Below are 223742 nucleotides of genomic sequence, written 5' to 3'. Positions count from 1 at the left end.
CGATTTCGCGCACCAGGGCGGCGGTGTCCTGCAAATGCGGCTCACCGCCGGCGCCGCCGGAGGTGCCGATGATGCAGGGGATCTTTGCCGCCATGGCGGCCAGCAGCATCAGCTTCAGGTCGCGCTTGACCGAAAGCCGCGAACAGAAGGACGTCCCGGCGCCCAGGTAATGCGGTCCCGGATCGGTGCTGCCACCATCCGCGCCGATGGCATGGGGCTTGCGCTCCATGCCGATGCGCAGCGATTCCTCGGCATAGCCGTAGCCGAGGATCCCGCTGGTCGAGAGCATGCGGATTTCGGTCATGGCTGGCGCTCGATCAGACCTTCGGCCTGCGCCCTGGCCCAGCGTTCGTCGTCGGCCCGCATCAGGGCCATGAGTTGGTCGAGATCCATTGGCGAAAACTCATTGGCAAGGGTTGCGTAGCGGGCCTGCATCGCAGGGGTGACGATGTATTCGTTGATCGCCGTGTTCAGCGCGACGGCGATCGGGCGCGGCAGCCTGGCCGGCCCGAACAACCCGAACCAGCCGATGAAATCGGCGCCCGTGACACCGGATTCGGTGATGGTCGGCACATTCGGCAGGAAGGGCGAACGCTCCGGCGAGGAGACGCCGATCAGCTTGACCTGGCCCGACGCCGCCATGGGGGCAGCCGTCGCCGGGCTGCCCCAAGCGACCGGCAGATGCCCCGCCGACAGATCGGCCAGGTAGGCGCCGCTGCCGCGATAGGGGACTTCGTTGATCTCGATCCCCGCGGCCCGTGCGAATTGCCTGGCGGCGAAGGAGGATTGCGCGTCCGACGTGCCCTGGGCCATGCCGCCCGGCTGCTTCTTCGCCTCCGCGATCAGCCCCGCGATATCGGTGAAGGGCGCGCGGGCGCTGGCCATCATCACCAGCGGGTAGCGTGCCATCAGCGAGATCGGGGTGAAATCGGTCACGGGATCATAGGGCAAGGGCCCGAGGCGCCGTGCCATGATATGCGTGCTGGTCTGCGCGCCGAAGGTGTAGCCATCGGGCTCTGCCCGCGACACGACCTGGGTGCCGACGATGCCATTGGCGCCGGCGCGGTTTTCGACCACGAATTGCTTGCCGAACTTGTTGGTCATCCCCTCGGCGATCAGCCGCGTGGTCACGTCGGTGCCGCCGCCCGGGGCATAAGGCACGATGAAGCGCACGGGGCGGGAGGGCCAGACATCACCCTGGGCCCGCGCGACGGCCGGCATGGCCAGGGCCGCGACCAGCGTGGCACGGCGTGATATGGCGCGCATTGGCGTCCTGTCGGTCATTTTTCTTATTTCTCCCTTGGTCTTCAACGGTGCCAGTCACGCGCGCCCGGCCGCGGCAGGCCGAGGTTTTCGCGCAAAGTCGTGCCGGCGTAATCCTTGTGATACAGGCCGCGGCGCTGCAGTTCGGGCACCACGAAACGGGTGAAATCCTCGAACGCGCCGGGGGTATGGGTCGCGGCCAGCACGAAGCCGTCGCAGGCGCGGGCGGTGAACCATTCTTCCATCTGGTCCGCGACATCGGTCGGCGTGCCGCAGAAGATCGGGAACTCCTTGATCGTGCCGCGGCCGGAGAAATGCACGAAATCGCGCACCGTCGGGTTCGGCTTGCCGCTGAGCATCACCACCCTTTCGCGGAAACCGGTCCAGGAAATGCGGGCCAGTTCCTCGTCGGTGAATTCGCTGTCCAGGTCCTTGGCCGCGAAGTCGAAGTTCAGGGCTTCGGACAGCAGCACCAGCGCATCGATCGGCTTGGACAGTTCCAGCAGTGCGTCGCGCTTGCCCTCCGCGATGGCGCGGGTTTCGCCGACGCAGACGTAGCAGGCCGGGGCGACGGCGACCTGGTCCGGGTCGCGCCCCGATTCCGCCACCGCGGCCTTCAGGTCGGCATACTGCTTCTGGCCGGCGGCGATGTTCGGATAGACGACGAAGATCAATTCGCCCCAGCGGCCCGCGAAACGCCGCCCACGGCCGCTCTGCCCGGCCTGGATCAGCACGGGATGCCCCTGGGAGGAACGCGGCACCGACAGCGGCCCGCGGGATTTGAAGTATTTGCCCTCGTGCTTCAGCGCATGGACCTTGGCGCCATCGGCGAAGCGGCCGCTGGCCTTGTCGGCGATCAGGGCGCCGTCTTCCCAGGAATCCCAGTGGCCCATGACCACTTCCACGAATTCATCGGCGCGGTCGTAGCGCACGTCATGCGGCAGGTGCCCGTCGCGGCCGAAGTTCGCCGCTTCTGAATCATTCAGCGAGGTGACGATGTTCCAGGCGGCCCGGCCATTGGTCATCAGGTCGAGCGTCGCGAACAACCGCGCGACGTGGAAGGGCTCGTAGTAGGTCGTCGAATAGGTTGCCCCGAGACCAATACGGCTGGTCGCGCAACCAATGGCAGTCAAAATGGAAATGGGGTCCATTTTGACAACACGAATACCGTTCTCCACCGCTTCACGATGGTCATTGCCGAAAATATCCGGCATGGCCAGCCGGTCATCGAAGAAAGCAAGATGAAATTTGCCCTCTTCAAGGACGCGGCCGATCCGCTGAAAATAGGCGGGGGTGAGAAAATCAAGTGCATTGGCTGGATGGCGCCAGGAACTTGGGGAAATCGAGCAGTTCTGCGCCTGCATGAACCCAACCATGGTCATCTGGCGGGTGCGAGGTTCACTCATTCGCTTACGTTTCCTTGGACTATCCCTCGCCAGGAAACTATTGGCTTGTCGCGCCCAGGTCCAGAGGAATTGCGCAAGCGTTGGCATAAATTTTTTGACCAATGAAACCGCATGCTTTGTGCGCCGCAGCATTTGCGCGACAGCAGGCTTTGCACCGCCACACGGCGCCATGATAGGCAGGCGCCATGGATCTCCCGCCCGGCCGGTCACGATCGACGATCATCACCCTGTCGCGGCAGGCTGGCGTGTCGGCCTCCACCGTCGCCCGCGCGTTGAAAGGCGATCCGCGCATCTCCATCGCGACGCGCGCGCGCATCACCGCCCTGGCCAAGGATGCTGGCTACACGCCGAACGCCCTGGCGCGCACCCTCGCCTCAGGCCGCAGCGGCCTGCTGGGCCTGGTGCTGGGATCGCGGAGCAACCCGATCTACGCGGTGCTGCTGGAGGAAATCGTGACCCAGGCCGAGGCCCGTGGCCTGCGCGCCCTGATCCTGCACGCCGGCACCGGCCCGATCGAGGACCGCACGGCCGAGGCCCTGCTGCATTACCAGGTCGATGGCTGCCTGGTCACCTCGGCCGACATGTCATCGCGCGCCGCGGCGATCTGCGCCGCCAACGGTGTGCCGGTGGTGATGATCAACCGCGTGCCGCGCCTGCACGCCAGCACCGTGTCCTGCGACAATACCGAGGGCGGGCGCCAGATCGCCGCACATTTGCTGGCCGGCGGCCATCGCCGCGCCGCCATCATCCATACCGGCGGCGCCAGTTCGAACGGCATCGACCGCGACCGCGGATTTTCCGAAGTCTTCACCGCCGCCGGCGGCGAGATCGTGATGCGCTTCGACGGACGCTCGATCTACGAAGGCGGGTATGAGGCCGGATTGCAGATCGCCGCCATGCCCGCCGATACCCGCCCCGACTGCGTCTTCGCCGTCAGCGACATCATCGCCATGGGCGTGATGGATGCCGTGCGGCAGCAAGGACTGCGCGTGCCACTGGATATCTCGGTCGCCGGCTTCGACTGCATCCCCGATGCAGCGCGCCCGGTCTATGACATCACAAGTTTCGACCAGCGCATCGTCGCCATGGTCACGCGCGGACTGGACCTGCTGGTGCAACGCATCGCCGATCCGGGCGGCGAGGATGAAGCGGTGCTGCTGCACGGCACACTGGTGCCGCGCAGTTCGACACGGGCGGTGGTGTAGCAGGTCGGAGAGGTTGCGCTTTGAAAGGGGCTTCGCCCCTCTCAAGCTCTCCCCAGCAAGGCGCCGTGGCCCCTGGTTGGGGGAGGCGTGGAGGGGGCGAACAGCCCCTTCCACGGCGCAACCTCACCTATCGCCGCGCCACCACCGCGACCGGCCCGCCGCCATCCGGTCCCTGGTGCTCCGCGCCGCCCGACACGAATGCATCCGTCCGCCCCGTCGCCGCGCCGATGACGCCGCCGACCAGAGCGCGCGCGTGGCGGGTCGCGTTGATGTCGCTGTCGTCGTTCATGATGTGGCGCAGCCCGCGGATGCGACCCGATGCGGATGGTTCGGCCTTGGCCAGCACCGCGACCAGGCGTGACGCATCGGCCAACTGCCCGGCACCGGGTGCCAGCCCCGCGCCGGCCAGGGCGCGGCGCACGGCGTCCAGGTCGATGCCATCGGCCATCACGTCATGCGCGATCACCAGGTCGCCGGCCCAGTCGGGCGACATGCCCAATACCACGACCTCATTGCGGGTCAGTTCCACCCCGGCGGAACAGGCGGCGCGGCGGCTGAATTTTGTGGCGTCGCGCAGCACCATGTCGTCGGTGACGCGGTCGATCTCACCCAAGGCCAACGCCACGCCCAGCGCCGAGGCACCGCGCGAAAACCCCATGCTGGCATAGGTATCATGGGTCACCACGGGCGCGCGGGCGCCGGCGATGCGTTCGCTGGTCAGCAGCGGTGTCTTGACCTGGACGTAGTGCACATCGGTGATGCCGCCCTGGACCATCGCCGCCTTGACCGCGACGGCGGTCGCTTCGGCCTGCGCCGCGCGGCCGAGGGATTCGGGGGGAAGGTCCGGGGTGAAGGCGGTGCCGATGGCCAGTGCGCCGGCCGGGTTCGGCGCACCGCCCTCGACGATGGAAAACACCAGCCAATGCGGCGACAGCCCGCCCTCGGTGCCGCCGCTCATCACCATCGCGACGCGTTCTAGCACGGCCTCGGGCGTGGTGCCCAGGCGTTGGGCCAGCATCGCCGCCAGCGCCTGCACGGCAAAGGCGCGGGTGAAATCATTGACGCAGCCGTTGCCCTCGGTCTTGCCCAGGATCGCGACGATGCGGGCGGGGTCCAGTGTGCCGCTGTCGATCAGCGCGGCGATGGGGGATGCATCGCCCGGATGCGCGGCGGGCAGACGGTGCAGCAGCGCCTGGCGTGCCATCAGCCTTCGCCTTGCGCCTTGGTGAAGCCGTCGATGCCGCCAAAGGTCTGCAACTTTTCCAGATGCATCCAGCGATGTTGGCGGGAAATGCGTTGCAACAGGTCGGCGATTTCCGCCACCCCCTCACCCACCAGCGGCTTGCGCAGCAGGAAGCGGGCGCAGAAATGATCCACGACGAAGGTATTGCCGCCCATCGGCGGCCAGACCTGCACGCCGCGATTGGTCAGGCCGTTGAGGCGAAAGGCCGAGCCCTCCGTCGCCATCACCAGGCTGGCGCCGAGGTTGGTCGGCTCCCGCTCGCTTTCGATGAAGACATCCAGCCCCACCATCTCCCGCGACGCGGCGGCGATCGCGTAGGTCCCCGGCGGCCAATGCGGCATTTCCAGGGGCGCGTAGTCGCGCGCCGCGGCGACGGTGGTGGGCTTGCGGCCCAGGTTGGCGATCAGCCGCGCGACATAGGCATCGGTGCCGCCGCCGGTGCCGCGGGGGGCGATGTCACCGGTCAGGTCCCGGCCTTCCTCAAGCGTCACATAGAGCGCGTTCTCGACCGATGCGGCGGCTTCGAAATCGCCGATGTGGCGCAGCATCATCACTGCCGACAGCAGCAGCGCCGTCGGGTTCGCCAGCCCCTTGCCGGCGATCTGCGGGGCCGATCCATGCACCGCCTCGAACATCGCCGCCTTGTCGCCGATGTTCGACGAAGGTGCGACGCCCAACCCACCGACCAGCCCGGCCGCGAGGTCGCTGATCACGTCGCCGTTCATGTTCGTCGTCACGATCACGTCGAACTGTTCGGGGTTGATGACCAGTTGATGCGCGCAATTGTCGATGATGACGTGGGACGGCGCGATGCCGGGGTATTCCGGGCTGATGCGCTCAAAGACCTTCTTCATCATGCCTTCGGTCAGCTTCATGATGTTCGCCTTGGTCGAACAGGCGATCTTTGTCCGTTTTTCCGCACGGGCCAGGGCAAAGGCGAGGCGCAGGATGCGTTCGCTGCCGACCTCGGTGATCAGCTTCAGGCATTGCGCGACGCCTGGTGTCTGCATGTGCTCGATGCCGGCGTAGAGGTCTTCCACATTCTCCCGCACCACCACCAGGTCGATGTTGCGGCCCGAAAAGGGCGTGATGACGCCGGGCAGTTCCTTGACCGGGCGAATATTCGCGTAGAGTTCAAAATACTTCCGCAGCGTGACGTTGGCGGATTTTTCGCCGTAGCCGACAGGGGTTTCCAGCGGCCCCTTCAGCGCGACACCATTGCGCGCGATGGAATCCAGCGTGTCCTGCGGGCAGCCGGTGGCGATGCCGGCGCGGAACACCTCGGCCCCCGCCACCGCGTCGTCCCAGGCGATGTTGGCGCCGGCGGCGGCGAGCACCGCCTTGGTCGCGTTCATCACCTCGGGGCCAATGCCGTCGCCGGCGATGGCGGTCACGGTGGTCTGGGGCTTGGTCATGCGGCGGTGTCTTTCGAAAGCGGCGGCTGCGTTTACGCCATGGATGGTTACAGGGCGATGTCGGGGGACCCGAAAGCGGCCTCGATGGTCGCGGCGGCGTCCAGCAGCACGTCTTCCCGCAGCCGCGCGCCGACCAGTTGCACGCCCATCGGCGCGGCGCCCCAGGCGGTGGCGACCGTCAGCCCCGGCAGGCCCATCAGCGGCAGGCCGACCTGGGTCAACTGCGCCTCCATCACCCGGTCGAAGTCTTCGGGCGACTGCACATCCAATTGGTCAGCAAAAGGTGGCTCGGCGCTGACCGGCATGATCGCGACGGGGTAGCGCGCCAGGAACACCGACCATTCCCGGCAAAAGCGGATCCGTGCCTGCAAGGCATCTTGGAAACCGCCAAAATCCGGCGCGGGGCACAGGCGTTCCATCTGGGCATAGACGAAGGACGCATCGGGATCGGCCTCCTTCACGATCGCCGCGTTCTGACCGCGCCTGGTTTCCGCCAGCCAGAGCAGGGCTTGCAGGCGGGCCGGTTCGCGCAAGGGCGGGATCGCGGTCTCCACGATCGTCCAGCCGGCGTCCTGCAGGGCGACGGCGGTGGCGCGCAGCGCGGCCTCGACCTCGGGCGCGGTCGCCAGTCCCTCCGGCCGCACGCACAGCGCGGCGCGTTTCGGCTGGCCGCCCAAAACCCCCGGCGACCACCAGGGGTCGCGCGCGTCATGCTGCGCCATGGCGGCAAACCCCAGGCGCAGGTCGGCGATGCTGCGCGCCAGCGGGCCCGACACGGCCATCAACTGGGCGCCGATCAGCCGGTCGGGGCCGGACAGGTTCACCGCCGGCACGCGCCCCAGGCTCGGCCGCAGGCCATGCAGCCCGCAGGCGTAGGCCGGGTAGCGCACCGACCCACCGATATCCGTGCCATGCGCCAGCGCCCCGATCCCGGCCGCCAGCGCGGCCGCCGCCCCGCCGGACGAGCCCCCCGGCGTCAGCGCCGCGTTGCGCGGGTTCTTCGTGGCGCCATGCAGGCTGTTGCGGGTGAACCAGCGCAGCGAAAAGGCCGGCGTATTGGTCCGCCCGATGACCACCGCCCCGGCGCGCTTCAGATTGGCCACCACCGGGCTGTCGTGCTGCGCGACCAGGTCCTTTTGCAGCCGCAGCCCGTTGCTGGTGGCGAAGCCCGCCTGGTCCACATTGGTCTTGATCGTCACCGGCACGCCGGCCAGCGGCCCCGGGTCCTCGCCGCGGGCCAGGGCCTTGTCGACCGCCGCGGCGGCGGCCAGCGCCTGGTCCGGCATGAATTGCACCACGGCATTGATCGCGGGGTTCACCGCATCCAGCCGCGCCAGGGCACTTCTGGTCACCTCCACGGCGCTGGCGCCGCGGGCGCGGATCAGGGCTGCGGTCTCGGCGGCGCCCAGGCGCCAAAGGTCGGTTGTCATGTCGGACAGGCTTGTGCGCCGCCCGAAGCGCGTCAATCCGCGGCGGGGGACTTGCAAGCCCCGCCCAGCCCCCTTATCACGCGCCTTCCGTGCAAACGGCGGGCGCGTAGCTCAGCGGTAGAGCATTCGCTTCACACGCGAAGGGTCACAGGTTCAATCCCTGTCGCGCCCACCACCCCCCCCTCCCGACACCCACCCTGGCATCCCGGGCCGGTTCATGCTCCGATCCCCCGTCCAGAAATCACGGGAGCCAGCATCATGGCCAGCGCCACCCAGAATATCGAAACCTTCGCCGCCGCCTGCCGCGCGGCCCTGACCGAACACCCCGGCACCGAAGGCCGCGCGGCGGTCAATGCCCTGGTCAAGCAGGCCCTGGCCGACCCGGCCTTCGTCGCCGCCATTATCCCCGAAGGCACGCCGGAGCGGAAAGTCCTGTTCGAGGACCCCGACCTCGGCTTCACCATCCTCGCCCACGCCTATACCGGCCCCAAGACCAGCGGCCCGCACGACCACGGCCCGACCTGGGCGATCTACGGCCAGGCGGCTGGCGAGACGATCATGACCGACTGGGACTGCCTGGCCCGCCCGGCGGATGGCAAGCCCGGCCGCGCCGCGCCCATCCGCTCCTACGCGCTGCAACCCGGCGATGCGCATCTGTATGAACCGGGCGTGCTGCATTCGCCGCGCCGCGATGGCCCGACCCGGCTGCTGCGGATCGAGGGCATGAACATGGACCGGGTGAAGCGCTATCCCTATGACGCGGTCGAAGCCGCCCGCGCCTGAGACCTACCCGTCGGAGCGCGGCACCCAGGGGATCTGGCCGATCTCGATCCCCTCGTCCCGCAGCGCCTCGGCCTCATCCTCGGTCGCTTCGCCGTAGATGGCGCGGCGGTCACTTTCGCCGCGTTCCATGCGACGGGCCTCGTCGGCGAATTGGTTGCCGACGTAGTCGCAGTTGCTTTCGACCTCCGCCCGCATGCGCTGCAACAGCGCCATGACGCGGGCGGGCATCGGCCCGGCGGCCGCGACGGCGGTGGGGGCCGGGGCCTCGGTCGGCGGCGGGGGGGCGGCGACCACGGGTGCCGCCACCGGCTTCACCCGGCCCTTCTTCGGGATCGCCGGCGCCATCAGCGCGCGGGCGACCTTGGTGCCACCGCATTCCGGGCAATCGACCAGCCCGGCCGCGGCCTGGCGGTCGAAGGACGCGCTGTCGCGGAACCAGCCGTCGAAGGCATGGCCGGCATCGCAGCGCAATTGGTAGTGGATCATGCGGCCTGGTCCCGTCGACCCGTCATCGGGTCGCCACACCATGTAGGCACAAGATCAGCCAATGTGCAGGGTCTCACCCCGCCAGCATCGCATCCAGTCGCCCGGCACGCTCCAGCGCGGCCAGATCGTCCGACCCGCCGATCGCGGTCCCGTCGATGAAGACCTGCGGCACGGTGGTCTTGCCGCCGGAGCGTTCGATGGCGTCGCGGCGGTTCTGCGACCCGTGCGGCGAGTCCTTTTCCGCGAAGGGCACGCCCTTCTTGGTCAAGAGCGCGCGCGCGCGATCGCAGTAGGGGCACCATTGGGTGGTGTAGAGTTCGATGTCAGGCATCTGCGATAAATTGCGATACGCGCGCCAATGGTCAAGCGTTGCCGTCGTCCCGCAGCACCCGCGCGGCGGCCAGGCCCGTGACCCGCAGCGCCCCCGCGTCGAGCAAGGTGCGCGCGCAAGCCGCCAGCGTGGCGCCGGACGTCAGCACATCATCCACCACCACGATCCGCAGCCCCGCGATGCGCGACTGGCTGCCGCGCGCGATGCCAATGGCGTCTTCCAGCAATTCCGCCCGCGCGGCGGCGCCGCGATCGCCCAGCGCCGGCGTGCGCCGCACCCGGCGCAACAACCCCGGCGCCATCGGCACCCCGGCGCCGCGGGCGATCCGCGCGGCCAGTAGGGCGGCCTGGTTGTAGCGCCTGGCCCGCAGCCGGCTGGCATGCAGCGGCACCGGCACCACCAGATCGGCGTCGGCAAGCAGATCGCGCCCGGCGATGGCCATGCGCGCCGCCAGCACCTGCGATAATTCCGGCCGGTCGGCGTGCTTGAACGGCAGGATCAGCCGCCTGGCGCCCTCGTCATAGCGAAAACCCGCACGGGCGGCGGCAAAGGGCGGCGGGCGGGCGACGCAGGCCGCGCACAAGGCGCCGCCGGCGGCGTCCGTCCCCCCGGCCTCGCCCAGGTGGCGGAAGGGAATGCCACAGCGTTCGCAGAGCGGCGCGCCGATCGGGGTCAGGTCGCGCACGCAATCGGCGCAGAGCAGCCCCTGGGTCGCGACCGGCGCCTCGCAACCCGCGCAATGCGGCGGCAGCAGGCTGTCCAACACCGCGAGGCCGAAGCCGCGCAGCCCCGAAACCAGTCGCCTCACCAGGCGCCGAAGGGCGCGTCGCCGTCTCGGGCGACCTGGGCGGGCAGGTCGACCTCCCAGCCCAGATAGGCGCGCATCGCATCTTCCTGACCAGCATTGCGGTCGTAGGGCCGCAGGTAGGCATCGGCGCAATCGGCATCGGCGGGATTCTGCCGATCCGCGACCAGCGGCAGGCCGGCGGCGGCGGGGCCGCCCGGCAGGACGCGCACGCGCATGCCGGGGAACAGCGCCGCCAGTTCCGGCACCGCCAGATGGGCGGTGGCATCCGGGTCGCCGACCACGACCAGCTCCGGCAGCAGCGATGCGGCATGCTTCGCCCTGATCCGGTCCAGCCGCCCGCGCAGCCCCCAGACGGCGCCGGGGATGGCGCCGGCGCGAAACGCCAGGCTGCGGGTCAGTTGCACGGTCAGCACCGCACCCGCGGCATGCAGCGCGCGGAAGTCTTCCGGCGAAATGGTCGGCTGCAACGGTGCCCCGATCGGCTCGGCCCCCGTCACCAGCGGCGCGGAGGCCAAGGCGCCGTCCAGCACCCAGACCTCCCAACCACCCAGGCGGCGCAGCCAGGCGGCGGTCATCCGCGCCCGCACGCCGTCGTCATCGACCAGCAGGATGCGGGCATGGCGCACCGCGACCCAGCGGTCGGTCGCCTGCACCAACTGCCCGCCGGGCGCCGAGCGGCTGCCGGGCAGATGCCCCGCCGCGAATTCCGCCGGTTCGCGGACGTCGAGCAGATAGGTGCTGCCGGTATGCAGCCGCGCCAGGTCGGCCGCCCCGCCGATCCGCACTCCCTCCCGCGCGGCAAAGGCCGAGGCCGCGGCCAGGGTTTCGGCCACCTGCGGCGGCTTGCCCGGAGGAAAGCGTTCGGTGCGGCCGTGGTCGGAAAAATACCCGGCCAATTCCCAGCCCATGGTGCCGTCGCGCAGCGCCACCACCGGGTTCGGCACCCCCGCCTGGCGCAGGCTTTCCGCCCCCAGGATCGACCGTGTGCGCCCGGCGCAATTCACCACGATGGTCGCCCCGGGCGGGATGTTCAGGGCAGGCAGGCGATAGACCAATTCGCCGCCCGGCACGTTGATGCCCCCCGGGATCGACATCGCAAAAAATTCGTCAAAGGGCCGGCTGTCCAGGATCACCAGCGGCGCGCCATCGGCCTTCATCTCGGCCAGGGTTTCCGGCGCGACATGGGGGGTGCCGTCGTGGTGCTCGACCCATTCGCCAAAGGCCTTGGAGGGCACGTTGACGCCGGAAAACACTTCATAGCCCGCCGCGGCCCAGGCGGGGGTGCCGCCGGCCAGCAGCGCGATATTGGTGGCGCCCATGGCCTCCAGCAGGGCGACCAGGCGCTCCGCCTCCCCCTCCCCGCCGTCGCAGACGACGATGCGGGTGGACAGGTCCGGCAGCAGCGCCGGCGCCCGCCATTCGGCCTGGGAGAGCGGGCAAGGCACCGCCCAGAACAGGTGGGAAGCGCCAAAAATGCCCTCCTCGCGCGCATCCAGGATGGCGAGTTCGCCGCCATCCGCGATCCAGCCCTTCAGGGCCGCGGGGCCGATCCGGGTCGTCATCTAGCGGCCCGCGGCCGGGTTCTTGGCCTGGGGGGATTTGGCCAGCGGCGGCATATAGGCGGCGTTGTAGGGTGTCACCGTCTCGGCCTGCGTGTCGTAGCCCAGGCGCTTGTCCAGCTTTTCCAGCGCCAGCCCATACATGTGCAGGTGTCGCGTCGGGCGGTCGCCGGTGGTGTGGATGCTGTGGATGTCGTCGGGCATCAGCGCGATGCCGCGGCCGGGTTCGACCATGATCTCCTCGCGCTGGCGCAGGATCGCGCGGCCGGGAATCGCGCCATCATCCGTGCGGGAAAAAACGCGGTTCAACTCCTGCCCATCGACCGCGACGACCACGGCCCAGGTGGTGTGGTCATGCGGCTTGGTCTCGTTGCCGGGGTTCAGCGCGTTCAGGTACATCGCGAAACGCCCGTCCGGGTCCTCGCTGAGCAAATAGCGCCGGGCGCCCTTTTCGCCCGGCGGCGGGGGCGGGAATTCGGCGCTGGGGAACAGGTTTTCGCGCGCGGCCAGGGCCAGCATCTCGGTGCGGATGGCGGCAAGGGACGGGCGGGTGACGCCCTGCGCGGCCTCGATCGCGCGGATGCGGGCGATGGTATCGGCGACGGCGATGGCGCGGTCGGCGAGAATGTCGGTGGTGGACATGGCGAGGTCTCCTCGAGACGTTGCCGATACCTTAGGCGCGGTTTGGCCATCACGGGAACGCCGGCACGGGATGGCAGCGCCGCGCCGGCGTGCCACATGTGCCGGTGATGACCCCACCGCCTGGCCCCTTCGACCGGAATTTGCTCGCCCGCCGCCGGGCGCGGGCGGCCGCGACCGTGCATCGCGTGGCCCCCCTGCTCGACGCCGCGGCGCATCTGCTGCTGGACCGGCTGGACGATACCACGCGCCAGTTCGACACGGCGCTGGAAGTCGGCGGCCGGGGCGCGGTGGCCCCGCTGCTGGCGGCGCGGGGGATCGGCTTCGTCGTGTCCTCCGACCTGGCGCCCGCCATGGCCGCGCGCGCGGGCGGGGTGGCGGTCGCGGCGGATGAGGAATGGCTGCCCTTCGCCGCCGCGTCCTTCGACCTCGTGGTCGCCAGCCTGTCGCTGCACATGGTCAACGACCTGCCGGGCGCCTTGCTGCAGATCCGCCGGGTGCTGCGCCCGGACGGGCTGTTCCTGGCCACGATGCCCGGCTTCGGCACCCTGCAGCCGCTGCGCGAGGCACTGACCGCCGTGGAATCCGACCTGCGCGGCGGCGCCGCCCCGCGGGTCGCCCCCTTCGCCACCTTGCAGGATGCGGCGGGGCTGTTGCAGCGCGCCGGCTTTGCCTTGCCGGTCGCCGACCTGGACCGGCTGGACATCGCCTGGCGCACCCCCCTGGGCTTGCTCGATGACCTGCGCGCAGCCGGGGAACAGGCGGCCCTGGTCGCGCGCGACCGCCGCACCCCGCCGCGCGCGCTGTTCGGCGCGGCTTTGGCCCGGTTGGCCGGGGCTGGCGGCCCGATCGCCGCCCCCCTGCCGCTGCTGGTGCTGACCGGCTGGGCCCCGGCGCCGGACCAGCCGAAACCCGCAAGGCCCGGCAGCGCGACGATCCGCCTGGCCGATGCGCTGGGGGTCGAGGAACAGAGCGGCGGCGAAACAGCCGATCCGCGCCGCACGCGCCCCTGATCCGCCCCCGCCGCAAGGACGCTTGCCCTCCGCCCGCCAAGGTCGCATCTAAGGCGCTGCAAGGAGCACCCATGGACCAGGCCGGGCCGGAAAGCCGTCGTATCATCCAGCACCCATCGGAGGATTTCGTTGGCATGCGCGCCGCCGGCCGCCTGGCCGCGGAATGCCTGGACATGATCACCCCCCATGTCGTGCCTGGCGTCAGCACCGACCGGATCGACCAATTGTGCCACCAGTTCGCGCTGGACCATGGCGCGGTCCCGGCGACCCTGGGCTACCGCGGCTATACCAAATCAAGCTGCACCAGCATCAACCACGTGGTCTGCCACGGCATCCCGGGCGACCGGCTGCTGCTGGATGGGGACATCGTGAACATCGACGTGACCGTGATCCTGGACGGCTGGCACGGCGATTCGTCGCGCATGTATGCCGCCGGCACCCCCAGCACCAAGGCGCGGCTGCTGATGGATGTCACCTACGATGCCATGATGAAGGGCATCGCCGCGATCCGCCCCGGCGGCTACCTGGGCGACATCGGCTTCGCCATCCAGGCGCATGTCGAACGCAACCGCTTTTCGGTGGTCCGCGATTTCTGCGGCCATGGCATCGGGCGGTCGTTCCACGCGCCGCCGAACGTGCTGCACTTCGGCAAGAAGGGCGACGGGCCGCAGTTGAAGCCGGGCATGTTCTTCACCGTCGAACCGATGGTGAATGCCGGCCGGCCGGAGGTGAAGATCCTGGACGATGGCTGGACCGCCGTGACCCGCGACCGAAGCCTGTCGGCGCAATACGAACACATGGTCGGCGTGACCGAGACGGGGGTGGAAATCTTCACCCTCTCCCCCGCCGGGATGCACAAGTACCCCTACGCGGGCTGATCCAGCCTACCAGGTCATGCGGCTAGCCGCCGCTACCAGGTCATCCCGGCGCGGAACATCGCGCGCCGGGCGATCGCCAGCGCCGGGTCGTCGGTGGCAAAGGCATCCAGCCCCAGCGCCAGCGCCCGGTCGATCGTGGCGGCGTGGTTCGCCCCCCAGGCGCCGCAGCCCAGCCCCGCCGCCCGCATCGCCGCGACATAGGCCTCATCCGCCCCATCGATCCGGGTTTCCGCCGCGGGCAGCCCATGTGCGACCGCCACCGCCGCGGCGCCGGCCGGCCCCAGGTCGCGCAGGGTGCCGGGTTCCAGCAGCCAGGCCGCCCCCGCCAGCCCGCCCGCCGCCCAGGCCGCCGCCACGGTCGGCGCGTGGAAGGCGATGATGATGCTGCGGTCGCGCGCCCCCGCCCCGTCCAGCACCGCCAGCACCCGGGCCACCACGTCCGGATAGGGCGTGCCGGCGGCATCGGCCTTGATCTCGACGCGAAAAAACATCCGCCGGCCGGCGAAATGGGCGGCGACCTCGGCCAGGGTGGGCACGCCGACCTCGGCCGCGCCGCGGATTCGCAAGCGGGCGACCTCGGCCGCCGTCATCGCCGCGATCGGGCCGCGGCCGTCGGTGGTGCGTTCGGCCAGGGCGTCGTGGATCACCACGGGCACGCCGTCGGCGGTCAGGTGGATGTCGCATTCGGCCTGCTCGACCGGCAGGGCCAAGCTATTGCGGAAGGCCACCAGCGTGTTTTCCGGCCACAGGAAGGACCCGCCGCGATGGCTGATGATGGCGCCGGTGGCGCGGGTGATGGCGCCGGTGGCGCGGGATAACGTCATGCGGATAATCCTATCATCATCGCGGCCGGCCAGACAGATTGCCCAAACCTGACCGGGGGTGAAAGCTGCGTTCATTTCCCGCCAAGGTTGCATTCGGAGGCACAAACATTGTTTATGGGTTTGCTGCAGAGCGGCACGGGCAAGGGCCCCGTATCGACACGCTGTCCGGGGGTGGCATGGACCTGACGCTTCGCCGGACCGCGCCCCCCCAACAAACGCGCGGCAAGCCATGGCTTGGCCTGGCCCCTGTGTTCCTGCTGCCTCTCCTGATGGCCTTGGGCGGGATGGCCGCGCCGGCCGGCGCGCAAAGCGAGATGGGGATCCAGATGGCGCAGGCCGCCGCCCCCTCGAACACCAACCCGACCCGCCTGCGGGTGCTCGGGGGGCTGGCCGATGTCGGGCAATATACCCGATTCGAGGAACCCTTCTGGCGCCGCCGCGTCGCGGAACTGACCGGCGGGCGGGTGGAGGCGGAAATCCTGCCCTTCGACCGCGCCGGCTTCCGCGGCCCGGAAATGCTGCAATTGATGCGGCTAGGCGTCGTGCCCTTCGGCACCGCCCTGCTCAGCATCGTCGCGACCGACGAGCCGGAGTTCAACGCCGCCGACCTGCCGGCGATGAATCCCGACATCGCGACCATGCGCCAGACCCTGCAACTGTTCCGCCCAAGGCTGGCTGAGCTGCTGCGCGAGAACTACAATGTCGAATTGCTGTCGGTTTACACCTACCCGGCGCAGGTCGTCTGGTGCGACCGCGCCTTTGGCGACCTGGCGGACCTGGCGGGGCGCCGCATCCGCGCCTCCTCGGTCGGCATGGCGGAGGTGCTGACCGCGCTCGGCGCCGTGCCCGTCGTCACGCCTTTTTCCGAAATCGTCTCGGCGATGCGCACCGGCGTCGTCGAATGCGCCGTGACCGGCACCCTGTCGGGCATGTCGATCGGGTTGCATGAGGTGACGACCCATGTCTCGCAGATCGCGCTGTCCTGGGGCGTGTCGGTCTTCGGCGCGAATATCGACGCCTGGGAGGCGTTGCCGGAACAGGACCGGGGCGTGATCCGCGCCGGCCTGGCCGACCTGGAATCCGCGATCTGGGACGCCGCCGGGCGCGACACGATCGAGGGCCTGGCCTGCGCCGCCGGCCAGGCGGGGTGCCAGGGCACGCAGCGCGGCCGGCTGACCTTGGTCCCGGCGACGGCCCGCGACGAGGTGCGGCGCCGCACGCTGCTGACCGATACGGTGCTGCCAGCCTGGGTCAGCCGCTGCGGCCGGGACTGCGTCGAGGCCTGGAACCGCTACATGGCCCCGACCCTTGGCCTGACGGCGCGCGAATAGGCCGATGGTCACCGCATCCCGTCGCATCCAACTGATGGTCGTGGCCGCGGCGGTGCTGCTGTTGCTGGCCCAGGGCATCGGCACCGTGCTGCTGATGGCCCAGGCGCGGGACGCCACGATCGCCGCCGCCAATGACTCGGTGCTGCGGGTCGCCCGCGCGGTTGAGGCATCGGTCAACCGCAACTTCGTCCAGGTCGATGCGATGCTGGCCGGGCTGCCGGCGGTGTTGAGCCAACTCGCCCGCGACACCAGCCGCGACCGCGCGCGCGAAGCCCCCCCCGATGGCGCGGCGTTGTCGCGGGTGCTGCGCGACCTGAACAACCAGAACTTCGCCTGGCGCGACGTCATCCTGGTGGGCGAAAACGGTATGCCGGTGGCCAGCGCGCTGCCGGTGTCGCGCCGCCGGGCGCTGCCGCTGTCGATCGACACCGCCTTTTTCGAAAGCGGCCAGCGCACCGGCGCGATGCTGATCGGCGGGCCGGTGCGCAACCCCGCGACCGGGGAATGGGCGCTATTCCTGGCCCGGCGCATCACCCTGCCGGGGTTCGGCCCGCTGCTGGCGGTGGCCGAGGTGCCGGTGCCGGGGCTGCAGACGCTGCTTGCCTCGGCCGGCGGCGAGGCCCCGGGCTTCCGCGTGACCCTGGAGCGGGACGACGGCACCTTGCTGGTCTCGCTGCCGCACGATGAAACCCGGATCGCGCGCCGGCTGGTGCCCGCCGCCCCCGACCTGCTGCGCCGCCAGGATGCCGCCGGCCAGGCCCGGCCGGACGGCGCCCCTGCCACGGTGGCGCCGGGCGCCAACTCCCAACGGACCGAGGCCCCGCGCCCCGAAGCCGGGCTGGTCCGCATTCCCGGCCGCTTCGATGCGGCGAATGTGATCCTGGCCCTGCGCCCGACGCTTTACCCCGCCGTGCTGGTCGGTGCCTCGGTGCGCGAAGACCGCGTGCTGATCGACTGGCAGGCCGATGTGCGGCGCGCCGTGGCCGTATCGGGCTGCTTCGCGCTGCTGGTGATCGCGCTGGCCGCGGCGGTGCTGATCGGGCTGCGCCAGCGCGACCGGGCGGATGCCGAACGCATCCGTTGGCGGAGGATGCTGGAGAACGCGCTGGAAAGCATGGAGGGCGGCTTCGTCATCTGGGACGCCCGCGACCGCCTGGTCGCCTGCAACAGCGCCTACCGCGCCTTCTACGCATTGTCGGCAGAGTACATCGTGCCGGGCGCCTTGTTCGAGGATGTGATGCGCGGCGGCGCCAAGGCCGGCCAATACCCCCAGTCCGGCGAGGATATCGAGGCCTTTGTCGCCGACATGCTGGCCTGGCATCGCGGCAACCACCCGCAGATGGAGCGCCTGCTGCCGGATGGCCGCTGGGTGCTGATCACCGAACGCCTGACCCCCGATGGCGGCGTGGTCGGGGTGCGGACGGATATCACCGCCCTCAAATCCGCGATGGCGGAGGTCGCGGAGGCCGCCGAGGCCAAGGGCCGCTTCCTGTCGCGCATGTCGCATGAACTGCGCACGCCGCTGAACGGCATCCTGGGCTTTTCGCAGATCCTGCTGGCCGACCCGACCCTGACGCCGGACCAGCGGCGCCAGGTCGATACCGTGCAGACCGCCGGCCGCCACCTGCTGGAACTGGTCAACGGGCTGCTGGACCTGTCGAAGATGGATGCCGGCAAGCTGCAACTCGCGGCGCAGCCGACCCGGCTGCGCCCGCTGCTGGAAGGCTGCGCCGCCCTGCTGTCGCCGGAACTGGACCGCAAGGGCCAGGCCTTCCGGCTGGACATCGGCACCGCCCTGCCCAAGGCGGTGCTGACCGATCCGACGCGGCTGCGGCAATTGCTGCTGAACCTGCTGTCCAACGCGGTGAAGTTCACCCCCGAAGGCGGGCGGATCACCCTGCGCGCCCTGCCCCGTTCCGGCGTCGTGCGGTTCGAGGTGCAGGACGACGGCCCCGGCGTGCCGGCCGACAAGCGCCACCTGCTGTTCAGCGATTTCGTGCAACTGGCCGACCGGTCGTCGGAAGCCGCGGGCACCGGGCTTGGCCTGTCGATCTCGGCCCGCCTGGCGGCGCTCATGGGCGGGCGGATCGGCTGCGCCGAGGCCCCGGATGGCGGTGCGCTGTTCTGGGTGGAACTGCCCATGACCGCGGCGACGCTGCCCGAGCCCAAGCCGGACGCCCTGCCAATACCCTCGGCGGGCGCCATGACCGGGCATCGCGCCCGCATTCTGGTGGTGGACGACCTTTCGGCCAATCGCCTCGTCGCCCAATCGATGCTGCAGGCGGCCGGCCATCGCGTGACCTGCGCGACCGATGGCGCCGAAGCCCTGGCACTGGTCGAGGCCGAGAATTTCGACCTGGTGCTGATGGACCTGCAGATGCCGGTGATGGACGGGCTGGAGGCCACCCGCCGCATCCGCGCGCTGCCGAGCCCGCGCAACGCGATCCCGGTGCTGGCGGTGACCGCATCGGCCCTGCCCGAACAGGTCGCGTCCTGCCGTGAGGCGGGGATGGACGGGCACCTGTCCAAGCCCGTGGACCGCGACGGGCTGCTGGCCGAGGTCGCGCGGCTGCTGGAGCAACAGGCCAGCCATTCGTTGCCGACCAACGAACCGATGCTGATGGACGAGACGGTGCTGATCGTCCTGGCCGCCGACCTGGGTGCGGCGGGCACCAGCATCATCGCCGAATTCGTGGCCGAGTTGCGCGAGGTCACCGCCCTGCTGCGCGCCGGCCCCGACCCCGAGGCGCTGCGCGGCCTGGCACATCGCATGGTCGGCGCCGCCCGCACGCTGGGGGCCCGGCGCCTGGCCCTGGCGGGCGAACGACTGCAGGGGGCGGAGCGCAACGGCGGCGATACCTCGCCCCTCGTCGCGCGGGTGATCGAGGCCGCCTCGGCCAGCCTGCCGGTGCTGGATGCCTGGGTGCAGGCGCGGGCCGGTGGCGAACGCCGCCCGCCCCCGGTGCAATGGGTCGCCGCATCCGACTAGACCGCGATGCGTTCGCATTCGCTCACGCATCACGCTCTAGCTTGTTGTTTTGTCGCGTGATTCAGCCCTTCGGCGCATTCGCGCCTACGGCCATCACGCTCTAAGGTCTGTGGGGATTTAGGATTCCCTTGCGGCGTCGGATGTGATTCACGCTGTGGATGGACCGCTATGTGCTGACGGACGCCCAATGGGCGAAGATGGAACCGCATTGTCTTGGGAAGCCGACCGATCCGGGACGGAGCGGGAGCGACAATCGGCTTTTCGTGGAGGCGGTGCTGTGGATCGCGCGGACGGGCAGCCCGTGGCGTGATCTGCCGGCGATGTTCGGCAATTGGAGCACGGCGTTCCGGCGCTACAGCGACTGGCGCAAGGCGGACGTGTTCGTGAGACTTTTCGAAGCCTGTTCGGATGAGCCGGATATGGAATACGCGATGATCGATGCCACGATCGTCAAGGTCCACCGCCACGGGCAGGGCGCAAAAGGGGGACTCAAAGCCAGGCCATAGGCCGCTCCAAGGGCGGTATGACGACCAAAATTCTCGCGCTGACCGATGCGCTCGGCAATCTGGTGCGCTTTGAACTGCTGCCAGGGCATCGGTTCGATACTGCCGGCGTTGAGCCGCTGCTCGATGGCGTCGATTTCGGCGGTCTCATCGCCGACAAGGCCTTCGACAGCAACACCATCATCGCCGACCTCAACGCCCGCGGCGCCAGCATCGTCATCTCGCAGCATTCCCGACGCACCAAACCGCTGCCGCTTGATCGCGCTCTCTACAAATGGCGGCACCTCATCGAGAACTTCTTCTGCAAGCTCAAGGAGTTCAAACGCATCGCCATGCGCGCCGACAAAACAGACCATAGCTTCTCAGCCATGATCTATCTCGCCGCAGCCGTCATCAACTCCAGATGAATCCCCACAGACCTTAGAGCGGGATGCGGTCGCTCACGACTCACGGTCTAGTTCGTTGTTTTATCGTGTGTTTCAGACCTTCGGTGCATGCGCACCTTTGGTCATCGCGCTATAGCCCCGGCCGGGCCATGGACAGCCCAGCGACCCGCAAGCACCATGGCCGTATCGAAAAATGCCAGGGAGTAGGCGTGCATGAACGGATTGATCGTGGGCCATGCGGTGGTGACCGGGGCCGGAACGGGGATTGGCCGCGCCGCGGCGCTGGCGCTGGTCGCGGCCGGCTGGACCGTCGCCGTGGTCGGGCGGCGTGCGGAACCGCTGGCTGAAACCGTGGCACTCGCCGGCGCCAACAGCGCCCGCGCCATCCCCTTCAGCGCCGATATCGGCGACCCCGCCAGCGTGAAGGCGCTCTTCGCCGACATCGAGGCGAAGTTCGGCCGACTGGACATGCTGTTCAACAACGCCGGCCGCGGCGCGCCCCCGGTCGAATTCGACGAGATCACCGACGAGGACTGGTTCGGCACCGTCGCCGCCAATTTGAACGGCGCTTTCCTCTGCGCCCGCGCCGCCTTCGGCATCATGAAGCGCCAGTCGCCGCAGGGTGGGCGGATCATCAACAACGGATCGATCAGCGCGCATGTGCCGCGCCCGCGCAGCGCGCCCTATACCGCGACCAAGCACGCGATCACCGGGCTGACGAAGTCGATCTTCCTCGACGGCCGGCCCTACGACATCGTCGCGGGCCAGATCGACATCGGCAACGCCGCGACGCCGATGACCGAACGCATGACCAAGGGCGTGCCACAGCCGCAGGGCGGCGCGATGGTCGAACCGCGCATGGACGTGGCCCATGTCGGCCAGGCGGTGCTGCAAATGGCGTCGCTGCCGCTGGACTCGAACATCTTCACCATGACGATCATGGCGTCGAAGATGCCGTTCGTCGGGCGGGGGTGATAGGCTGGGGAGGTTGCGCCGTGGAAGGGGCTGTTCGCCCCCTCCACCCCTCCCCCAACCAGGGGCCGCCGCCCCTGGACCGGCGCGATGTATTGGCAAAATAAAGGGCGGGGCATCAAGGTCACGCCATTGATCCAGCGTGCTCCATGCCCCTCCCTTTATTTTGCCAAACCCCGTGGGTTCCAAGGGGCCACGGCCCCTTGGTGGGGAGAGATTGAGAGGGGCAAAGCCCCTTTCAAAGCGCTACCTCCCCAAGCTCAGTCGATCCTCGCCCCCGACACGCGCACGACGTCGCCCCAGCGGGTGACTTCCGATGCGACGAAGGCCTGGAAATCCGCTCGCGACAATTGGCGTGGGGTGGAGCCGGTTTCGATCAGCCTCGGCACCACGTCGGGGTGGTTCAGTGCCAGGATGATGTCGGCGTGCAGCCGGTCGGCGATCGGCGCCGGCAGCCCGGCCGGCCCCGAGATAGCGAACCAGGTGGAGGCGACCAGCGCGGGAAACCCGCTTTCGGCGAAGGTCGGCAGGTCGGGCCAACCCGGCACCCGCTCGGCGGAGGTCACTGCCAGCAGGCGCAGGCGGTCGTTGCGGCCGGCTTCGACCAGGGTGGTGATGATGCCCTCGATCTGCCCGGCGACCGCGTCGTTCAGGGCGGGGCCGGAGCCGCGATAGGGCACGTGGGTCATCTCGATCCCGGCCAGGCGCTTGAACAATTCCTGCTTCACATGGCTGGACGAGCCATTGCCTGGGGAGGCGATGCGCCAGGCATTGGGATCGCGTCGCGCGGTCGCGATGAAATCGGCCAGGGTCTGTTCCGGCCGCTGCGCGTTGATGGCCAGCACCGAGGGGATTTCGGCGATCAGCGCGATATGGGTGAAATCCCGCACGCTGTCGTAGGGCAGGCTGCGATAGACGGATGGCGCGACGCCTTGGCTGGCGATGTTCGACACCAGCAGGGTCGTGCCATCGGGCGGCGATTTCGCGACCAGGTCGCTGCCGGTCGTGCCACCCGCGCCGGCGCGGTTTTCGACGACGGTGCTCACGCCCAGGGTCGCGGACAGCCGGACCGCGATCAGCCGGGCGATGAAATCGGTGGTCCCGCCGGGCGGGAAGGGCACCACGATGCGAATGGTGCGCGATGGCCAACTCTGGGCCAGCGCCGGTGTGGCGAGGAGGCTGGCGGCAAGCAGGGTGCGGCGATGCATCGCAACGAAACTCCTATGGAACCAGGGCCGCGGCGCGCAGCCCGGCGATCATCGACGAACGCAGCAGGTGTTCCCGCGCCCTGACCGGGTCGGTCGCGATGGCCTGCATCTCGGCCAGCATCTCGGCCCGGCGGGCGGGGTCGGTTTCGCGCATGCGGGCGCGGTTGCGATCGGCCTGGGCGATGATCTCGCGTTCGGCGATCGGGCGGCGGCGGCGGGTGTAGCGGTCGAGCATGGCGTCATCCGCCCCTTGCAAGACCTGCACCAGATGGGCCGCCAGTTCGAAGGCATCATGGATGCCGCCGTTCATGCCCATGCCGCCGGCGGGCGAATTCAGATGCGCCGCGTCGCCGGCCAGCAGCAGCCGCCCGGCGCGGTAGTTTTCGACGATGCGCTGATGCACGCGATAGGGCCGCAGGTCGGGCACGTCATAGGCGCCGTGCTTCGGGTGGATCGCCTGCAGCTTGCGCTGGATCGCCTCCGGCCGCAGCGCGTCCTCGACGCTTTCGCCTGGCGCCGGATAGAGCGACGCGCGCCATTTGCCCGGCACCCGCAGCAGCGAGAAGGTGCCGGAAAATGCCGGATGTTGCGTCCAGATGTAGTTCACGTTGGACAGGCCGGGCATCACCTCGTGGAACGGAAAGGCGGTGGTCGCCAGGATCACCGTCTCCGGATAGGTCTCGCCGCCAAAGCCCAGCCCCGCGGTCTTGCGCACCACGCTGCGCGCGCCGTCGCAGCCGATGACCCAGTCGGCGCGGAATGGTTCCATGGCGGGGCCGGCCAGGGTGGCGCCATCGGCATCCGGCGTGACGGTTTCGACCGGGCAGGAAAACCGCACCATGCCAGCGGGCAGCAAGGCCAGGATCAGCCGCGACAGCTTGTGCTGCTCGGCCTGCAAGCGGAATGGATGGGCCGTGTCGGGCGCGATCACCGACAGGTCGAAGACGGCGCGTTCGCCATCCTCATGCCGGCGGATCTGCCAGGTCGGCGTGACCAACCCCTGCGCGATCAGCGGTTGCGCGAGGCCGAGGCCATCCAGCATGTCGAGCGTCGGCGGATGGATCGTGCTGGCGCGCAATTCCTCGGCGATGTCGTCGGCGGCTTCGAAGACCTGGGCGTCGTGCCCGGCGCGATGCAGCAGCAGCGCCAGGGTCAGCCCGACGGGGCCGGCGCCGATGATGGCGATGGTCATGCGATCACCCAGCGCGGCGGCGCGGGTGCGCCTTCCGTGGTCAGCGGCACGCTATAGGCGAAGCGGTCGGGGCGGTAGCAACTGCGGCTGACCTCGATCACCCGGCCATCGGCATCGCGCGCCACGCGGTCCAGCGCGGTCAGCGCGGTGCCGGTCGGCAGGTCGAGCGGCCCCGCGACCTCGGGCGGGGCCGCGATGGCGATGACGGTCTGTTCGGCGTGGGTCATGGCCGCACCTCTTTCACGCAGGATGTTCAGCACCGTCTCACCCGCCGTCAGGCGGCGGCGCGGCAGGTTGCGGCCAAGCCCGGCGGGAAGCCAGGTCAGCGTATGGGAAAAGGCGCCGCGCGCATCGCCGCGCACCCGTTCCAGCCGGATGGCCCGCGCCGCCAGCAGCGCCATGACGGCGGGCGGCGGCACGGCCAGACCCAGCCCCAGGATTTTGACGCGCGAGGATAGGGCGAAATCGCGCATATCGGCGGCCCAGCCGGCGGCATTGCCCGATCCGGTGGGATAGGTGCCGCGCCCGGCTTCCCGCCGCAGCAGCCCCTCCGCCTCCAGTTCCGACAGGGCGCGGCGCAGGGTCATGCGCGCGGCGCCGAAGCGCGCGGCCAGATCATGTTCGCCCGGCAGCGCATGCCGCGCGGGAAAGGCGCCGGCGGCAAGATCGGCGCGCAGCACGGCGGCGATGCGTTGCCAGAACGGCGCGGGACGGGTGGCGAGCGGCTGCACATGGCGTGGTTACGGCCAGCCCCGCTTGCGCGCAACGGGGAAACCTCCGCAAATGTCTAACCTGTCCATGTTTGGAAGAAGCCCCATGCACGTCCCGGTCCTGATCGTGGGTGGCGGGCCGGTCGGGCTGACGCTCGGCATCGACCTCGCCTGGCGCGGCATCCGCTGCCTGCTGCTGGAAGAACGCGCCGGCTCCCTGCCGCATCCCAAGGCGACCTTGCTGGGCGCCAGGTCGATGGAGTTGTTCCGCCGCTGGGGGCTGGATGATGCGATCTACGACGCCGGCATCCGCCAGAATGATGGCTACCACATCATCTTCGCCGACCGGATGGCAGGGCACCTGCTGCATCGTTTCTCCAGCCCGGGCAGCGAGGCGATCCGCGCCCGCGATCCCGCCACCATCGCCCGCTTCCGCGAATTGGGCTGGAGCCCCTACGGAAAAACCCAGATCGGCCAGCAGGCGCTGGAACCCGTGCTGCTGCGCCACGCCCGCACGCTGCCGGACCTGGACCTGCGCCACGGCACGCGGCTGGTCAGCTTCACGCAGACCGCCGAGCGGGTGGAAGCCGTGGTCGAAGATGTCGCCACCGGGCAGGCGCAGACCATCACCGCCGATCACATGGTCGCCTGCGACGGCGGCGGCAGCGGCATACGCAAGGCGCTGGGCATCGGCTTTTCCGGCCGCGGGCGGCTGCGGTCCAACGTGTCCTTCTTCTTCCGCGCGGAAAACTTCCTGGCCGAGCATGGCAAGGGGCTGGCCAATCTCGCCTTCACCTTCACCCCCGATGCCTTTGGTGTCTTCACCGCCATCGACGGAAAAACCCTGTGGAACTACCAGCACTACTGGGCCGACCCGACGCGCGACGATGCGGCCGTGGATGCGACGGCCATCCTGCATCGCGCGATGGGCAAGCCCTTCGCGTTTGAACTGCTGCGCACCACCCATTGGCACCACCACCAATCCGTCGCGCAGCATTGGCGCAGCGGGCGCGTGTTCCTGGCGGGGGATGCGGCCCATCTGTTCGTGCCCACGGGCGGGGTCGGCATGAACACCGGCATCGGCGATGCGGCGGACCTGGCCTGGAAACTTGCCGCCGTGCACCAGGGCTGGGGCGGGCCGCGCCTGCTGGATGCCTATGAGTCCGAGCGCAAGCCCATCGCCTGGCGCAACAGCGTCGCCTCGGCCAACAACAGCGACCGGATCGATGCGGTGATGGCGGAAACCCCCGCCAGCATCGCCGATGATACCGAGGACGGCGCGGCCGCCCGCGCGGCGCTGAAGCCGCGGCTGACCTGGATGGCGCGGCAGTTCAACTCGGCCGGGCTGCACCTGGGGTATCGCTATGCCGATAGCCCGATCATCGTCGCCGATGGCACGCCCGAACCGCCCGATGACGTGAACCAGGTCGTGCCCAGCACCTGGCCCGGCAGCCGCGCGCCGCACCTGTGGCTGCATCGCGGCACCAGCACGCTGGATCTGTTCGGCCAGGGTTTCACCCTGCTGCGCTGCGGGCCATCCGCCCCGCTGGCGCCCCGGCTGCTGGCGGCGCTGCGCGCCCGGGGCATGCCGGTGGAAACCGTCCGCCTGGACGATCCGGCCGCCGTGGCGACCTATGCCACCCCCCTGGTGCTGGTGCGCCCCGACGGGCATGTGGGCTGGCGCGGCGCCTTCGACCCCGATTGCGCCGACACCATCGCCGACCATCTGCGCGGAGCCTGAAGCCGATGTCCCTCGAATACGCACCGCGCGGCCTGTTGGGCGTGCTGACCCCGCAGGCGAACACCACGGTCGAACCGGAAATGGCGCTGCTGCTGCCGCCCGGCATGGCCATGCTGAACGCCCGCATGTGCAGCGACAAGGACAGCATGATCGCCCGCCTGCTGGACTACATGGACGGGCTGGAGGCCAGCGTCGCACAATTCGCCAACGCCCCCGTCGGCGCCTTTGCCTTTGCCTGCACCGGCGCGTCCTACTTCGCCGGGCCGGCCAATGAAGATGCGAAGGTCGCGGCGATCGAGGCCGCGCGCCAAAAACCCTTCATCACCGCCGGCCGCGCCGTCTGCGATGCCTTCCGCGTGCTGGGGGCGCAGCGCATCGGCCTGGTCTCCCCCTACCCGCCCGACCTGACCGAAGCCGCCGTCGGCTATTTTTCCGCCCGCGGCCTGACCATCGAACGCGTCGCGGGGGCCGCTTTGCAGACCGCGGCCTTCCACCCGATCTACGCCATGGCGGCCGATACCGCCGAGGCCGCGCTGCACGGCATCGACACGACAGGCCTCGATGCGATCGTGATGCTGGGCACCGGCATGCCCACGCTGCGCCCCATCCTGGGCTGGAAAGGCGGCACGCCCGTGGTGTCCTGCATGCTGTCGCTGGCCTGGCGCAGCGTCTGCGCCATCGAAGGCCGCGCCCCGGACCGCACCAGCCTGGAAGCGTATATGCGCGGCGACGGCTGGGGCGCGCGGCTGGGCTGACGGGGCGAATTGCCGCAAGCTCCTGGCAGGCTGATGGCCGTCGGCGCGAATGCGCCGCGGGGCTGAATCACGCGACAAAACAACAAGCCAGACCGCGATGCGTGTTAGACCCTCGGCCAGCAGCGTCGGTGAATGCACGCCATCCAGAAGCCGGCGGCGGCCTGCTCAGCGCCCGACGAACACCGCTTCGCGCTTCTCCCGCTTCGCGTCGCGGCCTTCGGCGTAATCCGCACTGGCGTAGCAGGCATCCTCGGCCACCTTCACCCTTGCCAGGTCCGGAACCCCCTCCCGGCGCGTCAGCTCCTGGAAGGCGATCTTGGCGGCCTTCAGGCTGAGCGGGGCATTGGCCGCCAGATCCCGCGCCAAACCCGCCACGGCCATCCCGAGCGCGGGCATGTCCGGCAACAGCCGTCCGGCGATGCCGAGGCTGATCAGTTCCTCACCGGCATATTGCCGGCCCAGCAGCACCATCTCCCGCGCGCGGGCCAGGCCCACGACATCCACGACCTTCACGATATCCTCAAGCCGGTAGGGCAGGCCGAGGCGCACGGCCGGAATGCCGATGCGCGTATCCGCCGCGCAAAGCCGGACATCCGCCATCAGCGCGAATTCGAAGCCGGCGCCGAGGCAATAGCCGTGGATCGCGGCGATCACCGGCTTTTCCAGCGTCTGCAACGCCGTCGCCACCGCCCGCTGCCAGGCATTGTAGCGCGCGGCCGCCTGCGGATCGGCGCGGATGGTATCGAATTCGGAGATGTCATTGCCCGTGCAGAAGGCACGCTCACCGGCGCCAGCCAGGACAAGGACTCGGATCGCCGGATCCTCCGCCACGCGCGCCAGCAGCGCCGGCAGCGCCTGCCACATCTCGGCATTCACCGCATTCAGCCGCCGCGGATTGTCGAGCGTGAGCGTCGCCACGCCATCGGCGACCTCGAACCGGATCAGGCTGGTCACAGCGCGTTCTCCTGGCGCAGCGCCGCGATCTCATCCGGCGTGAAGCCGAATTGCCCGAGCACGATGTCGGTATGCTCGCCGCGATCGGGGGTCGGGTTGCGGGGGTTGGTCGTGCCCGGCATCTGGATCGGCGTGCGCACCAGGTTGATCTCGCCCAGGCGCGGATGCCGCACCGGGACGGCGAGGCCGAGGTGCCGCACCTGCGGATCGGCAAAGACCTGGTCCATGCGGTTCACCGGGCCTGTCGGCACGCCCGCGCGGTTCAGCCGCTCGATCCAGTTCGCCGCCGTATCGCCCAGCAGCCTGGCTTGCAGCACGGCGTTGACCCGCGCCCGGTTGGCGGCGCGCGCCTGCTCCGTCGCCAGTTCGGGTGTTTTGGCTTCCTCGGCGATATCCAGCGTCTCGACGATGCGCCGCCACATCTCGTCGCCGCCGGCCGCGATATTGATGACGCCGTCGGCGGTGTGGAACAGGCCCGTGGGCACCGTGGTCGGGTGGTCATTGCCGGTCTGTTCCGGCATCTGGCCGGACATGGTCCAGCGCGTCGCCTGGAAATCCATCATCGCCACCATGGCTTCCAGCAGCGAGGTATGGACCCAGCGGCCGCGCCCGGTGCGATCCCGCTCCAGCAGCGCGGTCAGGATGCCGATGGCGCAGTAGAGGCCGGCGGTGAGGTCCGCGACCGGAATGCCGGCGCGCACAGGCCCCTGGCCGGGCAGGCCCGTCACGCTCATCAGCCCGCCCATCCCCTGGGCGATCTGGTCGAAGCCGGCGCGGCGCGCATAGGGGCCGTCCTGCCCAAAACCGGAAATCGAGCCGAGCACGATGCGCGGGTTGATCGCGGCCAGCGCGTCATAGCCGATGCCCAGCCGGTCCTTCACGTCGGGGCGGTAATTCTCCACCACCACATCGGCCTGCGCCACCATGCGCCGGAATGCCGCCAGGCCCTGGGCATGCTTCAGGTTCAGCGTGATGCTGCGCTTGTTGCGATGGACATGCTGGAAGTCCGGCCCGTTGCGCGCGCCACCCATGCCCTTGCCGGTGTCGATCTCCTCCGGCGCCTCGATCTTGATGCAGTCGGCACCCCAATCGGCCAGTTGCCGCACGCAGGTCGGGCCGGAGCGCACACGCGTCAGGTCGAGCACGCGAATGTGGGAGAGAGGAAGGGTCACTGCACGGCCTCCTTCTGGCGGGCGGCTGGCAGGGCGGACCGGGCAAGGCGGATGACGATATTGCCGCTCGCTTCCACCGCCGCGCGGGCGCCAGGCGGGATCAGCAGGGTGGACATGGCTTCCTCGATGATGGCCGGGCCGGCAATCTCCGACCCCGCGGCCAGGCGCCTGCGATCCAGCACCGGGGCGTCCACCACCGTATCGCCGAACCGGGCGCGCCGCGTGCCGGTGCGGGGGTCGCCCGCCGCCATGACGGGAACGGCGGGGTCCAGCGTGCCCATGCCGGTGCTGCCGGTGACCGAGACCCGGATGTTGATCAATTCGATCGCGGCGACAGCGGGGCGGCGGGAGAAGACGCGCTCATAGGCCGTCTCGAAGGCGGCGCGGATGGCGGCCTCGGTGTCGGGGCCGTAGGGACCGGGCGGGATCTCCGTCATCACCTCATAGCCCTGGCCCAGGAAGCGCAGGTCGGCGGCGCGGCGCCGGGTCAGCACGGCGCCGGCGCCGAGGGTCGCGGCGATGACCTCCCGCGCCTCGTTCTCCATCGCGGCGAAACGTGCCTCCAGCGCGGCCCAGTCCATGCCGTCCAGCCGGCGCGTGACGGTGGCGACCCGGTCCACCCGGGCCGGTGCCAGCAGCAGGCCGAGGGCCGAGGCGACGCCGGCGCCGGGCGGGCAGATCACCTCGGCGATCCCCAGCCGGCGGGCCAATTCGGCGCCGTGCAACGGGCCGCCGCCGCCGGTGACCAACAGGGAGAAGTTGCGCGGGTCGTGCCCCTGCTCCGCCACATGCACGCGCGCGGCGGCGGCCATGGTCTCGTTCACCACGGCGTGGATGCCGGCCGCGGCATCCGGCGTATCCAGCCCGGCCTGGTCGGCCAGGTTCGCGACCGCAGTCACCGCCGCCTGCGTATCCAGCCGCATGGTGCCGCCCGCGAAGGTGTCGGCATCCAGGTAGCCGAGCAGCAGGTTGCCGTCGGTGACGGTCGGCTCGACCCCGCCGCGCCCGTAGCAGGCCGGGCCAGGGGTCGATCCGGCGCTGCGCGGCCCGACCTTGAGCAGCCCCAGCGCATCATGCGCCGCGATGGAGCCACCGCCCGCGCCGATCTCGATCAACTCGATGGTCGAGATGTTCAGCGGCAGGCCGCTGCCCGAGGTGAAGCGCCGCTCGCGCCCGGCCTCGAAGCGATGCACCACCAGCGGCTCGCCGCCCGTCACCAGGGCCAGCTTGGCCGTGGTGCCGCCCAGGTCGAAGGCCAGCAATTCCCCCCGCCCCGAACGCTGCCCGAAGAAGGCGGCCGACAGCGCGCCGGCCGCAGGCCCGCTTTCCAGCAATTGCACCGGCACGCGCTTGGCTTCGTCCACATGGGTCAGCCCGCCATTGGACAGCATCATGAACAGCGGCGCCGTGATCCCAAGCGCCGCGAGGTCGCTGGAAAGCCGGTTCAGGTAGCGTTCCGCCAGCGGCTTCACATAGGCATTCGCGACGGTGGTGGAGCTGCGCTCGAACTCACGGATCTGCGGCGAGACGTCGCTGGACAGCGACAGGATCAGCCCGGGATGCGCCGCCGCGATCAGCCGCGCCGCCTCCCGCTCATGCGCCGGATTGGCATAGGCATGCAGGAAGCAGATGGCGACGGATTCCACGCCCTGCGCCACCAGTGCCGCCGCCGCCGCCAGCACGCTGGCGGGGTCGAGCGGGATTTCCACCGTGCCATCCGGCGCCAGGCGCTCCATCGCCTCCTGCCGCAGCGCGCGGCGGACAAGCGGGCGCGGCAAGGGCAGGTGCAGGTCGTAGAGCTCGTATTTGCGCTCATGCCCGATTTCCAGGGTGTCGCGGAAGCCGGCGGTGGCGATCAGCCCGGTGCTGGCGCCGCGCCGTTCGATCAGCGCGTTGGTGAACAGCGTGGTGGCATGCACCACGCGGCCCACGGTGGCGGGGTCCACCGCCTCGGCGGCGAACAGGTGCCGGATGCCGGTCACCACCCCCAGCGCCGGATGGTCGGGCGTGGTCAGTTCCTTGTGCGCGGCGAAGCGGCCGGTGCTGCCGTCATAGAGCACCAGGTCGGTGAAGGTGCCGCCGATGTCGATGGCCAGGGCGTGGCGGTGCGCGGTCATGCCGATGCCTCCGGAACCAGCCCGTCCAGGCGGTCCTGCTCAATCAGATCAGAAGACCGGCTGGCCGGGTCGCCAAAACCACCGCCGCCGGGGGTGCGCAGCTCCACCGTGCTGCCGGGCTGCAGGATGTGCTGCCGCTTGGGGTCCACCAGCACGCCGTCGATCAGCACGCCGCCGGGCGTGCCGGCGCCGCCACCGTCCAGGCCCCGGGCCGCTGCTTCCTCACGCGTGCGCTCGGCCATGAAGGTGATGGCGACGGGGGTCTCGGACCGGCTCTCGAAGGCCCATTCCTGGCCAGTGCCGCCGCGATGGCGCCCGACCCCGCCGGTGCCCTCGCGCAGGCGGCGGTGGCGGATGCGGAAGGGCGCACCCTGTTCGATCATCTCGACCGGGGCGGCGGAGACGTTGGAGGGCCAGCTCAGCACATTCGCGCCATCGCGTTCCGCGCCGGCGCCATAGCCGCCGTTCATGAAGAACTGGTTGGCGATCGGCGTGCCATCCGGCCGCACGCCGGCGAAGTTCAGGCTCCACAGCGGCGACCCCACCCCGGCGATCACCCGTTCCGGCATCGCCTCGGCAAGGGCCTCCAGGATCATCGGCGGGATGAAATGCCCGGTCAGCGCGCGGTTGGCACCGGCGGCGGGCGGCGTGGAGTTGAGGATGCAGCCAAGCGGCGCCGACACGGTGATCGGGCGGAAGGCGCCCTCGTTGTTCGGCACCTCCGGACACAGCGCCGCCTTCACCGCGAAGGCGGTGTAGGCGAGCGTATAGGCCAGGCACACATTGATGCCGCGTGGCACCTGCGGGTCGGTGCCGGCGTAATCCGCGTGGATCGAATCACCTTCCTTGCGCAGCGCCAGCCGCAGGCGGATCGGTTCGTCCAAGCCATCCGTCAGCACCTCCGCATGGTAGATGCCGTCCGGCACGGCGCGGATCGCCTCGCGGGTGGCACGCTCCGACCGGCCATGGATTTCGTCGGCCAGCGCTTCAAGATTGTCCAGCCCGTGCTCGGCCAACAGGGTGCGCAGCCGGCGCTCCATCAGGTCCAGCGCGGTGAACTGGGCGTAGAGGTCGCCCATCACCTGGTCCGGCACGCGGGTATTCTTGCGCAGGAAGCGCACGAAGGTGTCGTCGATCGTGCCCGCGCGCACCACCTTCATGATCGGGATCTGCAGGCCTTCCTCATAGACCTCGCGCGATTCCGCGGTGCGGATGCGGCCGCCGATATCCGGCGCATGCGCGACGGAGCCGGCGAAGCCGAGCAGCCTGCCATCCTGCATGATCGGCTTGGCCACGGTGATATCCGGCAGGTGGCCGGTGCCCAGCCAGATGTCGTTGGTGATGAGGATGTCGCCCTCCTCCAGCGTCTCCGGCGGATATTCCGCCAGGAAGTGGCCGATGGTGCGCGGCACGGTGCAGAGGAAGGACGGCACGCCATCCGTCGCCTGCACCAGCGAATGGCCGCGCGCATCGGTCAGCACGCAGGCGAAGTCATGCGATTCCCGCACGATGGTGGAAAACGACGTGCGCAGCAGCGCCGCCCCCGCCTCGTCCACGATGGAGACGAGGCGGGTCCAGAGCAGTTCGAGCGTGACCGGGTTGAAGCCTGTCATGGGACCCTCAGTTGAGTACGATGCCGGCGGCCTGGATCACGCGGTTCCACTTGATCGTCTCGCTGGCGAAGAAGGCGCGGGATTCGGCGACGGTGCCCGCCACCGGGGTGATGCCGAGCGCCGCCAGCCTGTCGCGCACGGTGGCCGTGGCAAGGATTGTGCGGGCATCAGCGTTCAGACGTTCCAGCAGCGGCTCCGGCACGCTGGCCGGGGCGGACAGGGCGAGCCAAGCCGTGGCGACGTAGCCAGCGACCCCGGCCTCCTGCGCCGTGGGCACGTCCGGCAGGGCCGGTGCGCGCGCCTCGGAGGTGACGGCCAGGGCGCGCACCGCATTGCCCCGCACCAGGGGCGGGATGGTCGGCAGGTTTTCGAACATCACCTGGATGTTGCCGGCGACCAGGTCGGTCAGCGCCGGGGCACTGCCGCGATAGGGCACATGCGTCATCTGGATGCCGGCGGTGAGCATGAAGAGTTCGCCGGCCAGATGCGTGGAGCTGCCGTTGCCGGCGGAGCCGAAGCTGAGCTGCCCGGGCCGGCTGCGCGCCAGGGCGACCAGCTCCATCAGGGTCTGCGCCGGGAGGCCAGGGTTCACGACGATGACGTTCGGCAGGTCGCCCAGCACGGTGACGGGCGACAGCTCCCGCGCCGGATCATAGCCCAGCCGCGGATAGATCGCGCTGGCGCCATGGATGCCAAGCGTGCCGAGCAGCAAGGTGTAGCCATCGCCCGGCGAGCGCGCGACGAGTTCCGCACCGATGTTGCCGCCGGCGCCGGGGCGGTTCTCCACCACGACGGGCTGGGACCAGAGCGCGCCCAGATGCTCCGCCATGATGCGGGCAAGCACATCCCCCGCGCCGCCTGGCGCGAGCGGCACGATGATGCGGACCGGCTTCACCGGGAAGGCCGGCGACGCGGTCGAAACCTGGGCCATGGCCGGCATCGCGGAGACTGCGATGGCCAGCGTGGCCGCGAACAAATGGCGCAACATGATTTTTCCTCTTCGGGTTCAGTTGCGTGACGAGGCGGTGTTGTCCCGGGTGTTTTATTTGTTGAGTGTCGCCGTCAGCACGCTGACGTAGACGGCACGGCCCGCGGCGATGTGGCGCCGCATGGCGGTCTCGGCCGCTGTGCCGTTCCCGGCCTCGATGGTGGCCAGGATTTCGGTGTGTTCCTCGGCGATCCGGCCATGGCGTTCCGGCACGCCGCGCGCGAGATGGCGGTAGCGCTCGAAGCCGAGCAGGACCTGTTCGTGGCAGGCGATGGCGGAGACATTGCCGCTCAGCCGGCGCAATTCCTCATGGAAGTCGAAGCCGACGGCGAGCATCAGCTCGGCGTCGCCGATGGCCAGCACGCGCATGTGCCGCGCGTGAATGGCGCGCAGCCGGGCGGTATCAGCCGCGCCGCGCGCGACACGGCCGGCAGCCGAACTGGCCAGCAGGCCCTCCAGCACCTCACGCGTCGCCGACAGGTCGTGCATCTCCTCCATCGACAGGGGCGGCACGCGCAACCCGCGCGCCGGCTCGCGCACCAGCAGCCGCAACTGCTCCAGGCGCCGCACTGCGTCGCGCAGCGGCGTGCGGCTGACGTTGTAGCGGGCGGCGAGGCGTTCCTCGGTCTCCACCACATCGGCCGCGAGGTCGCCGCTGGTGATCGCGCCCAGCAATTGCCGGAACACCATTTCGGTGGCGGTCATGCCGGAGGGGGCGCGGTCGTGGTCGGTGGTCCATCGCATGCGTCCATGAATGCATGTATACATGGATACGGCAAGAGGCCCCATGGCTCAGCCGCCCGCCTGGCGCAGAATCCAGTCCCGGAAGGCCCGCAGGGCTGGCACCTCCTCCGCCGCGTCGGGATAGACAAAGCGATAGGCGGCGTCGTCTTCCAGCACCTGCGCGAAGGGCGTCGCCACACGGCCGGCGGCGATATCGGCCTCCACCAGGAAGCGCGGCAGCAAGGCGACGCCAAGCCCGGCCGCCACCGCTTCGATCACCATCGCCATGTTCTGGAACTGCGGCCCACGCAGCGCCATCCTGGCATTGCCGGACGGCACCTATCGCAGCGAATTGCAGACCGACGGGCTGTTGGACAAGCCGGTCACGCTGAAGATGGCGCTGACCATCGCGGGCGATTCCATCTCGGTCGACTACAGCGGCACGGATGCGCAGGTCGATCGCGCGATCAACTGCGCGCTTTGCTACACAGACGCGATGACGATGTACGGCATCAAAGTCTGCACCAGCGCCACCCTGCCGAACAATGAGGGCGCCTGGCGCCCCATCAGCGTCTCGGCGCCGGCGGGCTGCATCGTCAATCCGGTCTTCCCGGCCTCCGGCGGGTCCCGCATGCTGATCGGCCATTACCTGCCGATGCTGGTCTTCGGTTGCCTCGGCCAGATCGTGCCGGAGCGGGTGATGGCGGCCTGCGGGTCGCCGATGTGGGGCATGAACCAATCCGGCGTGAACGCGGCGGGCAAGCCTTACGCCAACATGTTCTTCTTCAATGGCGGCATGGGCGCGAACATGCAGGGCGACGGGATTTCCTGCCTCTCCTGGCCCTCCAACGTGTCGTCCACGCCGGTCGAGATCACCGAGCACATCGCGCCGCTGCGCGTGCATCACAAGCGGCTGCGCCCCGGCAGTGGCGGCCCCGGGCGCCACCGGGGCGGGCTGGGGCAGGAGGTGCTGCTCGAAAGCCGATCCGAAAGCCCGATCGCCGTCTCCTTCCTCGCGGAACGGACCATCTTCCCGGCCTTCGGGATCGAGGGTGGTGAGCCCGGCGCATGCGGCATGCTGCGGATCAATGGCGAGGCGGTGGACCCGAAGCGCCAATATGTCCTGGCGAAGGGCGACACGGTCCTGCTGGGGACGCCGGGCGGCGGCCGCCATGGCAGCGTGGCGATACGATCCGACAGGGCGCGTGAGGCGGATCGAGCCTCCGGCTACCTCGCCTGACGGACCGGTCCTTGCGTTGACGGCCGCGTCCCATGCCGCCGGTCGTCGGGCCAGGGATTGGCTGGAACCAGGCCGGCCGGAGATCGGGCGGGGATCCCAGCCCTCCGACTCCCGGTTTTCCAAGGCAAGGACGGCTGGAATGTTCGGGGGGAAGCGGTAGGGCTCATGGGCGGTATAGGGAGGATCACCCCCCTTCACGCCTCCCCGTCAAAACGGCATCGCATTCGCCTTCAGGATCGCGCGCGTCGTCGTCGCCTCGTTGCGCGGTGCCGGGGTTGGCATGGCGGGTTTTTCCATGCGGCCCCAGCCCGCGGCCTCGGCGACCACGCCGTCTTCCATCACCACGCGCCCGCGCACGATGGTCACGACCGGCAGGCCGGTGGTTTCCATCCCCTCATAGGGCGTGAAGCGGCTGCGTTCGCTGTGCAGGTTTTCCGCGCGGATGGTGGATTTGGCGGCCAGGTCGATGATGGCGATATCGGCATCCGCCCCTGGCTGGATCACGCCCTTGCGCGGATACAGGCCAAAGGCGCGCGCCGGCGCGGCCCCGGCGGCGCGGACGTAGTCCTCCAGGGTGAAACGTCCCTGGTTCACCAAGGTCAGCATCAGCCGCATCGAGGTTTCGACACCGGGGAAGCCGCAGGCATTGTCCCAGTTGGACGGGTTCTGCACCTCGGCCAGCGCGTGCGGTGCGTGATCGGTCGCGATGATGTCGATGATGCCATCGCGCAACGCGGCCAGCAGCGGTTCGCGCTGCGCGCCCTCACGGATCGGCGGGTTCAGCCGGCCAATCCCCGCCTGCGCCCCGGTCAGGTCCTCGGCGGCGATCAGCAGGTATTGCGGGCAGGTTTCCACCGTGATCGGCACGCCGCGCGCCTTGGCGTCGCGGATATAGGGGATCGAGCGGGCGCAGGATTCATGCACGATATGGATGCGCGCCCCGGTCCATTCCGACAGCACGATGCAGCGGTTCAGGCTTTCCAACGCCACGATGTCCGCACGCGCGCACCAATGCGCGTAGTCATCGTCGCGCCCCACCGCCTGCATGCGCTTTTCGCGCCAGAACAGCATCGGCGAATTCTCGGCATGGATCGAACAGCGTAGGCCCAGGCGCGCGAGTTCCTCAAACCCCTCCAGCACCGCGCCGTCATTCGGCGCGGGCAGGTTGCCGGTGGTATTGCCGTAGAACAGCTTGAACCCGATGACGCCCGCGGCGGCCAGGTCCGGGATCGCATCCAGCGTGCGTTCGTCCAGCAACCCATAGAGCCCGTAGTTCACCACCGCATCGCGTTCGGCGGCGGCGCGCTTCAGCGCCAGCGCATCGAGCGACCAGGTCGGCGGGTCGGTGTTCGGCATGTCGAAGACGGTGGTGACGCCACCGGCCGCGGCGGCGCGGGTGCCGGTGCGCCAGTCTTCCTTATGCGTCATGCCCGGTTCGCGGATATGGACATGGGTGTCGATCGCACCCGGGATGACGAAGCGTCCCGTCGCATCGATCACCCGCGCGGCGGGCAGGGGCCCGCCGACATGGGCGATCTTGCCGTCCTTGATCCCGACATCGGCAACAAAGCGCCCCGTCTCGTTCACCACGGTGCCGCCGGATATCAGAAGGTCCACGTTCGTTTCCTCAAGGCAGGCGTTGCAGGGCATCGGCCAGCATGGCGAAGAATCGCGGGGCGTCCAGAGTCTCGGCCATGCGGATTTTCGCCGCATGGGCGGTGCGGCCCCAGCGGTCGATATGGGTGCGGCCGCGCGCGGCCCCGTCGCCGGTATCGACGCGCACCGCGGCCTGGCGAAAGCCGAACATCGCGGGCGCGATGACCGCCGCCACGGCGCAGGGATCGTGCAGCGCGAAGCCGGCATGGTCGAACCGCCGCGATGGCGGCACCGCCCCCAGGATGGCGCGGGCGGCACGGGCACAGGCGCCATCGCGCGGCAGGGCGGCCAGCACGGCGGGCGTGATCAGCGCCTGCGCCGTCAGGTCCAGGGTGACCAGGGTGATGGGGACATCCGCCTCCAGCAGCATCGCCAGTGCCTCGGGGTCCATCGCGGCATTGTATTCGGCGGAGGGCGTCCAATTCCCCTCCCCCCAGGCGCCAGCCATGATGCTGATGCCCGACAGGCGCCCGGCCAGCGCGGGTTCCGTCGCCAGCGCCAGGGCCAGGTTGGTCGGTGGTGCGAGGGCGATGGCGGCGACGGAGCGCGGGGCCGCGTCGCGCAGCAGCGCCCGGATGGCATCGGCCGCGACCCCCGGCGTCACCGGCGGGCCATCGGGCAGCACGACCCCGCCCAGCCCATCGGCGCCATGCACCGCCGTTTCGGCCCGATGGTGGCCCAGCAGCGGCCGGTCCGCCCCGGCCACGACGGGCACCGGCTTGCCGGCCAGCCCCACCACCGCCCGCGCATTCGCCAGCGTCCGGTCCAGCGGCACATTGCCGCCAGAGACCGTCACCAGCCGCACATCCATGCTGGCCAGCGCCAGGAACAGCGCGATCGCGTCATCCGTCCCCGGATCGCAATCGACGATGGCGGGGATCAGGCCAGTTTCCACGACACCAATCCCGCGATCACGGCCGGCACGGCAAAGATGCCAAGGAAGATCGGCAATTCCTGCGCCACCGTGTAGCCATGGGTGGTGCCGACCCAGAGGTTCACCCCCGCCAGAACCAGCCACAGCGGGATGAAGACCCTGCCGCCCATGACCGCCCCGGGCATCCCGCCCCAGGCATGGCCCAGCAGCAGGCAGGCCAGCAGCAAGGCGAAACCGCCACCCAGCACGATCACCGTATGCATCAGACTGCCTCCTGCCCCAGTTCCGCCTCGACCACCGAACACCACCAGGCCGCGCCATGCGCCAGCGCCGCATCGACGAAATCGAAGTGCGGGTTGTGGTGCTGGCCATCCGGATGCGGGGGATCGCCGGTGCCGAGCCAGGCATAGACGCCGGGGCGGGCCAGCAGCATTTCGGCGAAATCCTCGCCGGCCGTGATCGGCGGGTGGTCGTCGCGGGCATTCTCGGCCCCCAGCCCCAGGACCGCCGCGCGATGCGCGATGGCGGCCTGGGCCGCGTGGTTCACCGTGGGCGGCAGGCGGCGGATGTAGCGATAGGCGCAGGCGACGTTCAGCATCGCGGCGCAGCCTTGCGCGATCTCCCCGATGCGGCGTTCCAACAGGTCGCGTTCGGGGGCGGCGAGCGCCCGGGCGGTGCCGGCCAAATGCACCTCGGACGGGATCACATTCGGCGCCCGCGCCGACCCGGCCGCCATATGCCCGACCGAGGCGACCGCGGTCCGCAGCGGGTCCAGGTCGCGCGAAACGATGGTGTGCAGGGCGGTGATGAACTGCGCCGCCGCCAGGGTCGCGTCGGTGCCCTGGTGCGGCTTGGCGCCGTGGCTGCCGCGGCCGGTAAAAACCACCTCCCAGGTATCGCTGCTGGCCAGCACCGGCCCCTTGGGCACGGCGATGGTGCCGAGCGGCAGGCCCGGCAAATTGTGCAACCCATAGACGGCATCGACGGGGAAGCGGTCGAACAGCCCCTCCTCGATCATGCGCATCGCGCCGCCCAGGCTTTCCTCGGCCGGCTGGAAGATCAGGTGGACGGTGCCGGAAAACCCGTCGCGATTGGCGGCCAGATGCTTCGCCGCGCCCAACAGCATGGCGGTATGCCCATCATGCCCGCAGGCGTGCATTTTGCCCGGGACGGTGCTGGCGTAATCCGCCCCCGTGACCTCCTGCATCGCCAGCGCATCCATGTCGGCGCGCAGCCCGATGGAGCGGTTGCCGGGGCGGCCGGTGATGGTGCCGACCACGCCGGTGCCGGCGATGCCTTCTGTCACCGCGATCCCGGCGGCGCGCAATTCGGCGGCGACCAGGGCGGCGGTGCGCGTTTCCTCGAAACCCAGTTCGGGATGGGCGTGGATGTCGCGCCGCCAGGCGGTCATGGCGGGGACCAGCGGGGCCAGGGCATCGGGGGTGTTGCGTTGCGACATGGGGCCAATGGTGGCAGTTTCGCGGCACTTCCGCGAGGGTCCCCCATGCGCCGCTTCCTGCTCGCCGCCACGATTTTCGCAAGCCCCGCCCTGGCCCAGAATCAGGCGGCTCCGCCCGCCGAAACCCTGCGCATCGGCATCGAGGCGACGACCACCAGCCTGGACCCGCATTTCGCCAGCATCATCACCAACTTCGCCTTTGCCCGGCACTGGTTCCAGCCGCTGGTGGAACAGGACGCACGCCAGGTGCTGCGGCCGTCGCTGGCATCGTCCTGGCGGATCGTCGATCCGCTGACCTGGGAATTCACCCTGGACGACCGGGCGCGCTTCCATGATGGCGCGCCCGTGACAGTCGATGATGTCGCCTTCAGCATCCAGCGGGCCGGCGATGTCCCCAATTCGCCCTCCTCCCTGCGCGCCTATACCCGCCCCGTGGCGGGGGTCGAGGCGGTGGACGCCCGCACCCTGCGCATCCGCACCCATGCGCCGACGCCGCTGCTGGCCAATTACCTGTCGCTGGTCATGATCGTCAGCAAGCGCCATGGCGAGGGCGCGACCACCGCCGACTACAATGCCGGCCGGGCGATGATCGGCACCGGCCCCTACCGCCACGTCTCCTGGCAGCCGGGCGGCATCGCCGTCATGGCCCGCAACGACGGCTTTGCCGGAACCGCGCCCGCCTTTGCTCGCGCCGAATTCCGACCTATCGCCAATGCGGGCGCCCGCGTCGCGGCCCTCCAGGCCGGCGATGTGGATCTGATCGAGATCGTGCCGCCCGACCAATTCGCCCGGTTTCGCGGCGATGCGCGGTTTGCCGTCGCGGAAAGCCCGTCCAACCGGCTGATCTTCCTGACCCTGGACAGCGACCGCGAGACCACGCCGCATATCCGTGCGCGGGATGGCTCGGCGCTGGCGAACCCGCTGCGCGACCGGCGCGTGCGGCGGGCCTTGTCCCTGGCGATCAACCGCGATGCCATCGTCTCCCGCACCTTGCAGGGCCAGGCGCTGGCGGCGGGCGACCTTGGCCCGCCCGGGTATTTCGGCACCTCGCCCGATTTGCGCCCGGACCCCTTCGACCTGGACCAGGCGCGGCGCCTGCTGGCCGAGGCGGGTTTTCCGCAGGGCTTTGCCGTCCAGATCAACGGGCCGAACGACCGCTACATGAACGACGAACAGGTGGTGCAGGCCCTGGCGCAGATGTGGACGCGGGCGGGGCTGCTGGCCTCGGTCGAAACCAAGCCGCGCGGCCCCTGGCTGACCGAGGCGGCGCAACTGCGCTATTCCGTGAACCTGGCGGGCTTCTCGCCCAACCCCGAGGTGCTGGGGATGCTGGAAACCCAGATCCACACCTGGGACACGGCCCTCGGCCTCGGCACCGCCAATCGCGGGCGCTTCAGCAACCCGGCCATCGACGCGATCATCCAGCAGGCACGCACCACGATGGATGATGCCGAACGGTCGCGCCTGACCCAACAGGCGACCCGCATGGCCCTGGCCGACGAGACGGCGCTGATCCCGCTGTATTTCCAGGTGAACACCTGGGCCATGAAGCGCGGCATCGGCTACGAGGCGCGGACCGACGAGATGACCTTGGCGACCAGCGCCACCCGCGCGCCGTGACCCGCGCGCGCGCCATCGCCGCGGCGCGGGGCCTGGCCCCCTTCGACCGGCTGCTGGCCGGCGGCACCCTGGCCGATGTCGCGACCGGCGAATTGCGCGCGGCCGATATCGGCATCGTCGGCGGGCTGATCGCCAGCGTGCATCCGCCGGGCGCGCGAAAAGATGCCGCGATCATCGACGATGTCGCGGGCATGGTGCTGGCGCCGGGGTTCATCGACAGCCACCTGCATTACGAATCCTCGCTGATGACACCAGCGGATTATGCCTCGGTCGTGGTGCCCGCCGGCACGACGACCTGCGTCTGGGACCCGCATGAACTGGCCAATGTCGCGGGGCTGGACGGCGTGCGCTGGGCGCGCGACGCGGCGCGCGGCTTGAGCCTGCGCACGATCATCGCCGCCCCCTCCTGCGTGCCATCCGCCCCGGGGCTGGAGGTCGCGGGCGCCGAGATCGGCCCGGCCGAGATGGCCGAGATGCTGCGCTGGGACGGCGTCTTCGGCGTGGCCGAGGTCATGGACATGGCGGGCGTCCTGGATGCCGCGCCCCGCATGGCGGGCATCGTCGCCGCCGGCATGGCGGCGGGCCAGAACGTGCAGGGCCATGCGCGCGGCCTGGCGGGCGCCGACCTGCAAGCCTATGCGGCATCGGGCGTGACCTCGGACCACGAGATCACCTCCGCCGCCGATATCGTGGAAAAACTCCGTGCCGGGCTGACGGTCGAATTGCGCGGCAGCCACGATTACCTGCTGCCCGAGGCCGTGGCGGCGGTGATGGCGCTGCCGGTGTTTCCGGCGACCCTGGTGCTCTGCACCGATGATGTCTTTCCCGATGAACTCGTCGCCAAGGGCGGCTTGCGCGACACCATCGCCCGGGTGATCGCGCGCGGCATGCCGCCGATGCTGGCGCTGCGTTGCGCGACCCTGCACGCGGCCTTGCGCCTGAAGCGCGACGACATCGGCCTGCTGTCCGCCGGACGCGCGGCCGATATCGTGGTCCTGTCCGACCTGCACAACGTCACCGTCGCGCGCTGCTACGCCGCGGGCCTGCCCGCCACGGCCGAGGCGCCACGCCCACCCGCCGGCTTGCGCGACACGATGCGCCTGGCGCCGCTGACCCCCGAAGCCCTGTCGCTGCGCCCCAAGGGCGCAGGCGCCCTGCCAGTCGTCGGCGGCACGCGCTTCACCACCTGGGATAGCATCGACGTCGCAACGCAGGACGGCATCGCCATGGTGCCGCCCGGCCATTCCCTGCTGGCCGCGATCCATCGCCACGGCCGCGCCGATCCAACGCCACAGGTGGCGCTGGCCTCCGGCTGGGGCGAAATCCATGGCGCGGTGGCGACCACCATCTCCCATGACAGCCACAACCTGATGGTGTTTGGGCGCGACCCGGCCCTGATGGCGATCGCCGCCAATGCGCTGATCGCGGCCGGCGGCGGCATGGCGGTGATGGAGCCTGATGGCCGCCTGACCGTGCTGCCCCTGCCCATCGCCGGGCTGCTGGCCGAAACCCCCGCGCCCGAAACCGCCCGCGCCTTCGCCGCCCTGCGCGATGCCGCCGACCGGACGGTGGACTGGGCGCCGCCCTTCAGGATCTTCCGCGGGCTGACCGCCGTGTCGCTCGCCTGCAACCCCGGCCCGCATCTGACCGACCTTGGCATCGCCGATGTGGCGACGGGGCGGGTGATCGACCCCGCGCTGCCGCTATGACGACAGCACGCGGGCCAGGAAGACGCGGCTGCGGTCTTCCTGGGGGTTGTCGAAAAAGGCACCGGGCGCACCCGCTTCGATAACGCGCCCTTCGGCCATCAGCACCACGCGGCGGGCGATGTGCCTGGCAAAACCCATCTCATGCGTGACCACCAGCATGGTCATGCCATCGCGGGCCAGGGCTTCCATCACCGCCAGGACTTCGCCCACCAGTTCGGGGTCCAGCGCGCTGGTCGCCTCGTCGAACAGCATCACCCGTGGGGACATCGCCAGTGCGCGCGCGATGGCGACGCGTTGCTGCTGCCCACCCGACAATTGCGCCGGATATTTTTGCGCGTGGTCGGCCAGCCCCACCCGTTCCAGCAGGGCGGCGGCGCGGTCGCGCGCCTCGGCTTTCGGCAGGCCCAGCACCGTCACCGGGCCTTCCATCACATTGCCCAGCGCGGAAAAATGCGGCCACAGGTTGAAGGACTGGAACACCATCCCGACCCGCGCCCGCAGCCTGGCCAATGCGCGTTTGCGCAAACCCGGCCCGATCGGGGCGCCATCGATCAGGATGGTCCCGGAATCATGCCGTTCCAACTGGTTCACGCAGCGCAACAGCGTCGATTTGCCCGCACCCGATGGGCCGATAACGGCGACGACCTCCCCCTCCGCCACGTCCAGGGTCACGTCGCGCAGGACCTGATGCGCGCCGAAGGACTTGCTCACGCCCTGGATGGAAACGACCGGTGCGTTCATTTGACGCTGTAATACGACAGGCGCTTTTCCAGCATGGTCTGCGCCACCTGCAACACCGTGGTCATCAGCAGATAGAGGATGCCGGTCATCACCAGCACCTCCACCACCTTGTAGGTGGATGAATAGATGCTCTGCGCCGTCAGCATCAGATCGGGCACCGAGATCACCGACACCAGCGACGAATTCTTCACCAGGGTCGTGGACTGCCCGACATAGGGCGGCAGCGCCGGGCGAAACGCCAGCGGCAGCACGATCCGCCGCATCGCCTGGGCGGGCACCATGCCGACCGCATAGGCGGCCTCCGCCTGGCCCAGCGGCACCGACTTGATCGCGCCGCGAAAGATCTCGGCGAAATAGGCGGCGGAGTTCAGCGACAGCGCCAGGATCCCGCTCTCCCACGGCCCCAGCCGCAGCCCCGTCGCCGGCAGCGCGTAATAGACGGCAAACAATTGCAGCAGCAGTGGCGTGCCCCGCACCAGCCAGATGAACGTCCAGCCCGCCCCCGCCAGCGCCGGGTTGCGCGACATGCGCAGCAGCGCCACGCCCAATCCCATCGCCGTCGCCAGCACCAGCGACGCGGCACTGATGGTGATGGTGATCCAGCAGGCCCGGACCAGATGCGGCCCATAGGTCCCGACAAAATCCCAATCTATCAAGCGGCGAACCACTGCGCGAACAGCCGGGCCTGCGTGCCATCGGCGATTCTCGCCGCGATCACGGCGTTCACCGCCGCCACCAGGTCGGTGCTGCCAGGCGGCAGCACCATGCCCAGGGGGCCGGGGCGCAGCGCGCGGCCGACGATCGTCAAGGGCGCCTGCGTCGTGCGGATCGCATGCGCCGCCCCGCCGCGCCCGACCACCGCCGCATCGACCCGGCCCGTCCGCATCTCCAGCATGATATCCGGCAGGCCGGGGTAGGCGCGCAGCGTGCCGGCATTCGCCAACTCCCGCGCCACCTGTTCCTGCACGCTGCCGGCCGCGGCGGCGACGGTCAGCCCGCGCAGATCCTCGATCTCCCGCACACTGGTGTTGCGGGTCGGCACGATCACCACGACGTCATCCGAACCATAGGGTGCGGACAGGGTGAAGGCGGCCTCGCGTTCCGGGGTGATGCGCACGGCGCTCATCACCGCGTCGAACTGCCCGGCCAGCAGCCCCGGCAGAATGCCGCGCCATTCCAGGCGGGAAAACCGGGCCTCCACCCCCAAGCCGGCGCAGATCGCGCGCGACCAGTCGATGTCGAAGCCGGTCAGGACATTGTCCGGCCCGACGAAGGTATAGGGCGCATTCGCCCCGGTGGTGGCGATCCGCAAATATCCCTGTTGCCGGATCTGCGCCGCGGTTGGCGGACCGGCCTGGGCATGGACCGCGAAAGGCAGCAGGGCGGCGGCGGTCAGCAGGCGACGGCGGTCAAGCGGCATGACGGGGTTCCTTGGCCAGGCGCGGCCATGCATGGCGGTGGAAAGCGTCGGTCACATCCAGATGCGTCAGCATCCTGGTGTGCCGATCGTGACAGGACGGGCGCAATGCGCCGATGTTTTCCCCCGCATGGCATCCGGCGCGGCGGATCCATCCACGCAGACGATCCCGCGCGGTCATCCGGGTCAAGTCACCTCCATGGCATGCCTGCCTGCGCAGGGCCGCGGCCGGTGGCCCGCTTTTCTGGCCCCCCCGGTTTTCTGGCCCTGCCGGGGTGACGTCCGCCTCGCAGCCGGTAGAACCATGGCCATGCCACAGGGATGCCAAAAGTGACCGAGACCCAAACCCCCCGCGGCGTGCTGATCTGCCCGATGCCGGCCGACAAGGACGCGATGCACGCCGCCTTCCTCGCCCAATCCGGCGACCGCCGCGTGTACCTGTATCCCGAACTCGCCGCCCCCGACGCGCCCATGGCCGAACAGATCGGCTGCATCGTGGCCTTCCGCCCGCCCAGGGACATCTTCGCCAGCCTGCCGCATCTGCGCCTGCTGCACGGCACCGGGGCCGGGGTGAACCACATGCTGGCGGTGCCCGACCTGCCACGGCATTTGCCCATGGCGCGGGTCGTGGCCGATGAGGTGACGCAGGGCATGGCACAGCATTGCCTGCATGCGCTACTGCGCGAATTGCGCGACCACCGGACCTACGACCGCCTCCAGCGGGAGAAGGTCTGGAAGCGCCTGCCGCAGCGCGACGCCGGCACCTGGCCGGTCGGGATCATGGGGCTGGGCGCGCTGGGGATGGGCCTGGCCGATGTGGCGCTGCGGCTGGGGTTCGCCGTGCGTGGCTGGTCGCGCGGGGAAAAATCGGTGCCCGGTGTCGCAACCTTCGCGGGGCGGGACAGCCTGCCGGACTTCCTCGCCGGGCTGTCCGCCCTGGTCGTGCTGCTGCCGCTGACGCCGGAAACCACCGGCATCGTCGGCGCCGCCGAACTCGCGGCCATGGCCCCGGGGGCGGTGGTCGTCTCCGCCGCGCGCGGCGGCCAGGTGATCGAGGCCGATCTGATCGCGGCCCTCGACTCCGGACATCTCTCCCACGCGCATCTGGATGTGATGGCGACCGAACCGCTGCCGCCGGAAAGCCCGCTCTGGACGCATCCGGCCATCACCGTGACCCCGCACATCGCCGCCGCCCCGAACGGCCCGGCCCTGGCGCGGCTGGTGCTGGAGAATTTTGCCCGGCTGGAAGCGGGCGCGCCGCTGCTATTCCCGGTGGATCTCACGCTCGGGTATTGAGCCTGTGCATCCTTTCAGCGGTTCGGCCCCTTCGCTGCGGTGAACGCGGTCACATCGCGCCGCGGCGGGGCCAAACCCCGGCCGCGGCGCACGATCAGGGCTTAGATTCGCCATCGACCCCGGCTAAACACGTTGGCACAACGACCGTCGCGGAACCCCGATGCCCCTTCACGTCGCGCTGACGCACAAGACCTCCTACCGCTACGACCGCGCGATCTCGCTCGGGCCGCAGACGATCCGGCTGCGCCCCGCGCCGCATGCCCGCACGCCGATCATGGCCTATAGCCTGACGATCGAGCCGCAGCCGCACTTCCTGAACTGGCAGCAGGATCCGCAGGGCAACTTTTTGGCCCGCGTTGTTTTTCCAGAGAGAGTCACGCATTTCGACGTGACGGTGGACCTGGTCGCCGACATGGCGACCATCAACCCCTTCGACTTCTTCCTGGAGCCTGAGGCCGAAACCTTCCCCTTCACCTACGACCCGGTGCTGGAGGAAGAACTGGCCCCCTTCCGCCGCCTCTCGCCCCCCGGCCCCTTCCTCAAGGCCATCATCGACGCGGTCCCGCGCGAAAAGATCCGCACCATCGACATGCTGGTCGCGCTGAACCAGATGGTGATGGAGCGCGTCGCCTATATCGTCCGCCTGGAACCCGGCGTCTGGGATCCGGAGGAGACCCTGGGCAATGCCAAGGGCTCCTGCCGCGACAGCGCCTGGGTGCTGGTGCAGTTGCTGCGGCACCTCGGCTACGCCGCGCGCTTCTGCTCGGGCTACCTGATCCAACTGGTCGCCGACGAGGTACCGCTGGACGGCCCCGCCGGCCCCACCGCCGATTTCACCGACCTGCACGCCTGGGCCGAGGTCTACCTGCCCGGCGCCGGCTGGATCGGGCTGGACGCCACCTCCGGCCTGATGACCGGCGAGGGGCATATCCCCCTCGCCTCCACCCCCGAACCGCAATCCGCCGCGCCGATCAGCGGCTTGTCCGACAAGGCCGAGGTCGAATTCGGCTTCGAGATGCGCGTCACCCGCATCCGCGAAACCCCGCGCACGACAAAACCCTATACCGACCGCACCTGGAGCCGGATCAAGGAGGCGGGCGCCAGTGTCGATGCCGCGCTGAACCGCCTGGGCGTGCGGATGACGATGGGCGGCGAGCCGACCTTCGTCTCGGCCACCGACATGGAGGCGCCGGAGTGGAACACCGACGCCATGGGCCCGACCAAGCGCACCATGGCCGGCCGCCTGATGCGCCGCCTGGCCCCGCTCTGGGCACCGGGCGCGGCGTTGCATCACGGCATGGGCAAGCTCTACCCCGGCGAACAACTGCCGCGCTGGACCCTGTCGGCGCATTGGCGCCTGGATGGGGAGCCGGTCTGGACCGACCCCGCCCTGCTCGCCTCCGACGACGACACCGGCACCGCGACGCCCGACGATGCCGCCGCCTTCGCCGCCATCCTGGCCGAACGGCTGCAGGTCGATCCCACGCTGGTCATCCCGGCGCATGAGGACATCCACTACTACCTGTGGCGCGAAAAGCGCCTGCCGGCGAATGTGGTGGTCGAGGATGCCAAGCTCCGCGACCCGCTGGAACGCGCCCGGCTGGCCAAGGTCTTCGAACAAGGGCTCGCTTCCCCGGTCGGTTCGGTGCTGCCGCTGCGCCGCGTGCTGGATGCAGGGCAGCGCCGCTGGCAATCCGGCGCCTGGTTCTTCCGCGATGCCGAGGACAATGCCTCGCCCATGTTCCTCGTGCCCGGCGACAGTCCGATCGGCTTGCGCCTGCCGCTCGACAGCCTGGCCTGGGCCCGCGATGCCTCGATCGCCGCGGTCACCGAATCCGAACGCGACCCCTTCGCCCCGGTCGAGCCGCTGTCCAGCCGGCAGATGATCCGCGACCGCGTCGGCACCCGCGGCCTGTCCCCGGCCTTCCGCCCCAGCGCCCAGGCCCTGCCGGAAGTCGGCAAGGAGGAGCCCGAACTGGTCCGCACGGCGCTCGCCGTCGAATCCCGCGGCGGGCTGATCCACGTCTTCTGCCCGCCGCTGACCGACCCCGAGGACTGGCTGGAACTGGTCGCGGCCATCGAGGCCACCGCCGCCGAAACCGGCCAAAAGATATTCCTAGAGGGCTACCTGCCCCCCAATGACGACCGCATGCAGGATTTCTCGATCACCCCGGACCCCGGCGTGATCGAGGTCAACATCCACCCGATGACCAGTTTTGCCGAACAGGTGGAACGCACCGAACAGCTCTACGAGGAATCCCGGCAGGTCGGCCTGGCGACCCAGAAGTTCATGATGGACGGGCGCCACGTCGGCACCGGCGGCGGCAACCATGTCGTCATGGGCGGCGCCACGGTCGAGGAAAGCCCCTTCCTGCGGCGGCCGGATCTGCTGAAGTCGCTGGTCGGTTTCTGGCAGAACCACCCGTCCCTCTCCTTCCTCTTCTCCGGCCTGTTCATCGGCCCGACCAGCCAGCATCCGCGCGTCGACGAAGCCCGCATGGATGTGCTGAACGAGTTGGAGATCGCCTTCTCCCGCATCAAACCCGACCAGGACGCACCGCCCTGGATGGTCGACCGGCTGTTCCGCCACCTGCTGGCCGACATGACGGGCAATACCCACCGCACCGAATTCTGCATCGACAAGATGTACAGCCCGGACGGCCCCGGCGGCCGGCGCGGGCTGGTGGAATTCCGCGCCTTCGAGATGCCGCCGCATGCGGAAATGTCGGCCGCGCAGATGCTGCTGATGCGCGCCTCGGTCGCGGCCTTCTGGCAAAAGCCCTGGGACCGGCGCCTGGTCCGCTGGGGCACCCGGCTGCATGACGAGTTTCTGCTGCCGCACTACTGCATGGCCGATTTCAACGATGCGGTCGCCGAACTCAACAGCATCGGCGCGCCGATCGACCCGGCCTGGTTCACGCCCCATGCCGAATTCCGTTTCCCGCTGGTCGGGGAAACAACGGTGCGCGACGTCAAGATGGAACTGCGCACCGCGCTGGAACCCTGGCACGTGCTGCCGGAGGAAAACACCGCCCAAGGCACCGTCCGCTACGTCGACAGCAGCGCCGAGCGCTTGCAGGTCAAGGTCGATGGCTTCGTCCCCGAACGCCACGTCCTGGCGGTGAACGGCCGCGCCGTGCCGCTGTCGGCGACCGAGACCGCCGGGCAATTCGTCGCCGGCGTGCGCTTTAAGGCCTGGTCGCCGCCCTCGTCGCTGCACCCGACCATCGCGGCGCAGACGCCGCTGGTCTTCGACCTGTTCGACCGCTGGACCGGTCGCTCGCTGGGCGGGATGTCGCATCACGTCGTCCACCCGGGCGGGCGCTCCTACGAAGACTTCCCGGTCAATGCCAATTCGGCCGAGGCGCGGCGGCGGTCGCGCTTCTTCGCCTTCGGCCATACCCCGGGGCCGATGCCCGAACCGCGCGTGGTGGCCGGGGCCGATCACCCCCGCACCCTCGACCTGCGGCGCGGCGCGTGACAGTTTGGGGCGGTGACACAAGCGTGCGAACAATGCCTGCGCGGCGGGCCTGACGCCCGCGCAATCCCCCCTGCGATAGTGGTCGCCGGATAATGTCGGCCAGCGACGAGATGGTGGACGGCCGTGGCCGCATCCGCCCCCATTGGCAGGGGCTGATCGGTGCATTGGCCGATCTGTCCGGCGTGGGGCTGCCGGGCGATGGCCTGGCCGAACGCGCCCGCCGCCTGGATGCCGGCTTCGCCGCCGATGGCGTCGGCAGCCTGCTGCCGGGGGCCGAGGCCGCCTGGCGCTGCGACCCCGTGCCGCTGCCGATCTCGGGCGCCGAATTCGCCACGCTGGCGACCGGCCTCGCCCAGCGCGCCACGCTGATCGAAGCGGTGCTGAAGGATATCTACGGCCCGCAGGCGCTGGTCGCGGAGGGGCTGATCCCCCCGGCGCTGGTCTATGCCAACCCCGGCTTCCTGCGCCCCTGCCGGGCCACCGTGCCCGGGGAAGCCGACCTGCCGCGCAATGTGCTGATGGGTTGCTACGCGGCCGATCTGCTGCGCGGCGCGGATGGCGGGTGGCAGGTCGTCTCCGACCGCACCAGCCGGGCCGCGGGCTTTGGCCTGGTGCTGGAAAACCGCCGCCAGATCGCGCGCGCGATGCCCGAATCGCTGCGCGCGGCGCCGCCGCGGCCGCTGCGCCCCTTCTATGACGTCTGGCAGGACAGCCTGACCCATAATGCGCCGAACGGGCGCGACCACCCGGCCGTGGCCATCCTGACCCCCGGCACCCGGCATCCCTTCTGGTTCGAACACCTGCTGCTGGCCCGCGAACTCGGCTGCGCCTTGGTCGAGGGCGGCGACCTGACCGTCCGCCACGGCCTGCTCTACCTGAAAACCCTGGCGGGATTGCAGCCGGTCGATGTGCTGATGCGCCGGATGGACGGGCGGCGGATGGACCCGGTGGAATTCGGCCAGGCCGGCCAACGCGGCGTGCCCGGGATGATGGATGCCGCGCGCCACGGGCGCCTGCGCATCGTCAACGACCCCGGCACCGGCGCGCTGGAAGCCCCGGGCTGGGCCACGGTGCTGCCGGACCTGGCACCCCGCCTGCTGGGCGCGCCGCTGCTGCTGCCGCAGGCGCTGACCGTGGCGCTGTCCGACCCGGCCCAGGCGCGGCGCGTGCTGGCCGATATCACCCAGGCGCCGGCACGCTGGCTGCTGCGCCCGGCGCTGGACAGCAACGTGACGGCGACCGATCCCGCGACACTCGACCTCGCCGCCCGCGCCGATTTCGCCGCCAAAGTGGAAGCCAACCCGGGCGCCTGGGTCGCGACGATGACGCCCGAAGGCTCGGTCGCGCCGACCGTCGTCGGTGGCAGGTTGCAGCCCCGCACCATCCAGTTGCGGCTGTTCCTGGTGCATGACGGCATTGGCTGGCGTTGCCTGCCAGGGGGCCTCGCCCGCGTGCTGGGCGAAGGGGAAATGATCGGTGGCCGCCTGCCGCGCGCCGGATTGGCCAAGGATGTCTGGGTGTTGACCGAAGACCGCACCGACATCCGGGGGCCCAGCGCCCAATCCGGGCCGGCCGTCGCCATCCGCCGCACTGCCGGCGAACTGCCGTCGCGCACCGCCGACAACCTGTTCTGGCTCGGCCGCTACGTCGAACGGCTGGAGGGTTCGGCCCGCCTGCTGAAGCTGGCCGTCGCCCGCGTCGCGCGCGGCGCGCCCAGCCCGCGCGAGATGGCCGACCTGTCGGCGCTGACCCGCTGCCTGGTCGCGGCCCGGCTGGTCGCGGCCGAGGACGCGCCCTCCGGCGCCGGCCCCGGCGCGCTGATCGCCTCGATGAGCAAGGCCGGGCGGGAGGGCGGGCCACTGGCCAGCCGCGCCGCCGAGGTCATCCGCCTGACCGAAGCCGCCCGCGACCGCCTGACCGGTGAGATGTACGCGACCTTCAGCCAGCCGCTGCGCGCCGCCATGGCCAAGCTGCACAGCGCCCGCGGGCTGGATGCGCTGGAGGAAGCCCTGGGCGAGCTGCTGCGCTACAGCGCCGCCGTCGCCGGCACCGCCGCCGAGAACATGGTGCGCGGCGGTGGCTACCTGTTCCTGGACCTGGGGCGGCGGATGGAGCGCGCCTCGGCCACCTGCCTCGGGCTGGCCGAGGCGCTGAAGGAACCGCCGCCTCGCCAGGAAACCGCGCTGCGCCTGGCGCTGGACCTGTGCGACAGCGTCATCACCTATCGCAGCCGCTACCTGACCACCCTGCAGCCCGCCCCGGTGCTGGACCTGGTGCTGGCGGACCCCGGCAATCCGCGCGGCGTCGCCTTCCAGTGCAATGAGATCCGCGCCCGCCTGGCCGCGATCAGCAATGGCACCGAGGCCGAACTGGTCCGCGCCGCCGGCGCCCTGCAGGCCGAGGCCGAGGCGATCGCGGCCGGGCTGGTCGAAGTGCCCGACCAGGCCACCGCCGCATCGCTGCTGCCGGACCGGCTGGAGGCGCTGCGGGAAGCCATCGGCGCCCTGTCCGATCGCGTGACCCGGCGGTATTTCGCGCTGCTGCCGGCGGTGCAGACCATCGGCTCGCCGTTGGACCCCGAGGATGACGACAGGCCGCTGGAGGGCGCGGCGTGAGCGAAATTTTGGCTCCCGCGCGGTGGAAACTGCGGCACGAGACGACCTACCGCTACGCGCGCCCGGTCGATATGGCGACGCATATGCTGCACCTGACCCCGCGGGATTTCCCCGGGCAGCGGGTGATCAGCCACAGCCTGACCTCGACCCCCGAACCGGCCCGCACCACCCATGGCACCGATGATTTCGGCAATGCGGTGACCTGGCTGTTCCTGGACAGCCCGCACGACCGCTTCGTCGTGGTCAGCGAGGCGGAGGTCGAGGTCGCCTTCCCGCCCCCGCCCCCCCCCGCCGATACCCTGCCGTGGGAGGAGGTCGCCGCCCTGGCCGGCGGCACCGTCGCGCAATTCCTGTTCGACAGCCCGCTGATCCCGGCAAGCCCCGCCGCCCGCGCCTATGCCGGCGCATCCTTTCCGCGCGGGCGCCCGGTGCTGGAGGGCTTGCTGCACCTGATGCACCGCATCCGCCGCGAATTCGCCTACAAGCCCGGGGTGACGGGGATTTCGACATCGGTCGAAACGATCATGTCGACGCGCGCCGGGGTCTGCCAGGATTTCTCCCACGCGATGATCGCGGGGTTGCGGGGGCTGGGCCTGCCGGCGCGCTATGTGTCCGGCTACATCCGCACCCATACCCCGCCGGGCGGCGTGCGGATGCGCGGGGCGGACCAGTCGCACGCCTGGGTCGGCGCCTGGATGGGGCCGGACTTTGGCTGGGTGGATTTGGACCCGACGAATGACTGCGTGACCGGCACCGAACATGTGGTGCTGGGCTGGGGGCGGGATTTTTCGGATGTCTCGCCGCTGCGCGGGGTGATTCTGGGCGGCGGGCGGCACACGCTGCATGTGGGGGTGGACCTGGAGCCGGCATAACGCCCCCGACTCCCACATCCCCCAAGAACGATCCGTCAGGACACGCCCATGCCCCCCCCCGCACCGCTGGCCTTCCGGCTGGCCGCCATCCTCGGCGCCGCCGCGCTCCTGCTTTGGCCGGCGGTGCTGAACGGCTACCCGATCCTGTTCATCGATGCCTCCTCCTACCTGATGCACACCATCACCGGTGAGGCGCCGTGGGACAAAACCGCGGCCTACGGCCCCTTCCTGGCACTGTTCCACCAGGGGGTGACGTTGTGGTTCTCGGTCATCGGCCAGGCGCTGATCCTGTCGATCATGCTGTGGCTGGTGCAACGGGTGGCGCTGGGCCAGGCCTCGCCCCGGGGGCATCTGGCGCTGGCGGCGGGGTTGGCGGCGTTGACCTCGGCGCCCTGGTTCGTCGCGACCATCATGCCGGATTACTTCACGCCGCTGGTGGTGCTGAGCCTCTTCCTCCTCGGCTTCGGCGACGACCGGCTGACCCGCGCCGAGATGTGTTTCGCCGGTGCCATCGGCGCCTTGGGCATCGCGGTGCATCTGTCGCATCTGCCGACCGCCTGCGCGCTGGTGGTGCTGGTGCTGCTGCTGCGCCGACGGCTCTGGCCGGCGCTGCGCGCGGCGCTGCCGATCGCCGCCGCGATCCTGTTCTTGCTGGGCGCCAACTGGCACGCCTTTGGCCGCGCGACCCTGTCGGCGCATGGCTCGGTCTTCCTGCTGGCGCGGTTGCAGGCCGATGGGCCGGCCGTCTGGACGATCCGCGACCGCTGCCCCGAATCCGGCTGGCACCTGTGCGGCTTCATCGACCGCATGCCGATGGACAGCGACCTCTTCCTCTGGAACCCCGAAAGCCCGCCCAACCGCGACGCCGCCGGCAACCACCGCCTGACCGGCAGCGAATTGCTGGCGCCCGAAGCGCGGGAGATCGTCGCCGCCACCCTGCGCGCCTATCCGTTGCAGGTGCTGTGGATCTCGATCGGCAACTGGTGGGAACAGCAGTTCAAGATCCGCATCGGCGACACCTTCGACAACATCGACCTGGTCGATTTCGCCGACCGCTTTCTGTCGCGCGGCTTCCCGCCCCGCGAATCAGCCGCCTTCGCCGCCGGGGCGCAGATGCGGGGCGAATTGCCGCGTCTGGCGGCGCCCTTCATCGTGATCCACGATATCGTGCTGGTGCTGGCGGTGCCGCTGGCCTTGTTCGGCTGGTGGCGGCTGGCGCGGCGGGGCGATCATCCAAGGCTCGGCCTATTGCTCTGCGTGCTGGTCGGGCTGACCGCCAATGCCTTCGTCGCCGGCGCACTGTCCAAGCCGCACCACCGGTATGAGGCACGGATCATCTGGCTGCTGCCGATGGGTGCCGCGCTCGCCTTCTGGCCGCGCCGCCCCGTCACAGCACCGGGCTGAACACCGCCGCCGCATTGTGCCAAAGCCGCCGCGGCCAGGGCCAGGCGGCGACTTCTTCCGCCAGCACCTCCCGGCTATGCGCGATGTAGCCATCCTGCCGCGCCCGCATCGCCGTGGTCAGCGTCGCGTCATGCAGCAGGATGTTGTTCTCGTAGTTCAGGTCGAAGCTGCGCCGGTCCATGTTGGCCGAACCGATCAGGGTGATCTCGCCATCCAGGGTCAGCGATTTCGTGTGCAGCAGCCCGCCCTGGTATTCGAAGATCCGCACCCCGGCCGCCAGCAACTCGGCGTAGTAGGAACGGCTGGTGGCGGCGATGGCGAAATTGTCGTTGCGCGCGGGGAAGATGATCGTCGTCGCGACGCCCCGGTTGCCGGCGGCGCAAAGCGCGCCCTGCATCGGATCGTCGGGCACGTAATAGGGCGTGGTGATCACCAACTCCCGCCGTGCGGCGAAAATCAGGGTCTGGAACATCTCCGGCATCGCCGAATGCCGCACGGTCGGCCCGCTGGCGACGACCTGCGCCGCGAAACCCGGGGCGACGTCGGTGATCGGACGACGCAGCAATGCGGTGATGTCCTCACCTGCCCAGCACATCCAGTCGCCAGCAAAAAGATGCTGGTTCTGTCGGGCGATGGGGCCTTCGAAGCGCATCACCGCATCGACCCAGGGGGCGTATTTCGCCTTCACCAGGAACGCCGGGTCGGCGCAGTTCTGGCTGCCGCAATAGGTGATTCGATTGTCGATCACGACGATCTTGCGATGGTCGCGCAGGTCGATCCGCCCATGCAGCGGCCGCACCAGCACGAAGCCCACCGGCAGCGCGCGGGCCAGGCGCACCCCGCAGTCTTCCATCCTGCGCCACAGCGCGTGGCGGGTCAGCGCCCGGCTGCCCAGATCATCGACCAGCGCGCGGCAGGCGACACCACGGGCGGCGGCGCGGCACAGCGCCTCGGCGACACGCGTGCCGTTGTTGTCGGGCAGCCAGATGTAGAACAGCACATGCACATGATCGGTCGCGGCATCGATGTCGGCCACCAGATCGGCGATCATCGCATCGGAATCCGCGGTCAGCCGCGCCTGGTTGCCGCCGACCGGCGCATGGCCGCTGATCGACTGGCCGACGCGGAACAGCGGGCGGTATTGCTCCGGCACATCGGCGCGCAGCGGGGCCGCGTCATGGCCGGGGGCGGCCGCCGGGTCCGGCAGGGCCGCCAGCGCCGCCTGCATCCGCGCGATGCGGCCGCGCCCGATGCTGGTTTCCCCCAGCAGCAGATACCCCAGCATCCCGGCCACCGGCAGCACCAGGATCACCACGATCCAGGCGATGCGCGACGCGGGGTCGCGATGCGGCCGCAGCAGCACCCGGCCCATGACCAGGATCTGCGCCAGGATATGCAGGGCGATCAGCACGCCAGGTTGTCGATCAACCGCACCCCGCCAAGCCGCGCCGCCCCCAGCACCACGCCATCGCGCACCGCCACGTAGTCCACGCTGTCGAAGCCGGCGGCCAGCAGCATCGCCGGGGCCTCCGCCGCCGGCGTGCCATCGGCGACGGCGCGCAGCACCTGGAACAGCGCCGGGGCCAGCGCCCGTTGCGCCGGTGAGAGGTATCGGTTGCGGGACGACATCGCCAACCCATCCGCCTCCCGCACCGTCGGCACCGTGTCGATCCTCAGCGGCAGGTCCAGGTCCGCGACCACCTGGCGCACCACCTGCACCTGTTGGAAATCCTTTTCGCCAAACACCGCGACATCGGGGCCGCATTGGGTGAACAGCTTGGTGCAGACCAGTGCCACGCCGCCGAACATGGTCGGGCGGAAATCCGCCTCCAGCCCCAGCGCCGGGCCGGCGGGGGTGATCGCGGTGCAGAAGCCGGGCGGATACATCTCGGCGACCGTCGGCGCGTAGAGCACGTCGCAACCGGCGGCATCCAGCAGCGCCGCGTCCCCCGCCTCGTCACGCGGATAGCGGGCCAAATCCTCGGTCGGTGCGAATTGCGTCGGGTTGACGAAGATGCTGGTCACCACCCGATCGGCCAGCACCAGCGCGCGCGCCACCAGCGCCAGATGCCCCGCGTGCAGCGCGCCCATCGTCGGCACCAGCGCGACCGATTCCCCGGCTGCGCGCCAGCCCGCGACGGCGTCGCGCAGCGATGCCACGTCGCGCAGTGTCTGCAGCGTCATCTTGTTGCTTCCCCCCAACCAACTACGGCGGCGTATCCGCCCGCCGTACCCCGGCCCAATGCCAGCCGCGTGCGGGTTTGCCACGCCGCGCGGCTTCAAGCACTGCCCAGACCGCGCGCGACAGCCGCCCTCGCAACGCGGGCACGTCCGGCAAAACCGACCCCACGAAGGGCAGGAAGGGGTTGCTGCGGCTATAGGCCCAGATGGAAATCCGGCAGGCCTGGCTCTGGCTGATGCCGCGGCGGTGGAAGCCGCTGGTGTCGGCTATCACCAACGTATTCGGTGCCACCGCCAGTTTGCGCGGCGCGGGATAGCCCAGGCGGTGCAACTCGGCCTCTGAAATCCGCATCGAGCCTTCGGCGGTCAGCCGGTCGGATCCCTCTCGCGCGGTCAGCGAAACGCGCCGTTCCCAGGCCATGCGCCGCCGGTTCGCCACATGCGACCCCGGGACGTAGGTGAAGGCGGCGGCGGCGGCATCGACCTCGGTCAGGTAGAGCCAGGATTTGACGGTCGGGTGGAAGGTGTCGGAGTGGTAGTGGCTCTGCACATCCGGCACATCCTCGCGGAAGCGGCTGAAGATGGTCTGGATCGACAGACGCGGGAAACGCCGGAACGATCCGACATACGCATGAAGATTCTGATAAGCGGCCGATGCCACCACCGCGCGCGTCGCCTGCATCGCCGGCAGGCTGACGGAATCCAACGGGATCAGCCGGGTGAAGGTATAGCCATCGACAAATTCGCGCGCGGGCACTTCCAGCGCCGACACCTCCGCCTGCAGGGCCGCGAAAACCTCGGGCGCCAGGAAATCGGGCTTGATGAGGTAGCCATCGCGGGCGAAAGCGGCCGCATCCTCGGCCGACACCAGGCCCGCCAGGGCCGCCCGCCGCCGCTGCCCCATCCGCGCCGCCGCACGCCGCCGCCACACATGCAGCCCGTGCCGATTCAGCCAGGGGCTGCCGATGACCACATTGTCGCGGAAGGATTTAGCCTGGGTCGCCACGCCGAACGCGTGCAGCGGCGCCCAAAGCCATTTCGTCCAACTCGTCATCTGCGCGTTTCAGTCATGGTAAGACTGAGGTGGCGGGCGGCAGCGTCGCGGTCAACCAGGGGGGTGTTCAACTCTCCGCAGGCCCACACCCCCTGGCGGCGCGCCGCTTGCTGAGCAATCCTCACCCCAACCTGACGGAGACGCCCGCCATGACCACGAACCGCCGTACCTTGCTGACCGCCGCCGCCCTGTCGCCGGTCCTGGCCACCCCTGCCCTGCACAACGCCTATGCCCAGGCGCAGGTCCGCTTCGCGCTGGATTGGGCCTTGCAGGGCAACCACGGCATGTGGGCCCTGGCCGAGGATCGCGGCATCTACCGTGAGAACGGGCTGTCGGTGCGGATGGATCGCGGCTTCGGTTCGGGCGATACTTTGGTCAAGGTCGCCTCCGGTGCCTACGACATCGGCTTTTCCGACATCAGCGGCGCCGTGAAGTTTAACGCCGAAAACCCCGACAAACGCCTGGTCAGCATCTACCAGGTGTTCGATCGCACGGCTGCGGCTGTTGTCACCACGAAGCGTTCCGGCATCACCACGCCGCAGGGCGTCGCCGGCAAGCGGCTCGGCGCGCCGGAGGGCGAAGGCTCCCGCCTGCTCTTCCCCGCCTTCGCCCGCGCCGCGCGCATCGACACCAGCGGCATCCGCTGGACCAGCATGGCCGCCAATCTGCGCGACACCATGCTGATGCAGAACCAGGTCGATGCGGTGACCGGCTTCCTCTTCACCGTCTACTTCAACCTGGTCGGCATCGGCCTGCCGGAAAGCGACATCCTGGCCTGGCCCTATGCCGAGAACGGGCTGGACCTCTACGGCAGCGCCATCGTCGTGCGCGCCGACTGGCTGGAGCGGAACCAGGACACGGCGAAAAAATTCGTGCGCTCCTCGATCCTCGGCCTGCGCGCGCTGATCGCCGATCCCGCCGCGGGCATGGCCGCGCTGAAGCGCCGCGAGCCCTTGTTTGACGAGGCGCTGGAAGCCCGCCGCTGGGCCATGACCCGCGACCGTTCGATCCTGACCCCGAACGTTCGTGCCGGCGGCTTTGGCGTGCTGAACATGGACCGCGCGCAGCAGCTCGTGACGGTGAATGCCGAGGCCTACGGCATCGCCACCCCGCCGACCGCCGCCAGCATGTTCAGCGCCGACTACCTGCCGCCGGCCGCGGAACGGGCCGTCTGATGCGGCGCGTCCTGCGCGGCGGGCGTGTGCTCGCCGCCGATGCGCTGTCGGCGCCGCGCGCCGATGTGGTGATCGAGAACACCCGCATCGCCGCGATCCTGCCGGCCGGCACCCCGGTCGCCGATGCGGAGGTCTTCGACGCCAGCGCACGGCTGGTCATCCCGGGCCTGGTGAATACCCATACCCATGGCCACGGCGGCCTGGCCAAGGGGGCGGGCGACAAGTGGGACCTGGCCCTGCTGCTGGCCCAGGCGCCCTGGACCAATGCCGGGCGCAATCTGGACGACAAGCGCCTCTCCACCACGCTGACCGCGGTCGAGATGCTGAAGAAGGGCTGCACCGCGGCCTATGACCTGCCGGCCGAATTCCCCGGCCCGACGCAGGAAGGCCTGGATGCGATGGCCGAGGCCTATATCGCCGTGGGCTTGCGCGCGATCCTGGCGCCGATGGTCGCCGACCTGACCTTCTTCCAGGCCACCCCCGGCCTGGTGGAAGCGCTGCCGGAACCCCTGCGCGAACGCGCCGAGGCGATGCGCGCCAACCCCGGCGAGGCGACGCTCGCAACCATCGGCGCCGTCGCGCAGACCTGGTCGCACGACCACGCCAATATTCGGCTGGGCATCGCGCCGACCATTCCGCTGTTCGGCACCGACGCCTTCCTGAAGGGCTGCCGGGCGCTGGCGCGCGACCATGGCCTGCCGATGCAGACCCATGTCGCCGAGGCCCGCTTCCAGGCCGGCGGCGCGGTCGAGCGCTACGGCAAGACCTTGCTCGCCCATATGGACGACATGGGCTGCGTCGGGCCGTGGTTCAGCGTGGCGCATGGCGTCTGGCTGACCGATGCCGACCTGGCGCTGCTGGCCGAACGAGGGGGGAGCCTCGCGCACAACCCGGGGTCGAACATGCGCCTCGCCTCGGGCATCGCGCCGATCCGTCGCGCGTTGCGGGCCGGAGTGACCGTGGGGCTGGGCACTGATGGCAGCGGGTCCAGCGACAACCAGAACATGTTCGAATCCATGCGGCTGGCGGCCTTCGCCTCCCGCATCATCGAGAGCGAGAGCGAGGACGACTGGCTCGGCACCGCCGAGACGGTCTTGCTGGCCACCGCCGGTTCGTCGCGGCTGATGGGGCTCGGCGGGTCGGGCAAGATCGAGGTCGGCGCCTCGGCCGACATCGTCTTGCTGGACCTGAACCACATCAACTGGATGCCCTTCAACGACGCCGCCAACCAGATCGTCTGGACCGAGGACGGCGCCGCGGTGCGGGACGTGATGATCGGCGGCGACTGGAAGCTGCGCGGCGGCAAGGTGCTGGGCGTGGACGAGGTCAAGCTGGCCAGCGACGCCCAGGCGGCGGTGGACCGGCTGTGGTCCGCCAATGCCGCGACCCGCGCCTTCTGCGAGGCGGTGTCGCCGCATGTCGCCTGCCATTGCCGAGGGCTTGCGAAGAAGTTCACCGGCGCCACCCGCTTGTTGCCGGTGCATTGATGAACGGCTTGCTCAAGGACAAGGTCGTCGTCGTCACCGGCCCGGCCAAGGGCATGGGGGCTGCCTGCACCCTGCTGCTGGCCGACCAGGGCGCTGACCTGGCGTTGGTCGGCCGCGACACCGCGGCGATCGAACCGGTCGCGGCGGAAGCGCGGGCCAGGGGGCGGCGGGCGGAGATCTTCCCGGTCGACCTGCTCGATGCGCCGTCGGTCGATGCGATGGCGGCGGCGGTGCTGGCCGCCTTCGGCCGCTGCGACGTGCTGGTGAATATCGCCGGCGGGCGCGGGCCGCTCGGCAAGTCGTTCTGGGAGACGACGCCGGCGGAGTTCGACGAAATCCTGCGCCTGAACGTGACGGGGTGCTTCCTGACGATGCGGGCCTTTGCCCCCGGGATGATCGCCCAGGGGTCGGGCAAGATCGTCAATGTCGGCGGCACGTTCGGCTTGCGCGGGCGCGCGGGGCGGGCAGCCTATTCCGCCAGCAAGTGGGGGCTGCGCGGCATCACCAAGTCGGCGGCGCTGGAACTGGGGCCGCACGACATCAACGTGAACTGCGTCTGCCCGGGCATGGTCGAGGGCGAGCGCTTCGAGAAAGTCCGCGCCACCATGGCGGCCAAGGACGGCATCAGCGCCGAGGCCGCGCGCCAAAAACACGCGGCGGAATACGCCCTGAAGCGGATCAGCACCGACCAGGACGTGGCCAACGCGGTGCTGTTCCTGTCGACCGACCTGTCGCGCCAGACCACGGGCCAGGACCTGGCCGTGGACGGCGGCTGGGTGATCTGAGGCGGTTACTCGACCGTGTGGGGCACGCCCTTCTCGGCGAGGAGGGCGGAGAGTTCGCCGGCCTGGAACATCTCGCTCACGATGTCGCAGCCGCCGACGAACTCGCCCTTCACATAGAGCTGGGGGATCGTCGGCCAGTTGCTGAAGGTCTTGATGCCGTCACGGATCTCGGGATCCTCCAGCACGTTCACGCCCTTGAAGGGCACGCCCATGTGGGAAAGGATCTGCGTCACGCGGGCGGAAAAGCCGCATTGCGGGAAGACCGGCGTGCCCTTCATGAAGAGCACCACGGGGTTCTGGTCGATCTCGTTCTGAATGGCGGCGTGGACGGCGTCGGACATGATGGTTCCTTTCACGGAGCAGCGGTGGTGAGCGCGAGGGCATGCAACTCGCCGCCCATCCGCCCCTGCAATGCGGCATAGACGATCTGATGTTGGCGGACGCGGGGGATGCCGCGAAAGGCTTCCGACACGACGGTGGCGGCGTAGTGGTCGCCGTCGCCGGCCAGGTCGGTGATCGTGACCATGGCGTCGGGCAAGGCTGCCCGGATCAGGGCCTCGATCGCATCAGCCTGCATCGCCATCAGCCGAACCCCTTCATCAGCGCGGGCAAGGTCGCTTCATTCGCCGCGGTCAGTGTGGCCACCGATATGGACGCGCCATCGGCCAGAACCAAGTCCCCGACGGCGGAGGCCGTGCCGATCAGTTGCGCCGGGATGCCGGCGGCGCGGGCCGCGGCCAGGACCGGGGCGGCGTCGGTGACGGCCAGGATGTAGCGGGCCTGGTCCTCGCCGAACCAGAAGCCGTGGTCGCCGGTGGCGGTCAGGGTCGCGCCGGTGCCGCCGGCCATCGCCATCTCGGCCAGGGCGACCAGCAGCCCCCCATCGGCCAGGTCGTGGCAAGCCAGGACGGCGCCGGCCATGATGTTGTTCCGCACGAAATCGCCATTGGCGCGTTCGGCAACCAAGTCCACCGGGGGTGGCGGGCCGGCCTCCTGCCCCGCGATCTCTCGCAGCCAGAGGCTTTGGCCGAGCCAGCCGGCGGTCGCGCCGATCAGGATCAGGTCGGCTGCGGGCGGCAAGGCTAGCCCGACCGCGAGCCGCGCGTCGCTGATCACCCCGACGCCGCCGATGGCGGGGGTCGGCAGGATCGCGGTGCCATTGGTCTCATTATACAGGCTGACGTTGCCGCTCACGACCGGGAAGTCCAGCGCGATGCAGGCGGCGCCCATGCCGCGCACGGCGGCGGCGAACTGGCCCATGATCTCCGGCTTCTCGGGGTTGCCGAAATTCATGTTGTCGGTGATGGCCAGCGGAGTCGCGCCGGTCGCGGTGATGTTGCGCCAGGCTTCGGCGACGGCCTGGGCGCCACCGGCCTCCGGGTCCGCCAGGCAGTAGCGCGGGGTGCAGTCGGTGGTCAGGGCCAGGGCGCGCGGCGTGCCGTCGATGCCGACGATGGCGGCATCGGCCTGGCCGGGGCGCTTGCTGGTCAGCCCGCCGACGGTGCTGTCGTATTGGTCCCAGATCCAGCGGCGGGAGCAGAGGTCGGGGCAGGCGATCAGTTGCAGCAGGGCGGGGATGACGCCCACCGGATCGGCGACGGGGCCAAGTGCCGGCTGCTTCGGGGTCTCCGCCGTGGGGCGGCGATAGAGCGGGGCTTCGCTTTCCAGCGGCGCCAGGGGGATGTCGGCTTCGAGTGCGCCGTTGTGAAAGATCTCGATGCGCCCCGTGTCGGTCAGCACGCCGATCACGGCGAAGTCCAAATCCCACTTGTGGAAAATCGCCTCGGCGACGTGTTCCTGGCCGGGCTGGAGGATCATGAGCATGCGCTCCTGACTCTCCGACAGCATCATCTCGTAGGCGGTCATCCCCGCCTCTCGCTGCGGCACGGCGTTGAGGTCGAGGCGGATGCCCACGCCCCCCTTCCCCGCCATTTCGACCGCGCTGGAGGTGAGGCCGGCGGCGCCCATGTCCTGGATGGCGACGATGGCTTCGGTCGCCATCAATTCCATGCAGGCCTCGATCAGCAGCTTTTCCGCGTAGGGGTCGCCGATCTGGACCGTCGGGCGCTTATCCTCGGTATCCGCCGAAAATTCGGTCGAGGCCATGGTGGCGCCATGGATGCCGTCGCGGCCGGTCTTGCTGCCGACATAGACCACGGAATTCCCGATGCCGGCGGCGGCGGCGTAGAAGATGCGGTCGGCGGGGGCGATGCCCACCGTCATCGCATTGACCAGCGGATTGCCGTTGTAGGCGGGGTGGAAATTCACCTCACCCCCCACGGTCGGAACGCCGACGCAATTGCCATAGCCGCCGATGCCGCGGACCACGCCATCGACGATGCGCTTGGTGCCGGGATGGTCGGCGGCGCCGAAGCGCAGGGCGTTGAGGTTCGCGATCGGGCGCGCGCCCATGGTGAAGACGTCGCGCAGGATGCCGCCGACGCCGGTGGCGGCGCCCTGGTAGGGCTCGATGAAGGACGGGTGGTTGTGCGATTCCATCTTGAAAACGGCGGCCAGCCCGTCGCCGATGTCGATAACGCCGGCGTTCTCGCCAGGACCGCAGATGACCCAAGGGGCCTTGGTCGGCAGGGTTTTCAGCCAGACGCGGGAGGATTTGTAGGAGCAATGCTCCGACCACATCACCGAGAAGATGCCGAGTTCCGCGAGCGACGGCGTGCGCCCGAGAATCCCGAGCACGCGGGCGTATTCATCGGCTTTGAGACCGAATTCGGCGCTCATTTGCTGGGCGCGGTCGGGGGGCAGCAGAACGGGTATGGCCATGGCTGCCTTGTCGGCAGGGATTGGGCTGTTGTCCAGGGGTGTCACGGCCAGGCCAGGCGTACGCTGCGCGGGATGCTGCGGCGGCCCGCGAGGGTGCGGAGCACGCGCCGGAGGAGCCGGATGACGGTGATGTCGCGGCGCTCAATCGCAGGCCAGCAGTGGCGAATCACCCTTTCGGACAAATCGGGGTCGGGCAGCAGCCAGGGCGGGCCGTTGAGGGCCGAGCGCAGGCCGAGGCGGCGGATCAGGACGAGGAATTGCAGGCCGAGGATGCGATGGGCGCGGCGGCAGGCGCGGAAGATGAAAGATTCGATCGCCCGCAGGGGGTGGCCTGGTTCCAGCACGGCCAGATGTTCCAGCAGCGCCTGCCACAGCCCGCCATGGGTCAGGCGGCGGAAATAGCGGGCGATGGTGTCGGGCTTGCCGTATTTTTCGGGAACGTCGCGCCAGGGCGATGCGGTGCAGGCGACGTGGAAGATGGCGTCGATGCGGCTTCGGAGGTCGCCGACCTGGCGGCCTGCCGGGGAGCGGGTGTGGAGGAAGGGGTAGAGGGCGTGCCACTCCAGGTCGGAGAGGGGGGCCCAGGGGCGGGTTTTGGGGGTGTGGGGGAAGGGCACAGGACAGCGTGTAGCGCAACATCGCCGAAATAGGTATTTTTTCTTTTCCCCAAGCCCCAACCCGGCCGCGACTTGACGCCCTGGTGACGCAGGCACAAAAGCAGAACACGGATCGTATTGTGAAGGACATCGTATGCAGCGACGGGGCGCCCGTCTCACGCTTCTGCTGCCGATCCTGCTCGCGGCCGGCTATCTTGCCATGGAATATTGGGCGCCCGCGCAGCCGTCACGGGGCGCGAGGCCATCCTCGGTGATCGCCGGCGCCGCCCGGGTCATCGATGGCGACACGATTGAAATCGACCGGCAGCGCTTTCGCCTGCATGGCATCGACGCGCCGGAAATGTCGCAGACCTGCCAGCGAAGCGGCGCCGCCTATCGTTGCGGGGAAGACGCGGCGACGCAGTTGCGCAGCCTGCTCGGCAGCCGGATCACCCAGTGCACGACGCATGCGCGCGATGCCTATGGCCGGCATTTGGCGGTTTGCCGCAGCGCCGGACAGGACGTCGGCGAAATGATGGTCCGGAACGGATGGGCCATCGCCTTCCGGAGATACTCGTCCGACTACGTCTCCGCCGAGAATGATGCGAGATCGCGTCGCGCCGGCTTGTGGGCCGGCGCTTTCGACCCCCCTTCGGATTGGCGGCGGCAGCGCCCATGAGGCGGCGTTGAACGGACCCACGCCGCCCCACCACCCGTGCCGGCGCCCGGCACCATGCCCACCCAAGAATCGGAAACCACCATGCACCGCTGCACCTGGGCCGACTCCGACCCGCTGATGAGCGCCTACCACGACGCCGAATGGGGTGTTCCCGAACGCGACAGCCGGGCGCTTTGGGAAAAACTGATGCTGGACGGGTTCCAGGCCGGGCTCGCCTGGATCACCGTCTTGCGCAAGCGCGACGCCTTCCGCGAGGCCTTTGCCGGTTTCGACCCCGAAGCCGTGGCGAAATTCGGCGATGCGGATGTGGAGCGGCTGATGCTGAACCCCGGCATCATCCGGTCCCGCGCCAAAATCGTCGCGACCATCGGCAATGCCCGCGCCTACCTGGCGATGCAGGCGGCGGGCGAGGATTTTTCGGGCTTTGTCTGGGGCATGGCGGGTGGTGCGCCGATCGTGAGCAAGGGCAGCGCCCGGCCGACCAAGACGGCTCTGTCGGAGGAGATGTCCAAGGCGCTGAAGGCGCGGGGGTTCAAGTTCGTCGGACCGGTGATCGTCTACGCCTGGCTGCAGGCGGTGGGCGTGGTCGATGACCATGATGCGGCGTGTTTTCGTAGGCACAGGTAGGCCCCGGCGGGTTGCCCGAATCGGTCACGCGCCGCCATGGTCCGCCGTATCACCGGAGACCACCCCCCACATGACCATCCGTTCGGCCCCGCAGGGCAGGCGCGCGTCCCTTCTTGCCCTGTCCACCTTCGCCCTGGCCGGCTGCGCCGTCGTTGAAAAGCCGGGGCCTGGCAGCATCGCGGGCATGTCGCCCGTGGGCACCATCCAACTCGACGAAACCGTCGCCGTCGGTGCCACCGAAGGCGCCGGCACCCTGAATTTCCAGGGCCGCGCACATCGGTTCAAGCTGGTCGGCGGCGTGACCGGCGGCGGTGGCGCCTCCAGCACCAACGACAGCGGGTCGGTCTATAATTTGCGGACCCTGGCCGATTTCGCCGGGCTCTACACGCAAAGCAGCGGCCGGCCGGGACTGGCGGAATCGGGGGCCAGCGACCTATGGCTGCGCAATACCTCCGGCGTGGTGCTGCACCTGACCGGCACGCAGAGCGGCACGCTGCTCAGCCTCGGCCGGCAGGAAATCCTGATCGAGATGCTCTGACCGCGTCAGGCCGGGTCCAGCCCCGCCGCCCGCAGGCGGTCCGGGGTCAGCGCCCCGGCCAGCCAGTCGTGGAAGGGGGCGGCCCCCTCCCCCGCGCCTTCGAACAGCGCGGATGTGAAGACGGCACAGGTATTGGCCTCCGCCGGCAGTTTGCCGACGATATCGACGCCCTCGATCGCCATCAGTTCGCTGACCTGCTGGATCGCCAGCACGGCCTCCCCCCGCGCCACCCGTTCCGCCGTGAAACCCTGGGGGATCACGGTCGCCTTGGCGTTGATCGCCTCGGCAATGCCCAGGCGTTCGATCAGCCCGGCGAAGAAGATGCCGCTGGCCCCGGCGGCGGAATAGACGATGGAGGGGGCGGCCAGCAGCGTGGCGCGCAATTCGGCGACCGTGCCGATGGCGGGCTTGGGCGCCCCGGCCCGCACGGCCATGCCGACATAGGATCGCGCCAGGTCCCGCCGCGTGCCGGCGGCCAGGATGCCGCGCTGGGCGAGATCCGCGATCCCGGCATCGGTCAGGATGGCGACGTCGCCCCGCGCGCCGGCGTCGATCGCCGCCAGCAGCCTGGCGGTGGGGTCGAAGCGGACCTCGGCCTTCAGCCCGGCCGCTTCGGCCAGCGGCAGAAGGTCGCGCAGCACGCCAAGAACGCCAAGCGTGGACAGGACATGGATGGTCATGGAACGGCGGCTCTCCCTTGCTGGACCGCGATGCGTTCGCATTCGCTCACGCATCACGGTCTAGCTTGTTGTTTTGTCGCGTGATTCAGCCCTGCGGCGCATTCGCGCCTACGGCCATCACGCTCTTGGGCACAGCCTGGCACAGGTCTGGATCGCGGTCCCCTGGCTGGGCACGCCGATCGGGGTGGGATCGGAATTCAATCAAGGCGAAAATCCGACGCAACCCGCCCAATGATCGCCGCGTTGGGGGTGCATCACTGGCGTCCGGCCAGAAGGAGGCCCGATCCGATGCGTATCATGCCCACCCTGATGATTGCCGCCGCCCTGTTCGGGGCTGCTGCCGCCGCCGCCCCGGAGGCATTGGCCGACAACGACCGCAACCGCGGCCGCCATGGCTACAACGACCGCGGCTATCGCGGGCCGCCGCCCGGCTGGCGCCATCGTGGCCCGCCGCCGCGGGCCTATTACCCGGCCCCACGCTACTACGCGCCGCCGCCGGTGTATTACGCGCCGCAGCCCTATTACCGGCCGCCGCCGCCGCCGGGCATCTACTTCCAGTTCTGATGAATGGGGGGTGGGGGCTATGGCCCCCATCGCCTCAATCGCGCCCGACGGTGCATTCGATCTGGCCATGCGGTTCGTCCGTCGGCAGCAAGACCATGTTGTCGTAATCCATGCCGAAGGGCTTGAGGTTGATCGGCACGTAGTGCTTGTTCGGTGCCGCCATGTGGATGTCGATCAATTCCGGCACCGCCGCCAGCGCCGCCATGCCCATGCGGTACAGGCTGTCCTGCACGCTTTCGCTGTAGGTGGTCACGAACACCTTCAGCATGGTCGCCATGATCAGCGCATTCGCCGCCACATGGTCGGCCGGGTCACGCGACCAGCGCCACCGGGCCGCCAGCGCCGTCGCCGCCACCCGGTCGCGGGTTTCGGCCAGGGTCGTGAAGCCGTCCTTGAAGAAATTGTCCCAGCCCGATTCGGTGGACTTCATGAAGGTGAAGCCATCGACGCCGGAGGTGACCGCCATGCCCGCGCGATCCGCCACAACCTCCACCACCGGCTTGCCATTGGCGTCGAGCAGGAAGCCGTGGTCATGCGGCTGGCCATCGACCAGCATGCGCGTCCATTTCGTCTCCTCGGCCGTCACGGTCACGGTTTTGACCTGCGGGTAGTGGTCGAGGAATTTTTGGGCCAGCGCCTTGCAGAAAGGCTCGGTGTCGAGGCCCACATGCTCCCGCGCCACGATGTTGGTCACGTTCTTCACGGTGTCGGTGCAGAGGGCGGCTGAATTGTCCTTGTCGGTCCAGACGCGGCTGAAATCACCGGTGAGCAGCGTCATGACGCTGAGCTCGCGCACCTCATGCCGCGCGGTGTCGCGCTTGATGCGCAGTATTCGTACCCGGCCCTTGCCGTAAGTGCAGTGCAACAGTGCCATGGCGTCGGTCCCCTTTAGCAGGCTGCGGAAAAATGGGGAGGTTGCGCTTTGAAAGGGGCTTCGCCCCTCTCAAACTCTCCCCACCAAGGGGCCGTGGCCCCTTGGAACCCACGATGTTTGGTAAAATGAAGAGAGGGGCATGGTTCGCCCTGGATCAATGGCGCACCCTTGATGCCCCTCTCTTCATTTTACCAATTCCGCCGGTCCAGGGGCGGCGGCCCCTGGTGGGGGTGGTGTGGAAGGGGCGAAGCCCTCTCCACGGCGCCGTCCCCCGCGTTTTTCACCAACCTGTCAGGCGTGTTCGGCCGTAGCAGCGGCTGCCGCCGCCTTGGTCGCGGCCTCATCCGCGCTTTCCAGTCCGTTGAAGAAGGCGTTCAGCAAGACCGCCACGATGGCGCACAGCAGGATGCCCGATTCCATCAGCGGATGCAGGTCGTGCGGCAGATTCTTGAAGAAGGTCGGTGAGACCAGCGGGATCATCCCGAAGCCGACCGAGACCGCGACGACGAACAGATTACCCGAATTGGTCTTGAAATCGACCGAGGTCAGGATGCGCGCCCCGGTCGCCGCCACCATGCCGAACATCACGAGGCCGGCACCGCCGAGCACCACCTGGGGCACGGCCTCGACCAGCGCCGCCATTTTGGGCAGCAGGCCGAGGACCAGCATGATGACGCCGCCCGCGACCGTGACCCAGCGCGACCGCACCCCCGTCACGCCCACCAGCCCGACGTTCTGGGAGAAGGAGGTATAGGGGAATGTGTTGAAGATGCCGCCCAGCAAGGTGCCGACGCCATCCGCCCGCAGGCCGCGCGTCAGGTCGTCCTGGCTGATGCGCCGCCCGGTCATCTCGCCGAGCGCCAGGAACATGCCGAGGGATTCGATCATCACCACGACCATCACGATGCACATCGTCACGATGGGAATGAGGTGGAAGGTCGGCATGCCGAAGTGGAAGGGCAGCACCAGGTCGAACCAGCCGGCCTGGCCGACCTTGTCGAAATGCATCAGCCCGAGCGATGCCGCCAGGATCGAGCCCGCGACGATGCCCAGCAGCACGGCGACGTTGCGGACAAACCCCTGGCCCCATTTCAGCAGGCACAGGATCACCACCAGGACAAAGAGCGCGATGCCCAGCCCCTGCAACTGGCCATAGTTGGGGTTGGCGAAGGCGCCCGGCACGCCATCCACCATCCGCGTCACCGTGGGCTGGCCGCCGCCCGCCCAGTTGATGCCGACCCGCATCAGCGAAATGCCGATCACCAGGATGATCGTGCCCGTCACCACCGGGGGAAACAGCGGCAGCAGCCGGCTGACGAAGGGGGCCACGATGATGCCGAAGATGCCGGCGGCGATGACCGAGCCGAAGATGCCCAAAAGCCCGACCTCCGGCGCCGCCGCCATCGACAGGATCGGCCCGAGCGATGCGAAGGTCACCCCCATCATCACCGGCAGGCGGATGCCCGACCAGGCGATTCCGTAGCTTTGCACCAGGGTCGCCAGGCCGCAGGCGAAAAGGTCGGCGCTGATGAGGAAGGCCACTTCCTCCGGCGACAGGCGCAGGGCGCGGCCGACGATCAGCGGCACCGCGACGGCGCCGGCATACATGACCAGCACGTGTTGCAGGGCCAGCGGCAGCAGCCGTGGCAGCGGCAGTTTCTCATCGACAGGGTGGACGGGGGTGGCCATGCGCATGCTCTCCTCGTGCAAACAGACACGAGCGGCTGCGGGCGAAGGGGCGCGATCGGTGGCGCGATGCCTCCGCCGATGCCGCCGCTCCAATCCCGCAACAATTATCGCCGGATGTTGCTGCGGCGCACAAGAGCCTTGGATTGCCAAACCGCGGGCGCCGGTGGAGCGTGGCGGCATGTGCACTGTTCTTCTGCTGCGCCGCCCCGGCCACGCCTGGCCCCTGCTGCTGGCCGCCAATCGCGACGAACGGCTGGACCGCCCCGCCGATCCGCCCGGCCCCTATTGGGACGGGCTGGTGGGCGGGCGCGACCGGTTGGGCGGCGGGTCCTGGATGGCGATGGGGGCCTGTGGCGTCATCGCCTGCGTGCTGAACCGGGAGGGCAGCCTGGGCCCGGCCCCGGGCAAGGCCAGTCGCGGCGGGCTGCCGTTGCTCGCGGCCGCGGGGCGTGACGCGGCGGAGGGGGCGGCCCGGCTGGTAGCGTTGGATGCTGGGGACTACCGCCCCTTCAACGCCGTGGTCGCCGATCGCCATGCGGCCTTCTTCATCGCCGGGCTGGGCCAGGGGCGGGCGGTGGCGGCGCCGCTGCCCGATGGGCTGTCGATGCTGGCGACGACCTTTCCCGACGATCCCGCCCATCCGCGAATCGCCCGCAACCGCCCGGGCTTCGCCGCCGCCCCCGTGCCCGAACCGCCGGATTGGCGTGCGTGGGAGGCGCTTCTGGCCGATCCGCATGGCGGGCCGCGCGAACAGTTGTTCGTCTTGCCGCGGGATGGGTTCGGGACCGTGTCGTCCAGCCTGTTTGCCTTTGGCCTGCAAAGCCTGTGGCGCTATCGGGACAACGACACGCCCTGGCGCGACATTGCGCTGCCCAGCCCCGCGCGGGCCACGTGTGGCGGTCTTGCGACACCGCTGCTATAGCGCGGCTTGCTTGCTGGGGGGCCCTCCTCCGGCACAGTCGAGGATTCGCGCGCCATGGCACGCCGCCGGCAGGTTTATGAAGGCAAGGCCAAGATCCTGTTCGAGGGACCGGAACCCGGCACCCTTGTGCAGTACTTCAAGGATGATGCCACCGCCTTCAACGCCCAGAAGAAGGGCACCATCACCGGCAAGGGGGTGTTGAACAACCGCATCAGCGAATACCTGATGGTCCGGTTGGCCGAGATCGGCGTGCCGACGCACTTCATCCGCCGGTTGAACATGCGCGAGCAATTGATCCGCGAAGTCGAGATCATTCCGCTTGAAATCGTGGTGCGCAATGTCGCCGCCGGTTCGCTCGCCACACGGCTGGGCATCCAGGAAGGCACCCGCCTGCCGCGCAGCATCGTCGAGTATTACTACAAGAACGATGCGCTGAACGACCCGATGGTGTCGGAAGAACACGTCACCTGCTTCGGTTGGGCCAGCACGCAGGACCTGGACGACATTGTCGCGCTGACCCTGCGCATCAACGACTTCCTGACGGGCCTGTTCCTGGGCGTCGGCATCGTGCTGGTGGACTTCAAGGTCGAATTCGGCCGCCTCTACGAAAACGACGAGATGCGGATCGTGCTGGCCGACGAGATTTCGCCGGACAATTGCCGCCTCTGGGACAGCAAGACCGGCGAGAAGATGGACAAGGACCGCTTCCGCCGCGACCTGGGCAAGGTCGAGGAAGGCTACCAGGAAGTCGCGCGCCGCCTCGGCATCCTGCCGGAAGCGGGCGTCCGTGACCTGAAGGGCCCGGAGTTGATGCAATGAAGGTGCGGGTCACGGTCATGCCGAAAATCGGCGTGCTGGACCCGCAGGGCAAGGCCATCGGCCATGCCCTGGGCGAACTCGGCTTTGCCGGCGTGGGTGAAGTGCTGACCGGCAAGGTCATCGAACTGGACCTGGCCGAGACCGACCCCGCCGCGGCACGCGCCACGGCCGAGGCGATGGCGCGGCGCCTGCTGGCCAATACCGTCATCGAATCCTTCCGGGTCGAGGTCGCCTGACCCCGCCATGATGAAGGCCTCCGTCCTGATCGTGGCGGTGCTGACCGTCCTTATCGCGACGGGGCTGCGTTGGCGCGATGAACGCGTGGCGCAACTGGCGCCCAAGCGCCCGGCGCCGCGCGGGTTGATCGCAGGGCTGAAATACAAGGCCAACCGCTGGGTGACGGCGGCGACCCTGGCGGTCGTTGCCACGCTGGTCATCCTGGGCGGGCTGCATTGGCTGAACGTCTGGTCGGGGTCCACACCATGAACGCTGCCATCATCCTGTTTCCGGGCACCAACCGCGAACGCGACATGGCGATCGCCCTGCAACGCGTGACCGGCAAGAAGCCCGCGATGGTCTTCCATCGCGAGACCGCCCTGCCCCCGGGCACCGACCTGGTGGTGCTGCCCGGCGGCTTCAGCCACGGCGATTACCTGCGCTGCGGCGCGATGGCGGCACTGTCGCCGATCATGGAAGCGGTGAAGCGGTTCGCCGCGCGCGGCGGGCATGTGCTGGGCGTCTGCAACGGCTTCCAGATCCTGTGCGAGGCCGGCTTGCTGCCGGGCGTATTGCTGCGCAACGCCGGGCTGCGCTTCCTGTCGATGGATTGCGTGCTGCGCGTGGAACGCACCGGAACCCCCTTCACCAGCCACTGGCAGAGGGGCGCCACCTTCCGCGCGCCGATGGCGCATGGCGACGGCAATTATTTCGCCGATGACGCGACATTGAACCGGTTGGAGGGCGAAGGACTCGTCGCCTTCCGCTACGCCGACGGCAATCGCAACGGCGCCGCCCGCGACATCGCCGGCATCCTGTCGCCCAACCTGCGCGTGCTGGGGCTGATGCCGCACCCCGAGGACTACGTGGACCCGCTGATGGGCGGCACCGACGGGCTGCCGATGTTCACCAGCCTGGCCGAAAGCATGGTGGCCGCGTAACGCTTCCTTCGCGTTTGGGGGGTAAGGCCAAGCCAGCAACAGCGACAGGTCGCCCGCCGCATGTCCCGACCGATCGGCGATGTGACCAACTGGATGACGATGTTCCGGTGGATCGTGAAACTGATCCGCGACGAATACGGCGTCGAAGAAGCCAAGCTCACCCGCCACGCCCTGCTGGAAACCGAAATCGGCCTGTCGATCGAACAGATCGAGGAAGTGCTGGGCACCATCGGCGACGCCTTCACCCTGCGATTTCCGGACGGCACGCTGGATGAAATCCTGCGGCTGGAAGAACTCTGCATGCTGGCAAGCTGGGTGAAGGGTTTCTACAAACGCCCGGAATTCATCTCCACCGGGTTCGAGGCGACGTGCCGCGGTGCGAACCCGGGGATTGCGTGAGGGGTAAGTATTGGGCGATCGCGCTTTGAAAGGGGCTTCGCCCCTCTCAAACTCTCCCCACCAGGGGCCGCCGCCCCTGGACCGACGCGATGTATTGGTAAAATAAAGCGAGGGGCGTCGTGGTCGCGCCATTGGCGCAACATGCTCCACGCCCCTCGCTTTATTTTACCAAACGCCGTGGGTTCCAAGGGGCCACGGCCCCTTGGTGGGGGAGGTGTGGAGGGGGTGTTCAGACCGGAGAGATGCTTGACGGGTGTTCGGAGACATCCCTGACGGGTCCGATTATCGTTTCTGGCCCGGTGATGTCCACCTCACCCAGCCTGAAGCGCATGAAGTGCAGGCTCAGCACGCCATCCCGCCCCGTCGCACGCAGCGCGATGTCCAGCCCGGCGAAGGCCTGCGACAGCCCGACCATCCTGCCATGCAGCTTGAAGCAGCCATTCGGCCGCACCCGGCGCACCAGGTCGGTCTGGTAGTAGTCGGGCGTCGGCAGCACCTCGGGAAAGCCCTGGCTGCTGGGCCGGTAGCGGCTCGCCGGCACGTCCATGCCCAGCGCCTCATGCGGGCGCTGTTCGTTGTAGACTGGCCGCCAGGCGTTGAACGCCGCCTGGCAGTCGTCCAGGTCGGCGAAGCGCCGGCCCTGCAGCACCTCCACATCCAGCGTGCGGTGGAACCGCTCGTCCTTGCCTTGGGTCTGCGGATGCCGCGGCCGCCCATGCAGGGTCGCCACGCCCAGCCGCATCAGCCAGACCTCGAAGGCGCTGCGCTGCACCGCCAGCCTGCCGGTATGGCCCGTGGCGCCCCAGGGTGAGCCATTGTCGCACAGGATGGCGCCGGGCAGGCCATAGCGGCGGAACAGCGCGGTCAGCCGACCCTGGACCTCGATCAGCGTCTCGCCAGCACAGGCGGCGATGCCCAGGGCGTAGCGCGAATGATCGTCCAGCACGGTCAGCGGGTGGCAGCGCCGGCTGCCGGCCGGGATGTGGCCCTTGAAGTCCATCTGCCACAGCTCGTTCGGGGCTGGGCGTTCAAAGCGGGTCAGGGCGCGATGCCGCTCGGCCTTGATCGGGTCGATCTGGCCGGCACGGCGCAGCACCTGCGTCACCGTCGATGGCGCCGGCACCCCCTCCACGCCCAGGTCGCGCAGCCGCCGCGCCAGCTTGCGCCCGCCCCAGCGCGGGTGCGCCGCGCGCAGGGCAAGCAGCTGCGCCTCGATCTCGGGCGCCACCCGCCTGGGGCTGTCGTGCGGCCGGCGCGAGCGCTCCACGAGGCCCGCATCGCCAACCTCGCGGTGACGCCGCAACAGGGTGAAACCGCTCTGCCGGCTGATGCCAAAGCGACGGCATAACGCCGCCACGCTGACATCGCCGACGCTGGCCAGACGGACGAACTCCCGACGGGTGTCGATCACAGATAACGCCTTCCAGGGCATCGTCCCTCTCCCGAGAAACCAAGCCCAAAAGCGTCAAGCATGTCTCCGAACAGGCGTCAGGGATGTCTCCGGTCTGAACAAGGGGGCGAAGCCCTCTCCACGGCGCAACCTCCCAATACTTACCCCCCGAACACCCGCGCGAACACCGTATCCACCTGGGCGAAGTCGCGGGCCGGGTCCATGGCGGTGTCGAGGGCGGTGGCGTCCAGCACCACGGCGTCGTCGGCCAGCAGGTTGTCGCGGAAGGATTTTCCGTCCGGGGTGCCCAGTTGTTCCCAGGTTGCCATGGCGGCGCGCTGGACGGCGCTGTAGGCGGCTTCGCGGGCGACGCCGGCCTGGGTCAGGGCCAGCAGCACTTTCTGGCTATGCACCACGCCGCCGAGGGATTCGAGGTTGGCGCGCATGCGGTCGGGGTAGATGGTCAGTTTTTCCATCATGCCGGCGCAGCGCATCAGGGCGAAGTCCAGGGTCACGGTCGCGTCGGGGGCAATGCCGCGTTCGACGCTGGAGTGGCTGATGTCGCGCTCATGCCACAGGGCCACGTTTTCCAGCGCCGGGATCACGGCGGCGCGGACCAGGCGGGCCAGGCCCGTCAAATTTTCTGACAACACCGGGTTCCGCTTGTGCGGCATCGCGGAGGAGCCCTTCTGGCCCTTGTGGAAGAACTCCTCGGCTTCCCGCACTTCGGAGCGTTGCAGGTGGCGGACTTCCGTCGCCAGGCGTTCGATGCCGGAGGCGACCACGGCCAGGGCGCAGAAATAGGCGGCGTGGCGATCGCGCGGGATGACCTGGGTGGAGACGGGTTCCGGGCGCAGGCCAAGCTTCTCGGCGACGAAGGCCTCGACGCGGGGATCCACGCTGGCAAAGGTGCCGACGGGGCCGGAGATGGCGCAGGTCGCGATTTCATGCCGCGCCGTGACCAGCCGTTCGCGACCGCGGAAGAATTCGGCGTAGTGCCCGGCGAGCTTGAGGCCGAAGGTCGTCGGTTCGGCGTGGATGCCGTGGCTGCGGCCGATGGTGGGGGTGTGGCGGTGTTCTTCGGCGCGCATCCGCAGGGCGGCCAGCAGCGCGTCCATATCGGCGATCAGCAGGTCGGCGGCGCGGACCATCTGCACGTTCAGGCAGGTGTCCAGCACGTCGGAACTGGTCATGCCCTGGTGCATGAACCGCGCCTCCGGCCCGATGCCTTCGCCGAGCCAGGTCAGGAAGGCGATGACGTCGTGGCGCGTCTCGCGTTCGATCGCGTCGATTCGGTCGAGGTCGGCCTGGCTGATGACGGCGGTGCGGGCCTCGCCCTTCTCGCGGATGGCGCGGGCGGCGTCGGCGGGGATGGTGCCGAGGTTGGCCATCGCCTCGGCGGCCAGGGCCTCGATCTCGAACCAGATGCGGAATCGGGTTTCGGGCGACCAGATCGCGGCCATCTCGGGGCGGGTGTAGCGGGGGATCATGGTCGGCTCCGAAGACTGCCCGCGGCTTTTCGCGCCGGGGGGCGAGGATGGCAACGGGCGTGATTCGCGCCGTCATTTTACATGAACGATAATTCATCTAATCTTTTGACGGGTTGCCGCAGCATTGCGCGGGCGTTATGCGCGGAACAACAACACGGCTGGATACGCACCCATGGATTTCTCCGCCTACATGCCCGAGCTGATCGCGCTCGGTCAGGTGCTGTTCATCGACATTGTGCTGGCCGGTGACAACGCGATCGTCGTCGGCATGGCCGCGGCGGGGCTGCCGGCCGACCAGCGGCGCAAGGCGATCCTTTGGGGCATCGCCGCCGCGACGATCATGCGCATCGGCTTCGCGCTGATCACGACACAGTTGTTGATGATCGTCGGCATCACCCTGGCTGGCGGCGTGCTGCTGCTCTGGGTCTGCTGGAAGATGTATCGCGAGTTGCGCGGCAGCGGCCATGCGGCGCTGGATGCCGAAGGCGAGGCGGTCGAGGCACCGCGCAAGACCCTGCGCCAGGCGATCACGCAGATCCTGGTTGCCGACGTCTCCATGTCGCTGGACAACGTGCTGGCCGTGGCCGGCGCGGCCAAGGACCATCCCTATATCCTGATCTTCGGCCTGGTGGTGTCGGTCGCGCTGATGGGCATCGCGGCCAGCTTCATCGCCAAGCTGCTGGAGCGGCATCGCTGGATCGCCTGGGTCGGGTTGTTCGTCATCCTCTACGTCGCCGGCGCGATGATCTGGGAAGGCACGCATGAGATCGCCGGCCGGGTGCCGGGGGCCTATGCCTTCCTGCTGGTGCCGCTGGGGTTCCTGGCGGTGCCGACGGCCTTCCCTGGATGGGTCTGGGTCGGCGCCACGCTGTTCCAGGTCATTTTCTACGCCGGCGTGGCGGCGGCGGTCGGCACCGTGGTGCGCGACGCGATGCGCAAGCCCGCCGAACACTAGAACCGGCAAGCGCCAGTTCAGGAACACCAACGCCGCCCCCTGGGCGGCGTTGGCATTTCCGGGCCTGACCGCGCCAGGTTGCCGCCAGTTCAGCGGCGCGGGGTTGCCGCTCGTTCAATCCTCCATGCGTATGGCGCCGCCGGCCGCACCGGGCGACTGGCGCCCCGCCGCGAAGACGATATGCAACGCGCCGCAGCCCTGCGTGGCGCGGAACATACGTCGATGCGGAGACATCCATGGAAGCGATGAACGGTTCTTGGACCGGGCTGCTTGAGATCATCTGGCTCAACATTATCCTGTCGGGTGACAATGCCGTGGTGATCGGCCTGGCGGCGGCGGGGTTGCCGGCGCAGCAGCGGGGCCGGGCCGTGCTGTTCGGCGTGGTGGCCGCGGCGGTGCTGCGGATCATCTTTTCGATCTTCGCGACCAAGCTGCTCGAGCTCTGGTGGATCGACCTCGCGGGTGGCCTGGCGCTGCTCTACATCGCCTACGGCTTCTTCCAGGAATTGCGGGAGGAGAAGGACGCGGAGGGGCACCCCACCGACACGACGCATCACGACAAGACGCTGATGCAGGCGCTGTGGCAGATCATCGTCGCCGATGTGTCCATGAGCCTGGACAATGTCCTGGCCGTCGCCGCGGTGGCGCGCGGCAACCTGACCCTGCTGACCGTGGGGCTCGGCATTTCGATCGTCATGATGGGCTTGCTCGGCGGGTTGCTGGCCAAGGTGCTGGAGCGGTATAAGTGGGTCGCGTGGATCGGCCTGGGCCTGATCATTTATATCGCGGCGGTTCTGCTATGGGATGGTCTCATCGCCGCCAATGTTGAATTCTCGCTGGGCCTGCCGGTGCCGGCGCCATCGCATGGGACGACGCATTGAATATAAAGAACGGTGGTACGTGGTGTGGTGGCTTGGCCCTGCTGGTTCTTGCCGGGTGCGCCGCACCCGGTGGGGCGCCAGCCGGGGCGGGCCGGGCCACCGGGCCACGGCCAACGCTTGAAGCGCAGGTCGACCGGCTGCCATCCGACCTGGCCGGGTTCCGCCGTGGGCCGGTGACGGATTTCGAGGCACGTGCCCCCGGCTATGGCCGGGGCGTCGAATACACATCCGGCGGCAGGGCCGCGGTCGCCAGCGTCGCGTTGTATGACCGGGGCCTTGCGACTGTGCCGGCCGACCCGGCCGATCCCGCGATGCTCGCGGAACTGGAAACCGCGGTGCGGGAAGCGACGGCGCTGCCGCCGCGCACCACCGGCCGGGCGCTGGCCGAACAGCGGCGCATGACGGTGCCCGCCCCCGGCGGGCCGGGGCTGGCCTGCGCAGACCTGGCCGGGAATTTCGGGCGGACGCCGATCGAACGGCTGGTCTGCATCGGCGCCGCTGCCGGACGATATGTGAAAATCCAGGTGACGATGCCGGATCGGCGGCCGCCGGTGGCGGATGCGACGGCCTTTGTCGCCGCCGCCGCGGGGGCCGCGCGCGGGGGCTAGGCTTTGCCTGGGTCGTCGAACCCGGCAACATGGCGGGGAACCGCAGCGAGCCTGACCCGATGACGCAGACCCCCCACAGCCCCCCGCGACGCCTGGTCCTGGGGCTGTTGGCGGCACCGGTGCTGCACCGCGCGGCCGGTGCCCAACCGGCCACGCGGTCGGTGCCGATGCCGCAAGCCGATTGGCGGCCGGACCGCCCGCTGCGCCTGGTGCTGCCCTTTGCCGCCGGCGGGCTGACCGACATTCTGGCGCGCGGCTTCGCGCCGCTGCTGACCGCGCGGCTGGGCCAGCCGTCGGTGGTGGAAAACCGTGGCGGCGCGGGTGGCAATATCGCCGCCGAGGCGGTCGCCCGGTCCGCCCCGGATGGCACCACCCTGCTGATCGCGACGCAGGGGGTGATCGCGTTGAACGGGTCGCTCTATGCCCGGCTGCCCTATGATCCGGTGGCGGATTTCGTGCCGTTGGGGATGCTGGGGCGGCAGCCGAACTTGCTGGTGGCCTCGCCCAAGGTTCTGCCGACCGGGGGGCTGGCGGAGTTGCTGGCGCTGGCGCGGCAGAAACCGGGCGGGCTGTCCTATGGCTCGAACGGGGTCGGGTCTTTCACGCATCTGTCGATGGAATTGCTGGCATCCCGCGCGGGGGTGCCGATGACGCATGTGCCCTATCGCGGCTCGGCGCCGATGCTGACCGACCTGGTGGCGGGGACCTTGGACTGCGCTTTTGACGCGCTGGGTACCTCGGCACCGCAGGTCAGGGCGGGGGCGCTGCGGGCGGTGGCGGTGTCGTCGCTGGCGCGGTCGCGCTTCCTGCCGGATGTGCCGGCGGTATCGGAAACCGTCGCGGGTTTCGATGCCAACCCCTGGTATGGAATTTTCGCCCCGACCGCGGCCCCGATGGCCGAGGCCGCCGTGCAATCCGCCCTGGCCGACCCCGCCTGGGCGGCGATCCTGGCCGAGCGCCAGGTCGATGCCTTCCCGGGCGACCGCGCCGCGCTGACCGCCGCCATCGCCGCCGAACGCGCCGTCTGGGCCGAGATCATCCGCGCCACGGGGGCGCGGGCGGATTGATCGGGCCGGCGCTCGCCTGGGCCTGGGACGCAGCGCCGCCTGACCGGGCCCGCTGGCTGCTGCTGGACAGCCTGGGCTGCGCGCTGGCGGGGCTGGGGCATCCCCGGCCGCGTGGGTTTGCGGACGCGCTGGCGCGGTCGATGGCCGGGGGGATCGTGCTGCCTGGCTGCGCCGGGCTGGCGCCGGCGGGGGCCGCCGCCGTGCTGGCCAGCGCGATGTGCTGGGACGAGGCCAACGAAGGCTTGGCGCGCGCCCATGGCCGGCCGGGGCTGGCGACGGCGCCGCTGGCGCTGGCCGCGATCGCGGGGGGTGCGGAGGTCGATGAGGCGGTCGCCGCCTTTGCCGCCGGCTATGAGGTCGCGGGTCGTGCCGGGGAGATTTTCCGGATCAAGCCGGGCATGCATGTCGATGGTTCCTGGCACAGCCTGGGCGCCGCCGTGACCGCGACGCGGCTGGCCGGGGGCGACGTCGCCGCCGCCGGGCGGGCGATGCGGCTGGCGGCGTGCCAGATTCCGTTCAGCCTCTATGCCCCCATCGCGGCGGGGATGGATGGGCGGAACAGTTTTGCGGCGCATGCCGTGCTGCTGGGCCAGATGTGCGCGGCGGCGGCGATGGCCGGGATGGATGCGCCGGAGGAAGGGTTTGCCATCGCCTGCCGCCTGGCCTTGGGTATCGAGACCCCCGCCGCAATGACGCCGCCCGGCGTATGGCTGCTGGCCGAGGCCTATACCAAGCGTTTTGCGGGCGTGCGCCATGCGCATTACGGCGCGGCGGCGGCGCTGGCGCTGCGGGACGAGGTCGAGGCGCCGATCGCGGGTATCGCGCTGCATACCTACCCCGAGGCGCTGCAATATGCCGGTGCGCGGGCGCCCAAAACTGCCATCGCGGCGCAGTTCAGCCTGTCATGGGCGGTCGCGGCGGCACTGCACCAGGGCGACCTCGGCCCGGGCGCCTATACCGACGCGGCCCTGGCCGACCCCGTGCTGCAGGGGTTGGAGGCGCTGGTGGGGCTGCATGAGGACCCCGCCCCCGGCCGCTTCGCGCGGCTGGTGGTGACCCTGGCCGATGGGCGGGTGCTGGAGCACAGCGCGCGGGATGTGCCGATGACCGACGATGACGTGCTGGACAAGTTTTTGGGCTTTGCCCGGCCCAGCCTTGGCCGCGATGGGGCCGAGGCGACGGCGGATACGCTGCTGCGCGGCAATGGCGTCGCGCGGGGGTTTTTGCGCGCTACGGCTTAGGCAGCGTCACCCCCGCCATCGCCTCCCACACCCGGATGACAAAGGCATCGTCCCGCCCGCCCTGCCCCATCCCGCGCGCGGCGACGAACAATTGCATCGCCTGGGCCGCCAGCGGCACCGGCAGGTTTTCCGCCCGGGCCATGTCGGTGACCAGGGTCAGGTCCTTGACGAAAATATCGACCGCCGACTTGGGCGTGTCGTCGCCGGCCAGCACATGCGCCATGCGGTCCTGGAACATCCAGGAATTGCCGGCGGCGGTGGTGACCACGTCGTAGAGAGTCTGGCCGTCGATGCCGGCCTTCAGGCCAAGGGCCATCGCCTCGGCGGCGGCGGCGATGTGCACGCCGGCCAGCAATTGGTGCACCACCTTCATCGTGGTGCCGAGCCCCGGCGCGCGGCCCATGTCGAAGACGCGCTTGGAGATCGCGGCCAGGACCGGGGCTGATTTGGCAAAGGCGTCGTCGGAGCCGGAGGCCATCACCGTCATCTGCCCCGACGCGGCGCCCACGGCGCCGCCCGACACGGGGGCATCCAGATAGAGCAGACCCAAGGCCTCGGCCGAAGCCGCCAATGCCCGCGCATCGGCCGGGGACATGGTGGAGGAGACGATGCAGACCGCCCCCGGCGCCAGATGCGGCGCCGCGCCGTTCGGCCCGAACAACGCGTCGCGCGCCTGGGCGGCGTTGACGACAAAGACCAGGGCGGCGTCCTGGCCGTCCGGCAGCGCCGCGCCATTGGCCACGGCGGCGCCGAAGGCGGTCCGCGCCTCGGCACGCGGATCGACGCCGGTGACCTCCAGCCCCTCCGTCTTCGCCAGGTTCTGGGCCGCGCCCATGCCCATGGTTCCAAGCCCGATCACCGCGACGCGCATGTTTCCACCCCCGCTTGTCGTGCCACGGTGCATTGGTGCCGGCGCGGGTCAAGCCGGCGACCCCTGCGACGGGGAAGCGGTCTATCGGGCGATGTAAGATCTACGCGACGGGAATCCGCGGTTTGCATGGGCAAAGCGTCGGAAAATCTTACGGTCAGCCAAGCGCCTGTCGAAACACATAATTATATCAACACATTGCCGGCAGGCACGGATTCTGCAGCCAGGAGATGTCGCCTTTTGTGGCTTCCTCTTGAAAAAGAGATAATTCTTTGCGGAGATCAACCTGATGCAAATCTTCAACGCTCTCTCGCGAGGCCTGCTCGCCGCCGCCGTGCTCGGCGCCGGGCTGTTCGTCGCCACACCGCAGGCCGAGGCCGGCCCCGTCCAGGTGCGGGACGGCAATGGCGGCGATGTCTTCAACGGCGGCCCCGGATCGCAAAACCTGTCGATCGTGGTGAGCGGCGGCAGCCTCAATGTCGCAGCGGGCGCCTTCGCGCTGCAATACCGCGTCGATCCCGGCCAGACCTGGATCGATTTCCTGACCTACTGCCTCGAACCGGATGAGACACTGGGTATCTCGGGCAGCACGCCGGTCAGCGGCACCCTGCAGAACCTGCTGGCGGACACCGGGGAATATGCCACCACCGCCATCAGGCTCGGCCGCCTCTACCAGACGCATTTCGCGGATTCGCTGACCAGCAGCCTGCGCAGCGCCGCCTTCCAGGTGGCGGTGTGGGAATTGGCGACGGATGGGGCCAGCAACCTTTCGGCCGGCAATTTCCGCCTCAGCACCACGGGCAGCGTCGCCACCCAGGCGGCGGCCTACCTGAACGCGGCCCAGTGGGTCAGCGCGTCGGATGTCGGCGTGATCCTGCGGGTCGGCAACCAGGACCTGATGGTCGCGGTGCCGGAGCCCGCGTCGCTGGCACTGTTCGGCGTGGGCCTGGCGGGCCTGCTGGCGGCGAAGCGCCGGCGTCGCGGCGCGATGCCGGGCTGACCCGCGACGGGGCCGCGCCCGATGGGGCGCGGCCCGCATTCCCCCATCCCCGCGCGCCCGCTACGGTCGGTCATCACGTCGCGCGAGTCCTGCCATGTTCCCCCAAAAGCCCACCATCTGCTTCGCCCATGTCGCCTACCGCCTGGCCGAGCGTTTCGACGCGCGCAACACCGGGCTGCCAGCCTTCCAGGTGACCAGCAAGGCCGAGTTGGACGCGCGCATCGCCGAGGCCGATGTGCTGGTCTGTTCGGGCATGTGGCGCAACGACCTGCCGCCGCTCTCGCCCCGGCTGAAGCTGGTGCAATCGGTCAGCGCCGGCACCGACCAATACGACCGCGCGGTGATCCGCGGCGCCGGCATCCGCCTGGCCAGCGCCCAGGGCGTCAACGCCAATGCGGTCAGCGAACACGCCATCTCGCTGATCCTGGCCATCCTGCGCCGCATCCCGGAGGCACGGGACAACCAGGCCAAGCACTTCTGGCGCGGCATGCAGGGCGATTTTTCCGGCCGCGAGGATGAATGCGGCGGCAAGACCGTGGTGCTGGTGGGCCTGGGCGGCATCGGCGCGCGGATCGGGCGGCTGTGCCAGGCGCTGGGCATGCGCGTGGTCGGCGTGCGCCGCGACCCCTCCGCCGGGGCGGCGGGGATGGAGGAGGTGCATTCCTTCCGCGACCTGAACACCCTGCTGCCGCGTGCCGACTTTTTGGTGCTGGCCTGCCCGCTGACCGACGACACGCGGGGCCTGGTGAACGCGGCGGCGCTGGCGGCGATGAAGCCGACGGCGCGCATCGTGAACGTGGCGCGCGGCCGCGTCGTCGACGAACCCGCGCTGATCGCGGCCCTGCGGGCCGGGCAGATCGCCGGCGCCGCGCTGGACGTGACGGTGGAGGAGCCCCTGCCGGCCGAAAGCCCGCTGTGGGACATGGCCAATGTGCTGATCACCCCCCATAGCGCCGGGGAGACGCACAAGTACGAGGACAACGTGCTGGACCTGATGATGGAGAATATCGCCCGGCTGGCGCGGGGCGAGGATGGCCTGGTGAACCAGATCGTCTGATACGGCCGGGTGCTGCGGCGCGCGCTGCGCCGCAGCAAGCCGGTTGCAGGATTACGCGGAGAGTCATAAAATTACCCTGGCTTCAACGGACCGTCATCGGCCCGCGGCGCCAGGTCACTGCGATCAGGTGATGCGTACATGTCAGCAGCCCCGAAGCCGCCGAACGAGGCCGCTCGCCTGGCGGCACTCCACGCTTATGAAGTGCTCGACAGCGCCTGCGAGGATTCCTTCGACAATATCGCCCGCATGGCGAGCAGGCTGACCGGCAGCCCCATGGCGCTGATCACCCTGATCGATTCGGAACGGCAGTGGCTCAAGGCCCGGGTCGGGGTCGACGTGACCGAGACGCATCGCGACCAGGCCTTCTGTGCTCATGCCCTGCTGGAACCGGACAAGGCCCTGGTGGTCACCGATGCCACCACCGACGCGCGCTTTGCCGATAACCCATTCGTCACGGGTGACCCGAACATCCGCTTCTACGCGGGTGTACCACTGGTCAATCCGGAGGGGTTCGCGCTGGGCACGCTCTGCATCCTCGATCGCTCGCCGCGCGATCTGCCGCCGGATATGCTCGAAACGCTGAAGGGCCTGGGGCAGACGGTCGTCACCACGCTGGAACTCCGCCGGGCGATGATCCGGTCGCGCAACCTCGCCATGACCGATGCGCTCACGGGCCTGGCGAACCGCCCCGCCTTCGTCGAGGCCCTTTGCCGGGCCTTGTCGCAGCAGAAGCGGAGCGGGGCGCCCTTCGCGCTGCTGTATTGCGACCTGGATGGCTTCAAGCGCGTGAATGACGTGCATGGCCATGCCATGGGCGACAGGCTGCTGCGGGAAGTGGCCGACGTCCTGCGCGGCTGCGTTCGGCGCGAGGATACGCCAGCCCGCGTTGGCGGGGACGAGTTCGCCGTTGTCCTGGTGGGCGGCGAGGGTGCGGACACGCATGCCGTCGCCGAGCGGCTGCGCGCCATGGTCAAGGACCACATGGACAAGGCCGGCTGGCCGGTCACCGTATCGATTGGCGCGGTGAGTTTCGTGACGGCGCCGGACGATGAGTCCGAGGCGATCGAGGTCGCGGATGCCTTGATGTATTCGGCGAAGAACAGCGGATCAAATCGCGTGGTGTCCCGCGACTACGACACGGGATCGCGACTCTTGGCCGGGTGACATGTTGCGCGCACGGCCGGGCTTTCCCCGGCCGCGGCGTGAAGGCTAGACCCTCGGGTCCGGGCCGAACCGGTTCGGCCCCGGCGTGCCGGCCAGGAACCCGACCACGACCAGCGCCCAGATCTGCCCGATCAACGGCACCAGCGCGATCAGCACCCACCAGCCGGATTTGTCGCGGTCGTGCCAGCGCTTCACCTGCGCCGCCAGCCCGGCCCAGAGGTTCACCAGCCCGACCACGATCATGAACGGCCCCATGCCATAGGCCGCGACGCCGTAGCCATCCTCGGGCGCGATATCCTTCAGCGTGATGAAGCCCAAGGTTGCATCCAATGCGGTCGCGGCCGCATGCGCCACGATCAGTGGCAGCACGTAGAGCAGCCAGAAATGCCGGCGGCGAAGCCGGCCCTGGAAGCTGAACCATTGGCTGATGGTCATGGTGCCTGTCCCGGTTGTGTGCCGGCACATCAGCACGCGCGTGGTCGTTGCGCCATCCGCATGGGGTATCACACCGCCGCCATCGGCGGGTGTCCGGCGATCTCGCGCACCAGCTTGCGCCGCATCGCCGTGGCGAAATCGCCAAAGCCGTGGGTCTCCAGGACAAAGGCTCCTTGCCCGCCAATGACCGTGTCGCGGAAATAATCCGCAAGCCGCCCGGGGGGTGCGACGCCGCCCAGCCGGGGATCGGTGCCCTCGATCACCAGGCCGTTGATGGTGACGCCCAGGTCCAGCGCCTGGTCGCGAAGCGCCTCGACCGGGCGGCCGCTGTTGTTCACGCCATCGCCGGAGATGTCGATGACCCGACGCGTCGCGGGCCAGGGCAATGCGGCCAGCAGCCGCAGGGCGCTGTCGATCCCGCCGGAAATCGAGGTGCCCCGGCGCCGGCCTGGCGGCGGCAGCGGCGCCCGGGCCAGGGCATCGGCCCAGGTGGCGGCGCTGGAGGGGCCGTCGATGCGCGCCCAGGGCAGCACGACCTGCTGGAACTCCAGCCCCGACCAGTCGATCCAGGCGACGGCGATGGCCCCGTGGGTGCCAGCGGCGACGCGGCCCAGCACCTCGGCGCCGGTCAGGGCGGCGCGGCAGCCGTCGCGTTGCAGCAAGACCTCGTCATCATCCATGGAACTGGAGACATCGGCGGCAAGGACCAGCGCCACATCCACCGGGTGGTGTCGCGCAACGCCGCGGGCCCAGGCGCCGCCCGGCAAGGCCGCGGCGACAAAAGCGCGCCGATGCATGGCCGCCTCCCTCCATTGGCAGATTGCGCGGCGGGAGGGCGGCGCGAACATGACCGGGCGTCGGTTTGTCTTGCCCAGGCGTCCGGGATCGTGATCCCCTTCCCGCGCGTTTCCCCGATGTCCTGCCGCCGCACAGCAAGGAGCAATCGCGTGGAGATCCTGTCGGAGACCCTGGGCGCGGTCCGGCTCGCCGGCGCGATGTTCCGCGAGGTTACGGCGACGCCGCCCTGGGTGATGGACTGCCCGCCGATGCAAGCGGTTCTCCCGCCCGGGACCGGGCCTGTCATCGGGCTGCATGCCCTGCTGTCAGGGGCCTGCTGGGCCGAATTCGACCCACCCGCGCCTGCGCTGCGGTTGCGGCCCGGCGACCTGCTGTTGGTGGTTGGCGGGGTTCGGCACCGGCTGTGTTCGGCGCCGGGACTACGGCCGGGGCGTGGCGTCGCGCAACAGGGGGACGGTGGGGTTGGCGCCCGCTTCGTCTGCGGCAGCCTGGGCTGCGCGGCCGTCGATCCCTTGCTCGATGCCCTGCCGCGAATCCTCCTCTCGCGCGGGCGGGCCGGCTGGGTGGCACAACTGCTGCGCCAGGCGCTTGGGGAAAGCCAGGCGCGGCGGCGGGGCTGCGAGATCGTGCTGGCCCGGCTGGGTGAACTGCTGGTCGTCGAGGCCCTGCGCGGGGCGTTGGAACCCCTGCCGCAGGCGTCATCGCCGGGCGACCGGCATGTCGCCGCGGCCCTGCGCCTGATCCACGCCCGCCCGGCCGAGGCCTGGACCCTGGCGCGCCTGGCGCGGGACATCGGGATGTCGCGCTCGGTCCTGGCCGAGCGCTTCGCCCGCATCGTCCATGTGCCGCCGATGCACTACCTGGGCCAGTGGCGGCTGCGACAGGCGGCGCGCCTGCTCAGACAACCCGGCGTCAGCGTCGCGCAGGTGGCCGAACAGGTCGGCTACACGTCAGACGCCGCCTTCAGCCGCGCCTTCAAGAAGTTGACCGGCAGCGCGCCCGGCGCCTGGCGCCGCGGCCCGCGTCAGAACCGCGCCGAGAGGCTGAGCGACCCAAACACCTGCATGCCGTTCTGGCCGTAGAATTCTTCCGACCGGACGATCTGGGTATAGGCCAGGCGCATGCCGCGCCAGATCACCGCGGCGCCCACCTGCAAATCCGCGACGAAGGGGCGCTTGTCGACGCGCGGCCCGTCCTGCCAGGTATTGCCGTCCAGGAAGATGTCGCGGCCGATGACGCGGCCCTCGGCGCCGAGGAAGGCATACCAGCCGAATTCCTCGCGCGGGGACAGGAAGGCCGATCCCGCCAGGGCCGGGCGGATGCGGACGGGGCCCCAGTCGGTTTCCAGCGCCGTGCCGATGCGCCACATCGCGCCGACGGACCCGTAGATCGCGCCATTGCCGACGGAGCCCGCGGCCTCCGGGATGATTTCGGTGGGGATGGTGAACAGGGGGGCCAGCGGCACGCGCCAGCGGCGTTCGGCCAGCACGTCGATCACCGGTTCGTCCTTCAACTGGTAGTCCCAGCCATTGGCGCGATCGATGTTGAAGATGCGGTGCCAGCCGTTCTGTGCCTGCTCGGCCAGGGCCGATGGCCCGACCACGCCGGCCTGGAGTTCCAGGATCGTCTGGGTCAGTTCCGTCTGCCGGCTGAGCGTGAAGGCGCCATACAGATGCCCGGCATAGGGCCGGTCGTTCGGATCGGGCACGTTCGCCGCCGTGTCCTCCGGCGTGTAGATATTCTGGCCGAGCGAGACGCCCCAGCGCAGGCTGCCAGGCCCCATCAGCCAGTCGAGGTTGCGGTTGGCCCAGGCGAAGGGCCCTGGCAGGTTGGCGCTCGGCGAGCTCCAGGTCAGCAACAGGCCGTTGGTGTAGTTGCGGTCGGATCCGCCGCCGAACAGGTCGTTTTCCGCGGTGAAACTCAGCGTGCCGCGCGGGTCGGGCGCCGGGACTTGGTCGGGCGGCAGGGTCGGCACCAGGTCCGGCAGGCTGGGCAGCAGGCTGGTCTGGGCCATCGCGGGATTCGGGGCGGGGGCCGCCGCGAGGGGCGGCAGCAGGGCAAGCGCCCAGGCAAGGCGGCGCATGGGCGCATGTCTCCGTAAGTCTTCCGTCGCAACGCGTGGCGTCGGGGGTGGTTGCCGGGGCTTATGCGCGCGGATGCGGCCCAGGCACAGCCACCCGCCGCGGCGCCAGCAGTGCCAGCCCGCCATCGGCCGCCGGCGCCAGCCCGTGCAGCCAGAAATAGCGCCCTTCCCCATCCGGCGTGCCCATCACCGGCGAAGGCGCGGACAGGATGCGCACCGCGCCGCAACGACCCATCCAATCGACGTGGCGGTGCCCATGCAGCGCCACGATGCGCGGCGCCACGCGGCGCAGCCGTTGCAGCACCCAGTGCCCGTTCACCAGCGCCGTGCCGATGCGCTCGGCGAGCGAGGCACCGGGGCGCGGGTATTCCACCAGATGGTGGTGCAGCGCGATCAGCCAGCGCGCGGCGGGGAATTGCGCCATCGCAGCCTCGGCCGCGTGGAGTTGCGCGGCACCGACCAGGCCGAGCGCGTTGGTGAAGGAAAAATGCGTCTCCGCGTTGCTGTCCAGCAGCAGCACGCCCAGCCCATCGGGGGTGGCGGGGGGCACGACCATCGGGAAGGCGTCGTTCCAGATGTTGCGCGCCCGCAGGCCGGCGCGGACACCGCCCTGGTTCATGAAACCGGTCAGGGCGGCGCCCCTGCCCTCGGCGGCCAGGAAACCGTCGAGCGTGGGGCCGATGCGCCGGCGCTTGTGGTCCATCACATGCACCCGCCCCCCTTGCAGCCGCGCCATGGCCGAGAGCATGCGCCCCCGCCGCAGCGCGCCGCCCGGCCCGATCGGCAGTTCCAGCCGGGCGGGGTTGGCGCGGTCCACGATGTTCACGTCGTGATTGCCCGGGATGACCAGCACGCGGTCGCGCAGGCCCGGATGGGCGGCCATCGCCTCATCAAAGGCGATGAATTCGGCGTTGCGTCCGGCGTCGGTGATGTCGCCGGTGATCAGCACCCAGTCGATTTTCTGGCGGGCGTCCTCGGCTTCGATGGCGGCCAGGGTGCGGTCCACGGATTCATTGCCGCGCGGCCCGTCGCGGCCGCATTCCAGGCGGAAGCCGTAGCGGTCGCCGACCATGTGGATGTCGGACAGGTGCGCGACACGCCAATGGGGCGTGCCGGGTTCGGGGGAAAGATCCTGCGGCGTGCCGGCCAGGGCCTCGGCGATGGACCAGGCGGGGGCGCCGATCATCAGGTAGACGGCGATGAACCAGATGCCGTTGTTCAGGCTGTCGCGCAGGGCCTGGGCCAGCACGGCGGGGGTCAGGTCATCGACCAGCACGGTCGGCAGCGGGCCGGCGCGCCAGGCGATGGCGGCGGCCGCCAGCGCGATCAGCGCGCCCGCGACCAGCCCCGCCACGCGGCGCGTGCCGGACAGGGTGCCGCGGCGCCAGGCGGCCTCGATCGCCAGGCGCACGAGTTCGCGCACCGCCATGTAGAGCGGCTGCACCAGCCCCGCGTTCAGCGCCCAGAAATTGCGCTCGACCACCAGGAACAACCCGGCGCCCCAGCGCCAGGCGACCAGCCCCGCGATGGCGCAAAACGCCAGGACCGAGAGGATGCGGCCGAAGTCGGAGACCTGGTTCCACACCGCCTGGGAGAACCACAGCGCGATCTTCGGCGCGGCGCCGAGCAGCACGGCGGGGACCACCAGCAGCAGCACCGCCGCCAGCACGAGTTTCGGCAGGCTGATCTCCAGCAGCATGCGGGAGGCGTGGCCGAGCAGGGAATGATGGCTGGTGCTGGAGGCATCATCCTCCAGGTCGCCATCGCGCGGATCGGGCAGGTGCATGGACAAGCGGCCTCCGATCTCGCACCGCCGGCCGCTTCTAGATCAGGTTGGGGGGAAGGCCGAGGGGGGGGGGGGCCGCCGGCCAGACCGGCGGCTCGGCCGGCGTCAGGTGCGCGCCAGCCCCGCCGCCTTCATCGCATCGCCGAGCGATGTGTCGGCCTGTTCCAGATGCCGCCCGAACCCCGCTGAATCGGCATAGAGCAGCCCGAAGCCGCGCGCGTTCATGAAGTCGATGTAGTCCTGCGACTTGAACACGCGATCCAGCGCCGCGTTCATCGCGGTCCGCGCCGCGGCGGGGATGTTCAAGGGGGCGGCGATGCCGCGCCAGGCGCCGCTGGAATAATCGATGCCCATCGCTTCCTTCAGGGTCGGGATATTGGGGAAGGCGCCGAGCCTTTCGCCCGACATCACCGCAAGGCTGCGCGCGCGGCCGGCATCCAGCATCGCCCGTGCCTCGACCACCGAATTGGTGGTGAAGTCCAATCCGCCGGCGACCAGGTCCTGCATCGCCGGGGCGGCGCCATTGGATGGCACCCAGCGCACATGCCCGGCCGGCAGCCCCAAGGCCAGCAGCCAGCCCGCCAGCGCCAGGTGCCAGATGCCGCCCTGGCCGGTGCCGCTGGCCTTGAACTGGCCGGGGCGGCTGGCCTTGATCGCCTCGGCCAGTTGGCCGACGTTCTGGTAAGGCGCGCTGGCATTGACCTGGATGCCCGGCGGATCGTTGTTCATCAGGCCGAGCGGCGTGTAGTTGCGATAGGTCAGTTCCGTCAGGCCCTGCCAATGCAGCATGCAGATCTCGGCGGTGATCATGCCCAGGGTATGGCCATCGGGATTGGCCGAGGCGATGGCCGCATGGCCCACGACACCCGACCCGCCGGTGCGGTTCACCACGTTGAACGGCTGGCCGAGATCCTTTTCCAGCAGGCTTGCGATGATGCGCACCACGGCATCGGTGCCGCCGCCGGCCGCCCAGGGGCAGATCATCTGCACCGGGCGCGCGGGCCAGCGGGGCTGCGCCATCGCGTCCCGGACCAGCGCCGGCGCGGCGAGCAAGGTGGCACCCGCGCCGAGCAGGCCCCGGCGAAAGAATTCGGTCATTGTGACGTCCCCCCATTTGTTTGTTTTGCGGAAGGTTAGCAGCGGCCCGGGCGTCGGGCGAGGGCCGACGAAGGATCACAAGCGCGTGAGAAACGGGGCGGGATCGGCGGCCAGGGCGTAGGCTCGTTGCGGAAACGGGAGAGCAGCAAATGCCCCAAGCCAAAACGGTGTCGCCCGTGGAGGGCGGCCACGGCCACGGCCCGCGCCATGACTACGTGCCCCCCCTCGGGAGCGGCTTCATCGCCGGCCGCTTCGGCCGGTTGTGGCCCGAGATGACCGACCCCTTGCTGCCATCGGATGCCGCCCTCGACGCGCTGGGCCTGGCGATGTCGGAGGTATCGAAGCCATCGACCGACAATGCGAATATTCCCGCGGGCTATACCTATCTCGGCCAGTTCATCGATCATGACATCACGCTGGACACCACCAGCCTGGACGAGATCGCGGTCGATCCGTCGGCGCTGGTGAATTTCCGCACGCCGAGCCTGGATCTCGACAGCATCTACGGGCTGGGACCCAAGGTGCAGCCGTCCTTGTATGATCGCGACAGCCCGGGGCGGGCCAGCCTGTTGCTGGGCCGGACCAGCCCGGCCTTCGCCCCGCCCGGGGCGCCGCCGGGGCCAGATTTCGTCGGGCTGCCGCACGACCTGCCGCGCAACCACCAGGGGTTGGCGCTGATCGGCGATGAGCGGAACGACGAGAACCTGCTGGTGGCGCAGACGCATGTCGCGATGCTGCGCTTCCACAACGCGATCGCGGCGAAGCTGGCGGGGTCGGTGCCCGATTCCGGGCTGTTCGACGCGGCGCGACGCGCGACGGTCGATCTCTACCAGGCGATGGTGCTGCGCGATTTCCTGAGCAAGCTGTGCGACGTCAACGACATCGCGGCCGCGGTCGACAAGCGACGGTTCTTCCGCTTCGAGGAATTCGGCGCCTATGGCCCGTACATGCCGGTAGAGTTTTCCGCCGCCGCCTATCGGCTGGGGCATTCGATGGTGCGATCGGTCTATAGCCACAACCGCATCTTCCGCCCGAACAACGCGCCGGCACCGCCCGCGAGTTTCGACCTGCTGTTCCTGTTCACCGCCAAGTCCGGCCAGATCGGACAGGTGCCGGGCCCGACGCCCGCGAACAAGCCAACGCTGCCGGGCGACTGGATCATCGACTGGCGGCGCTTCCTCGATTTCGGCACCACCGACACCTCGGATGGGTTTGTCCTGAACCTCAGCCGCGGGATCGATCCTTTCCTTGCGAAGGACCTGCATATGCTGCCGAGCAAGGGGTTCTCACCGACCTCGCCGACAGCGGCGAGCAGCCTGGCGGTGATGAACCTGCGCCGCGGCCGCAAGATGCTGCTGCCGGCGGGGCAGGACCTGGCGAGGTTCATGGGCGTCGCGGTGCTGACGCCGGACCAGGTCGCGAGCGGCCCCGATGGCGCCGTCGCCAAGGCCCATGGGCTGCATACCCGCACGCCGCTTTGGTACTACATCCTGAAGGAGGCGGAGGTGGTCGAGCAGGGCAACCGGCTAGGGCCGCTCGGCAGCCTGATCGTCGCGGAGGTCTTTGTCGGGCTGTTGCAGGGCGACAAGACCAGCATCCTGGGGCGCAACCCGGGCTGGCGCTTTGGCCAGCCGCTGCCGGGGATGGTGCTGCCGGGCGCCGACGTGAAGTTCACCTTCGCCGATTTGGTCGCGGTCTCGGCGGGCGTGCTGCCGGGCGATGACGCGGCGACGAAGAAGACAAAACTGAGCCCGGTGGGGTAGCGGGGCGTCAGGCGGCCCGGACAAGCTCCATCGGCGCGCCCTTGCCCCGGACCTCCGCTTCCTCGATGTCGGCGGCGGCGATCGCCCGGTCGAGCGCATCGCGCAACGCCCTGGCGGTTTCGAGCGCCAGTTCGACGCCGGCGCGCGCCCCAGGCTCAAGCCCCGTGTTAATGAAGTCGAGCGTGATGACATCGCCCAGCGGCGCATGGCGGGCGTGGTCGTAGGCGACCACCGCCTGGGTCAGCGGGAACCACTCATCCCCGCGCTTTGCCATGCCCTCGGCATCGACGATTTCGACGATGGACGTGCACATGCCTGCGGCCTCCTACTTCGAAAGGTGCTGGCCGAAGAAGCCGAAAACCTTGCTCCAGCCGTCCATCGTCTGCTCGGGACGGTAGAGCGGCCGGTGCCAGTAGAAGAAGCCGTGGCCAGCGCCGTCGTAGCGGTGGAATGCGTAGGTCTTGCCGTGCTTCTTGAGTTCGGCCTCGTGCTGGTTCACCTGCTCCGGGCTGGGCGCGCGGTCGTCATTGCCGAAGAGGCCCAGCAGGGGGCAGGACAGGTCCTTCGTCATGTCGATGGGGGCCGTGGGCGTCTTGGCGTTCAGATCCTCCGGCGGCATCACGACGCGGCCGCCCCAGAGGTCGGCACAGGCGTCCACATCCTTCTTCTGGCACGCATAGATGTAGGCGTGCCGGCCGCCAGAGCAGGAGCCGAACAGCCCGACCTTGCCGTTATGCTCGGGCTGCGCCCGCATCCAGGCCACGGCAGCCGCGGTGTCGCCGACCATCTGGGCATCGGGAATGCCGCCCTCGGCCCGCACCTTGGCGGCGACGTCATCGGGGTGTCCCTCGCCCGCGCGCTCATAGAGGTTGGCGCAGATCGCGATGTAGCCGTGATGCGCGAAACGGCGCGCCGTCTCGATATAGAACTCGCTCCAGCCGGGTAGGTGATGGACCAGCACCACGCCCGGAAAGGGCCCCGGCCCCTCCGGCTTGGCGACATAGGCGGTGATCGGGGTTCCCCCGTCGCCCTTGAGCGTGATGGTCCCGCAGGTCATGCCTCGGTAGAATGACATCGGTGGTCCTCCTGGGGTGCGTGTGGCGTCACTGTCAGCCGTAGCGCGACGCCGTCAACGTGGTGACGACCTGGGTCACGCGGGCGCGCGCCGTGCCGTGGTGCGCGTCCAGATCCAGGCCGCCAGCGGCCATAGCAGGGCCGAGATCGTCAGCGCCGCAAGCACCGCCGACACCGGGCGTTCGAAGAAGGGCAGCACGTCGCCGTCGGATTTGATCAGGCTGGTGATGAAGGATTGTTCGACCATGTTGCCCATCACGATGCCAAGCACCAGCGCCGCGACCGGGTAGCCGTTGCGTTCCATGACAAAACCCAGGATGCCGAACAGCCCGACCAGCACCACGGCAAACAGGTTGTTGCCCGTCGCGAAGGAGCCGACCGCGCAGAGCAGCAGGATCAGCGGCATCACCCCCGACCGTGGCGCCGCCAGCACGCGCGACGCCAGCCGGATCATGATGATGCCCAGCGGGATCATGATGATATTGGCCAGGATGAAGATGATGTAGAGCGCATACATGCTGGACGCGCGTTCGGTGAACAGCGTCGGGCCGGGGTTTAGCCCCTTCATGTAGAGCACGCCGATGGCGATGGCGGTGATCGTGTCGCCGGGAATGCCGAAGAGCAGCGATGGCACCCAACCGCTGGCGAGCGATGCGTTGTTGGATGCACCCGCCTCGACCAGGCCCTCGGGGTGGCCGGTGCCGAATTTCTCGGGTTCCTTGCTGAATTTTTTCGACATGGCGTAGGAGACCCAGGCGGCCATGTCCGCCCCTGCCCCCGGCAGCACACCGATGATGATGCCGACGATGTTCCCCCGCCACATCGGCCACTGGTATTTCTTCGTCAGCGCCCATTGGTTCGCCAGGATCGAGCCGAATTTGCGCGGCGGCAGCTTGGGCGGCTCGGCCGAGGCCATGGCACGCATGACTTCGGACACCGCGAACACGCCGACCAATGCGGGGATCGGTTCGATCCCGCCCAATAGGTCCGGGATACCAAAAGTGAAGCGCGGCGTGCCGGCGGGATTTTCCATCCCGATGCAGGCGATCAACAGGCCGAGCAGCATCGAGGCGATGGCCTTGATGGGCGAGGATCGCGCGACCAAGGTCGCGCACATCAGCCCCAGCAGCGCGAGCCAGAAATACTCATAGGTCGAGAAGGACAAGGCGATCTCGGCCAGCGCCGGCGCCAGCAGCATCAGCGACAAGGTGCCGACGATGCCGCCGATCGCGCTGAACCACAGCCCCGCCCCCAGCGCCAGTTCCGCCTGCCCCTTGCGCGTCAGCGCATAGGCTTCGTCGGTATAGGCGGCCGAGGCCGGCGTGCCGGGAATCCGCAGCAACGCGCCCGGAATATCGCCGGAAAAGATCGCCATGGCGGAGGCGGTGATGATCGTCGCCACCGCCGCGATCGGCGACAGCCAGAAGGTGACGGGCACCAGCAGCGCCGTCGCCATGGTGGCCGACAGGCCAGGCAGCGAACCGACGACCAGCCCATAGATCGCGGAGGCCATGATCGCGATCAACACATCCGGCGCGAGGACCAGCCGGAACCCCTCGATGACAGCGTCCATCTACCAGGGTGCCGCCAGCAGGCCTTCGGGCAAGGGCACCCGCAGCAGTTTGTGAAACGCCAGGTGCACCAGCACCGGCCCCGCGATCGCCAGGGGCACGGCAAGCGCGGGGCGCGCGCCGAGCGAGAAGGCCGCGAGCAGCACCACGATCGCCCCGGCGATCAAAAACCCCAGCGGTTCGGAGGCGAGCGCGTAGAACACCAGCAAGGCCGGCGGCACCAGCACGCGCAGGGAAGCCAGGCGGGACGGCGGGGGGCCGGGTTCGGGCTCTTCCGGTACCTCGAACCCTCGGCCGATGCCGACGGCGATCAGCGCGCCACACCCGACCAGGCCGAAGCCGATCACCATGGGAAAGGCGGCGGGGCCGACATCCTGGCCCGGCACCGCTGGGAAGCGGGAGCCGAACAGCGCCGCCGCCGCCCCCAGGGCCACCAGAAAGCCGCCGGTGATCCGGTCGGATAGATGCACGTTGTCGCCCTCCCTGCGGGTCGTTGGGCGGAAGGATAGACGGCGGCGCGGGCGGCGCCAGGGGGTATCGCTCGTTCCGCGCATGGCAGGGGCGGCGGCGCATCGCTTGCTGCTTCGGACAGGGAGACGGTAACCCCCATGACGGTGCCGCCCTGCGCGACACGGCCAGGCCCCGGCAGGACACGCAATTGCCATGACGCGGAACGACACGGCATCGCCGCTGGTGCCCACCACCTTCTCGACCCAGCACCTGCCCGGCCCCCGGCAGTTCGCGGCCTATCGCGACGAATGCGGCGGCTGGCTGGATACGGCGCCGGTCGGCGATGCCGCGCGGCACTTCCCGATGCGGGCCACCGCCTGGTCGCTGGGACCGCTGGCGCTGATCGCATCGGCCTCCCCGCCCGTCGTGAACCGGCGCACGGCCGCGCATATCCGCCGCGACCAGATGGACCATTGGTCGATCAACGTGATGACCGGCGGCAGCCTGCGCGCCCGCATCGGCGATGCCGACGTGGACATGCGGCCCGGCGTGCCGCACCTCTTCGCGCTGCACGACGCCAATGCGACCACGCGGGATGAAGCCGGCTGGACGCGGCTGTTCATCGCGCGCGACACGCTGCCGGGGCTGGCGCCGGTGCTGGATGGCCTGCGCAACCGGCCGCTGCCTGGGCCCCTGTGGGGCCTGGTCGGCGACTACATGCAAGCCCTGGCGCTGCGCCTGCCCAGCATGACCGAGGCCGATACCCCCGCGGTCGTCGCCGCCACCCGCGCCCTGGTCGCCGCCGCCGCCGAGGCCAGCACCGACGCCCTGCACGCCGCCCGCCCGCAGATCGACCAGGTGATGCGGGCGCGCATCCTGGGGCTGATCCGCGCCAACCTGGGGTCCTGCATGCTGGGACCGGAACGGCTGTGCCGGATGGCGGGAGTGTCGCGGTCAGCACTCTACCGCCTGTTCGAACCGCTCGGCGGGGTCGCCCGCACGATCCAGGCCGAACGCCTGCGCGAAGCCCATCGCCGCCTGGCCGAGGCCGAAGACCGGCGCAGCATCCAGGCCATCGCCGAAGGGCTGGGGTTCTTCGACCCCTCCAGCTTCAGCCGCGCCTTCCGACAGGAATTCGGCGTGACACCGACCGCCCTGCGCCGCGGGGCACCGCCCGTCACGCCAGCGACCGCGCGCCACACCGCACCGCGCGGCACACTGGACGTGCTGCGGGGGCTGGGAAGGTAGGGGGTGTAAGAATTGGGGAGTTGCGCTTTGAAAGGGGCTTTGCCCCTCTCAAACTCTCCCCACCAGGGGCCGCCGCCCCTGGACCGGCGCGATGTATTGGAAAAATAAAGGGAGGGGCATGGAGCACGCCTGATCAATAGCGTGACCTTGATGCCCCTCCCTTTATTTTTCCAAACCCGTGGGTTCCAAGGGGCCACGGCCCCTTGGTGGGGGAGGTGTGGAGGGGGTGTTCAGACCGGAGACATCCCTGACGCCTGTTCGGAGACATGCTTGACGCTTTTGGGCTTGGTTTCTCGGGAGAGGGACGATGCCCTGGAAGGCGTTATCTGTGATCGACACCCGTCGGGAGTTCGTCCGTCTGGCCAGCGTCGGCGATGTCAGCGTGGCGGCGTTATGCCGTCGCTTTGGCATCAGCCGGCAGAGCGGTTTCACCCTGTTGCGGCGTCACCGCGAGGTTGGCGATGCGGGCCTCGTGGAGCGCTCGCGCCGGCCGCACGACAGCCCCAGGCGGGTGGCGCCCGAGATCGAGGCGCAGCTGCTTGCCCTGCGCGCGGCGCACCCGCGCTGGGGCGGGCGCAAGCTGGCGCGGCGGCTGCGCGACCTGGGCGTGGAGGGGGTGCCGGCGCCATCGACGGTGACGCAGGTGCTGCGCCGTGCCGGCCAGATCGACCCGATCAAGGCCGAGCGGCATCGCGCCCTGACCCGCTTTGAACGCCCAGCCCCGAACGAGCTGTGGCAGATGGACTTCAAGGGCCACATCCCGGCCGGCAGCCGGCGCTGCCACCCGCTGACCGTGCTGGACGATCATTCGCGCTACGCCCTGGGCATCGCCGCCTGTGCTGGCGAGACGCTGATCGAGGTCCAGGGTCGGCTGACCGCGCTGTTCCGCCGCTATGGCCTGCCCGGCGCCATCCTGTGCGACAATGGCTCACCCTGGGGCGCCACGGGCCATACCGGCAGGCTGGCGGTGCAGCGCAGCGCCTTCGAGGTCTGGCTGATGCGGCTGGGCGTGGCGACCCTGCATGGGCGGCCGCGGCATCCGCAGACCCAAGGCAAGGACGAGCGGTTCCACCGCACGCTGGATGTGGAGGTGCTGCAGGGCCGGCGCTTCGCCGACCTGGACGACTGCCAGGCGGCGTTCAACGCCTGGCGGCCAGTCTACAACGAACAGCGCCCGCATGAGGCGCTGGGCATGGACGTGCCGGCGAGCCGCTACCGGCCCAGCAGCCAGGGCTTTCCCGAGGTGCTGCCGACGCCCGACTACTACCAGACCGACCTGGTGCGCCGGGTGCGGCCGAATGGCTGCTTCAAGCTGCATGGCAGGATGGTCGGGCTGTCGCAGGCCTTCGCCGGGCTGGACATCGCGCTGCGTGCGACGGGGCGGGATGGCGTGCTGAGCCTGCACTTCATGCGCTTCAGGCTGGGTGAGGTGGACATCACCGGGCCAGAAACGATAATCGGACCCGTCAGGGATGTCTCCGAACACCCGTCAAGCATCTCTCCGGTCTGAACAAGGGGGCGAAGCCCTCTCCACGGCGCAACTTCCCCCAATTCTTACACCCCCTACCGCCACCGCATCGGCAGCACGTCCGGTGCCTTGGGCAGGGCGGTCAGGGTGCCGGTATTGGCGGACAGGGGGGTGCCTTCGGTTTTTACTTTGGGCGAGAACATCCGTTTGATCGTCCAGGACTGGCTGGTGCCGTTGTCCCATTGGATGGCCAGGGTGGCGCCGGTGCGGGTCCAGACGCCGGCGGTGTCGCAGACATGCGGGCCGATGTTGATCTTGGACAGGCGGAAGGCTTCGTGGCCGCGGTCCAGCAGGATGAAGGGCGGCGCCAGCGGAACGAAGCCCCCGGGATCGGCGACGTGCCACCAGCCGAGCCATTCCATGATCTTGTTCGGCCCGTTCTCGGCGGCGTCCAGGCGGCGTTTCTGGAACAGGTCGGTGAAGGCGGGCTTGGGTTTCGCGCCCATGCCGACTTGTTCCAGGTCGTTCCAGCCGATCAGGCGGCGGGGGAAGTTCGGTTCCTCGTTCAGGATATTGGCGACGAAGATCAGATTGGGGCCTTTGTGGGTGCCGTTCGCCTCGGGCGTGTCGCCGTCCTTCAGTTCGGCGGTCAGGGTGGTGATCTGGCCGCCCTGCTGCATGGCGTCGTTGCTGACGCCGGTCTGTGCGACCAGCCATTCGACTTTCTTGCCGTCGGCTTTTTTCACTTCGAGCAGCACGAAGATATGCGCGCTGTCGCGGTTGCGCTCACCGGTCTTCGGGTCTTTCCAGTAGCCGCCGCGGATGATGCAGGCATCGCCCGGCTTGGGGCCCTTGCCATTGGCGACGGCGCGGGTATCGGCCTCGGACTCCAGCCGCACCCAGGATTGTCGCTTCACCTTGGTGAAGATCGAGAGGTTTTCGCCGATGCGGTAGGTCAGGCCTTCGTTCGGGGCGGAACGGTTGACCAGCGTATTGTCGCGGCACCCCAGCCGCCACAGCAGGAAATGCGGCAGGAAGCCGCAGGTGGTCCCCGCCCCTTGGCCGTAGTCCTTGGCGATGTGGTCGAAGCCGATCTGCCGCCAATGGACGTAATCCGCCCGCTTGGTGGTTTCGGGCAGGAAATCCCTGCACAGGCGGACGGAGGCGGCGCGGATATCGGACATGCAACGAGGCTAGGGGTGCCGCGATGTAACAAGCAACACACCAGTCCGTTACAAAGTTAACGCGCCGGCAATACCACGGCGCGGCAGGGTCCGAAGCCGATGGAGACGAAGCCGTCTCGGTGGGCGTGGGCCGCCAGGATCACCTCGTCGCCGTCTTCCAGGAAGCGCCGGCTCTCGCCCGAGGCCAGGGTCAGCGGCTGGCGGCCGCCCTGGGTGATTTCCAGCAGGCTGCCCTGGCTGCCGGGGTCTGGGCCGGAGATGGTGCCGGAACCGAAGAGGTCGCCCGCCGCCAGGTTGCAGCCGCCGCTGGTGTGATGGGCGACGAGTTGGGCGACGGTCCAATACAGGTCCCGCGCGGTGCCGCGCGACAGGCGCTGCGGCGCCAGGTTCTTGGCGGCCAGGCCCGGGGTCATGAGGAAGACCTCCAGGGTCAGTGCCAGGGCGCCCTGGGCCTGGTCGGAATCGTCCCACAGGTAGTCCATCGGCGCGGGATCGCCGGCGGGGCGTGGCGCCTGCGGGGCGCGGAACGGGGCGAGGGCTTCCGGCGTCACGATCCAGGGGGAGATGGTGGTGGCGAAACTCTTGGCCAGGAAGGGGCCGAGCGGCTGGTATTCCCAGCCCTGGATATCGCGGGCGGAAAAATCGTTCAGCAGGCAGAAACCGGCGATGTGGTCGGCGGCCTGCGCGATCGGGATGGCTTCGCCCAGATCATTGCCCGGCCCGATCCAGACGCCGAGTTCCAATTCATAGTCCAGGTTCCGCGACGGGCCGAACGATGGTTCGGTCTCGGTCGCCGGCTTGCGCTGGCCATTCGGCCGCCGGATCGCGGTGCCGGAGGGCAGCAGCGAGGAGGCCCGCCCGTGGTAGCCGATGGGCACGTATTTGTAGTTCGGCATCAGCGGCGCATCGGGGCGGAACAGCCGGCCGACGTTGGTCGCGTGGTGGATGCCGGCGTAGAAATCCGTGTAGTCGCCGACGCGGGCGGGCAGCACGGCGGCGGCGCTGTGCAGATGCGGTTCCAGGGCCGCCTGGTGCGGGCTGCCATCGGCCAGCGCCGCCGACAGCCCGGCGCGCAGCGCTTTCCGCGCTTCCGTGCCCAGGGCCAGCAGCGGGTTCAACGTGGCGCCGGCACCGGCCAGGGCCGCGTCGCGCGCGGCGCCGTCCAGCACCGTCGCGGCAACGGCCAGGTCCAGCACCATATCGCCGATGGCGACCGCGCCGCGCGGGGCGGCTGGATCGACCACGCCGAGCGGCAGGTTCTGGATCGGGAAATCCGCATGCCCATTGGCCGAGGCGACCCAGGAGCGCAGGGCCGGGTCGTGCGTCGCGTCCACCATCATGGCCGCGCCGGATCAAAACGGCGGTCCAGCCCGTTCCAGCAATCGAGGTAATCCGCCCGCAGCGCTGGATGCCCGGCCGCCCAGGCGGTGACCTTCTGCGGCAGGCGAGTTTCGAACATGAAGGCCATGGTGTCGCGCATCCGATGGGGTTTGAGATCGACGCTGGAGGCCTGGGCAAACGCCTCCGCATCCGGGCCGTGGGGCAGCATGCAATTGTGCAGCGAGAAGCCGCCGGGGCGGAAGCCCTCGGGCTTGGCATCGTAGATTCCGTAGAGCAGGCCCATGAACTCGGACATCACGTTCATGTGGTACCAGGGCGGGCGGAAGGTGTCCTCGGTCACCGACCAGCGATCGGGGAAGATGACGAAATCGACGTTGGCGGTGCCCGGGGTTTCCGAAGGTGCTGTCAGCGTCGTGAAGATCGACGGATCGGCGTGGTCGAACAGCACCGGCCCCACCGGGGAAAATCGCCGCAGGTCGTAGGTATAGGGCGCGTAATTGCCGTGCCAGGCGACGACATCCAGCGGCGAATGCGCAAGCTCGGTGGTCCAGAGCGTGCCGCCCCATTTGACCGTCATGGCAGTGGGCGCGTCGCGGTCCTCATACCGCGCCACGGGGGTCATGAAGTCGCGCGGATTGGCCAGGCAATTGGCGCCGATCGGGCCGCGTTCCGGCAGGGTGAAGGCGCCACCGTAGTTTTCGCAGATATAGCCGCGCGCCGGGCCGTCCATCAGGTCCACGGCGAACTTGACGCCGCGCGGGATGACGACGACCTGGCCGGGTGCGGCCTCGATCAGGCCGAATTCGGTGCGGAAGCGCAGGGCACCCTGCTGCGGCAGGATCAGCATCTCGCCATCCGCGTTGTAGAAGACCTCATCCGTCATCGAGCGCGTGACGAAGTAGAGGTGCGCCGCCATGCCGTTCTGGCCGGTGACATCGCCCGCCGTGGTGGCGGTGTGAATGCCCTGGATGAAATTCAGCGTGGCGTTGGGGATGGCGATGGGGTCCCAGCGCATCGGCGCGGGGGGGATCTCCACCTCGGCGCAGGGGGCGCTGCGGAAGAAGCCCGGGTCGCTGCGCATGAACCGCCCCCAATGCCGCACGGTCGGGCGGATGCGGTAGAGCCAGGAGCGTTCGTTCGACGCGCGCGGCGCGGTGAAGGGCGAACCGGAGAGTTGTTCGGCATAAAGCCCATAGGCGCAGCGCTGCGGGCTGTTGCGCCCGATCGGGAGGGCGCCTGGCAGGGCCTCGGTCTCAAAGGCATTGCCGAAGCCGGTCATGTAGGCGGGCGTGCCGAGGCGGGTGGCCTGGTCCATGGCGATGTCCTCCGTTCGACGGCTGAGCAGGTGGCGCCGTGGAGAGGGCTTTGCCCCCTTGTTCAGACCGGAGAGATGCTTGACGGGTGTTCGGAGACATCCCTGACGGGTCCGATTATCGTTTCTGGCCCGGTGATGTCCACCTCACCCAGCCTGAAGCGCATGAAGTGCAGGCTCAGCACGCCATCCCGCCCCGTCGCACGCAGCGCGATGTCCAGCCCGGCGAAGGCCTGCGACAGCCCGACCATCCTGCCATGCAGCTTGAAGCAGCCATTCGGCCGCACCCGGCGCACCAGGTCGGTCTGGTAGTAGTCGGGCGTCGGCAGCACCTCGGGAAAGCCCTGGCTGCTGGGCCGGTAGCGGCTCGCCGGCACGTCCATGCCCAGCGCCTCATGCGGGCGCTGTTCGTTGTAGACTGGCCGCCAGGCGTTGAACGCCGCCTGGCAGTCGTCCAGGTCGGCGAAGCGCCGGCCCTGCAGCACCTCCACATCCAGCGTGCGGTGGAACCGCTCGTCCTTGCCTTGGGTCTGCGGATGCCGCGGCCGCCCATGCAGGGTCGCCACGCCCAGCCGCATCAGCCAGACCTCGAAGGCGCTGCGCTGCACCGCCAGCCTGCCGGTATGGCCCGTGGCGCCCCAGGGTGAGCCATTGTCGCACAGGATGGCGCCGGGCAGGCCATAGCGGCGGAACAGCGCGGTCAGCCGACCCTGGACCTCGATCAGCGTCTCGCCAGCACAGGCGGCGATGCCCAGGGCGTAGCGCGAATGGTCGTCCAGCACGGTCAGCGGGTGGCAGCGCCGGCTGCCGGCCGGGATGTGGCCCTTGAAGTCCATCTGCCACAGCTCGTTCGGGGCTGGGCGTTCAAAGCGGGTCAGGGCGCGATGCCGCTCGGCCTTGATCGGGTCGATCTGGCCGGCACGGCGCAGCACCTGCGTCACCGTCGATGGCGCCGGCACCCCCTCCACGCCCAGGTCGCGCAGCCGCCGCGCCAGCTTGCGCCCGCCCCAGCGCGGGTGCGCCGCGCGCAGGGCAAGCAGCTGCGCCTCGATCTCGGGCGCCACCCGCCTGGGGCTGTCGTGCGGCCGGCGCGAGCGCTCCACGAGGCCCGCATCGCCAACCTCGCGGTGACGCCGCAACAGGGTGAAACCGCTCTGCCGGCTGATGCCAAAGCGACGGCATAACGCCGCCACGCTGACATCGCCGACGCTGGCCAGACGGACGAACTCCCGACGGGTGTCGATCACAGATAACGCCTTCCAGGGCATCGTCCCTCTCCCGAGAAACCAAGCCCAAAAGCGTCAAGCATGTCTCCGAACAGGCGTCAGGGATGTCTCCGGTCTGAACACCCCCTCCACGCCTCCCCCACCAAGGGGCCGTGGCCCCTTGGAACCCACGATGTTTGGTAGAATGAAGAGAGGGGCGTCGAAGTCACGCCGTTGATGAAGGGCGGAGACTGCCCCTCTCTTCATTCTACCAATTCCGCCGGTCCAGGGGCGGCTGCCCCTGGTGGGGTGAGTTTGAGCGGGGCGAAGCCCCTTTCAAGGCACCCCCTCCCCCACATTGCGCGCCCGGATGAAATCGACAAAGGCGCGCAGCCCCGCCGGCATCAGCCGCCGTTCGGGGTAGTAGAGGTAGGGGCCGGGAAACGGCGGGTTCCAGTCGTCCAGCACAGATTCCAACAGCCCGGCGTCGAGGTCCGGCTGGCACCATTCCTCAAACGTCGCCGCCAGGCCCAGCCCCTGCCGGGCGGCGCGCAGTTGCAGGCGGACGTCGCTGCTGGCGAGCGGGCCGCGCGGCACGATGGCGATCGCCTGCCCATCCTTCTCGAACACCCATTTCGGCTGCTGGCCGCTGGGGAAAAGCTGCCCGAAGCAGGCGTGCCGGGCCAGGTCGCGCGGGTGTTCCGGCCGGCCTGCCCGGGCGAAATAGGCGGGGGCGCCGACCACGCGAAACCGCTGCGGCGCGCCGAGGGAGACGGCGACCATGTCCTGCGCCAAGCTTTCCTCATACCGCACGCCCGCGTCGAAGCCGGCGGCGACCACGTCGATGAAATTGGCATCGACCACCAGTTCCATCTTCATCCCCGGGTGTTCGGCCAGGAAATCGATCGCCAGAGGCCCCAGGCGGAACTCCATGGCCGGCAGGGGCGCATTGATGCGCAGCGTGCCGGTCAGGCTGGCGCCCTGCGCGCCAACCGCGTCGATGGCGGCGGAGATGGCGGCCAGGGCGGGGTCCAACGTTTCCAGCAGGCTGCGCCCGGCCTCGGTCAGGGCGACGCTGCGGGTAGTGCGGTTCAGCAGGCGCACGCCCATGCGGGTTTCCAGCTCGCGCAGCCGCTCGCTGAGGGCGGCCGGTGACATGCCGAGGGCCAGGGCGGCGCGGCGGAAATTCAGGTGCCGCGCGATGGTCGCGAAAAGCCGCAGGGCGTTGAGGTCGACTGTTCGGCTCATCCTGATGACCCATCCGGAACAATGCAGGTATTCCGAATAATACACAGGACTAGGTTCCGCTTACACCACCAAGCAGGACACAGACCATGCAACTCGGATCACACGGCCCCAGTGTTTCAGCCCTCGGCCTCGGCACGATGGGCATGTCGGATTTCTACGGCCCGGCCGACCGAGCGGAGAGCATCGCGACCATCCATGCCGCGATGGAGGCGGGGATCACCCTGCTCGACACCGGCGATTTCTACGGCAGCGGCCACAATGAAATGCTGATCGCCGAGGCCCTGGAGGGCCGCGACCGCTCGCAGGTCGTGCTGAGCGTGAAATTCGGCGCGCAGCGCGACCCCGCCGGCGGCTTCATCGGCATCGACACCAGCCCCGCCGCCATGAAGAACGCCCTGGCGCAGAGCCTGAAGCGCCTGCGCACCGACTACATCGACATCTACCGCCCTGCCCGGCTCGACCCGAAACTGCCCATCGAGGAAACGGTCGGCGCCATGGCCGAGATGGTGAAGGCCGGATACGTCCGCCACATCGGCCTGTCGGAGATGTCGGCCGCCACCATCCGCCGCGCCCATGGCGTGCACCCGATCAGTGACCTGCAGATCGAGTATTCGCTGATCTCGCGCGGGGTAGAGGCGGAGATCCTGCCGACCCTGCGGGCGCTGGGCATCGGGCTGACCGCCTATGGCGTGCTGTCGCGCGGCTTGATCAGCGGCCACTGGTCGGCCGCCCGTGCCGGTGAACGCGATTTCCGCACCATCAGCCCCCGCTTCCAGGGCGAGAACCTGGCGCACAACCTGGAGCTGGTGGAGGCCCTGCGCGGCATCGCGGCGACCAAGGGCGTCACCGTGGCGCAGATCGCGATTGCCTGGGTGGCGTCACGCGGCCCGGACATCCTGCCGCTGGTCGGCGCGCGGACGCGGGTGCGCCTGGCGGAATCCCTGGGATCGCTGGCGGTCACATTGGATGCGGGGGACTTGGCGGCGATCGATGCCGCGGTGCCGCCGGGTGCGGCGGCCGGCGCCCGCTACGATGCCCATGCCATGGCGGCATTGGACAGCGAGCGGGTGTAAAAAAAGGGGACTGGCGCGCCCGGGAAGGTTCGAACTCCCAACCTCCAGATCCGTAGTCTAGCGCTCTATCCAGTTGAGCTACGGGCGCGCAGTGGGGCAGCATCTAGCGGAGAGGCGGTTCTGTCGCAACCCCTCCGCGCCATCAAAATCAGGCGGCGAGTTTATCCAGCTCGCGCACCACCGCCTCACCCATCACGGTCGTGCCCACGCGGGCACGGCCGGGCTGCATGATGTCGGCCGTGCGCAAGCCGCCGGCCAGCACATTTTCCACCGCCTTCTCGATCAGCGCCGCGTCTTCCTCCATGCCGAAGGACAGGCGCAGCAGCATCGCGAAGGACAGCATCTGCGCGCAGGGGTTTGCGACGCCCTTGCCAGCGATGTCGGGGGCCGAGCCATGGATCGGCTCATACAGCGCCCTACGACGGCCGGAGGCGTCAGGCGCGCCCAAGGTGGCCGAGGGCAGCATGCCCAGCGACCCCGTCAGCGCGGCCGCGAGATCCGACAACAAATCGCCGAACAGATTGCTGCCGAGGACGACGTCGAACTGCTTCGGCCGGCTGGCCAACTGCATCGCGCAATTATCGGCGTACATGTGCGACAGCGTGACGTCGGGATATTCGGCGGCACCGACCTCCGACACCACCGCGCGCCAGAGGCGCCCGGACTGCATGACGTTGGCCTTCTCGACACTGGTCATCTTACCGGTGCGGCGGCGCGCCAGATCGAAAGCGACGCGGGCGACGCGGGCGATCTCCTGTTCGGTATAGACTTCGGTGTCGATGCCGCGGCGGCTGCCATCGGCCATGATCTCGATCCCGCGCGGCTCACCGAAATAGATGCCGCCCGTGCTTTCGCGCACGATCATGATGTCGAGCCCGCGCACCAGATCGGGCTTCAGGCTGGAGGCATCCAGCAGCGCATCCATCACCTTGGCCGGGCGCAGGTTGGCGAAGAGGCCAAGATCCTGGCGCAGCCGCAGGATGCCCAGTTCCGGTCGCTTGTCGAAGGGCAGGCTGTCCCACTTCGGGCCACCGACGCTGCCGAAGAGCACGGCATCGCTGGCCATCGCCGCTTCCACCGTGACATCCGGGCAAGGGCTGCCCAAGGCGTCGATCGCGGCGCCACCGACCAGGCCTTCGTCGATCGCGAAGGAGACGTGGCGGCGATGGTCCATCCAGTCGATGACGCGACGGACTTCGCGCATGACTTCGGGACCGATGCCGTCACCGGGAAGAACGAGCAGGCGCTTGTTGGCGGTCATGGCCGGGGCTCCATCAGGGCGGTGGTGCCGGGGCCAGCCAGCCAGGGTTGTTGCGTTGCTTCGTAGGCGTCGATGGCGCGCGTGTGGCCGAGGGTCTGGCCGATCTCGTCCAGCCCCTCCAACAGCATTTTGCGTCGCAACGGATCGACTTCGAAAGGTATTTCTTCGCCATTCGGGCGGATCACCACCTGGCGTTCCAGGTCAACGGTGACGCGGGCGTTGGCGCCGAGGCGGGAATCTTCCATCAACTGTTCGCAGATGGCGCGCGGCAGCTTGATCGGCAGGATGCCGTTCTTGAAGGAATTGCCGTGGAAGATATCGGCGAAGTCCGGCGCGATGACGCAGCGGATGCCGAAATCCAGCAAGGCCCAGGGCGCATGTTCGCGCGACGAGCCGCAGCCGAAGTTCTCATAGGCGATCAGGATTTCCGCGTGCCGATAGGGTTCGCGGTTGAGCACGAAATCGGGGTTTTCCGATCCGTCTTCCTTGTAGCGCAGCGTGTCGAACAGGAACTTGCCGAGGCCGGTGCGCTGGATGGTCTTGAGGTGCCGCGCCGGGATGATCTTGTCGGTATCGACATTGGCCAGCGGCAGCGGTGCGGCGACCCCCGTAAGCTTGGTAAAGGGGGTCATGCCATCAGCTCCCGCACGTCGGTCAGTTTGCCGGTGACCGCCGCGGCGGCGGCCATGGCGGGGGACACGAGATGGGTGCGCCCGCCGGGGCCCTGCCGCCCCTCGAAATTGCGATTCGAGGTGCTGGCGCTGCGCTGCCCGGGGGTCAGCTTGTCCGGGTTCATGCCGAGGCACATGGAGCACCCCGCTTCCCGCCATTCGAAGCCGGCGTCGAGCAGGATGCGGTCCAGCCCCTCCTCCTCCGCCTGCTTCTTCACCAGGCCCGAGCCCGGCACCACCAGGGCGCGGACGCCCGTGGCGACATGGCGGCCCTTGGCGATCCCGGCCGCGGCGCGAATGTCCTCGATCCGGGAATTTGTGCAGGAGCCGATGAAGACGACGTCGATCGGCACGCCATCCAGCTTCTGGCCCGCGGTCAGCGCCATGTAGTCCAGCATGCGCTGGATCTGGGCGCGGCGTTCCAGGTCGGGTTCGGCGGCGGGGTCGGGGACGGTGCCGGTGATCGGCAGGACCGCCTCCGGGTTCGTGCCCCAGGTGACCATGGGCGCGATGGTCGCGGCGTCGATGACCACTTCCGTGTCGAAATGCGCGCCGGCATCGGACGGCAGCGTCTTCCAATAGGCGATGGCCTTGTCCAGTTCGGCGCCCTTGGGCGCGAACTGCTTGCCGGCGACATAGGCGAAGGTCGTCTCGTCCGGCGCGATCATGCCGGCACGGGCGCCGCCTTCGATCGACATGTTGCAGACGGTCATGCGCCCGGCCATGTCCAGCGCGCGGATCGCGGAACCGGCGAATTCGATCACATGCCCGGTGCCGCCGGCGGTGCCGATCTTGCCGATGATGGCGAGCACGATGTCCTTGGCGGTGCAGCCGGGGGGCAGCACGCCATCGACCGTGACGCGCATGTTCTTCGCCGGCTTCTGGAGCAGCGTCTGGGTCGCCATGACGTGCTCGACCTCGGACGTGCCGATGCCGAAGGCGAGCGCGCCGAGGGCGCCATGGGTCGAGGTATGGCTGTCGCCGCAGACCAGGGTCATGCCCGGCAGGGACAGGCCAAGCTCCGGCCCGATCACATGCACGATGCCTTGGCGGACGTCGTTCAGCGGGATGTAGGGGACGCCGAATTCAACGACGTTGTGTTCCAAGGTCGCGATCTGCAGCGCGCTCTCGGGCTCGTTGATCGCGGTCAGGCGGTCGGCCGAGGTCGGGACGTTGTGGTCCACCACGCCGATCGTGGCATCGGGACGGCGCAGGCGGCGGCCCGCGGCCCGCAGCCCTTCAAAGGCCTGCGGGCTCGTCACCTCATGGATGAGGTGACGGTCGATGTAGAGGAGGCAAGTGCCGTCCGGCAGCGTTTCCACCACATGGGCGGCCCAGATTTTGTCGAACAGCGTGCGCGGCGCGTTGGCCATGGCTTTCCCCGGGTGATGGGGGGCTGCCCGTGCGGTGCTGGTCGGGCGGATGCCCGCGCGCTGCTGATCGGGCGGCCCCGGTGCCGTGCGACGCCCCCCGGCTGGGGGGCGTGCTACTCTCAGGCTTCGGTCGCGACCGCTGCCGTGCCCTTGGCGGGACGGGCCACGACCTTCTCGGCGATACGCGCCGACTTGCCGGTGCGGCCACGCAGATAATACAGCTTCGCACGCCGCACGCGGCCGCGACGGACCACCGCGATTTCCGCGATGTTCGGGCTGTAGAGCGGGAACACGCGCTCCACGCCTTCGCCGTAGCTGAGCTTGCGAACGGTGAAGTTGCTGTGCAGCCCCTTGTTCGAACGCGCGATGACCACGCCTTCGTAGGCCTGGACGCGGGTGCGCTCGCCTTCGACGACCTTCACCATCACGCGCACCGTATCGCCGGCGGCGAATTCGGGGATCGCGCGGGCCGCAGACAGGCGGGTGACCTGCTCCGCATCAAACGCTTGCAAAAGATTCATGACATGGTCCTTCTCGAAACCGGTTCCTAATGCGCCTGGGCGGTGGGGGCAAGCGCGCCCCCGGCCGATCCGGCGTGCATTTTCCAAAGATCGGGGCGGCGTTCCCGGGTGGCGCGGGCGGCTTGCTCCGCGCGCCAACGGGCGACATCCCCATGATTGCCCGACAGCAGGACCGGCGGCACGGGCCGCCCGTTCCATTCCGCCGGACGGGTATAGAGCGGGTATTCCAGCAGCCCGTCGGCGAAGGATTCCTCCCGCGCGCTGTCGGTCCCACCCATGACGCCCGGCAAAAGCCGGATGCAGGCATCGAGCAGCACCAGCGCCGCCGGTTCCCCGCCCGAGAGCACGTAGTCGCCGACCGAGATTTCCAGCATGCCGCGCGCTTCCAGCACGCGCTGGTCCACGCCTTCATACCGGCCGCACAACACGACCACCCCCGGCCCCGCCGCGAGATCCCGCACCAGCGCCTGGGTCAAGGGTTGCCCCCTGGGCGTCAGGTAGATCAACGGCCGGCCGCCGGGATCGGCCGCGGTACAGGCCGCATCGATCACGTCGGGCCGCATCACCATGCCGGCGCCACCACCGAACGGCGTGTCATCGACCTGCGCATGCCGGCCGAGGCCGAAACCGCGCAAATCCAGCGTGTCGCAGGACCACACACCCTCGCCCAACGCCCGGCCGGCCAGGGACTGGCCAAGCGGGCCCGGGAACATCGCCGGGAACAGGGTGATGAGGGAGGCGCGCCACATGGGATTACTCCGCGGCCTCCCGCTGGCCGCCGTTGCGGCGGTGCTGGGACCGGCGCGGCAGCGGCTCGGCATCGGCCAGGCCCAACGGAGACTCCTCGCCACCCGCTTCAGGCTGGATGATGACCTCGTCCGGCGGCACGACCTCGATCCGGCCGCCCGCCACATCGACCACGGGGACGACCTTGCGGGTGAAAGCCAGCAGGCTTTCCTCGCCCTTGGCGTCGCGAATGGTCAGGAAGGGGCCGGCACCGAAATCCTCGACCGCGATGACGCGGCCGAGCGGCGTGTTCTCGCTGAAGGCGTCCAGCCCGACCAGGTCGGCCAGGTAGAACTCCTCCTCCGCCGGGGCGGGCAGCTTGTCGCGATCGACATAGAGCCGCATGCCGGTCAGCTTCGCCGCCTGGTCGCGATCGGTCACGCCTTCGATGCGCGCGATCCCGCCGCCCAGCCAGCCGATGGCGAAGACGCGGGTCCCCGCCTCATCCGACAGGGGGCCGTAGGCGGCGACATCGGCCGGTTCCGTGGTGAAGGAACGCAGCTTCACCAGGCCCCGCACACCGTGCGGGCGGCCAATCTCACCAACCAGGATGCGGGGTTCCGGCATCGCGGCAGAACCTTAGCCGGCGGCCTTGGCGGCGCGTTCCTGCGCCTTCTTCTTCGGCGCCGACTGCTTCGGCTGCTCGACGAAGACGGGCATCGGCGCCAGGCCGGCATGGCCCAGGAACTTTGCCACGCGGTCGGTCGCCAGGGCGCCCTCGCTCAGCCAATGCGTCACGCGCTCGGACTGCAGGCGAATGCGGTCGGCGTGGTCGGACGGCAGCATGGGGTCGTAGGAACCGATCTTCTCGATGAAGCGGCCGTCGCGCGGGCTGCGGCTGTCGGCCACCACGATGTGGTAATACGGACGACGCTTGGCGCCGGCGCGCGCGAGGCGGATCTTGATGCCCATAAGAACTCTGTCTCCTGTCTTCAGTAGGGTCGTTTGTTGCCAAGGCCGGGCATGAGGGCCGCGAGTCCGCCGCGCATCAAGCCTTTCTGGCCAAGCTTGCTCATCCGCTTCATCATCGCGGACATTTCGTCATACTGCTTCAGCAGTTTGTTCACTTCCTGGACGCTGGTGCCCGACCCCGCGGCGATGCGCTTCTTGCGCGATGCCTTGATGATGTCGGGGACCTTCTTTTCCTTCTTCGTCATGCTGCCGATGATGGCGGCCTGACGCTTCAGGATGGCGGTGTCCAGGTTGGCGCCCTCAAGCTGCTGCTTGATCTTGCCGACGCCCGGCAGCATCCCGAGGATGCCCGACAGGCTGCCCATCTTGCCGATCTGCTTGAGCTGATTGGCGTAGTCGTCCAGCGTGAAGATGCCCTTCTGCATCCGGGCGGCCATCTTCTCGGCTTCCGCCTGGTCGATGGTCTCGGATGCACGCTCGACCAGCGACACGATGTCGCCCATGCCGAGGATGCGGGAGGCGATGCGGTCGGGGTGGAATTCCTCCAGCGCGTCGAGCTTTTCGCCCGCGCCCAACAGCTTGATCGGCGCGCCGGTGACGGCGCGCATCGACAGCGCGGCACCGCCGCGCGCATCACCATCGACGCGGGTCATGACGATGCCGGTGATCGACAGGCGTTCGTTGAAGGCGCGGGCGGTCTGCACCGAATCCTGGCCGGTCATGGCGTCCACGACCAGCAACGTCTCATGCGGACGGGTCGCGGATTTCACCGCGGCCACTTCCTCCATCAGCGCATCGTCGATCGACAGGCGGCCGGCGGTGTCCAGGATCAGCACGTCGAAATAGCCGCGGCGGGCGTCTTCCATCGCGCGCGCGGCGATGGCGAGCGGCCCCTCGCCCGGCACGATCGGCAGGCTGATCACGCCGGCCTGTTCGGCCAGGATCGCCAATTGCCGCTGGGCGGCCGGGCGCTGCGTGTCGAGGGACGCGACCAGCACCTTCTTGCGCTGCTTGTCCTGCAGGCGCAGCGCCAGCTTGCCGGTGGTCGTGGTCTTGCCCGAGCCCTGCAACCCGACCATCAGGATCACGACGGGGGCGGCGGCGTTGAGGTCGATGCCACGCGCGGTCGGCGCATCCGGGCCACCGCCCAGTGCCTCCACCAGCACGTCGTTGACGATCTTGATGACCTGCTGGGCCGGCTGGACCGAACGGATGACTTCCTGGCCCACGGCGCGTTCGCGCACCTTGGTCGTCAGGTCCTTGACCACCGACAGCGCGACATCGGCCTCCAGCAACGCCACGCGAACTTCGCGCAGGGCCTCGGCCACATCTTCCTCACGCAGCGCGCCGCGGCGGCGGAGCGTGTCGAAGACGCTTGTCAGACGGTTCGAGAGGGCCTCGAACATGGGGGCGGTCGATCCTTAACCAGACGTGGTCCAGACCGCCCAAACGCAATCGCGCCGCTGCGCGAGCCTTCGCGGAGCGGCGTCGTCACCCGCCGGGCGGGGGACGTGAGGGGCCAGGGCGGTCCCGTGATCGGGGGCGTATGCGGCGGGCGGGGCTGCGAGTCAACCGAAACCGGGGCCGGCCAGCCGCCGTAGCGATGCCAGCCCGGCCTCGGTCAGCACCAGCCCCTCGGCCGCGGCCTTGGCAACCAGCCCCTGCCGCCGCTCACCCGGCAGCCGCACGCCGGGTTCGGCCGTCGCGGTGCCGACCAGGGCCTCGATTCGGTCCAGGAACACCGCCTGCCCCGCCATCGCCCCTGGATCGACCGCCAGCAGGAAATGGCCGAGGCGCGGCTGGTTGCCCTCGTCGCTGAAGAAACTGTCGGCCTCGAAGCCAAAGGCCGCCCCGGTCAGTGCGACGCAGAGCAGTTCCACCACCAGCGCCAGCGCCGCGCCCTTTTCCCCGCCCATCGCCAGCATGGCGCCGCCCAGTGCCGCCTTGGCATTGGTGGTGGGCACGCCCTCGGCATCCAGCGCCCAGCCCGGCGGGATCGGCACATCATCCTGCGCCGCCTTCATCACCCGCCCGCGCGCCACCGCCGACAGGGCCAGGTCGATCACCAGCGGCGCCGCGCCGCGCCGGGGGAAGGCCGCGGCGATCGGGTTGGTGCCCAGCAGCGGGCGCTTGCCCCCCGGCACCGGCATGGCGGCGGGCGAATTGGTAAAGGCCAAGGCGACCAGCCCCGCCCCCGCCAACCGCGCCACCGGCAGGCCCATCGCGCCACTGTGATGGCTGTCGGTGATCCCGGCACAGGCGATGCCGTGGGTTTTTGTGCGTGTCAAAATTTCTGACTCGGCCAGCAGCAGGGCCGGGTAGGCGAGGCCGTGGTTGGCGGAAATCAGCACCGCGCCGCCGCGTTCGGCCACGACGGCGGGGAGTGCCGCGCCATCGGCCCGGCCGTTGCGCAAGAAAGCGCAGTACATCGCCAGGCGGGACAGGCCGTGCCCGCCCTGCCCCATCGCCTCGGCCGCGACCAGGGCGGCGGCCGTGGCCTCGGCCATGGCGGGGGCAGCGCCGGCGGCGCGCAGGGCGGCGGTGGCCAGGGTCAGGGCGTCGGTGGTGGAGAGGATCATGCCAATCGGATAGCCGTTTTGCGCGGCAGCGTCGCGCATGGGGAAGGATGCCGTGTGATCAGCGCCGCGTCTCCACCCGGGCAAAGGCCACCCGATCCTCCGCCGGGGTCGCGTGCAGGCTGGCATGGATTTTTGCCGCCCCCGGTGGTGCGCCCGGCCAGACCAGGCGCTCCGTGACCTCGGCCGCAAACCCCGCAGCCTGGAACGCCGCGACCATCGCCCCCAACCCCATCCGGTTCACATACAATCCGCTGCGCCCGACCCAGGCGCTTTCCCAGAAGCCGGGCGAAAAGCGCAACGTGTTCAAGGCGCCGCCGACATGGTCGTGGAAGTCGATCGCATGCCGCCCCAACCCGCCCGGCGCCGAGACCCGCGCCAGCGCGGCCAGCAGCCCCGGCAGCGCGTCGCGGCGAACGTGTTCCAGCACCACATCGGAAATCACCAGGTCGACGGCGCCATCCGGGATCGCGGCCAGCGCATCCGGCCCGATCAGTAGCCGCGCGCCACAGGCGGCCAGCGCGGCATCGCGGGTTCCCGCGCCCGACAGGTCCGGCGCCGGCAGGCCGCGTTCGGCGGCCAGGGCGGCGACGCGCTGATAGGCAGCGACATCCGTGGGGGCATCATCCTCCACATCCGCGAACCAGATTTGTTCGCAGCCCAGCGCGGCATAGGCGGCGGCGCGCGCCACCATCCGGCCTGGCCCGATTTCCAGCACCGATCGCGGCGCGCGCCCGGTCAGTGCGCGGAACCGCGCGACATGGCGTGCGGGTTCATCAACCAGCCGGTCGGGGTCGTCGGCGATAAAGGTGTGGCGGTTCAGCCCCAGCCGGCGAAGCCCGTCGCGCGGCAGATGCACGGCGGCGGTCGCCAGTTTCACCGCCACCTTCACCCACCAGGGCAAGGGGGCGCCGGCTGCATAGCCGGCCGGCGCCGTCGCGATCATGCGCTCTCGTACAGACGGGTCAGGCTGAATTCGCGATGGCCCAACAATTCGGCCGCCGTCAGTTCGCCATCGGCGGTGCGCTGGATGCAGTCCAGCAACGCCTCCCCCGCCTGGTCCATGTTCATCTGCCGTTGCAGCAGCGCCGTCACGTCCACGTCGATGTGTTCGGACATGGTGCGCTGCGTGCGCGGGTTCGCGGTGATCTTGATCACCGGCAGGATCGGGTTGCCGATCACATTGCCCTGCCCGGTCGGGAAGGTATGCACGGCGAACCCCGATGCCGCGCAGAGCGTCACCATCTCCGCCGCCGCCGAACTGCTGTCCATGAACCACAGCCCGGCATGCGTCGGCGTCACCGCCTTGTCGATTACGCCATCGACGGTGCAGTGCTTGCCGATCTTGGTGATGTTGCCCAGCGCCTTTTCCTCGATCGTCGTCAGCCCGCCTTCGATATTGCCCTTGGTCGGCTGGCTGTCCGACAGGTCGTTGGTTTTGTTCGCCTCGATCACCCGCTGGTAGCGGTCGAACATCGCCATGAATTCTTGCCTGATCTCCGGCGTCTTGCAGCGCGCGGCGACGAGGTGTTCGCCGCCGGTGATCTCGCTGGTTTCACCAAAGACCAGCGTGTTGCCGTTCGCCCAGAGCTTGTCAAACGCATTGCCCACCGTGGGGCAGGATGCGAGGCCGCTGGTCGTGTCGCTCTCACCGCATTTGGTGGAAACCCACAATTCATTCATCGGCGCGCGCACACGCTTCTGGCGACTGGCGTGCTTCACCAGACGGTATGCGGCGCGGGAGGCCGCAGCGATGGTATTGGTGTCGCCATTCTGCTCGATAGCAAAACCTTCGACCGGGCGCCCGGACAGGGCGATGCCTTCGACGATCTTGCCGGTCCATCCGGGTTCGATCCCGATCACCACCACGCCCGCGACATTCGGGTTGGTTCCGGTGCCGATCAGGGTCAGGAAGTGCAGGTCCAGGTCGGCGCCGAACTGCAGCCGGCCATAGGCATGCGGGATCGCCATGGACCCCTTGATGTTATGCGCCACGGCCTCGGCCGCGGCGTTGGACAGGTCGTCCACCGGCAGGATGATGACGTGGTTGCGCACGCCCATGCGGCCATTCTCACGCCGATACCCCTCGAAGGAGGCGGCTTTCAGATCGATGCCCATCTTGCTCACCACCGCTTCGTCTTGATGTTGTGGACGTGGGCGTGTTGCCCGGGGGCGATGTCGGCAACGGCGCGGCCGATGTCGGTGCCGTATTTGATGATGGTGTCGCCCTTGGCGATCGGCTTGACCGCGAGTTTGTGGCCGATGGGGATGTCATTGGCGGCGTCGAATTCGATGATGCGGTCCTGGTCCATGATCCAGCCGTTGATTCGGCTGCCGGATTTCAGCCCCTCGACCACCACGACACCCACGCTGTCACCCTCGTCATGCACGATAAAATGCACCGTCATCGGCGTTGCCCCCTGTTTTTGGTTGAGCGGACGCTAGGCTTCGGCCGGGGGGGTGGTCAACGCGGGGACCTGGGCGGAACATGGCGTCCGGCAATGATCGGGTGGCTTCGATGGCGGGCGTCTTCTGGAACGACGGGGTCTGGACGACCGAGGAGCAGAAGCTCACCGGCCCCATGGACCACGCCTTCTGGCTCGGTTCCGTCGTCTTCGACGGTGGTCGCGCGATCCGTGGCACCGTGCCGGACCTGGACCTGCATTGCGCCCGCGTGGTGCGTTCGGCCGAGGCGATGCTGATGAAACCCACCCTGGCGGCCCCCGAGATCGAGGCCCTGTGCCGGGAGGGCGTGCGCCGCATGGGGCCGGAGGCGGTGCTCTATATCCGCCCGATGTTTTTTGCGCGTGGCGGCATGCCGCCCTTGCGGCCGGACCCGGCGACGACGGTTTTTACGCTCGCGATCTATGACAGCCCATTGCCTGGGGCGGCCGGGTTTTCCGCCACCCTGGCGCCCTTCCGCCGCCCCGCGCCCGACCAGGCGCCGACCGATGCCAAGGCCTCCTGCCTCTATCCGAACAGCGCACGTGCCACGGTCTGGGCCTTTGAACGCGGCTTCGACAATGCGGTGGTCTGCGATGCGGATGGCAGGATCGCGGAATTCGCCTCGGCCAACCTGATGGCGGTGAAGGATGGCGTGGTCTTCACCCCGGCGCACAACGGCAGCTTCCTCAACGGCATCACGCGCCAGCGGGTCATCGCCCTGCTGCGCGGCGCGGGGGTGGAGGTGCGGGAGGTCGCGATGGACAGCGTCGACCTCGACAGCGCCGACGAGATCTTTTCGACCGGCAACTACGGCAAGGTGCAGCCCTGCACGCGCTATGGCACCCGAAACCTCAACGCCGGCCCGGTCGCGGCCGAGGCACGGCGTCTCTATATGGAATTCTGCGAAACCGCGCGGATGCTGCCCCGGGTCGATTGAGGCAGCACCCGCGGATTGATCAGGCCGCCGGCTGCGCGCGGCGACGGCCGCGCAGCAGGCCCAGCCCGACCAGGCCGGTGCCGAACAGCGCCAGCGACATCGGTTCCGGCACCGACACCTGCAACACGGACGGCGTCCCGTTCTCGCGCGCATAGACGATCTGCAGGTCGCTGCCCGCGCCCAGGCTCACGAAATTCGTCACCTGGCTGGTCGGGCCGGTCACGGTGCCCGGCTGCAACGCGCCGTTCACATAGACGCCCGACCCATCGTCATGGGTGATGACGAGGTTCATGCCGGCCGTGTCGATCGGGTTGGCCCGGAACACGAACAGCGTCGCATAGTCGTAGCCGGCGGCGCTGCCGCTGGAGGCCAGGAAGTTCGCCAGCGTGCTGTAGTTGCCGAAGAAGGACGAACCACTGCCGGAGTAACCCGAGATCCCCGCGGCATTGGCCCCGAAGAAGGCGGAGTTCAGGTCGCCGGTCGGGAGCGTGTTCTGCGCCGCGTTGTTCACGAAGTTCAGTTCACCATTGTAGGTGAAGGTCGCCGTCATCAGCGCCCCGGCCGGTGGAGGCAGGGTGGAGCCGAGTGCGGTGCCTGGCTGGTTATAGGCATAGACGCTGACGTCGTAGCTCGGCCCGGCTTCGGCAACGCTGCCGAGCGCGACGGCGCCGAGAAGCGCGCCGAGAGCAATGCTCTTCCATGAGGTGATGGTCATTGTGAACTCCGTTGTCCGAAGCGACGACAAACGACGCCTCCTGACCAGACTTCGCAAACCCCATGCCACGCAAACTTTCTCTTATGAGACAATCACTTGTGTGGCTTCCAGTTTTGGTAACGGACGATTCGTAAAATTTCCCGACAGCCGCCGCCGGGATAAACGGGTCAGGCGGGCAGGCTGCGCAGCGCCCCGGAAAACGCCTCCAGCGTCCGCACCACGTCGTCGTCGGTATGGGCCAGGGACATGTAGTACTTGCTGTCGCCCTTCAGGATCCCGGCCTCCCGCAGATGCCGGTTCACATGCGCCTGCATCGCCGTGTCGTTGCGCAGCGTGTCGCGGTAGTTGGCGATCTCGCCATCGGTGAAGACCACGTCGAACAGCACGGGTTCGCCCACCACCTGGGCGGCGATGCCGGCCGTGGCGATGCGCTCGGCCAGCCCCGCCATCATGGCGCGGCCACGGGCGAAGACGTCTTCATAGACACCGGGTTCGCGCAGCAGTTCCAGGGTCGCCAGCCCCGCGACGGCGGCGACCGGATTGCCCGACATGGTGCCGATCTGCATCAGGAAGCCGGCGTCGCCCACCTTGGCGCGGTCGAAATGCGCCATGATGTCGGCGCGCCCGGCGATCGCCGCCAACGGAAAGCCGCCGCCCACGATTTTTCCGAGCGTGCAGAGGTCGGGCGTCACGCCATACAATTCCTGCGCGCCGCCATAGGCGAAGCGGAAGCCGGTCACGATCTCATCGAAAATCAGCGGGATGCCGAAGCGCGTGGTCACCTCCCGCAGCGCCGCCAGGAAACCCGGCTTGGGCGGGATCAGGCGCTGCAGCGGTTCGACGATGACGCCGCCCAACTCGTCGTGATGCGCCTCGATCAGCGCCATGGCGGCGGCGATGTCGTTGAACGGCGCGACCAGGATGTCATCGGCGATATGCGCGGGAATGCCCGGCGAATCGGAGACGGCCTGGGGGAAGTTGGGCGAGCGCCTGGGGTAGGTGCTCATCATCCCGTGGTCGGACATGCCGTGGTAGCCGCCCTCGAACTTCAAAATCTTCTCGCGGCCGCGAAAGGCGCGGGCGACGCGCATCGCATACATGTCGGCCTCGGTGCCGCTCGACAGGAAGCGCACCTGGTCCGCGCAGGGCACCGCATCGACGATGGCCGCGGCCAGTTCGATCCCGGCCGGGTTGTTGGCGAAGAAGGTGGTGCCGCGCAGGATCTGGGCCTGCACGGCCGCGGTCACCGCCGGATGCGCATGCCCCACGAACATCGGCCCGGAGCCGATCAGGAAGTCGATGTACTCCCGCCCCGTGTTGTCGCGGACATGCGCGCCCGATCCCTCCACGATGACCAGGTCACTGGCCAGGTTGCCGAAATGCCCGGCGGGGAGCACGCGATGGGCAGTATGCAGAAGATCATCCATGGGACGACCCTGAAACGCGCAGCCCCGGGGCGCAACCCGTCAGGCGGCGATCAGCGTGCCGATCAACGCCTCCACCATCGCGCGATCGGGGGTCGCGCCATCGCGCGCGCGCAGCGCGCCGGCGGCCGAGGCGAAGCGCAGGGCGGCCTCGATCCCCTGCCCCTCGGCCATCGCCAGCGCATAGGCGCCGTGGAACACGTCGCCCGCGCCGGTCGTATTGGTCGCCTGCACCGGAAAGGCCGGCATCTCGCGCGGTTTGTCGTCGCCGGGGACCATCCACAGGGTGCTGTCCTCCCCCCGCGTGACCGCGACCATCTTCAGCGGACCGGAGGCCAGGGCGCGGCGCAGCGATTCCCTGGGCGGCGCGCCACCGCCAAAGACCGAAAGCCCGGTCGCGGCGAAAATCGCGTGGCCGACGCGGGGCACCAGGTCGCGCAGGATGCGGGCCTCGGACTTCTCGGCGTCCAGCACCGTCGGCAACCCGATCGCGGCGGCGGCGTCCAGCACGACGTGCGATCCCTCCGGCCAGCGCGGATCGGTCAGCACCGCGCCGGCTTCGGCCAGCAGGTCCAGCGGCAGCCAGGATGGATCGGGCGACAGGCCATCGCCGCGATAGGTGACGATGGCGCGTTCGCCCATCTTGTCCACGATCACCGCCGACAGCGCGCTATGGGCACCGGGGATGCGGCGCAGATGGGTGACGTCCACGCCCTCGGCGTCCAGCGCCTCGGCCTGGGCAGCGCCGGCCTCGTCATCGCCGACGCGGCCCCAGAACAGCGCGCGGCCGCCCAGGCGCACCACGGCGATGGCGGCATGCGCCCCCATGCCGCCGATGCCGAGGTTGTAGCCCCGGGCGGTGGTCTTCGACGGAGGGGCCTGCACTTCATCGACGCGGAAGGTATGGTCCAACACGACCTGACCACAGCAAATGACGGTTGCGGGTTTGCGGGGTGGGGTGCTGTCCATGCGTGACAAAGACTCCGTGCCGGGCTGGCTTGCCGAGCATATCCTGTGGCTGGCGCCAGATGTCATGGTGATCGACAAGCCTTTCGGCCTGCCGGTCGATGGCGGGCGCGCCCAGAAACCCAGCCTTGAATCCTGGTGGCCCGTCTTGCAGATGGGAAAGCGGCACCCGCCGCAGCCGGCGCATCGGCTGGACATGGATACCGCCGGCTGCCTCGTCCTGGGCCGGACAAAACCGGCGCTGGCGGCGCTGGGCACGCTGTTCGCGGGCAGCGGCGTGCAAAAAACCTATTGGGCGGTGACCCGGGGCGGGCCGAAGGGCGATGCCGGGGTGGTCGACCTGCCGCTGGCCAAGGTCAGCAGCAAGGCCCGGGGCTGGCGCATGCTGCCCGGTCCCGCGGGGCTGCCGGCCCAGACCGCCTGGCGCGTGCTGGGGCGCGGGGGCGGCCTGTGCTGGCTGGAACTGCGGCCCAAAACCGGGCGGACGCACCAGTTGCGGGTCCATGCGGCGGCGGCCCTGGGCGGGGCGATCCTGGGCGACGCGGTCTATGGCAGCGCCGGGCCGGGGCTGCATCTGCTGGCGCGGGCCATCGGTTTCGACTGGCCGGACGGACGGGTGGAGGTCACCGCCCCCGTGCCCCCGCACATGCGCGACGCGCTCGCGGCCTGCGGGTTCAGTCCAGCGGCGGCAGCGCCGCCCGGGCCAGCGGCCGCGCCACCGGCATCGGCACCTTCGCGCTGAGCCGCGTGCCGCCCGGCCCCGCTGGCGGCCTGCCTCCGGGCAGTCAATTATTCCGCCAGATGGCCCGCCGGCCCCTTGCGGCAAATCAGTGACCACGGACAGTGCGGACATCACCCTCGACGTCCGTCCCGCCACCCGCACGCAGCAAAAGGAAGTTCGCATGCATCCCCACCGCCTGATCCTGCCCGCCCTTGGCCTGATGCTGGCCGTCGCACCCATGGCCCTGGCGCAGCCCGCCCCCACCCCGCCCGCCCCGGCCGCCCCGGCCGCCGCCGCCCGTGTCACCGCGGTCACCGCCCGCGTGCAGTCGGTGAACCAGACGACGCGGGAGGTCGTGCTGCGCGGCGCCGATGGCCGTCTCGTCACCATCGTCGCCGGCCCCGAGGTGCGGAACCTGGCCCGTGTGCGCGTCGGCGACCGCGTCGTGGCGGAATTCCAGGAAGCCGTGGTCCTGGCGCTTGCCCCGGCCGGCACGGCCGCGCCGCCCGAAGCCATGTCCAGCGTCGACCGCGCGGCCGAGGGCGCGCAGCCCTCCGCCGCGGCCGTCGAGGCCATTCGCGTGCGGGTGCGCATCGACGCGGTCAATGCCGCGGAAGGCCGCGTCACCTTCACCGGCCCGCGTGGCCAGCGCACCACCGTGGTGCATGAACCCGCGCTGCGGGCCTTCGTCGCCGGGCTGAAGCCGGGCGACGAGGTCGATGTGACCTGGGCCGAGGCCATGGCCGTGCGCGTCGAACCCGCAGGTCGATGAACACCTGATACTTACGATATCGACACGCAAGTCATTCCGCCCGGCTTCCGACTTGTTAAGGTGGCCCGTCTTGGCGGCATGACGCGTGGCGTCTCCATCAGGCGATTGCGCCGGGCAGCCCCGGCGGTGACCACGGCGGAAACCGGCACGCCGGGGCACATCACGACCCGAGCCGGCAAAAAAAGGGGGACCGAACCATGGAAATACCGATGTCGAAGAAACTCAGCGCCGAATTCCTCGGGACGCTGTGGCTGGTGCTGGGCGGTTGCGGCAGCGCCGTGCTGGCCGCGGCCTTCCCGGGGGTGGGGATCGGGCTGCTGGGCGTGTCCTTCGCCTTCGGGCTGACGGTGCTGACCATGGCCTTCGCCATCGGCCATATCTCGGGCTGCCACCTGAACCCGGCGGTGACCCTGGGCCTGGTCGCGGGCGGGCGGTTCCCGGCGGGGCAGGCGGTTCCCTACATCATCGCGCAGGTCGCGGGCGGTATCGCGGGGGCCGCGGTGCTCTACGCCATCGCCAGCGGCAAGGTCGGGTTCGACCTTTCGGCCGGCTTCGCGTCCAACGGCTATGGCGACCACTCGCCCGGCAAGTACAGCATGAACGCGGCGCTGGTGGCCGAGGTCGCGATGACCTTCTTCTTCCTGTTCGTGATCATGGGCGCGACGCATCGCAAGGCGCCCCCCGGCTTCGCGCCCATCGCGATCGGCCTGTGCCTGACCTTGATCCACCTGATCAGCATCCCGGTGACCAATACCAGCGTGAACCCGGCGCGCAGCACGGGGCCCGCGCTGTTCGTGGGCGGCTGGGCGCTGCAACAGCTTTGGCTGTTCTGGGTCGCGCCGATCGCCGGCGGGGTGCTGGGCGGGTTGGTCTATCGCGGGCTGGCGTCGGACGAGGATTGAGGCATTCGCGCGCCGCCCCGGCCCGGCTGGCCGGGGCGGCGCATGGCGTCCCATGATGCGGCGAACCGCCAAAAGGCCCCGCCCATGCGCATCCTGGTCGTCAACAGCAACACCACCGACAGCGTCACCACCCGCATCGCCGAGGCCGCGCGCGCCGCCGCACCAGCCGGCTGCGACATCGAGGCGATCTCCGCCCCCTTCGGCCTGCCGCTGATCGTCACGCGCGCCGATTGGCTGGTCGCCGGCCCCGCGACCCTGGCCGCCCTGCAATCCCGCGCGCAAACATTCGATGCGGCCGTCGTCGCCTGTTTCGGCGATCCGGGCGTGGAGGCGGCGAAGGAATTGTTCGACGTGCCGGTGATCGGCATCAGCGAGGCCGCGTTCCACGCCGCCTGCCTGCTCGGCCGCCGCTTCGGCGTGGTCAGCTTCACCCGCGCCCTGCAACCGATGTTCCAGGATTGCCTGGACCGCGCCGGGCTGACCGCGCGCTGCGCCGGGTTCCGCATGGGGCCGGCGTTTTCCGGCGACCCGGGGCTGGTCGCGGAGGAACGGCGGGAGATGCTGCTGGACCTGGTGCGCGCCTCGCAGGAACAGGATGGCGCGGAGGTGGTGATCCTGGCCGGTGGGCCGCTGGCCGGGGTGGCGCCCGTGTTGCAGCCGATGGTGGGCGTGCCGCTGGTGGATGGGACGGCGGCGGGGGTCAGGCTGGCGGCAGCGCTGGTGGGCTTGGCGCCCGCGCGCCGTGAACCACGCCCGCGACCGCTGGCGGGCTACGCGCCGGGGCTCGCGACACTTTACGGGCGACCACACACCTGACGGAAAGGTGAAGCCCCTGCCCCATCCGGACCATAATCCGGTTACAGCCCTGGGGCAGGCTCGCCGCCATGATCGATGCCCGCGCCATTATCGCGGCCAGCCGCTTCGGGCTGGGTCCGCGCCCCGATCAACCCCCGCCGGCCGATCCCGAGGCCTGGCTGCTGGCCCAGCTTGGCCCGCCCGGCCCACCGCCCCCCGTCCCCGGCTTCGACACCCCGCCCAGCGTGCTCGACGGTCTGACCGCCTGGCGGGAGGATGAGCGCAACCCCCCGCCCCCCGGCACCCCCTATCCCCGCAACCGCTTCCAGGACGCCGAGCGCGACGGCTGGGCCATCCAGCGCCTGACCACCGATCAGCCCTTTCGCGAACGCCTCGTCGCGTTCTGGGCCAACCACCTGACCGTCTCCCGGCGAGAGGGTTTTGTCGCCGTCCTCGGCGGTCCCTATCTGCGCGACGTCATCCGCCCGCACGTGACCGGGCGCTTCGCCGATATGCTGGTCGCCTCGGCAAAACATCCGGCCATGCTGATCTATCTGAACGGCAATGCCTCGATCGGGCCGGACAGCCCCTGGGGCAAGCGATCGGGGCGCGGGCTGAACGAGAACCTGGGCCGCGAGATCCTGGAACTGCACAGCCTGTCGCCCGCCGGGGGCTATTCCCAGGCCGATGTCACCGCCTTCGCCATGCTGCTGACCGGGTTGAGCGTCGAAACCACGCGCGACCCGCTCGGCTACCTGTTCCGTCCCAGCAACCACCAGCCCGGCATCAAGCAGGTGATGGGCCGCGATTTCGGCGATGGCGAAGCCGCGATCGAGGAAGCCCTGCGATGGCTCGCCAACCATCCCGCGACGCATCGCCATCTGGCCACCAAGCTCGCGCGCCATTTCGTCGCCGACGATCCGCCGCCCGCCGCCGTGGCAAAGCTGGAGGGCGTGCTGCGCGACACCCAGGGCGACCTCGGCGCCGTGTCCCGCGCGCTGGTCGCCCTGCCGGAAGCCTGGTCCACGCCCCTGTCCAAGCTGCGCGACGCCGACGACTACATGACCGCCGCCGCGCGCGCTCTCGGCGCCGGGCCGGACATGGGCCGCAACCTGTCGAACTGGTGCGCCAGCCTGAACCAGGGAATGCTCTACGCCCCCGGCCCCAATGGCTGTCCGGACAGGGCCGAGGCCTGGGGCCAGCCGGAGGGCGCGCTGGGGCGGCTGGACCTGCTGCATGGGCTGACCGGGCGCTACAGCCGCGTCAAACCCGATGAGACACTGGACCTCGTGCTCGGCCCACTGGCGCGGGACGCCACCCGCACGGCGATCGGCCGGGCCGGGTCGGCGCGCGATGCGCTGACCCTGTTGCTCGGCAGCCCGGAGTTCCAGCGGCGATGACCCATCTTCCGCAGATCGGCCGGCGTGGCTTGCTCCTCGGCCTCGGCACCCTGGCCACTATGGGTCGCGCGCGACTGGCGCTGGCCGATGCCGCACCGGCTTCGGCCGGCCAGGCACGGCTCGTGATCGTGCTGCTGCGCGGCGCGCTGGATGGGCTCTCCCTCGCCCAGCCCTATGCCGAACCGGGCTGGGCCGAGCTGCGCGGCGGCTTGGCCCTGCCCGAACCGGGGCGGGAGGGTGGGGTCCTCGACCTCGGCGGCCGCTTCGGCCTGCATCCGAAGCTGACGGCCATCCACGGCCTCTATGCCGCGAACCAGGCCATGGTGCTGCATGCCGTCGCCGCCCCCTATCGCACCCGGTCGCATTTCGATGCGCAGGATCTGCTGGAAAGCGGCGCGGAGACGCGGCTTTCCTCCGGCTGGCTGAACCGGGCACTGACCGGGCTGCCGGAGGCCCTGGGCGAGCCGCGCCCCGGGCTTGCCACGGGGCTCGACATGCCGCTGCTGCTGCGGGGCGACAATCCGGTCGGCATGTATGCCGCGACCCGCGGCGGGCGGCCGGATGGCGACCTCTATGCCCGCCTGCTGGACCTGAACCGCGACGATCCACTGCTCGGTCCGGCCATGGCCGAGGGGCTGCGCGCCCGCGCCTTCGCCGAGGCGAAGCTGCCGCCCGAAGCCCGGCGTTCCAACGGCTTCGTCGCACTGGCCGCCGCCGCCGGGCGATTGCTGGCAACGCCCGAAGGTCCGCGCGTCGCCGCCCTGGAAAGCGGCGGCTGGGACACGCACGCACAACAGGCGCAGCGGCTGGACGGGCCCCTCGCCGCGCTGGACGCCGGCATGGCCGCCCTGGCGCAGGCGCTGGGCGAAGCCTGGCGCCACACCGCCGTGCTGGTGATGACCGAATTCGGCCGCACCGTCCGCGCCAATGGCAACAATGGCACCGACCACGGCACCGGCGGGGTGGCACTGCTGCTGGGCGGCGCCGTGGCGGGCGGGCGCATCGGCGGCGACTGGCCGGGCCTTGGCCGCGACGCCCTGCTGGACAATCGCGACCTGCGACCGACCACCGACCTGCGCACCGTCGCCAAGGGGCTGCTGCGCGACCATCTGGGCCTGCCGCCCGCCGCCCTGGCCCTGGCGTTCCCGGATAGCGAGACGGCGGCGCCGCTGGGTGGGTTGCTACGGGGGTGAAGAGCGGGCGTGTTGCGCCAGTGGAAGGGGCTTCGCCCCCTCCACGCCTCCCCCACCAGGGGCCGCCGCCCCTGGACCGGCGGGGTTATTGGCGCCTTGGAGAGAGGGGCATGTCGCGCCCTTGATGACGGGGGCGCCCGCGACGCCCCTCTCTCCAAGGCGCCAAATCGCGTGGGATCCAAGGGGCCACGGCCCCTTGGTGGGGAGAGCTTGAGAGGGGCGAAGCCCCTTTCAAAGCGCAACCTCCCCGCTACTCCGCCACAACCCGCACCTCGGTCCGCGCCGCTGCGCCCGAGGCATCTAGGACAGTGATGCGATAAAACCCCGGCCCCGGCGGTGCCCAGGCGACGTCGCGCCTGGCCGGCTCGCCGCGCAGCGGTGCGCCATCCACCAGGAACGCCAGCGGTCGCTGCCCGCCCTGCGCCCGCAGGGTCACATCGCCATCGGTGTGCAGCACGGCACCCGGCGGCGGGAAGACCAGCCGTAGCCGGTCGGCGGCGGGGTCGCCGGCGGCGGTGATCGCCCGCGTGGTGATGCGTTCGCGGGGTGCCGCGGGCAGCAACCCAAAGATCCGCGCCAGCACCGGCAGGGCCAGGTCCCGCCCGGTCGCCCCGGGCAGCGGCGTGCCATCCGGCCGGCCGATCCAGACGCCGGCGACATGCCGCCCGTCGAAGCCGATGGCCCAGGCATCGCGCCCGCCCCAGCTTGTGCCGGTCTTCCACGCGATGCCCGCCGGGCCGCCGCCCGGAAAGGGCTGCACCAACACCGCAGCCACCTGCCCCGCCGCGCGGGGCGACAGCACGCGGCGCGGGGTCGCCATGCCGGGCTGGGCGGAAAAGGGGGCGGCCATCCCCCCACCCGCCAGCATCGCGTAGAGGTTGGTCAATTCCCGCAGCGACAGCCCCGCCCCGCCCAGCGCCAGCGGCAGCGCCGGGGCGGCGCCCAGCGGCAGGCGCGCCGGGGCGCCCGATTCCCGCAACAGCCCGGCAAAACGCAGCGCCCCCACCCGGTCCAGCAAGGCCACGGCGGGCAGGTTCAGCGAGCGGCGTAGCGCCTCGGCGGCGGTGACGCGGCCGGCAAAACCGCCATCGAAGTTTTCGGGCGCGTAGGTGCCGAAGAGCCGCGGCAGATCCTCCAGCACGCGCCCGGGCTCGGCCGCGCCCATTTCGAAGGCCAGGGCATAGAGCGCCGGTTTCAGCGCGCTGCCGGGGCTGCGGATGGCGCGGGTCAGGTCCAGCGCGCCGCCACGGGATTCCTCCATCCAGGACCCGCCGACCACGGCACGAAAGGCGCGCGGGGCGGTTTCGCCGATGACCAGCGCCACGGCGGCGCGGTCGGGCAAGCCGCGCAGCGCCTCGGCCGCCACGGTTTCCGCCGCGCGTTGCAAGGGGGCGTCCAGGGTCGTCGGGATGCGCTGGGCCGGGTCGCGCCGCGCCAGGTCGCGCGACAGATGCGGCGCCAGGCGGGGGATGGGTTTGCGCGCGGTGGGGATGGCCCCCGCCTGGGCGCGGTCGGCCTCGGTCAGCCCCACCGCCGTGGCCCCGCGCGGCCCCAGCACGGCATCGCGCGCGGCCCGGGCCGCATCGGGATGGCGGTCGGGGCGCAGGGCTTCGGGGCGGCGGGCCAGGGCAACCAGAAGCGCTGCCTCAGGCGCATCCAGGGCGCCGGCATCGCGGCCGAACCAGGCGAGCGATCCGGCGCGTATGCCCTCCAGATTTCCCCCCTGCGGCGCCAGGGTCAGCCAGATGCCCAGCACGCCCGACTTGCCGAAGCGGGCTTCCAGTTGAAGGGCGCGAAACACCTCGATGGCCTTGGACCGCAGGGTGCGCGGGCGCGGTTCCAGCAGCCGCGCCGCCTGCATCGAGATCGTGGACCCGCCCGACACCACCCGCCCCGCGCGCACCCATTGCCCGGCGGCACGGGCCAGGGCCATCGGGTCCACGCCGGGGTGCCAGTAAAAGCGCCGGTCCTCGGCCGCGATCAGCAGCGCGACCAGATGTGGTGAGACATCGGCCTCGGCCGTCGGCATGCGCCACACCCCGCCGGGCGCGGGTAGCCAGGACAGGGTGCGGCCGGCGCGGTCGGTGACCTCCCGCGCCGTGATCTGCAGCCGGGTCAGATCGGGTGGAAACACCCGGTCCAACACCAGCGCCAGGGCAATCAGCGCGGCCAGGAAAAGCAGGCCGCGCCGCATGGCTTACTGCTGCGGCGCGATCGTGATGCGCGCCGTCGCCTGGCGGGCAAAGACCGCCGGGCGATACATGTCGCTGACCTCCGCGCCCGGCAATTCGAAGCGCCCGGCCGTCACCGCGCGCAACCGCACGGCGACGCGCGCAGTGCGTGCCTCGGCGGTCAGGTCGATGGCGGCGGCGAAGCGATCATCCAGCGCGGGCTGGGATTCAGGGGCCGAAAGTTCCCCCAGAAAGTCCATGCCCGGCACCGGGCCTTCCGGGAAGCGGCCGACGATTTCCCACCCCGCCGGCAGCCCCTGCTGGATCAGCGCCCGGGCGGTATCGCCGCCGTCGCTGGTGGCTTCCAGCAGCAGCACGAAGGATTGCGTCTGCCGCAGGGTGTCCAGGTTCAGCGGCTGCCCATCGGGCGCGAAGAAGCGCCGCGTGATCCGCATCCCCGCCCGCTGCGCCGGCAGCGGTTGCGCCGGCAGGCCGGAGACGGAGACGGTTTGCAGCACGGGCGCATCGCCCATGTTGCGCGCCGTCGCCGGCCCGGTCAGCGGAGCCGTCGCGGTCAGGGCTTGCGGCAGGTTGCGGCCATCGACCGATACCCGCACGGGACGGCCCCCGGCGTTCAGCACCCGCGCCGCCAGCACGGCCCAGGCCTGTTCCTGGGTGCTGGTGCGTTCGGCGGTGAAATCGGCCCCCGGCAGGCGGCCGATCGCTTCCGGCAGGCGGGCGGCCAGCAGCCCGCTTTCCTTCAGCAGCACGGCCACGGCCAGCGCGTCGCGCGCCGCGGTGCCGTAGTCCTGATACCAATAGTTGCGTGCCGGAGCGGCCAGCGCCGCGGTGAAAGCTTCCTCCGCGCGCGGGGCGTCGCCGCCCTTCGCAAAAGCGGAGGCGAGTTGCGCCCGCGACAGCGGCGTCGGCAGGTCGCCCAACTGTTCCATCAACCGGCGCGCCGCACCCAGCCGATGCCGCCCAGCCATCGCCAGCACATGCAGCCGATAGGCCTGGTTGGCGCGGTCGGAGGCGTCGCTCGGGGTGTTTTCCGTGCGTTCCTCCAGCGCGCGCAGCAGCGATTCCAGGGCCGCTTCTGGCACCAGCGCGCCCTCGGCCTTGGCCCGCAACAGGGCCTCGGCCGCATAGGCGCTGACCCAGTCATCCGCCTCGCCCGAGGCGCTCCAGAGCCCCAACAACCCGTCGAAGCGCTGCCGGTCCAGCACGGCGGCGATGGCGATCTGCATCGCCGTCTCGCGGTTTTCCGGCGCCAGTGCCGGCGGCGCCGAGGCCAGCGCCAACAAGCGGGACGAAGTCTGTTCGGTGCAGCCAAAGGCGTAATCGACCACCGCCCGCAGCAGCCCGGCGGCATCGTAGCGCACTGCCCCACCGAAACTCACCAGCGCCCGCGCGGTGCCGGGGACGAAGCGCGAAAGCGGCGGGTCCAGCCGCGCCTCGGCATTCGGTGCCAGTTCCGTCGTGGTCGCGACATTGGCCCAAGGGCGGGCGGAGCGAACCGTGATCCGCGACTCCCGGCTGGCCGTGAACCCCTGCGGGCCGGTGACGGTCAGGCGGATCACGCCCTCTCCGGCGCCGGTCGCGGTCAGGGTGGTGAAGGGTGTTTGCCGTGCGCCGGTCGCCAACACCGCGGCCAGGCGGCTTTCGCCCTGGATCGCCAGCGGGCCTTCCGTGGTCAGGGTCGCGACGATCTCGCCTTCCGGTAGTTCGACATTGTGCAGCAGCACCGGCAGCCGCGCCTCGTCACCCGGCGCCAGGAAGCGGGGCAGCAGCGCCTCGGCCACGATCTGGTCGCGCACGGTCAGGGGTCGCGACGCCGCGCCGATCCGGGTCGATTCCCAGGCCACCGCCATCAGCCGCAATTCACCGGCGAAATCCGGCAGGTCGAGCGGGATCATCGCGACCCCATCCGGCCCCGGCGTCACCACGCCGCTGAACAGCGCCACCACGCGCTGCGGCGGCTGGATCGACAAATCGCCGTCGAAACTGTCGCCGCCCTGGCGCAACACGGCGGCCTCACCCTCCACGGGCGGGATCAGGCGGCCGTAGTCGTCGCGGATATCCACGCCCAGCACGCGGCGGCCGAGGAAGTAGGACACCGGGTCCGGCGTGCGGAAGCGCGTGATGCGCAGGATGCCCTCGTCAACGGCGGCCAGGGTCAGCCGCGCGGAACCGGTGGCCCCGGCGATACGGACGGGGATTTGCACCTGCTGGCGCGGGCGCAGCATCGGCTCGCCCTCGATCGTGACGGCCAGGGTGCGCGCTGCCGGGTCCAGCCCGAGCCAAGCCAGGCCCAAGGCCCGCGCGGGCGCGCCAGCGGCGGCAGTGCCGGCGCGGAACACCGTCACGGCGACATAGGCGCCCGGCCCCCAGGATGCTTCGACCGGCACGGCCACCTCGGCCCCACCGGCCGGCACATCGATCTCCTGCAAGCCCACCAGCCGGTCGGTCAGCACGGCCACGCTGGCCCGCCCCGCGAAGGGCGAGGTGATGCGCACGCGGGCGGTGGCCCCGGCGACGTAGCTGGCCATGTCGGCCGCGACATCGACCTTGTCCGGCACTTCGGCGCTGTCGCTCGCGGCCCAGCCGGAGCGGAAGCGGTAGGAGGCGATGGCGATGGTGCCGGGCTGCGTCACCTCCAGCCGGTAGCGGCCGAAGGACAGGGCGCGGGCGAAGCGGGCCGGCGTGCCGGGGGCGGCGCGCAGATCGCTCGTATCCACCGGCTCGTCCCGCCAGACGATCTGCCAGCGCGCGGTGCCGCTGCGGGTCACCATGCGCCAGTCGGGGGTTTCACGCACAAGCCGCAGCCGCAGCGCGGCGGATGTCGCCTCACCGGATGGCGACAGCGACGCGATGTCGAAGGCGGCTTCCGCGCCATCATTGATCGCATCGCCCGAAAACGCCGGGCGGATCGCCAGGAACGGCGTGCGCCCGATCACCGGCAGCGTGAAATTGGTGCGGCTTTCGCGCCCGCCCGGATCGGACAGGCTGACGGTCGCATCCATCACCACCGGCCGGCTGCTATCGGGCATGGAAGACACCGTCACCGGGATCGTCGTCGCGCCCTGCGCGTCGGTTTCGTCGATATCGAGATTGACCAGCCCCGGATCGAAGGGGTCGTCCGCCAGCCCGATGCGCCAGCCGCGCCAGGCGGTCCATTGCTCGGTGGACTGGCGCAGGCGCAATTCGGCGCTGCCGCTCAAACCGGCCGCCGGGGCGCCGTAGAGGAAACGCGCCGTCAGCGGCACCGAGGCGGTCTGGCCCAAGGTGATCGACGGCGGCAGCGGCCCGGCCTCCAACGCCAGGGTCTCCGGCACGAAGGCATCGACGCGGAAACTGGTCGTGCCGATCGGCGGCGCGTCGGGGTCGGTCAGCGCCTCCAAGGTCCAGAGGCCCACGGTCGCGGAGCGCGACAGCGGGATCGGCCAGTGGATCGCGCCGCCCTCGGTGCGGGGCGGCACGGCTTCGGCGGCGATCTGGTTGTTGGGGCGGCGCAGGCGCAGCCGCACCGGCACAGTCTGGGGCTCGCCCGCGGCGTCGCGGATCAGGCCCATGGCCTGCACGGTCTCGCCCGGGCGGTAGATGCCGCGGTCCAGATACAGGAAGGTGTCGAGTGCCCCCGGATGCGGCCGCCCGCTGGCGCCGCGATCGGAGAGGTCGAAGGAGGTGGCCTCGAGGTCGAGACTGGCCAGGTCGCCATCGGTGCTGGCATGGATCGCGATGGGGGCCAGCGGCCCGGTGCCGCGCAGCAGCGCGCCATCGAAACGCGCCAGCCCATCGGCGCCGGTTTCCACACTCGCCAGGATGTCGTTGCTGCGCGCCATCAGGTTCATGCGCACGCCGGGCATCGGCGTCGCGGAGGCGAAGGACCGCGCCTGCACCGCCAATCCGCGCGACGACCGCCAGGCGGTCAGCCCCAAATCGGTGATGACCAGCGGCAGCGCCGCGCCTTCGTTGAAGCGCGTGCCATCGGCGGGCTTCACCCAGAGCACATACAGCCCCGGCCCCGCGTTCCGCACCGCATCCGGCAGCGCCAGGATGGTGCGGTTGGTTTCGTTGGAGACGAAGGGCGTGACGTTCGCGCTGCCCTGCCAGATGGTCGGCGCGCTGTCTTCCGACATCGAATAGGCGGTGTAGCCGCCGAGTTCATTGCCCGGCTTCCAGTCACGGCCGAGCGGCACGAGGTTGCGTTCGCCGACCCGCATGAAGCGGATGTCGAAGCTGGAGATATTCACCGACGCCACCGCGATGCGCGGCGCCTGGCCGCGCGGCAGCAGGTAGGATCGCGTGTCGAAGACGATGCGCGCCGGGCGGTTCGGCACGGCGGCGGCGACGACGGCATCGGCGCGCAGGTTGATCCCCCCCTCGCCCGGCAGGCCGGCGCGCAGGACCAGCCGCGTGGTGCGGCCGAAGGGCAGGCCGGCGACGCAGATATTCTCGCCATCGCGTTCGACCGCGAGGCCGGGGATCGCAGGCTCCGCCCGCACCCAATCCTGCGGCTGCCAGTCGCGCCCGGCACGGGGTGGCACGGAAAAACTCATGCAGGCGCGGGCCGGGTCGGCGTCGGTTTCCACGCGCGTGCGCAGCACGATCATGCCGGCGGCGCGGCGGGCATCGGCCAGTTGCCGCGCGAGGGCCTGGTTGTCCGGGTCGCGCGACTGGGCGGCGGCCAGCGCGCCCAGTGCCTCGCCCAGCAGGTTCTGCCGTTGCAGCGCCTGGGCCATCAGCAGCAGCGAGGGGATTTCGGGCGCGCCGCCGGGCACCATCATGAAGGCCTGCCACGCCGCCTGCAGCGCGCGCGGACCATCGGGCGGGGTGCGCGACAATTGCGCGCGGCCAAGCGCCATCCAGTTGTCGGAGGTGGCATTGCCCGCGGCGATGCGGTCTTCCCAGGCCTGCACGGCGGCGGCCCAGTTGCCGGCGCGTTCGGCGGCCGCGGCGCGGGTTTCCGCCGCGCTGCGTTGTGCCGGGGTGCCGCCGGCCGGCAGGCGCCGGGTCAGCGCGGATTCATAGGCGCCGGCATCGCGATTGAGGCCCGGCAGTTCGAACCCCACCATCTGGGCATTGAGCGGCGAGGCGAGGCCAAGCAGGATCGCGAGAAGGGCAAGCAGGCGGCGCATAGGGTTCGGCCTTCCGGGACGCTGGTTTTTGGCAGCATGACACGACCCGTGCTGGATGCCAGCCAAGGCTACGTGATGAGTGTGGACCCGAAGGGATGACCGGTTGGTTTCGGCCCTACGCGATCCGGTCCAGCGCGGCGCCCACCCGCGCCCAATCCCCGGCCCCCGCCGCCACGGCGACATAGCCATCAGGGCGCACCAGCCAGATGCCGCCAGCGGCAAAGGGCGGGCGGGTGTGCGGTTCCAGCAAGCCGGGATGGCGCGCGATCAAGGCGGCACTCTCGGCGCTTGCCTCGGCGAAGAGCGCGAAGCGTGGCGTGCTGCCCGCGCCGACCGGATCGGTCGCGTCCAGGACCGGCGCCCGCGCACCGGCGGCGGGGCCGCCATGCGGGGGGCTGCCGGCCGTGGTCAGCGGGCTGTCGGGATAGCCGATGGACAGTTCCGCCATCGCGGTTGTCATCTTGCGCCGCACCGGCGACAGGCCGAGCACGAGCGAGGCGACATGATTGCGCAGCGACTGCGCCAGCCCGCCCTTCAGGGTCGCGACGCTCGTCAGGCGCCCGGCATCGGCCAGCACCTGGCGCCCGACCGCGCTGCGTTCGATGCTGTAGCTGTCCAGCAGCGCCGCCGAATGCCCGCGCAGCACCAGCGCCAGTTTCCAGCCGAGGTTGCAGGCATCCTGCATCCCCGTGTTCATCCCCTGCCCGCCCGCCGGGCTGTGGATATGCGCGGCATCGCCGGCCAGGAACACGCGCCCGGCGCTGTAGTCGGCGACCTTGCGTTCGTTGATGCGGAACCCGGCCAGCCAGACGGGCGCGGAGGCCGTGATGCCGCCGGGGCCGCGCCGGTCCATCAGCGCCTGGACCTGCTCCAGCGTCGGGTCCGCCGGGTGGCCATCGCCGCGCGCATCGCCGATATCGGCGATGACGCGGTAGCGGCCAGGTGTGATCGGGAACAGCGCCAGCACCCCATCCGCGTGCCAGTAGATCGCCAGTTCATCCGGCCCCACCGGCAGCCCGGCCAGATGGACATCGGCCAGGATCCAGTCGCTCGGCAGGGTCTCGCCATCGAAGGCCATGCCCAACCCGTGGCGCACGGCGCTATGGGCGCCGTCGCAGCCGACCAGAAAGGCGGATTCCAGGCTTTCCTCCGCCCCATCGGCATGCCGCAGCACCGCCGATACGCGGTCCGGCGTCGCGGAAAAACCGGTCATCTCGACCTGCCGCTCCACCTGCACGCCCAGGCTGTTCAGGTGCTGCTCCATCAGGCGTTCGGTCTCGCTCTGCGGCAGCATCAGGGCATAGGCGTGCGGCGTCGGCAGCGCGTCCAGGGTGATATGGGCGATGGGCTTGCCGCCGGCGATGATGTTGACGCCCTTCACCTTGTACCCGGCCGCGACGAAAGCGGCGCCGCAACCCATGCGATCGATCAGTTCCAGGCTGCGACTCCAGAGCACCAGGGCCTTGGATTTGTCGGTCCGCGCGGCGGCTTTTTCGACGATGCGGACACGAACACCGTAGCGCGCCAATTCGGCCGCCATGGTCAGCCCGACCGGACCCGCACCGACGACAAGAACATCCGGATTCATGGAGCGGCCTCGGCAGGGGAGCATGAACATTGCGGAAGCGGACCGCCTGGGCAAGCCAGGCCGTCACGTTTCGGCACATGCAAAAGGCATCGGCGCTGCCTATGTTACGGACATGCGCCGCGCCCTTCCCTTGATCGTCCTGCTTGCCCTCGCCGCCGGTGGCGGCTGGTGGGTTTGGCAAAGCCGCGCCGCCGATGCCGCCGCCGGGCCCTTGCTGCGGGTGGCCGAAGCCGATCGCGGCGCCATCACCTCCGTCGTCGCCGCGACCGGCACGGTGAACCCTGTCCTGTCGGTGCAGGTCGGCAGCCAGTTGTCCGGCCAGATCCGCGAATTGATGGCCGATTTCAACACCCGCGTGACCGCCAACCAGCCAATCGCGCGACTCGATACCGCGACGATCGAGGCCCGTCGTGCCGCCGCCGCCGCCGACCTCCTGTCGGCCCAGGCCGCCGTGCTGGTCGCCCGCGCCCAGGCCGAACGTGCCGAGGCCGAACGCGGCAGCGCCACCGCCGCCGTGACCGCCGCCCAGGCCAATGCGGTCGGCATGGAAGCCCTGCTGCGCGACGCGGAAAGCGAGGCGCGGCGCACGGCCGAACTCCGCACCTCCGGCGTCGGTTCCTCCCGCGACGCGCTGCGCACCGGCTTCACGGCAGAGGGCGCCCGGTCGAACCTGCTGCGCGCCCAGGCGCAGACCGCGCAGGCCGAAGCCCAGGTGCTGGGTGCCGCCGCCGCAGCCCGCGTCGCCCAGGCCAGCGTCGAGACCGCGATCGCCACCGAGGCCCAGAAACTCGCGCAACTGCGCCAGGTCGAGGTGGACCTGAACAATGCCACCATCCGCAGCCCGATCGACGGCATCGTGGTGTCGCGCAACGTCGACCTGGGCCAGACCGTCGCCGCGACCTACCAGGCGCCGATCCTGTTCATGATCGCGGCGAACCTGGACGAGATGGAAGTCTGGGCCACGGTGGACGAGGCCGATATCGGCCGGGTGCAGGCCGGGCAGGAAGCGACCTTCTCCGTCTCCGCCTTCCCGAACGAGACGATCCGCGGGCGGGTGAAGGAAATCCGGCTGGCCGCGACGACCATCAGCAATGTGGTGACCTATACGGTGGTGGTGACCGTGCCGAATACGCGCGGCCGGCTGCTGCCGGGCATGACCGCGACCTTGCGCATCATCACCGACCAGCGGCCGAATGCGCTGCGGGTGCCGAACGCGGCGCTGCGCTGGCGCCCGGCCGGGGCCGCCGCCCCCGGCGGCGCGCCCGCCGCGCCGCAGACCCCGATCGAACAGGCGCTGGCCGACCTGCCCGACCTGAGCGCGGCGCAGCGCCAGGACATCGCCGCCGCCCAGGCCGAATTCCGCGAACGCATCGCGGCCCTGCCCTCCGACGCCGATGCGCGGCGGTCGATGGCCCAGGCGGCGCGGCAGCGGCTGACGGCGCGGCTGAACGGGGTGCTGACCCCCGACCAGCGCGCGCAACTGGCCGCCAGCCGCGGCCGCGCCGGCCAGGCGGGCACGGTCTGGGTGCGCGAGGATGAAAACGCCCCGCCCCGTGCCGTGCAGGTCCGCATCGGCCTGTCCGATGGCAGCGTGACCGAGGTGACGGGCGGCGACCTGGAACCGGGCGCCAAGGTCGTGGTCGGCAGCGAACGCGCAACGGCGGCCACGGGCACGGCGCGGCGGCTGTTCTGATGGCGGCATTGATCGAAACCCGCGACCTGTCGCGCCATTACCCGGCCGGGGATGGCGTGGTGAAGGCGCTGGACGGGGTCGACCTGTCGGTGCCGGCGAGGTCCTTCGTCGCCGCGATGGGGCCATCGGGATCGGGCAAGTCCACCTTCCTGAACCTGATCGGCTGCCTGGACCGGCCGACGCGCGGGACCTATCGCCTGTCGGGCGAAAACGTCGCCGACCTGCCGCCGGATCGGCTGGCGGATTTGCGGGCGCGACGGTTGGGTTTCGTCTTCCAGTCCTTCCACCTGCTGCCGCGCGCCGATGCGCTGGCGAATGTGGAATTGCCGATGGTCTATCGCGGGCTCGGCCGTGGCGCGCGGCGCGACCGCGCGGCGATGGCGCTGGATCGCGTGGGCCTGGGCGGCCGGCTGCACCACCGGCCTTCGCAATTGTCGGGTGGCCAACAGCAACGCGTCGCCATCGCCCGCGCGCTGGTCAATGCGCCGGACCTGCTGCTGGCCGACGAACCGACCGGCGCACTCGACAGCCGCACGGGGCTGGAGATCATGGCGCTGTTCCAGGCGCTGCATGCCGGCGGCATGGCGGTGATGGTGGTCACCCATGATGAGGCCGTGGCGCGTTTTGCCAGTCGGGTGCTGCGGTTTTCCGACGGCCACCTGCTGCGCGACGAAGCCCGCACGCCGGTCGATGCGGCCGCGCTTCTGGCCGAACGGGCCGCCGCATGAACGCCCCCGTCCGCGAACTCGCGCCGGTCATCGCGCCTATTACGGCCGCGCCCGCCGGCCTGCCGCCGATGCCGCCCTGTTCGGGCCGGATGAATCCGCTGGAGGCGCTGGGCGGTGCCTTTCGCGCGCTGACCGCGAATGCGCTGCGCTCGATGCTGACGGCACTCGGCATCTTCATTGGCGTCGCCGCCGTGATCGCGACCGTCGCCGTCGGCGCCGGCGCGCGGCAGCAGGTGATGGCGCAGATCCAGTCGCTTGGCGCGAACCTGCTGATGGTCTGGTCCGGCAGCGTGACCCAGGGCGGCGTGCGCCTGGGCGCCGGGCAGCGGCAGAACCTGTCCTGGGACGATGCCGAAGCGATCATGCGCGACCTGCCGGCGGTCGAGGTCGCGGCCGGATCGATCCGGCAATCCTTCCAGGTCGTGGCGGGCAACCAGAACTGGTCCACGTCGATCCTCGCCACCAGCCTCGACTACTTCGTCGCGCATGACTGGGCGATCGACGAAGGTCGTTTGTTCAGCCCGGAAGAGGCCAATTCCGGCCGCAAGCTCGCGCTGATCGGCGCCACGGTCGCCGAAAACCTCTTTGGTGACGAGAACCCCGTGGGACGCGAAATCCGTATCCGCGCGACCCCGTTCGAGGTGATCGGCGTGCTCGCGCGCAAAGGGCAGAACACGGCGGGGCAGGACCAGGATGACATCGTCATCATCCCCTATTGGACCGCGCGTCGCAGCGTCATGGGCGCATCGCGCGCGAATGCCCGCGCGGTGAACGTGGTCAGCGTGAAGGTGCACGAAGGCGAGGACATGGCCGCCGCCGAGGCCGCGCTCCGCACCCTGTTCCGCCAGCGCCACCGCGTCGCAGCGAATGAGCCGGACAGCGTGCAGATCAGGAACCTTTCGGAGGTCGCGGCCACCCGCGACGCCTCGTCGCGCACGCTGTCGGTGTTGCTGGCCTCGGTCGCCGCCGTGTCGCTGCTGGTCGGCGGCATCGGCGTGATGAACATCATGCTGGTCAGCGTGACCGAGCGCACGAAGGAGATCGGGCTGCGCCTGGCGATCGGCGCCCGCCGCGCCGACATCCTGGCGCAATTCCTGGCCGAAGCCGTGCTGCTGGCCCTTCTGGGCGGCGCCGCCGGCGTCGGCGCCGGCATCGCCATCAGCCATGTGATGGCCGAGGCCGGTGGCTGGCCCGTGCTGGTGGAATGGGATGCGATCCTGCTCGCGGTCGGCGTGTCGGGCCTGACCGGCCTGTTCTTCGGCTATTGGCCGGCGCGGCAGGCGGCGCGGCTGGACCCGATCACGGCGCTGCGGCACGACTGAGGGCCAGCGCCCGGTCATTGATCCATCGCATAGACCGCCGACAAAATGCCGTGCGACTTCTTCCGCGCCGGGGGCGAGACCACCGCCCCGGCATGCCCAAGGAAGGAGACGCGCCATGCAGGCCCGCGAATTGATGTCCACCCATATTGTCGTTGTCTCGCCGGAAACCCCCGTCCTGGCGGTCGCCGAACTGCTGGCCGCGCGCGGCGTCTCGGCGGCGCCGGTGGTGGATGCGGACGGCGTGCCGCTTGGCATCGTGACCGAGGGCGACCTGATCCGCCGCCTGGCCGACCAGCCGCCCGGGCCGATGCACTGGTTCCTGCAATTGTTCGGCGGCACCCGCCCCCTCGCCAGCCGCTATGCCAAGGCGCATGGCGCCGTCGCGCGCGACGTCATGACGCCGAGGCTGGTGACGGTGACCGAGGATGCCACCTCCGAACAGATCGCGCAGTTGATGGAAAAGCACGGCATCCGACGCGTGCTGGTGCTGAGCGACGGCAAGCTGGCCGGGTTGGTCAGCCGCGCCGACCTGCTGCGCGCCCTGCTGCGCGCGCCCGCGACCATCGCCGACCGGGACGACCGGGCGATCCTGCGCGCGGTGGGCGGGGCGATGCGCGAACAGCCCTGGGTCGATACGCTCTGGGTCTCGCCGGACGTGAAGGATGGCGTCGTCACGCTGTATGGCTATGCGCGGTCCGACGACATGCGCCGGGCGCTGGTGGTGCTGGCGCGGGATATCCCCGGGGTGACCGAGGTGCGCGACCGGATGGACCCGATGCCGCTGGTGCTGCGCGCGACATTCTAGCCACCGGTTTTCCGCATCGTTCCAGGATGATGGCGTGCGTCCCGGCCAAAACGGGTGAAACATGCGGCCTAACCATCTGTTCATGGAAATCCGCGCGACCATAGGCTAGCAAGGGTCGGTGCCCCGCCAGCCCGTCCCACGCCGCGTCAGCGCGGCCCCAGCACGCGTCACGCCGCCCCCAACGCCACGCGTCGCGGCGCGGCCTGCCCCGCTGCGCTGGCTGCGCTGGTCGGCGATGGCGGCCGTCTGGGGCGCGCTGGCGCTGGCCGCCGGCACGCTGCTGCTGATCTGGGACCTGCCGCATCCGGACGCGGCGCTGGCCACGACCCGCCGCCCGGCGACCACCCTGCTGGCCAGCGACGGCCGCGCCTTCGCGACATCGGGCGACCTCTATGGCGAAACACTGCGCCTGGCCGATATGCCGCGGCACCTGCCGGCGGCCTTCATCGCGATCGAGGACCGTCGCTTCCGCAGCCATTTCGGGCTCGACCCCATCGGCCTGGCCCGCGCGCTCTGGGCCAACCTCGGCGAGGGCCGCGTCGTCCAGGGCGGCAGCACGCTGACGCAGCAATTGGCGAAAAACCTGTTCCTGACGCCGGAACGATCCTTCCGCCGCAAGGGGCAGGAAGCGATCCTGGCGCTGTGGCTGGAGAGCCGGTTCAGCAAGGACCAGTTGCTGGAGATCTACCTCAACCGCGTCTACCTCGGCGGCGGCGCCTTTGGCGTGGACGCGGCGGCGCGGCTGTATTTCGGGGTGTCGGCCCGACGTCTCGCGCCCTGGCAATCGGCCATGCTCGCCGGCCTGCCCAAGGCGCCATCCCGCCTGAACCCCCGCACCGCCCCCGATGCCGCGTCCGCCCGCGCGATCGAAGTGCTGCACGACATGGTCGAAACCGGCGCCCTGACCGCGGCCGATGGCATGCTGCAGGCCGAGCGCATCGCCATCCCGGCCTTTCCCGGCCGCGACACCGGCTGGTTCGCCGATTGGGTGCGCGACGACCTGGCCACGCGCTTTCCGGGCAATGCCGACCTGCTGCTGCGGACCACGCTGGACCTGCGGCTGCAAGGTGCGGCGGAACAGCGGATCGAGGCGATCCTGGCGAGTTCCGGCCCGGCCGCGCGCGTGGGCCAGGCGGGGTTCATCGTGCTGGATGCCGCGACCGGCGCGGTGCGGGCGATGGTCGGCGGCGGCAGTTTTTCCCGCAGCCCCTTCAACCGCGCGGTGCAGGCGCGGCGCCAGCCGGGCAGCGCGTTCAAGCCCTTTGTCTTCCTGGCCGCGCTGGAACGCGGCGCCACGCCGTCGGATGCGGTCAGCGACCTGGCGCTGTCCGGCCGCTGGCAGCCCGGCAACGGCAATTGGCGCAGCCGGGGCGACGTCAGCCTGGAGGACGCGCTGGCCCATTCGGTCAATACCGCGGCGGTGCGCGTATTGGCGCGCGGTGGCGGCGCGGCGGGGGCGGCGGCGGTCGCGCGCCGGCTGGGGCTGGCCGGGCCGTTTCCGAACGACGGGACCATCGCCCTCGGCACCGGGGAGGCGAGCCTGATCGAACTGACCGCCGCCATGGCGGCCTTCTGCAACGGCGGGATGCGCGTGACCCCCTTCGGCATCGCCCAGGCGCAGGCCGAGGGCCGCCCCGTGGCGGTCCCGCAGACCCCGCCCGTGCGCGTCATCCAACCCGAGCACGCCGCCCAGATGCGGCGGATGCTGGAAGCGGTGGTGGATCGCGGCACCGGCCGCGCCGCCGCCATCCCGGGCCGCAGCGTGATCGGCAAGACCGGCACGACCCAGGGCTGGCGAGACGCCTGGTTCATCGGCTGCGTGGGCAGCGGCACAAATGCACTGGCGGCCGGCGCCTGGATGGGCAATGACGATGCGACCCCGATGGACGGGATCGCGGGCGGCAACCTTCCGGCACGGCTCTTCCGCGAAGTGATGGAGGGCGCGCGATGACCGAAGTGGCCGAGACGATGGAAGCGGTCAGCCGGCCGGTTCGGCACGGCGTCAACAACCTGATGATGGTGCTGCTGGGCAATCTGGACCTGATCCTGCGCGGCGCCGCGGAAGGCTCGGCCGTGGCCCGCCAGGCCGGGCGGGCGAAGGAGGCGGCCGATCGCCTGACCGCCCTGCTGTCGGGCTTCCTGGCCATGCCGCGCGATCCGGGTGTCACGCCATCCAAGCCCGGCGTCGCCCTGGCGGCGCTGCTGCCGCTGCTGGATGTGGTGGCCGGGCGCAGCGTCCGGCTGGAAGACGAGGCGCTGCCCCCCGTGGTCTGGGCGCGGCCGGAGATGGCGCTGGCGCTGCTGGGATGGGCCTTGGAAATGTCGGGGCCTGATATCGTGCCGGTGCTGCGCCTGACGCCTGATCCCAGCGGCGGAGCGGGGCTGACGCCGCACCCGACGCCGCGCGCATCGACGCCGCAATTCGCGGCCGCGGCCGCGGCCTGCGGCGGCACCTGGGACGGCACGGTGCTGGTGCTGCCCTACGCGCCGTAAGGGCGGGGCTACGCCCGGGCCTGCGCCACGCCGGACAGGCGCTCGAACAATCCGGGGCCGCCTTTCGCCCCGATCGGCGCGGCATGGGCGATGTAGTGCATGTTCCAGTCGGGAAAGGCGCGGATGTCGATCAGGCCGCGCTGCATCACCGTGACCCCCGCGTGGCGCGGATCGGCCGTGATGCTGCGCAGCAGGGTGTCGAGGTCTTCGGCGGCACCTTCCAGGATCTGGGCGAAGCAGCCGTCGTTGAACAGCAGCATGCCGGTGATCGCCATCTGGCGGTTGCGGTCCCGTGCGACGGCCAGCAGGCGCGCGATCTCACCCTCGATGAACCAGTCCGGACCTCGGATCAGGCTTTGGCTGAAATAGGTCAGGCGTTGCAGGGGTCGGGTCACGGCAGGCACCTTTTTCGCGCCAGGGGCGCCGGGCGTCCGCGCCCCCGGCATGCAGCAGGCCCCGGGTGCGAAATGCCGCCCCCTGATCCCGGCGGGGACCATGGGGATAAAAGGTTAGGGTCCGGTTACCCGAATCAGGCGATACCCAAGGCCCAGAGCAACACGCCCTTCTGGGCATGCAGGCGGTTCTCGGCTTCGTCGAAAACCACGCTCTGCGGGCCGTCGATCACCTCGTCGGTGATCTCCTCGCCACGATGGGCCGGCAGGCAATGCATCACGATGGCATCGGGGGCGGCCTGCTTCATCAGGCGCGCGTTGACCTGATAGGGGGCGAGCAGGTTGTGGCGGCTGATCTTCGCCTGGCTCGTCTCGTCGTTCATGCTGACCCAGGTATCGGTGACGACGCAGGCGGCCCCCGCGACGGCGGCATCGGGATCGGTGGTCAGCTCGATGGTCGCCCCTTCGGCCCGCGCCCAGGCGATCAGTTCGGCCGGCGGCGCCAGTTCCGCCGGCGTGGCGATGCGCAGGGTGAAGCGGAAGCGCGCGGCGGCCTGGATGAAGGATTGCGCGACATTGTTGCCATCGCCCGTCCAGGCGATGACCTGCCCCGCGATCGGGCCGCGATGTTCTTCGAAGGTCATCACATCCGCCATCAACTGGCAGGGGTGCGACACGTCGGTCAGCCCGTTGATCACCGGCACGGTCGCGTATTTCGCCAATTCGCGGATGCGGGCGACGGAGGCCGTGCGCAGCATGATCGCATCGACATAGCGCGACAGCACGCGGGCCGTATCGGCCGGGGTTTCGCCCCGGCCGAGTTGCATTTCCTTGCCATCCAGCACCACCACCTCACCGCCCAACTGGCGGACGCCCACCTCGAAGGAGACGCGGGTGCGGGTGGAGGGCTTTTCGAAGATCAGCGCCACGGTCTTGCCGGCCAGCGGCCGGTCCGTGCGCTGGCCCTTCTTGGCGGCGGCCCCGAGGTCCAGCATCCGGCGCAGGGTCGCCGGATCCAGGTCGCTCAATTCAAGAAAGTGCCGCGGGGCCGTGCCCCGCGGCGTCACCTGTCGCGCCGCGCTCATTTCGCGGCGATATTCGCGGCCGAGGGCGTCAGCCGGCGCATCACGCGGTCGAGCAGGCCCAGCGCCTCATCCGCCTCGGCCTCGGTGATGATCAGCGGCGGGGCCAGGCGCAGGACGTTCTGGCCCGCCGCGACCGACAGCAGGCCTTCGTTGACGCCGGCGGCCTGGGCGTCGGTGTTCACGATGCCCTCGCGCAGCTTGATGCCGACCAGCAGGCCGGCGCCGCGGACGTCCTCGATCACCTGCGGATGGCGCTTGGCGAGGTCCAGCAACCCGCGCCACAGGTGGCGCGCGACGCGGTCCACCTGCTCCAGGAACCCAGGCGCCAGGATCACGTCCAGCACGGCATTGCCGGCCGCGCAGGCCAGCGGATTGCCGCCATAGGTCGTGCCATGGGTGCCGGGCTTGAGGTATTGCGCCACCTTCTCCTTGGCCAGGATGGCACCGAGCGGGAAGCCGCCGCCGATCCCCTTGGCCGAGGACATCACATCCGGCTCGATCCCGGCCCATTGATGCGCCCAGAGTTTTCCGCTTCGGCCCATGCCGGTCTGGACTTCGTCCAGCGCCAGCAGCAGGCCGAATTCATCCGCCGCCGCGCGCAGGGCGCGCAGGTAATCCAGGCTGGCCGGACGCACCCCGCCCTCACCCTGGATCGGCTCGATCATGATCCCCGCCGTGCCCGGCCCGATGGCATCGCGCAGCGCGTTCATGTTGCCGAAGGGGACGTGGTCGAACCCCTCCACCGGCGGGCCGAAGCCGGCGAGATACTTCTCGTTGCCCGTGGCCGACAGCGTGGCCAGGGTCCGGCCGTGGAACGCGCCCTCGAAGCAGATCATCCGGAAGCGTTCCGGGTGGCCGTTCTCGGCGTGATACTTGCGGACGGCCTTGATCATGCCCTCGTTGGCTTCCGCCCCCGAGTTGCAGAAGAAAACGCTGTCGGCGAAAGAGGAATCGACCAACCGCTGCGCCAGGCGCTCAGCCTGCGGCACGCGATACAGGTTGGACACATGCATGACCTTGGCCGCCTGTTCGGCGATGACCTTGGTCAGGTGCGGGTGGCCATGGCCGATGCTGCTGGTCGCGATGCCAGCGCCAAAGTCGAGGAATCGTCGCCCATCGACCGTCCACAGCACGGCGCCCTGGCCATGCTCGAAAGCAAGGTCGGCGCGGTTGTAGGTCGGCATCAAGGCGGGGATCACAGCATCGGTTCCGTCGTGTTGTCTCCGCATGCGCCGGCACGAAATCCGCGCCGGCCGCCGCGGAGGGCGCGAGACTATCCCGATTTCGACGGCGCGCGGAACCCCTCATGCAGGGGGTTGGGTTCGGGTGCCGGCGTCGGGTCCTGCCAGACCGCCAGCGGCCGGTCGGCGACGGGTTGCCCCGCCACCGCCGGCGTTTCGGCCAGGGCAGCCGCGCCCGACATCATCAGCGCGTGGAGCAGGCTGCGGGTCCAGATCTGCGACATGGGCTTGCTCCTTCTTCCAGCGTGAGGCTGCGGGGTGAACTGTGCCATGAAATGGCGTGAAGATGGCAATGCAAAGGCATGATAAGGTTTCCGAAAGTTTGGCTTGGCGCTATGCGGGGTCATGGCGCCGCCGCTTCCCCCTATTCTTGTCAACGATCCGATCGAGCGGCTGATCGCCCTGCTCGGCCGCATGCCGGGCTATGGCCGGCGCAGCGCCCGGCGCGCGGTGCTGCGGATGCTGACCGAACCGGACCGGCTGATGCGCCCCCTGGCCGATGCGCTGATGGCGGCGGCCGAGGCGGTGGTGCCCTGCGAAACCTGCGGCAACCTCGACAGCCAGAGCCCCTGCCACATCTGCACCGACACCCACCGCGACCGGCACCTGGTCTGCGTGGTGGAGGGGGTCGCGGACCTTTGGGCGCTGGAACGGGCCCATGCGCATCGCGGCGTCTATCACGTGCTGGGCGGCGTGCTGTCGGCGCTGGGCGGGATTGGGCCGGAGGATCTGGCGATCCGGCCGTTGCAGGACCGGGTCGCGGCCGGCGGGGTGGAGGAGGTGATCCTGGCCCTGCCCGCCACCGTGGATGGCGCCGCGACCGGACATGTGGTGGCCGACGCGCTGCGCGGGGCCGGGGTGCGCGTCACCCGCCTGGCGCAGGGCGTGCCCATGGGCGGTGCGCTGGATGTGCTGGACGAGGGCACGCTGGCGGCGGCCTGGCGCGCACGGCGGGAGGTTTAGGCGGAGGCAAGACGGCGCTTGATTCAGGACGAGGTTGCAATGATCCTCATCTTACGATGATGGAGGTTGCGATGCCATTTTTCGTTCTTGAGGGCTTGGCGAAGACCCTTTCCAGCTTTTCCAAGGCTTGTTTGTTCATGCCCCTGGCGGAGCCCGTCCTACGAGAGGATGACATCATCTTCGACCTCAGGTTCCCGAAATCGGCCGGGCATCTGGCGTCATGGAAGAGTGCGACGTTCGGGCATGTCCGTGCCGGCGGGGCACGTGTGCATCAAGGGTGGGATTTTTTCGCGATGAGCGGGACCATCTGCTTTGCAGTGTCTGGAGGATGGGTCGCGAAAGTCTATGAATCGAAAGACTATGGGCAGGTTCTGGTCCTGCGGTTACTCGGACTGCCTAATGCGCCGGCTCAGATCTTCGCGGCCTATGCCCATCTTTCAAAGGTGACCGTCGCGCCAGGACAATTCGTCAAGGGCGGCGAGGCCGTCGCCGAGTCCGGCATGACCGGAAATGCCAAAGAGTTTCCGCGCTACCCGCATCTGCATTTCGAGTTCCGCAGCGAACCGCGTCCCGGCCAAGGACTTGCCGGGCGCATTGACCCGGCCAAGATTTTTGGCGACCCGCAGGACTATCGCCCACGCCTGTTCCACGGCGACGCGGTCACCGACAGGATCGCCCGCGCCGCGCGAACGGGATGAAATCTGAGGCCAGGCGAGGTCCTCATCGCCAATGCCCTACGGCGCCGTCAGCACCCCCACGGTCGCCCCCGCCATGCAGCAGGCGATCGCCGCCGCCAGCAGCGACCGCGGCCCCAGCGCCAAAATATCCGCGCGCCGTTCCGGGCACATCGCCCCCATCCCCGCCAGCATGATCCCGAGCGAGGCGAAATTGGTGAAGCCACAGAGCGCATAGGTCAGGATCAGCCGCGAACGCGGCGTCAGCCCCAGGCCGCCGCTGGTCGCCATCTCCAGATAGGCGACGAACTCGTTGACCACGATCTTCGTGCCCAGGCTGGCGCCGACAATCCCGCTTTCGGCCCAGGGCACGCCCATCGCCAGCGCCAGGGGGCGGAACACCCAGCCGGCGACGGTCTGCAAGGTCAGGCCGGTCAGCGGTTCCAGGATCATGTTGCCCAGCGCCACCAGGGCCACGAACACGACCAGCGCCGCCATGATGCTCAGCATCAGGGTCAGCCCATCGGAAATGCCCTTCAGCAGCGCATCCAGGGTGCTCTCATACAGCCGTGGCGGCACCGGATCGGGCGTGGCCTGCGTCGTCGCGCCCGGCACCATCAGCAGGGCCGCCAGCACCGCCGCCGGGGTCGCGATCAGCGATGCCGCCAGCAACTGCCCCGCCGCATCCGGCACGACCTGGCTGATCATCATCGCATAGACCACCAGCATATTGCCGCTGATCGTCGCCAGCCCCGCGACCATGACCACGAATAATTCCGGCCGCGACAGCCCGGCCAGCCAGGGGCGGATCAGCAAGGGGGCTTCCACCATGCCGACGAAGACATTGGCCGCGACCGACAACCCCGCCGCCCCTGACAAGCCAAATGCGGCGCGCACGGCGCGGGAGATGGCACCGACCACCAGCGGCAGGATGCGCCAGTGATACAGCACCGCCGACAGCGCCCCGACCACCAGGATCAGCGGCAAGGCCTGGAAGAACAGCACGAAATCCGCCCCAGGCCGCAGGACTTCAAAGGGTGGCGGCGCGCCGCCCAGGTAGCCAAACACCAGCGCCGTGCCGGCCCGGGTCGCGACCGCCAGCCCATCGACCGCCCGGCCGATGGCGGCAAAGGCGGCCCGCAGCGGCGGCAGGTGCAGTAGCGCTGCGCCCAGCAGCAATTGCCCGCCGAGCCCCGCGACCAGGATGCGCCAGGACACACGGCCACAGCCGCCGATAACCCAAGCGAGCCCGGCCAGGGCCAGCAGGCCCGCAAGGGACTGGGCCTGCAACGCGCTCATTGCGGCGGCGGCAGGACAGCGGGCAGCGCCTCGTCCAGTTCGACGGCGGCGATGCGTTCGCCCGTGCGGGCGATCTTGCTGGTGCTGATCTCGATCTGTCCGATGTCCCGGTGCGCCTGGTCGAAATGCCGGCGCAACTCGCCCACGCGCAATTCCAGACGCCCGACATCGACCACGAGGGTGCCGACCGCGTCCTGGATCTTCCGCGTCTCGGCCCTGACGCGCACATCCTGCATCAGCGCGCGCATGGTGCCGAGCACCGCCCAGAGCGTGGTCGGCGACACGACGTAGACCCGGCGCCGGTTCGACTCCTCCATCAATTCCGGCAGGCGCATGTGCAGGTCGGCATAAACGGCTTCCGACGGCAGGAAGAGCACCGCGCCATCCGCCGTCTCCCCGGGCAGGATGTATTTCTTGGCGATGTCATCGACATGCTTGCGGACGCTGGCGGCGAAGACGCGCAGCGCGATGGGGTCGTCATTGCCCTGGACGGCCTGCCAACCCTCCAATGGGAACTTGCTGTCCACCACGATCGGGCCGGGCGGAAACGGCAGGTTGATGCGGCAATCGGCGCGCACCCCGGTGGAGAGGGTGAATTGCCAGTCGAAGCCGCCTGGTGGAAGACGGTCCTCCAGCAGCGAACGCAGTTGCACCTCTCCGAAGGCGCCGCGCGTCTGCTTGTTGGACAGGATCGCCGACAGCGAGCCGACCTGCGCGCCCAGGGCCTCGATATTCGTGCGGGCGGCGTCGATGACGGCCAGGCGTTCGGTGATGGCCGCCGCGGTCGCCTGGGCCGTGGTCATCTGGTCGGTCAATTGCCGGCCGACCTTTTCCGTCTGGCCGGCCAGGGCTTGCGCCAAACCCTCGTTCTGCGCCGCCAGCCGTTCGGCCAGTCTGGCGTCCTGCGCGTCCAGCCGCTCGTTCTGTTTCGCCACGGCCTCCCCGACGGCCTTGGCCTGGGCCAGCAGCGCATCGGTCATGGTGGAGGTGGCCTGGGCGACACGATCATTCAGCGCGGCGCTATCCGCACGGGCACGATCCGCCATGGCCAGGGATTGCGCCGCGAGGACGGATTCCACCGCCGGCAGCAACCCGGCGAGCCGTTCCGCCTGCTGCGCCTGTGCCGCGACGACGGATTGCAGCAGCGCCGCCGCCCCGTCACCGCGCGGGTGCAGCAGCATGGCGGCCAGCAGCACCACCGCCACGACGGCGGCGGCAATAGCGAGAATCGGGAGGGTTAGGTCGTTCAATGCCGGAAGTGGCGCATGCCCGTCATCACCATGGCAAGCCCGGCCGCATCCGCCGCCGCGATCACCTCATTGTCGCGCATCGACCCGCCTGGCTGGATCACCGCCGTCGCCCCCGCCGCCGCCGCGGCCTGCAAGCCATCGGCGAAGGGGAAGAAGGCGTCCGACGCCACCACCGACCCGCGCGCCAGCGGCACGTCGCTGCCGGCGGCCTTGGCCGCTTCCTCCGACTTCCAGGCGGCGATGCGGGCGCTGTCCACGCGGCTCATCTGCCCCGCGCCGATGCCGACGGTGGCGCCGTGCTTGGCATAGACGATGGCGTTGGACTTGACGTGCTTGCAGACGCGGAAGGCGAACAACAGGTCGTCCAGTTCCTCGGCCGTCGGCGCGCGCTGGGTCACGATCTTCAGATCGGCTTCCGTCACGCGGCCCGCATCGCGCGACTGCGCCAAAAACCCACCTGCGATGCTGCGGAAGGACAGGCCGGGCGCCGCCGGATCGGGCAACCCGCCGGTCAGCAGCAAGCGCAGGTTCTTCTTCTTGCCAAAAATCTTCCGCGCATCGTCATCGGCATCCGGCGCGATCACGACCTCGGAAAAGATCGCCGCCATTTTCTCCGCCGCCGCCCCGTCCAAAATCCGGTTGGCGGCGATGATGCCACCAAAGGCGGAAACGGGATCGCAGCGCAGCGCCGCATCCCAGGCCGCCGCCAGATCGGCGCCGATGGCGACGCCGCAGGGGTTGGCGTGCTTGACGATGACGATGGCGGGCTGGTCGAATTCGGCCACGGCCTCGATCGCCGCATCGGTGTCGTTCAGATTGTTGAACGACAATTCCTTGCCCTGGATCTGCTGCGCCGAGACCACCCCACGCCGCCCGGTGCCGTCGTCGTAGACCGCCGCCTGCTGGTGCGGGTTCTCGCCATAGCGCAGGCCCTGCTTCAACAAGCCCGGGATCGCCAGTCGCGCCGGAAACGCCTGGCCATTCTGCGCCGAGAACCAGCGCGTGATCGCACCATCATAAGTCGCCGTCCGCCCAAAGGCCGCGACCGCGAGGCGACGACGGGTGCCGAGCGACAGCCCGCCCAGGCTCTCCATCTCCGCCTGCGCTTCGGCAAAATGCTGCGGCTCGGTCAGCACAGCGACATGGGCGTGGTTCTTCGCCGCGCTGCGGATCATGGCGGGGCCGCCGATGTCGATATTCTCGATGCAGGCATCGAAATCGCCGCCCGCCGCGACCGTCGCCTCGAAGGGGTAGAGGTTCACCGCCAGCAGGTCGATCGGCGCGATCTTGTGTTCGTCCATCTGCGCCACGTGTTCGGGCAGGTCCCGCCGCCCCAACAACCCGCCATGCACCTGCGGCACCAGCGTCTTGACGCGACCATCCAGGATTTCCGGAAAGCCCGTGTGGTCGGAGACATCGATGACCGGCACCCCCGCCTCACGCAGCGCCTTGGCCGTGCCGCCGGTGGACAGGATTTCCACCCCGCGCGCCGCCAGGAACCGCGCGAAGTCGATCAGGCCGGTCTTGTCGGAAACGGAGATCAGCGCGCGCTTGGGGGAAATGATGTCGGTCATAGGAAACCTCGGGGTCTGGCGGGGGCGGGATAGGCTCAGAGGCCAAGCAGGTCCAGGGTCCGCGCGGTCACGCGGACCTCGTCGAAGCGGTCGAGCGCGATGGCGCGGCCGGCGGCGCCCATGCGGGCCCGCAGATCCGGGTCGGCGGCCAGCCGGGCCAGGGCGGCGGCCAGGGGGGCGGTCTGCATGGCCGGGACCAGCAAGCCGGTCTCCTCCGGCACCACCTGTTCGCGGCAGCCACGGATATCGGTCGCGACCACGGGCAGGCCGGTCAGCATGGCCTCGATCACGCCCATCGGCAGGCCCTCGAAATAGGATGGCAGGCAGAAGACATCGGCCGCCGCCAGCAGCGCCGGCACGTCGCTGCGATAGCCCAGCCGGACGAAGCGCGACCCAAGCGTCGCCTGGGCCTGGTCCAGAACCGGCTCCAGATCCTCGCCATGGTCGGAAGCCAGGCGTTCGCCGACGACCCAGAGGATGGCGCCCGGCACCTGCTCCATCGCCCCCAGCAACTCGACCAGCCCCTTGTGCCGCACGAGGCGGGAGACGGCGATGATGACGCAGGCCTCGGGCGGGGCGCCGAGTTCGCCGCGAATCGCCGCGCGGGCCACGGGATCGGGGCGGTATCGCGCGGGGTCGCGGCCATTGCCGATGGCGATGGCATCGCGCGCGATGCCGAGGCGCCGGGCATCGGCCGCCTCCTCCTCCCCCACCGTCAGGAACACATCGGTCGCGCGCCCCCCGATCCATTCCAGGACCAGCGACAGATAGCGCCGCCAGGCAGGCCCCGGCTGATTGAACAGGAAGCCATGGCCCGTGTAGGCGACGCGCGGCACACCCGCGAGGCGCGCGACCACGCGGGCCAGCAGCGCGGAAATCGGGAAATGCCCATGCACCAGGTCGGGCTTTTCCGCCCGGAAGAACCGCCACAGCCAGACCGCGGCGCGGAATTGCGCCACCGGGTTCAGGCTGCGGACCATGGGGGCGCCGATGATGCGAAACCCTTCGGCGCGGGGTCCGGCCAGCAAGGGGCCCTCGGCGCAGACGCCAATGACCTCATGCCCGCGTGCCCTGGCGCCGCGCATCAGCGGCATCAGGAAATGCAGCATCGCGAAGTCGATATGCGCGACTTCGATAACCTTTTGCGGCCTCGCGGCCACGGGAAGGTTTTGCGGCCCTGCGGCCGCTGGGGTGTCCTGCGGCCCTGCGGCCGCGGGCCGCGTCACCGCGACAAAATCAGGCGTTGGCGACCGGCGCCGCGCCCTGGCCACGGCGGGACTGCCACAGCGCCACGAAGTCGATCGGCGCCAGCAGCACCGGCGGGAAGCCGCCGTCGCGCGTCACATCGGCCAGGATATTGCGGGCGAAGGGGAACAGCAGCCGCGGGCATTCGACCAGGAGCAACGGCTCCAGCATCTCCTGCGCGATGTTCACGGTGAAGATGCCGCAATAGGCCAGTTCGGCGATGAAGCAGACCGTCTCACCCACCTTGGCGTCGGCGCGGATCTGCAGGGAAACCTCATAGACATTGCCCCCCGGCAGCGGGCGGGCCTGCACGTCCAGCGACAGGTCGATGCGGGGCTGTTCGCGAATGGTCGTGAAGATTTCCGGGGCGCCCGGAACCTCGAACGACAGGTCGCGGGTGTATTGCAGGTTCATCAACAGCGGCAGGGGCGCGTCGCCGGTCGGGGTTGCCGCGCCGTTGGATGTCGCGGCGGGCGGCTGGGTGTCGGACATCGGGGAACCTATCGCGGGTGGGGGGCCGGGCAAGCCGGTGGATGGGGCCGCGCCTACCACGCGGCGCGGGCGGGCGGAACCCGTGGCGTCGCCCGCCCCGCCCGGCCATGCGGTGGGCACATGGCAAACGCCACGACACCGCCCTGACGCAACTGTGCTTGACCGCGGCGCCCCGCGACACGACCTTCTGTCCCAAGGGGGTCCTCCCGCCCCCGGCCCGACAGGACCAAGCCGCGATGAGCGACATGACCAAGCCCGTGACCGACGAGACCTTCAAGCAGGACGTGATCGAAAGCAGCGGCCCCGTGCTGGTGGATTTCTGGGCCGAATGGTGCGGCCCCTGCCGCGCCGTCGCCCCGATCCTGGAAGAGATCGCCACCGAATACGCCGGCCGCCTGACGGTCGCGAAGGTGGATATCGACGAAAACCCGATGACCCCCAACGAATACGCCGTGCGCGGCATCCCCACGATGATCCTGTTCCGCGACGGCAAGCCGATCGCGACCAAGGTCGGCGCCATGCCGCGGGCGCAGATGAAGGAATGGCTGGCGGGCGCGCTCGGCAGTTGATCTCTCACCGATGATCTCTCGCCGCCTGGCGATCGGGGCCGCGCTCGCGGCCCCCTTTGTCGCGCGGGCGCAGGAAGTCCACAGGTCCCAGGCCGCGACCTTCCGCGTCGCGACCCTGGCGACCGGGCTGCAGAACCCCTGGGGCGCCGCCGTGCTGCCCGATGGGCGACTGCTGGTCACCGAACGGCCCGGCCGGCTGCGCGTCATCGGTCCCGATGGCACCGTCTCGGCGCCCCTGGCCGGGGTGCCCGATGTCGTGGCGCAGGGCCAGGGCGGGCTGCTGGACGTGCTGCTGGCGCCGGATTTCGCCCGTAGCCGCGAGATCTACCTGACCCAGGCGGCGATGCTGCAAGGCGGCGCCGTCACCCGCCTGGTCCGCGCGCGCCTGGCGCCCGATGCGGCCGCACTGACCGACGTGACCCCGCTGCTGGATGCGACCCCCGCCCAGGCGCAAGGCCGCAACCACTACGGCGGGCGCATGGCCTTTGGCGCGGATGGGCTGTTGTACCTCGGCGTCGGTGACCGCTTCATCACCCCCGGCCGGGCACAGCGGCTGGACGATCTGGCGGGCAAGGTGCTGCGCCTGACCCGCGACGGCGCGCCAGCCCCGCAAAACCCTTTTGTGGGCCAGCCAGGGGCACGTGCGGAAATCTACACCCTGGGCCACCGCAACCCCCAGGGCATGGCCCTGCACCCCGCCACCGGCACGATGTTCGAAGCGGAGTTCGGGCCCCTCGGCGGCGATGAAATCAACATCCTGCGCCCCGGCGCCAATTACGGCTGGCCGCTGGTCACCCACGGCCGCAACTACAACGGCACCCAGATCAGCCCGGACACCAGCCGCCCGGGCTTTGAAGACCCGGCCCGGGTCTGGGTGCCCGCGATCAGCCCCTCCGGCATCGCCTTCTGTACCAGCAACGCCATCCCCGGCTGGCGCGGCAGCCTGTTCCTCGCCTGCCTGAACCCGCCCGGCCTCGTGCGGCTGGCCATGGAGGGCGACCGCATCACCGCCGAAGAACGACTGCTGTGGGACAAGATCCGCTTCCGCCAGGTCGTGCAGGGCGCCGATGGGCGGTTGCTGATCCTGACGGATGAGCCACGCGGGCGAATCCTGCGGCTGGATGCGGTGTAAAAAGCCCCTCGGCAGCGTGGATGTTTTCTGGAACGATCCCCGCAACGACAGGGGGGTCCCGGCCAATGCGCCTTACGCAACTGATCTACGCGTCACGCCCGTTTGGCTTCACCGAGTCCGGATTGGACGACATCCTGCTGGCGGCCCGGCGCAACAATGCGCGGCGCGGCATCACCGGGGCGCTGATCTGCCGCTCCGACCTGTTCATGCAGATGTTGGAAGGGCCGCGGACCCTGGTGACCGAAACCTTCGGCCGCATCCTGCAGGACGACCGCCACGTGGATGTGTCGCTGATCTGGACCGGCGACACGAATGAGCGGCTGTTCCCGCAGTGGGACATGCGGGACGACCCGATGCGCTCCTGGATGTGGTCGCCGGCCGATGTGCGCGCCGGGGCCGTGCGCGAGGCGCCGATGGAGGAAGCCCGCGCGGTCTTTGCCCGGATCGCGGCCGAACCAGCACCGTGATCGGTTAAGCGGGGATTGGTTAAGCCGGCACCGACCCATCCGCCTTCAGCACCTCACCGGCCAGATACAGGCTGCCGCAGACCAGCACGCGGCCCGGCGCCAGGGCGGCGATCTGCGCCAGCGCGCCGGCCACATCCGGCCCCGGCCGCGCGACGCCGCCGCTGGCGGCGATGATCGCCTCGGGCGACATCGCCAGATGCTGGCCCGGTTCGGCAACAGCCCAGACCGTGGTAGCGAAGGGCAGCAACGGGGCCAAAAACGCCTCGCTCGCCTTGCCGGATTTCATGCCGACGACCAAGTGCAGCGGCTGGTCGGCCCAGGCCGGCAGGTGGGCGGCCAGGGCGCGGCCGGCGCCTTCATTGTGCCCGCCATCCAGCCAGAGTTCGAAACCCGCCGGCAGGCTTTGGGCCAGATCGCCCGACAGGCGCTGCAATCGCGCGGGCCAGCGGGCGTTGGCCACGCCTTCGCGAATGGCGGCATCGTTCAGCCAGGGCGGGTTCCAGGCGCGCAACGCGGCGATGGCGATGCCGGCGTTTTCCAATTGGTGCGGCCCGGGCAGGCCGGGGGGCGGCAGGGCGATGGTCTTGCCATCGTCGCGGAAGCGGCCCTCGGGCGACACGTCCCAATCCCGCCCCCGCGCCCGCAGCGGCGCGCCCTGCGTGGCTGCTTCGGCCTCGATCACGGCCATCGCCTCGGGCGGCTGGAAGCCGGTGGCGACGGGGACGCCTGGCTTGATGATGCCGGCCTTCTCCCCCGCGATCAGGGCCAGCGTGTCGCCCAGAAAATCCATGTGGTCCATGGAGATGCTGGTGATCGCGCAGGCCACCGGCCGGTCCACCACATTGGTCGCGTCGAAGCGGCCGCCCAGGCCCACCTCCAGCACCAGCAGATCCGCCGGGGTATCGGCGAAGAGCACCAGCGCCACCGCCGTCGTCACCTCGAACACCGTGATCGGCAGCCCCGCATTGGCCGCCTCCACCCGTTCCAGCGCATCGACCAGCGCCTCCTCGGTCACCAGCGTGCCAGCCAGCCGGATGCGCTCGGCAAAATGCACCAGGTGGGGCGAGGAATAGGCATGCACCCGCTGCCCCGCGGCCTCGGCGATCGCGCGCAGCACGGCGCAGGTGCTGCCCTTGCCATTGGTGCCGGAGACATGGATCACCGGCGGCAGCCGCCGTTCCGGATGGCCCAGCGCCGCCAGCGCGCGCTGCAACCGATCCAGGCTCAGGTCGATCAGCTTCGGGTGCAGCCCGTGCAGCCGGTCGATAATCACCTCTGACCGCGACATGAGTTCAGACCTTGGGGATCAGGCCGCAGGCAGCGCCGGAACCGTCTCGATCGGGTCCACCACCGGTTCGCGCAGCAGGGAGATGACGCGCGCCAGGGTCGCCTTCATCTCGCCACGCGGCACCACCATGTCCAGGATGCCGTGCTGCAACAGGTATTCGGCGCGCTGGAAGCCCTCGGGCAGCACTTCGCGCACCGTCTGTTCGATCACCCGCGCGCCCGCAAATCCGATCAGCGCGCCGGGTTCGGCGATCTGGATGTCGCCCAGCATGGCGAAACTGGCGGTAACCCCGCCCGTCGTCGGGTCCAGCAGCACGACGATGAAGGGCAGCCCCGCTTCCTTGACCATGCGCGCCGCGATCACCGTGCGCGGCATCTGCATCAGGCTGATCGCACCTTCCTGCATCCGCGCCCCGCCCGAGGCCGGAAACACCACCAGCGGCGCATCCTGCAACACCGCCAGGCGCGCGGCGGCGACCAGCCCCTCCCCCACGCCGGCGCCCATGCTGCCGCCCTGGAAGGAGAATTCGAAGGCGGCGACAACAGCCGGGCGACCCTCGATCCGGCCATGCCCGACCATGATCGCGTCATCCATGCCGGTCTTGGCCTGGGCCTCCCGCATGCGATCGCCGTATTTGCGCTGGTCGCGGAACCGCAGCGGATCGGCCGGGGCCTTGGGCAGTTCGATCTTCTGCCAACCCTCGTCCAAGGTGATGTCGATTCGCGCGGCGGCGCCGATGCGATTGTGATGGCCACACAACGGACAGACCTGGAGATTCCGCTCCAGATCCTTGTGGAACACCATCTGTTCGCAGGACGAACACTTGTGCCAGAGGTTTTCGGGCACATCGCGGCGGAACAGGCCCTGGATTTTCGGCAGGGCCCAGTCGGAGATCCAATTCATGCGCGGCAGGTAGGCGCGACCGCACCCTTGGTGCAAGAGGCCGCGTTCACGCCCCGCGCGGCCCCAACAAAATGACCCCCGCCCCAACCAGGCAAAGCCCCGCGCCAAGCAGATCCCAACGGTCCGGCGCCACCCCCTCGACCAGCCACATCCAAGCGAGGCTCGCCGCGATATACACCCCGCCATAAGCCGCGAACGCACGCCCCGCCGCGGGGCTGTCCACCAAGGTCAGCAACCAGGCAAACACCACCAGCGACACGACCCCAGGCACCAGCCACCAGACCGACCGGCCGAGCCGAAGCACCGCCCAGAAGGCGAAGCAGCCCGCGATCTCCGCGACGGCGGCACCGAGGAAGAGCACGGCTAGCGGCCTGAACTTGGGCAGTGGCGCCTTGAGAGGGGCGTTGCCCCTCTCAAACTCTCCCCACCAGGGGCCGCCGCCCCTGGACCGGCGCGATGTATTGGCAAAGCAAAGGGACGGGCATGGCCCGCCCCTGGCCAATGGATCGCCCGTGACGCCCCTCCCGTTGCTTTGCCAAATCCCGTGGGTTTCCAAGGGGCCACCGCCCCTTGGTGGGGGGGTTTGGGGGGGCAACGCCCACCCAAGGCGCCACCCCCCACGGCTCAGCGCGCCGGCGGTGCCTCGGCGACTTCGGTCGCGCCCGTGCAGGCGGTGCGGGTCAGCCAGGGCCAGGGGTCCACGGGGCGGCCGTTGCGGCGCAGTTCGATGTGCAGGTGTGCTCCGGTGGTGCGTCCGGTGCGGCCGACGGCGCCGATCGCTTGCAGGGCGTCCACTCGCGCGCCCGTGGTGATGCCGGGGGCGAAGCGGGCCAGGTGGGCGTAGCGGGAGGTCGTGCCGTCTTCATGGGCGATATCGACCATCATGCCATAGCCGAAATAGCGGCCGGCAAAGATCACGGTGCCGGGCAGGACCGTCTGCACCCGGCTGCCGACGGGGGCGCGGATATCGACGCCGGGATGTCCCCGCCGCCCCCCGAAACCGGAGGAGTATTCACCCGCCACCGGCATCGCGGCGGGACAGGGCGCGGCCACGGCTCCCATCGGAAGAGTGACAGCGAGGAGGGCGAGGACCGCCGATCGGGTGCAAATCATCCCCCTCGGTCTGCCCGACGGGGCGCCGGGGGGCAACCCTTGACAAATTTCCGTTATCCCCTTGCGGAACGCACCGCCTCCGCCAATGCCCGAACATCATCCAATACCGCCCGCACGGTCCCGCTGGTGGCGCGGCCTTGGGCATCGAGCGTGGAGGCCAGTTTCTCGATCAGCGCGCTGGCCACCACCGCCCCATCGGCGACCCTTACGGCATCGGCCGCCTGCGCCGGGGTGCGGACGCCGAAGCCGATGGCGATCGGCAGGTCGGTATGCGCCCGCACGCGGGGGATCGCGGTCGCCAGGTCCGCGACACTGGCGCTGCGCGTGCCGGTGATGCCGGTGATGGCGACGTAGTAGACGAAGCCGCTGGAGGCATTCAGCACGACCGGCAGCCTGGCATCGCCCGTGGTGGGGGCGACGAGCCGGATCATGTCGATGCCCGCGGCCGCCGATTGCGGCGCCAGCATGTCGGACTCTTCCGGGGGCACATCGACCACGATCACCCCATCGACGCCGCTGGCGGCGGCATCGGTGCAGAAACGGTCCACGCCATAGGACATGATCGGGTTGAAGTAGCCCATCAGGACGACCGGGGTCGCATCATCCTCGGCACGGAAATCGCGCACCATGGCCAGCGCGCCGGCCAGGGTGGCGCCGGCCTTGAGGCCGCGCTGCCCGGCGCGCTGCACGGTCGGGCCATCGGCCATCGGGTCGGTGAAGGGGACGCCGATCTCGATCAGGTCGGCCCCCGCCCCCGGCATCCCGCGCAGGATCGCCATGGAGGTCGCGGGATCGGGGTCATAGGCTTCCAGGAAGGGGATCAGCGCCCCGCGCCCTTGTTCCTTCAGCGCGGCAAACCGCGCGGCGATGCGGCTCACAGTTCCACTCCCAGGTGCTTGGCGACGGCGAAGATGTCCTTGTCGCCCCGGCCGCAGAGATTCATCAGGATGATCTTGTCGGCCGGCATGGTGGGCGCCAGCGTCATCACATGCGCCAGCGCATGCGCCGGTTCCAGCGCCGGGATGATGCCTTCCAGCTTGGAGCAGATCTGGAACGCCGCCAGCGCCTCGTCATCCTTGGCCGAGACGTATTCCACCCGGCCGATGTCATGCAGCCAGGCGTGTTCCGGCCCGATGCCGGGGTAGTCCAGCCCGGCGCTGATCGAATGCGCCTCCTGGATCTGGCCGTAGGCGTCCTGCAACAGGTAGGTCAGGTTGCCGTGCAGCACGCCCGGCCGCCCCTTGGTGAGCGACGCCGCATGCTGTTCGGTATCGACGCCATGGCCCGCGGCCTCGACGCCATGCATCGCCACGTCGGGATCGTCCAGGAAGGGGTGGAACAGGCCCATGGCATTGGACCCGCCGCCGATCGCCGCGACCAGCACATCCGGCAGGCGGCCTTCGGCTTCCAGCATCTGCGCGCGGGCCTCGACCCCGATGACGCATTGGAAGTCGCGCACCATCATCGGGAAGGGATGCGGGCCGGCGACGGTGCCGATGCAGTAGTAGGTGTCGTGGACATTCGCGACCCAGTCGCGCAGCCCCTCGTTCATCGCATCCTTCAGCGTGGCGGCGCCGGAGGTGACGGGGATCACCTCCGCCCCCAGCAGCTTCATGCGGAAGACGTTGGGCTGTTGGCGTTCGACGTCGGTGGCGCCCATGTAGACGACGCAGGGCAGGTCCATCAGCGCGCAGGCGGTCGCGGTGGCGACGCCATGCTGGCCGGCGCCGGTCTCGGCGATGATGCGGGTCTTGCCCATGCGCTTGGCCAGCAGGATCTGGCCGAGCACGGCGTTGATCTTATGCGCGCCGGTGTGGTTCAGCTCGTCGCGCTTGAAATACACTTTCGCGCCCATGCCGTCCGGCGCGGTCTTGCGCAGATGAGTCGTCAGGCGTTCGGCGAACCACAGGGGGCTCGGGCGGCCCACGTAATCCTTCAGCAGGCGGCGCCATTCGCGGTCGAAGGCCGGGTCGTTCTTCGCGGCCGTATAGGCGGCTTCGACTTCGAGGATCAGCGGCATCAGCGTCTCGGCGACGAAACGCCCGCCGAACTGGCCGAAGCGGCCGCGTTCGTCGGGGCCGGTGCGGAGGGAATTGGGGATCGACTTGGTCACGTGGTGCTCCCGGGCAGGGGCCGGGTTTAGCGCGCGGAACGGCTGGGGGCTACCCGCGCGCAGCCCTGCAAAACGCCGCGATCAGGCCTGGATCCTTTTGGCCCCGCGCGCGTTCCACGCCGGAGGACACGTCCACCCCCGGCGCGCCCGTGGCGGCGATGGCGGCGGCGACATTGCCCGGGGTCAGCCCGCCCGCCAGCAGCCAGGGGCGCGGGATGGCGGCGCCGCGCAGCACCGACCAGTCGAAGACCGCGGCATTGCCACCCGGAAGGTCCGCGCCGGGCGGCGCCTTGGCATCCAGCAGGAAGCGCTCCACGACCGGGGCGTAATCGGCCAGCACCGCCAGGTCGGCGACGGTTGCGACCCCGATGGCCTTCATCACAGGCAGCCCGAATTTCTGGCGCAGTTCGGCGCAGCGGGCGGGGGATTCCTCGCCATGCAGTTGCAGGATGCCGAGCGGCACGACGTCCAGCACCCTGGCGATGGCATCGTCATCAGCATCGACGAACAGCCCGACCCGGATCGGACCGCCCTGCTGCCGTGCCGAAAGCGCCGCCGCCTGTTCGGGGGTCACGTTGCGCGGGCTGGCCGGGAAGAAGACGAAACCGACGTAGTCGGCCCCCGCCGCGCAGGCCGCGTCGAACCCGGCCGCATCGCTCAGCCCGCAGATTTTTATCTCGGTCACAGGTTTTTGGCGATGTCTTGGGCGGCGGTGACGGGGTCGTCGGCCTGGGTGATGGGGCGGCCGATGACCAGCCAGTCGGCGCCGGCGGCGACCGTCTCGGCCGGGGTGGCGACGCGCGCCTGGTCGCCGATGGCCGATCCCGTGGGGCGCACCCCGGGGACGACCAGTAGCGGCGCATCGCCCAGGGTGGCACGGATGGCCGCGACCTCATGCGGGCTGCAGACCAGCCCATCGGCGCCGGATTCCATCGCCAGACGCGCCAGGCGCAGCACCTGCTGCACCGGGCCGCCGGCGACGCCGGTCTCGGCCAGGGTGGCGGCATCGATGCTGGTCAGCACGGTGACGGCCAGGATGATCGGGCGGCTCGGGCCGAATGCATCGGCCGCGCGGCGGGCGGCGGCGATCATCGGCGCCCCGCCGCCGGCATGAATGGTCAGCATCGACGGCCCCAGGGCACAGGCCGAACGCACCGCGCCCGCGACCGTGTTGGGGATGTCGTGCAGCTTCAAATCCAGGAACACCGGCCCCGCCGCGATCAGCGGCGCGACGCCATCCGGGCCGGCGGCGCAGAACAACTCCAGCCCCGCCTTCACCAGCCCGACATGCGGGCCGACCCGCGCCGCCAGCGCCAGGGCGGCGGCGGGGTCGGGGGTGTCGATGGCAAGGATCAGGCGGTCGGCGGCACGGGTGGGGCGGGTGATCACGTCAGCCCCTCACGCCGGGCCGCCGCCTCGGCCTTCAGCGTGTCCAGTTCGATTTCCAGCAACCGCCCGGCCTTTTCCAGCGACCGCGCCCGGCGCCGCGCCGGCAGCGCCGCGCCCCAGGCGACGACCGCGCCCAGCAGGAAGGACAATGCGCTGGCCAGCAGCACCACCAGCGACAGCGGCGCCTCCCAGGCCAGGTCGAAGGGCCAGAACTGGATCTGCACGGGCGCGCGGTTGGACAGGGCGAAGATCACCAGCACGGCGATCAGCGGCAGCAGCAGGATCAGGCGCAGCATCGGCCGGTCAGCCCCCGTCCGCCTGCAGGGGGCCGCCATTCACCCGTTCGCGCAATTCCTTGCCCGGCTTGAAATGCGGCACGATCTTGCCGGTCACCTGCACCGATTGGCCGGTGCGCGGGTTGCGCCCGGTGCGCGGGTCGCGCTGCTTGATCGAAAAGGCGCCAAAGCCCCGCAGCTCCACCCGGCGCCCCTCGGCCAGGGCGGTGGCGATGCCGTCGAACACCGTGGTCACGATGCTCTCCACATCGGGTTGGCGCAGGTGCGGGTTGTCGGCCGCGATCTTGGCCATCAGTTCAGATCTTGTCATGCCTGTGCCCGCCTGCCGCTGCTCAACGCTGCCAAACGGCCATGGGGCCGTCAATCCGCAGGATCGGGCCAAGCCATTCGGTGTAAAGGGTTTTTCCCACCATCGAGACAGCGCTGGCAAAGGCGCGTTCCGATAGCGGGCGCGGGTCCAGAGCGCGGACCGGCACGGTTTCGGGGATGCCACGCTCGGCCGCCAGCCAGACCCGGGCCTCCGCCTCGCCGCCGATGGCATCGATCATGCCCAGGTCCAGCGCGCGCCGGCCGGTGACGATGCGGCCATCGGCCAGCGCCCGGGCCGCGATCTCATGCATGCGGCGGCCCTGCGCGACCATGCGGACGAATTGCTCGTAGAGGTCGTTCACCACCAGGGCGAGGGCCACACGCCCCTCCTCGGTCAGCGGGCGGAACAGGCTCGGCTGGTCCTTCAGCGGGCCGGAGGTGATGGTTTCCGGCGACACGCCCAGGCGGGCCAGCAGGTCCGAGGCCTCGAAGGATTGCAGCAGCACGCCGATCGACCCGGTGATCGTCCCGTTCCGGGCAAACACCCGGTCGGCCGGCAGCGCGATCATGTAGCCGGCCGAGGCCGCCGTGCCGCCCAGGGTCGCGACCAGCGGTTTCTGGACCGCGAAGCGGGACAGCGCGCCATGCAGTGCCTCGCCACCCGCCATGGTACCGCCGGGGCTGTCCACCACCAGGATCATCGCGCGCACCGAGGCATCGCGCCGCGCGTCATCGATCGCGGCGATCAGGCGGCGATCCTCGGTGATCGTGCCGGTCACCGACAGCCGCGCGATATGCCCGGCCCCCAGCATCCCGGTCGCGCGCGTGCCGGCAAAGCCCAGGTAGAGCGCCGCGAGCACGCCGACGACAGCGAGGCTGCGCCAAAACATCAGCCGGCGCTTGAGTCGACGGCGGTCGGTCAACAGATCGGGTTCCAGAGCCATGCCGTGTTCCTAATCCTTTGCCGCCCCGGGTGCCACCTCGCCAAAGCCCTGCCTGACCGCCGCCATCGCCTGCGCCTGGGCCGCCGTCGGCAGCCAATCGGCGCGGCAGGTCAGCCCGACGATGCGGCGGGCGCCCGGCACGGCCCCCGGCACGGCCACCGGCAGCGCGACCAGCCCCGGATGCGCCGCGATCTGCTGCGCGCAAAGCAAGGCCGCGACATCGCCCCCCCCGCAGCACCGCCAACGTCAGTTCCAGCGAAGAGGTTTCAAGCACCACGGGCGGGCGGGCCGGCAGGGTGGCGAACAGCGCCTCGACCACCCGCCGGCGCGGCAGGTCGGCGCCCGGCACGACCCAACGCGTGGCGGCCAGCGCCGCCGGGGTGATGCCACCGGCCACGAGCGGGTGGTCGGCGCGAACCGCGACGGCAAAGGGATCCTCGACCAGCGGCTGTTCGACCAGGTCGGGATAGGGCGGCGGCGCGCGCAGCGATCCGATAATCGCATCCAGCCGCCCGGCGCGCAGGCCGATGGCGAGGTCCTGGTAATTGCCCTCGACCACCAGCAGCGCCGGGGCGCCGGGCACGGCCGCCAGGTGCATCACCGCGGAGGCCAAGGGTTGCCGCGGCACCAGCGGCAGCGCACCCAGCGCCAGGCGGCCGCCCGCGCCAGGGTTGGCTTCGGCCAGGCCCTGTTCGATCTCCAGCCGCGCCAGGGCGATCTGGCGGGCGAATTCGGCGCCGGCGGGATTGGCGCGGAACCCCGCCTCCCCCCGGCGATACAGCGCGACGCCAAGCAGGCGTTCCAGCGACCGCGCGGCCCGGTTCAGCGATGGCGGCCCGATGCCGAGCGCCCGCGCCGCGGCAGCAAAGCCACCCGTCTCGGCAATCGCCAGATGCGCGCGCAATTGCGGCGCGGTCAGCTTGCGGGCAGGCGCCGGGCCGCCGGCCAGCGCCGCCACGGCCGCCTCCATGCGCTGGAGGCAGCGGAGGACGCGGCGCAGGAACCGCTCCCCGGCCGGGGTCGGAAAACTGCCGCGCGGGCCGCGTTGCAGCAGGCGATGGCCGACCTGGCGCTCCAGCCGGGCCAGGGTCTCGGTCACGCTGGGCTGCGACAGGCCGAGTTCGGCGGCGGCGGCGCCGAGGCTGGCCAGGCGGGCCACCGCCTCGAACGCCCTAAGGTCGCGCAGCGGGGGTTCGGACATTGCCTGAATCCTATGACTTCGGGGCCGCTTCCCTGATAGGCCGGGGGGCGGCCGGGTGGCAGTGTGGCCTTGGAGAAACACCAAGGAAGATCCCAAGAATGGCCAGCGCCATCGTCGATACCCATACCCATGTCATCAGCACCGATACCGCGCGCTTTCCGCTCGCCCCCATCGGCGGCAAGCAATCGGATTGGTCCGCCACGCGCCCCGTGGGCCATGCCGGGCTGATCGCCGCGATGGATGCGGCGGGTGTCGCGCAATGCGTGGTGGTGCAGGCATCGACCGCCTATGGCCACGACAATACCTATCTGGCCGAGGCCATCGCGCTCTATCCGCGCCGCCTGACCGGGGTGTTTTCCGTCGATGTGCTGGCGCCCGACGCGACGGCGATGATCCGCCATTGGGCGGGGCGCGGGCTGACCGGCTTCCGGCTGTTCACCACCGGCACCACCATGCCGGGCCAGGCGGGCTGGCTGGATGCCGAAGCCTCCTTCCCCGCCTGGGCGCTGGCGCAGGAGATGGGCCTGCCGATCTGCCTGCAGATGACGGCAAAGGGCATCCCGGCGTTGCGCAACATGCTGGACCGCTTTCCGGGCGTGCCGGTGGTGCTGGACCATCTGGCACGGCCCGACCTGTCGGATGGCCCGCCCTATGCCCGCGCGGCGTCGCTGTTCGAATTGGCGGCCTATCCCCAGGTGAACCTGAAACTGACCAGCCGGGCACTGGATCTGGCGGCCGAAGGGGCCTCGACCTCCGCCGCCCTGCTGGCCGCCCTGATCCCCGCCTTTGGCGCGGGGCGCATCCTGTGGGGGTCCAACTTCCCGGCGGCCGAGGGCAGCCTGTCCGACCTCGTCGCCCATACCAGATCAGCACTGGCCAGCCTTTCGACCGAGGACCAGGCGATGATCCTGGGCGGCACCGCGCGCCGGCTCTACCCCGCGCTGGGGGAGGCCTGAACCATGGCGCCGATCCGTTTCGCCCTGGGCGCACAACCCACCTTCGCCGCGCTGAAGGCCAGCGCCACCCTGCCCAATGGCGCGGCGGTGGAATGGCCCGCGATCTCCCCCATACACCGCGCCTTCGCGCTGATGGCCCGCGCCCAGGCCTATGACCTCTGCGAAATGGCCATCGTCACGGCCGTGCAGGCGGTGGCCTATGGCAAGCCCATCATCGTGCTGCCGGCGACCGTCGCCTCCCGCGCGCAGCACCGCTGCCTGATCCGGCTGACGGCGCGGCCGGAAGTCACCCCCGAAACCCTGCGCGGCGGGCGGATCGGCGTGCGCGCCTATACCCAGACCACCGGCATGTGGGTCCGCGCCATCCTGGCCGAAACCCACGGCGTGGCGGCGCATGAGGTGCGCTGGACCACCCAGGAAGGCGCCCATGTCGCCGAATACGACGACCCGCCGCAGGTCGTGCGCGCGCCGGAATCGGCCAGCCTGCTGGAGATGCTGGACGCGGGGAAACTCGATGCCGTGATCCTGGGCAACGACCTGCCCGACGACCCGCGCTACAGCCCCGTTATCCCCGACCCGGCCGCCGCCGCGACGGCATGGGCGGCGAAGCACGGCATCCCGCAGGTCAACCACCTGGTCGTCGCCCGGCAGGATTTCGCCGAAGCCCACCCCGACGACCTGCGCGCCGCCTACGCCGCCCTGCGCGACGCGGCGGGCGGGTCGTCAGCACTGCCCTTCGGCGCGGCGCTGGAACCGGCGCTGGCCGTCGTGCTGGCGACCTGCCTGGACCAGGGGCTGCTGCCACGCGCGCTGTCGGTGGCCGAGGTGCTCGCCCCCGCGCGCCGGATTCTCGGCCAATGAACCGCCGCGCGCTGCTCGCGGCCCTCGCCGCCGCCTCGGCCTGGCCGGCCCTGGCCCAACCCCGCCGCCAGCCCGATGGCCCCGTCACCCTGATCGTGCCGGTCACCCCCAGCACCGCGCAGGATGTGCTGGCCCGGCTGCTGGCCCCGTCCCTGGGCGAGGCCCTGGGCCAGCCCGTGATCGTCGACAACCGGGCCGGCGCCAGCGGCACCATCGGCACCGGCGCCGTCGCCCGCGCCGCCCCCGATGGGCGCACCCTGATGATGCAGGGCGCCCCACTCTACATGAGCCCCTCCCTGGTCCGCACCCTGCCCTATGACGCCGCCCGCGCCTTCCTGCCGCTGGTGAAGGTGGCCGAGGGATCATCCCTGCTGGCGGTGCGACCCGACCTGCCGGTCGAAGACCTGGCCGGCTTCGTCGCCCTGGCCCGGTCCAAGCCCGGCGACCTGGACTACGCCTCCCCCGGCAATGGCACAGCACCCCACATGGCCATGGCCCTCTTCGCCCTGGCCGCCGGGATCGAGTTGAACCACATCCCCTACCGCGGCACCGCCCCCGCCGTGCAGGACCTGCTCGGCCGTCGCGTCGCCGCGATGATCCTGCCCGTCGCCATCGCCATGCCACTGGCGCGCGACGGCCAGGTGCGCCTCCTGGCAGTGACCAGCGCCGAACGCTGGCCCGAACTGCCCAACGTCCCCACCATGGCCGAAAGCGGCTTCGGCGCCGCGACCGTGACCATCCTCTACGGCCTCTACGGCCCGGCCGGCCTGTCCCCCCAGGTCGCGGAGGTCGTGAACCGGGCCGTCAACGCCTGGCTGGAACGCCCCGCCACCCGCGCGGCCCTGCTGGCCCAAGGCCTGTCACCAGGCGGCGGATCGCCGGCCGACTTCGCCGCGGCCTACCAGGCGGAGTTGACGCGCTGGGCGGCGGTGGTGCGGGACGCGCGGATCACGGCGGATTGATCGGGGGGGGGGTGGCGCCTTGAGAGGGACTTCGTCCCCCTCAAACTCCCCCGACCAGGGGCCGCCGCCCCTGGACCGGCGCGATGCATTGGCGAAAGAAAGGGAGGGGCATGGATCGCCATTGGCCGATGGACCGCCCGTGACGCCCCTCCCTTTCTTTTGCCAAATCCCGTGGGTTTCCAAGGGGCCACCGCCCCTTGGTGGGGGGGTTTGGGGGGGCAACGCCCACCCAAGGCGCACCCTCCCCGCTCTAATCCCGCGCCGCCGGCCGTGCCGCGATCCCCGACGGCACGCGTTCGGCCGCCACGGCTTCGCCGATCGCCCGGTCGAGTGACATGTTCACCACGATGCCGGCCACGCCCCAGCGCCCGTCGGCATCGCGTGCCAGCAGGGGGGCGCCGCTGGCGCCGCGGGTGGCGGCGCAGTTGTGCAGCAGGACGGGGGCGGGGCGCAGGATGCGGCAATCGGTGGTGGCCATCAGCACTTCCGGCCGGTCGCGCTGATAGGCGCCCAGCATCGCCGGCGCGCCCACGGGGACCGCGCTCAGCACCGGCAGGGGGCGGGCGGGCATGGGCTTGTCCAGGGTCAGCACGGCCCAGTCTTCGATGGCGGGGCCGGTGATGGCGGGGTTGTAGGCCCCGGCGCGGTAGGACAGGACCCGTGCCGCCGCGACCCAGGTGCCGCTGCGGTAGCCCAGCAGGAAGTGGATCGAACTGGCGGGCCCGGTGGTGCGGCCGCGTCGCGGCACCAGGCAATGGGCGGCGGTCAGCACGGTGGTCGGCCCGATCAGCGCGCCGGTGCAGCGCGTGCCGAAATCGGTCTGCACCCGGCCGAGCGAGGCCCAGGGTGCGGCGGTGGGGGTTGCGACGGGGATGCGCGGATCGGCCGCGCCCAGGCCCGGCAGGGGCTGCGCCGCGACGGGTGCCGCCAGCAGCAAAAACAAAAACGCCGCGGACCTTCCGGTCCGCGGCGCGATTGAGACGGTGCGGGGAATGTTATTCCTCGCCCGCACCCTGGTTGCGGCGACGGATCGCGGCACCGAGGATGTCGCCGAGCGACGCCCCGCTGTCCACGGACCCGTATTCCTTCATCGCCTCACGCTCTTCCTCGACTTCCTTGCCCTTGATGGTCAGGGCCAGGCGGCGGGCGGCGCGATCGACGGCGGTCACCTTGGCGTCCACCTTCTCACCCACGGCGAACTTGTCGGGGCGCTGGGCGTCCCGGTCGCGGGCGAGTTCGGCGCGGCGGATGAAGCCGGTGAGGACGTCGTCCACCTTCACTTCGATGCCGTTGCTCTCGATCTTGGTGACGACGCAGGTCACGACATCGCCCTTGCGGACCTTGTCGAGCACTTCGGCGGCCGGATCGGACGCGAGCTGCTTGATGCCGAGCGAGATGCGCTCCTTCTCGACATCCACGTCCAGCACCTTGGCCTTGACGATCTGGCCCTTCTGGAAGTCGGCCATGGCGGCTTCGCCAGGCTGTTCCCAAGACAGGTCGGACATGTGGACCATGCCGTCGATGTCGGCGGTGATGCCAATGAACAGGCCGAACTCGGTGATGTTGCGGATCTCGCCTTCCACAATGCTCCCCGGCGGGTGGGCGTCCATGAACACCTCCCACGGATTGCCCTGCGCCTGCTTGAGGCCCAGCGAGATGCGGCGCTTCGGCTCGTCCACATCCAGGATGAGAACTTCGACTTCCTGGCTGGAAGCGACGATCTTGCCGGGATGGACGTTCTTCTTGGTCCAGGACATCTCGGACACGTGCACGAGGCCCTCGACCCCCGGCTCCAGCTCCACGAAGGCGCCGTAGTCGGTGATGTTGGTGACGCGACCGGAGAACTTGGCGCCGACGGGGTACTTGACCGCCACACCTTCCCACGGATCGGACATCAGCTGCTTCATGCCGAGGCTGATGCGCTGCGTCTCCGAGTTGAAGCGGATCACCTGCACGCGGACCGGCTGACCGATGGTCAGGGCCTCGGACGGGTGGTTGATGCGGCGCCAGGCGATGTCGGTCACGTGCAGCAGGCCATCGACGCCGCCGAGGTCCACGAACGCACCGTAATCGGTGATGTTCTTGACCACGCCGTCGAGGATCATGCCTTCCTTGAGGCCCTGGACGAGTTCGGCGCGCTGTTCGGCGCGGGTCTCTTCCAGCACGGCACGGCGCGACACGACGATGTTGCCGCGCGCCCGGTCCATCTTCAGGATCTGGAACGGCTGCGGGCTGCCCATCAGCGGGCCGACGTCGCGCACGGGGCGGATATCGACCTGGCTGCCCGGCAGGAACGCAACAGCGCCGCCGAGGTCAACCGTGAAGCCACCCTTCACACGACCGAAGATCACGCCGTTGACGCGAACCTGGGCGGTGTAGGACTTCTCGAGGTTGGTCCAGGCTTCTTCGCGACGCGCCTTTTCACGCGACAGGACGATCGCGCCGTCCTTGTCCTCGTAACGCTCGACGAAGAGGTCGATCAGGTCGCCCGGCTTGACTTCGGCCTTCTGGCCGGGGGCGGCGAATTCCTTGAGCAGGACGCGGCCTTCGGACTTCAGCCCGACGTCCACGACCGCGAATTCATCATCGACGCGAATGACGCGGCCGGTGACGACGGAGCCCGCGAAGCCGGTATCGGCCCCAAGCGTGGCGTCCAAAAGGGAAGCGAAATCCTCCATGTCGGCGGAGCCGGTATCGAGGGCGGCGGCAAATGCCATGTGGTGATGTGTTCCTGTCGATCGGCGGGTTTTTCCCCGCGGATCATGTCCTGCGCCCCCGCCCCATCCGGGACAGGCACGACGTGAGGCTCTGGCGCGCGCGGCGCTGTCCAGGCCCCCTGTGGCTTGGGGCGCGTTGCGGTGCGCCCCGTCCCGTGCCGCGCGTGCCGGGGGAACCCCCGATACGGTTTGGCGGCCGTGGGCGAAAAAAGCCTCGGCGCGGCCGGAGCGCTACGCCCACAAGCCCCTCTCGGTCAAGACGGATTCAGCACGAGTCAGGCGTGAAACCGTTTCCGCACCAGCGAAAGCGCCGCATCGAAGACCGCATCGGCATCCATCGACGTGGTGTCGATCAGGGTGGCGTCAACCGCCGGGCGCAGCGGGGCGGCGGCGCGGGCTTCGTCGCGCGCGTCGCGTTCGGCCATTTCCGCGGCGACCGAGGCCGGTGCGGGGGCGGCGCCCTTGGCCTGCAACTCCAACCAGCGTCGATGCGCGCGCGCTTCCGGGCTGGCCGTGATGAACAGTTTTACCGGCGCGTCCGGAAAGATCACCGTGCCGATGTCCCGCCCATCCAGCACCGCGCCCTTGGTGCGGCCATAGCCGCGCTGGAAGTCCAGCAGCGCGGCGCGCACGGCGGGAATCGCGGCGACGGCGCTGGCGGCGCGATCGGCCTCCGGCCCGCGCAGGTCGCCGCGTTCCATGTCGGCGGGGGTCAGGGACCGGGCGGCGGCCTCGGCGGCCTGGGGGTCGAAGGGGTCGGCACCGGCATCCAGCACCCGCCGCCCCGTGGCGCGGTAGAGCAGGCCTGTGTCCAGGTAGGGCAGGCCCAGGCTGGCGGCGAGCCGCCGGGCCAGGGTGCCCTTGCCGGCGGCGGCCGGGCCATCGACGGCGATGATGAGGGGGGGCGTGCTCATGCCGGGGTGATCACCTCTGCCCCGGCCGCCTTGTTCATCAGCCGGACGAAATGCGGGAAGGAGGTTTCGATGAAGGCCCCGTCATCGACCGTCACGGCCGATTGGGCGGCGAAGCCCATGACCAGCCCGGCCATGGCGATGCGATGGTCCATGTGGGTCACGACCAGGCCCCCGCCAGCGGGCGGGCCGCCCGTGCCATGGACCAGCAGGTCGTCGCCCTCGATGTCGACCCGCACGCCATTGCCGGCCAGCATGGCGGCAGTGGCGTCCAGCCGGTCGCTTTCCTTGACCCGCAATTCGCCCAGGCCCCGGAACCGGCTGGTGCCGGCGGCATGGGCGGCGGCGACGGCCAGGATGGGGAATTCATCGACCATGCTGGGCACCCGTTCGGCCGGCACGTCCACGGCGACCAGGGGGCCGGCGCGGACCACCAGGTCGCCCACCGGCTCGCCGCCCTCGATCCGTTCGTTTTCCACGGTCAAGTCCGCGCCCATCTCCCGCAGGCACAGGAACAGCCCGGTGCGCAGCGGGTTCAGCCCGACGCCCAGGATCCGCAACGCCGACCCCGGCACCGTCAGCGCCGCGACGATCGGAAAGGCCGCCGAGGACGGATCCCCCGGCACCACCACCGGCGCCGCGACCAGTTCCGGCTGGCCGTCCAGCTCGATCACCCTGCCATGCGCGCCCTCGGCCGCGACGCGAACCGTGGCCCCGAAATGCCGCAGCATGTTTTCCGAATGGTCGCGAGTCGCCTCCGGTTCCACCACCCGCGTCGTGCCGCGGGCACACAGGCCGGCCAGCAGCACCGCCGATTTCACCTGGGCCGAGGCCACCGGCAGCCGGTAGTCCAGCGGCATGGGGTCGGCCGCACCCTCGATCGCCAAGGGCAACCGCCCGCCGGCGCGGGAGGAAAACCGCGCCCCGCAGGCCGACAGCGGGTCGATCACCCGCTTCATCGGGCGGCGGCGCAGGCTGGCATCGCCGGTCATGACGGAAAAAATAGGGTGGCCGGCCAAAAGGCCACACAGCAGCCGGGCGGCGGTGCCGGAATTGCCCATGTCCAGCACGTCGGCCGGCTCGGTCAGCCCGCCGATGCCGCGGCCCGCGACGCGCCAGGCGCCGGGGCCGGTCGCCTCCACATCGGCGCCCAGCGCGCGCATGGCGGCGGCCGTGCGCAACACATCCTCGCCTTCCAGCAGGCCGGTGATGGTGGTCGTGCCGACCGCCAGCGCACCGAACATCAGCGCCCGGTGGCTGATCGATTTGTCGCCCGGCACGCCCATCGCCCCGGTCAGCGGGGCGCGGGCGGGGGTGGCGCGAAGGGGGCGCGCGGAGGTTGTCGAAACGGTCATCTGGGTCATGCAGACTTGCCTGTGGCGATTTCGGCGTTTGACACGGCCCAAGGCGGCGTGGCAATGCGCGCCGCCCAAACCGGACCCCGCGTTTCCCACCTCCCGGGGAACGCCAGCCAGGAACCCACAATGGCGAAGCCTGACCTAGGCCTGAAGCGCACCTGCGTGGCCTGTTCCACGAAATTCTACGATATGGCGAAAACCCCGGCGATTTGCCCCAAGTGCGGGACGGAACAGCCGGCCGAACAGCCGCGCCCGCGCCGCGCGGCCCTGCCGCTCGACCCCAAGCTGGCCAAGCGCGCCGCCGCCCAGCCGGCGGATGGCGACGAGGTCGAGGTGGAGGACGTGCCCGAGGACGAGACCCTGGACGACGCCGAGGACATGGACGACGCGGAAGACGCGATCGCCGAGGAAATCGAGGTCGAGACCGAGCGCGACGAGGAGCCGTAAGGCCCCCCAATAAAAAACCCCCGCCGGCGTGCCGGCGGGGGTTTTTCTGTGCCCGATGCCCAGGCGTTCAGAACATGAACACCAGCGCCCCGATCACGATGCCCAGCAGGATGTTGATCACGATCCCGATCAGCGCCAGCACCAGGATGAAGGGCACCGCCCGTTCCTGCGGCACGCCGCCCACGATCGGCACGCCGACATACAGGATGTAGATGCTGTAGAGCCCGAGGATGCCCAGGAAGGACAGCGGCGGGATCAGGCTGAAGATCCCGGCCAGCCAGACCGCGGTCGGCGTATAGACCGCAAGCTTCATCGCCCCCCTGGGGTCGGCCGTGGCGCCGAAGGACGGCTGCAGCATCTCGATGATCTTGGCGATCACGAAGATGCCGACCAGGCCGAGCACGTAGCCAAGCACCATGACCACGAAGAGCCGGCCGATGCCGAAGCCCATCATCCCCATCCCGCCGCGGAACAGGAAGGCGCCGATCAGCGCCGAACCGATGAAACCGCAGATCGCCGGGATCGCCGCCATCGGCACCGCATAGGATTTGATCAGGTCGATCGGGTCGCCCACGGGTTCGGCGGCGATCGCTTGCCACTCCGACTGGGGCGACAGGATCAACCCTTTGGCGCGTGCGACGATATCCATGCGATGGTCCCTTTGGGTCGGCTGCAAGATTGCGATCTTGGCGCGCTGAATGCCGCCGGCGCAACGGATCGCGGCGGTGCCTGACGCGCAATTCATCATCCTGGGCCAGATACCGGCCAGACCGCGGCGCCAAACGCGCCACCTTGCCCCCGATGATGACGTCCCGCCGCTGGCCTCGGGCGCGGCGCTCGGCTAGGCCCGGGGGATGAAGACCTCCCCGTCCGACTCGCGAAGCCGCCCCGGTTTTCGGCTTTGGGGCGACCGGCGGTTCCTGGTGCTGCTGGCCTTGGGGTTTTCGGCCGGGGTGCCGCTGCCGCTGACCGCCTTCACCCTGCGCCAGTGGATGAGCGAGAGCGGCATCAGCCTGGCCGCGATCGGGCTGACCGCGCTGATCGGGCTGGCCTATACGTTCAAGTTCCTGTGGTCGCCGCTGCTCGACCACGCGGCCCCGCCGGCCTTTCGCGCCTGGGGGCGGCGGCGGGGGTGGCTGGCCTGCATACTGCCGGTGCTGGCGCTGGCGATTCTCGCACTCGGCCAGACCGACCCCGCGACCGCCGCCGGCGTGACCGTCGGCATCGCGGTGCTGGTCGCCTTCCTGTCCGCCAGCCAGGACATCGTCGTCGATGCCTATCGGATCGAGATCCTGGGCGAACGCGAACAGGGCTATGGGCTGGCCTGCTACATCTGGGGCTATCGCGCCGCCTTGCTGGCCAGCAACGCAGGCGCGCTCACGGTCGCCGAATTCTTCGGCTGGGGGGCCGCCTTTGCCCTCTGCGCGGGGCTGGTCGGCATCGGCTTCATCGCCGTCTCCCTGGCGCCGGAACCACCGCCCCCGGCCGCCCTGCCGCCCGGCTGGCGGCCGCGGCTGCATGCCGCGGTGATCGCCCCCTTCGTCGATTTCATGCGGCGCGACCATTGGATCGCGATCCTGCTCTTCGTCGGCTTGTTCAAATTGGGTGAGGCACTGGCCGGTATTATGACCGCGCCCTTCTACCGCGAACTCGGCTTCTCCCGGCTGGACGTCGCCGCCGTCAGCAGCGTCTTCGGCCTGGTCGTGACCCTGGCCGGGGCGCTGGTCGGCGGCTGGCTCGTCGCGCGCATCGGCACCAGGCGGGCGCTGATCCTGACCGGGCTGCTGCAGATGCTGTCCAACCTGATGTATGTCGCGCTGAACGAGGCCGGCGGCGGCATGCCCATGCTATGGGCCCAGGTGGGCGTCGAGAATTTCACCGATGGCCTGGCCGATGCCGCCTTCGTCACCTACCTGTCCCTGCTCACCTCCCGCGCCTTCACCGCCACGCAATACGCGCTGCTGTCGTCGCTGGCGGCGGTGCCGCTGCGCACGCTGGGTGCCTCGTCGGGCTGGCTGGCCGAGTCGCTGGGCTGGACGCCGTTCTTCCTGCTGACCACCGCCGCCGCGCTGCCGGCGCTGGGGATCATGCTCTACCTGCTGAACCGCCTGCCCCCGGGGGAGGTCGTGCCCGAAGTGCCCTTGGTGGCGGTCCCCGAGGATGCCCGATGAATCCCGCGCTGATCTGGACGCCCATCCTGCTGGTGCTGTCCAACATTGTCATGACCTATGCCTGGTATGGCCACCTCAAGCAGCCATCCTGGCCGATGTGGCTCGCCATACTGGTGTCCTGGGGCATCGCCTTCATCGAATACACGCTGGCGGTGCCGGCCAACCGCATCGGCTACGGCACCTTCACCGGCCAACAACTGAAGGTGATGCAGGAGGTGATCACCCTGTCGGTCTTCGCCGTGTTCAGCGTGATGTTCCTGGGTGAGCCGCTGCGCTGGACCTATTTCGCCGCCATGGGCTGCCTGGTCGCGGCGGTGGTGTTCATCTTCCTGCCGGTCGACTGATGGTTTTTGCCCCCGGATCGCTACGGCATCGCGCCGAAATGCTTGCCCGTGATCGGTCCATGGCGCAGGCTCGAACCAGGGAAACGCAGAAAAAAAGGAGCCGCACGCCATGCGGGCCATGCTGGTCTTTGTCCTGGCCTTGGCCGCGCTGCCGGCCCTCGCCCAGACGCGCTACACTGTCTATTGCGCGAACGGAAAAATCGAGGTGGACAGCCGCACGCCCGAACAGATGGCCAGCGCGCGCGGCAGCGGCACCTGCGCTTTCCAAAGCTTCGACTACCTCAGCGACGCGCAGGGTTTTGCCGAGCGCAATTTCCGCGGCATCGGCGCCGCCTGTTCCTGTCGCTGACGCCGGGGGTTGCGGCCACCGAGGTTCCTTGGTGGAATCGCCAGCGTAAGAATTTCGTTGCCAATCAAGGGAGATGTTCATGTCACGCGTCGCACTCGTCACCGGTGGTCAACGCGGCATCGGCGCCGCGATCAGTGAGGCGCTGAAGGCCTCCGGCCGCAAGGTCGTCGCCAACTACGCCGGCAATGACGCCGCCGCCGCCGCCTTCACCGCGGCCACCGGCATTCCCTGCTACAAGTTCGACGTGGGCGATTTCGATGCCTCGGTCGCCGCGGTCGCCAAGATCGAGGCCGAGGTCGGGCCGATCGAGATCCTGGTGAACAACGCCGGCATCACCCGCGATGCGATGATGCGCAAGCTGACGCGCGACATGTGGGACCAGGTGATCGATACCAACCTCGGCTCCTGCTACAACCTGTGCAAGGCCGTCTGGGACGGCATGAGCACGCGCAAATTCGGCCGCATCGTCAACATCGGCTCGGTCAACGGCCAGGCCGGGCAATTGGGCCAGGTGAACTACGCCGCCGCCAAATCCGGCATCCACGGCTTCACCAAGGCATTGGCCCAGGAAGGCGCGCGCAATTCGATCACGGTGAACGCCATCGCCCCGGGGTATGTGGATACCGAGATGGTGCGCGCCGTGCCGCCGGACGTGCTGGACAAGATCATCGCCAAGATCCCGCGCGGCCGCCTGGGCCATGCCACCGACATCGCCCGCGGCGTGGTGTTCCTGACGGCGGATGATGCCGATTTCATCACCGGATCGACGCTGTCGATCAACGGCGGCCAGCACATGTACTGACCCTTCGGGGGCGCCCGGGCGGGGCATGTCCCTGCCCGGGCGGTCCCGAAACCGGATCGCCATCCCGCCGTGGCCGGCTTAACACGCCCGCAACGCGGGAATGTGGCATGATGCCCCCATCCTGATGCAACCAAGACCCGGCTCGCGCGTTGCGAGCCTGTCCTGACCTTCGGAAGGGGAGACCGATGCCGCGGGTCCGCGTCAGCCACACCACACGCTACCTGTACAACCAGCCCGTCCAACTCTCGCAGCACCGCCTGATGCTGCGGCCGCAGGACAGCCACGACCTGCGCCTGCTGGAAGCGACCCTGTCGGTGGATCCGCCGCCGCAGTCCAGCCGCTGGGCGCATGACGTCTTCGGCAATTCCGTCTGCCTACTGGACTGGGCGCCGGAGGAGCGGACCGACCGGCTGGAGATCGTCTCCCGCCTCGACCTGATCCATTTCCCGGCCGGTCCCTCCCTGCCGCGCGCGACGCTGGACCCGGCGGCGGAGGTCTTCCCCTTCACCTACCCCGCCGAGGAAGTCCCCGACGTGTCCCGCCTGATGGAGCGCCAGACCCCGGACCCGGAGCATCTGGTGGACGCCTGGGCACGGCGCTTCATCCCGCTGGAGGGAGAGGCGCGCACGCTGGACGTGCTGGCGGCCATGACCCAGGCCATCCATCAGAACTTCATCTATGCCGCGCGGGAAACCGAGGGCACGCAGTTGCCGGCCGAGACCCTGCGCACCGGCGCCGGCACCTGCCGCGACTTCGCGCTGCTGATGATGGAGGCTGCCCGCAGCCTGGGCTGCGCCGCCCGCTTCGTCAGCGGCTACCTCTACGACAGCGACAGCATCCAGACCGTGGGCGGCGGCGCCACCCATGCCTGGGCGTCGGTCTACCTGCCCGGCGCGGGCTGGGTGGAATACGACCCCACCAACGGCCTGGTCGCCGGCACCAACCTGATCCGCGTCGGCGTCACCCGCAGCCCGGCGCAGGCCATGCCGGTCGGCGGGGGCTTTGTCGGCACCGCCGGGGATTTCCACTCGCTGATCGTCGATGTCGCGGTGTCGGTCGGCGACGATCCATCCCCCGTCGGGCCCGAACAGGATGATGGGCCGGCCGAGCCGGGGGACATCCCCGGTCCGGACATCGAACAGGTCGCCCCCCCCGGCCAAGCGTAGAGCCCGCCCCAACGACCTCCGGAACCAGCCATTGCCGATCGCCCTGCGTGCCCTGTTCGTGATGCTGGTCGCGCTGTTCCCGACCGCGCTCGTGCAGTTGCAGATGGAAAGCCAGGCGCGGCAGGAACGCACCGTCCAATTGGGTGAACAGGCGATGCGCCTGGCCCGGCTGGTCGCGGCCCAGCAAAGCCGCACCTTCGAAGCCGCCCGCCAGGTGCTGGTCGCGATGGCGGCGCATGAAGCGATCGCCGCCGCCGTGCCCAGCGCGGAATGCGACGCCTACCTGGCGCGCCTGGTCGCGTCGTCTCCGCGCTATTACACCGCCAACCTCTTCGGCCCGGATGGAAAGGCGATCTGCGCCGCCCAACCCATGATTGGCGAGGCGAGCGTCGCCGACCGGCAATACTTCCGCGCCGCCATCGGCGGGCAGGATTTCGTGGCCGGGGAATTCGGCACCGGGCGCGCCACGGGCAGGCAATCCTTCTACCTCGCGGCGCCGCTGCGCGATGGGTACGAGGTGCGCGGCGTGATGGTGGTCGCCCTGTCGATCGAATGGCTCAACGGCGACCTGTTGAGCCTGGACCTGCCGCCCGACAGCATCGCCACCATCGCCGACAGCGACGGCACGGTGATCGCCCGGTCGCGCGATGCCGCACGCTTCGTGGGCACCGCCCTGCCGGCCTTCGCGATGACGATGCTCGAGGCACCGCGGCCCGGGGTGGTGGACTCCCCCTCGCTGGAGGGGCTGCGCCGGATCGTGGGCTATATCCCGTCCAACGCCTCGCCGGACGGCATCTTCGTGGCCATGGGGCTGGATGCGGAACCGGCGGTGGCGGCCGAGGTCGCACGCCAGCGGCAGACGACGCTGATGATCGTGGGCTCCCTGCTGCTGACCCTGGCGCTGGCGACCCTGTTCTTCCAGGCGACGGTCGAACGCCCGATCCGACGCCTGCTCGACACCGCGCAACGCTGGGCGCGGCAGGACTGGCGCGCCCGCGTCGGTAAGCTGAACGGCGGCGGGCAGGAGTTCGAACGCCTGGGCGCCGCCTTCGACCGCATGGCGGAGGAGGTGCAGGAGCGCGAGGCCGCCCGCGACCGCGCCACCACCCGCATGCGTGCCCTGGTCGAGGTCAGCCCCCAGATCGTCTTCACCGCCGATACCGCCGGCGGCATGACCTGGCTGAACGGCTACTGGCTGGAATTCACCGGCATGACCGAATCCGACGCCATGGGCGAGGGCTGGCTGGCCGCGGTGCATCCCGACGACCAGGAACGCGTCCGCAAGACCTGGGCCACGGCGATCGAGGATGCGCGCCAGGCCGGGCCGGGCGGCTATGGCATCGAAATCCGCCTGTGCCGCGCGCATGACAAGGAATGGCGCTGGTTCCTGAACAAGGCCGCGCCGATCCGCGACACCGATGGCGTGGTGACCGGCTGGACCGGGGTCGCGATCGATTTCCACGACCTGCGCGCGGCGCAGTCCCAGGCCTCCGAAGGGGCGGCGCGACTGCGCGCGACCTATGACAGCGCACCGGTCGGGCTGTGCCTGCTGGACGAAGACCTGCGCTTCGTCGCGGTCAATGGCGTGCTGGCGGCGGCCAATGGCCCGACGGTCGAAGCCCATATCGGCCGCCGGCTGGAGGAGCTTGCGCCGCATATGGCCGTGCAGGTCGCCCCCCTGCTGCGCCGCGTCGTGGAAACCGGCGAAGCGGTCGAGGATGTCGAGGTCCCGGGGCTGGAGGGCGGCCGGCCGGGCGAGGACCGGGTCTGGCTGTGCAGCTACCAGCCGGTGCGGGGGGCCGCCGGCAACCTGCTGGGCGTCAGCGGCGCCGTGCTCGACATCACCGCCCGCAAGCGCTCGCAGGAAGCCGAACGCCTGTTGTCGCGTGAGGTGGACCACCGCGCGAAGAATGCGCTGGCGGTGGTGCGCAGCCTGATCCGCCTGTCGGCGGCGCAGACGACCCACGACGTGTCGGCGATGGTGGAGATCCTGGAGGGCCGGATCGCCGCCATGGCCCGGGTGCATACGGTGCTGGCACGGGAAAAATGGGTCGCCGCGGACCTGGCCGAGATCGTCGCGGAGGAGCTGGACGCCCACGCCGACCGCTGCACCCTGGGCGGGCCGGATGTGCGGCTGCGGGCCGAGGCGGCGCAACCGCTGACACTGGTGCTGCATGAGCTTGTGACCAATGCCAGCAAATACGGCGCCCTGTCGGCGCCAGGCGGCAGGCTGACGGTGGACTGGATGGTGGATGCGGATGGCGTGCTGCTGGAATGGACCGAACGCGGCGGCCCGCGCATCGAACAGCGGCCGACCTGGGCCGGCTTCGGCACGCAGTTGATCGAGGCCAATGCCGGCGCCCAATTGGATGGCGGCATCACCCGCTTCTGGGATCCGGAGGGGCTGCGCTGCGTGTTGCGGATCGGGCCGGAGGCGATCCTGGGCGAGCCGTCCGCGTCCGGCGGCGCCGATCCCGTGCTGTCGGGCCGGCGCGTGCTGCTGGTGCATGATGATGCGGAAAACGCGGCCCACCTGGCCGCGGCGCTGACCGCCGTGGGCTGCATCGTCGCAGGCCCCGTCCCTTCGACGACGGAAGCGATTTCACTGATCCATGCGTTGGGTCCGATCGATGCCGCGGTGCTGGCGACGATGCCGGGCGGGCGCTCGGTGCAGCCCGTGCTCGACCTGGTGCGTCGCCGGGCGGTGGCGGTGGTCTTGCTGGCGACCGATGGCATTGTGCTGGAAACTGGCGCCGACCTGCCGGTGCTGGAAACGCCGACGACCGCCGAGGCGCTGATGGGCGCCCTGCGCGCATGCTTCGTCGCGCTGAAGCAGGAAGCCTGACGCCGGGAGCCGAGACGCTCCTTTGCCCCGCGAGGGAGAGGCAGCGCTGTGGCAGGCCGCCCTCATGGTTCAGCCCGGACAACGCCGCGTCATTTTTTCAGGAACAACCCGGCGGGAAATCCGCCCCCCCATAGGCCAGCAGCCCCCCATCCACGGGCACCAGGCTGCCCGTGATGAAGGCGGCCGCCGGCGACAGAAGGAAATCGGCCACGGCCGCGATCTCCCCCGGTTCGGCGAGCCGGCGCAGGGGGATTCGGCGCAGCAGCGGCGTGGCCTCGCCGTCCAGGGGGCCGGCCGCCAGGCAGTTCACCCGGATGCCGCTGGCCCCCCATTCGCACGCCATGGTGCGGGTCAGCATGCCGACGGCCGCCGCCTCCGGCCCCGCCCCGCCCGCCTCGTCCAGGCCCAGTTGGCCGAGGACGGAGGTCAGGTTGACGATCGCGCCAAACCCCTGCCGCAGCATGATCCGCCCGGCCTGTTGGGCGCAGAGGAAGATGCGGTCCAGGTGCCCAGGCGCGGCTGGCTGCGGGTCGATGTTGAACAGTCCATCCAGACGGCCAAGCCGGCCCATCTCCGCATCCGCCGGCAGCGTGACCACACCGCGCGCCGCGAGGATCTGGGCCAACGCCGCCCCAACCGGCCCTGGGCCGATCGCGATCACCGGCACGCCTGGCGGCGGCGCCTGGGGCGGCACGCCCCGGATCACATTCGCGTCCTCGCTGCCGCCATAGGCATGCGACGCCCCATCCGCCACCAGCAGCGCGCCCGTCATGTAGCGCGCGGCCGGTGAGGCCAGATGCATGATGGCAGCAGCGATTTCGGCCGGTTCGCCCATCCGGCCCAAGGGGATGCGGCGCGCGGCCTTGGCCGGGTCGACACGCCCCTCGGCGATGAGGCGTTCCACGAGTTCCGTGCGGGTATAGCCCGGTGCCACGGCATTCACCCGAATGCCGTCTTGCGCCCAGGCGCAGGCGTGGTTGCGCGTCATCGCGACCATCCCGGCCTTTGACGCGCTGTAGCCGTTGCGCAGCGGAATGGCGCGCAGCGCCGCGCCGGAGGCGACGTTGACGATCGCCCCGCCGCCCTGCCGGCGCATGACGGACGCGGCCTCACGCGCCGCGGTCGCGCTGCCGTCCAGGTTCAGCGCCAGCAGGCTGCGAAAGCCGTTGGCTGTCTGTTCCACGACCGGGGTGCCGCCATCGATGCGACCGGCATTGTTGACCAGCACGTCAAGCCGGCCATGCCGCGCGGCGATGCCCGCGATCATGGCGACGACCTGCGCCGTGTCGGCCATGTCCACCGCGATCGCTTCATGCCCCGGCCCGAGGTCCGCCACGCGTGCGGTGGCACGGGCGCCGTCGATATCCGCCAGCAGCACGCAATCGCCCGCGGCGGCAAAAGCCTGTGCGGTGGCCCAGCCGATCCCGGCAGCGCCCCCCGTCACCAAGACGATGCGCGGCATGGTCAGATGTTCGTCGTGGTGATGCCGCCGTCCACCGCCAGCACTTGGCCGGTGACGAAACTCGCCTGGTCGGTGGCAAGGAAGCAGATCGCCTTGGCGATATCCTCCACCGTGCCAAGCCGGCCGAGCGGCGTGCGGGCGATGCGCTTCTGGTCCTTTTCCACCGTGCGGTGCTTGGCGGTGCCCTCGGTCGGCACGGCGGAGGGTGCGATGGCGTTGACCCGGATGCCCTTGGCGCCCAGGTCAGCCGCCGCCGCGCGGGTGATGCCCATCACGCCGGCCTTGATGCCGCTGTAGACGATGCTGGACTGCGTCGCCCGCAAACCGGCCGTGGAGGCGACGTTCACGATCGACCCGCCGCGCGTGGAATCCATCACCTCGGCCGCGGCCTGGATGCCCCAGATCACCGATTTGAAGCCGACCTCCAGCATGCGGTCCACGGTTTCGGGCGCGATGTCCGGCACGGCCTGGTAACGCACCCAGGCGGCGTTGTTCACCAGGATGTCGAAGCGCCCCGCACGCTCGGCCAGGGCGGCCACGGCAGCGCGCATGCCGTCGCGGCTGGCGACGTTCTGCGCGATGCCGATGGCGCGGCCACCGGCGGCCTCGATCTCGGCCACGACAGCGTCGACGAACTCCTGCTTCAGGTCATTCACGCCGACCACGGCGCCCATCGCCGCGAGGCGGCGCGCGGTGGCGCGGCCGATGCCATTGCCGGCGCCGGTCACCAGGGCCGCGCGCCCTGTCAGCAGGCCCGCCATGGCCTGGTCCTGGTTTTCCGTCATGGTTTTCTCCCGGGGTCAGTTCGTGTCGATCAGCGCGGCGGCGACGGCTTCGCGGATTTGCCGGACCTCGCCCTGTGCCGCCAGCGTGCGGATGCGGCGCAGATGGCGGTGGACCGGCACATCCCAGGTGAAGCCCATGCCGCCATGCGCCTGGATCGCGCCCTCCGCGATCACGGGCCCATGCGTCGCGGCGGCCAGGAAGGCGGCCTGGCGGGGCAGTGTCTCGCCACAGGCCGTCGCGCGCGTAATGGCGCCACGCATGCCCTCCAGCGCCAGTTTCTGACGTGCCAACTGGTGTCGCAGGGCCTGGTTCGCCACCAGCGGCTTGCCGAACTGGCGGCGGTTGGTGACGTAGTCCGCCGCGAGGGCCAGGCAGGTCTCCGCTGCACCCAAAATGGCGGCGGCGCGCAGCAGCAGCGCTTCCTCCTGCAACGCGGCCCAGGCAGTTGCGTCCAGGCGGCAGGCGGGTGTGTCGCCGGTCAGTGTGACGGTCTGCTCCGGCACCGTCTCATCCAGGCCGATGGCGTCGCTGACGGAAAAGCCTGTCGCCGGCACCAAGGCCGCGCCATCGCCCTGCCGCACCAGCAGCCAGTCGGCGCCGCGCGCCATCGGCGCCCGCCCCACCGTGCCGGTCAGGTCGCCGCGCGCGCTGCCGGCCCAGGCGACGGTGCCGCGTGCCTCGCCGGCGACCAATGCCGCCGCGATCTCCGGCGATGGGCCGGCGAGGTGGCGGCCGAGCAGCAGCGCTTCCAGCAGCGGGAAAGCGAGGTCGCCAGCCCCGGCCGCCTGCAACACCGGCACGGCAAACCGCAGGTCGAGGCCAAGGCCGCCCACGTCCTCCGCCGCCAGCACGCCCAGCAAGCCGTCCTCCGCAAGCCGCACGGCGCTTGCCGCCGGATCGAGCGTCGCGCAGGCCGCCACCGCCCGCTGTGCGCTATCGGCAAATTCCGCCGGGTCGAGCCCGGCCTGCATCGCATCCATGGTCACTTCCCCCGCGGCAGTTGCAGCACGCGATCGGCGATGATGCCGAGTTGGATTTCCGTGGTGCCCGCGTAAATCGTTTCCGCGCGGGACTGCAGGTAGATTTCCTTGAAGCGCTTCTGGGCGCCCAGCACGGCGGGCGACGCGTCCGGGCTTGCCATCGCCAGCATCTCCATCGCCAGGGCGGCAAAGCGCTGGTGCGCCTCGCTCCAATGCAGCTTCATCAGGCTGCCCTGCGCACCGATCGCCTGGCCGGCGAGCAGGGCTTCGACCGTGGGCTCGACATGGCCCTTCACCATCTCGATATCGACCTGCGTATCGGCCAGACGCTGGCGATAGAAGCCATCGCGCAGCAGCGGCGCGAGTGCCGGATCCTGCTTGCAGGCGGCGATCAGGTGGCGAAGTTCATTCTCAAAACGCCAGGCGCGATACATGCGGTTGGTTGCGCGTTCGATGCCGAGCACGCGGATCGCGGCGTTCCAGCCTTCGTCGGGGGCGCCGAGCGCATCCTCCGGCCCGACCGGCACCTCGTCGAAGAAGACCTCGGCGAAGCTGTCCTTGTCGTTCATCTGGCGGATGGTCCGCACGCGGATGCCGGGCGCATCCATCGGCACGGCGAAAAGGGCCAGGCCCTTGTGCCGATCCTCCAGCGGGCCGGTGCGGGCCAGCAGCAGGCAGCGCTTGGCCTTGGCGGCACCGCTGGTCCAGATCTTCTGGCCGGTGATGCGCCAGCCGTCACCGTCGCGCACCGCACGCGTGCGCAGCCCGGCCAAATCCGACCCGGCTTCGGGTTCCGAAAAGCCCTGGCACCACATCTCCCGCATCTCGATGATGGCGGGCAGGTAGCGCTGCTTCTGGTCCTCCGTGCCGATCGCCAGGATGATCGGGCCGGCGAGTTCCTTGCCGATGGACCCGACGCTTTCCGGCAGCGCGAGGCGGCCGATTTCCTGGTTGGCGATCAGGTGTTCGCGCAAACTCCGACCATGGCCGCCATAGGCCTGGGGCCAGGTGATGCCGGCCAGTCCCGCGCGATGCATCGCGGCTTCCCAATCGAGGCATTGCGCCAGCGTCGGTGTGGCGTAGCCCGGCTGGTCGGCCAGGAAGCCCGGCGGGACATTGGCGGCGAGCCAGTCGCGCACATGGGTGCGAAACGCCTCGCCCGAGAGGTCGCCTGTCATGCGTGGTGCTCCGTTCCCACGGGCACGATCAGCGCATCCAGCGCCACCGCGCCCTGTCCCTCGGCCCGCAGCAGCAGCGGGTTGATGTCGATCTCCGCGATCGTTTCCGCGTGCTGGGCCGCGAAGCGCGATAGCGCCGCGATGACGCGGGCGGCGGCGGCGATATCCGCCTTGGGGCGGCCACGCGCGCCGTCGAGCACAGGGAAGGCTTTCAGGCCGCGCAACATCGCCATGGCCTCCGCCTCATCCACCGGCGCGGGGCGCAGGGCGACGTCCTGGATCACCTCGGCAAAGATGCCGCCGAGGCCGACGAGCACGACCGGGCCGAACACCGGGTCGCGCTTGGTGCCCAGGATCATCTCCGTGCCGCCACGCAGCATGGGGGAGACGAGAACGCCCTCGATCCGCGCCTTGGGCGCGGCGGCACGGACACGCGCCAGCATCGCGTCATGCGCCGCCACGACAGCATCTTCGCTGCCCAGGTCGAGCACGACGCCGCCAACCTCGGTCTTGTGCGGCAGATCGGGCGAGACGATTTTCAGCACGACCGGAAACCCCATGTCCCGGGCAGCCTGCGCTGCATCGGCGGCGCTGCGCACGACACGTTCCGGCAGCACGGGCACGCCGGCGGCGGCAAGCACCTGCTTCGCACCAGCCTCGGTGCGCAGTAGCGCCGGGTCCAGCGGCTCGGCCGGGGACAGGGGGGGCGCGGGCGGCGGCAGCGCGCGAGCGGCCTGAAGGTCGCAGAGACCCGCCAACACCTGCGTCGACTGGCCGATGCCATCCACCACGGCAAAGCCCATGGCGGTCAGTTCCTGCACCGCATCCTGCGGCCCGTGCACTGTCAGCATCACCACCTTGTCGGGATGCTTGTCCCGCACTGCCCGCAAAGTCGGCATGTACACGTCCCGCAGGCGCGGGAGGTAGAGCGAGGAGGAGAGCAGCAACAGCAGCGCATCGCAGCCGTCGTCATCGAGGATGGCGCCGAGGATCGCTTCCAGGATCTCCGGCCGGCTCGACATCATCGCCGTCGCATCCACCGGATTGCGCGGCGAGGCATAGGGCACCGCGGCGAGGATGCGGTCCTGCGTCGCCTGGGATGGCGCGGGCAGGGTCAGGCCGGCCGCGCTCGCCGCATCCGCCATGAGCACGCCGAAGCCGCCCGAGGCCGTCAGCAGCACGGTCCGCCGCCCGCGCGGCAGCCGGTCGCCCAGCACCGAAGCCGCATGGCCGAGGTCGAGCATCTGTTCCACGCTATGGACCCGCGCGACGCCGGCCCGGCGGAAGACCGCATCGAAGACCGCATCCGAGCCCGCCAGCGCCCCGGTGTGGGAGGCCGCGGCCGCCTGGCCGGCATCGGAGGCGCCGATCTTCAGCACGACCACTGGCTTGGAGGCCTGGCGCGCTGCTTCGAGCGCCGCGATCAGGCGGGGCGCGTCCCGGCAGGTTTCCAGAACGCAGAGGATGACCTTGGTCGCGGGATCGCGGGCCAGGAAGGCGACGGCATCGGCGATATCCACATCGCATTCATTACCGGTGGTCACGAAGCGGCTGATGCCGATGCCGCGTTCCCGCGCCAGCAGCGCGGTATAGCTGCCGATATTGCCGCTTTGCGAGGCGATGCCGATCGGCCCCGCCTGCGGCAGGCTGCTTTCCAGAACGATGGAAAACGTCGCGATGCTGCGTTCGGCGATGCTGACCGCGCCCAGGCAATTCGGCCCCAGCACGCGAATACCGGTGCGATGCGCGGTCGCGCGCAGCCGCGCCTGCAAGGCCTCGCCCGCCTCGCCCAACTCGGCGAAGCCGGAGGAGAAAATGACCGCGGCCTTCACGCCCTTGGCGGCGCATTCCTCCAGCGCATCGGGCGCCATCTGCGCGGCGACGGCGATGATCGCGAGATCGGGCGCTTCCGGCAGCGCCGTGACGGAGGGATAGGCCGTGAGCCCCTGCACCTCCGTCGCGCGCGGATTGACCGGATAGATCGCGCCGGGGAAGCCGAAACGCTGCAGCAGTTCCACCGGACGGCCGCCGATCTTCGTCGCGTCCTGCGATGCGCCGATGATGGCGATGGAGCGCGGTTGCAGGATCGCCTCCAACCCGGTGCCGATCTCGACCATGCTCAGCGCCCCTTGAAGGCCGGCTTGCGCTTTTCGAGGACCGCCATGCGGGCCTCCTTCGCATCCTCGGTCCGCGACAGGGCGACGGTGAAATTCTGCTCCATGCGATAGGCGTCCCGCTGCGGCATCAGGTCGACCATGTTCGCCGATGTCTTCGCGTAGTTGATCGCAAGCGGGCTCTTGTTCGCGATATTCGCGGCCATCTTCATCGCCGCGGGCAACAGGTCTTCGCGCGACGTCGCCTGTTCGATGATGCCGCGGCGATAGAGTTCCGCACCGGTCAGCCGGTCGCCGGTGTACATCAGCCGGCGCATGATCGACCGGCCGAAAATGGTGCGCAGCATCGCGCCGCCACCGGCCAGGCCGACATCGATTTCCGGCATGCCGAAGACCGCATCCTCGGCCGCCAGGTAGATGTCGCAGGCCGCCATCAGCCCGAGCCCCGCGCCGAGTGCCGCGCCATTCACCGCGGCGATGACGGGCTTGGCGCATTCGCGGATGGCGTTGCCGGTTTCACGCGTTACGCGGTTATGGGCGTGGAAGGCACCGACCTTGGTATTGTCCGGCCGGTCCTTGAGGTCGGCCCCGGCACAGAAGGCCTTGCCGGCGCCGGTCAGCACGGCGACGCGGATATCATCGCGTTCGGACACCGCGTCGAACACGTCGATGATGGCGTCGCGCATGGCGCGGTTCAGCGCATTCACGGGCGGGCGGTTGAGCGTGACCAGGGCGATATGGTCGGCGACCTGCAAGGTCACGATGTCGTCGGACATTTTTGTTCCTTCCCCTCGGTCCGGGCGAAAGCATTACGCTGTCCGACCGGTCAGTCGGCATGGTGGTAGACCAGCCTTTCGTGTCGTGCAATCGCATTTTGAGCGATGCGGAAGAGATTGACCGATCGGTCAGTCCCGACCTAGGTTGGCGGCAAGAACAACACTTCGAGGAGAGGTCCATGCTTCCCGTATCCCGGCGCATGCTGCTGACCGCGGCGGGGCTTGCCATGCCGGCGCTGGCCCAGGCTCAATCCGCCCGCACGATCCGCTTCGTCGTCCCCTTCGCCGCCGGCGGCCTGACCGATATCGCGACCCGCCTGATCGCCCAGCACATGGCCCAGACGCTGGACCAGACGATCGTTGTCGAAAACCGCCCCGGCGGCAACGCAATTATCGCCAGCGAAGCCGTCGCCCGCGCGCCGAAGGACGGGCTGACCGTCCTGGTCGGCGGCACCGCCGGCCTGCCGCTGAATGTCATGATGCGGCGCAACCTGCCTTATCGGCTGGAGGATTTCGCCCCCGTCGCCCTGCTGTTCGACGGGCCGCTTTCGCTGACCATCAACGCCGCCCTGCCGCCGCGCGACATCGCGGGCTTCGTCGCCTTCGCCAAGGCCAGCCCCAATCCGCTGCGCTATGCCACCAACGGCACCGGCAGCGTCAGCCAGTTGTTCGGCATGTTGATGGCCGGCGCCATGGGCATCGAACTGACCGACGTCGCCTATCGCGGCAATGGCCCCTCCACCACCGACCTCCTGGCCGGCGTCATCGAGATCAGCGTGGAGGCACCGACCACCACGATCGAACACGTCCGCACCGGCCGGCTGCGCCTGCTCGGCCTGTCCTTCGCCGAACGCGCGCCGCTGCTGCCCGAGATCCCGACCTTCAAGGAAGCCGGCTACCCCGACCTCGTGGCGGGTTTCTGGACCGCGCTGCTCTGCCCCGCCGGCACGCCGCCGGAGGTGATCGCCCGCCTGAACGACGCTGCCAACAAGGCGATGGAGAGCGAGGTGATCCACCAGCGCCTGGCCAGCGAGGCCCTGCGCGCCATCTCCGGCCCACCGGATCTGCTGAGCCGGCAGATGGCGCAGGACATGGCGCAATGGGGCCGGGTGATCCGGGAAAAGAACATCACGCTCGATTAACGGGCGGGTCAGGAGGACGCAGCATGACCACCACCAGCATCGGTCGCCGGGCGCTGGCCGGCGCCGCACTCGGCCTGTCCCTGGCGCCCCGCGCCCAGGCCCAGGGCGCCTGGCCCGACCGGCCCGTGCGCATCGTCGTCGCCTTTTCCGCGGGCGGCGAGCCGGACATCCTGGCCCGCGCCATGCAGCCGGCGATGCAGGCGGTCCTCGGCCAGCCCGTCGTCATCGACAACCGCCCCGGCGCCACGACCTTGATCGCGGCGGAACACGTGGCGCAGGCGCGACCGGATGGCTACACGCTGCTGCTGACCTCCTCCACGACCTTCGCGGTCAATCCGCATCTGTTCTCGCGGCTGCCCTATCGGCTGGATCAGTTCCGCCCGATCACGCAACTCATGCGCGCGCAACTCGCACTCTACAGCAGCCCGAAGCTGCCGGTGCGCACGGTGGCCGAGTTGATCGACTATGCGCGGGGCCGACCGAACGGCATCACCTATGCCACCACCAATCGCGGCGCCGTGGCGCATCTGGCGGGTGAGCGGATGAAGCAGTTGACCGGCCTGACCATGACCGATGTTGCCTTCCGCGGCAGTGCCGCGGCGGCGCAGGCATTGATCCGTGGCGATGTCGATATCGGCTTCGACGGCTTGGCGACCTACCTCGGCCTGCTGCGATCGGGTGAGGTGCGTGCGCTGGCGGTCACCGGGGACAAGCGCGTGGACGTCCTGCCCGACGTGCCGACCTTCGCCGAAGCCGGATTCCCGGACATGGCGCAGGGCTATTGGTACGGCTTGTTCGCGCCGGCCGGCGTGCCGGATGCCATCGCCGCGCGCATCCTGGCCGCCACCCGCGCGGGCCTGGCCGGCGATGGGCTGACGGCGCAGATGGTGGCGCAGGGTGCCACCATGGAGGGCATCGACCCCGCCGCCTTCCAGGACTTGCTGACGTCGGAAAGCGCGCGCTGGGGCGCGCTGATCCAGGGCATCGGCCTCAAGCTGGATTGAGCCCTATTGCGCCTTCAACCCGTGGAAGATCATCTCGAAATACGTGTCCGCGATCTGCGACGCGGACATGTCCTTCTCCGGCTTGTACCAGCGGTGCATCCAGTTCAGCGCGGAGAGCACCAGCCGGCCCGCCATCGGCACGTCGATCGGGCGGATTTCGCCGGCCTTGATCGCGTCCTCGATCAGGCTGCGGATCAGCCCCTCATACCGGTCGCGCCACATCATGCGTTCCCGCTGCCGCCGCTGTTCCGGGTCGTTCCAGAAGGCGCTGGTGGAGGCGAGCCAGGCCCAGCGATAGCGGTAGAAATACTCGCCTGTCGCGGTCATGAAGGCGCGGATGCGTTCCGAAGGGGTGGCGCCTTCCGGAATGCGGTCGACGACGAACTGATACAGCTCCCGCGTCGAGCCCAGCGCGATGCGGGCAAAAATCTCGTCCTTGTCGGTGAAGTGATGGTAGAGCAGCGACTTCGAAATGCCGCAGGCTTCCGCGATGTCGCGCATCGAGGTGCCGTTGTAGCCATCGGTCGCGAAGAGGCGCGCGGATTCCGACAGGATCTGCAGGATGCGTTCCGAGGAATCGCTCTCCTCCGCCATCGGCATCTTCGCCGCTGCACGCGCCATGCGGTGTCTCCTTGCATCACCAACGTTGACCGACCGGTCAGCCACCAACACTTTCGCACGGGAGAGTCCGCATGGCCATTGTGATCGAACGGGTCGGCACGACGCAGGACCGGCTTGGCGAAAGCCCGGTCTGGAGCGCGCGGGACGGGTTGCTCTACTGGGTGGATTCGCTGGCGGGCATCCTGCACCGGCTGGATCCCGCGACCGGCTTGCGTGCGGATTTTGCCGTGCCGGCCCCGGTCGGTTCCTTCGCGCTGTGCCATGACGGGGGTGCGATCCTGGCCTTGCGCGACGGGTTTTTCCGCTATGATTTTGCGGCGCGGACCTGCTCGCCGATCGCTGCGATCGGTGTCGAACACCCCGATCTGCGTTTGAACGACGGCAAGGTCGATCGGCAAGGGCGTTTCGTCGCCGGCACCATGCACATGAACCTGCCCCCCGGCGAAGCCCCACTGGGTGGACTGTACCGGCTTGCGCGGGATGGGCGCGTCACGCAACTCGCCGCCGATATCGTGACGGCGAATGGCCCGTGCTTCAGCCCGGATGGGCGCATCCTCTATCTGGCCGACAGCCCGCGCCAGGTGATCTGGCGCTTCGACTACGGCGACCAGGCGACGGGCCGTCGCGTCTTCGCCGACCTGGCGCCCCTCGGCACCGCGCCCGATGGCGCGACGGTGGATGCGGAGGGGCATCTGTGGACCGCGCTGGTGCGCAGCGGAGAGGTCGCGCGCTTCGATCCCACCGGCCGCCTGGTGCTGCGCCTGCGCATGCCCGTGACCTATCCGACCAGCCTGAGCTTCGGCGGGCCGGCGCTTGATGTGCTCTACGTGACCTCGATCTCCAAAAGCCACCGGCTGACCGCGCCGGAACCCGAGGCCGGCGGGCTCTTCGCCATCACCGGCCTCGGCGTCACCGGGATCGCGGAACCACTGGCCGCGGCCTGATCAGTCCAGCGTCAGGCCGATGCGGCGGATGATCTGGCCCCAGGTCTCGGTTTCCTCGGCGATCAGCGCGGCGAAGGCCTCGGGGGTGTTCGTCTCGATGGTCGCACCCTCATGGGTCAGGTTCTGCCATAGCTCGGCATCCTGCATCGTGGCGACGGTCGCCGCATGCAGCCGCGCCAACTCCGCCGCCGGCAGCCCGGCGGGCGCGAGCAGGCCGTACCAATGCTGATGGCCGAGGTCACGCAGCCCCGCCTCCGCGAAGGTCGGCGTATCCGGCAGCGCGCCGACGCGCGTGTCGCCGGTCACGCCGATCACCTTCACCTTCCGCTCGCGCGCCAGGCCCAGCCAGGCGGGAATCCCGTCGATCGCCAGCGGGATGTCGTTGCGCAGCACGCCTTGCTGCATGGATCCGGTGGAGCGGTAGGGCACATCCTGCAGATCGATGCCGGCGGCGATCTTCAGCGCCTCACCCGTCAGATGCGTCGAATTGCCGCGGGCGGTCACGCCATAATGCATCGGCTGCGGCGCCGCCTTGGCCAGGGCGATGACACCCGCCATGTCATTGGCCGGCAGGTCGAGGTTGGCATAGAGCGCCAAGCGCGTGCGGATCAGCAGGGTGATCGGCTGGAACTGCGCCATGCTGTAGTTGATGCGGCGAAACAGATGCGGATTGGCGGCGAAGGTCGTCGACGTGCCCATCAGCAGGGTCAGCCCGTCGGGCGCCGCGGCGGCGGCGTATTCCGTGCCCAGCATGGTCGTGGCACCGGGCCGGTTGTCCACCACCACCGGGCTGCCGAGCCGCGCCGCAAGCCCCTGCGCCAGGCGGCGCGCGAAGACGTCGGGGCCGCCGCCGGGGCCATAGGGCACGACCAGCCGCACCGGCTTGCCCTGTGCCATCGCATGCGTCGCGGTCGCGAAGATCGCCATACCGGCCATCACGCCGCGCCGGCCAAGCTGCATGGACATCGCTCTTCCTCCGATTTCTTGCAGCCTGCATAGCGGCAGACTGACCGGTCGGTCAACGTGTTGCGGCGGTCGACATCACCTCGACAAGGAAATCCAGGAAGGCGCGCGTCTTCGCCGGCAACAGCGAAGTCTGCCGGAACACCGCATAGATCCCGAGGTCGAAGCCGGTATTCGTCACGCGCGCCTCCGGCAACAGCCGCACGAGACGCCCCGACTGAAGCTCCTGCCGCACCGTATAGTCATCCAGCAGCGCGATGCCGTGGCCGGCGACGGCCATCTGGCGCAAGACCTCACCATTGTTACTGGAAAACCGGGCGGCGATCCGCAGCTCCTCCAACGCGCCTTCGGTGAGGAAGCGCCAGACCAGGTCTTCCGGCCCCAGCCAATAGCCAAGGCAGTGCTGCGCCAGCAGGTCGCGCGGAACCGTTACCGGCGGCATGCGGGCCAGGTAGCCGGGGCTCGCCACCAGCACGCGTTCGCTGCGCAGCAGGCGGCGCTGCATCAACTGCGCCTCGGGCGGCGCGCCGATGCGCAGGTCGATGTCGATCTCGTCTTCGGCCAGGCGCGCGGGATGCTCCGCCAGGCGCAGTTCGACGCGCAATTCCGGGTAGCGCGCCTGGAAGGCGGGGATCAGCGGCGCCACCACATGCATGCCGAACATCAGCCGCGAATGCACCCGCAGCGTGCCGCGCGGCGTCGCCTGCAGGGCCGTCGCGGCGGCCTCGGCCTCCGTCAGGTTCAGCAGGATGGGTTCCAGCCGCGCCAGGTATTCCCGCCCCGCATCCGTCAGCGCCAGGGTCCGGCTGGTGCGGTTCAGCAACTGGGTATTCAGCGATCCTTCCAGCGCCGCCACCTGGCGCGACACCGTGGCCGGCGACAGGCCGGCGCGGCGCCCGGCGGCCGAAAAACTGCCTTCCCGCACCGCGCTGACGAAGAGTTCCATGGCTTGCAGGCTGCGCATGTCCCCTCCTTTGCAAAAACCGCAAAGATGCTTCTTGAAGATAGCGTATTGTTGCGGGGATTGGCCATCACCTAGGCTGCCTCCATCAAGGGAAGGAACCAAGCCATGGAATTCGGCATTTTCATTCTGATGCAGCAGCGCGGCTACCATCAGACCTCGGCCGAGGTGTTGCGCAGCGCGGTGGAACAGACCGTCACCGCCGACCAGGCCGGCTTCGACACGGCCTGGTATGCCGAACACCATTTTTCCAACTACGGCCTGTGCCCATCGCCACTGATGATGATCGCGCACATGGCGGCGCTGACGAAGCGCATCCGCCTGGGCAGCGCCGTCTGCGTGCTGCCGATGTACCACCCGGCGCGACTGCTGGCGGAGGCGGGGTTCTGCGATTCCATCTCCAACGGAAGGCTCGAATTCGGCGTCGGTTCCGGCTACCAGAAATTCGAATTCGACCGGTTTGGCGTGAACATCGAGGAAGCGCCGGAAATCTTCCACGAATTCCTGGAAGTCATCCAGCTTGGCCTGAAGGAGAAAGGCTTCTTCTACGAAGGCAAGCACATCCAGCTGCCGCTGACCTCGATCAGCATGCGTTCGGTCCAGAAGCCGATGCCGCCGATCTGGCTGGCGACCGGCCACCCCGACACCCAGGCGCGCGCGATCCGCGAGGGCCACAATCTTTTCGTCACGGCCTTGCTGAGCGGCAAGGAAAAGCTGCAGCAGATGCGCGACAGCCTGTCGGCCATCGCGGCGAAGGAAGGCCGCGACATCGACGATACCAAGGTCGGCCTGCTGCGCTGCGCCTTCGCCAGCGACAATGCCGATGAGGTCACGAGCTACCTGGAGAACGCCCGCTACCAGCGCCGCATTTCAGAAGCGCTGAAGTTTCGTCGCGCCCAGTCCGACGATGGCTTCATGGTGAAGGAGGAGGAGAGCCCGAACGACCTCACCCTCGACCAGATGCGCGCCAACCTGCCGGTCGGCAGCGTGGACCAGGTGGTGGAGCGCATGGTGCAGGAAATCCGCATCCTCCGCCCCAAGCATGTCGCGATCCAGACGCAGATGGGCGACTTCGACCACAAGACCATGCTGAAGCAGATCGAACTCTGGGGCAGCCGCATCATCCCCGCGATCCGCAAGGAACTGGGCGATTCCATGCCGGCCGCCTCGGTCGCGGCCGAGTGACGTCGTGCTGATCCGGATCACCGCCGCGGGTGAGGCCGTCTTGGCGGAGGCGGAGGATTTTCGCCGCTTCTCCATCCGCTTCGACCAGGGGGCGAGAGGGCTGGAGGCGGCGCAGGGCGCGCTCGCCCGCGTGGCTCGTGCCGATGGCGACACCGCCTGGGTCGCGGAGGCGGCGCTGCGCGCCTTGGCACCGCGCGGCGGCGATCCGGACTGGGAAGCTGGGCTGGCGGGCATGATCGGCTTCGCCCGCAGCCGTGGCTGGGTGGATGACCAGGGCGGCATCCGCGCGCATATCGAAAGCGCGGGGTAACCCCCGGTCCCGGCATCTGGGCCGAACCTAGCCTGGCCGGGCCTGGAAACGGTGTGTCCGCACCAAGGGCCGAAACGCCCCGTTCAAAGCGCGACCCCCCGTTTTTCGACCACCTCCCCACCCGTCCCCAGCCGCGTGTCGATCTCGCTCAGCAGCAGCGCCAGGGTGTGGAACTGGGGCAGGACAGGTTCGGCATCGGCCAGCGCCGCCTCCGCCGCATCGCCGATGACGAAGGCCAGGATCTCCGCCCCCGTCTCCCGCGCCGTCGCCATCGCACGGCGCAGCCGCGCGGCCGAGGTGACGCCGGTCGTCACGATGACGGCGATGCGCGCGGTGCCCTGGGTCGGGCCGATGCTCGCCCCCTGCCCGTCCTCCGCCATCACGACGGCGACGGCCGCGGCGGCGGCGCGGTCCAGCCCACCGGCGACCGGCAGCAGCACGACACCGGCCCAGGGCGCCTCCTCCGTCATCACGTCCAGCACCGACAGCAGCCCGCGCGCGCTGCGCAGGGCCATCGCCGGGCCGAAACTGCCCGATGGCCGGTCGGCGCTGATCTGCGCGATCGCCGGCAGCACCATCTGGCGGATGGCGCCCGACGCCCCCTCGCGCAGGGTCGCCTCCTCGATCAGCAAATGGGCGCCGCGCGCGTCACCCGCCAGGATGCGCTGGTAGAAGCGCGCGGGCTGCGACAGCGCCTCGGTATCGCCGAGCAATATGTCGAGGAAGGCCAATTGCTGCACATGCCGCCCCAGGATGACGAGGCAGGCGGTGATCGCCGGCGCCAGGATCAGCCCGATCGGCCCCCACATCACCGCCCAGAAGGCCGATGACAGGACCAGCGCCAGCGGCGTGATCCCGGTGCTCGCGCCGATCAGCCAGGGTTCCAGCACATAGCTGATGGCGACATCGACGATCGCGAACAGCACGATGACCAGGATGACGGTCGTCCAGCCCTCGGTCGTCGCAAAGGCCATCAGCAACGGGAACAGCACCGAAATCGGCGCGCCCAGGAACGGCACGAAGCGCAGCAGGAAGCCCAGCACGCCCCACAACGGCGCGTTCGGCACCCCCAGCAGCCAAAGCCCCAACCCCATGCTGACACCGAAGGCACCGTTCATGACGACCTGCGTCAGCAGGAAGCGCCCGACCCGCTGCGTCGCATCCCCCATCGCCTGGGTGGTGCGGTGCATTTCGTGCACCCCGGCCAGGCGCAGGATCCGGTCGCGCATGTTCTCGCGCTGGATCAGCAGGAAGGCCATCAACAGCAGGGTGATCGCCACCGTCGCGGCGGGCGCCAGGACGACGTGCAGCAACCCCATGATGGCGGCCAGCGGGGTTTCCGGCGAAGCCATCACGGCGATCGTCGTGGCCGGCGCCTCGGCCGGCGCCAGGGCGGCGCTGAGCCGGCCGCCGAGCCGGACCAGCTCGGTGATCGGGCCTGATTCCTGCCCGATCACCAGCAGCTTCTCGCGCAGCACCTGTTCATAGCGCGGCAGTTCGGTCGCCAGCGCCAGCGCCTGGCCGACCACCAGCGCCAGCATCCCGCCCATCAGCCCCACGACCAGCAGCAGCACCAGCAGCACCGATGGCACCCGGGGCACGCCGCGGCGTTCCAGCGCATCGGCCACCGGCAGGGCAGCGATGGTCAACAGCAAGGCCAGCGCCAGCGGGGCCAGGATGTCGCGCCCCAGATACAGCGCGCCGACGATGCCAAAGGCCATGAGCATTCGGGCCGCCAGGCCCCGGTCCGTCTCGGGGAGTCCAGGAGCCTGGAAGGGGGCCATTGCGTTGTGATCCTTGCTTGCCAAGATGCAACGCGCGAGCGTGCCAGGCGTTTCATCCCCATCGCACGGCCATCCGGCCGAATGTGGGAGACGTGCATGGCACCTGCGCAGTTCAGAGAGACGCAATTCCGCGAGGTTGCGTCAATCGCGCCCGTCACGCCAAGCCCATCCCCCGCCGCGCGAGGCACGGCATCACCGGCCGGACAGGCCGGCACCGCCTTCACCCCCCAGAGGACACGACCGATGGATACCAACCCGAACACCTACACCGACCAGGCCCAGGCCGAGATCGCGGCGCTGCGCGCCAAAGTCGAAAAACTGATGGCCGAACGCGTGACCCCGGCCTTGGCGCATGTCGCCGAACAGGGCGCCGCGGCGGCGAACGCGGCGACCGACACCGTGCGCGACCAGGCCGCGCGCGTGGAACAGAACGTGCGCGAACACCCCTTCGCCGCACTCGGGATCGCGGCCCTGGCCGGCTTCGTCATCGCCCATCTGATGCGGCGCTGACCGTGCGCAGCCTCGACCTTCTGGGCGTCGCGGCGCAAGCCGAAACCTTGCGCTGGCGACGAGAGGCGGCCGGGGCCGCGCGACGCCTGGCTTTCGTGGCCGCCGCCTGCGCCTTTGGCGCGGCGGCGGTCGTGCTGCTGCATGTCGCGGGCTGGATCGCCCTGTCGGAGGAATATGGCCGGCTTGTCGCGGCCCTGGCCCTGGCCGGGATCGATGCCGTGCTGGCGATGCTGATGCTGCTGTTCACCCGGCGCCGGACGGATGCCGTGGCGGCGGAAGCCCTGCACGTGCGCCAATTGGCGCTGCTGCAACTGTCGCAGCGGTCCTTCGTGCAGGAAGGCCTGTCCCTGCTCGGCTGGCGGGTGCCGGCGGTCGCGGCCGGCGGCATCCTGGTGGAACAGATCCTCAAGGCGCTGCGGCGCTGACAGGCCTGCGCGCCAACCTGGCGCCGCCGGGTGCTGGACGGTGACGGAAAAAGATGGAGGATGCAGGCCAACGCCAAATGGGCCGAGGCTTGCGCCGGTTTCGTCGCATGCGACGACGGGCACGATGCGCGCCAACCCATGGCCAAGCTTCCATACCTCCATCCTCCCCCAGGGGTGCCTCCATGCCGATCTCCCGCCGCGCCGCACTCGCCCTCCCCGCCCTGGCCGCCCTGCCCCATGCCGCGCGGGCGCAGGCCCCCTGGCCGACGCGCCCGGTGCGCATCATCGTGCCCTTCGCCGCCGGTGGCAGCACCGATGTCTCGACCCGCATGCTGCTGCCAAGAATGTCGGAGGTGCTGGGCCAGCCCGTGGTGGTCGAAAACCGCGCCGGCGCCGGCGGCACCATCGGGTCTGACGTCGTCGCCAAGGCGCCGCCCGATGGCAGCACCTTCCTGATGGCGACGGTGTCCACCCAAGTGCTGGCCGTCGGGCTGTATCGCGAACGCCTGCCCTATGACCCCGTGCGCGATTTCGTGGCCGTCGCGCCGACCGTGCTGGTGCCGCTGTGCATCACCGTCCACCCGTCGCTCGGCGTGACCGATCTGCAGGGCTTCATCCGCCTGCTGAAGGCCAATCCCGGGCGCTACGCCTATGGCACCGGCGGGGCCGGCGGATCGGCCCATATCGCCGCCGTGTCCTTCCTCAATGCCGTCGGCGCGGAGATGATCCACGTGCCCTATCGCGGCAGCGCGCCGATGATGACCGACCTGGTCGCCGGCCAGGTGGTCTGCGGCTTCGACACGCCGGCGCTGATCGCGCCCTTCCACAATGACGGCCGCCTGCGCTGCCTGGCCGTCGCGACCGACGCACATTCCAGCCTGATGCCGCAAGTGCCGACGACCGCCGAAGCCGGCCTGCCCAACTACAAGGCCTATTCCTGGTATGGGCTCTTCGCCCCGGCCGGCACGCCGGAACCGATCGTCACGCGCATGAACACCGCGGTGCGAACCGCATTGCTGGAACCCGCGACCGCGCAAAAACTGGTCGAGATGGAACTGCCCCCGATCGCCGAAGGCAGCCCCGCGGACTTCGCCGCCTTCCTCCGGCGCGAACTGGACCTCTGGGTGCCACTCGTCCGCGCCAGCGGTGCGACGGCGGACTAGAAGACGCGGGGGTGGCGCCGTGGAGAGGGCTTCGCCCCCTCCACACCTCCCCCACCAAGGGGCCGTGGCCCCTTGGAACCCACGGCGTTTGGCAAAATAAAGGGAGGGGCATCAAGGCTGCGCCATTGGTGCAACGCGCTCCATGCCCCTCCCTTTATTTTGCCAATACATCGCGCCGGTCCAGGGGCGGCGGCCCCTGGTGGGGAGAGTTTGAGAGGGGCAAAGCCCCTCTCAAGGCGCAACCCGCCATTTTTCAGCGCTCCCGCCAAGCGCGCTTTCGTGGAGACTGTTCCTTGACCGCACGTGATTTCGAGTTCTTCAGCGACGGCATCAAGCTGCGTGGATTCCTGCAGTTCCCCGCCGACTTCAAGCCCGGCGAGCGGCGGCCGCTTCTGATCGTCTGTTCCGGCCGGCTCGGGCTGAAGTCGTGGATTCCGCCCCGGTGGATGCCGATCCTGCTGGAAGCCGGCTTTATCTGTGCCGCCTTCGACTATCGCAACCTCGGCAGCAGCGACGGCGTGCGCGGGCGGCTGTTCCCGGAGGAGGAGATCCGCGACGTGCGGCATGCGCTCACCTTCCTCGAACAGCAGCCGGAAATCGACGCGGCGCGCATGGGGCTGATCGGCTGGGGCCTGGGTGGCGGCATCGTCGTGTCGGTGGCGGCGCGGGATACGCGGGTGAAGGCGGTCGCTTGCGTCGGTGGCTTTGGCGATGGTGAGCGCACGGTGCGCGCGGGAGTGCCTTACGACGCTTGGCTCCGCCGCAAGGCGCAGCTCGCGGCGGATCGCGTGAAGCGCGTCATGGAGGGCGTGTCGGACATGATTTCCTATGTCGACGTCACGCATCCCGGCAAATCGCCGACGGCCGACGAATATCATGGCTTCCAGGATTCCATGAATGCCTCGCTCGGCATCACCACGGCGAAGCAGGAGGGCCTGGGCCACGGGTTGCCCGACCGCTTCACCCTGGAATCGGCCGAGGCACTGTATGAATTCAGCCCGGAGAAGGAAGCGCATCTGATCGCGCCGCGACCCTTGCTGGTCGTGCACGCCGAGGACGACGACTACTACCCGGTCGATGAGGCCCATAGCCTTTTCGCCAAGGCGGTCGAGCCAAAGACCCTGGTCATCATCAAGGATGCCGGCCACCTGGATTGGATCGAGACATCCCACCCGCTGCACCGCCCCTATGTGACGGCAACGGCGAAGTGGTTTGTCGAGGCCCTGAAGCCGGAGCCATCGCGCTTTCTCGCGTAACCGCGCCGCGACGCAACCTTCCCGCGCCCATCACGTTCTTCTCTGCAGGCCGTCCTTTCTGGCGGGCCCAACAACAGGAGATCCAGATGAGCAAGGTCAGCACGCAGCGACATCCGATCCTCGCCGCCACGCTCGCGGCGGGGTTGCTGGCGTCTTTCGGCGCCACCGCGCAGCCCGCCCCGCGCGATGGCGCGCCGGGCAACCCGCCCAGCACCGCCGTCGGCCGCGCCGTCGATCGCGCCACCGGCAGCCCGACCGTTCCCGACGGGGCGCCGGGCAATCCCCCGGGCACGGCCGTTGGCCGCGCCGTCGACCGCGCCACGGGTGGTCCCGCCACCCCGGGCACGGCGGAGGTCATGCGCACCGCGCCGGCGGGCAATACCGCTGTCACCTACCGCCCCCGCGTCAGCCAGATGATCGGCAGCAATGTATACAACGAGCGCGACGAATCGATCGGTGAGATCGAGGACGTGGTGCTCAGCCCGGCCGGCGACCGCGCCATGGCGGTGATCTCGGTCGGCGGCTTCCTCGGCATGGGGGCGCGCCTGGTGGCGCTGCCGCTGACCGAACTGGGCTGGAATGCGCAGCGTGAGCGCGTCACCCTGCCCGGCGCGACCAAGGAGCAGTTGCAGGCCCGGCCGGTCTACACCTACGAACAGATCCGCCGCGGCTAATCGCCACGCGGATTGACCATCGACGCGGCGCGGGTCATCCCGCGCCGCGTTTTTGTTTGCCCGAAGGACATCCACGATGCGCGCGGTCCTGATCCTCAATGCCGCGGCCGGCAGCATGGCCGCCCTGAACGACCCCCGCGCGCTGCTGGAGGCCGCGATCGAGGCCGCCGGCTTCACCATCATCGCCCGCCCTGACGATGCGCAGACCCCCGACCGGCAATGGGACGCGGCCGTGGCGGCGGCACCGGACGCCGTCTTCGTGGCCGGCGGCGACGGCACGCTGCGCGCCATCGCCACCCTTGCGCTGGGCAGCGACATCGCTCTTGGCCTGTTGCCGGGCGGCACGATGAACCGCGTCTGCCAGCGGCTGGGCCTGCCGCCCGATCCGGTGGCGGCGGTCGCATCCTATCGTCCCGGCCAGACCGCCGGGCTCGACATCGTGCGGTTGAATGGCGAGATCTTCCTGTATCAATCACTGATCGGCGCGCCGGCCCGGCTGTTGCGCTTTCGCGAATTGCAGCGTGGCGGTGGGTTGCTCGGCTGGCTGCCGCTGCTGCGCGTCGCGCTGCGGAACCTGGTGCGCACGCCATGGAATGATGTGGTGGCGCCGATGCCGGGCCGCAGGCACAGGCGCGGAAACGCGGCGGTGGTCACGGCGCCGGCGCCCGGCGCGCCATCGGCGCTGACGCTGCAACTGGTGCGGTCGCGCGGCATCCTGGGGCGGCTGCGACAGGCCTTCCGCTGGTTCACCGGCCGGCTTGCGCAGGATCCGGACGTCCTGACGCATGAATCCCCCCGGCTGGTCGTGCACGGGCGCCGCCGGCGTATCCGGGTCAGCCTGGATGGCGAGATGATGCTCGCCACCCCGCCATTGCGCTTCCGGCTGGACCCGGGGGCGCTGCGCATCCTGGACCCCAGGCCATGACCCTGCGCCTGGCCCATCTGTCCGACCTGCATTTCGGCGAGGCCGGGGCCGAGGCCATCGCCAGCCTCGGCGCCGCGTTGCGCGATGCGGCCCCCGATGCGGTACTGGTCAGCGGCGACCTGACCCGCCGGGCCAGATCCGCCGAATTCGCCGCCGCCGCCGGTTTCCTGGGCGGCTTCGACGTGCCGGTGCTGGCGGTGCCGGGCAACCACGACATTCCGCGCACCGACCTCTGGACGCGCTTCCTCCGCCCGCTGGCGCCCTGGCAGAAGTTCCACGGATTGGATCGCGAACCGGAGTTGGAATGCGGCGACGTGGTGGTGCTGGGGCTGGATACGGTGCAGCGCGCGCATTGGCACATGGACTGGTCGGCCGGCGGATTGTCGCAGCGACGGCTGGACCGCCTGGCGGCCCGGCTTGCGACCTATCGCGGGCGGCGCATCATCGTCCTGTGCCACCATCCGCTGCGGCATCCCGCCTGGGCCATCGGCCGCGAACCGGCCTTTGGCGCCGGGGCGGCCGTGGCCTTGCTGCGCGATGCCGGCGCGCTGGCCATCCTCTGCGGCCACCTGCACCGCGCCGACGCGCCCGATGAAGGCGCCGGGGCGCCGTTGCAATTCATCGCGCCCAGCGCCCTGTCGCCGCGCACCAAGGGGTCGCCGAACGGCTGGAACCTCGTGACCATCGATGCCGCGGGGTTGCGGGTGGAGACGCAATGGCTCCACCCGCCCGTCACCGCTTCGGCGCCGCCGGCTTCGGCGTAGCCGGGCGGCGCCACGACGGCAGCGCCCGGGCCTGGACCTTGGGCGAGGCCATGGCACGGCGCGGCCGGCTCAGCCGCGCCCCGCCCTCCGCGCGCACCAGTTTCAGGGTGCGGGTGTGGAAGGCCTCCAGCCCCGGGCGATGCCCGATCGACACCAGCGCCGCCTCCGGCAAGTCGTCCAGCACCAGTTGCATCATCGCGTCCTGGTTCTTCTCATCCAGCGCGGCCGTCGCCTCGTCCATGAAGATCCAGCGCGGCTTGCGCAGCAGCAGGCGGGCAAAGGCCAGGCGCTGCTGTTCGCCCAGGCTCAGCACGCGGTCCCAGCGGTCCTCATCGCCCAGGCGGTCGCCGAACGCCTCCAGCCCGACCCGGGCCAGCGCCGCGCGCGCATCCTCCTCCGTCACGCTGTCCGGCGCGCCGGGATAGGCCAGGGCGCCCAATAGCGTGCCGAGCGGCAAATAGGGCCGCTGCGGCATGAACATCATCGTCTCCCGCGGCGGGGTCACGATCTCCCCGGCACCCCAGGGCCACAGCCCGCCGATGGCGCGGAACAGGGTCGACTTGCCGGTGCCGGATTCGCCCTGGATCAGCACCCGTTCGCCGGCATGGATCTCGGCCGAGGCATCGGCGATGACCGTCGTGCCATTGGCGAAGGCGACTTCCAGCCCCTTGAAGGCCAGCATCTCGTCACCGCCCTCGGTGACGCCGATGGTCGGCTGCTCGGGGTCGGCGGCCAGCGCGTCCAACTCCTCGATCACGGCGCGGAAGGCCGCCAGGCGGGTCGTGGCACTGCGCCATTCGGCGATGCGCGGGAAATTGTCGACGAACCAGTTCAGCGATGCCTGCACCTGACCGAAGGCGGCGCCGATCTGCATCAGCCCGCCCAGGGTGATCGCACCGGCGAAATAGGCGGGCGATGCGACCACGGTCGGGAAGATCATCGCCAGCGCGCCATAGGCCGATGTCAGCCACATCAGGTTGCGCTGGCTGCGCATCAGGTTCTGCACGGCCGTCGCGACGCTGCCGAACAGCCCCGTCAAACCGCGGCGTTCGTCGGCCTCGCCCCGGATCAGCGCAATACCCTCGCCGCTCTCGCGGCCGCGGGTCAGGCCGAAGCGGAAATCGGCCTCGGCCGTGGTGCGCGCGATGTTCAGCCGCACCATCGGCCGGCCGACCAGCCAGGTCAGCGCGGTGCCCATCATGGCATAGAGCAGCGCCGCCCAGACCATGTAGCCGGGCACTTCGAACTCATTGCCCAGCAACGACAGGTGCAGCGCGCCCGACAGGGTCCACAGGATGCCGACGAAGGAGGTCAGCATCAGCGCCGAATTCAGCAGCCCGGTGGCGAATTCGACCGCGAGCTCGGTCGCGACCCGGGCGTCCTCGGCGATGCGCTGGTCGGGGTTGTCGGCGCCGGTCTCGGTCATCTCCAACTGGTATTGCCGGCCATCGGACATCCAGTCGGCCAGCAGCGATGTCGTCAGCCATTCGCGCCAGCGCAACTGGATCAGTTGCTTGACGTAGAGCTGGTACACCGCGACCGACATCGACAGGCCAGCGAGGCCCAGGAACAGCAGGATCTGGTAGCGGAAGGCACTGCCGTCCCGGCTTTCCAGCGCGTTGAAGAAGTCGCGGTTCCACAGGTTGAAGCGGATCTGCAAGCCGACCTGCAGGATGGTCAGGACCACCAGCCCCGCGATCAACAGCCGCGCGTCGCGCCGGTCGGGCGCGGTCAGCCAGACGCGCGTCAGCCGCCAGAAGGCGCGTAGCGGCCTGGCGGCGGGACCTTCCTCAAGGATTTTTGGGGGCGGCTCGGCGATCGTGGCGCTCATCGCGGTGCCTCGGTTGGGGTTGCTTCGGGAACGGGCACGGGTTCGAGCGCCTCGGGGTTCGCGCCGATGCGCGTGGCGTCGATGGCGGTGGTGTCGCGCAGGCGGGTGCCCGGGCCTTCCGCGGCCAGCGCCTGGCCCACGGCCAGCCGGTTGCCCAGCAGCGCATGCACGGCGGGCGCCAGGCGCAGGCTGTCGCCATTGGCCAGGAAGACACCCATCGCATCGCCCTGCGGCGACAGCAGCGGCCCCGCCACCTGGCCCTCGATCCGCAGGACCCGCGTGCCGCGGGCGGTGCTGGCGAACCAGGCGGGGCTGGCGACGAAATTGGCCGGGTCGGCGTCGGACTTCGCCCAGGCCAGCATGGTGATCACGGGGGCCGTGCGGGCGCGGATGCCCCAGACGGTCAGCCCGGCCCCGGGCTGCACCGCCGCCATCAGGTCTTCGGCATCGGCGGGGGGGAAGACGAACTGCGCGCCTTCGCGGAACAGGCCGCGATCGGTCTCCCCGGCCGGATTGGTCAGCCAGCGTTCCAGGCGCCCGCTGTAGGATGGCAGTTGCGTCGGGTCGAACCAGAGCCCGCGCGGGCGTTGGGCGGCGGCGCGTGTCGCGACCAGCGCCGCCGCCGGAATCAGAAGCGCGCCCCCCAGCAAGCCACGCCGTGCGAGCGAGGCCGTCATGTCGAAACACCGCGCCCGGTCAGCAGGGACACGGCGAAGAGCACCAGGAACAGAAAGAACAGCACCCGGGCGATGCCGGCCGAAGCCGAGGCAACCCCACCAAACCCCAGCACGCCCGAAATCAGGGCCACCACCAGGAAAATCAACGTCCAGTAAAGCATGGCATCCTCCATGACGGCATGTGCTGCGGCAACGCCGCAGGGACGGCCAGGGTTGCTGCCCGGGCGGCTTTGGGGTTGGGTGCCGCGACGGCAACTGTTGCCGTGCGGCCTGTCGGGGCCGATGCACGCAGGTTTTTATGTTAATTAAATAAAACACTAAAAAAATTTGTTATTAAATCTGCCCACCACCCCCGCCGCAGCAGCCCGGAAACAAGGTGAACCGGCATGGCTGCGTCCACCACGCCACAGCCCTGGCCGGCAGGACGCCCCATCCCCAGCGCATTATGCACGATTTTCATTCGTTATATCGGTTGACGAACACCGCCACCATGCCTAGCTCTGCGCGACCAAGGCGATCTCGCCGCACCCGCCCGCGGACACGGCGCCCCCATCGCCCATGGACCAGCACATGCCCCGATCCACACCCCACCCCGCCGATCCGCGGGCGGCACCGCGTGCCGATACCAGGATCGAACAGGCATGACCGAAGAACGTCCGGTCGCCATCGCGCTGACCGACATCACCCGGCGCTTCACCGCGGGCGGCACCCTGGCGCTGGATGGCGCCTCCCTCACCCTGCGCGCCGGTGAGGTCTTTGGCATCGTCGGCCGGTCCGGCGCCGGCAAGTCCACGCTGATCCGCACGGTGAACCTGCTGGAACGCCCCGATGCCGGGCGGGTCGAGGTCCTGGGCCAGGACATGCTGGCGCTGGACGATGCCGGGCTGCGCGCGGCGCGGCGCGGAATGGGCATGGTGTTCCAGCACTTCAACCTGCACAGCCGCCGCACCGTCGCCGAGAACATTGCCTTCCCGCTGGAAATCGCCGGCATGCCGCGCGACCAGCGCCGGGCGCGCGTGGCGGAACTCCTGCCCCTGGTCGGGCTGGAAGCCAAGCGCGACGCCTACCCCGCGCAACTGTCGGGCGGGCAGCAGCAGCGCGTCGGCATCGCCCGCGCCCTGGCGTCAGGCCCGCCGATCCTGCTCTGCGACGAGGCGACCAGCGCGCTCGACCCCGAGACCACGCGCGACATCCTGGCGCTGATCCGCGACCTGCGCGACCGGCTGGACCTGACGGTGTTGCTGATCACGCATGAAATGGCGGTGGTGAAGGCGATCTGCGACCGCGTCGCGGTGATGGAGGCCGGGCGCATCATCGAACAGGGCCGCGTCTTCGACGTCTTCACCCGCCCCGAACACCCCACGACCCGCAGTTTCGTGGCCGAGGTGATCGGCCTGGGCGTGCCCGCCGGCAGCCTGGCCCGCCTGCCCGCCCCGCGCCCCGGCAGCGCCCGCCGCCTCGCCCAGGTGGTCTTCACCGGCCCGCATGCCAGCCGCCCGGTGGTCAGCGAGGCAAGCCGCGACTTCGGCCTCGACCTCAACATCGTCTCCGGACGGGTGGATGAGATCGCGGGCGAGCCCTTTGGCATCATGACGCTGGCGGCCTATGGCCCGGCGCCCGCGCTGGAGGCGGCCTTTGACTGGATGCGTGGCCTCGGCCTGACCGTGACGGAGCTGGACGCATGACCTGGCTGACCCCGAGCTTGCAGGACCTGTTGATCGAGGCGCTGTGGGACACCGTGCTGATGGTCGGCGCCAGCGCCGCCATCGCCGTGGCCTTCGGCCTGCCGCTGGCGCTGCTGCTGCATGTCACCGGGAACGGGGGGCTGAGCCCGCAGCCGCTGGTGAACCGGCCGCTGGGCCTTGTGGTCAATGCCACGCGCTCCACGCCCTTCATCATCCTGATGGTGGCGATCGTGCCCTTCACGCGGCTGGTCGCCGGCACCTCCATCGGCACGGGCGCCGCCATCGTGCCGCTGGCACTGGCCGCCACCGCCTTCCTGGCGCGCCTGTTCGAGAATGCGCTACGCGAAGTGGACCGCGGCGTGATCGAGGCCGCGCGCGCCATGGGCGCGTCCCGACTTCAGATCGTGACAAAGGTGCTGGTGCCGGAAGCGCTGCCCGCGCTGATCGCCGCGACCACGGTCTCGCTGGTTTCACTGGTCGGGTTTTCCGCCATGGCGGGCGCTGTCGGCGGCGGCGGGCTCGGCGACCTGGGTATCCGCTTCGGCTACCAGCGCTTCATGCCGGAGGTGATGGCCACCGTCGTCATCATCCTGATCGTCTTCGTGCAGGGCCTGCAATCCTTCGGGGATTGGCTGGTCCGCCGTGTCTCTCATCGCTGAAGGAGTCTTTACCATGATCGCTCGTCGTTCCTTGTTGGCCGCCGGCGCCATCCTGCCCTTCGCGGCCCAGGCCCAGGTCCAGGCCCAAGATATCGGCAGCGGCCAGCGCCCGCTGCGGATCGGCGTCACCGCCGGCCCGCATGCGCAGGTGATGGAAAAGGTGCGCGAGATCGCCGCGCGGCCGGAGGGACCAGGACAGGGCCTCGCCATCCGCATCGTCGAATTCCAGGACTACATCCAGCCGAACGCGGCGCTGGCGGCCGGTGACCTCGACGCCAACAGCTACCAGCACCAGCCCTTCCTCGACCAGCAGGTCGCGGACCGCCGCCTGCCGCTGGTCGCGGCCGGCAAGACACTGATCTTCCCGATCGGCGTCTATTCCCGCCGCCATCGCAGCGTGGCCGACCTGCCCGCGGGCGGGCGCATCGCGATTCCGAACGACCCGACCAATGGCGGCCGCGCGCTGGTGCTGCTGGCGCGCAGCGGCGCCTTCACCTTGCGCGGCGGCAATGACTTCCGCGCCACCGTCGCCGACATCGCGGAAAACCCGAGGCGCTTCCGCATCGTCGAATTGGAAGCAGCCCAACTGCCCCGCGTGCTGGACGAGGTCGAGGCCGCCAGCATCAACACCAACTTCGCCATCCCCGCCGGGCTGAACCCGGTGCGGGATTCGATCGCGCTGGAAAGCGCCGACAGCCCCTATGCCAACCTGATCGCCGTGCGCCAGCAGGATCGCGAGGCCGCCTGGGTCCGCCGCCTGGTCGCCGCCTACCAGACGCAGGAGGTCAAGGATTTCGTCCAGGCGACCTTCCAGGGCGCCGTGGTCCCGGCTTTTTGAAGGAGATGCCTTCCATGTTCCGTCGTTCCATCCTGACCCTCCCGGCGCTGCTGCCCTTCGCCGCGCAAGCCCAGGCCCCCGCCATCGGCACCGCCGCCCGGCCGCTGCGCGTCGGCGTCACCCAGGGCGTGCATGCCCAGACCTTCGAGAAGGTGCGCGAAGTCCTGGCGCGCGACGGCTTCATCACCCGCGGCATCGAATTCGGCGATTTCATCCAGCCGAATGCGGCACTTGCCGCTGGTGACCTGGATGCCAACGCCTACCAGCACCTGCCCTTCCTTGAGGCGCAGCGCGCCCAGCGCGGCTATGACTTCGTGCCGGTCGGCAAGACCGTGCTGACCCTGATGGGGATTTTCTCGCGCAAGGTCCGCAGCATCGACGCGCTGCCGAATGGCGGGCGCATCGCCATCCCGAACGACCCCACCAATGGCGGCCGCGCGCTGCTGCTGCTGGCCGAAGCCGGCGCCTTCAAGCTGCGCCCGGGTGCGGATCACCGCGCGACCGTCGCCGACATCGTCGAAAATCCCAAGCGCCTGCGCATCATCGAATTGGAAGCCGCCGCCATCGTGCGCGCGTTGGATGACGTGGACGCCGCCGCCATCACCGGCAATTTTGCCGTGCCCGCCGGCCTGAACCCGCTGCGCGACGCACTGGCGCGGGAGACGGAGCAGAGCGTCTATACCGTGCTCGTCGTCGTGCGCCGGGCCGACAAGGATCAGCCCTGGGCAACCCGCCTCGCGCAAGGCTACGCCCACCCGGAGGTCCGCGCCTTCGTCGAGACCACCTTCGGCGGCGCGGTAATCCCCGGTGCCTGACCGCCGCCAACTGCACCTGGGGGCCTTCATGCGGCCGGTGGTGATCCACACCGGCGGCTGGCGCTATCCCGGCGCCTGGCCGGACGCGAATTTCAACTTCCCCAAACTCGTGCGCCTGATCCAGACGCTGGAGCGCGGCAAGTTCGACGCCTTCTTCATGGCCGACCACCTGGCACTGCTGAACATGCCGGTGGAATCGCTGCGCCGCAGCCATACGGTGACCAGCTTCGATCCGCTGACCCTGCTGCCCGCGCTGGCCGCGGTGACCGAACGGATCGGGCTGATCGCCACCGCATCGACCACCTACAACGACCCCTACCATGTGGCGCGGAAATTCGCCTCGCTCGACCATATCTCGAACGGCCGCGCCGGGTGGAACCTGGTGACCACGGCCAACCCCGACGCCGCGCTGAATTTTGGCCATGACGAACACATGGCGCATGGCGAGCGCTACAAGCGCGCGCGCGAGTTCCATGACGTGGTCACGGGGCTGTGGGACAGCTTTGCCGACGACGCCTTCATCCGCGACGTCGACAGTGGCGTGTTCTGGGACCCGTCGCGGATGCATGTGCTGAACCACGAAGGCCCGGAACTGAAGGTGCGCGGGCCGCTGAACGTGGCGCGGCCGGTGCAGGGTTGGCCGGTGATCGTGCAGGCCGGCGCCTCCGACGCCGGGCGCCAGATCGCCGCCGAAACCGCCGAGGTCGTCTTCGCCGCCGGCGGCCCCATCGCCGATGCCCAGGCCTTCTACGCCGATGTGAAGCGCCGCGCCGCCCGTGCCGGGCGCGATCCGGACGGCATCAAGATCATGCCCGGCTGCCTGGTCGTGGTCGGGGAAACCCTCGACGAGGCCCGCGCCAAGCGCGCCCTGCTGGACAGCCTGGTGCATGAGGACAGCGCGATGGGCTCGCTCACCGTCGCCCTCGGCGTCGATGCCCGGCAGTTCGACCCGGACGGTCCCCTGCCCGAGATTCCCGAGACCGAGGGCGGCAAGTCGGGCCGCGCCCGCGCCATCGCGATGGCAAAGCGCGACAACCTGACGGTGCGGCAATTGGCGCAGCGGCTCGGCGGCTATGGCGGCAACGCGATGGTCGGCACGCCGGCGACCATCGCCGATGAGATGGAAACCTGGCTGGATGGGCACGCCTGCGACGGGTTCAACATCATGTTCCCCTACGTCCCCGGGGGACTCGACGACTTCGTGACGATGGTGGTGCCGGAATTGCAGCGGCGCGATCTGTTTCGCACCGACTACACGGGCACGACCCTGCGCGACCACCTGGGCCTGAAGCGCCCGCCCAACCGCTTCTTTGCATAGTTGCGGTTGCGCCGTTGAGAGGGCAAAGCCCCTCTCAACGCATCAGCCCCGGCGCAAACGCCCGGCAATACCAATCGTCGTCGCGCTGCCGCACCGCTTCCAACGCCGCCCGCACCTGGAACACGTCGCTGCCGCAGACCGCGTCCAGCGCCCGGTCCAGCCCCATCACCCCGCCCACGGCCCGCAGCACCCGCCGGATGCGCGGCGCCGAGAAATGCAGGAACAGCATCCGCAGCACGTTGCAGGTCACGACGTGCTCATCGACCTCGTAGTTCCGCGTCTCGCGGAAGTAATGCGCCACGGTCGCCACCGGGTCGCCTTGCACGCGATAGCCCAGTAGCCAGGCCCGCAGGCAGATCTCCAGGTCCTCGCTGCCCCAACTGGTGAACCCCTCCTCATACCGCCCGATCGCGTGGAAGGTCGCCGTGCGGAACGCCTGGCACGCGCCGATGGTCAGCGGCACGTCATAGGCATCCGCCACGTCCAGCGGCTCATACCAGTTCGTCTCCAGCGCATGATCGACCCAGGCGACCCCGCACCCCCGCGGCGCGGCCTCCCGCAGCCTGGTGAAGCACGGCCCCACCAGCGCCACCTGCGGGTCGGCCAGGGCCAGGGCCATGCGGTCCAGCCAGGTCTCCGACACCTCGCAATGCGCATCCAGGAACACGACCCACTCGCCCAGCGCCCGCGCCGCCCCCAGGTTGCGCGCCCGGGCGACCCCAAGCCCGCCGCCATCCACCACGCGGATCCGCGCATCGCCGCCGCGATACCTCTCGGTACTGCCGTCGGTGGAGCCATCATCCACGATGACCACCTCATAGTCCGGGCCGCGTGTCCGGTCGCGGATGCTGTCGACCGTCATGTGCAGCAACGCGCCCTCGTTCAGCGTGGGGATGACCACAGTGAACAGGTTGGGCCGCCCTGCCTCACCGCTCGGCATCGGACTCGCCATCCTCCTCGGTCTCGATGAAGCCCAGGACCACCTCGCCCATCTCGCCCCCGTCCTCGTCCTCCGTGGCGCTTCCCATGGCCACCTCGCGCATCAGCGCCTGCGCGATGGCCACCGCCGACCCGGCCAGGTCAAGCTCCCAGCCCAGCGCCTTGGCCAAGGCCTCCGGTGCGGTGGTCGCGACCTCGTCGATCCGGGTCAGCCCGGCGCGCGCCAGTTCCGGCATCGCGGCGGCCAAGGCCCCGAACCGCTCGACCTGCAATTCGGCCGGGTCGAACACCGTGCCGCCGAAGCGCACGAAGGACCGCACGGGCCCCACCTCCGGCACCAGCCCGCCCAGCCGCGGGTCGCCCGGGTCGAAGCGCGACACCGGCGGGAAGCGGGTGAAGGCGGTGAACGGCGTCAGCCGCGTGAACCGCGTGATCGAAGTGAAGGGCGTGAACCGCGTCAGCGTGGTGAAGCGCGTCAGCGCCGTGAAGGGCGTGAACCGCGTGATCGAGGTGAACCGCGTCAGCGACGTGAAGCGCGTGAACAGGGTGAACGGCGTGAACCGCGTGAACCGCGTCAGCGAGGTGAAGAACGTGAAGACGAAGTCGCCGCAGCGCAGCGCCTTCTCCGCATCGATGCGGCCATGCCCCCAGGCATTGTTGAAACTGCCCGCCCCCAGCTTCTTGGCCGAACTTTTCAGGCAATCCTTGATCTTGGTGTTGGAAAACGCCGGATGCCGGCTCCACATCAGCGCCGCCAGCCCGGTCACGAAGGGCGTCGCCATCGAGGTTCCGTCGAACACGTCGTAATTCAGGCTGATCGACGGATCGACGCTATAGGTCGGCGTGGTCGACAGGATGCCGCTGCCCGGCGCCACCACGGTCACTTCCGGCCCGTGGTTGGAAAAGCCCGACACAGCATCGCTGTCGGTGGTCGATCCGACCCCGACCACCCCGGTGATCGTGGTGGAATAGGCCGCCGGGAAGATCACCGGCCCGCCATTGTCATTGCCCACGGCGGCGCAGAGCAGCATGCCGTGGTCGCTGGCGTATTGGCAGGCGTCGCGCTTGGTCTGGTTGTCGCCGCCGCCGCCGCTGTAGTTGATGACGACCTTGAGGTTCTGCGCCACCGCGTAATCGGTGATCTCCTCCATCGCATCGGCGAAGTTGGAGGAGGTGCCGCTGCCATTGGCATCCAGCGTGCGGCACACATAGACGTTGCAGCCCCAGTTCATGCCGGCGACGCCGGTCGCGTTGTTGCTTTCCGCCGCGGCGATGCCCGCGACATGCGTGCCATGGGCATTCAGGTCGCGCGGCGTGCCGCCATCGACGAAATCGGTCCCCATGATGAAGCGCCCGGGCGCGTTCAGGTCCGGATGGTTCAGCGCGCCCCCCACCGACATCGAGATGCCGCTGTCGATGATGCCGATCAGCACCCGGGCCGGGTCGCCGGTCTGCAGGTCCCAGGCCGTGTGCGAATTGATTTTTGGGTAGCCCCATTGTTCATCGTAACGGGTGTCACTGGGGATGACCTGGATGGTATCGATGACATCCGGTTCGGCGTATTCGATGTCGTCGCGGCGCGACAATTGCAATGCCAATTCCGGGATATTCTCCGCTTCGCCCAGGATCAGCACAAATCGCCCGGTTCTGGATGGCGCGCGCAGCATCCGGCTGCCGGGAACCATCGCCTGGATCGACGCCATGCTGGATTCCAGCGCCTGGACGCTGTCGCCCTCCGCCGCTTTCAACTTGACGATGATCCGGTTCGACCGAAACCGAACCTTGGCACCCTGCCACGTCCCATCCGTTACATTGACGGTGGTTTCCTCGCGACTGCCGCGTTTGCGGATCATGGCACCCTCCCTGGCTTTTGTTGATTTTTTACAAGGGTCGAGACTTTCATTTCTGTTGCTGAAGTGTGCAGCAGGCGGGTCGGCAAAACCAGTTCTTTCAACGCTCGGTTGTTAGGATTTTTTACCCCACCTCCTGGTGGACTGTGATATGGAACATTCCATGAACATATTCCACCAACCCCCACCCCGCCCCTGGTCCCCGCTGTCCGATGCCGAATGGCAGGCGCTCTATCCCTTCCTTGCGCATCGCTCCCCCGCCGGCCGCCAGGTCGGCGACCTGCGAAGCCGCATCGACGCGATCTTTCACGTCGCCTGCGCCCAGGCCCCCTGGCGGGACGTGCCGGACCGCTTCGGCAAGCCCGACACCATCGCCCGCTATTTCCGGCGCCTGACCCATGGCGGGCTGTGGCAGGCCCTGCTCAAGGCCCTCGTCCCCCTGGATGAAACCCATCCCCTGCGGGCGATCCAAACCTTCATCTTCCGCGCCTGCCGCCGCGCCCATCGCATCCTGGGGCTGCAATTCCTCGTCCTGATCCGCCGCCTCGGGATGCGTTCGGCGCTGAACGGCCCGCCCTGGCTGCTGCCCGATCCCGATTTGTCCGAAAGAGTGATGCGCCACTGCTGGCCTGCGATTGAGCGCCGCGACATCACCGTCATCCGGCTCCTCCGCAAGCTGCTCCGCACCCTCGCCGGCAAACGGTCCATACCCCGCAGCGTGCGGCTGGCCTGGCCCTGATGCGCCTGGCCCTGGTGCGCGAGGCCCTGGTGCGCGTGGCCGGGGCTTGTCGCGCGCCCCCGCCCTCGACAGGTTGCGCCGATGCTTTTCATCCGCGACAGCCTGCCCCAGGACATCCCCGAGATCGCCGCGATCTACGCCCATTGGGTCACCCATGGGCTGGCCAGTTTCGAACTGGCGCCGCCGGAGGAGGCAGAGATGGCCGCCCGCCGCGATGCCGTTCTGGCCGGCGGCTATCCGCACATGGTCGCGGTGGCGGGGGCCGGCACGGTGCTGGGCTATGCCTATGCCAGCGCCTATCGCACCCGCCCGGCCTATCGTTTCACGGTGGAGAACAGCGTCTACGTCGCCCCCGGCGCGGGGCGGGGCGGGGTCGGGCGGGCCTTGCTCTCGGCCCTGATCACCCGCTGCACGGCCCAGGATTTTCGCTTGATGGTCGCGGTGATCGGGGATTCGGGGAATGCGGCCTCGATCGCCCTGCATGCCCGCGCGGGGTTCGCCCATGCCGGGCTGCTGCCCGCCATCGGCTGGAAGCATGGGCGCTGGGTGGACAGCGTGCTGATGACCCGGGCCTTGGGGCCGGGCGCCGAGACCCCGCCCGCGGACTGATCTGCCACCACCTTGGGCGGCACCTGCCGAAGGTCGCGGCAAGCCCCGCGCGGCGGGTCGCGATTGCCCAAGGATTCGGCTTGCCCGCCCCCCGACCCAGGGCAGAGTCAGCCGCGATGCCCGACGCCCACCACACCCGCCACGACATCGCCGCCCTGCTGGCCGCCTGCCCCCAGGTCCCTTTCGAAAGGGACCAGGCGCTGGTGCGGCAAAAATCGCGGGACTTCTTCTGGTTCAGCCCGATCCTGAACCGGGTTTTTCGTCACAAGTCCGCCGACATCATCGCCCGCCCGCGGGACGAAGCCGATGTGATCACCATCGCCGCCGCCTGCGCCCGCCTGCGCATCCCCATCACGGTGCGCGGCGCCGGCACCGGCACCTATGGCCAGGGCGTGCCCGAACAGGGCGGCGTGCTGCTGGACATGACGGGGCTGGACCGCGTGCTCTGGGCCGACGAACGCGGCGCCCGTGCCCAGGCCGGCGCCCGGATGATGGCGGTCGAGGATGCGGCGCTCGCGGGCGGGCGGGAGATGCGGATGCATCCCTCGACCAAGCGCATGGCCACTATCGGCGGGTATTTCTGCGGCGGATCGGGCGGCATCGGCAGCAACCTCTGGGGCGGGTTGCGCGAACCCGGCAACATGCAGGGCGCCCGCGTCATCACCGTGGAAGCGACCCCCCGCGTGCTGGAATTGCGCGGGCAGGACTGCAACCTCGTGAACCGCACCTATGGCAGCACCGGCATCGTGGTGGAGGTGGAGATCCCCCTCACCCCCACCCGCCCCTGGCGCGACGCCATCATCGCCTTCCAGCACTTCCCCGCCGCGCTGGAGGCAGCCCATGCGCTCGCCACCGGCCCGATCCCGGCCAAGCTGGTCAGCCTGCTGGAGAACACCGCCGCCATCGGCCTGCCCCCGGTTTTTGGCGAGGACGCAGCACCCCCCGGCGACCACCTGATCCTGGCCATGGTCGATGCCGCCGACGAAGCGGCGCTCCGTTCGCTGGCGACCACCCACGGCGGCCGCATCACCCTCTTCGCCGATAGTCGTGGCCGCGAAGCCGATCCCGATGCGGTGCCGGTCTACGAAGGCACCTGGGGCCACACCACGCTGCACGCCCGCAAGGTCGATCGCGACGTGACCTACCTGCAAACCCTGCATCCCCCCGGCCGCATCATCGAAGCCGCCACCTGGTCCTGGCACGCCCATGGCGGGCACGAGATGCCGCTGCACCTGGAATTCATCCGCTACGAAGGCCAGCCCGCCGCGAATGGCGCGCATCTCCTCCGCCTGCCGGCCGATGATTCCGCCGCCCGGGCGCGGCTGGCCGAGATCATCGCCGCCCATGAAGCCGCCGGCATCCCCGTCGCCAACCCCCATGTCGCGACGGTGGAGGACGGCAGCCGCCACAAGCGCGCCCGGCGACCAGCTGGGCTTCAAGGCGCTGGTCGATCCGCACGGCCTGCTGAACCCCGGCAAAATGCCGTCCTACCAGCCCGCCATTCCATGACCACCAAGGGAGACACCACCATGATCCTGACCCGACGTGCAGCCCTGGGGGCGGGCGCCGCCCTGCTCGCCGCCCCCCGCATCGGCCACGCGCAGTTGCAGCGCGTGCGCTTCAGCCTGGACTGGATCTTCCACGGCTCCTACGCCTTTGCCGCCGCCGGCGAACGCAACGGCATCTTCCGCGATGCGGGCGTGGATATCGTGACCAGCCGCGGCTTTGGCTCGGGCCGCGTGCCGGTCGATATCGCCGCCGGCACCTATGACATCGGCATCGGCGACATGACGCCCGCCATCCGCTTCATGGCCGAGAACCCCGACCGCAACCTGGTCTGCGTCGCCATCATCTACGACCAGTCCCCAGCCTGCGCGACGGTCCGCGCCGACGGCCCGATCACCGACGCGAAGATGCTGGAGGGCAAGACCCTGGCCGCCCCGGAATTCGACGGTGGCCGCCAGATTTTTCCTGTCTTCGCCAACTACGCCGGCTTCGATGCCAGCAAGGTGTCGTGGAACAGCGTCTCGCCGGAATTGCGCGAGCCGATGCTGGTGCAGCGCCGGGCCGATGGCATCACGGGCTTCATCACCTCGACAGGCCTGTCGCTCAAGGGCCTTGGCATGGATTGGCCGGCCCAGCGGATCTTCCGCTACAAGAACTACGGCATGGATTTCTACGGCTCGGGCCTGCTGACCACGCGGCAGGTGTTGCGGGAGCGGCCGGAGGCGATCCGCGCCGCCGTCGGCGCCCTGATCAAGGCCAGCGTCTGGACCTACAAGAACCCCGCCCAGGCAATCCAGTATCTGGCGCAGCGGGAAACCCTGACCAACGTGCCGCTGGAAACCGAACGCCAGCAGGTGACCTTCGACGAGATGATGGTCAACGACCAAGTCAAGGCCCGCGGCCTGTCCTACGTCGAGGCACCGCGCATGCAGCGCCAGATCGACGGCATCGTCTCGACCTTCAACCTCGCCCGCAAGCCGAGCGTGGACGAGGTCTATACCGACGCCTACCTGCCCCCCGTCGCCGACCGGATGCTGTAGGGGGGCCTATGAGGCGGCGCCGGGCGGTGGAATCATGGGGGCATGACCCCCTTCATTCCCGGCGACCACCTGCCGCCCATCAGCCTGCCGGATGCCTCCGGGCAGATGGTGGACCTGGCGCACCAGTCCATCGCGGGGCAGCACCGGGTGCTGCTGCTGCGGCCCGACGCGAACCCCGTGCTGGGGCCGGAGGGGGTCACGCTCTTCAGCATCCACCCCGTCCCGCCGGACGGGCAGCGCGACCTGCCTGGCCCGGTGCGGTTGTTCGACCCGGAGCGCCGCCTCTTCGCCGCCTTCGGCCTGCCCGAGGGCGGCGTCATCACCCTGACACCCCGTGGCAAGCTGGGGTTTGCCGGGACCGACCTGGCCGCCGCCCTGGCCAGCATCACCCCGACCCGCGCCCCGGCGCCGGTGCTGCTGATCCCCGGCGTGCTGGACCGGGCCCTGGTCGCCGACCTGATCGCGCATTGGGAGGCGGGGGAAAAATCGCGCGACCGGGTCGCCTCCGCCGCCGGTGGGGCGACCGCCGCGGCGAATATCAAGCGGCGGACGGATGTGATGCTGGACGACCGGGCACTCTACGCCCGTGTGCAGCAGCGGATCGAACGCCGCGTGCTGGCCGAGATGTGGCGCGCCTTCCGCTTCCGCGCGGCGCGGTTCGAGGCGCCGCGGATCGGGTGCTACGACGCCTCCGATGCCGGGGCCTTCGGCGCCCATCGCGACAACCGCACGCCCTATACGGCGCAGCGGCGCTTTGCCATGAGTCTGAACCTGAACACCGGCGCGTATCAGGGTGGCACCCTGCGCTTCCCGGAATTCGGGACAGATGACTACGAACCCGAAGCCGGCGGCTGCGCCATCTTCTGCTGTGACCTGCTGCATGAGGCGATGCCAGTCACCGCGGGGCGGCGCCTGGCGATCTTCACCTTCTTCACCGACCAGGAAGGGGCGGCGGCCGAACAGAAACTCATGGCCGAGGCCGCCGCGCGGGGGGATGCGGGCATCAGGATGCGGTGACGGGCGTCGCCTCGGCCAGCAGGGCCTGCAGGTCCAGCCGGGCGTTGCGCATCGCCAGCCCGCCGGTCGCATCGCGGGGCCAATCGGCCTCGGCCCGGTCGCGGTAGAGTTCGACGCCATTGCCATCGGGGTCGCGCAGGTAGACGGCCTCGCTGACGCCGTGATCGGCCGCGCCCTCGATCGGGACGCCGGCCTGCACGACGCGGACCAGCGCGGCCCCCAGGCTGGCGCGGTCGGGATAGAGCAGGGCGACGTGATACAGCCCCGTCGCGTCATCCGGCGGCGGGCTGCCACCCAGGCTTTCCCAGGTGTTGAGTGCGATGTGGTGATGGTAGTCACCGGCGGCGAGGAAGGCCGCCCGCGAGCCCATGCGCTGGGTCACCTCAAGCCCGATCACGTCGCGCCAGAACCCCAGCGCGCGGTCGAGGTCGGCGACCTTCAGATGGACATGGCCGATACGGAAAGCGGCAGGCAGGGTGGACATGGCGGGGCTCCTTGGACGCCCCGAAGATGGCGCCGGGGCGCCACCTTCGCCAATCGGATCATCGCATCACCGTCATTGCGCGGGGCAATGAGGTCAGCCGACCGAGAGCCTGCGCTCCACGACCTGCTGCTTCATGCTCTTCTGCAGCTTTTCAAACGCGCGCACTTCGATCTGGCGCACCCGCTCGCGGCTGATGTTGTACTGCTGGGAGAGTTCCTCCAGCGTCGTCGGCTCATCCTTCAGGCGGCGTTCGATCAGGATGTGGCGCTCACGCTCGTTCAGGGTCTTCAGCGCGCCGTTCAGCAGGTCGCGCCGATTGCCCATGTCCTCGCGCTCGGCCAGCTCGGTCTCGACGCTGTCGCTGTCATCCACCAACCAGTCCTGCCACTCGCCATCGCCATCGGCGCGCAGCGGGGCATTCAGGCTGTTGTCGGAACTGGCGAGGCGCCGGTTCATCGAGATGACGTCCTGCTCCGGCACCTGGAGCGTGTGGGCGATCTTGGCCACCTGTTCGGGCTGCAGGTCGCCTTCCTCCAGCGCCGCCATCTGGCCTTTCAGCCGGCGCAGGTTGAAGAACAGCTTCTTTTGGGCCGCCGTCGTCCCCATCTTCACCAGCGACCAGGAGTGCAGGATGTATTCCTGGATCGCGGCGCGGATCCACCACATGGCGTAGGTCGCCAGGCGGAAGCCGCGGTCGGGGTCGAAGCGCTTGACCGCCTGCATCATGCCGACGTTGCCTTCGGAGATCAGCTCCCCGACCGGCAGGCCGTAGCCGCGGTAGCCCATGGCGATCTTGGCCACGAGACGCAGATGCGAGGTGACGAGCTTGTGTGCCGCCGGGTGATCCTCATTATCCCGCCAGCGCTTGGCCAGGGAGAGTTCCTCCTCCGGTGTCAGCATCGGGAACTTACGAATCTCCTGCAGGTAGCGGGAGAGGTTGCCTTCCGGCGCGATAGGCAGGGCGAGAGCCGCCATGAACCGATCCTCCTGGGCCAGCGGGCCACCCCGTGACGGCGGCGCCCGATCTGGTCGGTGGTCGATGCCCGGGTTTGGGCATCGGGCGATCTCTGGCCCTAACGCGCGGTCCGCGCCCCGGTCACGACGGGGCAGAAATTTTTCGGATCGCGGCGCCTTGAGCGGCACCAGAGCTTCGCCTAGGGGCAAAGATTACACAGATGTAGGATCAACACGCAAGCAATCCCTGCGTAACGGCAGGGACTCAGACTGTAACCGTCTGTTGCGGGGGCCCGGGCGCGGGCCCTGGGCGATCGTTAAGATCTCCCGGGATTTGGCACGGCACGCCGACCGAAACAAGAAGGTCGACGACGCCCACGGGAAATTTCTTAACCAGCGTCCAGGGTATCCAGCAACACTTGCATATCCGGCGGCACCGGCGTGGTGAAGGACAGGGTTTGACCGGTGATCGGGTGCTTGAAGCCCAGGCTGGCCGCGTGCAGCGCCTGGCGGGGGAAGGCCAGAAGCGCCTCCCGCGCCGTCGCAGCCAGGCCGCGGGCGGCGGCGGGTGTGCGGCGCAGATAGACCGGGTCGCCGACCAGCGGGTGGCCCTGGTGGCTGAGATGGACGCGGATCTGGTGGGTTCGGCCGGTCGCCAGGCGGCAGCGCAGCAGGGCGCAGGCGCTGCCCCAAGCCCGTTCGGTGGCATAGCGCGTCAGGGCCGTCTTGCCCGCCCTGGCGCCGCCGGGGCCGACCACGGCCATGCGCTTGCGGTCGGTGGCGTGGCGGCCGATCGCGGCCTCGATCTCACCACTCGCGGGGTTGGGCAGGCCCCAGACCAGGGCCAGGTAGTCCCGGTCCAGGTCGCGGTTGGCAAAGGCTTCGGACAGGCGGCGGTGCGCGACCTCGGACTTCGCCACGACCATGACGCCGGAGGTGTCCTTGTCCAGGCGATGGACGATGCCGGGCCGGGCCTCACCGCCGATGCCGGTCAGGTCGTCGCCGGCGTGGGACAACAGGGCGTTGACCAGCGTGCCGTCGAGGTTGCCCGGGGCCGGGTGGACGACCAGGCCGGCGGGCTTGTCGAGGACGATAAGATAGGTGTCCTCGAACAGGATCGTCAGCGGGATGTCCTGGGCCTGTGGCGTCGCTGGGACAGGCGGGGGCACGGTCAGGGCGTAGGTCGCGCCGGGGCGGATGGCCTCGGCCGGTTCGCGCAGGGGGTGGCCGTCGCGGGTGGCGTTCCCTGCCTCGATCAGCGCCTTGACGCGGGAGCGCGACAGCCCGCCTATCCCGTCGGCCAAGAAGCGGTCGAGGCGCATCCCGGCGTGGTCGGGGGTCGCGGGCAGGGTATGAATTTCTGGAGGGAACGTGGGCGCGCTCAAAGTGCTGGTGACCGTGATGGGGGTGCTGATCGTCGCAGCCACCGTGACGCTGGTTGTGCTGGTCGTCCAGCGCGCCGGGGGCGGGGCGGACCCGATGCAAGCGGCGGTGGCGTTGCGCCAGCCCGCCGGGAGCAGCATCGGCGGCGTGGCCGCGGCCGAGGGCCGGATCGCGATCTGGGTCCGGCGGGCCGATGGCGACCGGGTGCTGCTGGTCGATCCGCGCCGCGGGACCATCGCCGGCGAGGTGCGGCTGGGCGAGTAGCCATGGCGCATGACAAGCCGAACCTGCCGCAAAAAATTTGTGCGGCCTGCGCCCGGCCCTTTGCATGGCGCCGGAAATGGGCGCGGGACTGGGCCGAGGTCAGGTTCTGTTCCGACGCCTGCCGCACGGGGCGGTATGCCGCGGCGAAGGGTGGGCTTGATCCCGGCGGCGGCAAGCGGTAACAGGCGCCTCCCTCGACACGTCCCCATCGTCTAGAGGCCTAGGACACCGCCCTCTCACGGCGGTAACAGGGGTTCGAATCCCCTTGGGGACGCCAACGATTTCAAGCCACTAGGCTGATCGTCAGGAGGTCTGTCTAATATTCTGTCTAATATCCGTTCGCGAACCGAGGCGAATGCCGGCGGTTTGCGGCAAAGCCTTTGATGGCCAGCGTAGCGAGTTCAGCAGGAGACCATCGCCATGCGTGGGATCAGGGCCGTCGGGGTCATCGTCATGCTTTTCGCGATCATCGGCGCTGCGCACATGTGGTGGACGGCACCAGCGCCCTTTGATCCGCTCGATTGGTGTCGCACCTCGGTCAGGCTCGATCCAGCGATGAACCTCACGCTGAAGGACCCTCAGAACCACGGCGGCACCATCTGCCTCCTGGCGCAGCGACTGGAGGTCGAACGCGGGGGGCTTCCCGGGATGATCCCGCAGGAGCCCGCCATCACCGAAGCCAAAGCCATCTGGCGACGCAGCCGCTAGCACCGAGGGGGTGCCTAAAGTCTGGCCGGATAGGGCCATTAGCCGTTTGGGTAGGTCTCTTTTCGTAAACCGGGAGAATTTCACCCGTAGCAGCCAAATGCAGGCGCCGGCTGAGGCTCAACATCTGATTTGCGGACGTCCGTCCCTTCCAGGACTGGGCGACGCGGCTGATGCTGATGGCTAATCCGCCATAGCAACCTCAGTTCGTGGTCCGATGCTCGACGCATACTGCGCGAGCGTCCGCCGACCGGCCTGGTATGCGGCGAGTTCACGGCCGGAAAGCTGGACCGACCGGGTCGTCTGCCTCGCCGGGTCCACTGGCCGTCCGGCCATCACCACCTCGTAGTGGAGATGGGGCCCGGTCGAGAGGCCGGAGGAGCCGACCCTGCCGATCACGTCACCCTGTCGCACCCGTCGTCCTGGCGCGATGCCACGGGCGAAGCTTGAGAGATGCGCGTACCGCGTCTCAACTCCCCCGGCATGTCGCAACCGCGCCAGGCGGCCGTACCCGCCATCCATACGGGCGGATATGACCGTTCCGTCCCCGGCCGCATACACCGGCGTGCCGCTCGGCGCCGCGAAGTCTGTGCCACGATGCAGCCGCGTGAAGCCCAGCACCGGATGGTTGCGAAGGCCGAAGCCCGATGAAATCCGTGCACCGTCGAGTGGCGTGCGAAGGAGGGAGCGGCGCAGGCTCTCGCCGTCGGCATCGAACCACTCCGTCGTGCCGTTCCTTGTCTCATGACGCCAGAAGGCGATGCGTCGGTCCGAGAGTACGAGTTCCACTTGCAACACGCGGCCATGGCCGAGAACATCGCCGTCGCTGCCGCGAAACCGCTCGAACAGGACGGAGAAACGGTCCCCCGGCTGGATGTCGCGCTGGAAATCGATCTGGTGGCCCAGCACCCTGACCAGGGCCAAGGCGAGGCCGGGCGGAAGGCCGGCAGCGGTCACGGCGGGATAAAGACCGCTTTCGATCGAGCCCGTGGCCATTGCAAGCATGCGCTGCTGGGGCTCGAGGATGTCCTCCACACGCCAGCGATCATCGCGGCGACGAGCGCGGATCGTGCGACCAGGCGCGGGCTCGATCTCAAGCTCGATGAGCACGTCGTCACGCGACGAATCGAGTTGGATCGAGACCTCCTGGCCGGGGCGCAGAGACCTGGGCGAAAAGACCGGCGTGATCGCGCCGACCAGGTCATGCACCTCGGAGCGGTCGATTCCGGCACCGGTGAGCAGCGCCCCCAGCGTGTCTCCTGGTCGCACGACGAGGACGCGCTCGGTCGTCGATGCGCTCGCGACACTGACCGGCGGGACACCGAGCGCGTCGCAAGCGAGCAAGCCAAGCACCGCCGACGCCACCTTCGCTAAGGCCCTAAGCTGCATCGTCCTGATGACCCCACCAATGAAGGGGATGGTCAATCAGGTCGCCGCTGAGCGGTCAACCCGGGCCAGCACCTCGCTATCGCCTTTCCGC

General features: G+C 69.7%; 214 protein-coding genes, 3 tRNA genes and 1 pseudogene (1 of these 218 cut by a window edge). 98 read left to right on the top strand and 120 right to left on the bottom strand.

The annotated features are described in order from the left end of the window. The 3 genes in view from ACQW02_RS03210 to ACQW02_RS03200 are tightly spaced (at most 23 nt apart) and all read right to left on the bottom strand, a layout consistent with a single transcriptional unit that may run on beyond the window. Nucleotides 1-304: the beginning of an acyclic terpene utilization AtuA family protein gene (locus tag ACQW02_RS03210; RefSeq protein ID WP_431283837.1), read on the bottom strand. 1058 nt of this gene lie to the left of the window's left edge; 304 of the gene's 1362 nt are visible here — the first part of the coding sequence; it begins with the start codon at nucleotides 302-304; its stop codon lies beyond the left edge, outside the window. Next, nucleotides 301-1284, bottom strand: coding sequence for a Bug family tripartite tricarboxylate transporter substrate binding protein (locus tag ACQW02_RS03205; protein WP_431283836.1), 984 nt, complete (start codon nucleotides 1282-1284; stop codon nucleotides 301-303). The genes ACQW02_RS03210 and ACQW02_RS03205 overlap by 4 nt, the downstream gene beginning before the upstream one ends. 23 nt (nucleotides 1285-1307) lie before the next feature. Continuing rightward, nucleotides 1308-2879, bottom strand: coding sequence for an LLM class flavin-dependent oxidoreductase (locus tag ACQW02_RS03200; protein WP_431283835.1), 1572 nt, complete (start codon nucleotides 2877-2879; stop codon nucleotides 1308-1310). Here ACQW02_RS03200 and ACQW02_RS03195 point away from each other — a divergent pair. Continuing rightward, a complete protein-coding gene (locus ACQW02_RS03195; protein ID WP_431283834.1) occupies nucleotides 2855-3874 on the top strand; it encodes a LacI family DNA-binding transcriptional regulator in 1020 nt (339 codons plus the stop codon). The genes ACQW02_RS03200 and ACQW02_RS03195 overlap by 25 nt on opposite strands. A 127-nt stretch (nucleotides 3875-4001) precedes the next feature. Here ACQW02_RS03195 and ACQW02_RS03190 read toward each other — a convergent pair whose 3' ends face one another. Genes ACQW02_RS03190 through ACQW02_RS03180 form a run of 3 tightly spaced genes read right to left on the bottom strand, consistent with a single transcriptional unit; the run spans nucleotide 4002 to nucleotide 7962 of the window. Next, nucleotides 4002-5078 (bottom strand): ring-opening amidohydrolase, encoded by a 1077-nt coding sequence (locus ACQW02_RS03190; RefSeq protein WP_431283833.1) that lies wholly within the window; start codon nucleotides 5076-5078, stop codon nucleotides 4002-4004. Beyond that, the gene (locus ACQW02_RS03185) at nucleotides 5078-6532 is read right to left on the bottom strand and encodes an NADP-dependent isocitrate dehydrogenase (protein WP_431283832.1); all 1455 of its coding nucleotides are present in this window, start codon (nucleotides 6530-6532) and stop codon (nucleotides 5078-5080) included. Before ACQW02_RS03185 ends, ACQW02_RS03190 begins: the two co-directional genes overlap by 1 nt. 47 nt (nucleotides 6533-6579) lie before the next feature. Continuing rightward, the gene (locus ACQW02_RS03180) at nucleotides 6580-7962 is read right to left on the bottom strand and encodes an amidase family protein (protein WP_431283831.1); all 1383 of its coding nucleotides are present in this window, start codon (nucleotides 7960-7962) and stop codon (nucleotides 6580-6582) included. Between the two features lie 100 nt (nucleotides 7963-8062). Here ACQW02_RS03180 and ACQW02_RS03175 point away from each other — a divergent pair. Further along, nucleotides 8063-8137: transfer RNA gene (locus ACQW02_RS03175), tRNA-Val, on the top strand. A gap of 83 nt (nucleotides 8138-8220) precedes the next feature. Continuing rightward, complete coding sequence (locus tag ACQW02_RS03170; RefSeq protein ID WP_431283830.1) at nucleotides 8221-8745, top strand: hypothetical protein; 525 nt, start codon at nucleotides 8221-8223, stop codon at nucleotides 8743-8745. Between the two features lie 3 nt (nucleotides 8746-8748). On the opposite strand, the gene ACQW02_RS03165 is transcribed toward ACQW02_RS03170, so the two are convergent. From ACQW02_RS03165 to ACQW02_RS03145, 5 genes are all read right to left on the bottom strand, one after another. Further along, nucleotides 8749-9231, bottom strand: a complete 483-nt coding sequence (locus ACQW02_RS03165; RefSeq protein ID WP_431283829.1) for a DUF1178 family protein — start codon at nucleotides 9229-9231, stop codon at nucleotides 8749-8751. Nucleotides 9232-9304: 73 nt separating this feature from the next. Then, nucleotides 9305-9562: a glutaredoxin 3 gene (gene grxC, locus ACQW02_RS03160; protein ID WP_431283828.1), complete on the bottom strand. Its 258-nt coding sequence runs from the start codon at nucleotides 9560-9562 to the stop codon at nucleotides 9305-9307. A gap of 31 nt (nucleotides 9563-9593) precedes the next feature. After that, entirely contained in the window at nucleotides 9594-10370 is a 777-nt protein-coding gene (locus tag ACQW02_RS03155; RefSeq protein WP_431283827.1) for a ComF family protein, read from the bottom strand. Next, the gene (locus ACQW02_RS03150; protein ID WP_431283826.1) at nucleotides 10367-11932 is read right to left on the bottom strand and encodes a rhodanese-like domain-containing protein; all 1566 of its coding nucleotides are present in this window, start codon (nucleotides 11930-11932) and stop codon (nucleotides 10367-10369) included. The genes ACQW02_RS03155 and ACQW02_RS03150 overlap by 4 nt, the downstream gene beginning before the upstream one ends. Next, a complete protein-coding gene (locus tag ACQW02_RS03145; RefSeq protein WP_431283825.1) occupies nucleotides 11933-12571 on the bottom strand; it encodes a cysteine dioxygenase in 639 nt (212 codons plus the stop codon). Nucleotides 12572-12678: 107 nt separating this feature from the next. Here ACQW02_RS03145 and ACQW02_RS03140 point away from each other — a divergent pair, with 107 nt between their 5' ends. Beyond that, nucleotides 12679-13581 carry a class I SAM-dependent methyltransferase gene (locus tag ACQW02_RS03140; protein WP_431283824.1) on the top strand — a complete coding sequence of 301 codons (903 nt, stop codon included), beginning with the start codon at nucleotides 12679-12681 and terminating at the stop codon, nucleotides 13579-13581. 71 nt (nucleotides 13582-13652) lie between these two features. Then, on the top strand, nucleotides 13653-14459 hold the full coding sequence (gene map / locus ACQW02_RS03135; RefSeq protein ID WP_431283823.1) for a type I methionyl aminopeptidase: 807 nt from the start codon (nucleotides 13653-13655) through the stop codon (nucleotides 14457-14459). Between the two features lie 32 nt (nucleotides 14460-14491). Here the strand turns inward: map and ACQW02_RS03130 are convergent, their stop codons facing one another. Then, entirely contained in the window at nucleotides 14492-15283 is a 792-nt protein-coding gene (locus ACQW02_RS03130; RefSeq protein WP_431283822.1) for a glycerophosphodiester phosphodiesterase, read from the bottom strand. 176 nt (nucleotides 15284-15459) lie between these two features. On the opposite strand from ACQW02_RS03130, the gene ACQW02_RS03125 reads away from it, so the two are divergent. The 4 genes from ACQW02_RS03125 (at nucleotide 15460) to ACQW02_RS03110 (ending at nucleotide 21467) form a co-directional block, all read left to right on the top strand. After that, nucleotides 15460-16614 (top strand): TRAP transporter substrate-binding protein, encoded by a 1155-nt coding sequence (locus tag ACQW02_RS03125; RefSeq protein ID WP_431283821.1) that lies wholly within the window; start codon nucleotides 15460-15462, stop codon nucleotides 16612-16614. Nucleotides 16615-16618: 4 nt separating this feature from the next. Further along, nucleotides 16619-19603 carry an ATP-binding protein gene (locus ACQW02_RS03120; RefSeq protein WP_431283820.1) on the top strand — a complete coding sequence of 995 codons (2985 nt, stop codon included), beginning with the start codon at nucleotides 16619-16621 and terminating at the stop codon, nucleotides 19601-19603. 158 nt (nucleotides 19604-19761) lie between these two features. After that, nucleotides 19762-20513, top strand: a protein-coding gene (locus ACQW02_RS03115; RefSeq protein WP_431283188.1) for an IS5 family transposase whose coding sequence is annotated in 2 segments (ribosomal slippage) — nucleotides 19762-20092 and nucleotides 20092-20513 — 753 coding nt in all. Because the reading frame shifts where the segments join, the coding sequence is not laid out codon by codon here. A 192-nt stretch (nucleotides 20514-20705) separates the two neighbouring features. After that, nucleotides 20706-21467, top strand: coding sequence for an SDR family oxidoreductase (locus ACQW02_RS03110; protein ID WP_431283819.1), 762 nt, complete (start codon nucleotides 20706-20708; stop codon nucleotides 21465-21467). 257 nt (nucleotides 21468-21724) lie between these two features. Here the strand turns inward: ACQW02_RS03110 and ACQW02_RS03105 are convergent, their stop codons facing one another. The 3 genes from ACQW02_RS03105 to ACQW02_RS03095 are packed head-to-tail and all read right to left on the bottom strand — an operon-like array spanning nucleotide 21725 to nucleotide 24595. After that, a complete protein-coding gene (locus tag ACQW02_RS03105; RefSeq protein ID WP_431283818.1) occupies nucleotides 21725-22672 on the bottom strand; it encodes a Bug family tripartite tricarboxylate transporter substrate binding protein in 948 nt (315 codons plus the stop codon). 13 nt (nucleotides 22673-22685) lie between these two features. Next, nucleotides 22686-23864 (bottom strand): FAD-dependent oxidoreductase, encoded by a 1179-nt coding sequence (locus ACQW02_RS03100; protein ID WP_431283817.1) that lies wholly within the window; start codon nucleotides 23862-23864, stop codon nucleotides 22686-22688. Next, nucleotides 23861-24595 (bottom strand): GntR family transcriptional regulator, encoded by a 735-nt coding sequence (locus ACQW02_RS03095; RefSeq protein WP_431283816.1) that lies wholly within the window; start codon nucleotides 24593-24595, stop codon nucleotides 23861-23863. The genes ACQW02_RS03100 and ACQW02_RS03095 overlap by 4 nt, the downstream gene beginning before the upstream one ends. Nucleotides 24596-24680: 85 nt before the next feature. Here ACQW02_RS03095 and ACQW02_RS03090 point away from each other — a divergent pair, with 85 nt between their 5' ends. Together ACQW02_RS03090 and ACQW02_RS03085 are read left to right on the top strand one after the other, a co-directional pair. Continuing rightward, entirely contained in the window at nucleotides 24681-26315 is a 1635-nt protein-coding gene (locus ACQW02_RS03090; protein WP_431283815.1) for an FAD-dependent oxidoreductase, read from the top strand. Between the two features lie 5 nt (nucleotides 26316-26320). Continuing rightward, entirely contained in the window at nucleotides 26321-27070 is a 750-nt protein-coding gene (locus ACQW02_RS03085; RefSeq protein WP_431283814.1) for a maleate cis-trans isomerase family protein, read from the top strand. A gap of 165 nt (nucleotides 27071-27235) precedes the next feature. Here ACQW02_RS03085 and ACQW02_RS03080 read toward each other — a convergent pair whose 3' ends face one another. The 7 genes from ACQW02_RS03080 to ACQW02_RS03050 are packed head-to-tail and all read right to left on the bottom strand — an operon-like array spanning nucleotide 27236 to nucleotide 34925. Beyond that, nucleotides 27236-28024 (bottom strand): enoyl-CoA hydratase-related protein, encoded by a 789-nt coding sequence (locus ACQW02_RS03080; protein ID WP_431283813.1) that lies wholly within the window; start codon nucleotides 28022-28024, stop codon nucleotides 27236-27238. Further along, nucleotides 28021-29196 carry a CaiB/BaiF CoA transferase family protein gene (locus tag ACQW02_RS03075; RefSeq protein WP_431283812.1) on the bottom strand — a complete coding sequence of 392 codons (1176 nt, stop codon included), beginning with the start codon at nucleotides 29194-29196 and terminating at the stop codon, nucleotides 28021-28023. Before ACQW02_RS03075 ends, ACQW02_RS03080 begins: the two co-directional genes overlap by 4 nt. Then, nucleotides 29193-31313: a hydantoinase/oxoprolinase family protein gene (locus ACQW02_RS03070; RefSeq protein ID WP_431283811.1), complete on the bottom strand. Its 2121-nt coding sequence runs from the start codon at nucleotides 31311-31313 to the stop codon at nucleotides 29193-29195. Before ACQW02_RS03070 ends, ACQW02_RS03075 begins: the two co-directional genes overlap by 4 nt. Then, a complete protein-coding gene (locus ACQW02_RS03065) occupies nucleotides 31310-32926 on the bottom strand; it encodes a hydantoinase B/oxoprolinase family protein (protein WP_431283810.1) in 1617 nt (538 codons plus the stop codon). Before ACQW02_RS03065 ends, ACQW02_RS03070 begins: the two co-directional genes overlap by 4 nt. A 7-nt stretch (nucleotides 32927-32933) precedes the next feature. Further along, nucleotides 32934-33914: a Bug family tripartite tricarboxylate transporter substrate binding protein gene (locus ACQW02_RS03060; RefSeq protein WP_431283809.1), complete on the bottom strand. Its 981-nt coding sequence runs from the start codon at nucleotides 33912-33914 to the stop codon at nucleotides 32934-32936. Between the two features lie 54 nt (nucleotides 33915-33968). Beyond that, nucleotides 33969-34658 (bottom strand): GntR family transcriptional regulator, encoded by a 690-nt coding sequence (locus ACQW02_RS03055; protein WP_431283808.1) that lies wholly within the window; start codon nucleotides 34656-34658, stop codon nucleotides 33969-33971. 48 nt (nucleotides 34659-34706) lie between these two features. Next, the gene (locus ACQW02_RS03050; protein WP_431283807.1) at nucleotides 34707-34925 is read right to left on the bottom strand and encodes a LysR substrate-binding domain-containing protein; all 219 of its coding nucleotides are present in this window, start codon (nucleotides 34923-34925) and stop codon (nucleotides 34707-34709) included. Between ACQW02_RS03050 and ACQW02_RS03045 the strand changes: the two genes are divergently transcribed. Continuing rightward, nucleotides 34924-35877 carry a hydantoinase B/oxoprolinase family protein gene (locus tag ACQW02_RS03045; RefSeq protein WP_431283806.1) on the top strand — a complete coding sequence of 318 codons (954 nt, stop codon included), beginning with the start codon at nucleotides 34924-34926 and terminating at the stop codon, nucleotides 35875-35877. The two genes, ACQW02_RS03050 and ACQW02_RS03045, sit on opposite strands and share 2 nt — an antisense overlap. Nucleotides 35878-36084: 207 nt before the next feature. On the opposite strand, the gene ACQW02_RS03040 is transcribed toward ACQW02_RS03045, so the two are convergent. The 4 genes from ACQW02_RS03040 to ACQW02_RS03025 are packed head-to-tail and all read right to left on the bottom strand — an operon-like array spanning nucleotide 36085 to nucleotide 39866. Further along, nucleotides 36085-37494 (bottom strand): dihydroorotase, encoded by a 1410-nt coding sequence (locus ACQW02_RS03040; protein WP_431283805.1) that lies wholly within the window; start codon nucleotides 37492-37494, stop codon nucleotides 36085-36087. A gap of 10 nt (nucleotides 37495-37504) precedes the next feature. Continuing rightward, nucleotides 37505-38428, bottom strand: a complete 924-nt coding sequence (locus ACQW02_RS03035; protein ID WP_431283804.1) for a nucleoside hydrolase — start codon at nucleotides 38426-38428, stop codon at nucleotides 37505-37507. Then, nucleotides 38413-38670, bottom strand: a complete 258-nt coding sequence (locus ACQW02_RS03030; protein ID WP_431283803.1) for a hypothetical protein — start codon at nucleotides 38668-38670, stop codon at nucleotides 38413-38415. Before ACQW02_RS03030 ends, ACQW02_RS03035 begins: the two co-directional genes overlap by 16 nt. Then, nucleotides 38670-39866: a M20 aminoacylase family protein gene (locus tag ACQW02_RS03025; RefSeq protein ID WP_431283802.1), complete on the bottom strand. Its 1197-nt coding sequence runs from the start codon at nucleotides 39864-39866 to the stop codon at nucleotides 38670-38672. The genes ACQW02_RS03030 and ACQW02_RS03025 overlap by 1 nt, the downstream gene beginning before the upstream one ends. Before the next feature lie 45 nt (nucleotides 39867-39911). Here ACQW02_RS03025 and ACQW02_RS03020 point away from each other — a divergent pair, with 45 nt between their 5' ends. Together ACQW02_RS03020 and ACQW02_RS03015 are read left to right on the top strand one after the other, a co-directional pair. Further along, complete coding sequence (locus ACQW02_RS03020) at nucleotides 39912-41486, top strand: ABC transporter substrate-binding protein (protein ID WP_431283801.1); 1575 nt, start codon at nucleotides 39912-39914, stop codon at nucleotides 41484-41486. Beyond that, nucleotides 41483-43195 carry an adenine deaminase gene (locus tag ACQW02_RS03015; RefSeq protein ID WP_431283800.1) on the top strand — a complete coding sequence of 571 codons (1713 nt, stop codon included), beginning with the start codon at nucleotides 41483-41485 and terminating at the stop codon, nucleotides 43193-43195. Before ACQW02_RS03020 ends, ACQW02_RS03015 begins: the two co-directional genes overlap by 4 nt. Here ACQW02_RS03015 and ACQW02_RS03010 read toward each other — a convergent pair. From ACQW02_RS03010 to ACQW02_RS03000, 3 genes are read right to left on the bottom strand one after another with little or no spacing between them, the layout of a single operon-like run. Next, nucleotides 43190-43936: an amino acid ABC transporter ATP-binding protein gene (locus tag ACQW02_RS03010; RefSeq protein ID WP_431283799.1), complete on the bottom strand. Its 747-nt coding sequence runs from the start codon at nucleotides 43934-43936 to the stop codon at nucleotides 43190-43192. The genes ACQW02_RS03015 and ACQW02_RS03010 overlap by 6 nt on opposite strands. Then, on the bottom strand, nucleotides 43933-44592 hold the full coding sequence (locus ACQW02_RS03005) for an amino acid ABC transporter permease (RefSeq protein ID WP_431283798.1): 660 nt from the start codon (nucleotides 44590-44592) through the stop codon (nucleotides 43933-43935). The genes ACQW02_RS03010 and ACQW02_RS03005 overlap by 4 nt, the downstream gene beginning before the upstream one ends. After that, the gene (locus ACQW02_RS03000) at nucleotides 44589-45356 is read right to left on the bottom strand and encodes a transporter substrate-binding domain-containing protein (protein WP_431283797.1); all 768 of its coding nucleotides are present in this window, start codon (nucleotides 45354-45356) and stop codon (nucleotides 44589-44591) included. Before ACQW02_RS03000 ends, ACQW02_RS03005 begins: the two co-directional genes overlap by 4 nt. Before the next feature lie 327 nt (nucleotides 45357-45683). On the opposite strand from ACQW02_RS03000, the gene ACQW02_RS02995 reads away from it, so the two are divergent. The 5 genes from ACQW02_RS02995 (at nucleotide 45684) to ACQW02_RS02975 (ending at nucleotide 55021) form a co-directional block, all read left to right on the top strand. Beyond that, nucleotides 45684-46649 carry a 2-hydroxyacid dehydrogenase gene (locus ACQW02_RS02995; protein ID WP_431283796.1) on the top strand — a complete coding sequence of 322 codons (966 nt, stop codon included), beginning with the start codon at nucleotides 45684-45686 and terminating at the stop codon, nucleotides 46647-46649. 160 nt (nucleotides 46650-46809) lie between these two features. Further along, on the top strand, nucleotides 46810-50130 hold the full coding sequence (locus ACQW02_RS02990) for a DUF2126 domain-containing protein (protein WP_431283795.1): 3321 nt from the start codon (nucleotides 46810-46812) through the stop codon (nucleotides 50128-50130). A gap of 92 nt (nucleotides 50131-50222) precedes the next feature. Then, nucleotides 50223-52745: a circularly permuted type 2 ATP-grasp protein gene (locus ACQW02_RS02985; protein ID WP_431283794.1), complete on the top strand. Its 2523-nt coding sequence runs from the start codon at nucleotides 50223-50225 to the stop codon at nucleotides 52743-52745. After that, nucleotides 52742-53617, top strand: coding sequence for a transglutaminase family protein (locus ACQW02_RS02980; protein ID WP_431283793.1), 876 nt, complete (start codon nucleotides 52742-52744; stop codon nucleotides 53615-53617). The genes ACQW02_RS02985 and ACQW02_RS02980 overlap by 4 nt, the downstream gene beginning before the upstream one ends. A gap of 48 nt (nucleotides 53618-53665) precedes the next feature. Next, nucleotides 53666-55021, top strand: a complete 1356-nt coding sequence (locus ACQW02_RS02975; protein WP_431283792.1) for a hypothetical protein — start codon at nucleotides 53666-53668, stop codon at nucleotides 55019-55021. On the opposite strand, the gene cls is transcribed toward ACQW02_RS02975, so the two are convergent. Genes cls through ACQW02_RS02960 form a run of 3 tightly spaced genes read right to left on the bottom strand, consistent with a single transcriptional unit; the run spans nucleotide 55005 to nucleotide 58256 of the window. Continuing rightward, nucleotides 55005-56432 (bottom strand): cardiolipin synthase, encoded by a 1428-nt coding sequence (cls, locus tag ACQW02_RS02970; protein WP_431283791.1) that lies wholly within the window; start codon nucleotides 56430-56432, stop codon nucleotides 55005-55007. The two genes, ACQW02_RS02975 and cls, sit on opposite strands and share 17 nt — an antisense overlap. After that, a complete protein-coding gene (panC, locus tag ACQW02_RS02965) occupies nucleotides 56426-57205 on the bottom strand; it encodes a pantoate--beta-alanine ligase (RefSeq protein WP_431283790.1) in 780 nt (259 codons plus the stop codon). Before panC ends, cls begins: the two co-directional genes overlap by 7 nt. A gap of 22 nt (nucleotides 57206-57227) precedes the next feature. Further along, nucleotides 57228-58256 (bottom strand): phytanoyl-CoA dioxygenase family protein, encoded by a 1029-nt coding sequence (locus ACQW02_RS02960; RefSeq protein WP_431283789.1) that lies wholly within the window; start codon nucleotides 58254-58256, stop codon nucleotides 57228-57230. A gap of 149 nt (nucleotides 58257-58405) precedes the next feature. On the opposite strand from ACQW02_RS02960, the gene ACQW02_RS02955 reads away from it, so the two are divergent. From ACQW02_RS02955 to ACQW02_RS02945, 3 genes are read left to right on the top strand one after another with little or no spacing between them, the layout of a single operon-like run. Next, nucleotides 58406-59431, top strand: coding sequence for an ABC transporter substrate-binding protein (locus tag ACQW02_RS02955; protein WP_431283788.1), 1026 nt, complete (start codon nucleotides 58406-58408; stop codon nucleotides 59429-59431). Then, the gene (locus ACQW02_RS02950) at nucleotides 59431-60918 is read left to right on the top strand and encodes an amidohydrolase family protein (protein ID WP_431283787.1); all 1488 of its coding nucleotides are present in this window, start codon (nucleotides 59431-59433) and stop codon (nucleotides 60916-60918) included. Before ACQW02_RS02955 ends, ACQW02_RS02950 begins: the two co-directional genes overlap by 1 nt. After that, the gene (locus ACQW02_RS02945; protein WP_431283786.1) at nucleotides 60918-61703 is read left to right on the top strand and encodes an SDR family NAD(P)-dependent oxidoreductase; all 786 of its coding nucleotides are present in this window, start codon (nucleotides 60918-60920) and stop codon (nucleotides 61701-61703) included. Before ACQW02_RS02950 ends, ACQW02_RS02945 begins: the two co-directional genes overlap by 1 nt. 5 nt (nucleotides 61704-61708) lie before the next feature. Here the strand turns inward: ACQW02_RS02945 and grxD are convergent, their stop codons facing one another. The 4 genes from grxD to ACQW02_RS02925 are packed head-to-tail and all read right to left on the bottom strand — an operon-like array spanning nucleotide 61709 to nucleotide 65101. After that, nucleotides 61709-62044, bottom strand: coding sequence for a Grx4 family monothiol glutaredoxin (gene grxD, locus ACQW02_RS02940; RefSeq protein ID WP_431283785.1), 336 nt, complete (start codon nucleotides 62042-62044; stop codon nucleotides 61709-61711). 11 nt (nucleotides 62045-62055) lie between these two features. Then, a complete protein-coding gene (locus tag ACQW02_RS02935) occupies nucleotides 62056-62286 on the bottom strand; it encodes a BolA family protein (protein ID WP_431283784.1) in 231 nt (76 codons plus the stop codon). Continuing rightward, nucleotides 62286-64484, bottom strand: a complete 2199-nt coding sequence (gene purL, locus ACQW02_RS02930) for a phosphoribosylformylglycinamidine synthase subunit PurL (protein WP_431283783.1) — start codon at nucleotides 64482-64484, stop codon at nucleotides 62286-62288. The genes ACQW02_RS02935 and purL overlap by 1 nt, the downstream gene beginning before the upstream one ends. Nucleotides 64485-64525: 41 nt before the next feature. After that, nucleotides 64526-65101: a transposase gene (locus tag ACQW02_RS02925; RefSeq protein ID WP_431283782.1), complete on the bottom strand. Its 576-nt coding sequence runs from the start codon at nucleotides 65099-65101 to the stop codon at nucleotides 64526-64528. Nucleotides 65102-65234: 133 nt separating this feature from the next. Here ACQW02_RS02925 and ACQW02_RS02920 point away from each other — a divergent pair, with 133 nt between their 5' ends. The 3 genes from ACQW02_RS02920 to ACQW02_RS02910 all read left to right on the top strand — a co-directional run bounded on the left by ACQW02_RS02920 (nucleotide 65235) and on the right by ACQW02_RS02910 (nucleotide 66924). Beyond that, entirely contained in the window at nucleotides 65235-65759 is a 525-nt protein-coding gene (locus ACQW02_RS02920) for a thermonuclease family protein (protein WP_431283781.1), read from the top strand. Between the two features lie 54 nt (nucleotides 65760-65813). After that, a complete protein-coding gene (locus ACQW02_RS02915) occupies nucleotides 65814-66386 on the top strand; it encodes a DNA-3-methyladenine glycosylase I (RefSeq protein ID WP_431283780.1) in 573 nt (190 codons plus the stop codon). 70 nt (nucleotides 66387-66456) lie between these two features. Further along, nucleotides 66457-66924 carry a hypothetical protein gene (locus tag ACQW02_RS02910; protein ID WP_431283779.1) on the top strand — a complete coding sequence of 156 codons (468 nt, stop codon included), beginning with the start codon at nucleotides 66457-66459 and terminating at the stop codon, nucleotides 66922-66924. Nucleotides 66925-66929: 5 nt separating this feature from the next. On the opposite strand, the gene ACQW02_RS02905 is transcribed toward ACQW02_RS02910, so the two are convergent. Then, on the bottom strand, nucleotides 66930-67604 hold the full coding sequence (locus ACQW02_RS02905; protein WP_431283778.1) for a substrate-binding domain-containing protein: 675 nt from the start codon (nucleotides 67602-67604) through the stop codon (nucleotides 66930-66932). Between the two features lie 288 nt (nucleotides 67605-67892). Here ACQW02_RS02905 and ACQW02_RS02900 point away from each other — a divergent pair, with 288 nt between their 5' ends. Continuing rightward, nucleotides 67893-68168, top strand: coding sequence for a hypothetical protein (locus tag ACQW02_RS02900; RefSeq protein WP_431283777.1), 276 nt, complete (start codon nucleotides 67893-67895; stop codon nucleotides 68166-68168). A 34-nt stretch (nucleotides 68169-68202) separates the two neighbouring features. Here the strand turns inward: ACQW02_RS02900 and pucL are convergent, their stop codons facing one another. Together pucL and ACQW02_RS02890 are read right to left on the bottom strand one after the other, a co-directional pair. Further along, a complete protein-coding gene (pucL, locus tag ACQW02_RS02895) occupies nucleotides 68203-69042 on the bottom strand; it encodes a factor-independent urate hydroxylase (RefSeq protein ID WP_431283776.1) in 840 nt (279 codons plus the stop codon). A 291-nt stretch (nucleotides 69043-69333) separates the two neighbouring features. Further along, nucleotides 69334-70731: a nucleobase:cation symporter-2 family protein gene (locus tag ACQW02_RS02890; protein ID WP_431283775.1), complete on the bottom strand. Its 1398-nt coding sequence runs from the start codon at nucleotides 70729-70731 to the stop codon at nucleotides 69334-69336. Between the two features lie 178 nt (nucleotides 70732-70909). Here ACQW02_RS02890 and ACQW02_RS02885 point away from each other — a divergent pair, with 178 nt between their 5' ends. The 6 genes from ACQW02_RS02885 to ACQW02_RS02860 are packed head-to-tail and all read left to right on the top strand — an operon-like array spanning nucleotide 70910 to nucleotide 74028. Beyond that, on the top strand, nucleotides 70910-71653 hold the full coding sequence (locus ACQW02_RS02885; RefSeq protein ID WP_431283774.1) for an NRDE family protein: 744 nt from the start codon (nucleotides 70910-70912) through the stop codon (nucleotides 71651-71653). 54 nt (nucleotides 71654-71707) lie between these two features. Next, a complete protein-coding gene (gene purC, locus ACQW02_RS02880) occupies nucleotides 71708-72472 on the top strand; it encodes a phosphoribosylaminoimidazolesuccinocarboxamide synthase (protein WP_431283773.1) in 765 nt (254 codons plus the stop codon). Next, nucleotides 72469-72708, top strand: a complete 240-nt coding sequence (gene purS, locus ACQW02_RS02875; protein WP_431283772.1) for a phosphoribosylformylglycinamidine synthase subunit PurS — start codon at nucleotides 72469-72471, stop codon at nucleotides 72706-72708. The genes purC and purS overlap by 4 nt, the downstream gene beginning before the upstream one ends. Nucleotides 72709-72715: 7 nt before the next feature. Then, nucleotides 72716-72958, top strand: a complete 243-nt coding sequence (locus tag ACQW02_RS02870) for a hypothetical protein (protein WP_431283771.1) — start codon at nucleotides 72716-72718, stop codon at nucleotides 72956-72958. Continuing rightward, a complete protein-coding gene (gene purQ / locus ACQW02_RS02865; protein WP_431283770.1) occupies nucleotides 72955-73629 on the top strand; it encodes a phosphoribosylformylglycinamidine synthase subunit PurQ in 675 nt (224 codons plus the stop codon). Before ACQW02_RS02870 ends, purQ begins: the two co-directional genes overlap by 4 nt. A 60-nt stretch (nucleotides 73630-73689) precedes the next feature. Then, entirely contained in the window at nucleotides 73690-74028 is a 339-nt protein-coding gene (locus ACQW02_RS02860) for an acyl carrier protein (RefSeq protein ID WP_431283769.1), read from the top strand. Nucleotides 74029-74257: 229 nt separating this feature from the next. Here the strand turns inward: ACQW02_RS02860 and ACQW02_RS02855 are convergent, their stop codons facing one another. Further along, the gene (locus ACQW02_RS02855) at nucleotides 74258-75439 is read right to left on the bottom strand and encodes an IS481 family transposase (protein ID WP_431282423.1); all 1182 of its coding nucleotides are present in this window, start codon (nucleotides 75437-75439) and stop codon (nucleotides 74258-74260) included. Between the two features lie 140 nt (nucleotides 75440-75579). Then, entirely contained in the window at nucleotides 75580-76908 is a 1329-nt protein-coding gene (gene purB, locus ACQW02_RS02850) for an adenylosuccinate lyase (protein ID WP_431283768.1), read from the bottom strand. A gap of 172 nt (nucleotides 76909-77080) precedes the next feature. Here purB and ACQW02_RS02845 point away from each other — a divergent pair, with 172 nt between their 5' ends. From ACQW02_RS02845 to ACQW02_RS02825, 5 genes are all read left to right on the top strand, one after another. Beyond that, nucleotides 77081-77863, top strand: a complete 783-nt coding sequence (locus ACQW02_RS02845) for a TerC family protein (protein WP_431283767.1) — start codon at nucleotides 77081-77083, stop codon at nucleotides 77861-77863. Nucleotides 77864-78099: 236 nt separating this feature from the next. Next, complete coding sequence (locus ACQW02_RS02840; protein WP_431283766.1) at nucleotides 78100-78744, top strand: TerC family protein; 645 nt, start codon at nucleotides 78100-78102, stop codon at nucleotides 78742-78744. A 32-nt stretch (nucleotides 78745-78776) separates the two neighbouring features. Then, nucleotides 78777-79352, top strand: a complete 576-nt coding sequence (locus tag ACQW02_RS02835; RefSeq protein ID WP_431283765.1) for a hypothetical protein — start codon at nucleotides 78777-78779, stop codon at nucleotides 79350-79352. Between the two features lie 59 nt (nucleotides 79353-79411). Next, nucleotides 79412-80419, top strand: a complete 1008-nt coding sequence (locus tag ACQW02_RS02830; RefSeq protein WP_431283764.1) for a Bug family tripartite tricarboxylate transporter substrate binding protein — start codon at nucleotides 79412-79414, stop codon at nucleotides 80417-80419. Next, nucleotides 80416-81660, top strand: a complete 1245-nt coding sequence (locus ACQW02_RS02825) for an MmgE/PrpD family protein (protein ID WP_431283763.1) — start codon at nucleotides 80416-80418, stop codon at nucleotides 81658-81660. The genes ACQW02_RS02830 and ACQW02_RS02825 overlap by 4 nt, the downstream gene beginning before the upstream one ends. Here ACQW02_RS02825 and ltnD read toward each other — a convergent pair. After that, on the bottom strand, nucleotides 81650-82531 hold the full coding sequence (ltnD, locus tag ACQW02_RS02820; protein ID WP_431283762.1) for an L-threonate dehydrogenase: 882 nt from the start codon (nucleotides 82529-82531) through the stop codon (nucleotides 81650-81652). The genes ACQW02_RS02825 and ltnD overlap by 11 nt on opposite strands. Before the next feature lie 286 nt (nucleotides 82532-82817). Between ltnD and ACQW02_RS02815 the strand changes: the two genes are divergently transcribed. The 3 genes from ACQW02_RS02815 (at nucleotide 82818) to ACQW02_RS02805 (ending at nucleotide 85749) form a co-directional block, all read left to right on the top strand. Continuing rightward, nucleotides 82818-83528: a PEP-CTERM sorting domain-containing protein gene (locus ACQW02_RS02815; RefSeq protein ID WP_431283761.1), complete on the top strand. Its 711-nt coding sequence runs from the start codon at nucleotides 82818-82820 to the stop codon at nucleotides 83526-83528. Nucleotides 83529-83622: 94 nt separating this feature from the next. Continuing rightward, nucleotides 83623-84585: a D-2-hydroxyacid dehydrogenase gene (locus ACQW02_RS02810; RefSeq protein WP_431283760.1), complete on the top strand. Its 963-nt coding sequence runs from the start codon at nucleotides 83623-83625 to the stop codon at nucleotides 84583-84585. 138 nt (nucleotides 84586-84723) lie between these two features. Beyond that, nucleotides 84724-85749 (top strand): diguanylate cyclase, encoded by a 1026-nt coding sequence (locus tag ACQW02_RS02805; RefSeq protein ID WP_431283759.1) that lies wholly within the window; start codon nucleotides 84724-84726, stop codon nucleotides 85747-85749. Between the two features lie 45 nt (nucleotides 85750-85794). Here the strand turns inward: ACQW02_RS02805 and ACQW02_RS02800 are convergent, their stop codons facing one another. Both ACQW02_RS02800 and ACQW02_RS02795 read right to left on the bottom strand, forming a co-directional pair. Continuing rightward, entirely contained in the window at nucleotides 85795-86184 is a 390-nt protein-coding gene (locus ACQW02_RS02800; protein ID WP_431283758.1) for a DUF805 domain-containing protein, read from the bottom strand. Between the two features lie 68 nt (nucleotides 86185-86252). Beyond that, nucleotides 86253-86981, bottom strand: a complete 729-nt coding sequence (locus tag ACQW02_RS02795; protein ID WP_431283757.1) for a DUF1194 domain-containing protein — start codon at nucleotides 86979-86981, stop codon at nucleotides 86253-86255. A gap of 150 nt (nucleotides 86982-87131) precedes the next feature. On the opposite strand from ACQW02_RS02795, the gene ACQW02_RS02790 reads away from it, so the two are divergent. Then, the gene (locus ACQW02_RS02790; RefSeq protein WP_431283756.1) at nucleotides 87132-88064 is read left to right on the top strand and encodes an AraC family transcriptional regulator; all 933 of its coding nucleotides are present in this window, start codon (nucleotides 87132-87134) and stop codon (nucleotides 88062-88064) included. Here ACQW02_RS02790 and ACQW02_RS02785 read toward each other — a convergent pair. The 3 genes from ACQW02_RS02785 to ACQW02_RS02775 all read right to left on the bottom strand — a co-directional run bounded on the left by ACQW02_RS02785 (nucleotide 88007) and on the right by ACQW02_RS02775 (nucleotide 91949). After that, nucleotides 88007-89065, bottom strand: a complete 1059-nt coding sequence (locus ACQW02_RS02785) for a lipid A deacylase LpxR family protein (protein ID WP_431283755.1) — start codon at nucleotides 89063-89065, stop codon at nucleotides 88007-88009. The genes ACQW02_RS02790 and ACQW02_RS02785 overlap by 58 nt on opposite strands. Before the next feature lie 61 nt (nucleotides 89066-89126). After that, complete coding sequence (locus tag ACQW02_RS02780; protein WP_431283754.1) at nucleotides 89127-90851, bottom strand: metallophosphoesterase family protein; 1725 nt, start codon at nucleotides 90849-90851, stop codon at nucleotides 89127-89129. Nucleotides 90852-90956: 105 nt separating this feature from the next. After that, complete coding sequence (locus ACQW02_RS02775; RefSeq protein ID WP_431283753.1) at nucleotides 90957-91949, bottom strand: tripartite tricarboxylate transporter substrate binding protein; 993 nt, start codon at nucleotides 91947-91949, stop codon at nucleotides 90957-90959. 149 nt (nucleotides 91950-92098) lie between these two features. Between ACQW02_RS02775 and ACQW02_RS02770 the strand changes: the two genes are divergently transcribed. Further along, a complete protein-coding gene (locus tag ACQW02_RS02770) occupies nucleotides 92099-93712 on the top strand; it encodes a peroxidase family protein (protein WP_431283752.1) in 1614 nt (537 codons plus the stop codon). 7 nt (nucleotides 93713-93719) lie between these two features. Here ACQW02_RS02770 and ACQW02_RS02765 read toward each other — a convergent pair whose 3' ends face one another. The 4 genes from ACQW02_RS02765 to ACQW02_RS02750 all read right to left on the bottom strand — a co-directional run bounded on the left by ACQW02_RS02765 (nucleotide 93720) and on the right by ACQW02_RS02750 (nucleotide 96827). Continuing rightward, complete coding sequence (locus ACQW02_RS02765) at nucleotides 93720-94025, bottom strand: DUF6295 family protein (protein ID WP_431283751.1); 306 nt, start codon at nucleotides 94023-94025, stop codon at nucleotides 93720-93722. Nucleotides 94026-94037: 12 nt separating this feature from the next. Then, the gene (locus tag ACQW02_RS02760; protein ID WP_431283750.1) at nucleotides 94038-94787 is read right to left on the bottom strand and encodes a dienelactone hydrolase family protein; all 750 of its coding nucleotides are present in this window, start codon (nucleotides 94785-94787) and stop codon (nucleotides 94038-94040) included. A gap of 75 nt (nucleotides 94788-94862) precedes the next feature. Continuing rightward, on the bottom strand, nucleotides 94863-96359 hold the full coding sequence (locus ACQW02_RS02755; protein WP_431283749.1) for a tripartite tricarboxylate transporter permease: 1497 nt from the start codon (nucleotides 96357-96359) through the stop codon (nucleotides 94863-94865). Beyond that, complete coding sequence (locus tag ACQW02_RS02750; RefSeq protein WP_431283748.1) at nucleotides 96360-96827, bottom strand: tripartite tricarboxylate transporter TctB family protein; 468 nt, start codon at nucleotides 96825-96827, stop codon at nucleotides 96360-96362. 193 nt (nucleotides 96828-97020) lie between these two features. Here ACQW02_RS02750 and ACQW02_RS02745 point away from each other — a divergent pair, with 193 nt between their 5' ends. Both ACQW02_RS02745 and ACQW02_RS02740 read left to right on the top strand, forming a co-directional pair. Further along, complete coding sequence (locus ACQW02_RS02745) at nucleotides 97021-98055, top strand: helix-turn-helix transcriptional regulator (protein ID WP_431283747.1); 1035 nt, start codon at nucleotides 97021-97023, stop codon at nucleotides 98053-98055. Nucleotides 98056-98383: 328 nt separating this feature from the next. Beyond that, nucleotides 98384-99565, top strand: coding sequence for an IS481 family transposase (locus ACQW02_RS02740; RefSeq protein WP_431282423.1), 1182 nt, complete (start codon nucleotides 98384-98386; stop codon nucleotides 99563-99565). Between the two features lie 53 nt (nucleotides 99566-99618). Here ACQW02_RS02740 and ACQW02_RS02735 read toward each other — a convergent pair whose 3' ends face one another. From ACQW02_RS02735 to ACQW02_RS02715, 5 genes are all read right to left on the bottom strand, one after another. Further along, nucleotides 99619-100707 carry a hypothetical protein gene (locus ACQW02_RS02735; protein ID WP_431283746.1) on the bottom strand — a complete coding sequence of 363 codons (1089 nt, stop codon included), beginning with the start codon at nucleotides 100705-100707 and terminating at the stop codon, nucleotides 99619-99621. A gap of 56 nt (nucleotides 100708-100763) precedes the next feature. Next, on the bottom strand, nucleotides 100764-102047 hold the full coding sequence (gene fahA, locus ACQW02_RS02730; RefSeq protein ID WP_431283745.1) for a fumarylacetoacetase: 1284 nt from the start codon (nucleotides 102045-102047) through the stop codon (nucleotides 100764-100766). Then, the gene (gene hmgA, locus ACQW02_RS02725; protein ID WP_431283744.1) at nucleotides 102044-103363 is read right to left on the bottom strand and encodes a homogentisate 1,2-dioxygenase; all 1320 of its coding nucleotides are present in this window, start codon (nucleotides 103361-103363) and stop codon (nucleotides 102044-102046) included. The genes fahA and hmgA overlap by 4 nt, the downstream gene beginning before the upstream one ends. Before the next feature lie 62 nt (nucleotides 103364-103425). Continuing rightward, entirely contained in the window at nucleotides 103426-104607 is a 1182-nt protein-coding gene (locus ACQW02_RS02720) for an IS481 family transposase (protein WP_431282423.1), read from the bottom strand. A 294-nt stretch (nucleotides 104608-104901) separates the two neighbouring features. Next, nucleotides 104902-105813, bottom strand: coding sequence for a LysR family transcriptional regulator (locus tag ACQW02_RS02715; protein WP_431283743.1), 912 nt, complete (start codon nucleotides 105811-105813; stop codon nucleotides 104902-104904). Between the two features lie 86 nt (nucleotides 105814-105899). Between ACQW02_RS02715 and ACQW02_RS02710 the strand changes: the two genes are divergently transcribed. After that, a complete protein-coding gene (locus tag ACQW02_RS02710) occupies nucleotides 105900-106886 on the top strand; it encodes an aldo/keto reductase (protein WP_431283742.1) in 987 nt (328 codons plus the stop codon). An 11-nt stretch (nucleotides 106887-106897) separates the two neighbouring features. On the opposite strand, the gene ACQW02_RS02705 is transcribed toward ACQW02_RS02710, so the two are convergent. The 13 genes and pseudogenes from ACQW02_RS02705 to ACQW02_RS02645 form a co-directional block, all read right to left on the bottom strand. Continuing rightward, nucleotides 106898-106974, bottom strand: a tRNA-Arg gene (locus ACQW02_RS02705). 60 nt (nucleotides 106975-107034) lie between these two features. Next, nucleotides 107035-108147, bottom strand: a complete 1113-nt coding sequence (gene leuB, locus ACQW02_RS02700) for a 3-isopropylmalate dehydrogenase (RefSeq protein WP_431283741.1) — start codon at nucleotides 108145-108147, stop codon at nucleotides 107035-107037. Beyond that, nucleotides 108144-108779, bottom strand: a complete 636-nt coding sequence (gene leuD, locus ACQW02_RS02695) for a 3-isopropylmalate dehydratase small subunit (RefSeq protein WP_431283740.1) — start codon at nucleotides 108777-108779, stop codon at nucleotides 108144-108146. Before leuD ends, leuB begins: the two co-directional genes overlap by 4 nt. Next, nucleotides 108776-110191: a 3-isopropylmalate dehydratase large subunit gene (gene leuC, locus ACQW02_RS02690; RefSeq protein WP_431283739.1), complete on the bottom strand. Its 1416-nt coding sequence runs from the start codon at nucleotides 110189-110191 to the stop codon at nucleotides 108776-108778. Before leuC ends, leuD begins: the two co-directional genes overlap by 4 nt. 119 nt (nucleotides 110192-110310) lie before the next feature. Then, entirely contained in the window at nucleotides 110311-110712 is a 402-nt protein-coding gene (gene rplS / locus ACQW02_RS02685; RefSeq protein ID WP_431283738.1) for a 50S ribosomal protein L19, read from the bottom strand. A 26-nt stretch (nucleotides 110713-110738) separates the two neighbouring features. Next, the gene (trmD, locus tag ACQW02_RS02680) at nucleotides 110739-111461 is read right to left on the bottom strand and encodes a tRNA (guanosine(37)-N1)-methyltransferase TrmD (RefSeq protein WP_431283737.1); all 723 of its coding nucleotides are present in this window, start codon (nucleotides 111459-111461) and stop codon (nucleotides 110739-110741) included. Nucleotides 111462-111582: 121 nt separating this feature from the next. After that, nucleotides 111583-112065: pseudogene (rimM, locus tag ACQW02_RS02675) on the bottom strand (ribosome maturation factor RimM); the annotation flags it as partial. Between the two features lie 12 nt (nucleotides 112066-112077). Beyond that, a complete protein-coding gene (gene rpsP, locus ACQW02_RS02670) occupies nucleotides 112078-112410 on the bottom strand; it encodes a 30S ribosomal protein S16 (RefSeq protein ID WP_431283736.1) in 333 nt (110 codons plus the stop codon). Nucleotides 112411-112430: 20 nt separating this feature from the next. Then, nucleotides 112431-113816, bottom strand: coding sequence for a signal recognition particle protein (ffh, locus tag ACQW02_RS02665; RefSeq protein ID WP_431283735.1), 1386 nt, complete (start codon nucleotides 113814-113816; stop codon nucleotides 112431-112433). A 162-nt stretch (nucleotides 113817-113978) separates the two neighbouring features. Next, nucleotides 113979-115028 carry an Ldh family oxidoreductase gene (locus tag ACQW02_RS02660; protein WP_431283734.1) on the bottom strand — a complete coding sequence of 350 codons (1050 nt, stop codon included), beginning with the start codon at nucleotides 115026-115028 and terminating at the stop codon, nucleotides 113979-113981. A 19-nt stretch (nucleotides 115029-115047) separates the two neighbouring features. Further along, nucleotides 115048-115932 carry a hypothetical protein gene (locus ACQW02_RS02655; RefSeq protein ID WP_431283733.1) on the bottom strand — a complete coding sequence of 295 codons (885 nt, stop codon included), beginning with the start codon at nucleotides 115930-115932 and terminating at the stop codon, nucleotides 115048-115050. Continuing rightward, nucleotides 115929-117104 carry a UxaA family hydrolase gene (locus tag ACQW02_RS02650; RefSeq protein WP_431285997.1) on the bottom strand — a complete coding sequence of 392 codons (1176 nt, stop codon included), beginning with the start codon at nucleotides 117102-117104 and terminating at the stop codon, nucleotides 115929-115931. The genes ACQW02_RS02655 and ACQW02_RS02650 overlap by 4 nt, the downstream gene beginning before the upstream one ends. A 5-nt stretch (nucleotides 117105-117109) precedes the next feature. After that, nucleotides 117110-117394 (bottom strand): UxaA family hydrolase, encoded by a 285-nt coding sequence (locus ACQW02_RS02645; protein ID WP_431283732.1) that lies wholly within the window; start codon nucleotides 117392-117394, stop codon nucleotides 117110-117112. An 80-nt stretch (nucleotides 117395-117474) separates the two neighbouring features. Between ACQW02_RS02645 and ACQW02_RS02640 the strand changes: the two genes are divergently transcribed. Then, a complete protein-coding gene (locus tag ACQW02_RS02640; RefSeq protein WP_431283731.1) occupies nucleotides 117475-118368 on the top strand; it encodes a branched-chain amino acid aminotransferase in 894 nt (297 codons plus the stop codon). A 19-nt stretch (nucleotides 118369-118387) separates the two neighbouring features. On the opposite strand, the gene ACQW02_RS02635 is transcribed toward ACQW02_RS02640, so the two are convergent. The 3 genes from ACQW02_RS02635 to ACQW02_RS02625 form a co-directional block, all read right to left on the bottom strand. After that, nucleotides 118388-119083, bottom strand: a complete 696-nt coding sequence (locus tag ACQW02_RS02635; protein ID WP_431283730.1) for a PEP-CTERM sorting domain-containing protein — start codon at nucleotides 119081-119083, stop codon at nucleotides 118388-118390. A 167-nt stretch (nucleotides 119084-119250) separates the two neighbouring features. Beyond that, on the bottom strand, nucleotides 119251-120510 hold the full coding sequence (locus tag ACQW02_RS02630; RefSeq protein WP_431283729.1) for an aspartate aminotransferase family protein: 1260 nt from the start codon (nucleotides 120508-120510) through the stop codon (nucleotides 119251-119253). A 39-nt stretch (nucleotides 120511-120549) separates the two neighbouring features. Further along, complete coding sequence (locus ACQW02_RS02625) at nucleotides 120550-121476, bottom strand: PfkB family carbohydrate kinase (RefSeq protein WP_431283728.1); 927 nt, start codon at nucleotides 121474-121476, stop codon at nucleotides 120550-120552. Here ACQW02_RS02625 and ACQW02_RS02620 point away from each other — a divergent pair. The 6 genes from ACQW02_RS02620 (at nucleotide 121475) to ACQW02_RS02595 (ending at nucleotide 127256) form a co-directional block, all read left to right on the top strand. Further along, entirely contained in the window at nucleotides 121475-122215 is a 741-nt protein-coding gene (locus ACQW02_RS02620; RefSeq protein ID WP_431283727.1) for an RluA family pseudouridine synthase, read from the top strand. The two genes, ACQW02_RS02625 and ACQW02_RS02620, sit on opposite strands and share 2 nt — an antisense overlap. 160 nt (nucleotides 122216-122375) lie before the next feature. Next, the gene (locus ACQW02_RS02615; RefSeq protein WP_431283726.1) at nucleotides 122376-122966 is read left to right on the top strand and encodes a hypothetical protein; all 591 of its coding nucleotides are present in this window, start codon (nucleotides 122376-122378) and stop codon (nucleotides 122964-122966) included. Nucleotides 122967-123175: 209 nt separating this feature from the next. Further along, on the top strand, nucleotides 123176-123868 hold the full coding sequence (gene aqpZ / locus ACQW02_RS02610; protein ID WP_431283725.1) for an aquaporin Z: 693 nt from the start codon (nucleotides 123176-123178) through the stop codon (nucleotides 123866-123868). 84 nt (nucleotides 123869-123952) lie between these two features. Continuing rightward, nucleotides 123953-124684 carry an aspartate/glutamate racemase family protein gene (locus ACQW02_RS02605; protein WP_431283724.1) on the top strand — a complete coding sequence of 244 codons (732 nt, stop codon included), beginning with the start codon at nucleotides 123953-123955 and terminating at the stop codon, nucleotides 124682-124684. 68 nt (nucleotides 124685-124752) lie between these two features. Further along, a complete protein-coding gene (locus ACQW02_RS02600; RefSeq protein WP_431283723.1) occupies nucleotides 124753-126063 on the top strand; it encodes a DUF1800 domain-containing protein in 1311 nt (436 codons plus the stop codon). Further along, nucleotides 126060-127256, top strand: coding sequence for a DUF1501 domain-containing protein (locus ACQW02_RS02595; RefSeq protein WP_431283722.1), 1197 nt, complete (start codon nucleotides 126060-126062; stop codon nucleotides 127254-127256). Before ACQW02_RS02600 ends, ACQW02_RS02595 begins: the two co-directional genes overlap by 4 nt. A gap of 250 nt (nucleotides 127257-127506) precedes the next feature. Here the strand turns inward: ACQW02_RS02595 and pbpC are convergent, their stop codons facing one another. From pbpC to ACQW02_RS02580, 3 genes are all read right to left on the bottom strand, one after another. Beyond that, nucleotides 127507-129450 (bottom strand): penicillin-binding protein 1C, encoded by a 1944-nt coding sequence (gene pbpC / locus ACQW02_RS02590; protein WP_431283721.1) that lies wholly within the window; start codon nucleotides 129448-129450, stop codon nucleotides 127507-127509. Between the two features lie 3 nt (nucleotides 129451-129453). Continuing rightward, nucleotides 129454-134565: an alpha-2-macroglobulin family protein gene (locus ACQW02_RS02585; protein ID WP_431283720.1), complete on the bottom strand. Its 5112-nt coding sequence runs from the start codon at nucleotides 134563-134565 to the stop codon at nucleotides 129454-129456. Nucleotides 134566-134680: 115 nt separating this feature from the next. Beyond that, nucleotides 134681-136153 carry an FAD-dependent monooxygenase gene (locus tag ACQW02_RS02580; RefSeq protein WP_431283719.1) on the bottom strand — a complete coding sequence of 491 codons (1473 nt, stop codon included), beginning with the start codon at nucleotides 136151-136153 and terminating at the stop codon, nucleotides 134681-134683. Between the two features lie 112 nt (nucleotides 136154-136265). Between ACQW02_RS02580 and ACQW02_RS02575 the strand changes: the two genes are divergently transcribed. The 6 genes from ACQW02_RS02575 (at nucleotide 136266) to ACQW02_RS02550 (ending at nucleotide 143194) form a co-directional block, all read left to right on the top strand. Then, on the top strand, nucleotides 136266-137846 hold the full coding sequence (locus tag ACQW02_RS02575) for an efflux RND transporter periplasmic adaptor subunit (RefSeq protein WP_431283718.1): 1581 nt from the start codon (nucleotides 136266-136268) through the stop codon (nucleotides 137844-137846). Beyond that, nucleotides 137846-138574 (top strand): ABC transporter ATP-binding protein, encoded by a 729-nt coding sequence (locus tag ACQW02_RS02570; RefSeq protein ID WP_431283717.1) that lies wholly within the window; start codon nucleotides 137846-137848, stop codon nucleotides 138572-138574. The genes ACQW02_RS02575 and ACQW02_RS02570 overlap by 1 nt, the downstream gene beginning before the upstream one ends. Then, a complete protein-coding gene (locus ACQW02_RS02565; RefSeq protein WP_431283716.1) occupies nucleotides 138571-139896 on the top strand; it encodes an ABC transporter permease in 1326 nt (441 codons plus the stop codon). The genes ACQW02_RS02570 and ACQW02_RS02565 overlap by 4 nt, the downstream gene beginning before the upstream one ends. A 115-nt stretch (nucleotides 139897-140011) precedes the next feature. Next, nucleotides 140012-140701, top strand: a complete 690-nt coding sequence (locus ACQW02_RS02560) for a CBS domain-containing protein (RefSeq protein ID WP_431283715.1) — start codon at nucleotides 140012-140014, stop codon at nucleotides 140699-140701. A 118-nt stretch (nucleotides 140702-140819) separates the two neighbouring features. Beyond that, nucleotides 140820-142652, top strand: a complete 1833-nt coding sequence (locus tag ACQW02_RS02555) for a transglycosylase domain-containing protein (RefSeq protein WP_431283714.1) — start codon at nucleotides 140820-140822, stop codon at nucleotides 142650-142652. After that, nucleotides 142649-143194: a hypothetical protein gene (locus ACQW02_RS02550; RefSeq protein WP_431283713.1), complete on the top strand. Its 546-nt coding sequence runs from the start codon at nucleotides 142649-142651 to the stop codon at nucleotides 143192-143194. The genes ACQW02_RS02555 and ACQW02_RS02550 overlap by 4 nt, the downstream gene beginning before the upstream one ends. Before the next feature lie 8 nt (nucleotides 143195-143202). Here the strand turns inward: ACQW02_RS02550 and ACQW02_RS02545 are convergent, their stop codons facing one another. From ACQW02_RS02545 to ACQW02_RS02530, 4 genes are all read right to left on the bottom strand, one after another. Further along, nucleotides 143203-143589, bottom strand: coding sequence for a BLUF domain-containing protein (locus ACQW02_RS02545; protein ID WP_431283712.1), 387 nt, complete (start codon nucleotides 143587-143589; stop codon nucleotides 143203-143205). A 134-nt stretch (nucleotides 143590-143723) separates the two neighbouring features. Next, nucleotides 143724-144671: an ornithine carbamoyltransferase gene (gene argF, locus ACQW02_RS02540; RefSeq protein WP_431283711.1), complete on the bottom strand. Its 948-nt coding sequence runs from the start codon at nucleotides 144669-144671 to the stop codon at nucleotides 143724-143726. Next, the gene (locus tag ACQW02_RS02535) at nucleotides 144668-145870 is read right to left on the bottom strand and encodes an aspartate aminotransferase family protein (protein WP_431283710.1); all 1203 of its coding nucleotides are present in this window, start codon (nucleotides 145868-145870) and stop codon (nucleotides 144668-144670) included. Before ACQW02_RS02535 ends, argF begins: the two co-directional genes overlap by 4 nt. A gap of 74 nt (nucleotides 145871-145944) precedes the next feature. After that, complete coding sequence (locus ACQW02_RS02530) at nucleotides 145945-146136, bottom strand: hypothetical protein (protein ID WP_431283709.1); 192 nt, start codon at nucleotides 146134-146136, stop codon at nucleotides 145945-145947. Nucleotides 146137-146257: 121 nt separating this feature from the next. Between ACQW02_RS02530 and recR the strand changes: the two genes are divergently transcribed. Then, nucleotides 146258-146875 carry a recombination mediator RecR gene (recR, locus tag ACQW02_RS02525; RefSeq protein ID WP_431283708.1) on the top strand — a complete coding sequence of 206 codons (618 nt, stop codon included), beginning with the start codon at nucleotides 146258-146260 and terminating at the stop codon, nucleotides 146873-146875. Between the two features lie 56 nt (nucleotides 146876-146931). Then, on the top strand, nucleotides 146932-147573 hold the full coding sequence (locus ACQW02_RS02520; protein ID WP_431283707.1) for a M23 family metallopeptidase: 642 nt from the start codon (nucleotides 146932-146934) through the stop codon (nucleotides 147571-147573). 36 nt (nucleotides 147574-147609) lie between these two features. Here the strand turns inward: ACQW02_RS02520 and ACQW02_RS02515 are convergent, their stop codons facing one another. From ACQW02_RS02515 to secB, 5 genes are all read right to left on the bottom strand, one after another. Further along, nucleotides 147610-148848: a NupC/NupG family nucleoside CNT transporter gene (locus tag ACQW02_RS02515; protein WP_431283706.1), complete on the bottom strand. Its 1239-nt coding sequence runs from the start codon at nucleotides 148846-148848 to the stop codon at nucleotides 147610-147612. Continuing rightward, nucleotides 148845-150098, bottom strand: a complete 1254-nt coding sequence (locus ACQW02_RS02510) for a DNA recombination protein RmuC (protein ID WP_431283705.1) — start codon at nucleotides 150096-150098, stop codon at nucleotides 148845-148847. Before ACQW02_RS02510 ends, ACQW02_RS02515 begins: the two co-directional genes overlap by 4 nt. Next, the gene (gene purH / locus ACQW02_RS02505) at nucleotides 150095-151672 is read right to left on the bottom strand and encodes a bifunctional phosphoribosylaminoimidazolecarboxamide formyltransferase/IMP cyclohydrolase (RefSeq protein ID WP_431283704.1); all 1578 of its coding nucleotides are present in this window, start codon (nucleotides 151670-151672) and stop codon (nucleotides 150095-150097) included. Before purH ends, ACQW02_RS02510 begins: the two co-directional genes overlap by 4 nt. A 35-nt stretch (nucleotides 151673-151707) precedes the next feature. Continuing rightward, nucleotides 151708-152781, bottom strand: a complete 1074-nt coding sequence (locus tag ACQW02_RS02500; RefSeq protein WP_431285996.1) for a glycosyltransferase family 4 protein — start codon at nucleotides 152779-152781, stop codon at nucleotides 151708-151710. A gap of 127 nt (nucleotides 152782-152908) precedes the next feature. Beyond that, complete coding sequence (secB, locus tag ACQW02_RS02495) at nucleotides 152909-153409, bottom strand: protein-export chaperone SecB (protein WP_431283703.1); 501 nt, start codon at nucleotides 153407-153409, stop codon at nucleotides 152909-152911. Between the two features lie 236 nt (nucleotides 153410-153645). Between secB and trxA the strand changes: the two genes are divergently transcribed. The 3 genes from trxA to ACQW02_RS02480 all read left to right on the top strand — a co-directional run bounded on the left by trxA (nucleotide 153646) and on the right by ACQW02_RS02480 (nucleotide 155577). Continuing rightward, entirely contained in the window at nucleotides 153646-153978 is a 333-nt protein-coding gene (gene trxA, locus ACQW02_RS02490; RefSeq protein ID WP_431283702.1) for a thioredoxin TrxA, read from the top strand. A gap of 10 nt (nucleotides 153979-153988) precedes the next feature. Then, a complete protein-coding gene (locus tag ACQW02_RS02485; RefSeq protein WP_431283701.1) occupies nucleotides 153989-155110 on the top strand; it encodes a PQQ-dependent sugar dehydrogenase in 1122 nt (373 codons plus the stop codon). Nucleotides 155111-155175: 65 nt separating this feature from the next. Further along, nucleotides 155176-155577: a BLUF domain-containing protein gene (locus ACQW02_RS02480; RefSeq protein WP_431283700.1), complete on the top strand. Its 402-nt coding sequence runs from the start codon at nucleotides 155176-155178 to the stop codon at nucleotides 155575-155577. Nucleotides 155578-155596: 19 nt separating this feature from the next. Here the strand turns inward: ACQW02_RS02480 and ACQW02_RS02475 are convergent, their stop codons facing one another. From ACQW02_RS02475 to ACQW02_RS02420, 12 genes are all read right to left on the bottom strand, one after another. Beyond that, a complete protein-coding gene (locus ACQW02_RS02475) occupies nucleotides 155597-156865 on the bottom strand; it encodes a bifunctional folylpolyglutamate synthase/dihydrofolate synthase (protein ID WP_431283699.1) in 1269 nt (422 codons plus the stop codon). A gap of 18 nt (nucleotides 156866-156883) precedes the next feature. Then, the gene (gene accD / locus ACQW02_RS02470; RefSeq protein WP_431283698.1) at nucleotides 156884-157768 is read right to left on the bottom strand and encodes an acetyl-CoA carboxylase, carboxyltransferase subunit beta; all 885 of its coding nucleotides are present in this window, start codon (nucleotides 157766-157768) and stop codon (nucleotides 156884-156886) included. A 46-nt stretch (nucleotides 157769-157814) separates the two neighbouring features. Further along, nucleotides 157815-158129: a YnfA family protein gene (locus ACQW02_RS02465; RefSeq protein ID WP_431283697.1), complete on the bottom strand. Its 315-nt coding sequence runs from the start codon at nucleotides 158127-158129 to the stop codon at nucleotides 157815-157817. Nucleotides 158130-158392: 263 nt separating this feature from the next. Then, nucleotides 158393-158830, bottom strand: a complete 438-nt coding sequence (locus tag ACQW02_RS02460) for a M23 family metallopeptidase (RefSeq protein ID WP_431285995.1) — start codon at nucleotides 158828-158830, stop codon at nucleotides 158393-158395. Between the two features lie 104 nt (nucleotides 158831-158934). Continuing rightward, nucleotides 158935-159759, bottom strand: coding sequence for a tryptophan synthase subunit alpha (trpA, locus tag ACQW02_RS02455; protein ID WP_431283696.1), 825 nt, complete (start codon nucleotides 159757-159759; stop codon nucleotides 158935-158937). Then, entirely contained in the window at nucleotides 159756-160994 is a 1239-nt protein-coding gene (gene trpB, locus ACQW02_RS02450) for a tryptophan synthase subunit beta (RefSeq protein WP_431283695.1), read from the bottom strand. Before trpB ends, trpA begins: the two co-directional genes overlap by 4 nt. Before the next feature lie 49 nt (nucleotides 160995-161043). After that, nucleotides 161044-161679, bottom strand: coding sequence for a phosphoribosylanthranilate isomerase (locus ACQW02_RS02445; protein WP_431283694.1), 636 nt, complete (start codon nucleotides 161677-161679; stop codon nucleotides 161044-161046). Then, the gene (gene pyrF / locus ACQW02_RS02440; RefSeq protein WP_431283693.1) at nucleotides 161676-162383 is read right to left on the bottom strand and encodes an orotidine-5'-phosphate decarboxylase; all 708 of its coding nucleotides are present in this window, start codon (nucleotides 162381-162383) and stop codon (nucleotides 161676-161678) included. Before pyrF ends, ACQW02_RS02445 begins: the two co-directional genes overlap by 4 nt. After that, nucleotides 162380-162679 carry a lipopolysaccharide assembly protein LapA domain-containing protein gene (locus ACQW02_RS02435; protein ID WP_431283692.1) on the bottom strand — a complete coding sequence of 100 codons (300 nt, stop codon included), beginning with the start codon at nucleotides 162677-162679 and terminating at the stop codon, nucleotides 162380-162382. The genes pyrF and ACQW02_RS02435 overlap by 4 nt, the downstream gene beginning before the upstream one ends. A 7-nt stretch (nucleotides 162680-162686) precedes the next feature. After that, nucleotides 162687-162989 (bottom strand): integration host factor subunit beta, encoded by a 303-nt coding sequence (ihfB, locus tag ACQW02_RS02430; protein WP_431283691.1) that lies wholly within the window; start codon nucleotides 162987-162989, stop codon nucleotides 162687-162689. A 22-nt stretch (nucleotides 162990-163011) separates the two neighbouring features. Next, complete coding sequence (sppA, locus tag ACQW02_RS02425; protein ID WP_431285994.1) at nucleotides 163012-163830, bottom strand: signal peptide peptidase SppA; 819 nt, start codon at nucleotides 163828-163830, stop codon at nucleotides 163012-163014. After that, the gene (locus tag ACQW02_RS02420; RefSeq protein ID WP_431283690.1) at nucleotides 163718-165133 is read right to left on the bottom strand and encodes a LysR family transcriptional regulator; all 1416 of its coding nucleotides are present in this window, start codon (nucleotides 165131-165133) and stop codon (nucleotides 163718-163720) included. The genes sppA and ACQW02_RS02420 overlap by 113 nt, the downstream gene beginning before the upstream one ends. Nucleotides 165134-165231: 98 nt before the next feature. On the opposite strand from ACQW02_RS02420, the gene ACQW02_RS02415 reads away from it, so the two are divergent. From ACQW02_RS02415 to ACQW02_RS02405, 3 genes are read left to right on the top strand one after another with little or no spacing between them, the layout of a single operon-like run. Continuing rightward, nucleotides 165232-166089, top strand: a complete 858-nt coding sequence (locus ACQW02_RS02415) for an amidohydrolase family protein (RefSeq protein WP_431283689.1) — start codon at nucleotides 165232-165234, stop codon at nucleotides 166087-166089. 3 nt (nucleotides 166090-166092) lie between these two features. Further along, nucleotides 166093-166950, top strand: a complete 858-nt coding sequence (locus ACQW02_RS02410) for an ABC transporter substrate-binding protein (RefSeq protein WP_431283688.1) — start codon at nucleotides 166093-166095, stop codon at nucleotides 166948-166950. Next, a complete protein-coding gene (locus ACQW02_RS02405) occupies nucleotides 166947-167912 on the top strand; it encodes a tripartite tricarboxylate transporter substrate-binding protein (protein WP_431283687.1) in 966 nt (321 codons plus the stop codon). Before ACQW02_RS02410 ends, ACQW02_RS02405 begins: the two co-directional genes overlap by 4 nt. A gap of 250 nt (nucleotides 167913-168162) precedes the next feature. Here the strand turns inward: ACQW02_RS02405 and ACQW02_RS02400 are convergent, their stop codons facing one another. The 4 genes from ACQW02_RS02400 to aroA all read right to left on the bottom strand — a co-directional run bounded on the left by ACQW02_RS02400 (nucleotide 168163) and on the right by aroA (nucleotide 172904). Further along, nucleotides 168163-168855: a trypsin-like serine peptidase gene (locus ACQW02_RS02400; RefSeq protein ID WP_431283686.1), complete on the bottom strand. Its 693-nt coding sequence runs from the start codon at nucleotides 168853-168855 to the stop codon at nucleotides 168163-168165. Between the two features lie 52 nt (nucleotides 168856-168907). Beyond that, nucleotides 168908-170629: a 30S ribosomal protein S1 gene (rpsA, locus tag ACQW02_RS02395; RefSeq protein WP_431283685.1), complete on the bottom strand. Its 1722-nt coding sequence runs from the start codon at nucleotides 170627-170629 to the stop codon at nucleotides 168908-168910. Nucleotides 170630-170904: 275 nt separating this feature from the next. Then, the gene (gene cmk / locus ACQW02_RS02390) at nucleotides 170905-171543 is read right to left on the bottom strand and encodes a (d)CMP kinase (RefSeq protein WP_431283684.1); all 639 of its coding nucleotides are present in this window, start codon (nucleotides 171541-171543) and stop codon (nucleotides 170905-170907) included. Beyond that, nucleotides 171540-172904 carry a 3-phosphoshikimate 1-carboxyvinyltransferase gene (gene aroA / locus ACQW02_RS02385; RefSeq protein WP_431283683.1) on the bottom strand — a complete coding sequence of 455 codons (1365 nt, stop codon included), beginning with the start codon at nucleotides 172902-172904 and terminating at the stop codon, nucleotides 171540-171542. Before aroA ends, cmk begins: the two co-directional genes overlap by 4 nt. A 120-nt stretch (nucleotides 172905-173024) precedes the next feature. Here aroA and ACQW02_RS02380 point away from each other — a divergent pair, with 120 nt between their 5' ends. Beyond that, a complete protein-coding gene (locus tag ACQW02_RS02380; RefSeq protein ID WP_431283682.1) occupies nucleotides 173025-173345 on the top strand; it encodes a TIGR02300 family protein in 321 nt (106 codons plus the stop codon). A 67-nt stretch (nucleotides 173346-173412) separates the two neighbouring features. Here the strand turns inward: ACQW02_RS02380 and ACQW02_RS02375 are convergent, their stop codons facing one another. Beyond that, nucleotides 173413-173994 carry a Yip1 family protein gene (locus ACQW02_RS02375; RefSeq protein ID WP_431283681.1) on the bottom strand — a complete coding sequence of 194 codons (582 nt, stop codon included), beginning with the start codon at nucleotides 173992-173994 and terminating at the stop codon, nucleotides 173413-173415. 205 nt (nucleotides 173995-174199) lie between these two features. Here ACQW02_RS02375 and ACQW02_RS02370 point away from each other — a divergent pair, with 205 nt between their 5' ends. From ACQW02_RS02370 to ACQW02_RS02345, 6 genes are all read left to right on the top strand, one after another. Beyond that, a complete protein-coding gene (locus ACQW02_RS02370) occupies nucleotides 174200-175516 on the top strand; it encodes an AmpG family muropeptide MFS transporter (protein ID WP_431283680.1) in 1317 nt (438 codons plus the stop codon). Beyond that, on the top strand, nucleotides 175513-175860 hold the full coding sequence (locus tag ACQW02_RS02365) for a DMT family protein (protein ID WP_431283679.1): 348 nt from the start codon (nucleotides 175513-175515) through the stop codon (nucleotides 175858-175860). Before ACQW02_RS02370 ends, ACQW02_RS02365 begins: the two co-directional genes overlap by 4 nt. A 109-nt stretch (nucleotides 175861-175969) precedes the next feature. Further along, a complete protein-coding gene (locus ACQW02_RS02360) occupies nucleotides 175970-176209 on the top strand; it encodes a hypothetical protein (protein WP_431283678.1) in 240 nt (79 codons plus the stop codon). Nucleotides 176210-176288: 79 nt separating this feature from the next. After that, nucleotides 176289-177011, top strand: coding sequence for an acetoacetyl-CoA reductase (gene phbB, locus ACQW02_RS02355; RefSeq protein WP_431283677.1), 723 nt, complete (start codon nucleotides 176289-176291; stop codon nucleotides 177009-177011). A 185-nt stretch (nucleotides 177012-177196) separates the two neighbouring features. Continuing rightward, complete coding sequence (locus tag ACQW02_RS02350; protein ID WP_431283676.1) at nucleotides 177197-178177, top strand: transglutaminase family protein; 981 nt, start codon at nucleotides 177197-177199, stop codon at nucleotides 178175-178177. A 31-nt stretch (nucleotides 178178-178208) separates the two neighbouring features. After that, nucleotides 178209-181022 (top strand): PAS domain-containing protein, encoded by a 2814-nt coding sequence (locus tag ACQW02_RS02345; protein WP_431283675.1) that lies wholly within the window; start codon nucleotides 178209-178211, stop codon nucleotides 181020-181022. 97 nt (nucleotides 181023-181119) lie between these two features. Here the strand turns inward: ACQW02_RS02345 and ACQW02_RS02340 are convergent, their stop codons facing one another. The 6 genes from ACQW02_RS02340 to ACQW02_RS02315 are packed head-to-tail and all read right to left on the bottom strand — an operon-like array spanning nucleotide 181120 to nucleotide 188318. Continuing rightward, nucleotides 181120-182484, bottom strand: a complete 1365-nt coding sequence (locus tag ACQW02_RS02340; protein ID WP_431283674.1) for an SDR family oxidoreductase — start codon at nucleotides 182482-182484, stop codon at nucleotides 181120-181122. A gap of 2 nt (nucleotides 182485-182486) precedes the next feature. Continuing rightward, nucleotides 182487-183269 carry an SDR family NAD(P)-dependent oxidoreductase gene (locus ACQW02_RS02335; protein WP_431283673.1) on the bottom strand — a complete coding sequence of 261 codons (783 nt, stop codon included), beginning with the start codon at nucleotides 183267-183269 and terminating at the stop codon, nucleotides 182487-182489. A 15-nt stretch (nucleotides 183270-183284) separates the two neighbouring features. Beyond that, entirely contained in the window at nucleotides 183285-184250 is a 966-nt protein-coding gene (locus tag ACQW02_RS02330) for an acyl-CoA dehydrogenase family protein (RefSeq protein WP_431283672.1), read from the bottom strand. A 2-nt stretch (nucleotides 184251-184252) separates the two neighbouring features. Continuing rightward, nucleotides 184253-185428, bottom strand: a complete 1176-nt coding sequence (locus tag ACQW02_RS02325) for an acyl-CoA dehydrogenase family protein (RefSeq protein WP_431283671.1) — start codon at nucleotides 185426-185428, stop codon at nucleotides 184253-184255. Further along, nucleotides 185425-187545 (bottom strand): acetate--CoA ligase family protein, encoded by a 2121-nt coding sequence (locus ACQW02_RS02320; protein ID WP_431283670.1) that lies wholly within the window; start codon nucleotides 187543-187545, stop codon nucleotides 185425-185427. The genes ACQW02_RS02325 and ACQW02_RS02320 overlap by 4 nt, the downstream gene beginning before the upstream one ends. Before the next feature lie 2 nt (nucleotides 187546-187547). Next, nucleotides 187548-188318: an enoyl-CoA hydratase/isomerase family protein gene (locus ACQW02_RS02315; RefSeq protein ID WP_431283669.1), complete on the bottom strand. Its 771-nt coding sequence runs from the start codon at nucleotides 188316-188318 to the stop codon at nucleotides 187548-187550. Nucleotides 188319-188497: 179 nt separating this feature from the next. Here ACQW02_RS02315 and ACQW02_RS02310 point away from each other — a divergent pair, with 179 nt between their 5' ends. Together ACQW02_RS02310 and ACQW02_RS02305 are read left to right on the top strand one after the other, a co-directional pair. Continuing rightward, the gene (locus ACQW02_RS02310; RefSeq protein ID WP_431283668.1) at nucleotides 188498-189460 is read left to right on the top strand and encodes a Bug family tripartite tricarboxylate transporter substrate binding protein; all 963 of its coding nucleotides are present in this window, start codon (nucleotides 188498-188500) and stop codon (nucleotides 189458-189460) included. A 23-nt stretch (nucleotides 189461-189483) separates the two neighbouring features. After that, on the top strand, nucleotides 189484-190464 hold the full coding sequence (locus ACQW02_RS02305) for a Bug family tripartite tricarboxylate transporter substrate binding protein (protein ID WP_431283667.1): 981 nt from the start codon (nucleotides 189484-189486) through the stop codon (nucleotides 190462-190464). A 3-nt stretch (nucleotides 190465-190467) separates the two neighbouring features. Here ACQW02_RS02305 and ACQW02_RS02300 read toward each other — a convergent pair whose 3' ends face one another. Then, complete coding sequence (locus tag ACQW02_RS02300) at nucleotides 190468-191085, bottom strand: TetR/AcrR family transcriptional regulator (RefSeq protein ID WP_431283666.1); 618 nt, start codon at nucleotides 191083-191085, stop codon at nucleotides 190468-190470. Nucleotides 191086-191156: 71 nt separating this feature from the next. Here ACQW02_RS02300 and ACQW02_RS02295 point away from each other — a divergent pair, with 71 nt between their 5' ends. Then, nucleotides 191157-192029, top strand: coding sequence for an SMP-30/gluconolactonase/LRE family protein (locus ACQW02_RS02295; protein ID WP_431283665.1), 873 nt, complete (start codon nucleotides 191157-191159; stop codon nucleotides 192027-192029). On the opposite strand, the gene ACQW02_RS02290 is transcribed toward ACQW02_RS02295, so the two are convergent. Together ACQW02_RS02290 and ACQW02_RS02285 are read right to left on the bottom strand one after the other, a co-directional pair. Beyond that, the gene (locus ACQW02_RS02290) at nucleotides 192030-192995 is read right to left on the bottom strand and encodes a Bug family tripartite tricarboxylate transporter substrate binding protein (RefSeq protein WP_431283664.1); all 966 of its coding nucleotides are present in this window, start codon (nucleotides 192993-192995) and stop codon (nucleotides 192030-192032) included. Nucleotides 192996-193047: 52 nt separating this feature from the next. Next, nucleotides 193048-193956 carry a LysR family transcriptional regulator gene (locus ACQW02_RS02285; protein ID WP_431283663.1) on the bottom strand — a complete coding sequence of 303 codons (909 nt, stop codon included), beginning with the start codon at nucleotides 193954-193956 and terminating at the stop codon, nucleotides 193048-193050. Between the two features lie 105 nt (nucleotides 193957-194061). On the opposite strand from ACQW02_RS02285, the gene ACQW02_RS02280 reads away from it, so the two are divergent. Then, the gene (locus tag ACQW02_RS02280) at nucleotides 194062-195138 is read left to right on the top strand and encodes an LLM class flavin-dependent oxidoreductase (protein WP_431283662.1); all 1077 of its coding nucleotides are present in this window, start codon (nucleotides 194062-194064) and stop codon (nucleotides 195136-195138) included. Between the two features lie 4 nt (nucleotides 195139-195142). Then, nucleotides 195143-195448 carry a hypothetical protein gene (locus ACQW02_RS02275; protein ID WP_431283661.1) on the top strand — a complete coding sequence of 102 codons (306 nt, stop codon included), beginning with the start codon at nucleotides 195143-195145 and terminating at the stop codon, nucleotides 195446-195448. An 83-nt stretch (nucleotides 195449-195531) separates the two neighbouring features. Here ACQW02_RS02275 and ACQW02_RS02270 read toward each other — a convergent pair whose 3' ends face one another. Continuing rightward, nucleotides 195532-197175, bottom strand: a complete 1644-nt coding sequence (locus tag ACQW02_RS02270) for an AI-2E family transporter (RefSeq protein WP_431283660.1) — start codon at nucleotides 197173-197175, stop codon at nucleotides 195532-195534. A gap of 300 nt (nucleotides 197176-197475) precedes the next feature. Here ACQW02_RS02270 and ACQW02_RS02265 point away from each other — a divergent pair, with 300 nt between their 5' ends. From ACQW02_RS02265 to ACQW02_RS02235, 7 genes are all read left to right on the top strand, one after another. Continuing rightward, a complete protein-coding gene (locus ACQW02_RS02265; protein ID WP_431283659.1) occupies nucleotides 197476-197742 on the top strand; it encodes a hypothetical protein in 267 nt (88 codons plus the stop codon). 2 nt (nucleotides 197743-197744) lie between these two features. Then, nucleotides 197745-198167, top strand: a complete 423-nt coding sequence (locus tag ACQW02_RS02260; RefSeq protein WP_431283658.1) for a hypothetical protein — start codon at nucleotides 197745-197747, stop codon at nucleotides 198165-198167. A gap of 182 nt (nucleotides 198168-198349) precedes the next feature. Next, on the top strand, nucleotides 198350-199330 hold the full coding sequence (locus ACQW02_RS02255; protein WP_431283657.1) for a Bug family tripartite tricarboxylate transporter substrate binding protein: 981 nt from the start codon (nucleotides 198350-198352) through the stop codon (nucleotides 199328-199330). A 293-nt stretch (nucleotides 199331-199623) separates the two neighbouring features. Next, nucleotides 199624-200586 (top strand): alpha/beta hydrolase, encoded by a 963-nt coding sequence (locus ACQW02_RS02250; protein ID WP_431283656.1) that lies wholly within the window; start codon nucleotides 199624-199626, stop codon nucleotides 200584-200586. An 86-nt stretch (nucleotides 200587-200672) separates the two neighbouring features. Continuing rightward, a complete protein-coding gene (locus ACQW02_RS02245) occupies nucleotides 200673-201260 on the top strand; it encodes a PRC-barrel domain-containing protein (RefSeq protein WP_431283655.1) in 588 nt (195 codons plus the stop codon). 76 nt (nucleotides 201261-201336) lie between these two features. Continuing rightward, complete coding sequence (locus tag ACQW02_RS02240) at nucleotides 201337-202185, top strand: diacylglycerol/lipid kinase family protein (protein WP_431283654.1); 849 nt, start codon at nucleotides 201337-201339, stop codon at nucleotides 202183-202185. Further along, nucleotides 202182-202949: a metallophosphoesterase family protein gene (locus ACQW02_RS02235; protein ID WP_431283653.1), complete on the top strand. Its 768-nt coding sequence runs from the start codon at nucleotides 202182-202184 to the stop codon at nucleotides 202947-202949. Before ACQW02_RS02240 ends, ACQW02_RS02235 begins: the two co-directional genes overlap by 4 nt. Here the strand turns inward: ACQW02_RS02235 and ACQW02_RS02230 are convergent. The 3 genes from ACQW02_RS02230 to ACQW02_RS02220 are packed head-to-tail and all read right to left on the bottom strand — an operon-like array spanning nucleotide 202918 to nucleotide 205618. Continuing rightward, entirely contained in the window at nucleotides 202918-204780 is a 1863-nt protein-coding gene (locus tag ACQW02_RS02230; RefSeq protein WP_431283652.1) for an ABC transporter ATP-binding protein/permease, read from the bottom strand. The genes ACQW02_RS02235 and ACQW02_RS02230 overlap by 32 nt on opposite strands. Then, on the bottom strand, nucleotides 204777-205457 hold the full coding sequence (locus ACQW02_RS02225; RefSeq protein WP_431283651.1) for a hypothetical protein: 681 nt from the start codon (nucleotides 205455-205457) through the stop codon (nucleotides 204777-204779). Before ACQW02_RS02225 ends, ACQW02_RS02230 begins: the two co-directional genes overlap by 4 nt. Beyond that, nucleotides 205454-205618, bottom strand: coding sequence for a DUF1328 domain-containing protein (locus ACQW02_RS02220; RefSeq protein ID WP_431283650.1), 165 nt, complete (start codon nucleotides 205616-205618; stop codon nucleotides 205454-205456). Before ACQW02_RS02220 ends, ACQW02_RS02225 begins: the two co-directional genes overlap by 4 nt. Before the next feature lie 480 nt (nucleotides 205619-206098). Here ACQW02_RS02220 and ACQW02_RS02215 point away from each other — a divergent pair, with 480 nt between their 5' ends. The 5 genes from ACQW02_RS02215 to ACQW02_RS02195 are packed head-to-tail and all read left to right on the top strand — an operon-like array spanning nucleotide 206099 to nucleotide 210772. Beyond that, the gene (locus tag ACQW02_RS02215; RefSeq protein WP_431283649.1) at nucleotides 206099-207142 is read left to right on the top strand and encodes a methionine ABC transporter ATP-binding protein; all 1044 of its coding nucleotides are present in this window, start codon (nucleotides 206099-206101) and stop codon (nucleotides 207140-207142) included. Next, a complete protein-coding gene (locus ACQW02_RS02210; protein ID WP_431283648.1) occupies nucleotides 207139-207801 on the top strand; it encodes a methionine ABC transporter permease in 663 nt (220 codons plus the stop codon). Before ACQW02_RS02215 ends, ACQW02_RS02210 begins: the two co-directional genes overlap by 4 nt. Nucleotides 207802-207814: 13 nt before the next feature. Then, nucleotides 207815-208639 (top strand): MetQ/NlpA family ABC transporter substrate-binding protein, encoded by an 825-nt coding sequence (locus tag ACQW02_RS02205; protein ID WP_431283647.1) that lies wholly within the window; start codon nucleotides 207815-207817, stop codon nucleotides 208637-208639. Between the two features lie 14 nt (nucleotides 208640-208653). Further along, entirely contained in the window at nucleotides 208654-209454 is an 801-nt protein-coding gene (locus tag ACQW02_RS02200; RefSeq protein WP_431283646.1) for a MetQ/NlpA family ABC transporter substrate-binding protein, read from the top strand. Next, nucleotides 209447-210772, top strand: coding sequence for an LLM class flavin-dependent oxidoreductase (locus ACQW02_RS02195; protein ID WP_431283645.1), 1326 nt, complete (start codon nucleotides 209447-209449; stop codon nucleotides 210770-210772). The genes ACQW02_RS02200 and ACQW02_RS02195 overlap by 8 nt, the downstream gene beginning before the upstream one ends. Nucleotides 210773-210806: 34 nt before the next feature. On the opposite strand, the gene ACQW02_RS02190 is transcribed toward ACQW02_RS02195, so the two are convergent. Together ACQW02_RS02190 and ACQW02_RS02185 are read right to left on the bottom strand one after the other, a co-directional pair. Next, nucleotides 210807-211712 (bottom strand): glycosyltransferase family 2 protein, encoded by a 906-nt coding sequence (locus tag ACQW02_RS02190; RefSeq protein WP_431283644.1) that lies wholly within the window; start codon nucleotides 211710-211712, stop codon nucleotides 210807-210809. Next, on the bottom strand, nucleotides 211699-213564 hold the full coding sequence (locus ACQW02_RS02185; protein ID WP_431283643.1) for a S8 family serine peptidase: 1866 nt from the start codon (nucleotides 213562-213564) through the stop codon (nucleotides 211699-211701). The genes ACQW02_RS02190 and ACQW02_RS02185 overlap by 14 nt, the downstream gene beginning before the upstream one ends. 160 nt (nucleotides 213565-213724) lie before the next feature. On the opposite strand from ACQW02_RS02185, the gene ACQW02_RS02180 reads away from it, so the two are divergent. The 4 genes from ACQW02_RS02180 to ACQW02_RS02165 all read left to right on the top strand — a co-directional run bounded on the left by ACQW02_RS02180 (nucleotide 213725) and on the right by ACQW02_RS02165 (nucleotide 218472). Then, nucleotides 213725-214300: a transposase gene (locus ACQW02_RS02180; protein ID WP_431283642.1), complete on the top strand. Its 576-nt coding sequence runs from the start codon at nucleotides 213725-213727 to the stop codon at nucleotides 214298-214300. A gap of 81 nt (nucleotides 214301-214381) precedes the next feature. Next, nucleotides 214382-214909 carry a GNAT family N-acetyltransferase gene (locus ACQW02_RS02175; RefSeq protein ID WP_431283641.1) on the top strand — a complete coding sequence of 176 codons (528 nt, stop codon included), beginning with the start codon at nucleotides 214382-214384 and terminating at the stop codon, nucleotides 214907-214909. Nucleotides 214910-215025: 116 nt separating this feature from the next. Next, a complete protein-coding gene (locus tag ACQW02_RS02170; RefSeq protein WP_431283640.1) occupies nucleotides 215026-217455 on the top strand; it encodes an ABC transporter substrate-binding protein in 2430 nt (809 codons plus the stop codon). A gap of 42 nt (nucleotides 217456-217497) precedes the next feature. Continuing rightward, nucleotides 217498-218472 (top strand): 2OG-Fe(II) oxygenase, encoded by a 975-nt coding sequence (locus ACQW02_RS02165; RefSeq protein ID WP_431283639.1) that lies wholly within the window; start codon nucleotides 217498-217500, stop codon nucleotides 218470-218472. Here the strand turns inward: ACQW02_RS02165 and ACQW02_RS02160 are convergent. From ACQW02_RS02160 to ACQW02_RS02150, 3 genes are all read right to left on the bottom strand, one after another. Next, entirely contained in the window at nucleotides 218459-218956 is a 498-nt protein-coding gene (locus ACQW02_RS02160) for a VOC family protein (protein ID WP_431283638.1), read from the bottom strand. The genes ACQW02_RS02165 and ACQW02_RS02160 overlap by 14 nt on opposite strands. 93 nt (nucleotides 218957-219049) lie before the next feature. Beyond that, on the bottom strand, nucleotides 219050-219931 hold the full coding sequence (gene rpoH / locus ACQW02_RS02155; RefSeq protein WP_431283637.1) for an RNA polymerase sigma factor RpoH: 882 nt from the start codon (nucleotides 219929-219931) through the stop codon (nucleotides 219050-219052). 368 nt (nucleotides 219932-220299) lie between these two features. Further along, nucleotides 220300-221232, bottom strand: a complete 933-nt coding sequence (locus ACQW02_RS02150) for an RluA family pseudouridine synthase (protein ID WP_431283636.1) — start codon at nucleotides 221230-221232, stop codon at nucleotides 220300-220302. A gap of 49 nt (nucleotides 221233-221281) precedes the next feature. Between ACQW02_RS02150 and ACQW02_RS02145 the strand changes: the two genes are divergently transcribed. The 4 genes from ACQW02_RS02145 to ACQW02_RS02130 all read left to right on the top strand — a co-directional run bounded on the left by ACQW02_RS02145 (nucleotide 221282) and on the right by ACQW02_RS02130 (nucleotide 222265). Further along, the gene (locus ACQW02_RS02145) at nucleotides 221282-221557 is read left to right on the top strand and encodes a DUF6476 family protein (protein ID WP_431283635.1); all 276 of its coding nucleotides are present in this window, start codon (nucleotides 221282-221284) and stop codon (nucleotides 221555-221557) included. A gap of 2 nt (nucleotides 221558-221559) precedes the next feature. Beyond that, nucleotides 221560-221739, top strand: a complete 180-nt coding sequence (locus ACQW02_RS02140; protein WP_431283634.1) for a DUF2256 domain-containing protein — start codon at nucleotides 221560-221562, stop codon at nucleotides 221737-221739. 19 nt (nucleotides 221740-221758) lie between these two features. Then, nucleotides 221759-221834, top strand: a tRNA-Glu gene (locus tag ACQW02_RS02135). A 143-nt stretch (nucleotides 221835-221977) separates the two neighbouring features. Continuing rightward, nucleotides 221978-222265: a hypothetical protein gene (locus tag ACQW02_RS02130; protein WP_431283633.1), complete on the top strand. Its 288-nt coding sequence runs from the start codon at nucleotides 221978-221980 to the stop codon at nucleotides 222263-222265. Nucleotides 222266-222445: 180 nt separating this feature from the next. Here the strand turns inward: ACQW02_RS02130 and ACQW02_RS02125 are convergent, their stop codons facing one another. Then, entirely contained in the window at nucleotides 222446-223687 is a 1242-nt protein-coding gene (locus ACQW02_RS02125) for a peptidoglycan DD-metalloendopeptidase family protein (RefSeq protein WP_431283632.1), read from the bottom strand. Nucleotides 223688-223742 lie beyond the last annotated feature (55 nt).

The organism is Humitalea sp. 24SJ18S-53 (assembly GCF_050632385.1).
In the GTDB taxonomy this organism is placed as follows: domain Bacteria; phylum Pseudomonadota; class Alphaproteobacteria; order Acetobacterales; family Acetobacteraceae; genus Humitalea.
This window is presented reverse-complemented; position numbering and strand designations above follow the sequence as displayed.

Excerpts from the sequence above, each read along its gene's own strand:
- pucL (WP_431283776.1), bottom strand. The coding sequence starts at position 69,042 with ATGGCACTGTTGCACTGCACTTACGGCAAGGGCCGGGTACGAATACTG.
- ACQW02_RS02775 (WP_431283753.1), bottom strand. The coding sequence starts at position 91,949 with ATGACCGAATTCTTTCGCCGGGGCCTGCTCGGCGCGGGTGCCACCTTG.
- rpoH (WP_431283637.1), bottom strand. The coding sequence starts at position 219,931 with ATGGCGGCTCTCGCCCTGCCTATCGCGCCGGAAGGCAACCTCTCCCGC.
- ACQW02_RS02975 (WP_431283792.1), top strand. The coding sequence starts at position 53,666 with ATGCCCCCCCCCGCACCGCTGGCCTTCCGGCTGGCCGCCATCCTCGGC.
- ACQW02_RS02630 (WP_431283729.1), bottom strand. The coding sequence starts at position 120,510 with ATGGATGATCTTCTGCATACTGCCCATCGCGTGCTCCCCGCCGGGCAT.
- ACQW02_RS03185 (WP_431283832.1), bottom strand. The coding sequence starts at position 6,532 with ATGACCAAGCCCCAGACCACCGTGACCGCCATCGCCGGCGACGGCATT.
- ACQW02_RS02480 (WP_431283700.1), top strand. The coding sequence starts at position 155,176 with ATGCGCCTTACGCAACTGATCTACGCGTCACGCCCGTTTGGCTTCACC.
- ACQW02_RS02650 (WP_431285997.1), bottom strand. The coding sequence starts at position 117,104 with ATGGGCATCGATCTGAAAGCCGCCTCCTTCGAGGGGTATCGGCGTGAG.
- ACQW02_RS03120 (WP_431283820.1), top strand. The coding sequence starts at position 16,619 with ATGGTCACCGCATCCCGTCGCATCCAACTGATGGTCGTGGCCGCGGCG.
- ACQW02_RS02435 (WP_431283692.1), bottom strand. The coding sequence starts at position 162,679 with ATGCTGCGCCTGATCCTGCTGCTGCCGCTGATCGCCGTGCTGGTGATC.
- ACQW02_RS03045 (WP_431283806.1), top strand. The coding sequence starts at position 34,924 with ATGTTCTGGAACTGCGGCCCACGCAGCGCCATCCTGGCATTGCCGGAC.
- ACQW02_RS02625 (WP_431283728.1), bottom strand. The coding sequence starts at position 121,476 with ATGGACAGCACCCCACCCCGCAAACCCGCAACCGTCATTTGCTGTGGT.
- ACQW02_RS02370 (WP_431283680.1), top strand. The coding sequence starts at position 174,200 with ATGAAGACCTCCCCGTCCGACTCGCGAAGCCGCCCCGGTTTTCGGCTT.
- hmgA (WP_431283744.1), bottom strand. The coding sequence starts at position 103,363 with ATGGACCAGGCCACCCGCCTCGGCACGCCCGCCTACATGACCGGCTTC.
- ACQW02_RS02960 (WP_431283789.1), bottom strand. The coding sequence starts at position 58,256 with ATGACGAGTTGGACGAAATGGCTTTGGGCGCCGCTGCACGCGTTCGGC.
- leuD (WP_431283740.1), bottom strand. The coding sequence starts at position 108,779 with ATGACCCCCTTTACCAAGCTTACGGGGGTCGCCGCACCGCTGCCGCTG.
- ACQW02_RS03140 (WP_431283824.1), top strand. The coding sequence starts at position 12,679 with ATGACCCCACCGCCTGGCCCCTTCGACCGGAATTTGCTCGCCCGCCGC.
- ACQW02_RS02765 (WP_431283751.1), bottom strand. The coding sequence starts at position 94,025 with ATGTGCACGTCCATCGTCGAAATCGTCGATGCCGAGGGCATGGCAAAG.
- ACQW02_RS02175 (WP_431283641.1), top strand. The coding sequence starts at position 214,382 with ATGCTTTTCATCCGCGACAGCCTGCCCCAGGACATCCCCGAGATCGCC.
- rplS (WP_431283738.1), bottom strand. The coding sequence starts at position 110,712 with ATGAATCTTTTGCAAGCGTTTGATGCGGAGCAGGTCACCCGCCTGTCT.
- ACQW02_RS02560 (WP_431283715.1), top strand. The coding sequence starts at position 140,012 with ATGCAGGCCCGCGAATTGATGTCCACCCATATTGTCGTTGTCTCGCCG.
- ACQW02_RS02210 (WP_431283648.1), top strand. The coding sequence starts at position 207,139 with ATGACCTGGCTGACCCCGAGCTTGCAGGACCTGTTGATCGAGGCGCTG.
- ACQW02_RS02230 (WP_431283652.1), bottom strand. The coding sequence starts at position 204,780 with ATGAGCGCCACGATCGCCGAGCCGCCCCCAAAAATCCTTGAGGAAGGT.
- ACQW02_RS02330 (WP_431283672.1), bottom strand. The coding sequence starts at position 184,250 with ATGGATGCGATGCAGGCCGGGCTCGACCCGGCGGAATTTGCCGATAGC.
- ACQW02_RS02280 (WP_431283662.1), top strand. The coding sequence starts at position 194,062 with ATGGAATTCGGCATTTTCATTCTGATGCAGCAGCGCGGCTACCATCAG.
- secB (WP_431283703.1), bottom strand. The coding sequence starts at position 153,409 with ATGTCCGACACCCAGCCGCCCGCCGCGACATCCAACGGCGCGGCAACC.
- ACQW02_RS02910 (WP_431283779.1), top strand. The coding sequence starts at position 66,457 with ATGACCATCCGTTCGGCCCCGCAGGGCAGGCGCGCGTCCCTTCTTGCC.
- ACQW02_RS03055 (WP_431283808.1), bottom strand. The coding sequence starts at position 34,658 with ATGCGATGGACCACCGACCACGACCGCGCCCCCTCCGGCATGACCGCC.
- ACQW02_RS02915 (WP_431283780.1), top strand. The coding sequence starts at position 65,814 with ATGCCCACCCAAGAATCGGAAACCACCATGCACCGCTGCACCTGGGCC.
- ACQW02_RS02420 (WP_431283690.1), bottom strand. The coding sequence starts at position 165,133 with ATGTCCGAACCCCCGCTGCGCGACCTTAGGGCGTTCGAGGCGGTGGCC.
- ACQW02_RS02240 (WP_431283654.1), top strand. The coding sequence starts at position 201,337 with ATGCGCGCGGTCCTGATCCTCAATGCCGCGGCCGGCAGCATGGCCGCC.
- ACQW02_RS02795 (WP_431283757.1), bottom strand. The coding sequence starts at position 86,981 with ATGCATCGGCGCGCTTTTGTCGCCGCGGCCTTGCCGGGCGGCGCCTGG.
- map (WP_431283823.1), top strand. The coding sequence starts at position 13,653 with ATGGACCAGGCCGGGCCGGAAAGCCGTCGTATCATCCAGCACCCATCG.
- ACQW02_RS03065 (WP_431283810.1), bottom strand. The coding sequence starts at position 32,926 with ATGACAGGCTTCAACCCGGTCACGCTCGAACTGCTCTGGACCCGCCTC.
- ACQW02_RS02185 (WP_431283643.1), bottom strand. The coding sequence starts at position 213,564 with ATGATCCGCAAACGCGGCAGTCGCGAGGAAACCACCGTCAATGTAACG.
- ACQW02_RS03090 (WP_431283815.1), top strand. The coding sequence starts at position 24,681 with ATGCACGTCCCGGTCCTGATCGTGGGTGGCGGGCCGGTCGGGCTGACG.
- ACQW02_RS02810 (WP_431283760.1), top strand. The coding sequence starts at position 83,623 with ATGTTCCCCCAAAAGCCCACCATCTGCTTCGCCCATGTCGCCTACCGC.
- ACQW02_RS02755 (WP_431283749.1), bottom strand. The coding sequence starts at position 96,359 with ATGGACGCTGTCATCGAGGGGTTCCGGCTGGTCCTCGCGCCGGATGTG.
- ACQW02_RS03020 (WP_431283801.1), top strand. The coding sequence starts at position 39,912 with ATGCGCCGCTTCCTGCTCGCCGCCACGATTTTCGCAAGCCCCGCCCTG.
- ihfB (WP_431283691.1), bottom strand. The coding sequence starts at position 162,989 with ATGACAAGATCTGAACTGATGGCCAAGATCGCGGCCGACAACCCGCAC.
- ltnD (WP_431283762.1), bottom strand. The coding sequence starts at position 82,531 with ATGCGCGTCGCGGTGATCGGGCTTGGAACCATGGGCATGGGCGCGGCC.
- ACQW02_RS02255 (WP_431283657.1), top strand. The coding sequence starts at position 198,350 with ATGCCGATCTCCCGCCGCGCCGCACTCGCCCTCCCCGCCCTGGCCGCC.
- ACQW02_RS02290 (WP_431283664.1), bottom strand. The coding sequence starts at position 192,995 with ATGTCCATGCAGCTTGGCCGGCGCGGCGTGATGGCCGGTATGGCGATC.
- ACQW02_RS02350 (WP_431283676.1), top strand. The coding sequence starts at position 177,197 with ATGCCGCGGGTCCGCGTCAGCCACACCACACGCTACCTGTACAACCAG.
- ACQW02_RS02515 (WP_431283706.1), bottom strand. The coding sequence starts at position 148,848 with ATGAGCGCGTTGCAGGCCCAGTCCCTTGCGGGCCTGCTGGCCCTGGCC.
- ACQW02_RS02310 (WP_431283668.1), top strand. The coding sequence starts at position 188,498 with ATGCTTCCCGTATCCCGGCGCATGCTGCTGACCGCGGCGGGGCTTGCC.
- ACQW02_RS02760 (WP_431283750.1), bottom strand. The coding sequence starts at position 94,787 with ATGTCATTCTACCGAGGCATGACCTGCGGGACCATCACGCTCAAGGGC.
- ACQW02_RS02530 (WP_431283709.1), bottom strand. The coding sequence starts at position 146,136 with ATGTCGCAGATCTGGACCCGCAGCCTGCTCCACGCGCTGATGATGTCG.
- ACQW02_RS02205 (WP_431283647.1), top strand. The coding sequence starts at position 207,815 with ATGATCGCTCGTCGTTCCTTGTTGGCCGCCGGCGCCATCCTGCCCTTC.
- ACQW02_RS02800 (WP_431283758.1), bottom strand. The coding sequence starts at position 86,184 with ATGACCATCAGCCAATGGTTCAGCTTCCAGGGCCGGCTTCGCCGCCGG.
- ACQW02_RS02375 (WP_431283681.1), bottom strand. The coding sequence starts at position 173,994 with ATGGATATCGTCGCACGCGCCAAAGGGTTGATCCTGTCGCCCCAGTCG.
- ACQW02_RS02340 (WP_431283674.1), bottom strand. The coding sequence starts at position 182,484 with ATGCCGCGCATCGTCTTGGTGACGGGGGGCGCTGCCGGGATCGGCTGG.
- ACQW02_RS03030 (WP_431283803.1), bottom strand. The coding sequence starts at position 38,670 with ATGCATACGGTGATCGTGCTGGGTGGCGGTTTCGCCTTGCTGCTGGCC.
- ACQW02_RS02605 (WP_431283724.1), top strand. The coding sequence starts at position 123,953 with ATGCGCATCCTGGTCGTCAACAGCAACACCACCGACAGCGTCACCACC.
- purH (WP_431283704.1), bottom strand. The coding sequence starts at position 151,672 with ATGACCGACATCATTTCCCCCAAGCGCGCGCTGATCTCCGTTTCCGAC.
- ACQW02_RS02410 (WP_431283688.1), top strand. The coding sequence starts at position 166,093 with ATGGCGCCGATCCGTTTCGCCCTGGGCGCACAACCCACCTTCGCCGCG.
- ACQW02_RS02815 (WP_431283761.1), top strand. The coding sequence starts at position 82,818 with ATGCAAATCTTCAACGCTCTCTCGCGAGGCCTGCTCGCCGCCGCCGTG.
- ACQW02_RS02745 (WP_431283747.1), top strand. The coding sequence starts at position 97,021 with ATGACGCGGAACGACACGGCATCGCCGCTGGTGCCCACCACCTTCTCG.
- ACQW02_RS02165 (WP_431283639.1), top strand. The coding sequence starts at position 217,498 with ATGACCCCCTTCATTCCCGGCGACCACCTGCCGCCCATCAGCCTGCCG.
- ACQW02_RS03165 (WP_431283829.1), bottom strand. The coding sequence starts at position 9,231 with ATGATCCACTACCAATTGCGCTGCGATGCCGGCCATGCCTTCGACGGC.
- ACQW02_RS02150 (WP_431283636.1), bottom strand. The coding sequence starts at position 221,232 with ATGCGCCTCGACCGCTTCTTGGCCGACGGGATAGGCGGGCTGTCGCGC.
- ACQW02_RS02660 (WP_431283734.1), bottom strand. The coding sequence starts at position 115,028 with ATGCGCGACGCTGCCGCGCAAAACGGCTATCCGATTGGCATGATCCTC.
- ACQW02_RS02785 (WP_431283755.1), bottom strand. The coding sequence starts at position 89,065 with ATGCGCCGCCTTGCCTGGGCGCTTGCCCTGCTGCCGCCCCTCGCGGCG.
- ACQW02_RS02870 (WP_431283771.1), top strand. The coding sequence starts at position 72,716 with ATGATGAAGGCCTCCGTCCTGATCGTGGCGGTGCTGACCGTCCTTATC.
- ACQW02_RS02180 (WP_431283642.1), top strand. The coding sequence starts at position 213,725 with ATGAACATATTCCACCAACCCCCACCCCGCCCCTGGTCCCCGCTGTCC.
- ACQW02_RS03025 (WP_431283802.1), bottom strand. The coding sequence starts at position 39,866 with ATGTCGCAACGCAACACCCCCGATGCCCTGGCCCCGCTGGTCCCCGCC.
- ACQW02_RS03205 (WP_431283836.1), bottom strand. The coding sequence starts at position 1,284 with ATGACCGACAGGACGCCAATGCGCGCCATATCACGCCGTGCCACGCTG.
- aroA (WP_431283683.1), bottom strand. The coding sequence starts at position 172,904 with ATGACCCAGATGACCGTTTCGACAACCTCCGCGCGCCCCCTTCGCGCC.
- ACQW02_RS02845 (WP_431283767.1), top strand. The coding sequence starts at position 77,081 with ATGGATTTCTCCGCCTACATGCCCGAGCTGATCGCGCTCGGTCAGGTG.
- ACQW02_RS02315 (WP_431283669.1), bottom strand. The coding sequence starts at position 188,318 with ATGTCCGACGACATCGTGACCTTGCAGGTCGCCGACCATATCGCCCTG.
- ACQW02_RS03010 (WP_431283799.1), bottom strand. The coding sequence starts at position 43,936 with ATGAACGCACCGGTCGTTTCCATCCAGGGCGTGAGCAAGTCCTTCGGC.
- ACQW02_RS03130 (WP_431283822.1), bottom strand. The coding sequence starts at position 15,283 with ATGACGTTATCCCGCGCCACCGGCGCCATCACCCGCGCCACCGGCGCC.
- leuB (WP_431283741.1), bottom strand. The coding sequence starts at position 108,147 with ATGACCGCCAACAAGCGCCTGCTCGTTCTTCCCGGTGACGGCATCGGT.
- ACQW02_RS03150 (WP_431283826.1), bottom strand. The coding sequence starts at position 11,932 with ATGACGACCCGGATCGGCCCCGCGGCCCTGAAGGGCTGGATCGCGGAT.
- ACQW02_RS02620 (WP_431283727.1), top strand. The coding sequence starts at position 121,475 with ATGCGTGACAAAGACTCCGTGCCGGGCTGGCTTGCCGAGCATATCCTG.
- ACQW02_RS02460 (WP_431285995.1), bottom strand. The coding sequence starts at position 158,830 with ATGGGAGCCGTGGCCGCGCCCTGTCCCGCCGCGATGCCGGTGGCGGGT.
- ACQW02_RS02945 (WP_431283786.1), top strand. The coding sequence starts at position 60,918 with ATGAACGGCTTGCTCAAGGACAAGGTCGTCGTCGTCACCGGCCCGGCC.
- grxD (WP_431283785.1), bottom strand. The coding sequence starts at position 62,044 with ATGTCCGACGCCGTCCACGCCGCCATTCAGAACGAGATCGACCAGAAC.
- aqpZ (WP_431283725.1), top strand. The coding sequence starts at position 123,176 with ATGTCGAAGAAACTCAGCGCCGAATTCCTCGGGACGCTGTGGCTGGTG.
- ACQW02_RS02780 (WP_431283754.1), bottom strand. The coding sequence starts at position 90,851 with ATGCACCTGCCCGATCCGCGCGATGGCGACCTGGAGGATGATGCCTCC.
- ffh (WP_431283735.1), bottom strand. The coding sequence starts at position 113,816 with ATGTTCGAGGCCCTCTCGAACCGTCTGACAAGCGTCTTCGACACGCTC.
- ACQW02_RS02415 (WP_431283689.1), top strand. The coding sequence starts at position 165,232 with ATGGCCAGCGCCATCGTCGATACCCATACCCATGTCATCAGCACCGAT.
- ACQW02_RS02270 (WP_431283660.1), bottom strand. The coding sequence starts at position 197,175 with ATGCTCATGGCCTTTGGCATCGTCGGCGCGCTGTATCTGGGGCGCGAC.
- ACQW02_RS02365 (WP_431283679.1), top strand. The coding sequence starts at position 175,513 with ATGAATCCCGCGCTGATCTGGACGCCCATCCTGCTGGTGCTGTCCAAC.
- ACQW02_RS03180 (WP_431283831.1), bottom strand. The coding sequence starts at position 7,962 with ATGACAACCGACCTTTGGCGCCTGGGCGCCGCCGAGACCGCAGCCCTG.
- ACQW02_RS02200 (WP_431283646.1), top strand. The coding sequence starts at position 208,654 with ATGTTCCGTCGTTCCATCCTGACCCTCCCGGCGCTGCTGCCCTTCGCC.
- ACQW02_RS03110 (WP_431283819.1), top strand. The coding sequence starts at position 20,706 with ATGAACGGATTGATCGTGGGCCATGCGGTGGTGACCGGGGCCGGAACG.
- ACQW02_RS02170 (WP_431283640.1), top strand. The coding sequence starts at position 215,026 with ATGCCCGACGCCCACCACACCCGCCACGACATCGCCGCCCTGCTGGCC.
- ACQW02_RS03000 (WP_431283797.1), bottom strand. The coding sequence starts at position 45,356 with ATGCCGCTTGACCGCCGTCGCCTGCTGACCGCCGCCGCCCTGCTGCCT.
- ACQW02_RS02645 (WP_431283732.1), bottom strand. The coding sequence starts at position 117,394 with ATGACGGTGCATTTTATCGTGCATGACGAGGGTGACAGCGTGGGTGTC.
- ACQW02_RS02360 (WP_431283678.1), top strand. The coding sequence starts at position 175,970 with ATGCGGGCCATGCTGGTCTTTGTCCTGGCCTTGGCCGCGCTGCCGGCC.
- ACQW02_RS03100 (WP_431283817.1), bottom strand. The coding sequence starts at position 23,864 with ATGACCATCGCCATCATCGGCGCCGGCCCCGTCGGGCTGACCCTGGCG.
- ACQW02_RS03190 (WP_431283833.1), bottom strand. The coding sequence starts at position 5,078 with ATGGCACGCCAGGCGCTGCTGCACCGTCTGCCCGCCGCGCATCCGGGC.
- ACQW02_RS02325 (WP_431283671.1), bottom strand. The coding sequence starts at position 185,428 with ATGACAGGCGACCTCTCGGGCGAGGCGTTTCGCACCCATGTGCGCGAC.
- ACQW02_RS02295 (WP_431283665.1), top strand. The coding sequence starts at position 191,157 with ATGGCCATTGTGATCGAACGGGTCGGCACGACGCAGGACCGGCTTGGC.
- rpsP (WP_431283736.1), bottom strand. The coding sequence starts at position 112,410 with ATGGGCATCAAGATCCGCCTCGCGCGCGCCGGCGCCAAGCGTCGTCCG.
- ACQW02_RS03085 (WP_431283814.1), top strand. The coding sequence starts at position 26,321 with ATGTCCCTCGAATACGCACCGCGCGGCCTGTTGGGCGTGCTGACCCCG.
- ACQW02_RS03060 (WP_431283809.1), bottom strand. The coding sequence starts at position 33,914 with ATGTTGCGCCATTTGTTCGCGGCCACGCTGGCCATCGCAGTCTCCGCG.
- ACQW02_RS02585 (WP_431283720.1), bottom strand. The coding sequence starts at position 134,565 with ATGCGCCGCCTGCTTGCCCTTCTCGCGATCCTGCTTGGCCTCGCCTCG.
- ACQW02_RS02635 (WP_431283730.1), bottom strand. The coding sequence starts at position 119,083 with ATGACCATCACCTCATGGAAGAGCATTGCTCTCGGCGCGCTTCTCGGC.
- purQ (WP_431283770.1), top strand. The coding sequence starts at position 72,955 with ATGAACGCTGCCATCATCCTGTTTCCGGGCACCAACCGCGAACGCGAC.
- ACQW02_RS02655 (WP_431283733.1), bottom strand. The coding sequence starts at position 115,932 with ATGATCGCGACGGCGCCGGCCGGCTATGCAGCCGGCGCCCCCTTGCCC.
- ACQW02_RS02920 (WP_431283781.1), top strand. The coding sequence starts at position 65,235 with ATGCAGCGACGGGGCGCCCGTCTCACGCTTCTGCTGCCGATCCTGCTC.
- ACQW02_RS03125 (WP_431283821.1), top strand. The coding sequence starts at position 15,460 with ATGGACCTGACGCTTCGCCGGACCGCGCCCCCCCAACAAACGCGCGGC.
- ACQW02_RS03170 (WP_431283830.1), top strand. The coding sequence starts at position 8,221 with ATGGCCAGCGCCACCCAGAATATCGAAACCTTCGCCGCCGCCTGCCGC.
- leuC (WP_431283739.1), bottom strand. The coding sequence starts at position 110,191 with ATGGCCAACGCGCCGCGCACGCTGTTCGACAAAATCTGGGCCGCCCAT.
- ACQW02_RS02935 (WP_431283784.1), bottom strand. The coding sequence starts at position 62,286 with ATGGCGATGCAGGCTGATGCGATCGAGGCCCTGATCCGGGCAGCCTTG.
- ACQW02_RS02215 (WP_431283649.1), top strand. The coding sequence starts at position 206,099 with ATGACCGAAGAACGTCCGGTCGCCATCGCGCTGACCGACATCACCCGG.
- ACQW02_RS02840 (WP_431283766.1), top strand. The coding sequence starts at position 78,100 with ATGGAAGCGATGAACGGTTCTTGGACCGGGCTGCTTGAGATCATCTGG.
- ACQW02_RS02595 (WP_431283722.1), top strand. The coding sequence starts at position 126,060 with ATGACCCATCTTCCGCAGATCGGCCGGCGTGGCTTGCTCCTCGGCCTC.
- ACQW02_RS02130 (WP_431283633.1), top strand. The coding sequence starts at position 221,978 with ATGCGTGGGATCAGGGCCGTCGGGGTCATCGTCATGCTTTTCGCGATC.
- ACQW02_RS02320 (WP_431283670.1), bottom strand. The coding sequence starts at position 187,545 with ATGGTCGAGATCGGCACCGGGTTGGAGGCGATCCTGCAACCGCGCTCC.
- ACQW02_RS02335 (WP_431283673.1), bottom strand. The coding sequence starts at position 183,269 with ATGACGGAAAACCAGGACCAGGCCATGGCGGGCCTGCTGACAGGGCGC.
- fahA (WP_431283745.1), bottom strand. The coding sequence starts at position 102,047 with ATGATGGTGGACGCGACGCACGACCCGGCCCTGCGCTCCTGGGTCGCC.
- ACQW02_RS02220 (WP_431283650.1), bottom strand. The coding sequence starts at position 205,618 with ATGCTTTACTGGACGTTGATTTTCCTGGTGGTGGCCCTGATTTCGGGC.
- ACQW02_RS02160 (WP_431283638.1), bottom strand. The coding sequence starts at position 218,956 with ATGTCCACCCTGCCTGCCGCTTTCCGTATCGGCCATGTCCATCTGAAG.
- ACQW02_RS02300 (WP_431283666.1), bottom strand. The coding sequence starts at position 191,085 with ATGGCGCGTGCAGCGGCGAAGATGCCGATGGCGGAGGAGAGCGATTCC.
- trxA (WP_431283702.1), top strand. The coding sequence starts at position 153,646 with ATGAGCGACATGACCAAGCCCGTGACCGACGAGACCTTCAAGCAGGAC.
- ACQW02_RS02900 (WP_431283777.1), top strand. The coding sequence starts at position 67,893 with ATGCGTATCATGCCCACCCTGATGATTGCCGCCGCCCTGTTCGGGGCT.
- grxC (WP_431283828.1), bottom strand. The coding sequence starts at position 9,562 with ATGCCTGACATCGAACTCTACACCACCCAATGGTGCCCCTACTGCGAT.
- ACQW02_RS02955 (WP_431283788.1), top strand. The coding sequence starts at position 58,406 with ATGACCACGAACCGCCGTACCTTGCTGACCGCCGCCGCCCTGTCGCCG.
- pbpC (WP_431283721.1), bottom strand. The coding sequence starts at position 129,450 with ATGCGGCGCGGCCTGCTTTTCCTGGCCGCGCTGATTGCCCTGGCGCTG.
- ACQW02_RS02640 (WP_431283731.1), top strand. The coding sequence starts at position 117,475 with ATGGCGTCCGGCAATGATCGGGTGGCTTCGATGGCGGGCGTCTTCTGG.
- ACQW02_RS03145 (WP_431283825.1), bottom strand. The coding sequence starts at position 12,571 with ATGTCCACCACCGACATTCTCGCCGACCGCGCCATCGCCGTCGCCGAT.
- ACQW02_RS02305 (WP_431283667.1), top strand. The coding sequence starts at position 189,484 with ATGACCACCACCAGCATCGGTCGCCGGGCGCTGGCCGGCGCCGCACTC.
- purB (WP_431283768.1), bottom strand. The coding sequence starts at position 76,908 with ATGATCCCCCGCTACACCCGCCCCGAGATGGCCGCGATCTGGTCGCCC.
- purS (WP_431283772.1), top strand. The coding sequence starts at position 72,469 with ATGAAGGTGCGGGTCACGGTCATGCCGAAAATCGGCGTGCTGGACCCG.
- ACQW02_RS02475 (WP_431283699.1), bottom strand. The coding sequence starts at position 156,865 with ATGTCGCGGTCAGAGGTGATTATCGACCGGCTGCACGGGCTGCACCCG.
- ACQW02_RS02600 (WP_431283723.1), top strand. The coding sequence starts at position 124,753 with ATGATCGATGCCCGCGCCATTATCGCGGCCAGCCGCTTCGGGCTGGGT.
- purC (WP_431283773.1), top strand. The coding sequence starts at position 71,708 with ATGGCACGCCGCCGGCAGGTTTATGAAGGCAAGGCCAAGATCCTGTTC.
- ACQW02_RS02575 (WP_431283718.1), top strand. The coding sequence starts at position 136,266 with ATGCGCCGCGCCCTTCCCTTGATCGTCCTGCTTGCCCTCGCCGCCGGT.
- ACQW02_RS02265 (WP_431283659.1), top strand. The coding sequence starts at position 197,476 with ATGGATACCAACCCGAACACCTACACCGACCAGGCCCAGGCCGAGATC.
- ACQW02_RS02380 (WP_431283682.1), top strand. The coding sequence starts at position 173,025 with ATGGCGAAGCCTGACCTAGGCCTGAAGCGCACCTGCGTGGCCTGTTCC.
- rpsA (WP_431283685.1), bottom strand. The coding sequence starts at position 170,629 with ATGGCATTTGCCGCCGCCCTCGATACCGGCTCCGCCGACATGGAGGAT.
- trmD (WP_431283737.1), bottom strand. The coding sequence starts at position 111,461 with ATGTGGCGCGCCTCCCTCATCACCCTGTTCCCGGCGATGTTCCCGGGC.
- ACQW02_RS02710 (WP_431283742.1), top strand. The coding sequence starts at position 105,900 with ATGCAACTCGGATCACACGGCCCCAGTGTTTCAGCCCTCGGCCTCGGC.
- ACQW02_RS02550 (WP_431283713.1), top strand. The coding sequence starts at position 142,649 with ATGACCGAAGTGGCCGAGACGATGGAAGCGGTCAGCCGGCCGGTTCGG.
- ACQW02_RS02770 (WP_431283752.1), top strand. The coding sequence starts at position 92,099 with ATGCCCCAAGCCAAAACGGTGTCGCCCGTGGAGGGCGGCCACGGCCAC.
- ACQW02_RS02615 (WP_431283726.1), top strand. The coding sequence starts at position 122,376 with ATGCATCCCCACCGCCTGATCCTGCCCGCCCTTGGCCTGATGCTGGCC.
- ACQW02_RS02890 (WP_431283775.1), bottom strand. The coding sequence starts at position 70,731 with ATGGCCACCCCCGTCCACCCTGTCGATGAGAAACTGCCGCTGCCACGG.
- ACQW02_RS03050 (WP_431283807.1), bottom strand. The coding sequence starts at position 34,925 with ATGGCGATGGTGATCGAAGCGGTGGCGGCCGGGCTTGGCGTCGCCTTG.
- argF (WP_431283711.1), bottom strand. The coding sequence starts at position 144,671 with ATGAGCGCGGCGCGACAGGTGACGCCGCGGGGCACGGCCCCGCGGCAC.
- ACQW02_RS03195 (WP_431283834.1), top strand. The coding sequence starts at position 2,855 with ATGGATCTCCCGCCCGGCCGGTCACGATCGACGATCATCACCCTGTCG.
- ACQW02_RS02500 (WP_431285996.1), bottom strand. The coding sequence starts at position 152,781 with ATGCTGCATTTCCTGATGCCGCTGATGCGCGGCGCCAGGGCACGCGGG.
- ACQW02_RS02830 (WP_431283764.1), top strand. The coding sequence starts at position 79,412 with ATGACGCAGACCCCCCACAGCCCCCCGCGACGCCTGGTCCTGGGGCTG.
- panC (WP_431283790.1), bottom strand. The coding sequence starts at position 57,205 with ATGACGCTGCAGACACTGCGCGACGTGGCATCGCTGCGCGACGCCGTC.
- ACQW02_RS02190 (WP_431283644.1), bottom strand. The coding sequence starts at position 211,712 with ATGCCGAGCGGTGAGGCAGGGCGGCCCAACCTGTTCACTGTGGTCATC.
- ACQW02_RS02405 (WP_431283687.1), top strand. The coding sequence starts at position 166,947 with ATGAACCGCCGCGCGCTGCTCGCGGCCCTCGCCGCCGCCTCGGCCTGG.
- accD (WP_431283698.1), bottom strand. The coding sequence starts at position 157,768 with ATGAATTGGATCTCCGACTGGGCCCTGCCGAAAATCCAGGGCCTGTTC.
- ACQW02_RS02245 (WP_431283655.1), top strand. The coding sequence starts at position 200,673 with ATGAGCAAGGTCAGCACGCAGCGACATCCGATCCTCGCCGCCACGCTC.
- phbB (WP_431283677.1), top strand. The coding sequence starts at position 176,289 with ATGTCACGCGTCGCACTCGTCACCGGTGGTCAACGCGGCATCGGCGCC.
- ACQW02_RS02140 (WP_431283634.1), top strand. The coding sequence starts at position 221,560 with ATGGCGCATGACAAGCCGAACCTGCCGCAAAAAATTTGTGCGGCCTGC.
- ACQW02_RS02520 (WP_431283707.1), top strand. The coding sequence starts at position 146,932 with ATGATGGAGGTTGCGATGCCATTTTTCGTTCTTGAGGGCTTGGCGAAG.
- ACQW02_RS03105 (WP_431283818.1), bottom strand. The coding sequence starts at position 22,672 with ATGCATCGCCGCACCCTGCTTGCCGCCAGCCTCCTCGCCACACCGGCG.
- ACQW02_RS02570 (WP_431283717.1), top strand. The coding sequence starts at position 137,846 with ATGGCGGCATTGATCGAAACCCGCGACCTGTCGCGCCATTACCCGGCC.
- ACQW02_RS02905 (WP_431283778.1), bottom strand. The coding sequence starts at position 67,604 with ATGACCATCCATGTCCTGTCCACGCTTGGCGTTCTTGGCGTGCTGCGC.
- ACQW02_RS02580 (WP_431283719.1), bottom strand. The coding sequence starts at position 136,153 with ATGAATCCGGATGTTCTTGTCGTCGGTGCGGGTCCGGTCGGGCTGACC.
- ACQW02_RS02885 (WP_431283774.1), top strand. The coding sequence starts at position 70,910 with ATGTGCACTGTTCTTCTGCTGCGCCGCCCCGGCCACGCCTGGCCCCTG.
- ACQW02_RS02485 (WP_431283701.1), top strand. The coding sequence starts at position 153,989 with ATGATCTCTCGCCGCCTGGCGATCGGGGCCGCGCTCGCGGCCCCCTTT.
- ACQW02_RS02715 (WP_431283743.1), bottom strand. The coding sequence starts at position 105,813 with ATGAGCCGAACAGTCGACCTCAACGCCCTGCGGCTTTTCGCGACCATC.
- ACQW02_RS02950 (WP_431283787.1), top strand. The coding sequence starts at position 59,431 with ATGCGGCGCGTCCTGCGCGGCGGGCGTGTGCTCGCCGCCGATGCGCTG.
- ACQW02_RS02565 (WP_431283716.1), top strand. The coding sequence starts at position 138,571 with ATGAACGCCCCCGTCCGCGAACTCGCGCCGGTCATCGCGCCTATTACG.
- ACQW02_RS02285 (WP_431283663.1), bottom strand. The coding sequence starts at position 193,956 with ATGCGCAGCCTGCAAGCCATGGAACTCTTCGTCAGCGCGGTGCGGGAA.
- ACQW02_RS03070 (WP_431283811.1), bottom strand. The coding sequence starts at position 31,313 with ATGACCGCGCACCGCCACGCCCTGGCCATCGACATCGGCGGCACCTTC.
- recR (WP_431283708.1), top strand. The coding sequence starts at position 146,258 with ATGGCGCCGCCGCTTCCCCCTATTCTTGTCAACGATCCGATCGAGCGG.
- ACQW02_RS02860 (WP_431283769.1), top strand. The coding sequence starts at position 73,690 with ATGTCCCGACCGATCGGCGATGTGACCAACTGGATGACGATGTTCCGG.
- cmk (WP_431283684.1), bottom strand. The coding sequence starts at position 171,543 with ATGAGCACGCCCCCCCTCATCATCGCCGTCGATGGCCCGGCCGCCGCC.
- ACQW02_RS02805 (WP_431283759.1), top strand. The coding sequence starts at position 84,724 with ATGTCAGCAGCCCCGAAGCCGCCGAACGAGGCCGCTCGCCTGGCGGCA.
- ACQW02_RS02735 (WP_431283746.1), bottom strand. The coding sequence starts at position 100,707 with ATGTCCGATATCCGCGCCGCCTCCGTCCGCCTGTGCAGGGATTTCCTG.
- ACQW02_RS02990 (WP_431283795.1), top strand. The coding sequence starts at position 46,810 with ATGCCCCTTCACGTCGCGCTGACGCACAAGACCTCCTACCGCTACGAC.
- ACQW02_RS02225 (WP_431283651.1), bottom strand. The coding sequence starts at position 205,457 with ATGACGGCCTCGCTCGCACGGCGTGGCTTGCTGGGGGGCGCGCTTCTG.
- ACQW02_RS02985 (WP_431283794.1), top strand. The coding sequence starts at position 50,223 with ATGTCGGCCAGCGACGAGATGGTGGACGGCCGTGGCCGCATCCGCCCC.
- purL (WP_431283783.1), bottom strand. The coding sequence starts at position 64,484 with ATGGCCATACCCGTTCTGCTGCCCCCCGACCGCGCCCAGCAAATGAGC.
- ACQW02_RS02235 (WP_431283653.1), top strand. The coding sequence starts at position 202,182 with ATGACCCTGCGCCTGGCCCATCTGTCCGACCTGCATTTCGGCGAGGCC.